Source organism: Streptomyces sp. NBC_00457 (assembly GCF_036014015.1).
GTDB lineage: Bacteria > Actinomycetota > Actinomycetes > Streptomycetales > Streptomycetaceae > Streptomyces.
The window spans coordinates 7,664,614-7,893,823 of record NZ_CP107905.1 but is presented as its reverse complement, the minus strand read 5'-3'; the positions used below and the strand labels follow the sequence as shown (position 1 = coordinate 7,893,823).

202 protein-coding genes, 8 pseudogenes and 2 riboswitches (1 of these 212 cut by a window edge) are annotated in these 229,210 nt (G+C 70.4%); of the genes and pseudogenes, 108 read left to right on the top strand and 102 right to left on the bottom strand.

Annotated elements, in window-relative coordinates:
* Both OG828_RS36040 and OG828_RS36035 read left to right on the top strand, forming a co-directional pair.
* Positions 1-1,181, top strand: partial view of a DUF58 domain-containing protein gene (locus tag OG828_RS36040; RefSeq protein WP_328366249.1) — the 3' portion only. 184 nt of this gene lie to the left of the window's left edge; only the last 1,181 of its 1,365 coding nucleotides appear in the window; its start codon lies beyond the left edge, outside the window; it ends in the stop codon at positions 1,179-1,181.
* A complete protein-coding gene (locus tag OG828_RS36035) occupies positions 1,178-3,562 on the top strand; it encodes a transglutaminase TgpA family protein (protein ID WP_328503533.1) in 2,385 nt (794 codons plus the stop codon). Before OG828_RS36040 ends, OG828_RS36035 begins: the two co-directional genes overlap by 4 nt.
* Positions 3,563-3,794: 232 nt before the next feature.
* On the opposite strand, the gene OG828_RS36030 is transcribed toward OG828_RS36035, so the two are convergent.
* The 3 genes from OG828_RS36030 to OG828_RS36020 all read right to left on the bottom strand — a co-directional run bounded on the left by OG828_RS36030 (position 3,795) and on the right by OG828_RS36020 (position 6,153).
* A complete protein-coding gene (locus tag OG828_RS36030) occupies positions 3,795-4,193 on the bottom strand; it encodes a DUF3040 domain-containing protein (protein ID WP_210576139.1) in 399 nt (132 codons plus the stop codon).
* 276 nt (positions 4,194-4,469) lie between these two features.
* Positions 4,470-5,294 (bottom strand): methyltransferase, encoded by an 825-nt coding sequence (locus OG828_RS36025; protein WP_328441115.1) that lies wholly within the window; start codon positions 5,292-5,294, stop codon positions 4,470-4,472.
* A gap of 289 nt (positions 5,295-5,583) precedes the next feature.
* Positions 5,584-6,153: an SAV_6107 family HEPN domain-containing protein gene (locus OG828_RS36020; RefSeq protein WP_328503532.1), complete on the bottom strand. Its 570-nt coding sequence runs from the start codon at positions 6,151-6,153 to the stop codon at positions 5,584-5,586.
* A gap of 167 nt (positions 6,154-6,320) precedes the next feature.
* Here OG828_RS36020 and OG828_RS36015 point away from each other — a divergent pair, with 167 nt between their 5' ends.
* From OG828_RS36015 to OG828_RS36000, 4 genes are all read left to right on the top strand, one after another.
* Positions 6,321-7,046 carry an ATP-binding cassette domain-containing protein gene (locus OG828_RS36015; protein ID WP_328503531.1) on the top strand — a complete coding sequence of 242 codons (726 nt, stop codon included), beginning with the start codon at positions 6,321-6,323 and terminating at the stop codon, positions 7,044-7,046.
* Complete coding sequence (locus OG828_RS36010) at positions 7,018-9,102, top strand: YhgE/Pip domain-containing protein (protein ID WP_328503530.1); 2,085 nt, start codon at positions 7,018-7,020, stop codon at positions 9,100-9,102. The genes OG828_RS36015 and OG828_RS36010 overlap by 29 nt, the downstream gene beginning before the upstream one ends.
* 59 nt (positions 9,103-9,161) lie before the next feature.
* Positions 9,162-9,791 (top strand): TetR/AcrR family transcriptional regulator, encoded by a 630-nt coding sequence (locus tag OG828_RS36005; RefSeq protein WP_328366232.1) that lies wholly within the window; start codon positions 9,162-9,164, stop codon positions 9,789-9,791.
* 478 nt (positions 9,792-10,269) lie between these two features.
* Entirely contained in the window at positions 10,270-11,781 is a 1,512-nt protein-coding gene (locus OG828_RS36000; RefSeq protein ID WP_328503529.1) for a phytoene desaturase family protein, read from the top strand.
* 41 nt (positions 11,782-11,822) lie between these two features.
* Here the strand turns inward: OG828_RS36000 and OG828_RS35995 are convergent, their stop codons facing one another.
* The 6 genes from OG828_RS35995 to OG828_RS35970 all read right to left on the bottom strand — a co-directional run bounded on the left by OG828_RS35995 (position 11,823) and on the right by OG828_RS35970 (position 16,819).
* A complete protein-coding gene (locus OG828_RS35995) occupies positions 11,823-12,806 on the bottom strand; it encodes an SCO2102 family sporulation regulator (protein WP_328503528.1) in 984 nt (327 codons plus the stop codon).
* Positions 12,807-12,862: 56 nt separating this feature from the next.
* Positions 12,863-13,786: a methylenetetrahydrofolate reductase [NAD(P)H] gene (metF, locus tag OG828_RS35990; RefSeq protein WP_328366223.1), complete on the bottom strand. Its 924-nt coding sequence runs from the start codon at positions 13,784-13,786 to the stop codon at positions 12,863-12,865.
* A 104-nt stretch (positions 13,787-13,890) separates the two neighbouring features.
* Complete coding sequence (thiE, locus tag OG828_RS35985) at positions 13,891-14,547, bottom strand: thiamine phosphate synthase (RefSeq protein WP_328503527.1); 657 nt, start codon at positions 14,545-14,547, stop codon at positions 13,891-13,893.
* 185 nt (positions 14,548-14,732) lie between these two features.
* Complete coding sequence (locus OG828_RS35980) at positions 14,733-15,104, bottom strand: Rv2175c family DNA-binding protein (protein WP_058925820.1); 372 nt, start codon at positions 15,102-15,104, stop codon at positions 14,733-14,735.
* A 102-nt stretch (positions 15,105-15,206) separates the two neighbouring features.
* Positions 15,207-16,436 carry an NAD(P)/FAD-dependent oxidoreductase gene (locus OG828_RS35975; RefSeq protein WP_328503526.1) on the bottom strand — a complete coding sequence of 410 codons (1,230 nt, stop codon included), beginning with the start codon at positions 16,434-16,436 and terminating at the stop codon, positions 15,207-15,209.
* A gap of 32 nt (positions 16,437-16,468) precedes the next feature.
* Entirely contained in the window at positions 16,469-16,819 is a 351-nt protein-coding gene (locus tag OG828_RS35970) for a hypothetical protein (RefSeq protein ID WP_210576149.1), read from the bottom strand.
* Between the two features lie 52 nt (positions 16,820-16,871).
* Positions 16,872-16,983, top strand: a riboswitch (TPP riboswitch).
* Between OG828_RS35970 and thiO the strand changes: the two genes are divergently transcribed.
* From thiO to OG828_RS35945, 5 genes are all read left to right on the top strand, one after another.
* Entirely contained in the window at positions 16,981-18,159 is a 1,179-nt protein-coding gene (gene thiO / locus OG828_RS35965; RefSeq protein WP_328366206.1) for a glycine oxidase ThiO, read from the top strand. (Overlaps the previous riboswitch by 3 nt.)
* Positions 18,156-18,356 carry a sulfur carrier protein ThiS gene (gene thiS / locus OG828_RS35960; protein WP_328366203.1) on the top strand — a complete coding sequence of 67 codons (201 nt, stop codon included), beginning with the start codon at positions 18,156-18,158 and terminating at the stop codon, positions 18,354-18,356. The genes thiO and thiS overlap by 4 nt, the downstream gene beginning before the upstream one ends.
* 2 nt (positions 18,357-18,358) lie before the next feature.
* Complete coding sequence (locus OG828_RS35955) at positions 18,359-19,153, top strand: thiazole synthase (RefSeq protein ID WP_328503525.1); 795 nt, start codon at positions 18,359-18,361, stop codon at positions 19,151-19,153.
* Between the two features lie 98 nt (positions 19,154-19,251).
* Entirely contained in the window at positions 19,252-21,159 is a 1,908-nt protein-coding gene (pknB, locus tag OG828_RS35950; RefSeq protein WP_328503524.1) for a Stk1 family PASTA domain-containing Ser/Thr kinase, read from the top strand.
* 17 nt (positions 21,160-21,176) lie between these two features.
* Complete coding sequence (locus OG828_RS35945; RefSeq protein ID WP_328366195.1) at positions 21,177-22,043, top strand: deoxyribonuclease IV; 867 nt, start codon at positions 21,177-21,179, stop codon at positions 22,041-22,043.
* A 9-nt stretch (positions 22,044-22,052) separates the two neighbouring features.
* On the opposite strand, the gene OG828_RS35940 is transcribed toward OG828_RS35945, so the two are convergent.
* The gene (locus OG828_RS35940) at positions 22,053-22,328 is read right to left on the bottom strand and encodes a hypothetical protein (RefSeq protein ID WP_328366192.1); all 276 of its coding nucleotides are present in this window, start codon (positions 22,326-22,328) and stop codon (positions 22,053-22,055) included.
* Between the two features lie 14 nt (positions 22,329-22,342).
* Here OG828_RS35940 and OG828_RS49670 point away from each other — a divergent pair, with 14 nt between their 5' ends.
* A complete protein-coding gene (locus tag OG828_RS49670; protein WP_443060222.1) occupies positions 22,343-22,504 on the top strand; it encodes a DUF4396 domain-containing protein in 162 nt (53 codons plus the stop codon).
* Between the two features lie 69 nt (positions 22,505-22,573).
* Here the strand turns inward: OG828_RS49670 and OG828_RS35930 are convergent, their stop codons facing one another.
* Entirely contained in the window at positions 22,574-23,206 is a 633-nt protein-coding gene (locus OG828_RS35930; RefSeq protein ID WP_328366191.1) for a sulfite oxidase-like oxidoreductase, read from the bottom strand.
* A gap of 168 nt (positions 23,207-23,374) precedes the next feature.
* On the opposite strand from OG828_RS35930, the gene bfr reads away from it, so the two are divergent.
* Positions 23,375-23,851, top strand: a complete 477-nt coding sequence (gene bfr / locus OG828_RS35925) for a bacterioferritin (protein ID WP_328503523.1) — start codon at positions 23,375-23,377, stop codon at positions 23,849-23,851.
* 46 nt (positions 23,852-23,897) lie between these two features.
* On the opposite strand, the gene OG828_RS35920 is transcribed toward bfr, so the two are convergent.
* Both OG828_RS35920 and OG828_RS35915 read right to left on the bottom strand, forming a co-directional pair.
* Positions 23,898-24,140 carry a (2Fe-2S)-binding protein gene (locus tag OG828_RS35920; protein ID WP_328366186.1) on the bottom strand — a complete coding sequence of 81 codons (243 nt, stop codon included), beginning with the start codon at positions 24,138-24,140 and terminating at the stop codon, positions 23,898-23,900.
* A gap of 151 nt (positions 24,141-24,291) precedes the next feature.
* Positions 24,292-25,644 carry a class II 3-deoxy-7-phosphoheptulonate synthase gene (locus OG828_RS35915; protein ID WP_210576159.1) on the bottom strand — a complete coding sequence of 451 codons (1,353 nt, stop codon included), beginning with the start codon at positions 25,642-25,644 and terminating at the stop codon, positions 24,292-24,294.
* Between the two features lie 96 nt (positions 25,645-25,740).
* Here OG828_RS35915 and OG828_RS49665 point away from each other — a divergent pair, with 96 nt between their 5' ends.
* Both OG828_RS49665 and OG828_RS35910 read left to right on the top strand, forming a co-directional pair.
* Positions 25,741-25,797 (top strand): trp operon leader peptide, encoded by a 57-nt coding sequence (locus OG828_RS49665; protein ID WP_073723848.1) that lies wholly within the window; start codon positions 25,741-25,743, stop codon positions 25,795-25,797.
* 98 nt (positions 25,798-25,895) lie between these two features.
* Positions 25,896-27,761, top strand: a complete 1,866-nt coding sequence (locus OG828_RS35910) for an anthranilate synthase family protein (protein ID WP_328503522.1) — start codon at positions 25,896-25,898, stop codon at positions 27,759-27,761.
* A gap of 50 nt (positions 27,762-27,811) precedes the next feature.
* Here OG828_RS35910 and OG828_RS35905 read toward each other — a convergent pair whose 3' ends face one another.
* The 4 genes from OG828_RS35905 to OG828_RS35890 form a co-directional block, all read right to left on the bottom strand.
* On the bottom strand, positions 27,812-28,840 hold the full coding sequence (locus tag OG828_RS35905) for a 6-phosphofructokinase (protein ID WP_210576162.1): 1,029 nt from the start codon (positions 28,838-28,840) through the stop codon (positions 27,812-27,814).
* A gap of 108 nt (positions 28,841-28,948) precedes the next feature.
* Positions 28,949-29,629 (bottom strand): response regulator transcription factor, encoded by a 681-nt coding sequence (locus tag OG828_RS35900; protein ID WP_328366176.1) that lies wholly within the window; start codon positions 29,627-29,629, stop codon positions 28,949-28,951.
* Positions 29,626-30,837, bottom strand: coding sequence for a MacS family sensor histidine kinase (macS, locus tag OG828_RS35895; protein ID WP_328503521.1), 1,212 nt, complete (start codon positions 30,835-30,837; stop codon positions 29,626-29,628). The genes OG828_RS35900 and macS overlap by 4 nt, the downstream gene beginning before the upstream one ends.
* A gap of 72 nt (positions 30,838-30,909) precedes the next feature.
* Entirely contained in the window at positions 30,910-31,671 is a 762-nt protein-coding gene (locus OG828_RS35890; RefSeq protein WP_328503520.1) for a lysophospholipid acyltransferase family protein, read from the bottom strand.
* Positions 31,672-31,828: 157 nt separating this feature from the next.
* On the opposite strand from OG828_RS35890, the gene OG828_RS35885 reads away from it, so the two are divergent.
* Positions 31,829-32,608 carry an alpha/beta hydrolase gene (locus tag OG828_RS35885; RefSeq protein ID WP_210576165.1) on the top strand — a complete coding sequence of 260 codons (780 nt, stop codon included), beginning with the start codon at positions 31,829-31,831 and terminating at the stop codon, positions 32,606-32,608.
* Complete coding sequence (locus OG828_RS35880) at positions 32,601-33,218, top strand: hypothetical protein (protein ID WP_328366167.1); 618 nt, start codon at positions 32,601-32,603, stop codon at positions 33,216-33,218. Before OG828_RS35885 ends, OG828_RS35880 begins: the two co-directional genes overlap by 8 nt.
* Positions 33,219-33,393: 175 nt before the next feature.
* Here the strand turns inward: OG828_RS35880 and OG828_RS35875 are convergent, their stop codons facing one another.
* From OG828_RS35875 to OG828_RS35850, 6 genes are all read right to left on the bottom strand, one after another.
* Positions 33,394-34,140, bottom strand: coding sequence for an endonuclease/exonuclease/phosphatase family protein (locus OG828_RS35875; protein ID WP_328503519.1), 747 nt, complete (start codon positions 34,138-34,140; stop codon positions 33,394-33,396).
* A 137-nt stretch (positions 34,141-34,277) separates the two neighbouring features.
* Complete coding sequence (locus OG828_RS35870) at positions 34,278-35,231, bottom strand: ROK family glucokinase (RefSeq protein ID WP_328366162.1); 954 nt, start codon at positions 35,229-35,231, stop codon at positions 34,278-34,280.
* A 55-nt stretch (positions 35,232-35,286) separates the two neighbouring features.
* A complete protein-coding gene (locus OG828_RS35865) occupies positions 35,287-35,820 on the bottom strand; it encodes a DUF5304 domain-containing protein (protein WP_328441100.1) in 534 nt (177 codons plus the stop codon).
* A gap of 59 nt (positions 35,821-35,879) precedes the next feature.
* Positions 35,880-37,058, bottom strand: a complete 1,179-nt coding sequence (locus tag OG828_RS35860; protein WP_328503518.1) for an ArsA family ATPase — start codon at positions 37,056-37,058, stop codon at positions 35,880-35,882.
* A gap of 293 nt (positions 37,059-37,351) precedes the next feature.
* On the bottom strand, positions 37,352-37,792 hold the full coding sequence (locus tag OG828_RS35855; RefSeq protein WP_328503517.1) for an SRPBCC family protein: 441 nt from the start codon (positions 37,790-37,792) through the stop codon (positions 37,352-37,354).
* 129 nt (positions 37,793-37,921) lie between these two features.
* Positions 37,922-38,719 carry a metallophosphoesterase family protein gene (locus OG828_RS35850; protein WP_328366151.1) on the bottom strand — a complete coding sequence of 266 codons (798 nt, stop codon included), beginning with the start codon at positions 38,717-38,719 and terminating at the stop codon, positions 37,922-37,924.
* 253 nt (positions 38,720-38,972) lie between these two features.
* On the opposite strand from OG828_RS35850, the gene OG828_RS35845 reads away from it, so the two are divergent.
* Complete coding sequence (locus OG828_RS35845; protein WP_328366148.1) at positions 38,973-40,769, top strand: AMP-dependent synthetase/ligase; 1,797 nt, start codon at positions 38,973-38,975, stop codon at positions 40,767-40,769.
* 16 nt (positions 40,770-40,785) lie between these two features.
* Here OG828_RS35845 and OG828_RS35840 read toward each other — a convergent pair whose 3' ends face one another.
* The gene (locus OG828_RS35840; RefSeq protein ID WP_328441097.1) at positions 40,786-42,366 is read right to left on the bottom strand and encodes a GMC oxidoreductase; all 1,581 of its coding nucleotides are present in this window, start codon (positions 42,364-42,366) and stop codon (positions 40,786-40,788) included.
* Between the two features lie 173 nt (positions 42,367-42,539).
* The gene (locus OG828_RS35835; protein WP_328503516.1) at positions 42,540-43,682 is read right to left on the bottom strand and encodes a glycosyltransferase family 4 protein; all 1,143 of its coding nucleotides are present in this window, start codon (positions 43,680-43,682) and stop codon (positions 42,540-42,542) included.
* Positions 43,683-43,792: 110 nt separating this feature from the next.
* On the opposite strand from OG828_RS35835, the gene OG828_RS35830 reads away from it, so the two are divergent.
* Positions 43,793-45,028: a glycosyltransferase 87 family protein gene (locus tag OG828_RS35830; protein ID WP_328503515.1), complete on the top strand. Its 1,236-nt coding sequence runs from the start codon at positions 43,793-43,795 to the stop codon at positions 45,026-45,028.
* A gap of 12 nt (positions 45,029-45,040) precedes the next feature.
* Here OG828_RS35830 and OG828_RS49660 read toward each other — a convergent pair.
* Positions 45,041-45,864: pseudogene (locus OG828_RS49660) on the bottom strand (sigma-70 family RNA polymerase sigma factor).
* A gap of 175 nt (positions 45,865-46,039) precedes the next feature.
* Here OG828_RS49660 and OG828_RS35820 point away from each other — a divergent pair.
* Both OG828_RS35820 and OG828_RS35815 read left to right on the top strand, forming a co-directional pair.
* Positions 46,040-46,429 carry a carboxymuconolactone decarboxylase family protein gene (locus OG828_RS35820; protein WP_328503514.1) on the top strand — a complete coding sequence of 130 codons (390 nt, stop codon included), beginning with the start codon at positions 46,040-46,042 and terminating at the stop codon, positions 46,427-46,429.
* A 43-nt stretch (positions 46,430-46,472) separates the two neighbouring features.
* Entirely contained in the window at positions 46,473-47,564 is a 1,092-nt protein-coding gene (locus OG828_RS35815) for an ABC transporter substrate-binding protein (protein ID WP_328503513.1), read from the top strand.
* A gap of 136 nt (positions 47,565-47,700) precedes the next feature.
* Here OG828_RS35815 and OG828_RS35810 read toward each other — a convergent pair whose 3' ends face one another.
* The 5 genes from OG828_RS35810 to OG828_RS35790 form a co-directional block, all read right to left on the bottom strand.
* Complete coding sequence (locus OG828_RS35810) at positions 47,701-48,906, bottom strand: hypothetical protein (RefSeq protein ID WP_328442537.1); 1,206 nt, start codon at positions 48,904-48,906, stop codon at positions 47,701-47,703.
* Between the two features lie 190 nt (positions 48,907-49,096).
* Positions 49,097-50,107 (bottom strand): C40 family peptidase, encoded by a 1,011-nt coding sequence (locus tag OG828_RS35805; protein ID WP_328366134.1) that lies wholly within the window; start codon positions 50,105-50,107, stop codon positions 49,097-49,099.
* 227 nt (positions 50,108-50,334) lie between these two features.
* Positions 50,335-51,369 (bottom strand): C40 family peptidase, encoded by a 1,035-nt coding sequence (locus OG828_RS35800; protein ID WP_328366131.1) that lies wholly within the window; start codon positions 51,367-51,369, stop codon positions 50,335-50,337.
* Between the two features lie 209 nt (positions 51,370-51,578).
* Positions 51,579-52,922, bottom strand: a complete 1,344-nt coding sequence (locus OG828_RS35795) for an NYN domain-containing protein (protein WP_328366128.1) — start codon at positions 52,920-52,922, stop codon at positions 51,579-51,581.
* A gap of 39 nt (positions 52,923-52,961) precedes the next feature.
* Positions 52,962-53,201 (bottom strand): hypothetical protein, encoded by a 240-nt coding sequence (locus OG828_RS35790; protein ID WP_037719539.1) that lies wholly within the window; start codon positions 53,199-53,201, stop codon positions 52,962-52,964.
* 167 nt (positions 53,202-53,368) lie between these two features.
* Here OG828_RS35790 and OG828_RS35785 point away from each other — a divergent pair, with 167 nt between their 5' ends.
* From OG828_RS35785 to OG828_RS35760, 6 genes and pseudogenes are all read left to right on the top strand, one after another.
* Positions 53,369-54,061, top strand: a complete 693-nt coding sequence (locus tag OG828_RS35785) for a rhomboid family intramembrane serine protease (protein WP_443062460.1) — start codon at positions 53,369-53,371, stop codon at positions 54,059-54,061.
* A 91-nt stretch (positions 54,062-54,152) separates the two neighbouring features.
* Positions 54,153-54,434: an Lrp/AsnC family transcriptional regulator gene (locus OG828_RS35780; RefSeq protein WP_210576181.1), complete on the top strand. Its 282-nt coding sequence runs from the start codon at positions 54,153-54,155 to the stop codon at positions 54,432-54,434.
* Positions 54,435-54,515: 81 nt separating this feature from the next.
* Entirely contained in the window at positions 54,516-54,791 is a 276-nt protein-coding gene (locus OG828_RS35775) for a small secreted hydrophilic protein (protein WP_328503512.1), read from the top strand.
* Between the two features lie 127 nt (positions 54,792-54,918).
* Positions 54,919-55,077 (top strand): annotated as a pseudogene (locus OG828_RS35770) (winged helix-turn-helix domain-containing protein); the annotation flags it as partial.
* Positions 55,078-55,134: 57 nt separating this feature from the next.
* Positions 55,135-56,555: pseudogene (locus tag OG828_RS35765) on the top strand (SLC13 family permease).
* A 148-nt stretch (positions 56,556-56,703) separates the two neighbouring features.
* A pseudogene (locus tag OG828_RS35760) lies at positions 56,704-57,896 on the top strand (glycerate kinase).
* On the opposite strand, the gene OG828_RS35755 reads toward OG828_RS35760, so the two are convergent.
* The 6 genes from OG828_RS35755 to ctaE all read right to left on the bottom strand — a co-directional run bounded on the left by OG828_RS35755 (position 57,851) and on the right by ctaE (position 65,035).
* Positions 57,851-59,233 carry an aminotransferase class V-fold PLP-dependent enzyme gene (locus tag OG828_RS35755; protein WP_328503511.1) on the bottom strand — a complete coding sequence of 461 codons (1,383 nt, stop codon included), beginning with the start codon at positions 59,231-59,233 and terminating at the stop codon, positions 57,851-57,853. The pseudogene OG828_RS35760 and the gene OG828_RS35755 sit on opposite strands and share 46 nt — an antisense overlap.
* 131 nt (positions 59,234-59,364) lie before the next feature.
* Positions 59,365-59,481, bottom strand: a riboswitch (SAM riboswitch).
* Positions 59,482-59,558: 77 nt separating this feature from the next.
* Positions 59,559-60,623, bottom strand: coding sequence for an anthranilate phosphoribosyltransferase (trpD, locus tag OG828_RS35750; protein ID WP_328503510.1), 1,065 nt, complete (start codon positions 60,621-60,623; stop codon positions 59,559-59,561).
* A 227-nt stretch (positions 60,624-60,850) separates the two neighbouring features.
* On the bottom strand, positions 60,851-62,488 hold the full coding sequence (gene qcrB, locus OG828_RS35745; RefSeq protein ID WP_328366111.1) for a cytochrome bc1 complex cytochrome b subunit: 1,638 nt from the start codon (positions 62,486-62,488) through the stop codon (positions 60,851-60,853).
* Entirely contained in the window at positions 62,485-63,540 is a 1,056-nt protein-coding gene (qcrA, locus tag OG828_RS35740) for a cytochrome bc1 complex Rieske iron-sulfur subunit (RefSeq protein ID WP_328503509.1), read from the bottom strand. Before qcrA ends, qcrB begins: the two co-directional genes overlap by 4 nt.
* Entirely contained in the window at positions 63,537-64,346 is an 810-nt protein-coding gene (gene qcrC, locus OG828_RS35735) for a cytochrome bc1 complex diheme cytochrome c subunit (RefSeq protein WP_328503508.1), read from the bottom strand. The genes qcrA and qcrC overlap by 4 nt, the downstream gene beginning before the upstream one ends.
* A 68-nt stretch (positions 64,347-64,414) precedes the next feature.
* Positions 64,415-65,035, bottom strand: a complete 621-nt coding sequence (gene ctaE / locus OG828_RS35730) for an aa3-type cytochrome oxidase subunit III (protein ID WP_328366104.1) — start codon at positions 65,033-65,035, stop codon at positions 64,415-64,417.
* A 145-nt stretch (positions 65,036-65,180) separates the two neighbouring features.
* On the opposite strand from ctaE, the gene OG828_RS35725 reads away from it, so the two are divergent.
* Positions 65,181-65,582 (top strand): response regulator transcription factor, encoded by a 402-nt coding sequence (locus tag OG828_RS35725; protein ID WP_210576193.1) that lies wholly within the window; start codon positions 65,181-65,183, stop codon positions 65,580-65,582.
* 9 nt (positions 65,583-65,591) lie between these two features.
* On the opposite strand, the gene OG828_RS35720 is transcribed toward OG828_RS35725, so the two are convergent.
* From OG828_RS35720 to ctaC, 4 genes are all read right to left on the bottom strand, one after another.
* Entirely contained in the window at positions 65,592-66,857 is a 1,266-nt protein-coding gene (locus OG828_RS35720) for a L,D-transpeptidase (RefSeq protein WP_328503507.1), read from the bottom strand.
* 131 nt (positions 66,858-66,988) lie between these two features.
* Complete coding sequence (locus tag OG828_RS35715; RefSeq protein WP_210576195.1) at positions 66,989-67,387, bottom strand: cytochrome c oxidase subunit 4; 399 nt, start codon at positions 67,385-67,387, stop codon at positions 66,989-66,991.
* The gene (gene ctaD, locus OG828_RS35710) at positions 67,384-69,120 is read right to left on the bottom strand and encodes an aa3-type cytochrome oxidase subunit I (protein WP_328366098.1); all 1,737 of its coding nucleotides are present in this window, start codon (positions 69,118-69,120) and stop codon (positions 67,384-67,386) included. Before ctaD ends, OG828_RS35715 begins: the two co-directional genes overlap by 4 nt.
* Positions 69,117-70,037 (bottom strand): aa3-type cytochrome oxidase subunit II, encoded by a 921-nt coding sequence (gene ctaC, locus OG828_RS35705; RefSeq protein WP_328372471.1) that lies wholly within the window; start codon positions 70,035-70,037, stop codon positions 69,117-69,119. Before ctaC ends, ctaD begins: the two co-directional genes overlap by 4 nt.
* A 354-nt stretch (positions 70,038-70,391) precedes the next feature.
* Between ctaC and OG828_RS35700 the strand changes: the two genes are divergently transcribed.
* A complete protein-coding gene (locus tag OG828_RS35700; protein ID WP_328503506.1) occupies positions 70,392-71,771 on the top strand; it encodes a cysteine desulfurase/sulfurtransferase TusA family protein in 1,380 nt (459 codons plus the stop codon).
* Positions 71,772-71,886: 115 nt separating this feature from the next.
* Here the strand turns inward: OG828_RS35700 and OG828_RS35695 are convergent, their stop codons facing one another.
* A complete protein-coding gene (locus OG828_RS35695) occupies positions 71,887-72,861 on the bottom strand; it encodes a carbohydrate kinase family protein (protein ID WP_328441084.1) in 975 nt (324 codons plus the stop codon).
* A gap of 183 nt (positions 72,862-73,044) precedes the next feature.
* Between OG828_RS35695 and OG828_RS35690 the strand changes: the two genes are divergently transcribed.
* Together OG828_RS35690 and OG828_RS35685 are read left to right on the top strand one after the other, a co-directional pair.
* Positions 73,045-73,254: a hypothetical protein gene (locus tag OG828_RS35690; RefSeq protein ID WP_210576199.1), complete on the top strand. Its 210-nt coding sequence runs from the start codon at positions 73,045-73,047 to the stop codon at positions 73,252-73,254.
* Between the two features lie 147 nt (positions 73,255-73,401).
* The gene (locus tag OG828_RS35685; RefSeq protein WP_328503505.1) at positions 73,402-75,297 is read left to right on the top strand and encodes a hypothetical protein; all 1,896 of its coding nucleotides are present in this window, start codon (positions 73,402-73,404) and stop codon (positions 75,295-75,297) included.
* A 139-nt stretch (positions 75,298-75,436) separates the two neighbouring features.
* Here OG828_RS35685 and OG828_RS35680 read toward each other — a convergent pair whose 3' ends face one another.
* Positions 75,437-75,793 (bottom strand): iron-sulfur cluster assembly accessory protein, encoded by a 357-nt coding sequence (locus tag OG828_RS35680; RefSeq protein WP_328366087.1) that lies wholly within the window; start codon positions 75,791-75,793, stop codon positions 75,437-75,439.
* Positions 75,794-76,180: 387 nt separating this feature from the next.
* Between OG828_RS35680 and nadA the strand changes: the two genes are divergently transcribed.
* A complete protein-coding gene (gene nadA, locus OG828_RS35675) occupies positions 76,181-77,365 on the top strand; it encodes a quinolinate synthase NadA (protein WP_328503504.1) in 1,185 nt (394 codons plus the stop codon).
* A 29-nt stretch (positions 77,366-77,394) separates the two neighbouring features.
* On the opposite strand, the gene OG828_RS35670 is transcribed toward nadA, so the two are convergent.
* From OG828_RS35670 to OG828_RS35645, 6 genes are all read right to left on the bottom strand, one after another.
* Positions 77,395-79,629, bottom strand: coding sequence for a protein kinase domain-containing protein (locus OG828_RS35670; RefSeq protein WP_328503503.1), 2,235 nt, complete (start codon positions 79,627-79,629; stop codon positions 77,395-77,397).
* A gap of 116 nt (positions 79,630-79,745) precedes the next feature.
* Positions 79,746-82,868: an efflux RND transporter permease subunit gene (locus tag OG828_RS35665; RefSeq protein ID WP_328503502.1), complete on the bottom strand. Its 3,123-nt coding sequence runs from the start codon at positions 82,866-82,868 to the stop codon at positions 79,746-79,748.
* Between the two features lie 155 nt (positions 82,869-83,023).
* A complete protein-coding gene (locus OG828_RS35660) occupies positions 83,024-83,707 on the bottom strand; it encodes a response regulator transcription factor (RefSeq protein WP_328441080.1) in 684 nt (227 codons plus the stop codon).
* On the bottom strand, positions 83,704-84,924 hold the full coding sequence (locus tag OG828_RS35655) for a sensor histidine kinase (protein WP_328503501.1): 1,221 nt from the start codon (positions 84,922-84,924) through the stop codon (positions 83,704-83,706). The genes OG828_RS35660 and OG828_RS35655 overlap by 4 nt, the downstream gene beginning before the upstream one ends.
* 93 nt (positions 84,925-85,017) lie before the next feature.
* Complete coding sequence (gene pspAA / locus OG828_RS35650) at positions 85,018-85,296, bottom strand: PspA-associated protein PspAA (RefSeq protein ID WP_210576206.1); 279 nt, start codon at positions 85,294-85,296, stop codon at positions 85,018-85,020.
* Positions 85,297-85,317: 21 nt separating this feature from the next.
* Positions 85,318-86,091: a PspA/IM30 family protein gene (locus tag OG828_RS35645; protein ID WP_246885656.1), complete on the bottom strand. Its 774-nt coding sequence runs from the start codon at positions 86,089-86,091 to the stop codon at positions 85,318-85,320.
* Between the two features lie 280 nt (positions 86,092-86,371).
* On the opposite strand from OG828_RS35645, the pseudogene OG828_RS35640 reads away from it, so the two are divergent.
* The 3 genes and pseudogenes from OG828_RS35640 (at position 86,372) to OG828_RS35630 (ending at position 88,963) form a co-directional block, all read left to right on the top strand.
* A pseudogene (locus OG828_RS35640) lies at positions 86,372-87,000 on the top strand (DUF3043 domain-containing protein).
* Positions 87,001-87,086: 86 nt separating this feature from the next.
* A complete protein-coding gene (locus OG828_RS35635) occupies positions 87,087-87,788 on the top strand; it encodes a methyltransferase domain-containing protein (protein WP_328366072.1) in 702 nt (233 codons plus the stop codon).
* A 125-nt stretch (positions 87,789-87,913) separates the two neighbouring features.
* Positions 87,914-88,963, top strand: a complete 1,050-nt coding sequence (locus OG828_RS35630) for a S1C family serine protease (protein WP_328441078.1) — start codon at positions 87,914-87,916, stop codon at positions 88,961-88,963.
* Positions 88,964-89,004: 41 nt separating this feature from the next.
* Here the strand turns inward: OG828_RS35630 and OG828_RS35625 are convergent, their stop codons facing one another.
* Positions 89,005-89,217: a hypothetical protein gene (locus OG828_RS35625; protein WP_210576210.1), complete on the bottom strand. Its 213-nt coding sequence runs from the start codon at positions 89,215-89,217 to the stop codon at positions 89,005-89,007.
* 177 nt (positions 89,218-89,394) lie between these two features.
* Between OG828_RS35625 and OG828_RS35620 the strand changes: the two genes are divergently transcribed.
* Positions 89,395-90,597 carry a bifunctional adenosylcobinamide kinase/adenosylcobinamide-phosphate guanylyltransferase gene (locus OG828_RS35620; protein ID WP_328503500.1) on the top strand — a complete coding sequence of 401 codons (1,203 nt, stop codon included), beginning with the start codon at positions 89,395-89,397 and terminating at the stop codon, positions 90,595-90,597.
* A gap of 11 nt (positions 90,598-90,608) precedes the next feature.
* Here OG828_RS35620 and OG828_RS35615 read toward each other — a convergent pair whose 3' ends face one another.
* Positions 90,609-91,325, bottom strand: a complete 717-nt coding sequence (locus OG828_RS35615) for a class I SAM-dependent methyltransferase (protein WP_328503499.1) — start codon at positions 91,323-91,325, stop codon at positions 90,609-90,611.
* 140 nt (positions 91,326-91,465) lie between these two features.
* On the opposite strand from OG828_RS35615, the gene cobT reads away from it, so the two are divergent.
* The 3 genes and pseudogenes from cobT to OG828_RS35600 all read left to right on the top strand — a co-directional run bounded on the left by cobT (position 91,466) and on the right by OG828_RS35600 (position 93,806).
* On the top strand, positions 91,466-92,566 hold the full coding sequence (cobT, locus tag OG828_RS35610) for a nicotinate-nucleotide--dimethylbenzimidazole phosphoribosyltransferase (protein WP_328503498.1): 1,101 nt from the start codon (positions 91,466-91,468) through the stop codon (positions 92,564-92,566).
* Positions 92,567-92,809: 243 nt separating this feature from the next.
* Positions 92,810-93,124, top strand: a pseudogene (locus tag OG828_RS35605) (phosphatidylglycerol lysyltransferase domain-containing protein); the annotation flags it as partial.
* A 424-nt stretch (positions 93,125-93,548) separates the two neighbouring features.
* Positions 93,549-93,806 carry a hypothetical protein gene (locus OG828_RS35600; RefSeq protein ID WP_328503497.1) on the top strand — a complete coding sequence of 86 codons (258 nt, stop codon included), beginning with the start codon at positions 93,549-93,551 and terminating at the stop codon, positions 93,804-93,806.
* Here OG828_RS35600 and OG828_RS35595 read toward each other — a convergent pair.
* Positions 93,743-94,510: a hypothetical protein gene (locus tag OG828_RS35595; protein ID WP_328366057.1), complete on the bottom strand. Its 768-nt coding sequence runs from the start codon at positions 94,508-94,510 to the stop codon at positions 93,743-93,745. The two genes, OG828_RS35600 and OG828_RS35595, sit on opposite strands and share 64 nt — an antisense overlap.
* 164 nt (positions 94,511-94,674) lie before the next feature.
* Here OG828_RS35595 and OG828_RS35590 point away from each other — a divergent pair, with 164 nt between their 5' ends.
* From OG828_RS35590 to OG828_RS35550, 9 genes are all read left to right on the top strand, one after another.
* Positions 94,675-95,457: an adenosylcobinamide-GDP ribazoletransferase gene (locus tag OG828_RS35590; RefSeq protein WP_328503496.1), complete on the top strand. Its 783-nt coding sequence runs from the start codon at positions 94,675-94,677 to the stop codon at positions 95,455-95,457.
* A 114-nt stretch (positions 95,458-95,571) separates the two neighbouring features.
* On the top strand, positions 95,572-96,201 hold the full coding sequence (locus OG828_RS35585; protein WP_328503495.1) for an RDD family protein: 630 nt from the start codon (positions 95,572-95,574) through the stop codon (positions 96,199-96,201).
* A 215-nt stretch (positions 96,202-96,416) separates the two neighbouring features.
* Complete coding sequence (locus OG828_RS35580) at positions 96,417-97,946, top strand: leucyl aminopeptidase (protein ID WP_328441072.1); 1,530 nt, start codon at positions 96,417-96,419, stop codon at positions 97,944-97,946.
* 286 nt (positions 97,947-98,232) lie between these two features.
* Complete coding sequence (gene lpdA / locus OG828_RS35575; RefSeq protein WP_210576219.1) at positions 98,233-99,621, top strand: dihydrolipoyl dehydrogenase; 1,389 nt, start codon at positions 98,233-98,235, stop codon at positions 99,619-99,621.
* Between the two features lie 59 nt (positions 99,622-99,680).
* Complete coding sequence (gene sucB, locus OG828_RS35570; protein WP_328503494.1) at positions 99,681-101,474, top strand: 2-oxoglutarate dehydrogenase, E2 component, dihydrolipoamide succinyltransferase; 1,794 nt, start codon at positions 99,681-99,683, stop codon at positions 101,472-101,474.
* Between the two features lie 239 nt (positions 101,475-101,713).
* Positions 101,714-102,337, top strand: coding sequence for a GntR family transcriptional regulator (locus tag OG828_RS35565; RefSeq protein WP_210576221.1), 624 nt, complete (start codon positions 101,714-101,716; stop codon positions 102,335-102,337).
* A 235-nt stretch (positions 102,338-102,572) separates the two neighbouring features.
* Complete coding sequence (gene aceE, locus OG828_RS35560) at positions 102,573-105,275, top strand: pyruvate dehydrogenase (acetyl-transferring), homodimeric type (protein WP_328503493.1); 2,703 nt, start codon at positions 102,573-102,575, stop codon at positions 105,273-105,275.
* Positions 105,276-105,432: 157 nt separating this feature from the next.
* The gene (locus tag OG828_RS35555; protein ID WP_328441068.1) at positions 105,433-106,407 is read left to right on the top strand and encodes a helix-turn-helix transcriptional regulator; all 975 of its coding nucleotides are present in this window, start codon (positions 105,433-105,435) and stop codon (positions 106,405-106,407) included.
* 91 nt (positions 106,408-106,498) lie between these two features.
* Positions 106,499-107,017 carry a DUF4240 domain-containing protein gene (locus OG828_RS35550; RefSeq protein ID WP_328372462.1) on the top strand — a complete coding sequence of 173 codons (519 nt, stop codon included), beginning with the start codon at positions 106,499-106,501 and terminating at the stop codon, positions 107,015-107,017.
* 3 nt (positions 107,018-107,020) lie between these two features.
* On the opposite strand, the gene OG828_RS35545 is transcribed toward OG828_RS35550, so the two are convergent.
* Positions 107,021-107,254, bottom strand: a complete 234-nt coding sequence (locus tag OG828_RS35545) for a hypothetical protein (RefSeq protein WP_328503492.1) — start codon at positions 107,252-107,254, stop codon at positions 107,021-107,023.
* A gap of 158 nt (positions 107,255-107,412) precedes the next feature.
* On the opposite strand from OG828_RS35545, the gene OG828_RS35540 reads away from it, so the two are divergent.
* A complete protein-coding gene (locus OG828_RS35540) occupies positions 107,413-108,540 on the top strand; it encodes a lipid II:glycine glycyltransferase FemX (RefSeq protein WP_328441066.1) in 1,128 nt (375 codons plus the stop codon).
* Positions 108,541-108,563: 23 nt separating this feature from the next.
* Here OG828_RS35540 and OG828_RS35535 read toward each other — a convergent pair whose 3' ends face one another.
* Positions 108,564-109,391: a peptidoglycan recognition protein family protein gene (locus OG828_RS35535; protein WP_328503491.1), complete on the bottom strand. Its 828-nt coding sequence runs from the start codon at positions 109,389-109,391 to the stop codon at positions 108,564-108,566.
* Positions 109,392-109,657: 266 nt separating this feature from the next.
* Between OG828_RS35535 and OG828_RS35530 the strand changes: the two genes are divergently transcribed.
* Positions 109,658-110,842, top strand: a complete 1,185-nt coding sequence (locus OG828_RS35530; RefSeq protein ID WP_328366029.1) for a MarP family serine protease — start codon at positions 109,658-109,660, stop codon at positions 110,840-110,842.
* A gap of 10 nt (positions 110,843-110,852) precedes the next feature.
* On the opposite strand, the gene OG828_RS35525 is transcribed toward OG828_RS35530, so the two are convergent.
* Positions 110,853-111,344 carry a GNAT family N-acetyltransferase gene (locus OG828_RS35525; protein WP_328441064.1) on the bottom strand — a complete coding sequence of 164 codons (492 nt, stop codon included), beginning with the start codon at positions 111,342-111,344 and terminating at the stop codon, positions 110,853-110,855.
* A gap of 88 nt (positions 111,345-111,432) precedes the next feature.
* Here OG828_RS35525 and OG828_RS35520 point away from each other — a divergent pair, with 88 nt between their 5' ends.
* Together OG828_RS35520 and OG828_RS35515 are read left to right on the top strand one after the other, a co-directional pair.
* The gene (locus tag OG828_RS35520) at positions 111,433-112,329 is read left to right on the top strand and encodes a TIGR01777 family oxidoreductase (RefSeq protein WP_328503490.1); all 897 of its coding nucleotides are present in this window, start codon (positions 111,433-111,435) and stop codon (positions 112,327-112,329) included.
* 169 nt (positions 112,330-112,498) lie between these two features.
* Positions 112,499-113,923, top strand: coding sequence for an NAD(P)/FAD-dependent oxidoreductase (locus OG828_RS35515; protein WP_328503489.1), 1,425 nt, complete (start codon positions 112,499-112,501; stop codon positions 113,921-113,923).
* 110 nt (positions 113,924-114,033) lie between these two features.
* Here OG828_RS35515 and OG828_RS35510 read toward each other — a convergent pair whose 3' ends face one another.
* Entirely contained in the window at positions 114,034-115,470 is a 1,437-nt protein-coding gene (locus OG828_RS35510; RefSeq protein ID WP_328366018.1) for a regulator, read from the bottom strand.
* 213 nt (positions 115,471-115,683) lie between these two features.
* Here OG828_RS35510 and lipB point away from each other — a divergent pair, with 213 nt between their 5' ends.
* From lipB to OG828_RS35490, 4 genes are all read left to right on the top strand, one after another.
* Positions 115,684-116,481, top strand: coding sequence for a lipoyl(octanoyl) transferase LipB (gene lipB / locus OG828_RS35505; protein ID WP_328366016.1), 798 nt, complete (start codon positions 115,684-115,686; stop codon positions 116,479-116,481).
* A 107-nt stretch (positions 116,482-116,588) separates the two neighbouring features.
* Positions 116,589-117,554, top strand: a complete 966-nt coding sequence (gene lipA, locus OG828_RS35500) for a lipoyl synthase (RefSeq protein WP_328366014.1) — start codon at positions 116,589-116,591, stop codon at positions 117,552-117,554.
* A gap of 272 nt (positions 117,555-117,826) precedes the next feature.
* Positions 117,827-118,027, top strand: coding sequence for an SCO2195 family GlnR-regulated protein (locus OG828_RS35495; protein ID WP_210576234.1), 201 nt, complete (start codon positions 117,827-117,829; stop codon positions 118,025-118,027).
* Between the two features lie 83 nt (positions 118,028-118,110).
* Positions 118,111-118,812 carry a DUF4191 domain-containing protein gene (locus tag OG828_RS35490; RefSeq protein ID WP_210576235.1) on the top strand — a complete coding sequence of 234 codons (702 nt, stop codon included), beginning with the start codon at positions 118,111-118,113 and terminating at the stop codon, positions 118,810-118,812.
* Between the two features lie 13 nt (positions 118,813-118,825).
* Here the strand turns inward: OG828_RS35490 and OG828_RS35485 are convergent, their stop codons facing one another.
* From OG828_RS35485 to OG828_RS35475, 3 genes are all read right to left on the bottom strand, one after another.
* Entirely contained in the window at positions 118,826-119,368 is a 543-nt protein-coding gene (locus OG828_RS35485; RefSeq protein WP_443060221.1) for a flavin reductase family protein, read from the bottom strand.
* Positions 119,369-119,496: 128 nt separating this feature from the next.
* The gene (locus OG828_RS35480; protein WP_328503488.1) at positions 119,497-120,657 is read right to left on the bottom strand and encodes an acyl-CoA dehydrogenase family protein; all 1,161 of its coding nucleotides are present in this window, start codon (positions 120,655-120,657) and stop codon (positions 119,497-119,499) included.
* Positions 120,658-120,782: 125 nt separating this feature from the next.
* Positions 120,783-121,250: an RDD family protein gene (locus tag OG828_RS35475; protein WP_328441059.1), complete on the bottom strand. Its 468-nt coding sequence runs from the start codon at positions 121,248-121,250 to the stop codon at positions 120,783-120,785.
* Positions 121,251-121,459: 209 nt separating this feature from the next.
* Here OG828_RS35475 and glnA (OG828_RS35470) point away from each other — a divergent pair, with 209 nt between their 5' ends.
* The 4 genes from glnA (OG828_RS35470) (at position 121,460) to pspAB (ending at position 124,878) form a co-directional block, all read left to right on the top strand.
* The gene (gene glnA, locus OG828_RS35470) at positions 121,460-122,869 is read left to right on the top strand and encodes a type I glutamate--ammonia ligase (RefSeq protein WP_210576239.1); all 1,410 of its coding nucleotides are present in this window, start codon (positions 121,460-121,462) and stop codon (positions 122,867-122,869) included.
* A gap of 99 nt (positions 122,870-122,968) precedes the next feature.
* The gene (locus OG828_RS35465; protein WP_328503487.1) at positions 122,969-123,262 is read left to right on the top strand and encodes an SCO2583/SCO2584 N-terminal domain-containing protein; all 294 of its coding nucleotides are present in this window, start codon (positions 122,969-122,971) and stop codon (positions 123,260-123,262) included.
* 111 nt (positions 123,263-123,373) lie between these two features.
* Positions 123,374-124,291: a zinc metalloprotease HtpX gene (gene htpX, locus OG828_RS35460; RefSeq protein ID WP_328365999.1), complete on the top strand. Its 918-nt coding sequence runs from the start codon at positions 123,374-123,376 to the stop codon at positions 124,289-124,291.
* Between the two features lie 2 nt (positions 124,292-124,293).
* Positions 124,294-124,878 carry a PspA-associated protein PspAB gene (gene pspAB / locus OG828_RS35455; protein WP_328365996.1) on the top strand — a complete coding sequence of 195 codons (585 nt, stop codon included), beginning with the start codon at positions 124,294-124,296 and terminating at the stop codon, positions 124,876-124,878.
* Positions 124,879-124,903: 25 nt separating this feature from the next.
* Here pspAB and OG828_RS35450 read toward each other — a convergent pair whose 3' ends face one another.
* Positions 124,904-125,185, bottom strand: a complete 282-nt coding sequence (locus tag OG828_RS35450) for a hypothetical protein (RefSeq protein WP_328365994.1) — start codon at positions 125,183-125,185, stop codon at positions 124,904-124,906.
* Positions 125,186-125,589: 404 nt separating this feature from the next.
* Between OG828_RS35450 and OG828_RS35445 the strand changes: the two genes are divergently transcribed.
* Positions 125,590-126,774 (top strand): winged helix DNA-binding domain-containing protein, encoded by a 1,185-nt coding sequence (locus OG828_RS35445; RefSeq protein ID WP_328503486.1) that lies wholly within the window; start codon positions 125,590-125,592, stop codon positions 126,772-126,774.
* A 52-nt stretch (positions 126,775-126,826) separates the two neighbouring features.
* Here the strand turns inward: OG828_RS35445 and OG828_RS35440 are convergent, their stop codons facing one another.
* The 4 genes from OG828_RS35440 to OG828_RS35425 all read right to left on the bottom strand — a co-directional run bounded on the left by OG828_RS35440 (position 126,827) and on the right by OG828_RS35425 (position 130,541).
* Positions 126,827-127,135, bottom strand: a complete 309-nt coding sequence (locus tag OG828_RS35440) for a hypothetical protein (RefSeq protein WP_328365990.1) — start codon at positions 127,133-127,135, stop codon at positions 126,827-126,829.
* 224 nt (positions 127,136-127,359) lie between these two features.
* A complete protein-coding gene (locus OG828_RS35435) occupies positions 127,360-128,631 on the bottom strand; it encodes a sugar ABC transporter permease (RefSeq protein ID WP_328503485.1) in 1,272 nt (423 codons plus the stop codon).
* A gap of 5 nt (positions 128,632-128,636) precedes the next feature.
* Positions 128,637-129,419 (bottom strand): ATP-binding cassette domain-containing protein, encoded by a 783-nt coding sequence (locus tag OG828_RS35430; protein ID WP_328365984.1) that lies wholly within the window; start codon positions 129,417-129,419, stop codon positions 128,637-128,639.
* A gap of 33 nt (positions 129,420-129,452) precedes the next feature.
* Positions 129,453-130,541, bottom strand: coding sequence for a substrate-binding domain-containing protein (locus OG828_RS35425; protein WP_328503484.1), 1,089 nt, complete (start codon positions 130,539-130,541; stop codon positions 129,453-129,455).
* 269 nt (positions 130,542-130,810) lie between these two features.
* On the opposite strand from OG828_RS35425, the gene OG828_RS35420 reads away from it, so the two are divergent.
* The 10 genes from OG828_RS35420 (at position 130,811) to OG828_RS35375 (ending at position 143,041) form a co-directional block, all read left to right on the top strand.
* The gene (locus tag OG828_RS35420; RefSeq protein ID WP_328365978.1) at positions 130,811-133,339 is read left to right on the top strand and encodes a SpoIIE family protein phosphatase; all 2,529 of its coding nucleotides are present in this window, start codon (positions 130,811-130,813) and stop codon (positions 133,337-133,339) included.
* On the top strand, positions 133,336-134,424 hold the full coding sequence (locus OG828_RS35415) for a sugar ABC transporter substrate-binding protein (RefSeq protein WP_328503483.1): 1,089 nt from the start codon (positions 133,336-133,338) through the stop codon (positions 134,422-134,424). Before OG828_RS35420 ends, OG828_RS35415 begins: the two co-directional genes overlap by 4 nt.
* A gap of 285 nt (positions 134,425-134,709) precedes the next feature.
* Positions 134,710-135,069, top strand: a complete 360-nt coding sequence (locus tag OG828_RS35410; protein WP_328503482.1) for an arsenate reductase family protein — start codon at positions 134,710-134,712, stop codon at positions 135,067-135,069.
* Positions 135,070-135,206: 137 nt separating this feature from the next.
* Positions 135,207-135,875: a hypothetical protein gene (locus tag OG828_RS35405; RefSeq protein WP_328503481.1), complete on the top strand. Its 669-nt coding sequence runs from the start codon at positions 135,207-135,209 to the stop codon at positions 135,873-135,875.
* 309 nt (positions 135,876-136,184) lie between these two features.
* The gene (glnII, locus tag OG828_RS35400; protein ID WP_328365967.1) at positions 136,185-137,213 is read left to right on the top strand and encodes a glutamine synthetase; all 1,029 of its coding nucleotides are present in this window, start codon (positions 136,185-136,187) and stop codon (positions 137,211-137,213) included.
* 296 nt (positions 137,214-137,509) lie between these two features.
* Entirely contained in the window at positions 137,510-138,049 is a 540-nt protein-coding gene (locus OG828_RS35395; RefSeq protein ID WP_328503480.1) for a winged helix-turn-helix domain-containing protein, read from the top strand.
* Positions 138,050-138,109: 60 nt separating this feature from the next.
* Complete coding sequence (locus tag OG828_RS35390) at positions 138,110-139,255, top strand: NAD-dependent epimerase/dehydratase family protein (protein ID WP_328503479.1); 1,146 nt, start codon at positions 138,110-138,112, stop codon at positions 139,253-139,255.
* 143 nt (positions 139,256-139,398) lie between these two features.
* Entirely contained in the window at positions 139,399-140,670 is a 1,272-nt protein-coding gene (locus tag OG828_RS35385; protein WP_328503478.1) for a sensor histidine kinase, read from the top strand.
* Entirely contained in the window at positions 140,655-141,308 is a 654-nt protein-coding gene (locus tag OG828_RS35380; RefSeq protein WP_328503477.1) for a response regulator transcription factor, read from the top strand. The genes OG828_RS35385 and OG828_RS35380 overlap by 16 nt, the downstream gene beginning before the upstream one ends.
* A 176-nt stretch (positions 141,309-141,484) precedes the next feature.
* The gene (locus tag OG828_RS35375; protein WP_328441048.1) at positions 141,485-143,041 is read left to right on the top strand and encodes a DUF1996 domain-containing protein; all 1,557 of its coding nucleotides are present in this window, start codon (positions 141,485-141,487) and stop codon (positions 143,039-143,041) included.
* A 76-nt stretch (positions 143,042-143,117) separates the two neighbouring features.
* On the opposite strand, the gene OG828_RS35370 is transcribed toward OG828_RS35375, so the two are convergent.
* Positions 143,118-143,540: a hypothetical protein gene (locus OG828_RS35370; RefSeq protein WP_328365950.1), complete on the bottom strand. Its 423-nt coding sequence runs from the start codon at positions 143,538-143,540 to the stop codon at positions 143,118-143,120.
* Positions 143,541-143,657: 117 nt separating this feature from the next.
* Here OG828_RS35370 and OG828_RS35365 point away from each other — a divergent pair, with 117 nt between their 5' ends.
* The 3 genes from OG828_RS35365 to OG828_RS35355 all read left to right on the top strand — a co-directional run bounded on the left by OG828_RS35365 (position 143,658) and on the right by OG828_RS35355 (position 147,207).
* Positions 143,658-144,146: a tetratricopeptide repeat protein gene (locus OG828_RS35365; RefSeq protein WP_328503476.1), complete on the top strand. Its 489-nt coding sequence runs from the start codon at positions 143,658-143,660 to the stop codon at positions 144,144-144,146.
* Between the two features lie 166 nt (positions 144,147-144,312).
* Positions 144,313-146,376 carry a hypothetical protein gene (locus tag OG828_RS35360; protein ID WP_328503475.1) on the top strand — a complete coding sequence of 688 codons (2,064 nt, stop codon included), beginning with the start codon at positions 144,313-144,315 and terminating at the stop codon, positions 146,374-146,376.
* Positions 146,377-146,517: 141 nt separating this feature from the next.
* Positions 146,518-147,207 carry a TetR/AcrR family transcriptional regulator gene (locus OG828_RS35355; RefSeq protein ID WP_328365943.1) on the top strand — a complete coding sequence of 230 codons (690 nt, stop codon included), beginning with the start codon at positions 146,518-146,520 and terminating at the stop codon, positions 147,205-147,207.
* A 91-nt stretch (positions 147,208-147,298) separates the two neighbouring features.
* Here OG828_RS35355 and OG828_RS35350 read toward each other — a convergent pair whose 3' ends face one another.
* From OG828_RS35350 to pulA, 3 genes are all read right to left on the bottom strand, one after another.
* Positions 147,299-147,655, bottom strand: a complete 357-nt coding sequence (locus tag OG828_RS35350; protein WP_328503474.1) for a 5-carboxymethyl-2-hydroxymuconate Delta-isomerase — start codon at positions 147,653-147,655, stop codon at positions 147,299-147,301.
* Between the two features lie 28 nt (positions 147,656-147,683).
* The gene (locus tag OG828_RS35345; protein WP_328503473.1) at positions 147,684-149,303 is read right to left on the bottom strand and encodes a fused response regulator/phosphatase; all 1,620 of its coding nucleotides are present in this window, start codon (positions 149,301-149,303) and stop codon (positions 147,684-147,686) included.
* A 73-nt stretch (positions 149,304-149,376) separates the two neighbouring features.
* Positions 149,377-154,773: a pullulanase-type alpha-1,6-glucosidase gene (gene pulA / locus OG828_RS35340; protein ID WP_328503472.1), complete on the bottom strand. Its 5,397-nt coding sequence runs from the start codon at positions 154,771-154,773 to the stop codon at positions 149,377-149,379.
* 405 nt (positions 154,774-155,178) lie between these two features.
* Here pulA and OG828_RS35335 point away from each other — a divergent pair, with 405 nt between their 5' ends.
* Entirely contained in the window at positions 155,179-155,466 is a 288-nt protein-coding gene (locus OG828_RS35335) for a DUF485 domain-containing protein (RefSeq protein ID WP_443060220.1), read from the top strand.
* Positions 155,467-155,546: 80 nt separating this feature from the next.
* Positions 155,547-157,082, top strand: a complete 1,536-nt coding sequence (locus tag OG828_RS35330) for a solute symporter family protein (RefSeq protein ID WP_328505001.1) — start codon at positions 155,547-155,549, stop codon at positions 157,080-157,082.
* A 49-nt stretch (positions 157,083-157,131) separates the two neighbouring features.
* Here OG828_RS35330 and OG828_RS35325 read toward each other — a convergent pair whose 3' ends face one another.
* The 3 genes from OG828_RS35325 to OG828_RS35315 all read right to left on the bottom strand — a co-directional run bounded on the left by OG828_RS35325 (position 157,132) and on the right by OG828_RS35315 (position 160,125).
* Complete coding sequence (locus tag OG828_RS35325; protein WP_328505000.1) at positions 157,132-158,454, bottom strand: alpha-amylase; 1,323 nt, start codon at positions 158,452-158,454, stop codon at positions 157,132-157,134.
* 243 nt (positions 158,455-158,697) lie between these two features.
* Positions 158,698-159,150 carry a hypothetical protein gene (locus OG828_RS35320; protein ID WP_328503471.1) on the bottom strand — a complete coding sequence of 151 codons (453 nt, stop codon included), beginning with the start codon at positions 159,148-159,150 and terminating at the stop codon, positions 158,698-158,700.
* Positions 159,151-159,225: 75 nt separating this feature from the next.
* The gene (locus OG828_RS35315; protein WP_328503470.1) at positions 159,226-160,125 is read right to left on the bottom strand and encodes a hypothetical protein; all 900 of its coding nucleotides are present in this window, start codon (positions 160,123-160,125) and stop codon (positions 159,226-159,228) included.
* Positions 160,126-160,359: 234 nt separating this feature from the next.
* Here OG828_RS35315 and OG828_RS35310 point away from each other — a divergent pair, with 234 nt between their 5' ends.
* The 3 genes from OG828_RS35310 to OG828_RS35300 are packed head-to-tail and all read left to right on the top strand — an operon-like array spanning position 160,360 to position 163,276.
* The gene (locus OG828_RS35310) at positions 160,360-161,508 is read left to right on the top strand and encodes a sensor histidine kinase (RefSeq protein WP_328365924.1); all 1,149 of its coding nucleotides are present in this window, start codon (positions 160,360-160,362) and stop codon (positions 161,506-161,508) included.
* On the top strand, positions 161,496-162,626 hold the full coding sequence (locus OG828_RS35305) for a hypothetical protein (protein WP_328503469.1): 1,131 nt from the start codon (positions 161,496-161,498) through the stop codon (positions 162,624-162,626). Before OG828_RS35310 ends, OG828_RS35305 begins: the two co-directional genes overlap by 13 nt.
* On the top strand, positions 162,602-163,276 hold the full coding sequence (locus OG828_RS35300) for a response regulator (RefSeq protein ID WP_328365919.1): 675 nt from the start codon (positions 162,602-162,604) through the stop codon (positions 163,274-163,276). The genes OG828_RS35305 and OG828_RS35300 overlap by 25 nt, the downstream gene beginning before the upstream one ends.
* 42 nt (positions 163,277-163,318) lie before the next feature.
* On the opposite strand, the gene OG828_RS35295 is transcribed toward OG828_RS35300, so the two are convergent.
* The 4 genes and pseudogenes from OG828_RS35295 to OG828_RS35280 form a co-directional block, all read right to left on the bottom strand.
* On the bottom strand, positions 163,319-164,980 hold the full coding sequence (locus OG828_RS35295) for a glycoside hydrolase family 13 protein (protein ID WP_328503468.1): 1,662 nt from the start codon (positions 164,978-164,980) through the stop codon (positions 163,319-163,321).
* Between the two features lie 172 nt (positions 164,981-165,152).
* Positions 165,153-166,061 carry a sugar ABC transporter permease gene (locus tag OG828_RS35290; protein WP_328441037.1) on the bottom strand — a complete coding sequence of 303 codons (909 nt, stop codon included), beginning with the start codon at positions 166,059-166,061 and terminating at the stop codon, positions 165,153-165,155.
* Between the two features lie 13 nt (positions 166,062-166,074).
* Positions 166,075-167,007: pseudogene (locus OG828_RS35285) on the bottom strand (carbohydrate ABC transporter permease); the annotation flags it as partial.
* Positions 167,008-167,122: 115 nt separating this feature from the next.
* Positions 167,123-168,394 (bottom strand): extracellular solute-binding protein, encoded by a 1,272-nt coding sequence (locus OG828_RS35280; RefSeq protein ID WP_328503467.1) that lies wholly within the window; start codon positions 168,392-168,394, stop codon positions 167,123-167,125.
* A 556-nt stretch (positions 168,395-168,950) separates the two neighbouring features.
* On the opposite strand from OG828_RS35280, the gene OG828_RS35275 reads away from it, so the two are divergent.
* Positions 168,951-169,997: a LacI family DNA-binding transcriptional regulator gene (locus tag OG828_RS35275; RefSeq protein ID WP_328503466.1), complete on the top strand. Its 1,047-nt coding sequence runs from the start codon at positions 168,951-168,953 to the stop codon at positions 169,995-169,997.
* Between the two features lie 141 nt (positions 169,998-170,138).
* On the top strand, positions 170,139-170,975 hold the full coding sequence (locus OG828_RS35270; RefSeq protein WP_328441035.1) for a phosphatase PAP2 family protein: 837 nt from the start codon (positions 170,139-170,141) through the stop codon (positions 170,973-170,975).
* 56 nt (positions 170,976-171,031) lie between these two features.
* Here the strand turns inward: OG828_RS35270 and OG828_RS35265 are convergent, their stop codons facing one another.
* Positions 171,032-172,600, bottom strand: a complete 1,569-nt coding sequence (locus OG828_RS35265) for an amidohydrolase (protein WP_328503465.1) — start codon at positions 172,598-172,600, stop codon at positions 171,032-171,034.
* A 54-nt stretch (positions 172,601-172,654) separates the two neighbouring features.
* On the bottom strand, positions 172,655-174,133 hold the full coding sequence (locus tag OG828_RS35260) for an APC family permease (RefSeq protein WP_328503464.1): 1,479 nt from the start codon (positions 174,131-174,133) through the stop codon (positions 172,655-172,657).
* A gap of 143 nt (positions 174,134-174,276) precedes the next feature.
* On the opposite strand from OG828_RS35260, the gene OG828_RS35255 reads away from it, so the two are divergent.
* Positions 174,277-174,894 (top strand): TetR/AcrR family transcriptional regulator, encoded by a 618-nt coding sequence (locus tag OG828_RS35255; protein ID WP_328365898.1) that lies wholly within the window; start codon positions 174,277-174,279, stop codon positions 174,892-174,894.
* A 4-nt stretch (positions 174,895-174,898) separates the two neighbouring features.
* Here OG828_RS35255 and OG828_RS35250 read toward each other — a convergent pair whose 3' ends face one another.
* On the bottom strand, positions 174,899-177,895 hold the full coding sequence (locus tag OG828_RS35250; protein ID WP_328503463.1) for a bifunctional [glutamine synthetase] adenylyltransferase/[glutamine synthetase]-adenylyl-L-tyrosine phosphorylase: 2,997 nt from the start codon (positions 177,893-177,895) through the stop codon (positions 174,899-174,901).
* Positions 177,896-178,036: 141 nt separating this feature from the next.
* On the opposite strand from OG828_RS35250, the gene OG828_RS35245 reads away from it, so the two are divergent.
* Together OG828_RS35245 and OG828_RS35240 are read left to right on the top strand one after the other, a co-directional pair.
* A complete protein-coding gene (locus OG828_RS35245; protein ID WP_328503462.1) occupies positions 178,037-178,549 on the top strand; it encodes a pyridoxamine 5'-phosphate oxidase family protein in 513 nt (170 codons plus the stop codon).
* 29 nt (positions 178,550-178,578) lie between these two features.
* On the top strand, positions 178,579-179,031 hold the full coding sequence (locus OG828_RS35240) for a VOC family protein (RefSeq protein WP_328365891.1): 453 nt from the start codon (positions 178,579-178,581) through the stop codon (positions 179,029-179,031).
* A 52-nt stretch (positions 179,032-179,083) separates the two neighbouring features.
* On the opposite strand, the gene OG828_RS35235 is transcribed toward OG828_RS35240, so the two are convergent.
* From OG828_RS35235 to OG828_RS35220, 4 genes are all read right to left on the bottom strand, one after another.
* Entirely contained in the window at positions 179,084-179,521 is a 438-nt protein-coding gene (locus OG828_RS35235; protein ID WP_328365889.1) for a type II toxin-antitoxin system VapC family toxin, read from the bottom strand.
* Complete coding sequence (locus OG828_RS35230; RefSeq protein WP_328365887.1) at positions 179,518-179,787, bottom strand: CopG family transcriptional regulator; 270 nt, start codon at positions 179,785-179,787, stop codon at positions 179,518-179,520. Before OG828_RS35230 ends, OG828_RS35235 begins: the two co-directional genes overlap by 4 nt.
* 76 nt (positions 179,788-179,863) lie before the next feature.
* On the bottom strand, positions 179,864-180,745 hold the full coding sequence (locus OG828_RS35225) for a helix-turn-helix domain-containing protein (RefSeq protein ID WP_328503461.1): 882 nt from the start codon (positions 180,743-180,745) through the stop codon (positions 179,864-179,866).
* A gap of 386 nt (positions 180,746-181,131) precedes the next feature.
* Positions 181,132-181,461: an ATP-binding protein gene (locus OG828_RS35220; RefSeq protein ID WP_328503460.1), complete on the bottom strand. Its 330-nt coding sequence runs from the start codon at positions 181,459-181,461 to the stop codon at positions 181,132-181,134.
* 38 nt (positions 181,462-181,499) lie between these two features.
* Here OG828_RS35220 and OG828_RS35215 point away from each other — a divergent pair.
* A pseudogene (locus tag OG828_RS35215) lies at positions 181,500-181,717 on the top strand (site-specific integrase); the annotation flags it as partial.
* 74 nt (positions 181,718-181,791) lie between these two features.
* On the opposite strand, the gene glnA (OG828_RS35210) reads toward OG828_RS35215, so the two are convergent.
* Together glnA (OG828_RS35210) and OG828_RS35205 are read right to left on the bottom strand one after the other, a co-directional pair.
* Positions 181,792-183,153, bottom strand: coding sequence for a type I glutamate--ammonia ligase (gene glnA / locus OG828_RS35210; RefSeq protein WP_210576288.1), 1,362 nt, complete (start codon positions 183,151-183,153; stop codon positions 181,792-181,794).
* A gap of 24 nt (positions 183,154-183,177) precedes the next feature.
* Entirely contained in the window at positions 183,178-183,327 is a 150-nt protein-coding gene (locus OG828_RS35205) for a hypothetical protein (RefSeq protein WP_210576289.1), read from the bottom strand.
* 113 nt (positions 183,328-183,440) lie between these two features.
* On the opposite strand from OG828_RS35205, the gene OG828_RS35200 reads away from it, so the two are divergent.
* The 5 genes from OG828_RS35200 to OG828_RS35180 all read left to right on the top strand — a co-directional run bounded on the left by OG828_RS35200 (position 183,441) and on the right by OG828_RS35180 (position 191,141).
* Positions 183,441-184,100 (top strand): DUF3105 domain-containing protein, encoded by a 660-nt coding sequence (locus tag OG828_RS35200; RefSeq protein WP_328503459.1) that lies wholly within the window; start codon positions 183,441-183,443, stop codon positions 184,098-184,100.
* Entirely contained in the window at positions 184,097-184,723 is a 627-nt protein-coding gene (locus OG828_RS35195) for a DUF305 domain-containing protein (protein WP_328365871.1), read from the top strand. The genes OG828_RS35200 and OG828_RS35195 overlap by 4 nt, the downstream gene beginning before the upstream one ends.
* A gap of 163 nt (positions 184,724-184,886) precedes the next feature.
* The gene (locus OG828_RS35190; protein WP_328503458.1) at positions 184,887-186,833 is read left to right on the top strand and encodes a S53 family peptidase; all 1,947 of its coding nucleotides are present in this window, start codon (positions 184,887-184,889) and stop codon (positions 186,831-186,833) included.
* 83 nt (positions 186,834-186,916) lie between these two features.
* Entirely contained in the window at positions 186,917-188,944 is a 2,028-nt protein-coding gene (locus OG828_RS35185; RefSeq protein ID WP_443062525.1) for an NAD(+) synthase, read from the top strand.
* Positions 188,945-189,542: 598 nt separating this feature from the next.
* Entirely contained in the window at positions 189,543-191,141 is a 1,599-nt protein-coding gene (locus OG828_RS35180) for a hypothetical protein (protein WP_328503456.1), read from the top strand.
* 34 nt (positions 191,142-191,175) lie between these two features.
* Here the strand turns inward: OG828_RS35180 and OG828_RS35175 are convergent, their stop codons facing one another.
* The 4 genes from OG828_RS35175 to OG828_RS35160 all read right to left on the bottom strand — a co-directional run bounded on the left by OG828_RS35175 (position 191,176) and on the right by OG828_RS35160 (position 195,997).
* Complete coding sequence (locus OG828_RS35175) at positions 191,176-192,396, bottom strand: MFS transporter (protein WP_328503455.1); 1,221 nt, start codon at positions 192,394-192,396, stop codon at positions 191,176-191,178.
* A gap of 91 nt (positions 192,397-192,487) precedes the next feature.
* Positions 192,488-193,537 carry an endonuclease/exonuclease/phosphatase family protein gene (locus OG828_RS35170; protein WP_328365860.1) on the bottom strand — a complete coding sequence of 350 codons (1,050 nt, stop codon included), beginning with the start codon at positions 193,535-193,537 and terminating at the stop codon, positions 192,488-192,490.
* A 186-nt stretch (positions 193,538-193,723) separates the two neighbouring features.
* Complete coding sequence (locus tag OG828_RS35165) at positions 193,724-194,356, bottom strand: TetR/AcrR family transcriptional regulator (RefSeq protein WP_328441013.1); 633 nt, start codon at positions 194,354-194,356, stop codon at positions 193,724-193,726.
* 51 nt (positions 194,357-194,407) lie between these two features.
* Complete coding sequence (locus OG828_RS35160) at positions 194,408-195,997, bottom strand: MFS transporter (protein ID WP_328503454.1); 1,590 nt, start codon at positions 195,995-195,997, stop codon at positions 194,408-194,410.
* A gap of 187 nt (positions 195,998-196,184) precedes the next feature.
* Between OG828_RS35160 and panB the strand changes: the two genes are divergently transcribed.
* The 3 genes from panB to OG828_RS35145 all read left to right on the top strand — a co-directional run bounded on the left by panB (position 196,185) and on the right by OG828_RS35145 (position 199,117).
* On the top strand, positions 196,185-197,063 hold the full coding sequence (gene panB / locus OG828_RS35155) for a 3-methyl-2-oxobutanoate hydroxymethyltransferase (protein ID WP_328441011.1): 879 nt from the start codon (positions 196,185-196,187) through the stop codon (positions 197,061-197,063).
* A gap of 225 nt (positions 197,064-197,288) precedes the next feature.
* Positions 197,289-198,305 carry an ATP-binding cassette domain-containing protein gene (locus tag OG828_RS35150; RefSeq protein WP_328503453.1) on the top strand — a complete coding sequence of 339 codons (1,017 nt, stop codon included), beginning with the start codon at positions 197,289-197,291 and terminating at the stop codon, positions 198,303-198,305.
* The gene (locus OG828_RS35145) at positions 198,302-199,117 is read left to right on the top strand and encodes an ABC transporter permease (protein ID WP_328441009.1); all 816 of its coding nucleotides are present in this window, start codon (positions 198,302-198,304) and stop codon (positions 199,115-199,117) included. Before OG828_RS35150 ends, OG828_RS35145 begins: the two co-directional genes overlap by 4 nt.
* A gap of 19 nt (positions 199,118-199,136) precedes the next feature.
* Here OG828_RS35145 and OG828_RS35140 read toward each other — a convergent pair whose 3' ends face one another.
* A complete protein-coding gene (locus OG828_RS35140) occupies positions 199,137-202,475 on the bottom strand; it encodes an AfsR/SARP family transcriptional regulator (RefSeq protein WP_328503452.1) in 3,339 nt (1,112 codons plus the stop codon).
* A gap of 159 nt (positions 202,476-202,634) precedes the next feature.
* On the opposite strand from OG828_RS35140, the gene OG828_RS35135 reads away from it, so the two are divergent.
* Positions 202,635-203,435 carry a site-2 protease family protein gene (locus OG828_RS35135; RefSeq protein WP_328365846.1) on the top strand — a complete coding sequence of 267 codons (801 nt, stop codon included), beginning with the start codon at positions 202,635-202,637 and terminating at the stop codon, positions 203,433-203,435.
* Between the two features lie 2 nt (positions 203,436-203,437).
* Here the strand turns inward: OG828_RS35135 and OG828_RS35130 are convergent, their stop codons facing one another.
* The 3 genes from OG828_RS35130 to OG828_RS35120 are packed head-to-tail and all read right to left on the bottom strand — an operon-like array spanning position 203,438 to position 205,492.
* Positions 203,438-203,611 carry a hypothetical protein gene (locus OG828_RS35130; RefSeq protein ID WP_210577707.1) on the bottom strand — a complete coding sequence of 58 codons (174 nt, stop codon included), beginning with the start codon at positions 203,609-203,611 and terminating at the stop codon, positions 203,438-203,440.
* Between the two features lie 59 nt (positions 203,612-203,670).
* Positions 203,671-204,387 carry an NADPH-dependent F420 reductase gene (npdG, locus tag OG828_RS35125; RefSeq protein ID WP_328503451.1) on the bottom strand — a complete coding sequence of 239 codons (717 nt, stop codon included), beginning with the start codon at positions 204,385-204,387 and terminating at the stop codon, positions 203,671-203,673.
* Between the two features lie 37 nt (positions 204,388-204,424).
* On the bottom strand, positions 204,425-205,492 hold the full coding sequence (locus tag OG828_RS35120) for a sialidase family protein (protein WP_328503450.1): 1,068 nt from the start codon (positions 205,490-205,492) through the stop codon (positions 204,425-204,427).
* A 111-nt stretch (positions 205,493-205,603) separates the two neighbouring features.
* Here OG828_RS35120 and OG828_RS35115 point away from each other — a divergent pair, with 111 nt between their 5' ends.
* Complete coding sequence (locus tag OG828_RS35115) at positions 205,604-206,209, top strand: hypothetical protein (protein WP_328503449.1); 606 nt, start codon at positions 205,604-205,606, stop codon at positions 206,207-206,209.
* A gap of 42 nt (positions 206,210-206,251) precedes the next feature.
* A complete protein-coding gene (locus OG828_RS35110) occupies positions 206,252-207,550 on the top strand; it encodes an MFS transporter (RefSeq protein WP_328503448.1) in 1,299 nt (432 codons plus the stop codon).
* Positions 207,551-207,619: 69 nt separating this feature from the next.
* Here OG828_RS35110 and OG828_RS35105 read toward each other — a convergent pair whose 3' ends face one another.
* Entirely contained in the window at positions 207,620-207,850 is a 231-nt protein-coding gene (locus OG828_RS35105; RefSeq protein ID WP_210577702.1) for a hypothetical protein, read from the bottom strand.
* A 58-nt stretch (positions 207,851-207,908) separates the two neighbouring features.
* Here OG828_RS35105 and map point away from each other — a divergent pair, with 58 nt between their 5' ends.
* On the top strand, positions 207,909-208,766 hold the full coding sequence (map, locus tag OG828_RS35100) for a type I methionyl aminopeptidase (protein ID WP_210577701.1): 858 nt from the start codon (positions 207,909-207,911) through the stop codon (positions 208,764-208,766).
* A 136-nt stretch (positions 208,767-208,902) separates the two neighbouring features.
* The gene (locus OG828_RS35095; protein WP_328503447.1) at positions 208,903-209,550 is read left to right on the top strand and encodes a biliverdin-producing heme oxygenase; all 648 of its coding nucleotides are present in this window, start codon (positions 208,903-208,905) and stop codon (positions 209,548-209,550) included.
* Positions 209,551-209,588: 38 nt separating this feature from the next.
* On the opposite strand, the gene OG828_RS35090 is transcribed toward OG828_RS35095, so the two are convergent.
* Entirely contained in the window at positions 209,589-210,233 is a 645-nt protein-coding gene (locus tag OG828_RS35090; protein ID WP_328503446.1) for a PhzF family phenazine biosynthesis protein, read from the bottom strand.
* Between the two features lie 77 nt (positions 210,234-210,310).
* On the opposite strand from OG828_RS35090, the gene OG828_RS35085 reads away from it, so the two are divergent.
* From OG828_RS35085 to OG828_RS35060, 6 genes are all read left to right on the top strand, one after another.
* Positions 210,311-211,396 (top strand): FecCD family ABC transporter permease, encoded by a 1,086-nt coding sequence (locus OG828_RS35085; protein WP_328503445.1) that lies wholly within the window; start codon positions 210,311-210,313, stop codon positions 211,394-211,396.
* Between the two features lie 98 nt (positions 211,397-211,494).
* Complete coding sequence (locus OG828_RS35080) at positions 211,495-212,316, top strand: heme ABC transporter ATP-binding protein (RefSeq protein WP_328503444.1); 822 nt, start codon at positions 211,495-211,497, stop codon at positions 212,314-212,316.
* A 189-nt stretch (positions 212,317-212,505) separates the two neighbouring features.
* Positions 212,506-213,660, top strand: coding sequence for an iron uptake system protein EfeO (gene efeO / locus OG828_RS35075; protein WP_328503443.1), 1,155 nt, complete (start codon positions 212,506-212,508; stop codon positions 213,658-213,660).
* An 11-nt stretch (positions 213,661-213,671) separates the two neighbouring features.
* Entirely contained in the window at positions 213,672-214,919 is a 1,248-nt protein-coding gene (gene efeB / locus OG828_RS35070; protein WP_328503442.1) for an iron uptake transporter deferrochelatase/peroxidase subunit, read from the top strand.
* 3 nt (positions 214,920-214,922) lie between these two features.
* A complete protein-coding gene (gene efeU, locus OG828_RS35065; protein ID WP_328365821.1) occupies positions 214,923-215,813 on the top strand; it encodes an iron uptake transporter permease EfeU in 891 nt (296 codons plus the stop codon).
* Positions 215,755-216,768, top strand: coding sequence for a hypothetical protein (locus OG828_RS35060; RefSeq protein ID WP_328365818.1), 1,014 nt, complete (start codon positions 215,755-215,757; stop codon positions 216,766-216,768). Before efeU ends, OG828_RS35060 begins: the two co-directional genes overlap by 59 nt.
* 18 nt (positions 216,769-216,786) lie before the next feature.
* On the opposite strand, the gene OG828_RS35055 is transcribed toward OG828_RS35060, so the two are convergent.
* Entirely contained in the window at positions 216,787-217,527 is a 741-nt protein-coding gene (locus OG828_RS35055; RefSeq protein ID WP_328503441.1) for a bifunctional DNA primase/polymerase, read from the bottom strand.
* 148 nt (positions 217,528-217,675) lie between these two features.
* On the bottom strand, positions 217,676-218,299 hold the full coding sequence (locus OG828_RS35050; protein ID WP_328440994.1) for a TetR/AcrR family transcriptional regulator: 624 nt from the start codon (positions 218,297-218,299) through the stop codon (positions 217,676-217,678).
* A 140-nt stretch (positions 218,300-218,439) separates the two neighbouring features.
* Between OG828_RS35050 and OG828_RS35045 the strand changes: the two genes are divergently transcribed.
* Both OG828_RS35045 and OG828_RS35040 read left to right on the top strand, forming a co-directional pair.
* Complete coding sequence (locus tag OG828_RS35045) at positions 218,440-218,634, top strand: DUF6243 family protein (protein WP_328365809.1); 195 nt, start codon at positions 218,440-218,442, stop codon at positions 218,632-218,634.
* A gap of 110 nt (positions 218,635-218,744) precedes the next feature.
* Positions 218,745-220,097 carry a S28 family serine protease gene (locus OG828_RS35040; RefSeq protein ID WP_328503440.1) on the top strand — a complete coding sequence of 451 codons (1,353 nt, stop codon included), beginning with the start codon at positions 218,745-218,747 and terminating at the stop codon, positions 220,095-220,097.
* On the opposite strand, the gene OG828_RS35035 is transcribed toward OG828_RS35040, so the two are convergent.
* From OG828_RS35035 to OG828_RS35025, 3 genes are all read right to left on the bottom strand, one after another.
* On the bottom strand, positions 220,094-221,086 hold the full coding sequence (locus tag OG828_RS35035; RefSeq protein ID WP_328503439.1) for a small ribosomal subunit Rsm22 family protein: 993 nt from the start codon (positions 221,084-221,086) through the stop codon (positions 220,094-220,096). The genes OG828_RS35040 and OG828_RS35035 overlap by 4 nt on opposite strands.
* Before the next feature lie 63 nt (positions 221,087-221,149).
* On the bottom strand, positions 221,150-222,325 hold the full coding sequence (locus OG828_RS35030) for a serine hydrolase domain-containing protein (protein ID WP_328440991.1): 1,176 nt from the start codon (positions 222,323-222,325) through the stop codon (positions 221,150-221,152).
* Positions 222,277-223,608, bottom strand: coding sequence for a multidrug effflux MFS transporter (locus OG828_RS35025; RefSeq protein ID WP_328365798.1), 1,332 nt, complete (start codon positions 223,606-223,608; stop codon positions 222,277-222,279). The genes OG828_RS35030 and OG828_RS35025 overlap by 49 nt, the downstream gene beginning before the upstream one ends.
* An 86-nt stretch (positions 223,609-223,694) precedes the next feature.
* Between OG828_RS35025 and OG828_RS35020 the strand changes: the two genes are divergently transcribed.
* Positions 223,695-224,732, top strand: coding sequence for a Gfo/Idh/MocA family protein (locus OG828_RS35020; protein ID WP_328503438.1), 1,038 nt, complete (start codon positions 223,695-223,697; stop codon positions 224,730-224,732).
* A gap of 27 nt (positions 224,733-224,759) precedes the next feature.
* Here OG828_RS35020 and OG828_RS35015 read toward each other — a convergent pair whose 3' ends face one another.
* Complete coding sequence (locus OG828_RS35015) at positions 224,760-226,382, bottom strand: alkaline phosphatase D family protein (RefSeq protein WP_328503437.1); 1,623 nt, start codon at positions 226,380-226,382, stop codon at positions 224,760-224,762.
* Positions 226,383-226,613: 231 nt separating this feature from the next.
* On the opposite strand from OG828_RS35015, the gene OG828_RS35010 reads away from it, so the two are divergent.
* Complete coding sequence (locus tag OG828_RS35010) at positions 226,614-227,396, top strand: SDR family oxidoreductase (protein ID WP_328503436.1); 783 nt, start codon at positions 226,614-226,616, stop codon at positions 227,394-227,396.
* A 294-nt stretch (positions 227,397-227,690) separates the two neighbouring features.
* Here OG828_RS35010 and OG828_RS35005 read toward each other — a convergent pair whose 3' ends face one another.
* On the bottom strand, positions 227,691-228,686 hold the full coding sequence (locus OG828_RS35005) for an aldo/keto reductase (protein ID WP_328503435.1): 996 nt from the start codon (positions 228,684-228,686) through the stop codon (positions 227,691-227,693).
* An 80-nt stretch (positions 228,687-228,766) separates the two neighbouring features.
* Complete coding sequence (locus OG828_RS35000; RefSeq protein ID WP_328365784.1) at positions 228,767-229,093, bottom strand: nuclear transport factor 2 family protein; 327 nt, start codon at positions 229,091-229,093, stop codon at positions 228,767-228,769.
* Between the last annotated feature and the right edge of the window lie 117 nt (positions 229,094-229,210).

Here is a 229,210-nt window from a genome sequence, read left to right as displayed (position 1 = left end):
CGCTGCCCCTGGTCTGCGCGACCGTGCTCTACCGCACCCGCTACCGGGTCGCCGGCAGCCGCCGGCTCTCCCCCGCGCGCGTGCCCGCCGGCAGCGAGGCCCGGGTCCATCTGCGGATGGACAACGTCTCGCGGCTGCCCACTGGCCTGCTGATGCTCCAGGACCGGGTGCCGTACGTCCTCGGCCCGCGCCCCCGGTTCGTCCTGGACCGGGTGGAGGCGGGCGGCCGGCGCGAAGTGTCCTACCGCGTCCGCTCCGACCTGCGTGGCCGCTACCCGCTCGGGCCCCTGCAACTGCGCCTGACCGACCCGTTCGGCATGTGCGAACTGACCCGGTCCTTCTCGACGTACGACACCCTGACCGTCATCCCGCGCGTGGAACCGCTGCCGCCGGTGCGGCTCACCGGTGAGGCGAAGGGGTACGGCGACGGGCGGCAGCGCTCGCTGGCGCTGGCCGGCGAGGACGACGTGATACCGCGCGGCTATCGCTACGGCGACGATCTGCGCCGGGTGCACTGGCGACTGACCGCGCGCTACGGCGAGTTGATGGTGCGCCGCGAGGAGCAGCCGCAGCGCTCCCGGTGCACGGTGCTGCTCGACACCCGGGGCCTCGCCTATCAGGGCGCGGGCCCCGACTCGGCCTTCGAGTGGGCGGTGTCCGGTGCCGCGTCCGTGCTGGTGCACATGCTCGAACGGGGCTTCTCGGCGCGGCTGTTGACGGACACCGGCACCTCGGTGCCCGGTGAGGGCGCCGAGGGGTTCGCGGGCGCGAGCCAGGAGTCGGCGGACGCGGCCGGGCTGATGATGGACACCCTCGCGGTGGTCGACCACTCCGACGGCGCGGGTCTGTCGCGCGCATACGACGTGCTGCGCGGCGGCAACGAAGGGCTGCTGGTGGCCTTCCTCGGCGATCTCGACGAGGAGCAGGCCGCGGTCGCCGCGAAGATGCGCCAGCGCAGCGGAGGCGCGGTCGCCTTCGTGCTGGACAGTGACACGTGGGTGCGGGAACCGACCGATGTCCCCGGGCCGTTGGACGGTAGCGAGGAGCGGCTGCGGATGCTGCGTGAGGCCGGCTGGACAGCGGTGAGCGTGCCGCGGGGCGCTTCGCTGAACGAGCTGTGGCGTCGGGCGGACCGCGAGCGCACCGGTCTGGCCGCCGCCGGCGGGGAGGGACGGTCATGAGCGGACGGGCACGACTGGCGCTGTGCGCCTGGGCGGCCACGCTGATGTCGGCGTGCGCCCTGCTGCCGCTGGTCGACCCGGCGACCTGGCTGCTGCAGGCGGCCTTCCTGCTGGCGATCCAGACAGGGGTGGGCGCGGCGACCCGGCGAGTGCCACTGGCCCGGCCGCTGACCGTGGCCGTGCAGGTGCTGGTCACGCTGATGCTGCTGACCCTCGCCTTCGTCCGGGAGCAGGCCCTCGTCGGCCTGATCCCCGGGCCGGACGCCTTCCAGCAGTTCGGCGTGCTGCTGCAGCAGGGCGCGGACGACATCAACCGCTACTCGATCCCGGCACCGCTGAACCCCGGCATCCGGCTGATGCTGGTCGGCGGCGTCCTGATCATCGGGCTGGCCGTGGACGTCCTCGCGGTGACGTTCCGCGCCGCGGCCCCGGCCGGACTGCCGCTGCTCGCGCTGTACTCGGTCGCCGCGGGGCTGTCCGACGGCGGCGCCGACTGGCTGTGGTTCTTGCTCGCCGCCGCGGGCTACCTGACGCTGCTCCTCGCCGAGGGACGTGACCGGCTCTCCCAGTGGGGCCGGGTCTTCGGCGGAGCCCCGCGCAGCCCTGGCATGGAGTCCGGGGGCGCGGTGGCGCCGATCCGCACCGGCAGACGTATCGGCGTGGTCGCGCTCGGCCTCGCCCTGGTGGTGCCGCTGGCCCTGCCCGCGATGAACGGCGGCCTGCTGGACGGCGCCGGGACGGGCGTGGGCTCCGGCAACGGAGGCGGTGGCACGATCTCCGCGGTCAACCCGCTGGTCTCCCTGCGCGACAGTCTGAACGTGGACGAGGACCGCCAGGTCCTGTCCCTGCGTACCGTCCCGGAGGACGCCTCGGACCTGTATCTGCGGATCGTGTCCCTGGACGACTTCGACGGCACGACGTGGAAGCCGTCCCGGCGCGATATCGGCCCCGTGCCCGACGAGTTCCCGACACCGCCGGGCCTCGATCCCGATGTCCGGCGCTCGGTGGTCCAGAGCCGCATCACGGCGGCCGACTGGTACGCCCAGGACTGGCTGCCGATGCCGTACCCGCCGAGCGGCGTCGACATCGACGGCACCTGGCGGTACGAACCCGTGGGCATGACCCTGGTCGGCGACCGCGGCCAGAGCACCCGCGGCCAGACGTACGAGGTGACGAGCCTCGACGTGCAGCCGACGGCGGAACAGCTGGCCTCGGCCCCGGAGGCCGAACCGCCTCTGAAGCGCGAGTACACCCAGCTGCCCGAGTCGCTGCCCGCGGTGGTGTCCGAGACCGCCCGCGAGGTCACCGAGGGTTCGGACAACCACTACGAGCAGGCGGTCAAGCTGCAGGAGTACTTCTCGCTGACCGGCGGCTTCCAGTACGACACCCAGGTCCAGGTCGGCAGCGGCTCCGCGGCGATCGCCCGCTTCCTCAAGGACAAGCAGGGCTTCTGCGTCCACTTCTCCTTCTCGATGGCGGCGATGGCCCGCAGCCTGGGCATACCCGCCCGGGTGGCGGTGGGCTTCGCGCCCGGTTCACAGCAGGCGGACGGTTCGGTGTCGGTGTCGCTGAGGGACGCGCACGCCTGGCCCGAGCTGTACTTCGAGGGCGTGGGCTGGACCCGCTTCGAGCCGACGCCGACGCGGGGTACGACGCCGGAGTACACGCAGCCGGACGCCCCCGGCAGCACGCTTCCGGACGTGTCACAGCCGACCCAGTCCACGAGCGCCGCGCCGTCCACGTCGACCTCGGCGAGCGAGTCCTGCACGCCGGAGCAGAAGAAGCTGCAGGCCTGCCCGAGCGAGTCCCAGGCGGCGGCACTGACCAGTGGCGACGACGGCCCGAGATGGTACGTCGTCCTGGCCTGGATCCTCGGCGGGCTCGCGGCGGTGGCGATCCCGTTGGCACCGATGCTGTGGCGGCTGCGCATCCGGTCCGTACGGCTGGGGGCGCACGGCCGCAGCGAGGCCGGCACGGCGCTGCACACCCTGTCGGTCTGGCAGGAACTGACGGACACCGCCTGGGACTTCGGCATCTCGCCGGAAGAGTCGCAGACTCCGCGCAAGGCGGCGGCCCGTATCGTCCGGCTCGGTCAGCTCGATCCCACAGCCGCGGCCTCGGTGCACCGGGTGGCGGACGCGGTGGAGCAGGTGCTCTACGCCCCGCACCCGCGCCCGACGGCGGGCCTCGCGGACGATGTCCGCCGGGTGATCGGCACCCTGCGGAGCACGGTCGGCCGCGGCACCAAGCTGCGCACGCTGTTCGTTCCGCGGTCGGCCGTACGGGTGGTGTGGGCGGCGTCGGCCTGGTGGTCCGGCCTCACGGCACGCGTGGCGGCCGCACGGCCGACCCTGCGCAAACCGTCGGGGCAGCAGAGCTGAGCGCTTGGGCCTGTCCGGCGCCGGGCTGATCCGCCGGACAGGCCCTGAGCCGCGCCCGGTCGCGGAACCTGGCTGAATCCACTCCCTCGGGCCCCGCCCTCCGAAGTCTCAGCGCCTCGGAAGGCGGGGCCCCGCCGCGTGGCGGAGCGCGGCCGGAGGGCATGCGTGAGGGGGTGACCACCCGATGGTGGTCACCCCCTCACGCCATGCTCAAAAGAGTCAGGGCGTGGAGCTAATGGCCGCCGCCCTGTTCATCCCGGCGGCGCTGCCAACGCTGTTCGATACGGTCCATCATGGAGCGCCGCTGCCGTCCCTGACGGCTCGCGGGCTGGGCACCCGCGGCGGGCTGCTCACCCGGCTTGGGAGCCTTGCGCCAGCCGGTCACGGCGAGTACCGCACAACCCAGCATGACGAGGAAGCCCACCACGCTGAGCCAGACCTGCTTGGCGACCATTCCTGCCATGAGGAGCGCGATACCTACGAGGAAGCCCGCGACCGCCTGGTAGACCCGTCGCCGGGTATACGTGCGCAGCCCGCTTCCCTCAAGCGCTGTCGCGAACTTGGGATCTTCGGCGTACAGCGCTCGCTCCATCTGCTCGAGCATTCGCTGCTCGTGCTCCGAGAGCGGCACGGAGTCCTCCTCATCGTGCAGTCGCCGGGGCGACCCGGGGGGTCCCTTCAGGATAGGCAGGGAATCGCCCCCGTGAAACCCGCCCCTCTACGCCAATTGGCAACCGGAATCCGCCATGGACGTCCCGGCCCACTGAGACTTCCATTCCCCAGGAGCCGACCCGTCATGCCGGGCGGTCTCCCTCGATCATACGGCGCAGAGCGCCCGATCGGGGGGCCTGTGGCGTACTCCATGTGCAGCCAAGTCCCTGATCAGCGCCTCACCACGGGAGATGGCTCAGGCCTCGAGCGCACCCCGGGTCTCACCGAGCACATGAAGCTGCGTGGCCACGGAGTGGAACGCCGGGAGCTCGGCGGCGGCCGCCTCCAGCCTGAGCAGCGCGTCCAGGGCACCGGGCTCGGTGTCCACGAGCGCGCCGGGGACGAGGTCGGCGAAGACGCGTACGCCGTGCACGGCGCCCACGCTCAGGCCCGCGGCCTCGACCAGATCGGTGAGCTGGTTCACAGTGAAGCGGCGCGGCATGGGGTCGCCGGCGCCCCAGCGGCCGTCGGGGTCGTCGAGGGCCTGTCGGGCTTCCTTGAAGTGCCCGGCGAGCGCCCGCGCGAGCACGGCGCCGCCGAGGCCGGCGGCGAGCAGGCTCAGGACGCCGTCGGGGCGCAGGGCGGCCACGGCGTTGCGGACGCCCTCGGCCGGGTCGTCCACGTACTCCAGGACTCCGTGGCACAGCACGACGTCGTAGCCGCCCCGCTCGACCACGTCGAAGAGGCCGTGGACGTCGCCCTGGACGCCCTGCACACGGTCGGCGACGCCGGCTTCGGCGGCGCGGCGCTCCAGGGCGAACAGCGCGTTCGGGCTGGGGTCGACGACGGTGACACGGTGGCCGAGGCGTGCCACGGGCACCGCGAAATTGCCGCTGCCGCCGCCGGTGTCGAGGACGTCCAGCACCTGACGGCCCGTGGCCTTCACCCGGCGGTCAAGGGCGTCCTGGAGGACCTCCCAGACCACCGCGGTACGGAGCGAGCCACGGGGGCGAGAGGGGTCGGAGCGCAGCGGCGTCGATTCGGGGCGGTGGGAGACGGGCGGGCGCATCGGGTCCGACACGGCAGTTGACTCCTCGGCGCGGCACCGCCTCACGCGGCGGAGCGAACGGGCTGCCTCCCCGGTCCCGGCAACGGGCGAAGGAAGGCGTCAGGCGCCCTCCACCCTATTGCCTCCGGCACCGCACCTGGTCACTTCGGTGCGCGGCATCGCGTCGCGCTGAGCGCCAGGCTCCGGGGCTCCGGGGCACGCCATGCTGTTCCCGCGCCGTGCGGTTTCCGCGCTGTGCTGTGTCCCGCCCGGGCAGAATCCCGTCTGCTCAACTCTGGCCCGCCCGGACAGGAGCCCCCTGTCAGCCCGCGTCCGGCATGTCCCGTGACTCGGCGCGCGCTTCCTCCTCCGGCTGGTCTCCGTCCTGGCGTGGCTGTGGGAGGACCGGCTGGAGGACCAGCATCCGCTCGACCAGGCGGAGGAACATCCCCACGTCGCGTATCAGGTCGTCGGCGTCGCGGCGGGTGGCCGCGCCCTGGATGCCTGCCTCGGCCCGGGCACGGCGCCGGGCTCCGGAGGCGAACAGGGCGCTCCATTCGGTGAGCTCGGGCGCGATTTCGGGGAGCACTTCCCATGCGCTCCTGATGCGGGCCCGGCGTCGCGAGGTGGGCTCCGGGCGCCCACGGGCGGCGAGCACGGCTGCGGCGGTGCGCAGCGCCGCGAGGTGGGCGGTCGCATAGCGCTCGTTCGGCGTTTCCAGAACGGCGGCCTCGTCCAGTCCGGCACGGGCCTGGGCGAGCAGGTCGAGGGCGGCGGGCGGGGCCGTGGCCCGGCGCAGTACGGGGTGCACGTCGCTCGCCGGGCCGGTCAGTGAGGGGGCAGGGCCGGAGGCGCGGCGCCGGCGGGCGGCTGCTGCGTGATAGCTGGCCATGACGAACCTCCTGTCGTCTGTGGTCGGCACGCTATGAGGTGCCGTATGTGCCCATCGTGAGGTATGGCACTGACAATCCGTTCTGACCTGGGCTTTTGCTTCGATCGACAGTTCGGGCTAACTTTTGCACTGACCAGTCAGTTCAATTACCGAAGTTGGGGGGAGCCATGGGCGGACTCGCTGTCATGGCCCGGGACTTCGGCCTCGAGGGGCCCCGCGGCTGGGCTTTCCGCGGGGTCTCCTTCGAGGCGGAGCCCGGCTCGCTCGTCGCGGTCGAGGGACCGTCCGGGTCCGGGCGCACCTGCCTGCTGCTCGCACTCACCGGACGGATGAAGGCCACGGAAGGGGTGGCCGGGGTCGGCGAGTTGGGGCTGCCGAAGCGGATGGCGGCGGTACGCCGGGTCAGCGCGCTGGCGCACGTCCCCGGTGTCACCGACCTCGACCCGGCCCTGACCGTCGGGGAGCACCTGCGCGAACGGGCGCTGCTGCAGCGCCGGTTCGGTGACTCGCTGCGTGCTCTGACCCAACCCCGGGCGGCTCGGATCGCCGAGGCCCGGCTGCGGATCGACGCCGCCCTGGCCGCCGTAGGACTGGACCGGGAGGCCCTGCCCAAGGGCGCCCGGACGGCCGTACGCGATCTGGACCGGCTGGAGGCGCTGCGGCTGTCCCTGGCCCTTGCCCTCATCGGGCGCCCGCGGCTGCTCGGCGTCGACGACGTCGATCTCAAGCTGTCGGACGCCGAGCGGGAGGAAGTCTGGGGGCTGCTGCGGTCCCTCGCCGCGTCGGGGACGACGGTGGTGGCGGTGTGCAGTCAGGCCCCGGAAGACGTGCTCATGGTGACCACACGCGAGGAGGGGGAAGCCGATGCGCTCGCCACGACTGGCCGCGCTTGAACTGCGGCGGTTCGGCAGGGGGAAGTTGCCGCGCGCGGCGCTGGTCGCGCTCCTGCTGCTGCCGCTGCTGTACGGCGCGCTGTACCTGTGGTCGTTCTGGGATCCGTACGGCCGTCTGGACCGGATCCCGGTGGCGCTCGTGAACGACGACAAGGGGGCGACGGCCGACGGCAAGAAGCTCACCGCGGGCGAGGACATCACGGAGGGGCTGCGCGACAGCAAGGTCTTCGACTGGCGCGAGGTGAGTGCCGACGAGGCCCGGGCGGGGGTCGAGGACGGCACGTACTACCTGTCGTTGACCATGCCCGCCGACTTCAGTGCCCGTATCGCCTCCAGTGCGGGCGAGTCGCCCGAGACGGGCGCGCTTCAAGTGCGCACGAACGACGCGAACAACTACATCGTCGGGCAGATCTCGCGGACGGTGTTCGGCGAGGTGCGCCAGGCCGCGTCCACGAAGGCGTCGCGGTCCTTCCTCGACAAGATCTTCATCTCGTTCTCCGACATCCACGGGCAGACAGTCAAGGCGGCGAACGGGGCCGACAAACTCAAGGGCGGCATCGGCAAGGCGGAGAAGGGCTCCAAGGACCTCGCGGCGGGTCTGAAGGACGCCAAGGACGGCAGCGGCAAGCTCTCCAAGGGCCTCACGAAACTCACCAAGGGCGCGGGCGACCTGGAGGACGGCTCGCAGCAGGTCGCGGCGGGCACGCAGACACTCGCCGACAAGGTCAACGGGGTCGACGCCAAGATCGGGCCCTTCCTGAAGGGCAACGAGAAGACCATCGGTGACACCGCCCGGCTGGTCGCCGACTCGTCCGGCGTGATCCGCAACCACCTCGGCGCCCTGGTGAAGGCCGCGCCGGTCGCCTCCAAGGGTGCCCACGCGGGCGCCGAGACGCTGGACGACATCCACAAGAGGCGCTGCGAGGACGCCGTGCTGCCCGACGCCGCCTGCGCCGACCTGAAGAAGGCCGAGCAGGCCGCGACCGACGTGGCGAAGATCGCCGACGACCTCAACACGCTGATCGCCGACCAGGACGGCGACCTGAAGAAGCTCGACAAGAACCTCGCCACGCTCCAGAAGCAGGCCCAGGCACTCGCCGACCGCGCACCGCACCTCTCCGAGGATCTCGACGACGCCGTCACCAAGATCAACGATCTCAACAAGGGCGCCGCTAAGGTCGCCGCGGGTGCCAAGAAGCTGCACTCGGGGCTCGGGACCTCCAAGACCGGCGCGACCGATCTGGACGAGGGCGTCGGGGAGCTCAGGACCGGCGCGGACGACCTCAGCGGCGGCATGTACAAGCTCGTCGACGGCTCGGGGAAGCTCGCGGGCGGGCTGCACGACGGCGCCGAGCAGATCCCCGACTACGGCACGCGGGACCGCGACCGGCGCACCCAGGTGATGGCGGACCCGGTCCGGCTCGTCTCCGAGGACCTGCACAAGGCGCCCAACTACGGCACCGGTTTCGCCCCGTACTTCATCCCGCTGTCCCTGTGGGTGGGCGCGATGGTGGCCTACATGCTGATCACGCCGATGAACCGGCGTGCGCTCGCCGCCGGTGCCTCGGACTGGCGGATCGCGCTGGCCGGCTGGCTGCCGGTGGTGGCGATCGGGGTGCTCCAGACCGTCGCCCTGGTCGCGGTGCTGCACTGGGCGGTCGGACTGGAGATGGCGCGGGCGGCCGGGACGGTGGGCTTCCTGTTCCTGGTGGCGGCCTGCTTCGCGGCGATCGTGCAGTGGCTGAACGCCCGCTTCGGAGCGGCGGGCCGGATTCTCGTCCTCGCGTTCCTGATGCTCCAGTTGACGTCCGCGGGCGGCACGTACCCCGTGCAGACCAGTCCGGGCTTCTTCAACGCGATCCACCCGTTCCTGCCGATGAGTTACGTCGTCGAGGCCCTCAGGAGGCTCATCACGGGCGGCGGACTGGAACCGGTGTGGCACGCGTGCGTGGTGCTCACCGCCTTCACCGCGGGCGCCCTCGCCCTGACCGCCCTGTCGGCCCGCCGCCGCCAGGTGTGGACGCTGGACCGGCTGCACCCGGAGCTGACCCTGTGAGCCCCGCGGTGAGGCCTCCGGTGACTCCGTCAGGGCCGGCTCCTGTGAGAATCGGGGCCATGGAACGCAGCAGCGCCACGTCGGGCGTCAGTACGCGCCGCGAGGCCACCCGGCAGAAGCTCTACGAGGCGGCCGTCACGCTCATCGCCGAGCAGGGCTTCTCCGCCACCACCGTGGACGAGATCGCCGAACGCGCCGGGGTCGCGAAGGGCACGGTCTACTACAACTTCGCCAGCAAGTCGGTCCTCTTCGAGGAGTTGCTGCGGCACGGCGTGGGACTCCTCACCGCCTCCCTTCGGGAGGCGGCCGACAGCACGGCGCGGGAGGGCGGCAGCAGGGTCGACGCCCTGGACGCGATGATCCGGGCCGGGCTCGTCTTCATCGACCGCTATCCGGCGTTCACCCAGCTGTATGTGGCCGAGCTGTGGCGCACCAACCGGTCCTGGCAGTCCACCCTGATGGTGGTACGGCAGCAGGCCGTGGCGGTCGTCGAGGACGTGCTGCGGGCGGGCATCGAGGGCGGCGAGTTCAGCGACGAGATCGACATCCCGCTGACCGCGTCCGCGCTGGTCGGCATGGTCCTGGTGGCCGCGCTGGACTGGCAGGCCTTCCAGCCGGAACGGTCACTGGACGATGTGCACGCGGCGCTCTCGCGGCTGCTCCAGGGGCGCGTGAGCGGCGGGAAATAGACCGCCGACAGAAGGCGGTAGCTGGCAGCCGGTAGGCGCAATGGAAAGCGCCGGTCCGATATGGCCGCGTCCCCCGCGGGCCACCATCGAACCGGCGCTTCCTCGTGCTCCCCCGTTGTCCCCCGTGTCCCCCGTTGGACCCCGTTTCGGTCGTTCCCCCGGGTCCCCCGTCTCGCTCCCGCCGACCGGGGCCGGCGGAAGGAGCGGATCGTGGCCCCGCTCCGTTCCGGCGCCCCGTGTCGCCGGTGCCGGAGCCGAGCCCCTTTCCGTGCCCCCACTCTCTCGTTCTCGCAGGTTGGGCCCCATCCGCGCGCGTACTCATCTCCCTCACTAGGTACGTGTACTCAGTCCTGCGCACGCGGGCCCAGGTACTCCCTCCGGCCCGGGCCGGAGGTGCCTGGGCCGAGGCGACCGACCTGGCCAGGGCGACCGACCTCCCGCGACGGCATTGTCAGTGGCGGCCGATAAAGTCCCTGGCATGGCACGAATTGCGGTGATCGGCGCCGGGATGGGCGCGCTGGCGGCTGCCGCCCGGCTGGCCGTCGCGGGCCACCGGGTGGCGGTGTACGAGCGGACGGAGACGTACGGCGGTGCGGTGCGCCGCGTCGAGCGCGACGGGTTCGCCTTCGACACCGGCCCCGGGACACTGCCGCTGCCCGCGGTCTACCGCGATCTGTTCCTCAAGACCGGCAAGGAGCCGCTGGAGGCGTGCGTCGAGCTGACCCAGGTCGACCCGACGGCACGGCATGTCTTCGCGGACGGCACCGAGGTGTCCCTGCCGAACGCCTCGCGCGCGGGCGTCGTCGCCGCGTTGGACGAGGCGCTGGGCGCCGGCGCGGGCGCCCGCTGGGGCGACTTCCTGGTCCGGGCCCGCGAGGCCTGGGACCGCACGCGCCGGCCGCTCCTGGAGGAGCCCCTGTGGCCGAACTGGTCGGTGCTGGCCGAGCGCGAACCCTACCCGGCGGTCCCGCACAAGCGCCTGCTGCGCACCCGCCGGGCCGGCACGCTCGCCGAGATCGCCGCCTGGGAGCTGCGCGACTCCCGGCTCACCGCCCTTTTGGAGAGCCACGCGCTGGCATACGGCCTGGATCCGCGCGTCGCCCCGGCCAGCGCGGCCGTGCTGCCTTACCTGGAGCATGCGTTCGGCACCTGGTATGTCCGCGGCGGTGTGCGGGAGTTGGCGCGCGCCGTGTACGAGCGGTGCCTGGCCCGCAGGGTCGAGTTCCACTTCGGTGCCGAGGTCACCGGGGTCGTGGAGAAGGACGGCCGGGCGGCGGGCGTGGAGCTCGCCGACGGGAGCGTGGCGGAGGCGGACACGGTCGTCGGAAACGGCCCCTGGCGCGTGGCCGATCTGATGCGCGGGCACGCGCTGTACCCACCGGAGGCCATCGAGCCCCACCCCGAGGGCATGGCCCCCGGCCGGATCGTGGTCTGCCTGGCACTGCGCGGAGCGCGGGAGACGGGGGCCGCGCACCGCACGGTGGTGCACACCCCGGACCGGGAGGGCGAGTTGGACCTCTTCGGGCTCGGTGAGCCGCCCGCGCGGCCGACGGTCCGGATCGACCGGCCGGACGACCCGGCGCTGCGTCCCGACGACGCCCACGAAGCGGTGGTGCTCACCACCACGGTGCCGTCGCTGACGCACCACGACTGGACCGCGCCCGGCGCCGCCGACGCCTTCGCGGACCGAATGGTCACCGAGGCCGAGCGCGCGATACCGGGCCTGCGCGAGCGGACACTGTGGCGCGAGGTCCGTACGCCGGAGCACACCCGCCAGGAGACCGGCGCCGAGGGCGGTGGCGTCCCCGCACCCGCGCTGGCCGCGGCGGAAGGCACCATGCTGCACCCGGCCAACAGCACGGCGATACCCGGGCTGTTCACGGTCGGCGGTTGGTCACACCCCGGCGGAGGTCTCCCCCACGCGGGCATGTCGGGCGCACTGGTCGCCGGACTGATCGTCGAGGGACCGGACTTCCGGGGCTCTCAGTGAGCCGGCGGTGAGCTGGAACTGCGGGACCGGCTGAGGCCGGCTCAGAACCGGTACTGCTGCTCGTCGTACCCGTTCCCCTGCTGCTGCCCGTCCCCCTGGTACGGATACGGCTGTTCCTGCGGAAGTTCGCCGCCGTAGGCCTCGTCGGTGCGCTGCTGCGGGACCCACACACCGCCGGGCGGGGTCTGTGAGCCGTACTCGCCGCCGGCGTACTGGTCCTGGCCGTAGCCCTGCTGGCCGTACTGCTGCTGGCCGCCGTAGGTGGCGTTGGCGTCGTACCCGGAGCCGTCGTAGGTCTGGGTGCCGATGTACGGGTCGGAGTAGGCGGCGTACTGCTGCTGGCCATTGGCGTCGTAGCCGTACTGCTGCTGGTCGTAACCCGAGTAGTCGTACGCGTAGGCCTGGTCGACGCCCTGGGCCGCCGCCGCGTACTGGTCCTGGGTCTGCCCGGCGGCCGCGTACGACGGGTCCGCGCCGGCCGGGTAGGAGGAGGTGTCGGTGTATATGCCGTAGGAACCAGTGTCGTCCGGCAGGGGCTGGGGCTCGTAGACCGACGTCGTCTCGGCGGCCGTGGGATCGGCGGCGCGAGCCGGGGTGAAGACGTCGTCGCGGTCGTAGTCGTCGTCCTGGCCGTAACCGGCGTTGCCCTGGCCGTACTTGAGGTTGTCGGGGCCGTAACCGCCGTCCGCGGCTTGGAGGTCGGTGACCTCCAGCGTCGGCTCCTGGCGGTCCGGTTCACCGCGGCGGCGCTTGCTCGCGCCGAACGACGGGCGGCCGGCGACCGCCCAGCCGGCCGCGAAGCCGCTGCGGAAGGACAGCGTCACGTAGGTCTGGCCGACCGCGAAGGCAGCCGCGCCCAGGCCGATGACGATCACGTTCGCCAGCAGCACGCCGAGGACGACGCCGAGGAAGCCGACGAAGGCGAGCACTCGCCAGCGCAGCCGTGCCTTGTACTGCAGCAGCACCTCGCCGAGCAGCCACAGCGCGACGATGCCGAACGCGATGTAGAGGACCGTCCAGCCCATGTACGCCCCTCTCCCAGTGGCCGCTACGCAGTGTGTCGTATACCGGTGTGGCCGGTCTAGGCCTGCGGTGGGTGGTGCAGGCCCAGGTTCTCGTAGATTTCCAGTGTCGCCGTGGAGTTGTTGAGTGTGATGAAGTGCAACCCGGGCACTCCCTCGGCCAGCAGCCGCGCACAGAACTCCGTGGCGAACTCGATCCCGATCGAGCGTACAGCGGCCGGATCGTCTTTTGCTGTGAGGATCCGCTCTTTCAGAACGGCCGGGATGGCGGCGTTGCTGAGCTGCGGCAACCGCTGCAGCATCTTGACGCTGGTGACAGGCATCACCTCGGGAATGACCGGGGTCGCGCAGCCGGCGGCCTCGACGCGGTCGCGCAGACGCAGATACGACTCCGGCTGGAAGAACATCTGCGTGATCGCGTAGTCGGCGCCGGCCCGGCACTTGTCGACGAAGTGCGCGACGTCCGTGTCCCAGTCGGCGGAGCGCGGGTGCATCTCCGGGAAGGCGGCGACGCCGACGCAGAAGTCGCCCGATTCCTTGATGAGCTGGACGAGTTCGGCGGCGTAGGTGACGCCCTTCGGGTGCGGTACCCAGTCGCCCATGGGGTCGCCGGGCGGGTCGCCGCGCAGGGCCAGCATGTTGCGGATGCCGGCGGCGGCGAACTGGCCGATGACATTGCGCAGCTCGGTGACGGAGTGGTCGACCGCGGTGAGGTGGGCGACCGGCGTGAGGGTGGTGTCGGCGACGATCTGCTCCGTCTCCTTGACCGTGCTCGCGCGCGTGGAGCCGCCGGCGCCGTAGGTCACCGACACGAAGTCGGGGGCGACCGCCTCGACCCTGCGCAGCGCGTTCCACAGGCTCCGCTCGCCCTTGGGGGTCTTCGGCGCGTAGAACTCGAACGAGTACGTCGTCTTGCCGGCTGCGAGCATGTCACGCACGGTGCGTGCGCGGTCAGTCCTGGTGGATGCGGTTCCGAGGGCCATACGGGCAGGTTAGTGGGGGCTGGTCGGTCCCCCAACCGGACCCCGGAAGTTTGCCCGATTTGTCGTCTTACTGTCCACCCATCGGACAAACATTGCGTTACGCGCTACGCCGCCCTCAGCCGCTTCGCGAACTCCGCCGCCGCGGCCCCCGGATCCGCCGCCTCCGTGATGGCCCGCACGACGACGACCCGGCGGGCGCCCGCTTCCAGCACCTCGTCGAGGTTGGCCAGGTCGATGCCGCCGATGGCGAACCAGGGGCGGTCGGTGCCGAGGGCGGCGGTGTGGCGGACCAGGTCGAGGCCGGGGGCGTGACGGCCGGGCTTGGTGGGGGTGGGCCAGCACGGGCCGGTGCAGAAGTAGTCCACGCCGTCCTGGGCCGCGGCCGCGGTCGCCTCGGACCCGGCGTGTGTCGAGCGTCCGATGAGGACGTCGTCGCCGAGGATCGCCCGGGCCGCCGGGACGGGCAGATCGCCCTGGCCGAGATGGAGTACGTCGGCGCGGGCGGCGTGGGCGACGTCCGCCCGGTCGTTGACCGCGAGGAGCTTGCCGTGCCGGGCGCAGGCGTCGGCGAAGACCTGGAGGTGCTCCAGTTCCTCCGCCGCCTCCATGCCCTTGTCCCGCAACTGCACGATGTCGACACCGCCCGCCAGGACCGCGTCGAGGAACTCGGGCAGGTCACCCTGGCTCTTGCGGGCGTCCGTGCACAGGTAGACGCGGGCGTCGGCGAGCCGGTCGCGCAGTGCGGCGGCGGTGTCGGGCATGGGTGTCCCCCTGTTTGTCGGTGTTGATGGTCGATGGCGTACGGGCCGCGGCGCGCGTGCCGTCGCGGGTGTCCGTCAGCGGCCAAGGGCCGCTCGCCGGCCGCTGTGGGCCGCACTGGACCGTGGCCGTGGCCTTCGCGGGCCGCGGCCCGTACGCCGGACGTGTTCAGGTCAGCGTGCGGTGCTCAGACGGCGAGCGCCTGGGCGCGGCGCTTCACCTCCGTGCCGCGGTTCTCACTCAGGGCCTGCGCGGGGGTGCCGGGCAGGCTCTCGTCGGGGGTGAAGAGCCACTCGAGCATCTCTTCGTCGGTGAAGCCGTCGTCCCGCAGGAGCGTCAGGGTCCCGGACAGGCCCTTGACCACCTTCTGCTCGGCCCCGTCGATGAAGGCGGCGGGGACGTGCAGCGCGCGGTTCTCCCCACGGCGTACGGCGATGAGCTGGCCGTCCTTGACCAGCTGCCGGACGCGGGTCACCTCGACATCGAGCATTTCCGCGATGTCGGGCAGGGTGAGCCAGGCGGGGACGAGAGCATCGATCTTTGCGTCAATCTCGGTCACGGGACAAGCGTGCCATCCCGGACTGACAGTCGGAAGCCAGACCCGTCCGACCTGCGCCAACGCGTTACGCCATGACGGTCGTCGCGCCCACCACGAACCCCCTTACGCCGTCGCCGTCTTCAGCGGGCGCGCCGGATCCGAGATCAGTACCGGGTTCATCTCCGCGCCCGCCTCGATCAGCCGCCGCCCCTGGGCCAGGTCCCTGGGGCGGCCCACCGCCAGCAGGGCGACCAGGCGGTTCTCGCGGAGCCAGCACACCGTCCAGGACGGGCCGGAGGGGTCGCCGCGCCACAGGGTCGTGTCGGCGGACGCGTGGTGACCGGCGTACTGGACGAAGCGGCCGAACTGCTCCGACCAGAAGTACGGGACCGGGTCGTACACCGCAGGGGCCTCGCCGATGATGTTCGCCGCGACCGTACGCGGCCCCTGGAGGGCGTTGTCCCAGTGGTGGACCAGCAGGCGCTCGCCATACCTTCCCGAAGGGAAGGAGGCGCAGTCGCCGACCGCGTAGACGTCCGGCACGGAGGTCTGCAGCCGGTCGTCGGCCACCACCTCGCCCTGCTTGCCCAGCTTGATGCCCGAACCGGCGAGCCAGGCGGTGGCGGGCCGGGCGCCGATGCCGACCACGACGGCGTCAGCGGGCAGCCGTGAGCCGTCGTCGAGGACGACCGTGCCGGGTTCGACGCGCTCCACGCGCGCGTGCGTCCGCAGCACCGCGCCGGTGTCGGCGTACCAGGCGGCCATCGGCGCGGCCACCTCGGCGGGCAGCGCTCCCGCGAGCGGCCGGTCGGCGGCCTCCACGACGGTCACCGCGCAGCCCGCCTCGCGCGCCGCCGTGGCGAACTCCGCGCCGATCCAGCCCGCGCCGACGACCACGATGTCGTGCTGCCGGGCGAGCACCGGCCGCAGCCGCTCGGCGTCGTCCAGGGTGCGCAGCAGATGGACGCCGGGGACGCCCTCGGCGCCCGGCAGCGGGATCGGTTCCGCACCGGTGGCGAGGACCAGGACGTCGTACGGGACAGGCCCGGCCTCGGTGTCCAGCTCGTGTTCGGCGGGGCGCACGCCCAGCACCTCGCGCCCCAGCTCCAGTTCGATGCCGAGTGCCTCGAAGTCCACGTCGAAGGCGGAGCCCTCGGCCTTGCCGAGCAGTACGGCCTTGGACAGCGGCGGCCGGTCGTACGGCTGGTGCGGCTCGGCGCCGATCAGCGTCACGGTGCCGGTGAAGCCCTGTTCCCGCAGGGCGACGGCCGTCTGTACCCCGGCCATGCCCGCACCTGCCACGACCACGCGCCGCGGCTGTGACGTGCCTCGTTGCTGCGTCTGCTCGCTCACCTGATCACCATAGACAACTGACGATCCGTCAGTCAGGGGGCGTGCTCCGTGACCTGCTCCACAACGCTGGTTCCACTGCCCGCCTGCGACTCCCACTCCCAGGTCTCCGCCAGGCGCACCCGCCCGTCGGGAAGCTCGGTCACCGTCGACACGCAGTGACCCGACGACGTCGTCCCGTCCCGCTTGAGCTGCACGTACCGGAAGTCCAACCGGTCACCTTCCCTGGTACCCACCAGATGCCCGCGTACGACGTCCCCGCCCGCGTACTCGGCCCAGATCTCGCCGGCCTTCTCGTGGTACGTGAACCGGGTGCGAGTACCCACCTGACCTGGGGCTTGATCGGCAACCGGGGCGAGGACGAGACCGTCGAGCGAGCGGGCCACAGGCGGAGGCTCCCTTACTGAGACATACGGCAGAGGGCTAGGGTGGCCAACGTAGAGCACTCGCGGGAGCCCGGACGCACCGGGCTGAGAGGGAGGCTGGCGGCCTCCGACCGTACGAACCTGATCCGGGTCATGCCGGCGAAGGGAGGGGCTGGACGCCCATGTCGCATACGTCCGACAACGCAACGTCCGACACCGCAGACGTCCTTGTCATCGGGGGCGGAATCATCGGACTCGTGACGGCGTGGCGGGCCGCGCAGCGCGGGTTCGTCACGGCCGTCGTGGATCCCGAGCCGGGCGGCGGAGCCGCGCAGGTGGCGGCCGGGATGCTGGCCGCCGTCACGGAACTGCACTACGGCGAGCAGACCCTGCTCGGTCTGAACCTCGCCTCGGCCCGCCGCTACCCGGACTTCGCGGCCGAACTCACCGAGCTGACCGGCCACGGCCTCGGCTACCGCCAGTGCGGCACGCTCGCCGTCGCCCTGGACGCCGACGACCGCGCCCATCTGCGCGAACTGCACGCGCTGCAACGGGCGTCGGGGCTGGACTCCGAGTGGCTGTCCGGGCGGGAGTGCCGGCGTCTGGAGCCGATGCTCGCGCCCGGTGTGCGCGGCGGGCTGCGCGTCGACGGCGACCACCAGATCGACCCGCGGCGCCTCGCCGGTGCGCTGGTCGCCGCGTGCGAGCGGGCCGGAGTGGTCTTCCACCGGACCTGGGCCGAGCGGCTGTCGGTCGTACGGGAGCGCGCGGCCGGTGTCGTCACGCGCGACGGCACGACCGTGGGCGCGGGGCAGGTCGTCCTCGCGGCGGGCAGCCTGAGCGGACAGCTCGCGGGCGTTCCGGAGGACGTACTGCCGCCTGTACGGCCCGTGAAGGGGCAGGTGGTGCGGCTGACCGTGCCGGAGCGGTTCGCGCCGTTCCTGAGCCGGACCGTGCGCGCCGTGGTCCGCGGCAGCCATGTCTACCTGGTGCCCCGCGCGAACGGCGAGCTGGTCATCGGCGCGACCAGCGAGGAGCTGGGCTGGGACACGACGGTGACTGCGGGCGGCGTCTACGAGCTGCTGCGCGACGCGCACGAGCTGGTCCCCGGCCTCACCGAGCTGCCGCTGACGGAGACCCGGGCCGGACTGCGCCCCGGCTCCCCCGACAACGCGCCGCTGCTCGGCCCGACGGACCTCCCCGGCCTCCTGCTGGCCACCGGCCACTACCGCAACGGCGTGCTGCTCACGCCGGTCACCGGCGACGCCATGGCCCACGCGCTGGCCACCGGTGAACTCCCGGACGAGGCCCGCCCCTTCACCCCGAAGCGCTTCGGCGCACTCACGGAGCTGCCCGCATGATCGTCTGGATCAACGGTGAGCGTCGGGAGGTCACCGACGGCACCGCCCTCGACACCCTTGTGAAGTCCCTCACCGCGGCGCCCTCCGGAGTGGCCGCCGCCCTGAACGAAACCGTCGTCCCGCGCGCGGAGTGGTCCGCCACATCCCTCTTCGAGGGAGACCGCGTCGAAGTCCTCACGGCCGTCCAAGGAGGCTGACCATGGCTGACGATCCCTTTGTCATCGGCGGTACGGCCTTCTCGTCCCGTCTCATCATGGGTACGGGCGGTGCGCCCAGCCTGGAGGTCCTGGAGCGGGCACTCGTCGCCTCCGGCACGGAGCTGACGACGGTCGCGATGCGGCGGGTGAACCCCGATGTGCACGGTTCCGTGCTGTCGGTGCTGGAGCGGCTCGGCATCCGGGTGCTGCCGAACACGGCGGGCTGTTTCACCGCCGGGGAAGCCGTCCTCACCGCCCGGCTGGCCCGGGCGGCGCTCGGCACCGACCTGGTGAAACTGGAGGTCATCGCCGACGAGCGCACCCTGCTGCCCGACCCGATCGAGCTGCTGGAGGCGGCCGAGACGCTGGTGGACGACGGGTTCACGGTGCTGCCGTACACGAACGACGACCCGGTGCTGGCACGGAAGCTGGAGGACGCCGGCTGTGCCGCGATCATGCCGCTCGGCTCGCCCATCGGCTCCGGACTCGGTATCCGCAACCCGCACAACTTCCAGCTGATCGTGGAGCACGCGCGCGTGCCGGTGATTCTGGACGCGGGAGCCGGTACGGCGTCGGACGCGGCGCTGGCGATGGAGCTGGGGTGCGCCGGTGTGATGCTCGCCTCGGCGGTGACGCGGGCGCAGGAGCCGGCGCTGATGGCCGCCGCCATGAGGAGCGGGGTGGAGGCGGGGCGGCTGGCTCATCGGGCCGGGCGGATTCCGCGACGCCACTTCGCTCAGGCGTCCTCTCCGGCTCAGGGCATGGCACGGCTGGACCCCGAGCGCCCCGCCTTCTGATCCCGTACGTGCGACGTGCGTCACAGCTCGGCTGCAGTAGAGCCCCTATCACGACCGAAACGGCGGTTGTGTCAGCGGTGGATCGTAGACTCACCTGCGTGGATACGACCCTTCAGGACCCGTTGGTCGGGCAGGTGCTCGACGGCCGCTATCGCGTGGACGCGCGGATCGCCGTCGGCGGGATGGCCACGGTCTACCGGGCCGTGGACACCCGGCTCGACCGTGTCCTCGCACTCAAGGTGATGCACCCCACACTCGCGGCCGACGGCTCCTTCGTGGAGCGGTTCATCCGCGAGGCGAAGTCCGTGGCGCGACTGGCTCATCCGAACGTGGTGCAGGTCTTCGACCAGGGAACCGACGGGTCGTACGTCTATCTGGCCATGGAGTACGTCGCGGGCTGCACGCTCCGTGACGTACTGCGCGAGCGCGGGGCGCTCCAGCCGCGTGCCGCGTTCGACATCCTGGAGCCGGTGCTCGCCGCGCTGGGTGCAGCGCACCGCGCCGGGTTCGTGCACCGCGACATGAAGCCGGAGAACGTGCTGATAGGAGACGACGGCCGGGTCAAGGTCGCCGACTTCGGGCTGGTGCGGGCCGTGGACACGGTCACCAACACCACCGGCGCGGTCCTCGGAACGGTTTCCTATCTCGCCCCCGAGCAGATCGAGCACGGCACCACCGACCCGCGCGTCGACGTGTACGCGTGCGGCGTGATGCTCTACGAGATGCTGACGGGCGACCGGCCGCACCAGGGCGAAAATCCCGCGATCGTGCTCTACAAGCACCTGCACGAGGACGTCCCTCCCCCGTCGGCCGCCGTCCCGGGGCTGCCGTACGAGCTGGACGCGCTGATGGCGTCGGCCACCGCCCGCAACCCCGACATCCGGCCGTACGACGCCGTGGCGCTGCTCGCCCACGCGCGCGAGACCCGCGGCGCGCTCAACGCGGAGCAGCTGGACGCGGTGCCGCCGCAGGCGATCACGTCCGGACACCTCAACGCGGACGACCGTACGAGCGTGATCCCGCGTGCGCTGACCCTCCCGGTGAACGAGGACGAGCCCGAGGTCCACCGCACGAGCCGCTTCCAGAGCCCGCCGCCCCTGCCGTCGCGCCGCTCCGCCCCGCCCAGGGGACGGCTGTTCACGATCATCGCGGCCGTCCTGCTGGTCTTCGGCGTGGGCGCCGGTATCTGGTACATCAACTCCGGCCAGTTCACCCGGGTCCCCGCGCTGGTGACGAAGACGGAGGCGCAGGCCCGGGAGCGGCTGGAGTCGGCCGGTCTCGAGGTCGGCCAGGTCAAGCACGCGTACAGCGACACCGTGAAGCGCGGTTCGGTCATCAGCACCGATCCGGAGGTGGGTGACCGGATACGGCAGAACGACTCCGTGACGCTCACGATCTCCGACGGCCCGCAGAACGTGAAGGTGCCCGATGTGGAGGGCTACCGGCTCGACCGGGCGCGGTCCGTGCTGAAGCAGGAAGGGCTGGCGCCGGGCATGGTGACCCGGGAGTTCAGCGAGGACGTCGAGGCGGGCTTCGTGATCAGCACCGACCCGGGCTCGGGCACCACGCGGCGCTCCGGCTCCGCGGTCGCGCTCACCGTCAGCAAGGGCAGCCCGGTGGAGGTCGCCGACGTCGCCGGCGCGAGCCTTCAGGACGCGAAGGCGGAGCTGGAGGAGGCCGGCCTGAAGGTGCGGGTCGCTGCCGAGCAGGTCACCTCGGAGTTCGACAAGGGCCAGGTCGCGCGCCAGTCCCCGGCCGCCGGCAGCGAGGCCGCCGAGGGCGACACGGTGACGCTGACGCTGTCCAAGGGCCCGGAGATGGTCGAGGTCCCGGACGTGGTCGGCGACAGCGTCGACGACGCCAAGGCCGCACTGGAGGCCGCCGGATTCCAGGTCGACGAGGATCGCGGTCTGCTCGGACTGTTCGGCGACACCGTCAAGAAGCAGTCCGTGAAGGGTGGCAAGACGGCCCCCAAGGGGTCGACGATCACCATCCAGATCCGCTGACGGGACCCGCGAACAGAATGACCGGCAAGCAACCGCGCAACCCCGTCGGCGGACATGTCCCCGTCGCCGGGGGCCTGAACTCCGTAGGCCTGACATACGCCCGTGACCTCAAGGCCGAGACCGTGCAGGTCTTCGTCGCCAACCCGCGCGGCTGGGCCACGCCCGTCGGAAACCCGCGGCAGGACGAAGAGTTCCGGGCGGCCTGCGCCGCCGAGTCGATCCCGGCGTACGTCCATGCCCCGTACCTGATCAACTTCGGTTCGCACACCGAGGCGACCGCGGAGAAGTCGGTGGAGTCCCTGCGGCACTCGCTGCGGCGCGGGCGGGAGATCGGGGCGCTGGGCGTGGTCGTGCACACGGGCAGCGCGACCGGCGGCCGGGACCGTGCCGTGGCGCTGAAGCAGGTACGCGAGTACCTGCTGCCGCTGCTGGACGAGCTGACCCACGACGACGACCCGTATCTGCTGCTGGAGTCGACAGCGGGCCAGGGTTCCTCGCTCTGCTCACGCACCTGGGACTTCGGACCGTACTTCGAGGCGCTGGACGCCCATCCGATGCTGGGCGTCTGCCTGGACACCTGCCACATCTTCGCCGCCGGACACGACCTCACCGGGCCGAGCGGTATGCACCAGACGCTCGATCTGCTGGTGGACACGGTCGGCGAGGGCCGGCTGAAGCTGATCCACGCCAATGACTCCAAGGACGTGGTCGGCGCCCACAAGGACCGCCACGAGAACATCGGCGCGGGTCACATCGGCGAGGACCCGTTCCGCGCACTGATGACCCACCCCGCCACCGAGGGCGTCCCGCTGATCATCGAGACGCCCGGCGGCAAGCAGGGGCACGCGGCGGACGTGGAGCGGCTGAAGAAACTCCGCGATTGAGGCGCCGGATCAGTCCTCGGTCTCGAACAGGACGTGCGACGTGTCGACGAGGTGGACCACGAGCACGATCAGGAGACCATCACTGATGACGTACTCGACTGCCATGGTGTGGGTCAGCGCGAGCGAGCGTGTGTTCTCGTCGCCGGAAATCGCCGCGGAGATCTTGATGCGGGGATCCTTGGCCAGTATGGCAAGCCCGCGCTGAAGCACCTCAAGGCGGTCGTCCGGAAGACTGTCGCGCACGCGCGCCGCGGCCTCCGAGAAGATCACGTTGAAGACGGCCACCCGGGGCTCCCTGCATGGTTGTCGTAGTAACCGGCAACGAGCTTACCGGCGCGGACGGCACCTCCGCGCCAGTCACGGTCACCGTGGACGCCGGGCTCGCCGACCCGATGTTCTGGTGGGTGCTGGCGGTCGCACTGGCCGTCGCCTTCGTCCTGACGACGCCGGTCAACAAGTGAATGATCGGCCGGGGCAAGGGACATGCGGTGGTGCACCAGTACCACCACTGACCGGTACGCCAGGAGAGCTCAGAGCTCGGGGCCGTCCCCGGGCTCCTCCTGGTAGGAGTACCGCTGTTCCTTCCAGGGATCGCCGAGGTTGTGATAGCCGCGCTCCTCCCAGAAGCCACGGCGGTCGGCGGTCATGTACTCCACCCCGCGCACCCATTTGGGACCCTTCCAGGCGTACAGATGGGGGACGACGAGGCGGAGCGGGAAGCCGTGCTCGGCGGTGAGGAGTTCGCCGTCCTTGTGGGTGGCGAAGATCGTGCGCTCGGCGGCGAAGTCCTCGAGGCGCAGGTTGGAGCTGAATCCGTACTCGGCCCACACCATCACATGGGTGACCTCGGGTGCGGGCGGGGCGATCTCGAGGATCGTACGGGCCGGAATCCCGCCCCATTCCGCGCCGAGCATGCTGAACTTCGTCACGCAGTGCAGATCGGCCACGACGGTGGTGTACGGCAGGGCCGTGAACTCCTCATGGGTCCAGGAGTCCTTCTCGCCGTCCGCGGTCGCGCCGAAGACCCTGAACTCCCAGCGCTCGGGCCGGAACTTGGGGACGGGACCGTAGTGCGTGACCGGCCAGCCGCGCTGCACTCGCTGCCCCGGCGGAAGCTCCGGCTGTGCCGTTCCTCCAGATTCGCGCTCCACCGGCTGACCCATGTCTCCATCCTGACAGACCCGAGGCAGTGCACCTGACCGCCCTGGACCGTACATATCGGACTAAGCATGCCCTTACTTACTAAGTGAAGACTTACTGGACGATCTTCGTCGCCGGTGCAAGGATGCGGCGCAACCTGCCAGTTCCCCCGCTTGGAAGGAGCCTCTGCGATGCAGGGCGACCCCGAGGTTCTCGAGTTTCTGAACGAACAGCTCACCGGTGAGCTGACGGCGATCAACCAGTACTGGCTGCACTACCGGATCCAGGACAACAACGGCTGGACGAAGCTCGCCAAGTACACGCGTGAAGAGTCCATCGACGAGATGAAGCACGCGGACAAGATCACCGAGCGCATCCTCATGCTGGACGGCCTACCCAACTACCAGCGGCTGTTCCATGTGCGGGTCGGCCAGACGGTCACCGAGATGTTCCAGGCCGACCGGCAGGTGGAGGTCGAGGCGATCGACCGCCTCAAGCGGGGTATCGAGGTGATGCGCACCAAGGGCGACGTCACGTCCGCGAACATCTTCGAGTCGATCCTCGAGGACGAGGAGCACCACATCGACTATCTGGACACGCAGCTGGCGCTCATCGACAAGCTCGGCGAGGCGCTGTACATCGCGCAGCAGATCGAGCAGCCCAGCTAGCAGCGGATATCGAGCAGCCGAGTCAAAAGCAGCCCGAGCGGCCCGGCTACGCGGCTTCTTCCAGCTCTTCCAGCTCAGCGAGGACCGGCTCGCCCCGGTCGACCAGCTCACCGCGCGGGCAGGCACCCCTGCCCAGCAGTGCCTGGATCCGGCGGACGCACGACCCGCAGTCCGTGCCTGCCTTGCAGGCCGAGGCTATCTGGCGGGGGGTGCAGGCGCCGCCCTCCGCGTGCTTCTTCACCTGCGCCTCGGTCACGCCGAAGCAGTTGCAGACGTACACGCGGTTCACCTCCCGACGGGCGTTCGTAAGGTCGTGCCATCCCGATGATCGGTGAGGCTAACCTAACCTTACCCGTCGCACAGGCAGCCCAAAAGTGCTGTAGGGCGTGGATCGTATGTGATCCACGCCCTACTTCATGCCCCTGTAACAGGCGCTACCGTCACTGGTCCCTGTACATCTCGGCGACAAGGAAGGCCAGGTCGAGAGACTGGCTGCGGTTGAGGCGGGGGTCGCAGGCCGTCTCGTAGCGCTGGTGCAGATCGTCGACGAAGATCTCGTCGCCGCCGCCCACGCACTCGGTGACGTCGTCACCGGTGAGCTCGACGTGGATGCCGCCCGGGTGGGTGCCCAGGCCCTTGTGGACCTCGAAGAAGCCCTTGACCTCGTCGAGCACGTCGTCGAAGCGGCGGGTCTTGTGGCCGGAAGCCGCCTCGAAGGTGTTGCCGTGCATCGGGTCGGTCACCCAGGCCACCGTCGCACCCGACGCCGTGACCTTCTCCACCAGCTCCGGCAGCCGGTCGCGGATCTTGTCCGCGCCCATCCGCACGATGAAGGTCAGCCGGCCCGGCTCACGGTCGGGGTCCAGACGCTCGATGTACTGCAGCGCCTCCTCGGCCGTCGTGGTCGGGCCGAGCTTGATGCCGATCGGGTTGCGGATCCTCGAGGCGAACTCGATGTGCGCGCCGTCGAGCTGCCGGGTGCGCTCACCGACCCACACCATGTGCGCGGAGACGTCGTACAGCTGCCCGGTGCGCGAGTCCACGCGGGTCAGCGCCGACTCGTAGTCGAGCAGCAGCGCCTCGTGCGAGGAGTAGAACTCGACCGTCTTGAACTCCTCCGGGTCGGCCCCGCAGGCGTGCATGAAGTTCAGCGCCTGGTCGATCTCGCGCGCGAGCTGTTCGTAGCGCTGGCCGGAGGGGGACGACTTCACGAAGTCCTGGTTCCAGGCGTGCACCTGGCGCAGATCCGCGTAGCCGCCGGTGGTGAAGGCGCGGACCAGGTTGAGCGTGGAGGCGGAGGCGTTGTACATCCGCTTCAGGCGCTCGGGGTCCGGGACGCGGGCGGCCTCGTTGAAGTCGAAGCCGTTGACCGAGTCGCCGCGGTACGTCGGCAGGGTCACACCGTCACGGGTCTCGGTGTTCTTGGAGCGCGGCTTCGAGTACTGGCCGGCGATGCGGCCGACCTTCACCACGGGCACGGACGCGGCGTACGTCAGCACGGCGCCCATCTGGAGCAGGGTCTTGAGCTTGTTGCGGATCTGGTCCGCGGACACGCCGTCGAAGGCCTCGGCGCAGTCGCCGCCCTGGAGAAGGAACGCCTCTCCCTTGGCGACGGCCGCCATCCGGGCGCGCAGCTGGTCGCACTCGCCCGCGAAGACGAGCGGCGGATACGACTCGAGGTCCGCAACGACTGCGCGCAGAGCCTCAAGGTCGGGGTACTCGGGCTGCTGCGCCGCGGGCAGGTCTCGCCAGGTGTTGCCAGCGCTGGCGCTGGTCTTAGCGTTCACGGTCACGTCCTCAACATTACGGGGTCGTGTCGAGTGATTTTCGTGCGGCCCGACAGGTGAGACACCCGCACGCCCAGGCGCACGTGGGGTATTCTGCGCCCCATGTTCGCGCATTCGACCCAGACCTGGTGGTGGACCGCTCATCCGGCGGCCCACTGACTGCGCGTACGCAAAACTTCGCGAAGGCCGCCCGAGGGGCGGCCTTCGGTGTTTTCCGGCGCTGAGGTCGTCTCTCCTTCCGAGAGGGAACACGACCGATGAACCTGCTCCACCTGCTGGACGATCCCCGTCCCTTCGCCCTGCTGCGCCGCCGCACCCCGGGCCACGACCACGACACGGTCGAGGTCCTGCTCGGCCCGGTCGGCACGCACGACCGCCTCGCCGACCTCCCCGAGCACGGCCTGGCGCTCGTCCCCTTCCGGCAGATCCGCGAGCGCGGCTTCGAGGTCCGCGACGACGGGACGCCCCTGTCGGTGCTGGTGCCGGAGGAGACGTACGAGATCCCGCTCGCCGAAGCTCTCGCCCAGCTCCCGGCGCACGAGGTTCGGGTCGAGGACGGCGGCTTCGACGTGGCCGACGAGGAGTACGCGCGGATCGTGGGGCGGGTGCTGCACGAGGAGATCGGCGCGGGCGAGGGCGCCAACTTCGTCATCCGGCGGACGTACGAGGGTGAGATCCCGGGGTTCGGACGGGCCGACGCGCTGGCGCTGTTCCGGCGGCTCCTGGAGGGCGAGCGGGGCGCGTACTGGACGTTCGTCGTCCACACCGGGGACCGCACCCTGGTCGGCGCGAGCCCCGAGGTGCACGTCCGCATGTCCGGCGGCACGGTCGTCATGAACCCGATCAGTGGGACGTACCGCTACCCGGCCGAAGGCCCCACCCCCGAGCATCTGCTGGACTTTCTCGCCGACGGCAAGGAGATCGAGGAGCTGTCGATGGTCGTCGACGAGGAGCTCAAGATGATGTGCACGGTGGGCGACATGGGCGGGGTCGTCGTGGGGCCGCGGCTGAAGGAGATGGCTCATCTCGCCCACACCGAGTACGAGTTGCGCGGCCGGTCCTCGCTGGATGTGCGGGAGGTCCTGAAGGAGACGATGTTCGCGGCGACGGTGACCGGCTCGCCGGTGCAGAACGCCTGCCGGGTCATCGAGCGGCACGAGGTGGGCGGGCGGGGCTACTACGCGGGCGCGCTGGCCCTCCTCGGCAAGGACTCCGGCGGCGCCCAGACCCTCGACTCCCCCATCCTCATCCGCACCGCCGACATCGACGCCGACGGCCGGCTGCGGGTGCCGGTCGGCGCCACGCTCGTACGCGGTTCGGACCCGGCGAGCGAGGTCGCGGAGACACATGCGAAGGCCGCGGGTGTGCTGACGGCTCTGGGCGTACGTCCGTCCCGGCCGCGTGAGCGGCACGCGCGCGTGCGTCTCGCCGACGACCCACGCGTGCGTGCCGCGCTCGACGGGCGCCGGGCCTCGCTGGCGCCGTTCTGGCTGCGGATGCAGGAGCGCTCCGACGAACTCACCGGGCACGCCCTGGTCGTCGACGGGGAGGACACCTTCACGGCGATGCTCGCGCACGTGCTGCGGTCGAGCGGCCTGGAGGTGACCGTACGGCGGTACGACGAGCCGGGACTGCGGGAGGCGGTGCTCGCGCACGAGGGACCGGTCGTGCTCGGACCCGGCCCCGGTGACCCGTCCGACCTCACCGACCCCAAGATGAGCTTCCTGCGCGGCCTCACCGCCGAGGTGCTCCGCACCACCGCGAACGGCCACGGCGTGCTCGGCGTCTGCCTCGGGCACGAGCTGATCGCGGCCGAGTCGGGGCTGGAGATCGTACGGAAGGAAGTGCCGTACCAGGGGGCGCAGACGACGATCGACCTGTTCGGGCGGCCGGAGACGGTCGGCTTCTACAACAGCTTCGTGGCGCGCTGCGACGACGAGGCGTACGCGGAGCTGAGCGAGCACGGCATCGAGGTCAGCCGGGCCGCGAACGGCGAGGTGCACGCGTTGCGCGGGCCCGGGTTCGCCTCGACCCAGTTCCATCCCGAGTCGGTGCTCACACTCGACGGCACGGGGATCGTGGCGGAACTGCTCACTTCCGTGGTCGCGCTCGATCAGGCGTGACCGGCGGCTCGGTGCCGGGGCCCGTACGCCCCGGCACCGAGCCGTCGCTGTCAGCCGAAGAAGACCCCGACCTCCTCGTACAGCTTCGGGTCGACCGTCTTCAGCTTGGCCGTGGCCTCGGCGATCGGGACGCGGACGATGTCCGTGCCACGCAGGGCGACCATCTTGCCGAAGTCGCCGTCGCGGACGGCCTCGATGGCGTGCAGTCCGAAGCGGGTGGCGAGCCAGCGGTCGAAGGCGCTGGGCGTGCCGCCGCGCTGGATGTGCCCGAGAACGGTGGTGCGGGCCTCCTTGCCGGTGCGCTTCTCGATCTCCTTGGCCAGCCACTCGCCGACGCCGGACAGCCGCACATGGCCGAAGGAGTCGAGGGACTGGTCCTTGAGCACCATGTCGCCGTCCTTGGGCATGGCGCCCTCGGCGACGACCACGATCGGGGCGTACGACGCCTTGAAGCGGGACGTCACCCAGGCGCACACCTGGTCGACGTCGAAGCGCTGCTCGGGGATGAGGATGACGTTGGCGCCGCCCGCGAGCCCGGAGTGGATGGCGATCCAGCCCGCGTGCCGGCCCATGACCTCGCAGACCAGGACGCGCATGTGGGACTCGGCGGTGGTGTGCAGGCGGTCGATGGCCTCCGTGGCGATGCTGACCGCGGTGTCGAAGCCGAAGGTGTAGTCGGTGGCGGACAGGTCGTTGTCGATGGTCTTCGGGACGCCGACGCACGGCATGCCGTACTCGTCGGACAGGCGCCCGGCGACACCGAGGGTGTCCTCGCCGCCGATCACGATGAGCGCCTCGACGTCCTGCTTGGCGAGGTTCTCCTTGACGCGGCGGATGCCGTCTTCCTGCTTGAGCGGATTGGTCCGCGAGGAGCCGAGGATGGTGCCGCCGCGGGGCAGGATGCCGCGTACGGCGGGGATGTCCAGCCGGACGGTGTCGTTCTCGAGGGGACCGCGCCAGCCGTCCCGGAAGCCGACGAAGTCGTAGTGGTACTCCTGCACGCCCTTGCGGACGATCGCCCGGATGACGGCGTTGAGCCCGGGGCAGTCGCCGCCTCCGGTCAGTACTCCGACCCGCATGGAAATGTCCCTTCGCCGCGGTTGCCTGGTGAGGCAACGCTAATAGTGATCCAGGTCACCAAGGGATGGGTCGGAAGGGCAATTCCGGTGAATCAGCGGGCGGTTGGTTTACTCGTCGTCAAGTCCGCGCTCTATGGCGTACCGCACGAGTTCCACGCGATTGTGCAGCTGGAGCTTGCCGAGGGTGTTCTGCACGTGGTTCTGCACCGTGCGGTGGGAGATCACGAGGCGTTCGGCGATCTGCTTGTAGCTCAGGCCCTTGGCGACCAGCCGCAGTACCTCGGTCTCCCGCTCGGTGAGCTGCGGGGCCTTGGGGTGCTCGGTGTCCGCCGCGGCGGGCAGGGGCTCGGAGGCCAGCCGCCGGTACTCGCCGAGGACGAGTCCGGCCAGGCCGGGCGTGAACACCGGGTCGCCGACGGCCGTACGGCGCACCGCGTCGAGCAGTTCCTCGGTCGAGGCCGACTTCAGCAGATAGCCGGTCGCGCCCGACTTCACCGCCTCCAGTACGTCGGCGTGCTCACCGCTCGCGGACAGCACCAGGACACGCAACGCCGGGTTGTGGCCGACGAGTTCCTTGCAGACCTGGACGCCCGGCTTGGCGGGGAGGTTGAGGTCGAGCACCAGGACGTCCGGCCCGGCGGCCTTGGCCCGGCGTACGGCCTGGTCGCCGTCGCCCGCGGTGGCCACCACGTCGAAGCCGGACTCGCCGAGGTCGCGGGCGACGGCGTCGCGCCACATCGGGTGGTCGTCGACCACCATCACCTTGATCGGGCCCTGCCGCTCGCTCATCGCGTCCCCCCTGGGATCTTCTTCTTCGGCATCTTCAGTTCGACCTCCGTGCCCTGCCCCGGCACCGAGATCAGCTCGGCGCTGCCGCCGAGGTCCCGCAGCCGCCCCCGGATCGACAGGGCGACCCCGAGCCGCCCCTCCCCCTCGGCCTGCGCGAGCCGCCCCTCGGGGATGCCGGGCCCGTCGTCCCGTACGGTCACGACGACCTCGTCGGGCTCGTCCTCGACCAGGATCCAGGCGCGGGCGTCCTCCCCGGCATGCTTGCGTACGTTGTCCAGGGCGGCCCCTACGGCGGCGGCCAGCTCCTTCGCGGCGGCCGGCGGCAACGGCACGGGGGCGCCGGGCTCGGCGAGGCTGACGCGGGCGCCCGCGTAGGGGGCGAGCAGTGAACGCAGGTCCACCGGCCCGTCCTCGTCCGGCTCTTCGACCGTTCGTACGACCGCCCCCGCGGCGGCGTCCTCCGACACCCGGGAGACGGGCACCATGCCGCCGGAGACCAGCGTGCGCAGCGCCACCTCCTGCTCGCCCGCCATCCGGCCCAGCTCGGCCGCCTCGCCGCCGAGCACCGAGCCGCGCCGCTGCACCATCGCCAGGACCTGGAGGACGCTGTCGTGGATGTCCCGGGCGAGCCGCTCCCGTTCGCGGGTGGCGGCCTCGATCTCCAGGGCGCGGGCGAGGGTGCGCTCGGAGGCGCGGGCGACCTCGACGACGTAGCCGATGGCGATGGACGCGACCCAGACGAGGATCACGTTGTGGACGGTGTCGCGCGCGGGGGCGCCGCGGTAGATCAGGTTGGCGACGGCGACCGGCGTGGAGGCGAAGACCGCCCAGCGCCAGCCGCCCTTGATGGCGAACGCGAGCACCGACCCGGCGGTCCATATCGACGGCAGCGTCGAGCCGCCGGCTTCGATCCGCTCGGTGCTGACGGCGAGCCCGGTGAGCAGGATGCCGGTGAGCGCGATGGTGAGGTCGACGGCGAGGAACCGCTTGGTGCAGCTCGCCGCGTTCGCCACCCGGGGCAGGGTCGCGAACGTCCAGACAGACAGCACGGCGTAGTACGCGATGGCCACCCAGGGGCGGGTGAACTCGTGGTAGGACGTGGCGAACAGCCCGATCGCGTACAACAGCGTCAGGATCCGGTAGCCGGTGAGGGCACGCCACAGCGGCTGCTCGACCGACATCCGCATGACGCGCTCGCGCTTGGTCACGTGTCCCCCCTTTTTTTAGTCGTTCGCCTCCGGGGCGCTCCAGCCGGTGTCGAGAGTCCGAGACTGCCCTGCCTAGGACCCGGACTTCTCCTTCTCGGCCCGTTCCTTCTCCGCCTGCGCGAGTGCGGCCTTGGCCGCCTTCTCCGCGTCCTCGACGGCCTTGACCGCCTCGGCGATCTGGCGCTTGGCGGCGGTCGCGTAGATGTCGACGTACTCCTGGCCGGAGAGCTTCATGATCTCGTACATGACCTCGTCGGTCACCGCGCGTAGTACGAAGCGGTCGTGCTCCATGCCGCTGTACCGGCTGAAGTCCAGCGGCTTGCCGATGCGGATGCCGGGACGCATCAGCTTCGGCATCACCTTCCCCGGCGGCTGGATCTTCTCCGTGTCGATCATGGCGACCGGGATGACCGGCGCGCCGGACGCGAGCGCCACGCGCGCGAGGCCGCCGGGCTTGCCCCGGTAGAGGCGGCCGTCGGGCGAGCGCGTGCCCTCCGGGTAGATGCCGAACAGCTCACCTCGCTCCAGCACGTCGATACCGCTCTTGATCGCGGCCTCGCCGGCGCCGCGCGCACCGGAGCGGTCCACGGGGAGCTGACCGACGCCCTTGAAGAAGGCGGCGGTCATCCGGCCCTTGAGTCCGGGGGTGGTGAAGTACTCGGCCTTCGCGATGAAGGTGACCTTGCGGTCGAGGACCGCGGGCAGGAAGAACGAGTCCGAGAACGACAGGTGGTTGCTCGCCAGGATCGCGGGGCCCTCGGCGGGGACGTTCTCCAGGCCTTCCACCCAGGGCCTGAAGGCGACCTTGAGCGGTCCCCCAACAGCGACCTTCATCGTGCCGTACAACAACCGAGTGCCTCCCGTGTCCGTCGATCAGACCTTAACCCGGCGCACTGTCAATGGACCCGACGGCCCTGGTCGGTGTCAGTGCGGTCGCGTACGGTGAAGCACACCGCCTTTCTCAGACACGCTCATCGACAGGAGACCCAAGGTGCCGCTCCTCCCTGGAGCCGAGCCGTTCCGCCACGAGGGCGGGGAGGTCGGCGTCCTCCTTTGCCACGGCTTCACCGGCTCGCCGCAGTCGCTGCGTCCCTGGGCGGGGTATCTCGCCGAGCGCGGCCTGACCGTCTCGCTGCCGCTGCTGCCCGGGCACGGCACTCGCTGGGAGGACATGCAGCTCACCGGCTGGCAGGACTGGTACGCGGAGGTGGACCGCGAGCTGCGCGCCCTGCGCGAGCGCTGCACGCAGGTGTTCGTCGCGGGCCTGTCCATGGGCGGCGCGCTGGCGCTGCGGCTGGCCGCCAAGCACGGGGACGCGATCAGCGGCGTCGTGGTCGTCAACCCGGCCAACAAGGTGCACGGCCTCACGGCGTACGCCCTTCCGGTGGCCCGCCATCTCGTCCGTACGACGAAGGGGATCGCCAGCGACATCGCCCTGCCCGGCAGCGCGGAGGTCGGGTACGACAAGGTGCCGCTGCATGCCGCGCACTCCCTGCGCCGGTTCTTCCAGCTGGTCGACGGCGAACTGCCGCAGGTCACCCAGCCGATGCTGCTCCTGCGCAGCCCTCAGGACCATGTCGTGCCGCCCGCCGACTCCGCGCGGATCCTCAGCCGGGTCTCGTCGACGGACGTCCGGGAGATCCTGCTGGAACAGAGCTACCACGTGGCGACGTTGGACCACGATGCGGACCGGATCTTCGCGGAGAGCTTCGCGTTCATCGGCCGGCTCGCACCCAGTCTCGGCAAGGAAGGGACGGCCGCAGGTGGCTGAGCACGACTCCGACCGTGAGGACCGCGAGCCGGACGAGCAGGGCGTGCCCTTCGACGAGACCGCCGCCTGGGAGGCGATCGTCGCGGGGTACGGCGAGGAGCCGAAGGACCCGCCGGGTGCCAAGCCGTTCAAGTCCGTCGAGGACCTGGCGCTGCTGGAGCCGGAGACCAACGACGAGAGCGCCGAGGAGACCAAGGAATCCACGAAGGGCGCCACGAAAGGCTCCAAGGACAAGGACGGTGAGGACGAGGCGGCGAAGCCCGCCGAGCCGCTCGGCAGCTCCGTCTCCTTCGCGCCCGGCATCGGCCCCCGGGACTACACCGCGCCCGAGCCCTCCGAGGACGACTTCGAGGAGGACGACGAGGGCCACTTCGTACCGCCCGAGCCTCCGCCGCTCCCTGCCGCCGACGCCACCGCCAAGTTCGCCTGGCTCGGCGTCATCGGCGGTCCGCTTCTGCTGCTGCTCGCGGTCCTCCTCGGCTGGGAGATGACCTGGTGGCTCACCACACTCGGCATCGGCGGCTTCGTCGGCGGCTTCGCCACGCTGGTGATGCGGATGCGGACGGACGACGAGGACGACGACGATCCGGGGCGGGGAGCGGTCGTCTGACCCGCCGGGGTTCTTTCTTCCAGCTCGCCGGGATTCTGAGGGCGGCCAGGACCGGGAGATGGTCCGTGGCCGCCCTCAGGGCAGAACCTCTTTGATGCCACCCTCGCACTGCTCGGCCCCAGGGGGCCTCCCAGGCTTCGGGCGGCTGCGCCGGACTCCGTCCGACGGATGGGGCTCAGGTTGCGGGTACGCGCAATGCCGCCAGCACAGGGAGGTGATCCGTCGCGGCCCTCAGGTCTGCGTCGGTCACTCCGGGGTGGCCCGCAGGCACGCCGCAGCCCAGCACCTCGATGCCCTTCGTGGCGAAGATGGCGTCGATACGGCGGTGGGGTGCGTCGCGGATCCAGGTGTGCTCGGCGCCCCAGGGGGCGGTGGACCGGCAGTCCTGGAGGGTGTCGGTGATGCGGGTGAAGGCACGGCCCTCTGGACGTTCGTTGAGGTCACCGCCCGCGATCGCGTGGTCCACGTCCATGCCGGCGAGGCGGTCGAGGAGCATGCCGCTCTGGTCGTACCGCTCGTCCTTCTGGAGGCTGAGGTGGCAGCTGAGGACACCGACGCGGGCGCCGCCGAAGCGGACGACGGCGGTGGCGAAGCCGCGGCGGTGCTGGCCGGGGATGAGCGGGAGGAGGACGTCCTCGGTCCGCTCGACGGTGGCACGGAGGTCGCAGAGAATCGCGGGTCCGGCGGCGGTGGCTCCGCCGGTGAGGACGACGAGGTTCGCCGCGCGGGCCAAGCGGGCGAGTTTCTTGCGCCAGCGGAAGAAGCGGGGGGCTTCTTGGATCAGGACCAGGTCGGGGGCGCAGGCGGTGATCACGCGGGCGAGGGCGTCCGTGTCGTCTCGCATCGAGCGGATGTTGTAGCTCAGGACGCGGATGAGGGCGGAACCGTCGGGCTCGGTGCGGGAGTTGGGTAGCAGCGCCATGTGGATCAATTTACGCCCAGTGGGTCGGGGCGCGAGGATTGTGCGCGACTGCCGGTTCGTGGTGGCTGGTCGCGCCCACGCGGCGGAGCCGCACATCTATACAGCCCCGCGCCCCTACGGGCGTCAACGTCACGGCGTTACATGACCGGGTCGGGCTCTCTCGCCAAGTCCGCCGCGCCCACCAGCCCCGCCTTGTTCCCCAGCTGTGCCGCGATCACGTCCGCCACCGGGCGCCAGTTGCCGCCTACCAGCCAGCGCTTGTAGGACTTGCGGATGGGGTCGAGGACGAGTTCGCCCTCGTCGGAGAGGCCGCCGCCGACGATGAAGGCGGAGGGGTCGAAGAGGGAGGCGAGGTCGGCGAGGCCGGCGCCGGCCCAGCGGGCGAGCTCGCGGTAGGAGTCGACGGCGACGGGGTCGCCCTGGCGGGCGGCCATGGAGATGTGCTTGCCCTCGATGCCGTCGGGGGTGCCGTCGCCCATGCCCAGCAGGAGCTCGGCGTTCTCGGGGGTGGCGTTGGCGCGCTGCTTGGCGTACCTCACCAGGGCGCGGCCGGAGGCGTACTGCTCCCAGCAGCCCTGTGAGCCGCAGCCGCAGAGCAGCCCGTCCGGGACCATGCGGATGTGGCCGAACTCGGCGGCGACGCCGAAGTGGCCGCGGCGCAGTTTGTTGCCGATGATGATGCCGCCGCCGAGGCCGGTGCCGAGCGTGATGCAGATGACGTTGCGGTGGCCCTTGCCCGCGCCGAACTTGTACTCGCCCCAGGCGGCCGCGTTGGCGTCGTTCTCGACGACGACCGGGAGACCCACGCGGGCCTCGACCTTCTCCTTCAGCGGCTCGTTGCGCCAGTGGATGTTGGGGGCGAAGTAGACCTCGGAGCGCTGACGGTTGACGTATCCGGCGGCACCGATGCCCACGCCGACGATGTCGTGCCCGGCGCGCGCACCCTCCACGGCAGCGGCGATGGCGTCCACGATGCCTTCGGGCGTGCCCGGGGTCGGCACCTTGTGGGTCGAGAGGATGTTGCCTTCCTCGTCGACCACACCGGCCGCGATCTTCGTGCCGCCGATATCGACGCCGATGGTGAGTCCCATGAATCCCTCAGTTTCGGTCGAGCCCCGCTACGGCCAACCGTACCCGAGGGGGGCGTCAGTCCAAGTCGATGCGTTGGCCGGGGCCGGTGCCCTCGTCGGGGTCGTCGGGGTCGTCCCGGTCGGCGGACTCGTTCAGTTCGTCCATGCGGCCGGTCCAGCGCTGCTCCTGGGCCTGGACGGCGGAGCGGTAGGCGGCGAGGAGTTCGTTGCCGGCGGCCGCGAGGTGGTCGAAGACGTCCGGGTTGCGCTCGATCACGGGCTCCACCGCGGCCTTGGCCTGCTGGACGACCTGGCGCACCACCTGCTCGGCGGCGGGTCCGGCGACCGCGCCGAGCAGCGGTGACTGCAGACCGGACAGCTTGTCCGCGACGGTGTCGACGAGCTTGCGCAGTTCCTCGGCGGCCGAACCCGGAGGCGGGCCGTAGGCGGTGCGGCGGCGGGCCTTCTCCGCCGCGAGATCCTCGGCACACGCTGTCGCCCAGGCGTCGGCGTCGGTCGCGCGGACCTCGTCGACAGCTTCCCGCTCTGCGGTCTCGTACTTCTCGAGCTTCTCCTGAGCGGGGTCGGACGCGGGGCGCTCTTCGCTCATGGCGGACTCTCCTGACTACGGTTCGTCTCTACGACGTTACCCGAACGGGCGTACCGGTTTCACCGGGTCCGGGGCCATTGATCGGGGTCCGGCACGCATCGGATGCGCAGCTCGCCGTCGCGCAGGGCGGCGCCGTCGACGGTGCAGCGGCGCAGGGCGGACGGCAGCGGGAGGATACGCCGGAACTGCCCTGCGGTGACGACGAGTTCGTCGCCGCGCCGGACGAGGTCCAGGTCGTCCCGCTGGGCGCCGGGCAGCGGGATGTGCCAGACGAGGACCCGGCTGCCGCCGTCGTCGGCGAGCTGGTCGGTGACCGGCCACTCGACGGTGGAGGGGCGTGTGTTGACACCGGGGACGGTGAGGGCGGTGAGGTCGTCGCTGCCGCGCGGATCCCGTCCCAGGTGGGCGACGTTCTGGATCTCGTACGACCCCTCCCACTCCTCCAGTGCCTTGCGCTGCTGGGCGACGGGACCGGCGAGCCAGTCGTCGGCGGCGGTGTCGGGCAGGACGCGGTTGGCGACGAGGACGTCGGGGCGCAGGCCGCGCAGGGCGAGGGCGAGGGTGGCGGTGCGTACGGCGTCGGCGCCGCTCGGACCGGGCTCGGCGACCAGTCGTACGACGGTGTTCCGGTCGGCGACGACGGCCTCGACGGCGGCCAGCTCGGTGTCCCAGCGGGCGGCGGTCTCGTACAGCCACTCCGCGGGCAGGGGGACCCCGGCGAGCCGCCCCAGCACGGGGCGCAGGGCGCGGGCCGCCTGCCGTTCGGGCGGGAGGAGGCGGCGCAGGTAGCGGCGGAGCTCCTCGGGCAGCGAGAGGAGGGCCAGGGCGTCGGGGACGGCCGGGAGGTCTACGACGAGCAGTTCGTGCGCCTCCGCGAGCGCGGCGTCCCGCAGGGCACGCAGCAGCGTGAGCTCTTCCGCGCCGGGGAGGGGGTTGACTTCCTCCGGGTCCAGCCGTGAGGCGCCGAGCAGGTCGAAGGCCGCGGTCGCGCGTTCCTGGAAGGCGGCGAGGTCGTCCCGGAACGCGCCGGCGGCGTCCGGGCGCCAGGCGGTCAGGTGCGGGGCGACGCGGTTCGGGGCCGGACCGACGCTCGTCCCCAGGGCGGCCCCGAGCGTGTCCGTCCGATCGCCGCTCAGCACCAGCGTCTCGATGCCGTCGCGGGCGGCGGCGAGTGCGGTGGCGGCGGCGACGGTCGTACGGCCGCTGCCGCCCGGGCCGGTGATCAGGATGGTGCGCATGGGTTCGAACCGTAACGGACGTGACGCCCAGCCCTCGTATCAAGGGTGCCCGGCGCTGGTGCGGACCGGGGGTGGGTCGCGCGGCCCGGCGCTGACGGGATGCCGCCTGCGCCCACCCGTGCCGCCCCAGGCGGCACGCATGCCCGCAGCTTGGGCGGGCGAATGCCCGCAGTTTAGCGGAGCCGGCCCGGCGCCTGCTGGGTGGGCGCCGCCCGCTGCAACGCCCTAGGGGCGCGGGGAACTGCGCGACCAGCCCCCACTCGGCCGCAGCCCGCGCACCGCGGATGAGCCCCCTACTGCCCCGACTCCACCCTCTTCTTCAGTCCCGCCAGCGCCCTGTCCGTGATGACCTTCTCGGCCTTGCGCTTGATCATGCCGAGCATGGGGATCTTGACGTCGACGGTCAGCTGGTAGGTGACCTCGGTCGAACCCGCGCCGGCCGGCTTGAGGATGTAGGAGCCGTCGAGGGACCGCAGCATCTGGGACTTCACCAGCGTCCACGACACCTCGTGCTCACCGGTCCAGGTGTACGCCAGCGTCTGGTCGTCCTTGATCGCCCCGGCGTCCATGACCAGGCGGACCTCCTCGGCACGCCCCTGCCCGTCCGTCCGGAGGACTTCCGCCTCCTTCACCTCGCCGGTCCAGTCCGGGTAGCGGGCGAAGTCGGCGATCACCCCCATGACGTCGGCCGGTGCCGCCTCGATCGTGATGCTCGAGCTGGTGTGTTCCGCCATCGCCGTGGCTCCTCCAGATGCGGGCCGGTAGATCGTCCAGATCTCATACGCACTGTGTGTGCAGCGTGAAGGCTACCGCGCACCCGATCTGCCGACTTCACCCCCATGGCCCGCCTTGCCGGAAACCGCTCACCACTCCAGCGCCCACGGCTTCCCCGTGCCCGCGAAGTGCCCCACGTTCACGCACTCCGTCGCCCCGAGCCGCATCCGGCGGACGAGGGGTTGGTGGACGTGGCCGAACAGGGCGTAGCGCGGCCTGGTACGGCGGATCGCCGCCAGCAGCGCCCGGCTGCCGCGCTCGAAACGTCGCGCCACGGTGTCGTAGACCAGCTCGGGGACCTCCGGAGGGATGTGCGTGCAGAGCACGTCCACCTCCCCCACCGCCTCGATCTTCGCCGCGTATTCCTCGTCGCTGATCTCGTACGGCGTGCGCATGGGCGTGCGGAGTCCGCCGCCGACGAAGCCGAAGACCCGGCCGCCGATCTCCACCCGCTCCCCGTCGAGGACGGTCGTGCCCGGCCCGGCGTACTCGGCCCACAAAGGCGGCATGTCGACATTGCCGTAGGTCGCGTACGTCGGCGTCGGGAACACCGCGAACATCTCGGCGTACTGCTTGCGCACCGCCTTCTCGATCGCGGCGGCGCGGTCCCCGCCGATGCCCGCCCACAGGCTCGCCCCGAACTCCCGTGCCTCCTCGAAGCGCCGGGCGGTGCGCAGCTCGACGATGCGGTCGGCGTTCTCCACGCCGAACAGGTCGGGGAAGATACCGCGCGAGTGGTCGGCGTAGTCGAGGAACAGCACCAGGTCGCCGAGGCAGATCAGGGCGTCCGCACCGTCACCGGCTCTGGCCAGGTCACGGACGTTGCCGTGCACGTCACTGACCACATGAATGCGTGCCCTGCGGTTACCGGGTCGTGAGGGTGCCATGGCGATCAAGGGTAGGCCTGTGCGATGTACGTGAACAGTGCAGGCTGGACCTGCGGTTACTGGCACGGCATCAGAACCGTGAACTACTGTGCAAGAAGGAACACCAATCTGTGTGACGCAGCGAACATCTCGCCGGGACCCCCTGTCGAAGAAGCCATACCGGCGGGTAACGTCCGGGCAGTCCACTAGTACTCAGGGTTTCAATCATCGAGTACAACGTCGTGGCGCCGGCGCCCTATGAGGAGCAGCAGTCTTGCGCGAGTTCAGCCTTCCGGCTCTGTACGAAGTCCCTGCGGACGGCAATCTCACCGACATCGTCCGTAGAAACGCCGCGCAGCATCCCGACGTCGCCGTGATCGCCCGCAAGGTGGGCGGTGTGTGGCAGGACGTGACGGCCACCGCCTTCCTGGCGGAGGTGCACGCGGCCGCCAAGGGCCTGATCGCGTCCGGTGTGCTGCCGGGTGACCGGGTCGGCCTGATGTCCCGTACCCGCTACGAGTGGACGCTGCTCGACTTCGCGATCTGGTGCGCGGGCGCGGTCACCGTGCCGGTGTACGAGACCAGTTCGCCGGAGCAGACGCAGTGGATCCTCGGTGACTCGGGCGCCACGGCCTGTGTCGTGGAGACGGACAGCCACGCGGCCGCCGTCGAGTCGGTGCGCGACCGGCTGCCCGCTCTGAAGCACGTCTGGCAGATCGAGGCCGGCGGGGTCGAGGAGCTGGGCCGGCTCGGGCAGGACGTGTCCGACGAGACGGTCGAGGAGCGCGGTTCGCTGGCGAAGGCCGACGACCCGGCGTCCATCGTGTACACGAGCGGCACCACCGGGCGGCCCAAGGGCTGTGTGCTCACCCACCGCAACTTCTTCGCCGAGTGCGGGAACATCGTGGAGCGGATGCGGCCTCTCTTCCGCACCGGCGAGTGCTCCGTCCTGCTCTTCCTCCCGCTGGCGCACGTCTTCGGCCGGCTCGTGCAGGTCGCGCCGATGATGGCGCCGATCAAGCTGGGCAACGTCCCCGACATCAAGAACCTCACCGACGAGCTGGCCTCGTTCCGGCCGACGCTGATCCTGGGCGTGCCGCGCGTCTTCGAGAAGGTCTACAACAGCGCACGCGCCAAGGCGCAGGCGGACGGCAAGGGCAAGATCTTCGACAAGGCCACGGACACCGCGATCGCGTACAGCAAGGCGCTGGACACCCCGTCGGGCCCGTCGCTCGGCCTGAAGATCAAGCACAAGACCTTCGACAAGCTGGTCTACAGCAAGCTGCGCGCGGTGCTCGGTGGCAAGGGTGAGTACGCCATCTCCGGCGGCGCCCCGCTGGGCGAGCGCCTGGGCCACTTCTTCCGCGGCATCGGCTTCCCGGTCGTGGAGGGCTACGGCCTGACCGAGTCCTGCGCCGCGACCACCTTCAACCCCTGGGACCGGCAGAAGATCGGCACGGTCGGCCAGCCGCTGCCGGGCTCCGTGGTGCGGATCGCGGACGACGGTGAGGTGCTGCTGCACGGCGAGCACATCTTCACGGAGTACTGGAACAACCCGGGCGCGACCGAGGAGGCGCTGGCCGACGGCTGGTTCCACACCGGGGACATCGGCACCCTCGACGAGGACGGCTACCTCCGGATCACCGGCCGCAAGAAGGAGATCATCGTCACCGCGGGCGGCAAGAACGTCGCCCCGGCCGTGATCGAGGACCGGATCCGCGCGCATGCGCTGGTCGCGGAGTGCATGGTGGTCGGTGACGCGCGGCCGTTCGTCGGCGCGCTGATCACCATCGACGAGGAGTTCCTGGGCCGCTGGGCGGCCGAGCACGGCAAGCCTGAGGGCTCCACCGCGGCGTCGCTGCGTCAGGACCCGGATCTGCTCGCGGAGATCCAGAGCGCTGTCGACGACGGCAACGCCGCGGTGTCGAAGGCGGAATCGGTGCGGAAGTTCCGCATTCTGTCCTCCCAGTTCACCGAGGATTCGGGCCACCTGACGCCGTCGCTGAAGCTCAAGCGCAATGTGGTGGCGAAGGACTACGCGGACGAGATCGAGGCCATCTACCAGAAGTAGACCGGCACTTGGGATCTCATGGCGCGGCGTCCTCGGCGAGGACCCGCGCCATCGTCCGTTCGGCGAGCGCGGTGATCGTCACGAACGGGTTCACCCCGATCGACCCGGGCACGAGCGAGCCGTCGGTGACGTACAGCTTCGAATACCCCTTCACCCGGCCGTAGTTGTCGGTCGCCTTCCCCAGCACGCAGCCGCCCAGCGGGTGGTAGGTGAAGTCGTCGGCGAAGACCTTGTTGCCGGAGCCGAAGAGGTCGTAGCGGTAGATCGTCGCGTTCGCCGCGTTGATCCGGTCGAAGAGCTTTTTGGCCATGCCGACCGAGACCGCGCTCTGTCCGGCGGTCCAGCCGAGCTTCACCGAGCCGTTCCGGTACGAGAACGACGCGCGCTCGGGGTTCTTGGTGATCGCCAGATAGAGGCTGACCCAGTGCTCAAGCCCCGTCGGCAGCGGGGCGATCTCGGCGAAGACGGGGTTGGCGGCATTGGCCCAGTCGTCGATGCCCATGACCGGCATGGTCGACTGGTTGGCGCCGACCGTGTCCCACAGGTGGTTGGCGCGGCCCAGCATCACATTGCCGTTGGTGCCCCAGCCGGTGCCTACGGTCGCGTTCAGCGCGGGCAGGGTGCCCGATTCCCGTGCGCGGACGAGGAGTTCGGTGGTGCCGAGGCTGCCGCCGCCGAGGAAGAGGTACGTGCAGCCGTACTCCTTGGTCCCGACGACCGCGCCGGTGTCGTCGATCCGGTCGGCGGTGAGCAGGTACGAGCCGTCGGTGTCCCGCCGTATCCCGGTCACCTTCTCCAGCGTGTGGATGGTGACGTTGCCGGTGCCGAGGGCCGAGGCGAGGTACGTCTTGTCGAGGCTGCGCTTGCCGTGGTTGTTGCCGTAGATGACCTCGCCCGCGAGCGCGGACCTGGTCGCCGTGCCGGCCGCCTCGCGCTGCATGTGGCCGAAGTCGTAGACGTTCGGCACGAAGGTGGTCTTCAGGCCGGTGTTCTGGGCGTGCTTGCGGGAGATCCTGGAGAACCGGTACCACTCGGTCGACTCGAACCAGGCGGGGTCGACGGTGTTGACGCCGAGCATGGAACGGGCGCGCGGGAAGTACGTGCGGTACATCTCGGCGGTGTCGACGGTCGGGAACTGCTCGGCGAAGTACGACTGGAGCGGGGTGACCGCCATACCGCCGTTGACCAGGGAGCCGCCGCCGACGCCGCGGCCGACGTACACGGACATGGCGTCGTAGCGGACGCGGTCCAGGACTCCCGGGTAGGGGTTGATGTCCTTGTTGACGACGTCCAGCCAGAGGAACGTCGACAGCGGGGCCTCGGTGCGGGTGCGGAACCACATGGAGCGCTGGTCGGGGGCGCTGGTGGAGCAGAAGACCTTGCCGTCGGCGCCGGGGGTGTTCCACAGCCTGCCCATCTCCAGGACGAGGGTGCGGATGCCGGCCTGGCCGAGGCGGAGGGCGGCTACGGCGCCGCCGTAGCCGGAGCCGATGACTATCGCCGGGGCGGAATCGACTGCGTCGGGCTCGGCGGCGTGGGAGGACTGGAGGGCGATGCGGGTGAAGCCGAGGGTGGCGGCGGTCTGCAGTGCCGCCATGCCTAGGATTTGACGTCTCGTCAGCTGACGTTGCATCAGGTTTGCTGTCATGTTTGGCAGCATGTGCGGATTTTTGGGTTCCGCCTAGTGGGGTGCGGGTTATTCGTTGTGGGCGGGTGCGGGTTCGTTGTGGCTTGTCGCGCAGTTCCCCGCGCCCCTGACGGGGCGCTGTACTACAGCAGCGTTTTGAGCTTCTCCGCCAACAGGTCCCAGCGCCATCTCTCCTCGACCCATTCCCTGCCCCGTTCGCCCATCCTTTGGCGCAGCTCGGCGTCTCCCAGGAGCGTGGTGATCCGGTCCGCGGACTCCTCGACGGAGCCGCCTCGGACTATCCAGCCCGTTTCGCCGTTCAGTACCGCGTCCGGTGCGCCGCCCGAGTCGCCGGCGACTACCGGGAGGCCGGTTGCGGAGGCTTCGAGGTAGACGATGCCGAGGCCCTCTACGTCGAGGCCGCGGCGGCGGGTTCGGCAGGGCATGGCGAAGATGTCGCCGGCGCCGTAGTGGGCGGGCAGTTCGGACCAGGGGACGGGGCCGGTGAAGCGTACGGAGGCGGTCACGCGGGTTTCGGCGGCCAGCTTGCGCAGTTCGTTCTCGTACGGGCCGCCGCCGACGATGAGGAGTACGGCTTCCGGCTCCTTGGCCAGGATTCTGGGCATGGCGAGGATCAGGGTGTCCTGGCCCTTGCGCGGGACCAGGCGGGAGACGCAGACGATCACCGGGCGGTCGGTCAGGCCGAGGCGGGCGCGGATCGCGTCGCCTCCCGACTCGGGGTGGAAGGTCTTCTCGTCGACGCCGGGCGGCAGTTGCACCATCCGGGAGGCCGCGGCCGGTGTCAGTGCGGAAGCGATCCTCGAGCGCGTGTACTCGCCGAGGTAGGTGATCGTGTCGGTGGACTCGCCGATCCGGCGAAGGAGCTGGCGCGCGGCGGGCAGCTGGGCCCACCCGGCCTCGTGGCCGTGCGTGGTCGCCACCAGCCGTTCGGCGCCGGCCGCCCGCAGCGCCGGAGCCATCAGTCCGAGCGGTGCCGCCGCCCCGAACCACACCGACGTGCACCCGTGCCCCCGCAGCAGCCCGGCCGCACGCCGGGTGACCTGCGGCGTCGGCAGCAGCATCGTCGTACGGTCGCGTACGACGGTGAAGGGCTGCTCGGCGTCGAAGGCGGCGGTGGCCTCGATGCCCTCGCGGGTGCGCTTCCAGGTGGACGCGTAGACGACGAGCCGTTCCGGGTCGAGCCGTAGCGCCATGTTGTGCAGGAACGCCTGGATACCGCCGGGCCGGGGCGGGAAGTCGTTCGTGACGATCAGGGTCTTGTCCATCGCGGCCGACCCTACCGGGCGCCTCCGAGTGGCGGTGCTTCATGGCCCGCGCACAGCCGGGTGGGGGATCATGGCCCTGCCAGGACGGACGTGGACGAACAGGGGCTCAGGTGGACAGTGCGGGCGCGAGGCGGTCGCTGATGTGGCTGCTCGGTACCTGGGGCCTGACCCGGCTGGTGCTGCTGCTGTATGTGTTCAAGGTGTTCGTCTTCCCGGGCCCGGACGTCACCAGCGATGTGTCGGTCATCTACCAGGGCTGGTTCGATGTGCTGCGCACCGGCACCTTCCCGCTCGGCGACGTCACCTGGCAGTACCCGCCCGCCGCGGCCCTCGCGATCCTCTCCCCCGCGCTGCTGTTCTTCCTGGACTACATGAGCGCCTTCTTCGTCCTCGCCTTCCTCGCCGACCTGGCCGTCCTCGGCCTGCTCCTGTACGCGGGACTGCGCCCCGGCCGCTCCCTGCGGGGCGCCTGGGTGTGGGTGGCGGGCGTCCCGCTGCTCGGACCGACCGTGTACGCGCGGTACGACGTGATGGTCACGGCCGTGGCGGTGGCCGCGCTGCTCGCCGGGGCCCGGCATCCGCGGGTGATGGGCGCGCTGGTGGGGTTCGGCGCGATGCTCAAGGTGTGGCCGGTGCTGCTGCTGGTCGGCGCGGTGAGGCGGCGGGCCTGGGCGGCGGCCGGGGTGACGGTCGTGGCGCTGGCCGCGCTCTTCGCCGCGATGATGCCCGGCGCCTTCGCCTTCCTGACCTTCCAGCGGGACCGTGGCACCGAGGTCGAGTCGCTGGGCTCCCTGGTGTTCCATGTGGCCCGGCAGTTCGGCTGGAGCGGGGAGGTACTGCTCAACTACGGCTCGGTCGAATTCCTCGGCCCGTACGTGAGCCTCGTCAGCACCGCTGCCCTGGCCCTGACCGGGCTCGCCTTCGGCTGGCTGCTGCTGTGGCGGCTGCTGGCCGGGCGGTTCGTGACGCACACGCTCGCCGACGCCGCGTTCGTGGCGGTGCTGATGTTCACGACGACGAGCCGGGTGATCAGCCCCCAGTACCTGGTGTGGCTGGTGGGCCTGGCAGCCGTCTGTCTCTGCTTCCGCGCCAGTCCGATGCGGGTGCCCGCCGGGCTGGTCCTGGCGGCGTCCTTCGTGACGGTGCTGGAGTTCCCGGTCTTCTTCGCACATGTCGTGGCGAGCGACTCCCTCGGCGTCACCCTGCTGTTCGTCCGCAACGGCCTGCTGGTGCTCGCCACCGTCATGGCGGCCCGCGAGCTGTGGCGGTCGTCCGTCTCAGGCGCCGACGCGCTGCCCCTGCCCGCTCAGGCCACCCGCAACAAGGAGACCTCGGTCCCGTCGTGACCCATGGGCAGCTCAGCGGCGCAAGGTGGTCTCCCGCTCCAGATGCGCCAGCTTCTCGGGGTTGCGCACGGCGTAGAGCCCGGTGATGAGGCCGTCGTCGGTCAGCAGGACGCGTCCGGCGCGAGGATGTCCAAGCAGGTCGGTGAAGTCGGCTGCGGTTCGGCAGCGCCCCGAAGGGGCGCGGGGCTGTATCGATATGCGGCTCCGCCGCGTGGGCGCGACCAGCCACGACGGCGCCGCAGCGGACCGACAACACCTCAGGGCCCGCAACGGAGCCGCATACGGACCAGCCAGCGGAGCAATTGGCAGGCGCTGCAGATCGCCCGTCGACCGCCCGCCGGAACGCCTCGACGGTACGGCGGGTCTCGGCGGCGGAAGCGACCCCGGGCGGTCGGCGCTCGACGACGTGGGCCCGTGCCCGGTGACACCTCGGCGATCTCGTCGTATCCGAGGTCGAACACCTCGCGCAGCACGAACACCGCCCGCTCGGTCGGCGCAAGCGTCTCCAGTACCAGCAGCATCGCCATCGAGACGCTGTCGGCCAGCTCGACGTCTTCGGCCACGTCTGGCGCGGTCAGCAGCGGCTCGGGCAGCCAGGGGCCGACGTAGGACTCCTTGCGCCGGCCGAGCGTCCGCAGATGGCTCAGCGCCTGCCGGGTGGTGATCCGGACCAGGTGCGCGCGCTGGTCCCGCACGGTGCTCTGATCGACGCCCGCCCACCGCAGCCAGGTCTCCTGGAGGACGTCCTCGGCGTCGGCGGCGGAGCCGAGCATCTCGTAGGCGACGGTGAACAGCAGGTTGCGGTGGGTGACGAATGCCTGGGTCACGCTGTCCATACGGTCGTTCATCGCCGCCTCCTGCCGTTCGCTCGCGAATGCGCCGTACACGAGACGCCGGTCCCCACCGCCCTGTGACACCGACAACCGGTGACGCACGCCACATCGCCGGGCCGTCGGCATCTTGTGTTCGTCCAGCACGGCAGCACCCGACACCACGAGTGAGGACGACGTCATGGAACCCCGTTTCAACCTGTTCGACAGCCCGACCGCCGCGAAGGTCGCCAAGCGGTTCTACAACACCTCGTTGGCCCTGGAAGGGTCGTCACTGCCGAAGGCACTGCGGGAGCTGGTGGAGCTGCGGGTCGGCCAGCTCAACGGCTGCGGCTTCTGCGTCGACATCCACACCAAGGAGGCCGCGGCCGCCGAGGAGGGCACCCGGCTCGGCGATCACGGCGTGTCCGGCGAGACCTGGGCCGAGGTGCGCAGGCACTACGACGACGACCAGGTCGGGGCGCTGGTCTGCCTGGTCTCCCTGATCAATGCGGCCACCCGGATGAACGTGGTCGTGCACAATCCGGGAGGCTCGTACAAGCCCGGCATGTTCGCCGGCACGTCGAGCTGACCGGCGGACGGCAACCGCACCAGCACAGGGGAGACGCCCAGACATGAATACGCCACGGACCGACGGGGCATCCGTCCGGATCGGCGCGCTCGTTCCGCTGACCCGGCCCGGCTGGACCGAGGCGGGCCGGCATCTGCTCGCCGGACTCGAGCTGGCCGTGTCCGAAGTCAATGAGGCCGGCGGGATCGACGGATGTCCGCTGGAGCTGGTGGTCCGGGACACCGCGGCCGATCCGCAGCGGGCCACGGCAGCCGTGGACGAGCTGGCCGGCCTGGGCGTGGCCGCGGTGGCGGGCGAGTATCACAGCGTCGTCGCCCGCGCCGCTGCCGCCCGGGCCGACGCCCTCGGTCTGCCGTTCCTCTGCTCGTCGGCGGTTCTCGACGCGCTCACCGAGCAGCCGACGCAATGGGTCGCGCGTCTCCCCCCGCCGCAGTCCCGCGGCTGGCGGCTGTACGCGGACTTCCTCCTCGGCGCGGGCCACAGCCGCATCGCCGTAGCGGCCCAGCCGAGCGTGTACTGGGCTGCCGGGACCCGCGTTCTGCGGGACCACCTCGCGTCACGCGGCGGCACTCTCGTCGAACTCGACATGAGCGCGCTCACCCCCGCCGCCGTGTGCGACGAACTCGTCGGCCACCGCGCGACCGCCCTCCTCCTGCTGGCCGGCCACCCGGAACCGTCCGTGTCGATCGTCCGGTCCGTCCGCCGCGACCAGCGCCTCGCCGAGGTCCTGATCGGTGCTCCGGCCGGGCAGCCGGAGTCCGCCGAGTGGGCGGCGCTGCTGGGCGACGACGGCGCCGCGGTCCCGTTCCTGCGCTACCTGCCCGAGCGCCTCACCCCACTCGGCACACGGGTCGAGACGGCCCTGCGCGAGCGGCTGGCCGAAGCGCCCTCGTTCGTCGCCTTCGAGGGCTACGACACCATCGCCGTCCTCGCCGATGTGCTGCGGTCGCACGGCACGGACCGGGCACGCACCGCCGCATCCTGGCCGCGCGTCGCGGTCGACGGCACCCGGGGGAGGATCCGGTTCTCCCGCGTGCCGGGCATCAGCGTCTGGCAGTGGGCTTCGGCGCCGGTCCAGGTCGTCGACCGGGATCCGGCGGAGCCCGACCGCTTCCGGGTCCTTCGCTCGGGCTGAACCCGTTGCGGGACGAGCGTGCCGACGGCGACCCGGCCGAGCCCGGCGTCAGCGGAACCCGATCGCTTCCGAATTCTTCACACCGACTGAACTCGTGCGGGACGGGCTTGCCCACGGCGACCGGTCGAGCCCGCCGTCAGCCGAACTGGGCCCGCAGATACTCCCGCCACTGCTCGGTGAAGTCCGCCGGTGTCGTCCCGAGCACCTTCTTCATCGCGTCCTCGACGGCGCCCGCCCGCTCCGGGTGGGCGCCGACGGCGCGGTAGAACTCGCCGAGCCGCACCTCGCCCCAGCGGTCCGCGATCAGCCGGCAGGCGGTCCAGCCGCTCTCGTAGGCGCGCGCGAGCCGGGACGCGTCGCCGGAGAAGCCGAAGTCCGCGTCCTCGGGCAGCGCGTCCGGCACCTCCCCCGAGGTCACCGCACGCTCCAGCTCGGGCGCGGCCTCGGCCGGTGTGCGCCCGGAGCCCCGGTAGCCGACCCAGTCGGCGAACCCCTCGGACAGCCAGAGCGGGGTCGCGGGGCTGGTGTGGGTGCGGGTGGCGACATGGGTGGTCTCGTGGGTGAGCACGACCTGCTTGCCGGTGTCGCCGAGGACGCCGTACGCGTCGGGGTTGACGATCACCCGGTCCGCGGGCGCCGTCGCCGGGGCGCCGGTCTCGCCGGTGGTGACCGCGGCGATCCCCCGGTACGAGGAGGCGGGCGAGCCCAGCAGCCGCGCCATGCCCTCCAGGGACTTCGGTACGAGCACGATGACGTGCCGGGACCAGTCCGTGCCCCACGCCTCCGACACCGCGGGCACCGCCCGGTCCGCGAGCCCGGCGAAATCGCTCAGCCGCTCCCGCGACTGCCCGACCCCCATCACCAGGCTCCGCTCCCCCTGGACGACGCTCACCGCGCCCTGGTCCCACAGCTGCTCGGCGGACTTCTGCTCCGGCCGCTCCGCGTCGACGTACCACTCCCCCTCGTCGTCCAGGCTGAGAGTGAGCGTGCGGCCGACGGTGATGGGCGCCTTGTCGTACCCCTCGACGCGGTAGCGCAGCTCGGCCTCGGCGGTCGCCGTGCCGCCCGAGTCCCGCACCTTCGTGACCCGGTACGACCAGTCGGCGAGAGGCACCTCCCGCAGATTCCCGAACCAGCCCGGCGCCCCCGTACGCAGGAAGGCCGCCTGGTCCCGGCCGAGTATCGCCGTGGCCCGTATGTCGAGAACCCGCTGCACCTCGTCCTCGGTCCTGTCGGCCGCCGGTCCGCCCCCGCACGACACCAGAGCGACGAGCAGCAGACACAGCGCAACGAGGCGCTCCGCGGGCTGTGCCGATCTGCGGCTCCGCCGCGGGGCCGCGATGGGCCGTCGATCCTCTGCGGGCACGTCGTGGCTGGTCGCGCAGTTCCCCGCGCCCCTTTGGGGCGCTGCCGAACCGCCCAGAGATCTTGACGCCCGCCCTCGACCAGCCACGACTCCGATCGTACGGGGCTGTCGAGTACGGGTCAGGACCCGGTGAACGACCCGGTGAGCGGCCCGGTGAACGGCTCCGTCAGATCCTCGTGACCGAGTTGACCGGCATCATCCCGACCGGGTCGTAGCGCACGGGTGCGCCGGGGTACGGGGCGTGGATCACCTGGCCGTTGCCCATGTACATCCCGATGTGGGAGGCGTCGTGGTAGGTGACGAGGTCTCCGGGTTGCGCCTCGGACAGCGGGACCCGGGTGCCCGATCCGGCCTGGGCCTGCGAGGTGCGTGGCAGGGCGACTCCGGCCTGCGCGTACGACCACTGCATCAGGCCCGAGCAGTCGAAACCGGTGGGGCCGTTGGCGCCCCAGACGTACGGCCTGCCCACCGCGGACATGGCGGCGGCGACGGCCGCTGCCGCGCGGCCCGAGGGCGGGACGGCGCCGCCGAGGTCGGGCAGGTCGGAGCGGCCGGAGCGGGAGGCGCGGTCGTAGGCGGCGCGCTCGGCGTCCGGCAGCGAGTTGAGCAGCTGCCGCGCCTTGGCCAGCTTGCGCTCGACGGTCTTCTTGTGCGCGGCGACGGCCTTGCGGCTCTTCTCCAGCTCGGCGAGTTTCCGGGTCGCCTCGGCGCGCTCCCGGCCGAGGACGCGCATCGCGTCCTGGAGTTCCTTCAGCTCGCCCGCCTGGTGGGCGGTGATCCGGTCGAGAACGGACGCCTTGTCGAGGTAGTCCTCCGGGTCGTCGGAGAACAGCAGGGCGAGGGAGGGATCGATGCCGCCGGAGCGGTACTGGGCGCCGGCCAGCGAACCGAGCGCCTCCCGCATGGTGTTGATGCTCTCCTGCTGCCGGGCGATCCGGTCCTGGGCGCCGGTGACCTGCCTGCGCAGCTTGTCGGCGCGCTCGTCGGCCTTGTTGTAGGCCTCGGTGGCCTTCTCGGCCTCCCCGTAGAGGCGGTCCACCTCGGCACGGGTGTCGTCGTACGGCGTGGCTTCCGCCGGAATCACGCCCAGGGCCGCGGCGGCGGCGGACAGCACACAGACCGCGGCACTGGCGCCACGGTCGAACCCGGTCGGTGCAAGGCGACGATGAGACCCCACAGGAAGCCGCATTCCTTCCGCTGGCGGACAAGGACCTTCCCCGGCAGGGGGAAGCGCGGCAGACAGTAGCCCCGTGGTGGGGTGACGGCCAAAGACCTTCGCGGACACACAAAGTGACGCCCCGCCTCAGACGCAGGTCATGGGCGGGGCGCGGGGTCAGGCGCGGTGGTGGTGATTCGCCCGAACGGGCGGCACGGTGTCCTGATCTTGTTGGGCCGGAAGAGGGCTCAGATCCGGACGCCGAACTGGAACGGCATGTTGTTGATCGACTCGTAGCGCACGACCGCGCCGGTGCGGGGCGCGTGCAGTATCTGGCCGTTGCCCGCGTAGAAGCCGACGTGGTGCAGGTCGCCGTAGAAGATGACCAGGTCGCCGACCTTGAGGTCGCTCTGCGAGTAGATGCGCGTGCCGGCGTTGGCCTGGTCCTGCGAGATGCGCGGTATGCCGACGCCGGCCTGGGCGAAGGCCCAGGAGGTCAGGCCCGAGCAGTCGAAGGAGGACGGGCCGGAGGCGCCGTAGACGTAGGGCGAGCCGATCTTGGACTGGGCGGCCTGGAAGGCGGCCATGGCCCGGCCGGAGGCGGGGGCGGCGTTGCCGAGGTCCACGCGCTCGGAGGCGGAGCGGCTGGCGCGGTCGTCCGCGGCGGCGAGGGCGGCCTTCTCGGCGGCGGTCAGGGAGTTGAGCAGCTTCTGCGCCTCGGCGAGCTTGCCCTGGACTTCCTTCTTCTTGCTGCCCAGCTCGGTGCGGGTGGAGGCGAGGTCCTTGAGCTTGTCGGACGCCTCGGCGCGGTCCTGGGCGAGTTCGCGCTGCTTGTCCTGGATCTTCTTCAGCTGCTCGACCTGCTGGGAGCTGAGCTGGTCGGCGGTGGACGCCTTGTCCAGGTAGTCGTCCGGATTCGACGACAGGAAGAGCTGGAGGGAGGAGTCGATGGAGCCGGTGCGGTACTGGGCCGCGGCCGCGAGCCCCATGGAGTCACGCAGCTCGTTGAGGTCTGCCTGACCGCGGGCCACGTTGTCCTGGATGGTGGAGATCTCCTTCTGGAGCTTCTCCTGCTTCTCCTTGGCCCCGTTGTACTTCTCGGTGGCCTGCTCGGCCTCCTCGTAGAGCTTGTCGACCTTGGCCTTGACCTCGTCCTTGCTCGGCTTGTCGCTCGGCGCGGCATTGGCGGCCTGCGAGCTGAGGGCTACGGCGGCAGCGGCCGCGGTGGTCAGCACGGTAACGCGCGTGCGACTGGGCTGCTTGAGTCGACGATGGGACGCCACGGAGGCGAACTCCTTCTTGAGAGTGATCACCCGCTCGGAGGTTCGAGCCAGACCCTAGTGACACAGCTGTGATCAGATCAAATCCCTGGGCGAAAAATCCCGGTTACGGACCGCATTCTTTACCCGCAACTCACATGCGGTGATGCACGATTGACACTACGTTGCGTGACAGATCCGCCAATTCGGGCATTGAGTCTGTACGTTGACCTTCAGGACAGTCGCTTGAGAAGCACCGCAGACGCCACGGGTCGGGCGCCCGCCTTCGCGATCCCGTCGGCCACCTCGCGGTCGGTCGAGGCGACGATGACCGGACGCCCCGGCGGCTCTGCGCGCACCAGCTGGCGGATCAATTCGTCGGCGGTGACGCCCGGTTTGGAGAACAGCACCCGCACCCCGCGCGGCGGCGCGAGCAACACCGGCGCGGCCAGCTCGGCCCCGTCGAAGACACACGTCACCTCGGCGCCGGTCTGCGCGGCGAGTTGCGAGAGCTGCCCGAGCAGCCTCAACCGCTGCTTCTCCAGGGGCATTTGGGGATAGCCGGTCTTGGTGACGTTGTAGCCGTCGACGACCAGATGCGCCTGCGGCAGCGCCAGCAGCTGGTCGAGGATCGCGGGGTCGTTTTCGGACAACGCCCGCGCCGCGATGTCTTTCGGCGTCATTCGTCCCGGTTCGACCGCATCCACGGTCTCGGCCGGACGTACCGACACCGGCGGCAACGCCAGCTCCCGCCGCAGCCCTTGGGCCGCGTCGAGCACGGTGTCCAGCAGCAGCCGTACCCGCATGTCCTCGACGCTGCGGCCCTCCCTGGCCGCCCTGCGCGTGGCCTCCAGGGTGGCCTCCGCCTCCCCGAGCCGCGCCTTGAGCCGCCGGCTCTCGCTCTCCGCGGCGGACACCTGCGCCTGTGTCTCCGCGCGTACGGCCTCCATCTCGCCGTGCACCTTGCGCAGCGCCGCCTCGCCCCGCTTGACGTCACTGAGGGCGGCGCGCAGCTTGCGGTGCAGCGAGTCGGCTTCCTTCTTCGCCGAGTCCAGCTCGGTGCGCAGCCGCTCGGTCTCGGCCCGGGTCTGCTCACGGGCCCGGTCGAGTTCGGTGCGCAGCCGCTCCAGTTCGGCGCGGTTCTCCTCGTCGGCCCGCTCGGCGTCGGCGCGCTGGGCCTCCTCGCCGGCCGCGGTCACCAGCTTCACCCAGCCGGTGGGACGCAGTACATAGGCCGCGGCCGCCACGTCGAGCGGGTCCGCGGCCGGGGGCGGCGAGCCTGAGTCGAGGGCGCCGGACAGCTCCGGCTGCGTCTCTCTGAACTTCTCGCCGATGCGCTGCCGGAACAGCGGATCGGTCTCCAGGGCGGCCGCCATCGCGTTGCCGGCGAACTTGGCCCGGCGGTTGGGGGCGAACCGGGCGTACTGTCGCAGCTGTGCGGGCAGTTCGGCGACGGTCAGCCCACCGAAGCCGTCCGAGACGATCTGCACGACCCGGCGGCGCACTCCGTCGGGCAGCGGACGGTCGAGCACCTCAGCGGCGCCGTCGCCCGGCCCCCCGCTTTCGCTCTCCACCATCCGTCACACCCCATCAGCTGTGCGGGGGCCGCTCTCCCGTCAGGAGCCGGCGCCCGGCCTGTCCACGAGTTCCACCTGGTCCACCGCGTTGCACCAGCGACAGCGCACCGATTCGATCGTCTCACTGACCACTTCGCGCTCCTCCACCTTCGGCTCCCCGGCAAGATCGAGGTGGACGTACTCGACGACCTTCGACGAGCGGGTCACATCGAAGCGCGTGAGGTTGCCGCAGAGGGTGCAGCGCCACCGCGTGGAGGCGGTCGGCAGGGGAACCGTCATCGTGACTGTTCGCTTTCCTTCTAGTGTCCGTGTCACGCCAGCTTCCCTGATGCGTGTGGCTCGTAACCCTACGGCCTGGCGCGTACTCGACGCCCGTCCGTCCACCGGCCGGTCCGGCGGCGAGGCGGTCTGTGCCGCTGAGTCCCGTTACGTCATGCTCTGGGGTCATGATCGGCAACTGGAGCGCATCGGCGGTCAAGGCCATCCGGATCCCGTCGGCCCCGATGACGTACACCCTGATCGCCGCCTGCTGTCTGCTCTTCCTGGCCGGCCCGGCGGCAGGGCTCAATCCGGCGTACGGCTCCGGCGACACGCTGCTCGCCGCCCAGCGGGACTACTTCCGTCAATGGGGGGTGGTCCCCGCAGAGCTGTTCGAGGGCTCCCCGCGGGCCGCCCTCACTCCGGCCACGGCCCTGTTCGTCCACGGCAGCTGGGTGCATCTGCTGGGCAACATGCTCTTCCTCTACGTCTTCGGAGCGATGACCGAGGAACGGATGGGCCGCATGCAGTTCACCCTCTTCTACGTCGGCTGCGGCTATCTGGCCCTACTGGCCTACGCGGCTGCCAACGCCGACTCCGAGCAGTCCCTGGTCGGTGCGTCCGGGGCTATCTCGGCGGTCCTCGGTGCGTTCCTGTACCTGTTCCCCGGAGCCCGCGTGACCAGTCTCCTTCCGTTTCTCTTCTTCCTCCCGCTGCGCTTCCCGGCCTGGGTCGTCCTGCCCTTCTGGGCGGCGCTGCAATGGCTGGCGGCGGCCCGCGCCTCCCACGGCCCGAGCGTGGCCTACCTGGCCCATCTGACCGGCTTCGGCCTGGGCCTCTGTTACGCGTGGGCCCGATTCAGGAAAATAGAAGGCGCGTAGCGCGGCCTTAGAAGGGCGGTGGTGGGCGACGGGCGGGCGACTAGAGTGAGGCGCACCGCAGCGACGCCCGCCCCGAGGGAGAGAAACAGCCGTGATCACCGCGATCGTGCTCATCAAGACCAGCGTGGACCGGATCCCCGAGATCGCGGAGTCGATCGCTGCCCTGGACTCCGTCAGCGAGGTCTTCTCCGTCACCGGCACCTACGACCTGATCGCCATGGTCCGGGTGAAGGAGCACGAGGACCTGGCCGACGTCATCCCGGGCCGCATCAGCAAGATCCCCGGCGTGGAGGGCACTGACACGCACGTGGCGTTCCGGACGTACTCCCAGCACGACCTGGAGGCGGCGTTCGCGATCGGGCTCGACAACTGAGGGTCCCGCGCCTTCCAGGATGAAGAGTTCTTCATCCTGGACTCATCCGGGCCGCCGGGAGAAACACTCAGGATCGGGCCCATGGTCTTCTCCCGCCGGTTGGCGGCCCTCGCCGCCGTTGTGGTGATCCCCCTCGGTATCGCCGCGACCAGTTTCGCTCTCGCCGACAGCCCGCAGTCCCCGAAGGTCCCCTCCAAGGTGGAGCTGGACAGTGGCTCGCCCTCGGCCCCGCCCGCCCACCCCGGGCCCACCCCGAGCGACGCGGTGGTCTCGCGGCCCGAGGTGACCGACAGCCCCTCGGGGGATGACGACGACCGAGGCCAGGACGGATCGGACGGCGGGCCCGGCGACGGCTGACGGCCCGCCCCGCCGGGTCACCGCCCGAGTCCGCATCCTGCTGTGGCTGCTGTTCGTGATGGCGGTCGCGCTCGCCTCGGTGGCCACCACGACCCTCCCCCATAGCCTTAAGGGCATGGGGGGACGCCAGGTGCTCTCCCGTGAGCAGATCCTGTCGCACGTGTGGGGCTACGACTTCGACCCGGGCTCCAACATCGTGGACGTGTATGTGCGGACGCTGCGCAGGAAGCTGGGTGCCGAGCGGCTGGAGACGGTCCGGGGCATGGGGTACCGGCTGCCCGCGTGAAGTTCCCTTCATCCACGGCTCATCGGAGACTCACGGCCCGGGTGAACTCTCGATGACGTGACCCTGAACCTCCGCCTCACCACCGCCCTGTGCGTGGCGCTGTCCCTCTGCGCGCTGCTCGCGGTCCCGGGCAACTTCCCCGGTCTCGGCGGGGAGGCACGGCTGACCCTCGTCGTGTTCGCGCTGGCGACATGCGCCTGGATCGGTACGCCGATCGACGACACGTACATCGCGCTGGGCGCCGGACTCGCCCTCACGGTCACCGGGGTGATCAGCAGCGACACCCTGTTCGGCACCCTCGGCGACTCCACGGTGTGGCTGCTGATCTGTGCCTTCGTGCTGGCGGCGGCGGTGGCCCGGACCGGGCTCGCCGGGCGGGCGGCGGCGTTCCTGGTGGGCGGGGCCCGCACGGTGAGGCAGCTGGTGCATCTGACGACGGCCGCGCTGGTGGTCACGGCGTTCGCGGTACCGGCGACCTCGGGCCGGGCGGCGCTCGCGCTCCCGGTCTTCCTCGCCCTCGCCAAGGCGCTCGCCGACCGGAAACGACTGGTCGTGATGCTGGCGCTGCTGTTCCCGACCGTGATCCTTCTGTCGGCGGTGGCGACACTGATCGGGGCCGGCGCACATCTGATCACCGTGTCGGTGCTGTGGGAGGCGGCCGGCGAGCGGATCGGGTTCACCGAGTGGCTGCTGGGGCTGCCGCTGGCCGTGGCCTCCTCCCACCTGGCCGCGGAGGCCGTCCTGCTGACGACCACCCGCCGCACGGACCGCCGGGGGCCCGTGCACATCACCGCCGAAGAGATCCAGCGGCACACCGACACCCCGGTCACCGGTCCCTGGACACAGGCCGAGACGCGGTGCGCGCTGCTGCTCGGCACGGTCGTGCTGCTGTGGTGCTGTGGTGCTGTGAGCCGCTGCACCGGGTGCCGCCCGCGGTCGTCGCGCTGATCGGCGCGATCGTGGCGGCCTCGCCCGCGCTGGGCACCGTACGCCTGAAGGACGCCCTGAAGACGGTGCCGTGGTCACTGCTGCTGTTCATGGCGGCGACCATGGCGATGGGCGTCGCGCTCACCGACTCGGGCGCGGCGAAGTGGCTGGTCTCGGGGCTGCCCGCGGGGGTCACCCCGACCGTCTTCCTGGCGGTCGTGATCGCGGTCAGCACGGCCGCGCACCTGGTCCTCCAGTCACGCTCGGCCCGTTCGTCGGTGCTGGTCCCGCTGGTCGTGGCGGCCTCCGTCGGCGCCGGGGTCAACCCGGTCGCCGCCGCGCTGGCGTCCACCGCCGCCGCGGGCTTCTGCCACACGCTCCGGGCCTCGGCCAAGCCGGTCACGCTCTTCGCGGAGATCCCCGGCACCCCCACCTACACACCCCGCGACCTGCTACGTCTGTCCGCCGTCCTGGCACCCCTGACGGCAGCGCTCGTCCTGCTCTTCGCCGTCGCGGCATGGCCACTGCTCGGCGTCCCGCTCACCCGCTAGGCGCTCCGCTGGATATGCGGTTCGTTCGCCGCGGGCCGGTGGGGGCTGGTCGCGCTCGCGCGGCGGCAGCCGCAAATCCAATACAGCCCCGCGCCCCTTGCGGGGCGCGGTTCCGCACCCGAATTCCCCAAGACGCTTAGGAGATCCCATGCTGACCCGAGTCGTCGTAGCGCCCAGCGGTTTCAAGGAGTCCCTGTCCGCTCAGGCCGCCGCCGACGCCATCGCGGACGGTGTCCAGCGGGTGCTCCCGGACGTCGGCCTCGACCTCATCCCCCTGGTGGACGGCGGCGAGGGGACCGCGGCCGCGCTGGCCGCCGCGACCGGGGGGCGGCTCGTCGCGCTGCCCGCCACGGGCCCGGTGGGCGAAACCCTCGGCACCCACTTCGCGCTGCTCGGCTCCGGGGACACGGCGGTCGTGGAAATGGCCGCGGTGGCCGGCCTCTCCCTCGTCCCCGGCGCCCTGCGCGACCCGGGCGCCACCACGACGTACGGCGTCGGCGAGCTGATCCGCGCCGCGCTCGACACCGGCGTACGGCGGATCCTGGTCGGCTGCGGCGACTCAGGTACGTCGGACGGGGGCGCGGGCGCGCTGCAGGCGCTCGGGGCCCGGCTGCTGGACGCGGACGGGCTCGAACTCCCCCACGGTGGCCGTGAGTTGAGCCGCCTGCGCCGGATCGACGGGTCCGGCCTCGACCCGCGCCTGCGACAGGTCGAGCTGCTCGTCGCCTGCAACCCGTACAACGTGCTGTGCGGAGAGCGGGGCGTGGCCCGTGTCTTCGGACCGCAGAAGGGGGCGACGCCCGCGCAGGTGGAGGAGTTGTCGGCCGGCCTGGAGAACTGGGCCGAGGTCCCCACCCGCGACCTGGCCGTCACCGGCACCGATCTGTACGGCGGTCCCGGCACCGGCGCCTCCGGTGGCCTGGGCGCCGGTCTCGCCGCCCTCGGCGCCCGTCTGCTGCCCCGCTTCGACGTCCTGCTCGACCACCTCGACCTGGACGCCCGGCTGGCCCGCGCCGACCTGGTGGTCACCGCCGAGGGCGCCCTGGACCACCAGACGCCGCGCGGGAAGGTCCCCGCCAAGGTGGCGCGGCGGGCCAAGCTGCACGGACGCCCGGTGCTCGCGCTGGCGGGCACCCTCGGGGAGGGCGCGCACGAGGTGCCGGGCGTGGACGCGTGCAGCGGGATCCTGCCGGCGCCGATGGCTCTGGCCGAGGCGCTGGTGCGGGCTTCGGAACTGCTCACCGACCCACCGAGCGCGCGCTGAGAATGATCCTGCTGGGCGCCCGGCTACCGGTTCACGCGGAGGTGTCGGGAACGCAACGCCCCTCCTCCGTACGGTAGTTCCACTGGGCACCGTCCCGCACGAGCTCCTTGACGGCCGTCAAGAAACGCTCGACATGCTCGTCCGGCGTGCCCGCGCCGAAGCTAACCCGGATGGCGTTGAGGGACTTCTCGCCGGGCGCGGCCTCGGGGGCGCCGCACTCGCCCTGGGTCTGCGGGTCGCTGCCGAGCAGGGTGCGGACCAGCGGGTGGGCGCAGAACAGGCCGTCGCGGACGCCGATGCCGTACTCGGCGGAGAGGGCGGCGGCGAAGTGCGAGCTGTTCCAGCCGTCGACGACGAAGGAGAGGACGCCGACGCGGGGGGCGTCGTCGCCGAAGAGGGAGAGGACGCGCACTTCCGGGACCTCGGCGAGGCCTTCCCTGACCTGCGCGATCAGCTGCTGTTCACGGGCCACCAGGGTGTCGAAGCCCGCCTCCGTCAGGGCCTTGCAGGCGGAGGCGATGGAGTAGGCGCCGATGACGTTCGGGGAGCCCGCCTCGTGCCGGGCGGCCGTGTCGTGCCACTCCACGTCCACTCCCCCGTCCGTGCGCCGGGTGACCTTCCGGCTGGCGCCGCCGCCCGCGAGATACGGCTCGGCCGCACGCAGCCAGTCGGCCCGGCCGGCCAGGACGCCGGAGCCGAAGGGGGCGTACAGCTTGTGCCCGGAGAACGCGACCCAGTCGACGTCGAGGTCCTGCACGGAGACCGGGTGGTGCGGGGCCAGCTGGGCGGCGTCCAGGACGATCCGCGCGCCGTGCGCGTGCGCCACGGCCGCCAGCTCTCGTACGGGCCACAGCTCGCCGGTGACGTTCGAGGCGCCGGTGACACAGACCAGGGCCGGGTCGTCGCCCCCTTGAATGGATGCAGTCCGGTCGGCGAGGGCGCGCTCCAGGGTCTCGACGGCCTGGCGCGGGGTGCGCGGCGCATTGAGGTAGCTGACGTGGGCGTTCTGCCACGGCAGCAGGGAGGCGTGGTGCTCGGTCTCGAAGACGAAGACCTGGCACTCGGCGGGGAGCGCGGCGGCGAGCAGGTTGAGCGAGTCGGTGGTGGAGCGGGTGAAGACCAGCTGGTCGTCGGCGCGGCAGTCGAGGAACTCGGCCACCGTGGCGCGGGCGTTCTCGAAGAGGTCGGTGGACAGCTGGGAGAGGTAGCCGGCGCCGCGGTGCACGCTGCCGTAGTACGGCGCGTACGCCGCCACGTCGTCCCAGACGCGCTGGAGGGCGGGGGCGCTGGCCGCGTAGTCGAGCGCGGCGTAGGTGACCTCGCCGCCGGTGACGAGCGGGACGGTGACATCCCGGCCGAGAACGGGCAGCGGAGTACAAACTGATCGGTCGAGGGCAGCGGTGGAGACAGACATGACGGAACTCCCGTGAGGGGTGGGCGAGAAGAGAAGAAGGTGTGCGGAGGCGGGGCTCTGCGGCCCTATCGCATTCGCTTGCTCACGGAAGACTCCCTCGATCGACCCAGGACCCCTGGTGTATCGCGAGGGGTCCGCGCTTGCCGTGAGCCTTGCTGCTCACGGCCTGGTCTTCACCCGGGGCACCCCGCCACGGACGGAGGGTTGCCGGACAGTCGGCCGGGGCCTCATGACTGTCACTCATGACCTGGGCAGGAAATTACGTCAAATGATCGACGTCCCGCAACCCGTGTCCGGATCGCGGGACGTCTCCTTGCGTTTCGCGCTACTTGTGGCTCGCGGCCACCCAGCGCTCCAGCGTCAGCTTCGCTGCCCCGGAGTCGATCGACTCGGCGGCCTTCGCCATACCGACCCGCAGCTGCTCGGCCAACGGCGCCTCCGTCGGCTCCAGCGCCACCAGGGCCGCCGCCGAGTTCAGCAGTACGGCGTCCCGGACGGGCCCCGTCTCACCGTTCAGCAACTGCCTGGCGACATCGGCGTTGTGGGCCGGATCCCCGCCCCGCAACGCCTCGACCGGGACCAGGTCGATGCCTACGTCCCGCGGGTCGAAGGTCTCCTCGGTGACTTTGCCGTCGCGTACGACCCACACCCGGGAGGTGGCGGTGGTCGTCAGCTCGTCGAGGCCGTCGTCACCGCGGAAGACCAGCGAGGAATTGCCGCGCTCGGCGAAGACTCCGGCGACGATCGGCGCCATGCGCGGGTCGGCGACCCCGACCGCCTGGGCCCGCACCCGGGCGGGGTTGGTCAACGGACCGAGCACGTTGAAGACCGTGCGGATGCCCAACTGGCCACGGGCGGCGCCCACATGACGCAGCGCCGGGTGAAACTTGATCGCGAAGCAGAACGTGATCCCGGCCTCCTCGGCCACCTCGGCCACCCGCTGCGGGGTCAGCTCCAGGTTGACGCCGAGCTTGCCCAGGACGTCCGAGGCACCGGACGCGGAGGACGCGGCCCGGTTGCCGTGCTTGACGACCTTCGCGCCGGTGCCGGCGATCACGATCGAGGACATCGTGGAGATGTTCACCGTCTTGGCGCCGTCGCCACCGGTGCCGACGATGTCGACGGTCGGCCCCGACACTTCGATCACGTTCGCGTGCTCGTACATCGCCCGGACCAGGCCGGTGATCTCCTCGACGGTCTCCCCCTTGGCCCGCAGCGCCACCACGAACCCGGCGATCTGGGCGTCGGTGGCCTCGCCGCGCATGATCTGGTCCAGCGCCCAGAACGTGGCGTCGGCGTCCTGGTCGCGCCCGGACAGCAGACCGTTCAGCACCTCAGGCCAGGAACGGCCCGCCGCGATGTCGCCTCCAGCGGGGGTCACAGCGCTCATAGCCGCTCCTGTGGGTCGTAGAAAAGTGTGCTCCCACCCTATCCAGCCGCGGGCACGACGAAGGGCCCCCGTCCGAAGACCGGACGGGGGCCCTTCAACCGTGGCGTGGCCAGCGGTCCTGGCGAGTCCGCGGTTCGGCCGCGCCCCTTCAGGGGCGCGGGGAACTGCGCGACCAGCCACAACGAACCCGCAGACAACAACCGACACAACCCGGCACCAGCGGAGCGTCAGTGGTGGCCGTGGCCGCTCGTGATCTCCTTGTACTCCTCGACCGACGGCTTGGGAATCTGGGCTTCCTCGCCGTAGTACGCCTTGCTCAGCTTCGCGCGCAGCTTCTGGGAGCCCTTCACCTTGCGCTCGACACCGTTCTCGTCGACCGTCGGGCCGATCTCGGCCGGCTCGTACTGCTCGTGCGCGGTGAGGGTGTACAGCGCGTCCTGGCTGAGCGGCTCGTGCACCTCGATGAACTCACCGTGCGGCAGGCGCTTGATGATGCCCGACTCGCGGCCGTGCAGCACCTTCTCCCTGTCCCGGCGCTGGAGGCCGAGGCAGATCCGCTTGGTGATCACGAACGCGAGCACCGGGGCGACGAAGAACCCGATCCGGACGAACCAGGTGATCGCGTTGATCGACAGATGGAAGTGGGTGGCCCAGAGGTCGTTTCCACCACCGATCAGCAGCACCATGTACCAGGTGATCCACGCGACGCCGAAGGCCGTACGGGTCGGCGCGTTGCGCGGGCGGTCCAGGATGTGGTGCTCGCGCTTGTCGCCGGTGACCCAGGACTCGATGAACGGGTAGACCGCGATCGCGACCAGCACCAGCGGGAAGATGATCAGCGGGATGAACACGCCCAGGACGAGCGTGTGCCCCCAGAAGTTGACCTCCCAGCCAGGCATCACCCGGATCAGACCCTCGGAGAAGCCCATGTACCAGTCGGGCTGGGCGCCGGTGGAGACCTGGTCCGGACGGTAGGGGCCCAGGGCCCAGATCGGGTTGATCGTGGCGATCGCCGAGACGACCGCGATGACACCGAAGACCAGGAAGAAGAAGCCTCCGGCCTTGGCCATGTAGACCGGCAGCAGCGGCATGCCGACGACGTTCTTGTTGGTGCGGCCGGGGCCCGCGAACTGCGTGTGCTTGTGGTAGAAGACCAGGATCAGATGGCCGACCACCAGGCCGAGCATGATGCCCGGCAGCAGCAGGATGTGGATCGAGTAGAAGCGGGCCACGAAGTCGCCGCCCGGGAACTCCCCGCCGAAGAGGAAGAACGACAGATACGTGCCGACGATCGGCACGGACAGGATCGCGCCCTCCATGAAGCGGACACCGGTGCCGGAGAGCAGGTCGTCCGGGAGCGAGTAACCGGTGAAGCCGGTGAACATGCCCAGGACGAACAGCAGGAAGCCGAACAGCCAGTTGATCTCACGCGGCTTGCGGAACGCGCCCGTGAAGAACACGCGCATCATGTGCACGAACATGCCGGCCAGGAAGATCAGCGCCGCCCAGTGGTGGATCTGCCGGATGAGCAGACCACCGCGCACATCGAAGGAGATGTGCAGGGTCGAGGCGAACGCCTCACTCATCAGCTGGCCCTGCATCGGGACGTAACTGCCGTGGTACTCCACCTCGTTCATCGACGGGTGGAAGAACAGCGTCAGATACACACCCGTGAGGATGATGATGATGAAGCTGTACAGGCAGATCTCGCCCAGCATGAACGACCAGTGGTCGGGAAAGATCTTGCGCATGTTGGTCTTGGCGAGGGAGTAGATCCCCAGCCGGCCGTCGGCCCAGTCGGCTACGCGCTCGCCGCCCGGTGCCTTCCCGCGGTCGCGGGACTCTTTGTTGGCTGCAGTACTCATCCGCGCTCCCAGAATGCCGGACCGACGGGCTCTTCGAAGTCGCCGAGCGCCTCGAGGTAGCCCTCGTCGTTCACGCCGATGCGCAGCTGCGGCAGGGCGTGACCGGCGGGACCGAAGATCACTCGGGCACCGTCGGAGAGGTCGAAGGTGGACTGGTGGCAAGGGCAGAGCACGTGGTGCGTCTGCTGCTCGTACAGGGAGATCGGGCAACCGACGTGGGTGCAGATCTTCGAGTACGCCACGATGCCCTCGTGGGACCACTCCAGCTCGCGCTTGTCCTTGATGTCGCCCGGCTGGATCCGGACGATCATCAGGGCGTCCTTGGCGATGTTGACCTGGAAGTCGTGGTCGTGCTCCTCCAGGCCCTCGGGCTTGGCGAAGGTGAGCGAGCCGACGGCGACGTCGGAGGGACGCAGCGGCTCGTTGGTGTTCATGTTGACGAGCAGCTTGCCCCGGCGCCAGCTGGTGTGGCGGAGCTTGGTCTCGGGCAGCGGGCCGAGGTCGCGCAGCAGGACGATGCCGGAGAGCGGGACCAGGGCCAGCGCGCCGAGCATCGTGTTACGGATCAGCTTGCGGCGGCCCAGCGCGGACTCCTTGGCGCCCTGCTGGAAGTCGGCCATGACCTTGGCCTTGAGCTCGGGCTCCGCCTCGATCGGGTGGCGCTCGTCGACCATCTCCTCGTCCGACATCAGCGTGCGGGCCCAGTGGACCGCGCCGGCGCCGATGGCGAACAGGGCGATGCCGAGCGTCATGCCCAGCGCGAAGTTCAGCCCGCTGATGTGGCCCAGCGGGAAGATGTAGACCGACTGGTCGACGGGGATCGCCACATACGCGGCGATGAAGCCGACGGTCGCCAGCATCGACACCGTGAACAGCATGGCCACCGTGCGCTCGGACCGCTTGGCGGCCCGCTCGTCGATGTCCTGCACCCGGTGCTCGTGGGGCGGCAGGCCGGGATCCGCGAACGGGTCCTTGTCGTCCGCGACGCCTACGGCGCCGTGCGTGTCCTGCTCAGCGGGCAGGTTCTCTTCAGGAATGTCTTGGCTACTCATGACTTCTTGGCCTTTGCGGTCCGAGCGGCGACCCAGACGGCGACCGCGATCAGTGCGCCGAGTCCGAAGACCCACGAGAACAGACCCTCGCTGACCGGACCCAGTCCGCCCAGCTCGAGGCCGCCGGGGCTCTCGGTGTCGTCGCTGTTGACCGCGTCGAGGTACGCGATGATGTCCTTCTTGTTCTGCTCCGACAGGATGGTGTCGGGGAACGAGGGCATGTTCTGCGGGCCGGTCTGCATGGCCTCGTAGATGTGCTTCGGGGAGACGCCCTCGAGGTCGGGTGCGAACTTGCCGTGCGTGAGCGCGCCGCCCTTGCCGGTGAAGTTGTGGCACTGCGCGCAGTTGGTGCGGAACAGCTCACCGCCCTTGGCGATGTCGGCGTCCTCGGGGCTGTACTGCCGCTCGGTGGGGACGGACGGGCCGGCACCCAGCGAGGAGATGTAGGCCGCGAGCTGGTCGATCTCGGCCTGCGAGTAGACGACCTTCTTCTTCGGGACCTGCGCGCCCGGCTGCTGGGCCGGCATACGGCCGGTGCCCACCTGGAAGTCGACGGCCGCGGCGCCCACGCCCACCAGGCTCGGACCGTCGGTGGTGCCCTGACCGCCGGTGCCGTGGCAGCTGGCGCAGCCGACGGCGTAGAGCTTCTTGCCCTCGTCGATGGCGAGGGACTGGGCTGTTTCATCGGCCTGCGCCTTGTCCGCTGGTGCGAACACGGCGTACAGCCCCCCGGTGCATGCCAGCGCGAGGAGTAGAACGACGACCGCCGCCAGCGGATGGCGTCGTCGTGCGGAGAGCTTTTTCACGGATTACCCCGGTGTCAGGATCTTCTGCGTCGATGCTTCTGGAAAACGGTGCGGGACCGCGGCCCCGGCTACTTGATCATGTAGATCGTGGCGAAGAGGCCGATCCAGACGACATCGACGAAGTGCCAGTAGTAGGACACGACGATGGCGGCGGTCGCCTGCTCGTGAGTGAACCGTCTGGCCGCGTAGGTGCGGCCGAGGACGAACAGGAAGGCGATGAGGCCACCCGTCACGTGCAGGCCGTGGAAGCCGGTGGTCAGGTAGAACACCGAGCCGTACGGGTCGGACGAGAGCGAGAGGCCCTCGTGCTTGACCAGCTCCGTGTACTCGAAGACCTGACCGCCGATGAAGATCGCGCCCATGACGAAGGTGACGATGAACCACATCCGGAGCTTCTTCACATCACCGCGCTCGGCGGCGAACACGCCGAGCTGACAGGTGAGGGAGGAGAGCACCAGGATCGTGGTGTTGGCCGCCGAGAACGGGAAGTTCAGGCTGGACGCCATCTCCTTCCAGTGAGTCGGCCCGGTCACCGATCGCAGGGTGAAGTACATCGCGAAGAGGGCCGCGAAGAACATCAGCTCGGAACTCAGCCAGATGATGGTTCCGACGCTGGTGAGGTTCGGTCGATTGACCGACGGGTGCGCGTGACCCTTGTCTACTGTCGTTGCTGTCGCCACGACCGACATTATGTCGGTCGCTTATCCCGCCCTCACTCCGGGGGTGCCGTTCGGAGTGTCTCTCCCGCCCGTACCGGTGTTGACGTGGTGTTGAAGGGAGTAGCATCCGGCCCAACGGGCCTGATCCTTACGACGCTGATGTCACGGAGGAACCATGCAGCCGACCGCCACGGTGCTGGTCTACAGCGACGACTCCAACACCCGCGAGCAGGTGCGGTTGGCCTCCGGCCGGCGGCCGGCTCCCGATGTTCCCCTGGTCGAGTTCCTGGAGTGCGCCACGCCTGCGGCGGTGATCGCCGAGTTGGACAAGGGGGGCATCGACGTCTGTGTGCTGGACGGTGAGGCCGTGCCGATGGGAGGCATGGGGCTGTGCCGTCAGATCAAGGACGAGGTGTTCAACTGCCCGCCCGTGCTGGTGCTGATGGGGCGTCCGCAGGATGCCTGGCTGGCTACGTGGAGCCGGGCGGAGGCAGCGGTGACGTTGCCGGTGGATCCGGTGGAGTTCGCCGCTGCGCTGGCTTCCTTGCTGCGGGACAACAAGGCGCTCAGCGCCTGACGGGGCGCCTCACACCGCCGTCGGCCTGAGCCGTGCCGCGTCTTCCGGGCCTGGGCCCTCCGGGTTGCCCTTGATGAGGGCGCTGCCCTTGCGCCAGTGCTTCCACTGGAGGTTCCAGTCGCCGAAGCCGTTGCCGAACGGTTCCATGGTGTCGCCGTAGGAGTTCACGACCTCGACGAGATCGCCCTCGCGGACGTTCTCGTAGAACCAGGCGGCGTTGCCGGTGCTCATGCCGGTGCAGCCGTGGCTGACGTTGGCGTAGCCCTGGGAGCCGACGGACCACGGGGCGGCGTGGACGTACTCGCCGCTCCAGGTGACGCGGGTGGCCCAGTAGACGGGCAGGTCGTACGACTCCGAGGAGCCCTCGGCGATACCGATGCTGGTGCCGCGCATGCGTACGAAGTACTCCTTGCCGAGTACGACCTTGACGCCGTTGCGGGTCTCGAAGCCGGGCTTGCCGGTGGTGACGGGGATCTGGTTGATCGCCTCGTCGTTCTTGTAGACCGTCATGGAGTGGGACGAGGCGTCCGTGACGGCGATGACCTTGTCGCCGGTGGTGAGTTTCAGCGGCTTCGTCGCGCCGCCCCAGAGCCGGTCGCTGACCTTTATGCCCTCCAGGGTGCTGCGGACCCGGATGGTGGCGTGGGTGGGCCAGTACTCCTTGGGGCGGTAGTGGAGCTTCTGGTCGTCCACCCAGTGCCAGGCGCCCTCCGCCGCGGGCGTGGACTCGACCTTGAGCGCCCGTTCGATGATGGCGCGCTGGGCCTTGAGCTTGATGGGCTGGTCGAGTTCGGCCGTGATGGGCTGGCCGACGCCGTACGTGCCCGCCCGCGGCCCGAACTCCACCTTCAGGCGCTTCTTGGTGAGGGGCTTGCCGGTGTCGAAGCTGAGGACCTTGCGGCCGGGCGCCCCGTCCTCGTCCTCCGTGCTCACCCGGACGGTGTAGTGGGCGTTGGCGGCCAGCGGTGAGGTGCTGTGCCAGCGGGAGCCGTCGGCGGAGAGCTCGCCGGCCACGAACCTGCCTCTGCCGTCCCGGGCCGTGACATCCGTGATGCGCCCGTCGGAGCCCTCTGCGACGACCTCCAGGGGCTTGTCCGGGTCGGCTTTCTTCCCGCCCTCGGAGGAGCCGTTGAAGGCGATCTGGTCCGCCGCGTCGTACGGTGCGGCGGACAGTGGGTTGCCGTCGCTGCCGCAGCCGGTGACGCCCGCGCCGAGGGCCATCGCCAGCAGCGTGCAGCCGACCGCGGTGCGGGTGGTGCGGGGTGAGTCGTTCATGGCTTCACGCTAGGAAGCCTCGTCAACGGTGGCGCGCTGGGTGGCCCGTACGGGGGAACGTGATTGCGGTAAACGGAGGAGCCCGGACCCTCCTTGACGGAGTGTCCGGGCCCCGGAGCGCTCGGTGTGTGTTACTGGGTGCGGTTCTCACCGCGGTAGTACTCGAAGACCCAGCCCCACAGGCCCACCAGGATCAGCGGCGCCGAGAAGTACATCAGCCACCAGCCGATCGCGATCGACAGGAAGGCGAGCGCGCCGCCGACCGCGAGGGAGAGCGGCTGCCAGCTGTGCGGGCTGAAGAACCCGACCTCGCCGGCGTCGTCCGCGACGTCCGCCTCCTTGTTGTCCTGGGCGCCCACGTCGACCCGCTTGGCGGTGAAGCCCAGGTAGAAGCCGATCATGATGCTCAGGCCGAAGGCCAGGAAGAGGGCCGTGGTACCGGCCGGCTCCTTCGACCACACGCCATAGACGATCGCCATGGCGAGCATGAAGACGCTCAGCCACATGAACATCTTGCCCTGGATCTTCACTTGCCGGCCTCCTTGCCGCCCGCGAGAGCCTTCTCACCGTGAGGCGCGTTCTCGAGCTGGTCGAGAGCGGCGATCTCGGGGTGATGCAGGTCGAAGGCCGGGGATTCGCTGCGGATCCGCGGCAGGGTGAGGAAGTTGTGCCGCGGCGGCGGGCAGGACGTCGCCCACTCCAGCGAACGGCCGTAGCCCCACGGGTCGTCGACCTCGACGGGCTTGCCGTACTTGGCGGTCTTCCACACGTTGTAGAAGAACGGCAGGATCGACAGGCCGAGCACGAACGAGCTGATCGTCGAGATCGTGTTCAGGGCCGTGAAGCCGTCGGCCGCGAGATAGTCCGCGTACCGACGCGGCATGCCCTCCGCGCCCAGCCAGTGCTGGACCAGGAAGGTGCCGTGGAAGCCGACGAACAGCGTCCAGAAGGTGATCTTGCCGAGGCGCTCGTCGAGCATCTTGCCGGTGAACTTCGGCCACCAGAAGTGGAAGCCGGCGAACATCGCGAAGACGACGGTGCCGAAGACGACGTAGTGGAAGTGCGCCACCACGAAGTACGAGTCCGAGACGTGGAAGTCCATCGGCGGCGAGGCCAGGATGACGCCGGTCAGACCGCCGAAGGTGAAGGTGATCAGGAAGCCGACCGCCCAGAGCATCGGTGTCTCGAAGGACAAGGAGCCCTTCCACATCGTTCCGATCCAGTTGAAGAACTTCACGCCTGTTGGTACGGCGATGAGGAACGTCATGAAGGAGAAGAACGGAAGCAATACACCGCCGGTGACATACATGTGGTGGGCCCACACCGTCACGGACAGACCCGCGATCGCGATGGTCGCGCCGATCAGACCCATGTAGCCGAACATCGGCTTGCGGGAGAAGACCGGGATGACTTCGGAAATGATTCCGAAGAATGGCAACGCGATGATGTACACCTCTGGATGGCCGAAGAACCAGAAGAGGTGTTGCCATAGCAAGGCCCCGCCATTGGCGGAGTCGAAGATATGCGCCCCGAATTTTCGGTCCGCCTCCAGGGCGAACAGCGCGGCCGCGAGGACCGGGAAGGCCAGCAGCACCAGGACCGCGGTGAGCAGCACGTTCCACGTGAAGATCGGCATGCGGAACATGGTCATGCCCGGGGCGCGCATGCAGATGATGGTGGTGATGAAGTTGACCGCGCCGAGGATCGTGCCGAAGCCGGAGAAGGCCAGGCCCATGATCCACAGGTCGGCGCCGATGCCTGGCGAGCGGACCGCGTCCGACAGCGGGGAGTAGGCGAACCAGCCGAAGTCGGCCGCGCCCTGGGGGGTGAGGAAACCGCCCACCGCGATCAGCGAGCCGAACAGGTACAGCCAGTAGGCGAACATGTTCAGCCGCGGGAACGCCACGTCGGGCGCGCCGATCTGCAGCGGCATGATCCAGTTCGTGAAACCGGCGAACAGCGGCGTCGCGAACATCAGCAGCATGATCGTGCCGTGCATCGTGAACGCCTGGTTGAACTGCTCGTTCGACATGATCTGCAGGCCCGGACGGGCCAGTTCGGCGCGCATGAAGAGCGCCATCACGCCACCGATGCAGAAGAACGCGAACGACGTGACGAGGTAGAGCGTTCCGATCGTCTTGTGGTCAGTGGTGGTGAGCCACTTGATCACGACGTTGCCGGGCTGCTTGCGCCTGACCGGCAGCTCGTCCGTGTAGTGGGACTCCGCTGCGGCGGCACCCTGGGGTTCGTTGAGGATGCTCACAGGTTGTTCGTCTCCCGGTTCTTCTCGTGGCTCGTCTGCGCGATGCCGGCGGGAACGTAACCGGTCTGCCCCTTCTTCGCGAGGTCCTTGAGGTGCTGCTCGTAGCGCTCCGGGGAGACGACCTTCACGTTGAACAGCATCCGGGAGTGGTCGACGCCGCACAGCTCGGCGCACTTGCCCAGGAAGGTGCCCTCCTTGTTGGGGGTCACCTGGAAGGAGTTGGTGTGGCCCGGGATGACGTCCTGCTTCATCAGGAACGGCACCACCCAGAAGGAGTGGATGACGTCACGCGAGGTGAGGACGAAGCGGACCGTCTTGCCCTTGGGCAGCCACAGGGTGGGGCCCGGGTTGCCGGTCTGCGGGTTCCGCGTGCCGGGCGTGCCGACGTCGTAGACACCGCCGGCGTTCGCCGGGAAGTCCTCCTTGAACCGGTCCGGGATCGCGGCCAGGTTCTTGTCGGTCTTCGCGTCACCGGTGGAACCGTCGACGTTCTCGACGTAGTTGAAGCCCCAGCTCCACTGGAAGCCGACGACGTTGACGGTGACGTCCGGCTTCTTCTTGAGGCTGAGGAGCTCGGACTCGTCGCGGGCCGTGAAGTAGAAGAGGACCGAGACGATGATGAGCGGGACCACCGTGTACAGCGCCTCGATCGGCATGTTGTACCGAGTCTGCGGAGGAACCTCGACCTTGGTGCGGCTGCGCCGGTGGAAGATGGTGCTCCACAGGATCAGGCCCCAGACCAGCACGCCGGTGGCGAGCGCGGCGGCCCACGATCCCTGCCACAGGGAGAGGATCCGCGGAGCCTCTTCGGTGGTGGGGGTGGGCATACCAAGGCGGGGGAAGTCCTCGTATGTGCAACCGGTTGCAGTCGCCAGGACCAAGCCCGCGGTCAGTGCCTGCAGCAGCTTCCGCCGCATCGGGCGCCGCGGCGTGGGGGTACCGCCCGCGCCCCCCAGGGCGTGGGGGAGGTCGGAGCCGTAGGGACTCACGTAGCGCCTTCCCGAGAGTCTCGCCCGCGCGTATTGGCTGCGGCCTTCTCGCTGGTCGGTCGCCGCCCTGCGTCGGGCAGGGGTTTGGATGTTTATGCGGACCAAACCCTAGCCGACTGTCTCCGACGGTTCGCGGGGAGGGGGGCCTAGTGGAGTGGGCGGTTCGCTGGACTGGCGGGTGCGGGTTGTTTGTGGCTGGTCGCGCCCCGCGGCGGAGCCGCTAGTGTCACCGCCCCGCGCCCCTTTGGGGCGTTGTGGTGACTGGGCGTTTAGCGTTGCTGTGTGTCCTACTTTGATGCCGCTTCGGCCGCTCCTCTTCATCCTGTTGCTCGGCAGGCCTTGCAGGCCTCTCTTGATGAGGGGTGGGCCGATCCGTCCCGGCTCTACCGGGAGGGGCGGCGGGCTCGGTTGTTGTTGGATGCTGCTCGGGAGGCTGCTGCTGAGGTTGTGGGGTGTCGGGCCGATGAGCTGGTGTTCACGTCGTCCGGTACTCGGGCTGTGCACTCGGGAATCTCGGGGGCGTTGGCGGGGCGGCGGCGGGTCGGGCGTCACCTGATCGTGTCAGCGGTCGAACATTCCTCGGTGCTCCATTCGGCCGATGCGCATGAGGCGGACGGCGGGACGGTGACGAAGGTTGCCGTGGATCGGACGGGGGCGGTGGCGCCTCAGGCGTACGGCGCCGCTCTTCGGCCCGATACCGCGCTCGCGTGTCTGCAGTCGGCCAACCATGAGGTGGGGACGGAGCAGCCGGTTGCCGCGGTGGCGGAGTTGTGCCGGGAGGCCGGGGTGCCGTTGCTGGTGGATGCGGCGCAGTCGCTGGGGTGGGGGCCCGTCGAGGGTGAGTGGTCGTTGTTGGCAGCCAGTGCGCACAAGTGGGGTGGGCCTTCGGGGGTCGGGCTGCTCGTGGTGCGCAAGGGGGTGCGGTTCGCCGTTCAAGGGCCCGTGGACGAGCGGGAGTCGGGGCGGGCGGCCGGGTTCGAGAATCTGCCGGCGATCGTGGCGGCGGCGGCCTCGTTGCGGGCGGTGCGGGCGGAGGCGGCGCAGGAGGCGGTACGGCTGCGGGAGTTGACGGAGCGGATCCGGGCTCGGGTGGCGGAGTCGGTGCCCGATGTGGAGGTGGTGGGCGATCCGATGCGGCGGCTGCCCGGGATCGTCACCTTCTCCTGTCTTTATGTCGACGGGGAGACATTGCTGCACGAGCTGGATCGTGCCGGTTTCTCCGTGTCGTCCGGGTCGTCCTGCACGAGCAGCACGCTGACGCCCAGCCATGTGCTGCGAGCGATGGGAGTGCTGAGTGAGGGAAACGTGCGGGTTTCGCTGCCGTCCGGGACTCCGGCGGAGGACGTCGACCGGTTCCTGGAGGTGCTGCCGGGGGCCGTGGCGGGGGTGCGGGAGAAGTTGGGCGCACCGGCACCCACGACGACGACCGTGCGGGAGAACGTCCTGATCGTGGACGCACTCGGCAAGCGGTGCCCGATCCCCGTGATCGAACTGGCGAAGGTCATCGGCGACGTACCCATCGGCGGCACGGTCCGCGTACTGTCCGACGACGAGGCGGCACGGCTGGACATTCCGGCGTGGTGCGAGATGCGGGAGCAGGAGTACGTAGGAGAAGAACCGGCGGAGAAGGGAACGGCGTACTTGGTACGCCGGGTGAGCTGAACGCCCTCAGGGGCGCGGGGCTGTATCAATTTGCGGCTCCGCCGCGTGGGCGCGACCAGCCCCGACGGACCCGCAGTCGACAACGGACCCGCCGAGGCAAACGCGTAGTCGAACGTCAGCCCAGGTGAGCCGTTACCTCTTCGGCCGCGTCATGCCCGTACGCCTTCGTGAACCGATCCATGAAGTGCGCCCGGCGCAACTGGTACTCCTGCGTACCCACCGTCTCGATGACCAGCGTGGCAAGCATGCATCCGACCTGCGCGGCGCGCTCCGGCGAGACACCCCAGGCAAGACCGGAGAGGAACCCGGCACGGAACGCGTCGCCGACGCCCGTGGGGTCGGCTTTGCGCTCCTCCTCCGGGCAGCCGACCTCGATCGGGTCCTCGCCGACGCGCTCGATGCGGACGCCGCGCGAGCCGAGCGTGGTGACGCGGGTGCCGACCTTGGCGAGGATCTCGGCGTCGGTCCAGCCGGTCTTGGACTCGATGAGGCCCTTCTCGTACTCGTTCGAGAAGAGGTACGTCGCCCCGTCCAGCAGGATCCGGATCTCGTCACCGCTCATGCGGGCGATCTGCTGGGAGAAGTCGGCGGCGAACGGGATGGACCGGGAGCGGCACTCCTCGGTGTGGCGGAGCATCGCCTCCGGGTCGTCGGCGCCGATCAGGACCAGGTCGAGGCCGCCGACGCGGTCCGCGACGGTCTTGAGCTCGATGAGGCGGGCCTCGCTCATCGCGCCGGTGTAGAAGGAGCCGATCTGGTTGTGGTCGGCGTCCGTGGTGCACACGAAGCGGGCGGTGTGCAGCGTCTCGGAGATACGGACCGAGTCGGTGTCGACGCCGTGCCGGCCGAGCCAGGCGCGGTAGTCGTCGAAGTCGAAGCCGGCGGCCCCGACCAGGATCGGCTTGGTGCCGAGCTGGCCCATGCCGAAGGCGATGTTCGCGCCGACCCCGCCCCGGCGTACGTCGAGGTTGTCGACCAGGAAGGAGAGCGAGACCGTGTGCAGTTGGTCCGCGACGAGCTGGTCGGCGAAGCGGCCGGGGAAGGTCATGAGGTGGTCGGTGGCGATGGAGCCGGTGACTGCGATGCGCACGGCTAGGTATCTCCAACGGAAATTAGAAGGGGCGCGCGAAGCGCTCTTTGGAAGGGTGGTGGTGGGAGACGGGCGGGCGGATTGACAGTTAACGCTACCGGGTCGGCGCGGTGACGTTGAAGCGACCAAAACTACCCGATAGTAGATCTTTCTTGCCGACTCGGACGTGCATACGGTGCCGTTATGACGAAACTCGACGTCCATGCTCCGGTCCCGGTCGATCTCGAAGGCGATCTGGCGTCGCTGCGGGGCGACTGTGCCCGGATGGCCCCCCACTGGACGGTTCCGGACCGGAGCGCCGCCCTTCCCGTCTCCCCCTCGCTCATTCACGGGGTGAGCGTGCCGAAGAAGTCCGCGCGGCTGCTGGACGCCATGTCGGACTACGGAGACTGATTCAGCGCCGTCAGGGGAACCGCGCGCTCCCCCGCTGCGTCCCATCGCTGTCCCCCGTAGAGGGGATGCGGAATACGACCTCTCGCCCGCGCCGAATTGGCAGGGCCGGGTCAACAGGGACAGCTGTGCAGGCGAAGGAGCGATGCGGTGAACACCGAGCGACCCGACAACGACGATGCGGGCGCCTCCGGCAAGGACGCCGAGGAGGCACGGACGGAGAAGGGCGCCGTCGGTGCCACCGAAGACGCCGGGCCGACTCGGGACGCCACTGACACCGCCGGGAAGGATGCCTCGGAGGAGCAGAGCGCCCGGGAGGCGGGCGACACCTCCGAGGAGCCGAGTGCCCAGGAGGCAAGCGGCACCACCGAGGAGCCGGGCGCCCCGGCGGGCGAAGGCACTTCGGCGGAGAGCGACGGCTCCGTGGGCGAGGCACCTGACGCGGTAGCGCCCGACGCCACAGCCGAGGACGAGGACGAGGAAGCACCCGACCCCGCCCCCCTCGACACTGACGCACCCGCCCCCACGCCTCCCAGCGCCGAAACGCCCGACACCTCCGACCTCCACGTGGTCGCCCCTGAAGACGGCTCTGCGCCACGGCCCCCTCGGCGGCGTTCTCCCGTCGCCATTGCCTCCGTCGCCGCGGCCGTGCTGCTCGTCGGTGGTGGTGGGGCGTACTTCGCCGCGACCGCGTCCGGTGGTTCGGAAGGGCGTACGTCGTCCGGGGCGCCCGGCGGCGACGGCACTCCCCCGCCGCTCGCGCTCGACGGGTACTCGGAGGGCAGCGCGGGTATCGCGCCGGGCGAGCCCGACCCGAACGGGGTGACGTACAAGGCCGAGGGCGAGATGCCGGACGGGCCCGAGTCCGCACCGGTGTACCGGGTGAGCGGTGAGGTCACCGAGGGCCAGGTGGCCGAGCTGGCTGCCGCACTGGGCGTGGACGGGACGCCGGTCGCCCAGGGGCAGGCCTGGACGGTGGGCGCGAAGGACGCGGCGGGGCCGAGTCTGCAGGTGAACAAGGCGGCGCCGGGTACGTGGACGTTCCACCGGTACGCGCCGAGGACGGACGCCTGCGAGAGCACCACCGTCTGTTCCAAGGGCCCGGCCAATCCGGCGGACGATCCGGTGAGCCCCGAGGCCGCCGAGCAGGCGGCCGCGCCGATCCTCAAGGCCGTCGGACAGGACGACGCCAAGATCGACACCAGCCAGGTCATCGGCGCCCAGCGCGTGGTGAACGCGAATCCGATGGTCGGCGGAATGCCGACGTACGGCTGGACGACCGGACTGACGATCGGCACCGAGGGCGAAGTCGTGGGCGGCAGCGGTCAGTTGAAGGCGCCGGCGAAGGGGGACACGTATCCCGTGCTGAGCGCCGAGAAGACGCTGGGTCTGATGAACAAGGCGCCGGCGGCCGACCACCGGATGGGCATCGGCGGCTGCGCCAGTCCCGTACCGCTGAAGGACCGGATGGAGGCGCCGTGCGGTTCGGAGAGCGGCGCTCCGCAGCAGACGATCACCGTCGAGAAGGCGGTGTTCGGGCTGGCCTCGCACACCGTGGGCGGGCAGCCGGCGCTGGTGCCGTCCTGGCTGTACGAGGTGCGGGCCCCGGGCGCCGAGGACGCCTTCACGGTGACGCACCCGGCGGTCGACCCGAAGTACCTGGCCTCGCCGGCGACCTCCGCGCCGAGCGGGCAACCCAGCACGCTGCCGACCTCGCCCGGCGACGAGCCGACCGCCGCGCCGGCCCCTCGCAAGGTGACGGTGCAGGGCTACACGGCCGAGGGCAGCGAGCTGACCGTGGCCTTCACCGGTGGGGTCTGCGCCGACTACGAGGCGGCGGCGACCGAGGACGGCGACAAGGTGACGGTCACGGTGACCGAGAAGCCCTGGGCGGGCAAGGTCTGCATCATGATCGCGAAGGAGTACCACCAGACCGTCCAGCTGGACGAGCCGCTGGGCGACCGGAAGGTCGTCGGGGCAAACGGCAAGGCGGTCCCGCTGGAGAAGGCGGGTGCGCGGCTGCCGGAGACGTCCGGGGCCCGCTGATCTGCCGCACACAAGCGTGAAGTCTGCCGCATACAAGCGTGACGCCTGCCGCACACAAGCGTGAAGGCGGCGGCCCCCTCGGAGGGGGCCGCCGCCTTCACATCACGCTTGAGGCCTGGGCCCCACTGAAGCTCGAGGCTTAGTTGAAGGAGTCACCGCAGGCGCAGGAGCCCGTCGCGTTCGGGTTGTCGATCGTGAAGCCCTGCTTCTCGATGGTGTCCACGAAGTCGATGGAGGCACCGCCCAGGTACGGCGCGCTCATGCGGTCGGTGACGACCTTGACGCCGCCGAAGTCCTTGACCACGTCACCGTCGAGGGAACGCTCGTCGAAGAAGAGCTGGTAGCGCAGGCCGGAGCAGCCGCCGGGCTGAACGGCGACGCGCAGGGCCAGATCGTCACGGCCTTCCTGGTCGAGCAGGGCCTTGACCTTCGCCGCGGCGGCGTCGGACAGGATGATGCCGTCGGTGACGGTGCTGGTCTCGTCCGATACGGACATCTACATCTCTCCCGGGTAGTACGGAGACTGCTTGCCGACGGTTGCAACCGGCGCGGCCGCGGATTCATTCCGGGCCCGCCCGAGACTTTCCCTTGGCTTGTCTCTTCATGCTCGCACATGCGCCCGGAAGCGCACAGCGGCCTGTGGACAAGCGCACAGCGGCCCGTGGACAGCGGCACGGACAACGCGACAACGCCATGCGACGACAAGGTGTCGGGATTCACGTCACATCGACGCGATGGCCATCGTCAAACTGACGTGAAGCAGTTATGATAGATAGCGTCAAATCGACGAGAAGTCGCTTCTTCTCGCCGGTGAACGGTGTCCCGCATGTCCCGCCGACCCGCCCCCGGGCCGGCGAGCCGCAGAACAGAAAGGGTGCGTGTCGTGACCACCGCCCAGACCCAGGAGCTCGACGTACAGCCGACGCCCCTCGCCCTGCTGCTCCTCGGCCGTGAGGCCGACCCGAGGAGCGAACGCGGCGTCGAGTGTCCCGGTGACCTGCCCTCGCCGTCCGACCCGGACCTGGTCGAGCGTGCCCGCACGGCCAAGGCCAAGCTCGGCAGCAAGGTCTTCGTGCTCGGCCACCACTACCAGCGCGACGAGGTCATCCAGTTCGCGGATGTGACCGGTGACTCGTTCAAGCTGGCCCGGGACGCCGCCGCGCGCCCCGAGGCCGAGTACATCGTGTTCTGCGGTGTGCACTTCATGGCCGAGTCGGCGGACATCCTGACCTCCGACGACCAGAAGGTCGTCCTGCCGGACCTCGCCGCCGGCTGCTCCATGGCCGACATGGCGACGGCCGAGCAGGTCGCCGAGTGCTGGGACGTGCTGACCGAGGCCGGCATCGCCGAGCAGGTCGTTCCCGTCTCGTACATGAACTCGTCCGCGGACATCAAGGCGTTCACGGGCAAGCACGGCGGCACGATCTGCACGTCCTCCAATGCCCAGCGGGCCCTGGAGTGGGCCTTCGAGCAGGGCGAGAAGGTGCTCTTCCTGCCGGACCAGCACCTCGGCCGCAACACCGCCGTCCGCGACATGGGCATGTCCCTCGAGGACTGCGTGCTCTACAACCCGCACAAGCCGAACGGCGGGCTGACGGCGGAGCAGCTGCGCGACGCCAAGATGATCCTCTGGCGGGGTCACTGCTCGGTGCACGGCCGTTTCAGCCTGGACTCGGTGAACGACGTCCGTGAGCGCATCCCCGGCGTGAACGTCCTCGTCCACCCCGAGTGCAAGAACGAGGTCGTCTCCGCGGCGGACTACGTCGGCTCGACCGAGTACATCATCAAGGCGCTGGAGGCGGCGCCGGCCGGCTCCAAGTGGGCCATCGGGACCGAGCTGAATCTCGTGCGCCGGCTGGCGAACCGTTTCGCGCCCGAGGGCAAGGAGATCGTCTTCCTCGACAAGACCGTCTGCTTCTGCTCGACCATGAACCGCATCGACCTGCCCCACCTGGTCTGGGCCCTGGAGTCGCTGGCCGAGGGCAACCTGGTCAACCGGATCGAGGTCGACAAGGAGACAGAGGCGTTCGCGAAGCTGGCGCTGGAGCGGATGCTGGCGCTGCCGTAGGACCGTGGCGAAGAGCGCTCACCCCGCGCTCACCCCGAGTTCCGCTCGGGGTGAGCCGGGTCGAGCGTGAAGACGGTGCCGTCCGGGGTGTTCACGATCAGCGCGCCGCCGTACGACCGCACCTCGGACTTGGTCGTTTCGCCGCTCGCGAGCTGCTCGGCACGCGCGCCCGTCTCCCACAGCAGCGTGCCCCTGCGTCCGTCGAGGGCCGCGACCCGGCCGCTGAGGCTGGCCACATACAGGGTGCGGGTGCGGGCGTCGTACGTGGGTCTGCCCGAGCCCTCGGCGTCGGTCCGGTTCTGCCACAGCTGCTTGCCGGTCAGCGGCGACACGGCGGTCACCTGGCCGTTGGCCGCGGTGATCCACAGGGTGTCGGCGGCCAGGGTCACCGCGCCCTCGTAGGTCTTCGGCAGTTTCGTGGTGGTGAGGGCGCCGGTGTCCGGGTCGATCAGCAGGACCGTGCTGAACGTCAGCTCCTCGGGGCGCGTCGGTCCTGTGGGGCCTACCGCGAAGGCCAGCCTGCCGTCGACCGTGCCGAGCAGGCCGGTCGTGTACGGGATCTTGAGGCGCCGGACCACCGACCCGTCGGCCGGCTTCAGCTCCAGGAACTCGGCGGCCTGGGTCTCGTCGTCCGGGAAGCAGTGCCTGTACAAGCCGGAACCGACGGTCAGGAACTGGCAGTAGTTGTCGGCGGGCACCTGTGTGGTCCAGCGGTCGGTGCCGGTGCGCGGTGAGCGGGCGGTCACCAGCCTGCCGCTGCTGTCGACGGTCAGGACGAGGTCGCCGGAGAGCATCTGGTCGATGCCCGCGTCGTTCACGTCGCGGGACCACAGCTGCTTGCCGCTCTCCGTGTCGAGGGCGACGACGCTGGTCCTGTCCACGGAGGCGCCCTCGTAGACGGCCTGCCGCAGGAGCACCGCGCCGTCCCGCACGCCGAGGAGCGTGAAGTTGTGCACCGCCGTGTCGCCGGAGTCGGCGGACGCGAGGGAGGAGCGCCAGACGGTGGTGCCGGTACGGCCGTCCAGACGTACCGGAAGGATGTTGTTGCCCGCGCAGTAAACCGCGTCCTCGTACCTCCGGCAGGTGACGTCGGTCGGGGAGCCGCTCTCCTTCGCCAGCGCCTTGGCCTCGCCCCGCTGTGCCGTCTCGTACGCCGTTGTCTGCCACGGCTGCCAGCCGGTGGGCGGCGCCGCCCACCGGGAGGCCGCGATCGGTGCGCTCGCCGCCTCCTCAGGCTCCGCGAATCCCGGCCCGTAGGTTGCGTAGCCGAGCAGCCCCAGGGCCAGCACACCCACCGTGCCGGCCGCCGCCAGCAGCGGGCGGGCCCGGCGGCCCCGGCGGAGGACCCGCGGGAGCTTCGTCTCCGCCGCCGGGTCCGCCCCGGAGGAGGTCTCCTCGCTGGTCCCCAGCGCATCCCGGCGGAGTGTCACGGTGGCCGGGTCGGCGGGGTTCGCTTCGGGCAGGGCGTCCGCGAACTCCTGGGCCAGTTCGTCCAGTTCGGGACGGTCCGCGGCCTCTTTCGCCAGGCAGCGCTCCAGGACCGCGCGCAGCGGCTGTGCGACGCCGTCCAGCCTGGGCGCCTCGTGGACGACCCGGAAGGCGGTCAGATAGGGGCTGTCGGCGTCGAAGGGCCCCCGCCCGGTGACCGAGAACACCAGCAGCGCCCCGAGCGAGAAGACGTCCGAGGCGGGGCCGACCGTGCGGGCGTCGGTGAATTGTTCCGGGGACATGAAGGGCGGGGTGCCGATCATCTGGCCGGTCTCGGTCAGGGTGTTGTGGTTCTCGGCCGCGCGGGATATCCCGAAGTCGATGACGCGCGGGCCGTCGTCGGCGATCAGGACGTTGGCCGGCTTGAGGTCGCGGTGCACGACCCCCGCCCGGTGGATGTCCCGCAGCGCCTCCACCAGCCCGAGGGCGAGCCGCCGCAGTTCGGTGCCGCGGAGCCCCCCTTGGTCACGGATCCGCTGGGCGAGCGAACTGCCGGGCACGTACTGGGTCGCCATCCAGGGCCGTACGGCCTCCGGGTCGGCGTCCACGACCGGTGCGGTGAAGGCTCCGCTCACTTTGCGGACGGCCTCGATCTCCTGCCGGAACCGGGCGCGGAAGACGGTGTCCTCGGCGTACTGGGCGTGCACCACCTTCACCGCGACGTCACGGCCCGAGCGCGACCTGCCCCAGTAGACGATGCCCATGCCGCCGGTCCCGAGCCGGTCCACGAGCTTGTAGCCGCCGACCGATTTCGGGTCGTCCTTGTGCAGTGGCACGCCCGGATCCCCTTCGCCGCAAAGCAGTTCGGGCACAGGATACGTAACGGCGAAACGGCGGCGGCCGGGGACCGATCCGTGGGTGGATCGGTCCCCGGCCGCCGGTGATCAGGCCGTCACACGCCCGCGGGCTCCGGCTCCTCGGAAGCCGGCGTCGGCTGTGAGGGCAGCTTCGCCTGCCGCTTCGCCTCGCGCTTCTTCGCCCGGCGCTCCTTGCGCAGTTCGAGCATCGCGTAGAGCGTCGGGACCAGGAGCAGGGTCAGCAGGGTCGACGTGATCAGACCGCCGATCACGACCACCGCGAGCGGCTGGGCTATGAAGCCGCCCTCGCCGGTGACGCCCAGGGCCATCGGGAGCAGGGCGAAGATGGTCGCCAGGGCCGTCATGAGGATGGGGCGCAGTCGGTGGCGGCCACCCTCGACGACCGCCTCGACGACGCCGTAACCCTGTCTGCGGTACTGGTTGATGAGGTCGATCAGCACGATCGCGTTCGTCACCACGATGCCGATCAGCATCAGCATGCCGATCATCGCGGGGACGCCCATCGGGGTGCCCGTCGCGACCAGGAGGCCGATGGCGCCCGTGGCCGCGAAGGGGATGGAGACCAGCAGGATCAGCGGCTGGACCAGCGAGCGGAACGTCGCGACCAGCAGCATGAAGACGATCGCGATGGCCGCCAGCATCGCCAGGCCCAGGTTGGCGAACGCCTCGTCCTGGTCCTCGGAGACACCGCCGATCGCGGCCGTGGCGCCCTCCGGGAGGTCCAGCGAGTTGATCTTCGACTGGAGGTCCGTGCTCACCGCGCCGGTGTTGTCGCCGGTCGGCCGGGCCGTGATGGTGGCCGCGCGCTGACCGTCGATGCGGGTCATCGACACAGGCCCGTCGACCATCTGGACGGTGGCGATGTCGGACAGCTTCACCGGGCCGAGGCGCAGCGCCTTCAGTTCGGCCAGTGTCTCGGCCGGCTTCGCCGACCTGATGACGACGTCGCGCTCGGTGTCGTCCAGGGTCGCCTTGGCGGCGGTGGTGCCCTTGACCGCCTGGGCGACGGCCGCGCCGAGCGCGGTGTCGTCGAAGCCGGCCGCGGCGGCCTTGTCGTTGGCCCTGACCGAGATCCGCGGCACGCTCTGCGCCAGGTCGCTGCTGACGTCGGTGACGTCGTCGAGACCGGCGACCGTCTTGCGGACCTCCTCGGCGGCCTCGCGCAGCACGCCCGCGTCGGCGGCCTTCACGACCACGCTGAGGTCCTGGCTGCCGAAGCCGTCACCGGCCGCGATCGTCGTCGTACCGATGCCGGACAGCTTCTTCAGGCCGTCCTCGATACGGGTCTGCACGTCGTCGTACGACGCCGAGTCCTCCAGCATCACCTGGTACGACGCCTGGTTGGTGTCCGTGCCGCCGCCGAAGGCCGCCATGAAGCCGGACGAGCCGACGGTGACCTGGTAGTCCTTCACGCCGTCGACGGAGCCGAGCAGCTTCTCGACCTTCTTCGCCTGCTCGTCGGTCGCCGCGAGGCTGGTGCCGGGCTTCAACTCCTGCTTGACGGTGAGGACTTCCTGCTCACCCTGGTCGAAGAAGTTGGTCTTCAGCAGCGGCGCCATGCCGAACGTGCCGACGAGGACCACGATCGCGAGCGCCACGCTGGTGAGACGGCGGCGGGTCGCGAAGCGCAGGACGGGGACGTAGAGGCGCTGGAGGCGGCTCTTGGCCTCCTTCTCCTCGGCCAGGCGGCGGGCCTCTTCGGCGTCCTCCGGGGTGCCCTTGGGGGCGCGCAGGAACCAGTACGACAGGACGGGTACGACCGTCAGCGAGACCAGCAGCGACGCGAGCAGCGCGGCCGTCACGGTCAGGCTGAACGAGCCGAACAGCTCGCCCACCATGCCGCCGGTCAGGCCGATCGGGAGGAAGACGGCGACGGTGGTGAGGGTCGAGGAGGTGACCGCGCCCGCGACCTCGCGGACCGCCTTGAGGATGGCCTCCTGGCGTTCCTCGCCGTAGCCGAGGTGCCGCTTGATGTTCTCCAGGACCACGATCGAGTCGTCGACGACCCGGCCGATGGCGATGGTGAGCGCGCCGAGCGTCAGCATGTTGAGCGAGAGGTCCCTGGTCCACAGGACGATCAGGGCCAGCACCACCGACAGCGGGATGGAGACCGCGGTCACCAGCGTCGAGCGGATCGACGCCAGGAACACCAGGATGACGAGGACCGCGAAGAGCAGACCGAGCCCGCCCTCGGTGGTCAGACCCGAGATGGACTTGGAGACCGCCGGGCCCTGGTCGCTGACGACCGTGATGGTGGCGCCGGCGCCCAAGTCCTTGCGCATGTCGGCGAGTTGGTCCTCGACCGCGTTGGAGATCGCGACCGCGCTGCCGTCCTGGTCCATGGTGACGCTGACGGCGAGGCTGGGCTTGCCGTCGGTGCGGGTGAGGGAGTCGGCGGTGGCCTGCTCCTGCTCGACACTCGCCACGTCGGCGAGGCGCACCGGGTCGCCGCCGGTCTCGCCGGTGACCATCAGGTCCTGGATCTGCTTCAGGGAGGTGAAGCCGCCGCCGACCTGGACGGTGCGGTTGTTGCCGGCCTCGTCGAAGGAGCCGGCCGGGACGGTCGCGCCGCCCGCCTGGAGCGCCTGGGACAGGGCCTGCGAACTCAGGCCCGCCTTGGCGAGCTTCGCCTCGTCGGGGGTGACGGTGACCTGGAGGTCGCGTACGCCGTCGACGGTGACCTGTCCGACGCCGTCGATGTCCTTCAGGTCCGGTACGACGGTCCGGTCGAGCCGGTCGGCGAGGGCCTGCTGGTCCTGGTCGGAGGTGACGGCGAGGACGACGGTCGGGATGTCGTCCGTGGAACCGGCGACGACCTGCGGGTCCACGTCGTCCGGGAGCTGGACGCGGGCACGGTTGACGGCCTGCTGGACGTCGGCGACGAGCTGCTTGGTGTCGTTGCCGTAGTCGAAGGAGGCCATGATCAGGGCGTTGCCCTCGCTGGCCGTGGAGGTGACACCGGTGATGGCGTCGACGCCTTCGAGGGCGTCCTCGATGGGTTCGACGACCTGCTTCTCGACCACGTCCGGGGACGCGCCCTGGTACGGGGCGAGCACGGACACCATGGGAAGTTCGATGGAGGGCAGCAACTGCTGCTTGAGCTGCGGGATCGCGATCGCTCCGAAAGCGAGCGCGACGATCGACATCAGCCCTATGAGGGCCCGTTGCGCGAGGCTGAATCTTGACAGCCAGGACATGGGTCAGCGTCTCTCTTCTGTGGCCTGAGCGGAGGAAGGGGCACAAGTGAGCGCCCGCCCCTACACCCTGAGCCATCACCGGACGGTGATCCGTAGCCCCTGGGTCCCGTTCCTTATCTCCCGCCTACTCCGGCCGCAGTACGACCGGGCGGCACTCACTCCACCCTTGGACGTACCAGCCCCGACTCGTACGCGATCACCACGAGCTGCGCCCGGTCCCGGGCGCCGAGCTTGGCCATGGCCCGGTTGACGTGCGTCTTCACGGTCAGCGGGCTGACTTCGAGGCGTTCGGCGATCTCGTCGTTGGAGTGGCCGCCGGCGACCTGGACCAGCACCTCGCGCTCCCGCCCGGTGAGCGCCGCGAGGCGTTCGGCACGGGCGGGGTCGCGCTCGTCGTCCGCCGCGTCGCCCTGGGCGAGGAAGCGGGCGATCAGGCCCTTGGTGGCGGCCGGGGACAGCAGCGCCTCCCCGCCGGCCGCGACCCGGATCGCGTTGAGGAGTTCTTCGGGTTCGGAGCCCTTGCCGAGGAAGCCGGAGGCGCCCGCGCGCAGCGACTGCACCACGTAGTCGTCGACCTCGAACGTCGTCAGGATCACCACCCGGACCTGCGCGAGGCTCGGGTCGGCGCCGATCATGCGGGTGGCCGCGAGTCCGTCCGTACCGGGCATGCGGATGTCCATCAGGACGACGTCGGCGCGCTGCTCCTTGGCCAGGCGGACCGCCTCCGCACCGTCGGACGCCTCGCCCACCACCTCCATGTCGGGCTCGGAGTCGACGAGCACCCGAAAGGCGCTGCGCAGCAGCGCCTGGTCGTCGGCGAGCAGGACACGGATGGTCATACGGAGTCCTTCGCTGGGCTGGTGCGGGTCTTGACCGGCAGGATCGCATGCACACGGAAACCGCCGCCGTACCGGGGACCGGTGGTGAGGGTGCCGCTCAGGGCGCTGACCCGCTCCCGCATCCCGATCAGCCCGTGCCCGCCGCCGGCCTCGGGGGCGTCGTCCTCCCCGGCACCGTTGTCGAGCACCGTGATCTCGATGTTCTCTCCCACGCGTACGACGCTGACCTCGGCCTTTGCCTCGGTGCCGGCGTGCTTCTGCACATTGGTGAGGGCTTCCTGGATGACGCGGTAGGCGGCCAGGTCGACGGCGGCGGGCAGCACGGTGCCGTGGTCGGCGCGGGCGACCTCGACATGCAGTCCGGCGCTGCGGAAGGTGCCGACGAGTTCGTCCAGGCGGACCAGGCCGGGCGCGGGCTCGGTGGGCGCCTCGGGGTCGTCGGACTGCCGCAACAGGCCGACGGTGGCGCGGAGTTCGTTGAGTGCGGAGCGGCTGGCCTCCCGTACGTGGGCCAGGGCCTCCTTGGCCTGGTCGGGCCGCCTGTCCATGACATGGGCGGCGACTCCGGCCTGCACATTGACGAGCGCGATGTGGTGCGCGACCACGTCGTGCAGGTCCCGGGCGATCCGCAGCCGCTCCTCGGCGACCCGGCGGCGAGCCTCCTCCTCACGGGTGCGCTCGGCCCGCTCGGCGCGCTCCCGTATGGCGTGCACGACCGCGCGCCGGCTGCGGACCGCGTCGCCGGCGGTGGCGCCGATGCCGGTCCAGGCGAGGACGCCGAGGTTTTCCTGGGCGTACCAGGGAAGCGGGCCGGCGAGCATCGCGGAGCCCGTCAGCACGGTCATGGTGAGCAGGCCGACGCGCCAGGTGGTGTGCCGGTCGGTGCTGGCGGCGACGGTGTAGAGCGCGATGACCGCGGACATGGCGACGGGGGCGCGCGGGTCGCCGGTGACGGACTCGATGAGCGCGAAGGTGCCGGTGACGGCGAGGACCGTCTTGGGGGCGCGGCGACGGAAGACCAGGGCGGCGGCGCCGAGCGTGATGAGGACCAGGCTGAGGGCGTCGGGGGTGCGCAGGCTCCAGGTGACGCTGTCCTTGCCACGCGGGTCCACGAAGGAGCCGGCCACCATGCAGGCGAGTACGGCTGCCGCGAGCGCCGCGTCGAGCGCCAGCGGGTGCGTGGTCAGCCACTGCCGGGCGCGGTCGATGCTGCTCACGGTCGCAACAGTACGTCCTGGGGGCTGCCGCCCCCAGACCCCCGGGCCTTTGCCCACCCACCACCCGACTCGGTCGGTCAAGAGGTGAGCATCTCAGCCCGGGATCAAACCGTCGTCGCTCAGCATCTCCCGGACCTCCTCCAGTGTCGCGTCCGGGGACGGGAGGATCAGTTCCGAGGGTTCCAGGGAGTCGTCCGGCAGGGGTTCGCCAAGTTCGCGGACCTTCTGGAGGAGGGCGTGGAGAGTGGCGCGGAAGCCCGGTCCGTCGCCGCTCTCCATCTCCCGAAGGAGTTCGTCGTCCAGCTTGTTCAGCTCGGTGAAGTGGCTGTCGGCCAGCCTCACCTGCCCCTCCCCCATGATCCGTACGATCATGTCGCCCTCCGTATGTGGCGATTACTGCTTGTCGAAGCGCGGGGTGTCCTGCGGCTGCTGCTGGGACTGCGACTGCTCCTTGCCGCCCTCGATGGCCTGCTGCGACGAGGGACCGCCGGCCAGCTCGGCCTTCATGCGCTGCAGTTCCAGCTCTACATCCGTACCACCGGAGAGGCGGTCCAGCTCGGCCTGGATGTCGTCCTTGTGCATACCGGACTGGTCGTCGAGGGCACCGGAGGCCAGAAGTTCGTCGATCGCGCCGGCGCGGGCCTGGAGCTGCGCGGTCTTGTCCTCGGCACGCTGGATGGCCATGCCGACGTCGCCCATCTCCTCGGAGATGCCGGAGAAGGCCTCGCCGATCCGGGTCTGGGCCTGGGCCGCGGTGTAGGTGGCCTTGATGGTCTCCTTCTTCGTACGGAAGGCGTCGACCTTGGCCTGGAGGCGCTGGGCTGCCAGGGTGAGCTTCTCCTCCTCGCCCTGGAGCGTCGCGTGCTGCGTTTCGAGGTCCGTCACCTGCTGCTGGAGGGCGGCACGGCGGGACAGCGCCTCACGCGCCAGGTCCTCGCGGCCGAGGGCGAGCGCCTTGCGGCCCTGGTCCTCCAGCTTGCTCGACTGCGACTGGAGCTGGTTGAGCTGTAGCTCCAGGCGCTTGCGCGAGGTCGCCACGTCGGCGACGCCACGGCGGACCTTCTGGAGCAGCTCCAGCTGCTTCTGGTACGAGTAATCGAGGGTTTCGCGCGGGTCCTCGGCCCGGTCAAGGGCCTTGTTCGCCTTCGCGCGGAAGATCATCCCCATACGCTTCATGACACCGCTCATGGGCTTCGCGCGCCCCCTTCTGACGGACTACATCCAGCTCCTGCGACAGAACCCACAGTACGGGCCCTGCATCCATTACCGCACTGTTCGGGGACGGATGCGCTCATCCCCAAGGACGACTGCGTCCGGCCCTGCTCCGGCGTAGGGAGTAGGTGACCCCTGAGAGTCACCCCTGAGATCGAACCCCGGGAGCAGCGCCCCTTCTGTGCCCACTAATACGACTGGTGTTGCCGGATCGTTCCCCGTGGGGCTGGGGTCCATGCCCGGGACCCCGTACCCTTGGGTTTTGTGTTCCGTAGCCGTGCCAAGGATGAGAAGGCCGCGAACGCCGACAAGGCGTCGCTGACCGACTCCACTCAGACCCGTGACCCGCAGGCCCCGAAGGGCAGGCCCACTCCCAAGCGGAGTGAGGCCCAGTCCCAGCGCCGCAGCGTCGCCAATACGTCGATGACCCGCAAGGACGCCGCCAAGCGTCAGCGCGAGGAGCGCCGTGCCGCCCTGGACAAGCAGCGCCAGGCGCTGGCCGGCGGCGACGAGCGCTACCTGCCCGCGCGTGACAAGGGGCCGGTGCGCAGGTTCGCCCGGGACTTCATCGACTCGCGGTTCAACGTCGCGGAGTTCTTCCTGCCGATGGCCGTGGTCATCCTCGTGCTGAGCATGGTGCGGGTGGCCTCGCTGCAGAACATCGCGCTGCTGCTGTGGCTGGTCGTGATCGTGCTGATCGTGCTCGACTCGATCGCCACCGGTTACCGCCTGAAGAAGGGTCTCGCCGAGCGCTTCCCGGACGAGAACAAGCGCGGCGCCGTCGCCTACGCGCTGATGCGCTCTCTCCAGATGCGTCGGCTCCGGCTGCCGAAGCCGCAGGTCAAGCGCGGGGAGCGGCCCTGACCGGCACGGCTTCGTTCTCGGGGGGCGCGGCGGATGCCTGGCTGAGCAAGCTGGGCGGGCTCCGTGACGTCGTACGCCAGGAGCTGGTGGCCCGCCAGCTCGACGAGCAGATAGCCGGCCGGTTCCCGGTCGGGCGGCGACTCCGGGTACTCGATGTGGGGATGGGCCAGGGCACGCAGGCGCTGCGGCTGGCCCGGGCCGGACATCAGGTGACCGGGGTCGAGCAGGATCCGAAGATGATCTCCGTGGCGCGGGAGGCCCTGTCCGCCGAGCCCGAGGGGATCCGGGAGCGGATGCGGATCGTCGAGGGCGACGGCCGTGACACCGGCGTGCACTTCCTGCCGGGCAGTTTCGACGTGGTGTTGTGTCATGGCGTTCTCATGTACGTCGACGATCCTGACCCGCTGCTGGCGGGGCTGGCCCGGATGCTCGCCCAGGGCGGTCTGCTGTCGCTGCTGGTCCGCAACGCGGACGCGCTGGCGATGCGGCCGGGCCTGTCCGGCGACTGGGCGGGCGCACTGGCCGCCTTCGACACGGTCTCCTACCGGAACCGGCTCGGGCTCGACGTCCGTGCGGACCGGCTGGACGCGCTGACCGGGACGCTGGCCGGGATCGGGGCACCGCTGCACGCCTGGTACGGCGTGCGGGTCTTCACGGACACGGCTGCCGACGGGGCGGAGGCCTCCGGCGACATCGACGCGCTGTTGGCCGCGGAGGAGCGGGCTGGGCGGACGGATCCGTATCGGCGTGTGGCGGCGTTGCTGCATCTGTGTGGGGTGCGGGGGTAGCGCCCTCGTCTGTCGTCTGCGGGTCCGTTGTGGCTGGTCGCGCAGTTCCCCGCGCCCCTTTGGGGCGCTGCCCGTTCGGGTCAATAGCAGGGGACTGGCTTTCACCCCGACGTGAGACTCGGAGCATGGACGCTTTCCGTATTCGTGCCTTGGTGCTCGTGTGCTCCCTGGTCATCGTCTCCGGCTGTTCCGGATCCTCTGAGTCCTCGCAGTCGGAGAAGACCACCAAGCAGGCCGCCGTGCCGGCCGTGGACAGTGAGTTGCAGGACGCCTACACGAAGGTGATCAAGGACGTTCTGCCGTCGGTCGTGCAGATCCAGGCCCGGAACGATCTGGGCTCCGGGGTGGTGTACGACGACAAGGGCCACATCGTCACCAACGCGCATGTCGTCGGGAACGAGAAGACGTTCCAGGTGACGACCGCCAACAGCGAGGACGTGCTGACCGCCAGGCTCGTCTACGCGTACCCGGAGCAGGATCTCGCCGTCATCAAGCTGAACGCCGTACCGGACGGGCTCAAGGCCGCGAAGTTCGGGGACTCAGCGAAGGTCGAGGTCGGGCAGATCGTCCTCGCGATGGGCTCGCCGCTCGGGCTGTCGTCGAGCGTGACGCAGGGGATCGTGTCGGCGACCGGACGGACCGTCAGCGAGGGGCGGACCGGCGGCGGTACGGGCGCGACCATCGCCAACATGGTGCAGACGTCGGCCGCCATCAACCCCGGCAACAGCGGCGGCGCCCTGGTGAACCTCGACGGCGAGGTCATCGGCATCCCGACGCTCGCCGCCATCGACCCCAACGTCGGGGACGCCGCGGCGCCCGGCATCGGGTTCGCGATCCCCGCGTCGATGGTGAAGACGGTCGCCGACCAGATCATCAAGGACGGCAAGGTGACGGACTCCGGCCGGGCCGCGCTCGGCATCACCGGCCGTACGGTCGTCGACGACGACTACCAGGCCGCCGGGGTCGCGGTCGTCGCGGTGACGAACGGCGGGGCGGCCGACCGGGCGGGCCTGGCGGCCGGGGACATCATCACCAAGCTCGGTGACACCGACATCACGACCATCACCTCGCTGACGGAGGCGCTGGCCGCGCAGAAGCCGGGTGACAGGACGACGGTGACGTTCACGCGCGACGGCGCCGAGAAGACGGTGGATGTGACGCTGGGTGAGCAGTGAGGAGGGGCGGCCGGTTCACGGTCGCCCCTCCCCCGTCCGTCTTACGCGTCCGTGGCGTGCAGGCTCATCGGGCCGTAGATCTCCGTGGCGTCCTCGAACAGGCGTACCTGGTCCGCACCGCCGGCGAGCAGATCTTTCCAGTACTCGCCGAGCCAGGACTCGGCGTCGCCCTGTGTGGTGAACTCCTCGGGCTGCACTGCGGGCTGGACCTCCGCGCCGTCGGACTTCTCGAATCGCCACGTCCATAGGGCCATGTGCGCCTCCCGTGTTTGAGCGGTTACCGAGCAGAAGCGTATGCGGTTGTTCGTTGGCTGCGGGTGTGTGGGGGCTGGTCGCGCCCACGCGGCGGAGCCGCATATCGATACAGCCCCGCGCCCCTTAACGGCGTCTCCGTCACGCAAGATCAGCAGAGACCGGCGAAAATCAACTTCGTGGACGTGACTCTGCTCGGTACCGGTGCTCCCGCGGGGCTGCCCCGCCCCGAATGTCCCTGTGCGGTGTGTGCTGCCGCGCTCGGGCACGATGCGCGGGCGGCTACCGCGTTGCTCGTGGACGGGGTGCTGTTGATGGATCTGACGCCCGGTGCAGCCTTTGCCGCTGCTCGGGCCGGGCGGTCGCTCGGGGGGGTGCGGCAGGTGTTGTTGTCGCATCCGCATGACGGGCCGGCCGTGGAGGTGCCGGCGGGGGTGCCGGGGCCGGGGCGGGTGCCGGACGGGCGGGAGTTGGCGTTGTTGACGGGGCATCGGGTGCGGGCCGTGGCGATGGATGCGGGCGGTACGGGATATGCGGTGACCGGGCCTGATGGGCACCGGCTGCTGTATGTGCCGCCGGGCAGTGCGCCGGCCGGGCTGGAGGAGGGAAACGGCGAGGCGTACGACATGGTCGTGGCCGATGTCGTGGGGCGGCCGGACGCGTTGGCACGGCTGCGGGCGGTGGGGGCGGTCGGGCCGACGACGGATGTGATCGCCGTACATCTGGATCATGCCGTACCGCCGGGGAGAGAGCTGCGGCGGCGGCTCGCGGCGGCCGGGGCGCGGGCCGTGCCGGACGGGACGACGCTGGTCGTGGGGGTGTACGAGGACGTACCGGATGTACCGCGGCGGACGCTGGTGCTGGGCGGGGCGCGGTCGGGGAAGTCCGTGGAGGCCGAGCGGCGGCTGGAGGCGTTTCCCGATGTGCTGTATGTCGCCACCGGCGGCACGCGGGACGAGGACAGCGAGTGGGCCGCGCGGGTGGCCGCGCATCGGGAGCGGCGGCCGGGGTCCTGGCGTACGGCGGAGACGTGTGACCTGGTGCCGTTGCTTCAGGCCGATGGGGCGCCGTTGCTGATCGACTGCCTGTCGCTGTGGCTGACGGATGCGATGGACTCCGTCGGGGCGTGGGACGACGCGGTGTGGGCCGACGGGGGTGAGCGGGCCTTGCGGGAGCGGGTGCGGGAGTTGACCGGGGCGGTGCGGGCATCGCGGCGGACCGTTGTCGCCGTGTCGAACGAGGTGGGGTCGGGGATCGTGCCGGCCACCGCCTCCGGGCGGCGGTACCGGGACGAGTTGGGGCGTTTGAACGCGGCGTTCGCGGGTGAGTGCGAGCAGGTGCTGCTGGTGGTGGCGGGGCAGGCGGTGGTGTTGCGGGGGTGAGCCGGGGCGGCTCAGGACTTGCGGGCGATGAGTCTGTAGGTGGTGGAGAAGCGGGTGCGGCTCAGGGGTGGGGAGAGGGTGCAGCCGCGGGATTCCAGTTCCGTGCGGAGGTTGTCCAGGGGGATCAGATGGGTGTGGCCCGGGTGGGTCTGGGGGCGCCACCGCCTGCCCAGGAGGGTGGCGAGCGCGGACCGCGGGTCGGGGGTCTCGATCACCAGGTGGCCCCCTTTGCGGAGAAGCGTGAGCGCGGCCTGGAGTTCCGCTCGGGGGTCGGACGTGTGGTGGAGATGGTTGAGGAGGCTGACCACGTCGTAGCGTCCGCGGAGGATGGTCGTGATGTGCGGGTCCGGCAGGTTGCCCACGTAGGCCTCTTCGATGCGGTCCGCCGTGCGTGCCCGCACCACCAGCGGGGTGGGGTCCAGGCCATCGAAGGACGTGTACGGGAAGAGTTCCCGCGCCGTTTCCGGGAAGCCGGCGTCGCGCGTGCCCACGTCCAGCCAGCTCTCCGGCTCGGGCCTCAGGCGCAGCATCGCGCGGGCGGTGAGGAGGTGTTGGCGGCGGGTCGCGGAACAGGGCTTGACGTGTTCCTCCAACAACCTCTCCTCGACCGGGCGTTGGGGGTTCTGGAACACGTGCGCGCAGTCCTGGCACTCGTCCACGGTTCTCGTACGGGCGCGGAGCAGTTTCGAACCGCACCATGGGCAGTCGTCGCGGCGTGCGGGTGGCATGGGCGGCTCCCCTGAGGACGTACGACATTCCACTGCAAAACGGAACGTATGGGATCGCGATCTTGGGCGCAATGACGTCGTGTGCGCGTGGTGGCGATGTGGCGCCGGTCCGTTCGATCGGGGCCGGTACTGTTCGGCGAATGAGCTCGCTTAATCTCGACGACTTCACCGATCTGATCGAGCGCCCCGACGGCGGGGTGCGCCGCGATGCGGAGGCGCGCAGGGAGCGTCAGATCGTGCCGCCCGGAGCGCTGGGGCGCCTCGACGACCTGGGTGAGTGGCTGGCGGCGGCGCAGAGCGCCGTGCCGGTGCGGCCGATCGAACAACCGCGGGTGATGCTGTTCGCCGGCGACCACGGCGTCGCCGGACTGGGTGTCTCCGCGCGGCCCGCGGGCAGCGCCGGAGCACTGGTGCGTGAGGTCCTGGAGGGCGGCCGGCCCGTCTCCGTCCTCGCCCGGCGGCTGGGCGTGCCCGTGCGGGTCGTGGACATGGCGCTGGACTGCGACCCGGAGACGCTGCCCGACGAGGTCGTACGGCATCGGGTACGGCGGGGCAGCGGACGGATCGACGTCGAGGACGCGCTGACGGCGGAGGAGGCCGAGGCCGCGTTCCTGGCGGGGGTCGCGGTGGCCGACGAAGAGGCCGACTCCGGTACTGATCTGGTGGTGCTCGGCGATGTGAGCGTGGGCGGGACCACGGTGGCGGGTGTGCTGGTCGCCGCGCTGTGCGGGACCGATGCGTCGGTCGTGACCGGGCGCGGGGGGCTCGCCATCGACGACCTCGCGTGGATGCGGAAGTGCGCGGCGATTCGTGATGCGCTGCGGCGGGCCCGGCCCGTGCTCGGCGATCAGCTGCAACTGCTGGCGACGGTGGGCGGTGCCGACCTGGCCGCCATGACCGGGTTTCTGCTGCAGAGCGCGGTGCGGAAGACGCCGGTGATCCTGGACGGGGTCGTGGCGGCCGCCTGTGCGCTGGTGGGGCAGCGGATCGCGTTCCGGGCACCGGACTGGTGGCTGGCCGCGCACAGCAGCGGGGAGCCGGGCCAGGCGAAGGCCCTCGACCGCATGGCCCTCGAGCCGCTCCTTGACCAGGGCGTGACGGTGGGGGAAGGGGCCGGGGCACTGCTGGCACTGCCGCTGGTGCAGGCCGCGGCGGCGTTGGCGGCGGAACTGCCGGAGAAGGCGGAGGAGGCCGAGGAGCCCGAAGAGGCCCAGGAAGCTGAGAAGGCGGCGGACGAGTAGGGAAAGACGGGGGCAAGCGCCTCGCGGCGGGCCGCTGCCTTTGCCGTCTGGTATTTGCGGGTCGTCGCGTTCGTCAACTTCCTCAGCGCGGTGTCGGTGTCCCTGGGGCAGGACCTGCGGCGGCACAACCAGGAGAACTACTTCACGCCATATCTGCTGACCGCCGGTTTCGCGTCCGGTGTGTTCACGGTGTTCCTGGCGATCACGATGCGGCGCCGCAAGCGGGCGGCGTGGATTCTGAACCTCGAGTTGCTGAATCGTGCCCGGGAGATCCAGGTCATGCAGGTTTCGCTCAACTTCGCCGTATTCCGTTCGGTCTTCGAACGTGGTGGACGCATCGGCGCCGGACCGGTGCTGAGGCTGTGGCGGTCGCTGCTCAGCTTCTTCTCGCGCTGGTGGCAGATCGAGTCGTTGTACCGCGCCAACGCCAAGTACCGGCCGATCTGGGAACCGAGGTTCCTGCTCTTCGAGAAGAGCGCGGGCCTGCCCCGCATCGGCATCGCCGCGGCCCGTGCGGAGGGGTTTCTCCGCGCCCCCCTCGCCGGTAGGGCCGCTTAACTCGATCAGGTGATCATCGGACTTCGGAGTTGCATCGACCGGCGCCGACGGGGCTACCGTAGCGATGCGATCTGGGACGCCGACGCGGCGCCAGCGAGCGGGGCCCCTGCTCCACCGGAGCGATGGTTCAGGGCCTCCCCGCCGCCCTTGGCCGAGTACCCGCCGGATCGCACAGGGACTCCGCCCGCCCGGCTCGGACCGCGGACACGATCCGTATCGCCGCCCGGGATGCGAAAGCAGACGACCAGTGCGCCCAAGACCGTTCGGGGCGTGCCGGTGTGCGGTCTCGCCGCTCACTGCTCAGGAACGGTTTCTGGAGGCGCCGGACCGGGCCACATCGGGATCGGGCGGGTCTGCCACGCGCGCGTGAGCGTCACGCTCGGTTCGGGCCGCCTCCCGAACGCCCTGCTCGGACGCGTCTGTCGTGGACACGGGACCGTCGGCGGCCGTGGTGGGGCTCGCCGTGTTCCTCGGCTGGCGCTACCGGGCGTACGTCACCGCGGGGGCGGTGATCGTGGCGATGGTGGTCGAGGTGCTGGTGAAGGAGAACCTGGCCGGCAAGGAGCATCTGGCGGCGATCGCCGGGGTGCTGGTGCTGTGTGCCGTGCGGGCGGCGCGTCAGCGGCGGTCGGCGGAGCGGGCCGGTTCCACCGGATCGGGTTTGCCGCCGATCAAGTCCTGAAGCCGACGGCTGGGACCCGCCCAGCGGCGGTCGTGGCGGTAGGCGCGGCGGAGGGACTTGGCACGGGCGCGGGGGCGGCGGCGGTAGAAGCGCTTGGCCCAGGGGGAACCGGGGCGGGCCAGGCGGATCGTGCCGACCACGGCGATGACCGGGACGATGGCACCGAAGATCGCGGTGCGGACCTTGCCCTTGCTCAGGGCGAGCAGCGAGAAGGCGAAGTTCGTGAGGACGGTGCCGATGACGGTGGAGCGGTTCTGCAGTTCGTCGTCGTCGAGGTCGTTGACGCCGAAGGGGGTGTAGCCGACGAGGACCAGGCCGACGAGGGCGGCGGTCAGCACCACGACCTCCACGCTCTTGCGGCCCGCTTCCGTCCAGTAGACGTCGTCGAGGTGGAGGATCAGCGCGAACTCGTCGAGGAGGAGGCCCGCGCCCATGCCGAAGACCACGGCGGCGAGGGCCGAGCCGAAGCCGCGGGTGCCGCCGGCTACCGCGCCGAAGCCGCCGATGACGGTGAGGACGACTCCGGGGACGACGTGATGGATGTGCACGCCGCCGGCCTCGACGTTGCCGAAGGGGCCCTTGCCTGCGCGGATGAGGCGGGTGACGAGGCGGGTGACGAGGAAGGTGACGACGAAGGCGGTCAGGGCGAGGAGCAGGGGGAGTTTGCCCGGTTCGATGATGTTGTGCTCCAGCCATTGCCCCATGTGTGACAGTTTGCCCGGTGTGGGGGTGGGTGTCGTGTGGGTGCGGCGTTCTGGGTGGCTGGGGTGGGTCGCGCAGCCCGGCGCTTGCGGGGTGCCGCCTGCGCCCACCCGTGCCGCCCTAGGCGGCACGAATGCCCGCAGCTTGACCGCTGTAGCCTGCCCGGATGCCCAGGACCCTGCCCCTTCATGGCCTTCGTTTTGCCTTCGGGACGCTCACCGTGCTGCCTGTGAAGGTGGTGCGGTGGGACCGGGAGGCTGCGCGGGGTGGGATGGTGTGTGCTCCGTTGGCCGGGGTCGTCGTGGGGGGTGCTGCGGCCGGGGTCGGGTTGCTGTTGGTGGTTCTTGGTGCCGCGCCCCTGCTCGCCGCCGTCGCCACCGTCGCCGTGCCCGCCGTGCTCACCCGGGGGCTGCATCTCGACGGGCTGGCCGACACCGCGGACGGGCTCGGTAGCGGGAAGCCCGCGGAGGACGCGCTGCGGATCATGAAGCAGTCGGACATCGGGCCGTTCGGTGTGATCACGCTCGTGTTCGTGCTCCTGGCCCAGGTGGCCGCCCTGACGGAGGCTTACGACGGCTCCTGGGCCCGCGGTGCCTTCGCCGCCGTCGTCTCCGCGACCGTCGGCCGGCTGGCGCTCACGACCGCCGCGCGGGCCGGGGTGCCCGCCGCGCGGCCGGAGGGGCTGGGGGCCGCGGTCGCCGGCGTCGTGCCGGTGCGCGGGGCGGTGCTGGTCGCCCTCGCGGTCACCGGGGTGGTGGCCGGCGCGGGCGCGGCTTTCGGGGCGTACGGCCTCGTCCAGGCGGGTGCCGCCGTCGCCCTCGCCCTCTGCGCCGCCGAGCTTCTGCTCCGGCACTGCGTCCGCCGCTTCGGCGGGGTCACCGGTGATGTCTTCGGCGGGCTCGAGGAGACGGCGGCGACGGCGGCGCTCGTCGTTCTGTCACTGGGGTGACTCGATTTCTGTCACGGGATGATTCGAAATCCCGCTCAGCCCTTCGGTCGCGCCCGCCCCGCCACTAATCTCATCCGCCGAAACCGACAAGTGACCGTCTTCGGGGGGACGTCCATGCCGAAACTTCGCCGTACCGCGGCCTGGCTCATCGACTTCGCTCTGGTGGTCGCACTGGCCACCGGGCTCGCCGTGCTCACCTTCCACCGCATATCCGCGCTCGTCACCGATGTACCGGAACTCGCCGCGCACAGCGGCTTCGACCTGCTGACCTCACGCGGCGACGTCATCGACGCCTCGGAGAACCTGGGGCTCTCCGTCTGGAACAAGTCGGTGCTCTACGTCGAGCAGGCCTTCGGGCTGCTGATCGTGGTCACCTTCCTGTACCAGTGGGCCTCGTTGACCTTCCTCGGCCGCACCCTCGGCAAGGCCCTGACGGGGCTGAAGGTCACCCCGCGCGCGGGACGCCGGGCCGCACTGCGGGCCGCGGTCACCACCACGGCGGACGTCGTCGTCTACGCGCTCGCCTGCGTCCTGCTGATCGAGGGCCAGTTCATGCTCTCCATGCTGGTGTGGGCCCTCGCCGTCGCCGTCTTCTTCTGCAACGCCCTGCCGGTCCTCGGCACCAACTGCCGCTCCCTCGCCGACCGGCTGGCCGGCACGGAGGTCACGGGCCTCGGGCTCGGCACGTCAGGGACGCCTCAGCCGGCCGTCGGCACGTACAGCAACGCGCCCCACGGGTGGTGAGCATCCGGAAGTTGCCATGACGCCACCACCGGGTGAACGCCCGCGGCAGAGCGAACGCTCATACGCGCGTAGGCTCGGTCCCGGGTGTTCGCCGACAGGGGGAAGGCCCCGGACGAGTCCAACCCTCAGGCCAGGTCTAGGGTCGGCCGACGGGCCCGGTCGACCCACTCCCATCGGCCACAGCAACTTCACATCGGAAGCGAGATATCACCACCGTGACTGCTCTCACTCTCAGCACCGCCGCGGCGCCCGGCCTGCGGGCCGACGCGATCGTGATCGGTGTCGCCAAGGGCGCCAAGGGACCCGTCGTCGCACCGGGCGCCGAGGCCGTGGACAAGGCTTACGACGGCAGGCTCGCCGGCGTCCTGGAGACCCTCGGTGCCTCCGGTGCCGAGGGCGAGGTGACGAAGCTCCCCGCGCCGTCGGGCTTCAAGGCACCGCTCGTGGTGGCGGTCGGCCTGGGCGCCGAGCCGGAGAAGGACGCCCAGTTCGACGGCGAGACGCTGCGCAAGGCCGCCGGTACGGCCGCCCGCGCCCTGGCCGGCTCCAAGAAGGCCGCCTTCGCCCTGCCGCTCACGGACGCCGCCGACGCCGGTGCCGTCGCGGAGGGCGCGCTCCTTGGCGCGTACTCCTTCGACACGTACAAGGAGAACGGCAAGAGCGGCAAGGATGCGAAGAACGGCAAGGCGCCGCTCGCCGAGGTCGCCCTGCTCGGCGGCAAGCCCCGCGACAAGGCGTACAAGGCGGCCGTCGAGCGCGCCACCGCCGTCTCCGAGGAGCTGAACCGCGCCCGCGACCTGATCAACACCCCGCCGAACGACCTCAACCCGGAGTCCTTCGCCGCCGTCGCCCAGACCGCGGCCAAGGAGCACGGCATCAAGGCGCAGGTGCTCGACGTGAAGGCCCTGGAGAAGGGTGGCTACGGCGGCATCCTGGGCGTCGGCGTGGGGTCGGCCGCCGGTCCCCGGCTGGTCAAGCTGTCGTACACGCACGCCAAGGCGAAGAAGCACCTCGCGTTCGTCGGCAAGGGCATCACGTACGACTCGGGCGGCATCTCGCTGAAGCCCGCCGGGCACAACGAGACGATGAAGTGCGACATGAGCGGTGCGGCGGCCGTCTTCGGCGCCGTCGTCGCCGCCGCGCGCCTCGGGCTCGAGGTCAATGTCACCGGCTGGCTGGCGCTGGCGGAGAACATGCCGTCGGGCACGGCGACGCGGCCGGGTGATGTGCTGCGGATGTACAGCGGCAAGACCGTGGAGGTGCTCAACACCGACGCGGAGGGGCGGTTGGTGCTCGCGGACGCGCTGTGGGCCGCGTCCGAGGAGAAGCCGGACGCGCTTGTCGACGTGGCGACGCTGACCGGGGCGATGGTGCTGGCGCTGGGGAACCGGACGTTCGGGGTCATGGCCAATGACGAGGCGTTTCGTACGGCGGTCGTCGAGGCCGCGGAGGAGGTCGGGGAGGCGTCCTGGCCGATGCCGTTGCCGGATCACCTGCGTAAGGGGATGGACTCTCCTACCGCTGACATCGCGAACATGGGTGAGCGGATGGGGGGTGGGCTCGTCGCCGGGCTCTTCCTGCGGGAGTTCGTGGGTGAGGGGATCACCTGGGCGCACATCGACATCGCGGGGCCGGCCTTCAATGAGCAAGGGCCCTTCGGGTACACGCCGAAGGGTGGTACGGGGTCGGCTGTGCGGACGTTGGTGCGGCTGGCGGAGCTGACGGCTGCGGGGGATCTCGGGTGACGGTCGCCTGAGAGCTCGGTTCGCTTTGTCGTGTGGCGGCTGCGGGCGTGTGGGGGCTGATCGCGCAGTTCCCCGCGCCCCTACCGTCCGCTGCCCTTCAGGACGTCATCAGTCAGCGTGGGACGTCTCACACACCGGCCCGGCGTCTCTTCTTGCACGGACAAGTGCGAAGATGGGGCACGGCAGGACAGGGCCCCACCGAAGGGCCGAAGAGTAGCGGCCGGACACCAGCCGCCTGCCGGTCACCGCAGACCGGCGTACGGCGCACATGCATGGAGGACGTGACGTGGCGAACGACGCCAGCACCGTTTTCGACCTAGTGATCCTCGGCGGTGGTAGCGGTGGTTACGCCGCGGCGCTGCGCGGGGCGCAGCTGGGCCTGGACGTCGCCCTGATCGAGAAGGACAAGGTCGGCGGTACCTGCCTGCACCGGGGTTGCATTCCCACCAAGGCCCTGCTGCACGCGGGCGAGATCGCCGACCAGGCCCGCGAGAGCGAGCAGTTCGGTGTGAAGGCCACGTTCGAGGGCATCGACATCGCCGGAGTCCACAAGTACAAGGACGGCGTGATCGCCGGTCTGTACAAGGGGCTCCAGGGGCTCGTCGCCTCGCGGAAGGTCACCTACATCGAGGGTGAGGGGCGGCTCTCCTCCCCCACCTCCGTCGACGTCAACGGCCGCCGCGTCCAGGGCCGCCACGTGCTCCTCGCGACCGGCTCCGTGCCGAAGTCGCTGCCGGGCCTGGAGATCGACGGCAACCGCATCATCTCCTCCGACCACGCCCTCGTCCTGGACCGCGTGCCGCAGTCCGCGATCATCCTGGGCGGCGGTGTCATCGGCGTCGAGTTCGCCTCCGCCTGGAAGTCCTTCGGCTCCGACGTCACCGTCATCGAGGGCCTCAAGCACCTCGTCCCGGTCGAGGACGAGAACTCCTCCAAGCTTCTTGAGCGCGCGTTCCGCAAGCGCGGCATCAAGTTCAACCTGGGCACCTTCTTCTCGAAGGCCGAGTACACCGCGAACGGTGTCAAGGTCACCCTCGCCGACGGCAAGGAGTTCGAGGCCGAGGTCCTGCTCGTCGCCGTCGGCCGCGGCCCGGTCTCCGCCGGTCTCGGCTACGAGGAGCAGGGCGTCGCCATGGACCGCGGCTACGTCCTCGTCGACGAGTACATGCGCACCAACGTCCCGACCATCTCCGCCGTCGGCGACCTGGTTCCGACGCTCCAGCTCGCGCACGTCGGCTTCGCCGAGGGCATCCTGGTGGCGGAGCGTCTGGCCGGTCTGAAGACCGTTCCGATCGACTACGACGGTGTCCCGCGGGTGACGTACTGCCACCCGGAGGTCGCCTCCGTCGGCATCACCGAGGCCAAGGCCAAGGAGATCTACGGCGCGGACAAGGTCGTCGCTCTGAAGTACAACCTCGCGGGCAACGGCAAGAGCAAGATCCTGAACACCGCGGGCGAGATCAAGCTCGTCCAGGTCAAGGACGGTGCGGTGGTCGGCGTCCACATGGTCGGCGACCGTATGGGCGAGCAGGTCGGCGAAGCCCAGCTGATCTACAACTGGGAGGCGCTGCCTGCCGAGGTCGCCCAGCTCATCCACGCCCACCCGACGCAGAACGAGGCGCTCGGCGAGGCCCACCTGGCCCTGGCCGGCAAGCCGCTCCACTCGCACGACTGACCCTCGGTCGACGAAGCGACGACTCAGACTTCCGCAATTCGTAAGGAGCAACCGAAACCATGGCGGTTTCCGTAACCCTTCCGGCGCTCGGCGAGAGCGTCACCGAGGGCACTGTCACTCGCTGGCTGAAGGCCGAGGGTGAGCGCGTCGAGGCCGACGAGCCGCTGCTCGAGGTCTCCACCGACAAGGTCGACACCGAGATCCCCTCCCCCGCCGCCGGCGTCCTGGCCTCCATCAAGGTCGCCGAGGACGAGACGGTCGAGGTCGGCGCCGAGCTGGCTGTCATCGACGACGGCACGGGCGCTCCCGCTGCCGCCCCTGCCCCGGCCGCCGAGCCCGAGCCCGAGCCCGCCGCGGCTCCCGAGCCCGCCCCGGCCGCCGCTGCCCCGTCCACCGAGCAGGCCGCTCCGGCCCCCGCTCCCACCGCCGAGGCCGCCGCCGGCGGCGGCTCCGCCGAGGGCACGGACGTCGTCCTGCCCGCGCTCGGCGAGTCCGTCACCGAGGGCACGGTCACCCGCTGGCTGAAGTCGGTCGGTGACAGCGTCGAGGCCGACGAGCCGCTGCTCGAGGTGTCGACGGACAAGGTCGACACCGAGATCCCGGCGCCCACCTCCGGCACGCTGCTGGAGATCGTGGTCGGCGAGGACGAGACGGCCGAGGTCGGCGCCAAGCTGGCCGTCATCGGCGTCGCGGGTGCCGCTCCGGCGGCAGCCCCGGCCCCGGCGGCTCCGGCTCCCGCCGCCGCTGCCCCGGCTCCGGCCGCGCCCGCGGCTCCGGCTGCCCCCGCAGCTCCGGCCGCGCCCGCCGCTGCCGCCCCGGCTCCGGTCGCCCCCGCCGCTCCGGCTCCCACGCCGACGCCCACCCCCGCCCCGGTCACCCCGGCCCCGGCCGCTCCGGCTCCCGCCGCGCAGGCCACCGACGAGGGCGCCTACGTCACCCCGCTGGTGCGCAAGCTCGCCGCCGAGAACGGCGTCGACCTGGCCACCGTCAAGGGCACCGGCGTCGGCGGCCGTATCCGCAAGCAGGACGTCGTCGCCGCCGCCGAGGCCGCGAAGGCCGCCGCCGCTGCCCCGGCCCCCGCCGCGGCTGCTCCGGCCGCCGCGAAGAAGGCCCCGGCGCTGGAGGTCTCCCCCCTGCGTGGCCAGACCGTCAAGATGCCGCGCATCCGCAAGGTCATCGGCGACAACATGGTCAAGGCGCTGCACGAGCAGGCGCAGCTGTCCTCGGTCGTCGAGGTCGACGTCACGCGGCTGATGAAGCTGCGCGGCCGGGCCAAGGACGCGTTCGCGGCGCGCGAGGGCGTCAAGCTCTCCCCGATGCCGTTCTTCGTCAAGGCCGCGGCCCAGGCGCTGAAGGCGCACGCGCCCGTCAACGCCCGGATCAACGTCGAAGAGGGCACGATCACCTACTTCGACACCGAGAACATCGGTATCGCGGTGGACTCCGAGAAGGGCCTGATGACCCCGGTCATCAAGAATGCCGGTGACCTCAACCTCGCCGGTATCGCCAAGGCCACGGCCGATCTGGCGGGCAAGGTCCGGGCCAGCAAGATCACGCCGGACGAGCTGTCGGGCGCGACCTTCACCATCTCCAACACCGGTTCGCGCGGGGCGCTCTTCGACACGATCATCGTGCCGCCGGGCCAGGTCGCGATCCTCGGCATCGGCGCCACGGTCAAGCGCCCGGCCGTCCTCGAGACGGAGGAGGGCACGGTCATCGCCGTCCGCGACATGACCTACCTGACCCTCTCCTACGACCACCGCCTGGTCGACGGCGCCGACGCGGCCCGTTACCTGACGGCGGTCAAGGCGATCCTGGAGGCAGGCGAGTTCGAGGTCGAGCTCGGCCTGTAAACGCCGCCCATCAGTACACATCGATGCCCTCGCCCGGAATCTCCGGGCGAGGGCATCGCCCTTAGGGGCGCGGGGAACTGCGCGAGCAACCACAGACAACCCGCAGCCGCCCGACGACAGAACCCCCGAGCTACTAGGCGTGTAACTCTCCTCTCACCTGCATGGAAGCGCCCCCGTGCGCCCTTCCCGAACCGGCTGGTGGCCTTATTGTCTAAACGTCAAAGCCCTAAGGAGCCCTCATGACAGCCCCCGTCATCCACTCGCTGCGCGAACAGATCCGCGAGCACATCGTGGAGGGGATCGTCAGCGGACGCTGGAAGCCGGGCGAGCGGATCGTGGAGCGACGGATCGCGACCGAGCTGGAGGTCAGCCAGACCCCCGTACGGGAGGCGCTGCGCGAGCTGGAGTCGCTGCGGCTGATCGAGTCGGCGCCCAACAAGGGCGTACGGGTGCGGAATCTGACCGCCGCCGACCTGGAGGAGAGCTACCCGGTCCGGGCCGGCCTGGAGGCGATCGCGGCCGAGCTGGCGGCGGAGCGGCTGGCGCGGGACTGCTCGGCCCTGGAGCCGCACGTCGCCGCCCTGTACGACGCCGACGCCGCGTCGGACGGCACGGCGCAGGTACGGCACACGGTCGGCTTCCATCGCGAGCTGGTGCGGGCGGCCGGCAACTCGGTGCTGCTGCACACCTGGGAAGGGCTCGGCATCGAGGTCTTCACGGCGCTGTCGATCCGGTGGCTGGGGACGGTGCAGCAGTCGTACGCGGAGGAGCACGAGGAACTGGTGCAGGCGTTCCGGCGCCGGGACCCGCGGATCGCCGAGATCGTGAAGGCGCATGTGCTGGGATGCGCGCCGCGAGCCTGAGTCCACCGGCGCTCAAGTGCGGCCCGACCTGCGAAAACTCTACTAGACCTCGGCACTCCGTGCCTTCGCCGAAGACACCCCGTGCCGACTTTCTCGTGATCAAGATGTTTTGCCTCTCAACCCTTTGATCGATCATCGATCAGGGAGTTAGAGTCACGACGGGCTTCTACAGAGGCCCCACGCCCTGTCCTGCCAAAGACAAGGGCACCCCCCTTCGACTGAGGAAGGCGGCGACATGACCGACCCCAACGCCATCCAGCCGAGCGAGCTCGACCAGCTCCCCGACCGCGACCCGGAGGAGACCGCCGAATGGCGGGCCTCCCTGGACGCCGTCACCAAGGCTGCCGGGCCGCACCGTGCCGCGTATCTGATGCGCCGCACCCTGGAGCGGGCGGAGGGCAACGGCATCGCGCTGCCGAAGCTCCTCGAGACCGACTACGTCAACACCATCCCCACCGCCGCCGAGCCCGCCGTACCGGGTGACGAGGCGATGGAGACCCGGATCACCGCCTGGAACCGCTGGAACGCGGCCGCGATGGTGACCCGGGGCAGCAAATACGGCGTAGGCGGCCACATCGCCACCTTCGCCTCCGCGGCCTGGCTCTACGAGACCGGCTTCAACCACTTCTTCAAGGGCAAGGAGGCCGACGGCTCCGGCGACCAGCTCTACATCCAGGGCCACGCCTCCCCCGGCATCTACGCCCGCGCCTTCCTCGACGGCCGGCTGACCGAGCACCATCTCGACAACTTCCGCCGCGAGTCGGGCGGCAGCGGCCTCCCGTCGTACCCGCACCCGCGCCGGCTGCCCTGGCTGTGGGAGTTCCCGACGGTGTCGATGGGCCTTGGCCCGCTCTCCGCCATCTACCAGGCGCGCTTCAACCGCTACCTCACCAACCGCTCCATCAAGGACGTCTCGGCGTCCCACGTCTGGGCGTTCCTCGGTGACGGCGAGATGGACGAGCCCGAGTCGACGGCGGCCCTCGCGCTCGCCGCGCGTGAGGAGCTGGACAACCTCACCTTCGTCATCAACTGCAACCTGCAGCGCCTCGACGGCCCGGTGCGCGCCAACTTCAAGATCGTGCAGGAGCTGGAGGCCCAGTTCCGCGGCGCCGGCTGGAACGTCGTCAAGACGCTGTGGGGTACGGCCTGGGACGAGCTGTTCCAGCTCGACACCACCGGCGCGCTGGTACGACGGCTGCGCGAGGTACCGGACGCGCAGGTGCAGACGTACCAGACCCGTGACGCCGCCTATATCCGCCAGGACTTCTTCGGCGCCGACCCGGCGCTCGCCGAGCTGGCGAAGCTGCTGAGCGACGACAAGATCCTGGAGCTCTTCCACCTCTCCCGCGGTGGTCACGAGGCGCGCAAGGTGTACGCCGCGTACAAGGCCGCCGTCGAGCACAAGGGCGCGCCGACGGTGATCCTGGCGCAGACGGTCAAGGGCCACACCCTCGGTGCGGGCTTCGCGTCGAAGAACGCCAACCACCAGATGAAGAAGCTGACGGTGGACGAGTTCAAGCAGATGCGTGACCTGCTCGAACTCCCCATCAAGGACAGCGACTTCGTCGACGGTGTGGTGCCTTACGGCCACCCGGGCACCGACTCCCCCGAGGTCCGCTACCTCCAGGAGCGCCGCGCCGCCCTCGGCGGTCCGGCCCCGGCCCGCCGTACGCACGCCGTCGCCCCGCTGCCCGCGCCCGCCGAGAAGGCCTTCACCTCCTTCGACAAGGGCTCCGGCTCGCAGAACGTGGCCACCACCATGGCCTTCGTCCGGCTCGTCAAGGACCTGGTCCGCGACAAGGAGACTGGCAAGCGCTGGGTGCCGATCGTCCCGGACGAGGCGCGCACCTTCGGCATGGAGTCGCTGTTCCCGTCGCTCGGGATCTACTCCCCCAAGGGCCAGACGTACGAGCCGGTCGACCGTGACCAGCTGATGTACTACAAGGAGGCCAAGAACGGCCAGATCCTCAACGAGGGGATCACCGAGGCCGGTTCGATGGCCGACTTCATCGCCGCGTCGACGTCGTACTCCACGCACGGCGAGACGATGATCCCGTTCTACATCTTCTACTCGATGTTCGGCTGGCAGCGCACGGCCGACCAGATGTGGCAGCTCGGCGACCAGCTGGGCCGCGGCTTCCTGATCGGCGCGACGGCCGGTCGTACGACGCTGACGGGCGAGGGTCTGCAGCACGCGGACGGTCACTCGCCGGTGATCGCGGCGACCAACCCGGCGGCGCTGACGTACGACCCGGCGTTCGCGTACGAGGTCGCGGCGATCGTCAAGGACGGTCTGCGCCGGATGTACGGCGAGGCGGCGCCGGGCGAGGACCCGAATGTCTTCTACTACCTCACCGTCTACAACGAGCCGCTGCCGCAGCCCGCGAAGCCGTCCGGGCTCGGGATCGACGAGGGCATCGTCAAGGGCCTGTACCGCTTCAACACGGCGGAGTCGGCGGGTCTGTCGCCGGTCGCCAACGCCCCGCGGATCCAGCTGCTGGGTTCCGGTACGGCGATCCACTGGGCGCTGAAGGCGCAGAAGCTGCTCGCCGAGGAGTGGGGTGTCGCCGCGGACGTGTGGTCGGCGACGTCGTGGGGCGAGCTGCGGCGGGACGCGCTGGAGGCCGACGAGGCGCTGCTGCGGGGCGAGGAGCGGGTGCCGTACGTCCGTCAGGCGCTGCACGGCGCCGACGGGCCGGTGCTGGCGGTCTCCGACTACATGCGCCAGGTGCCGGACCAGATCGCGCAGTGGGTCGAGCAGGACTACTCCTCGCTGGGTGCCGACGGCTTCGGCCTCTCCGACACCCGCGACGCCGCCCGCCGCCACTTCGGCGTCGACGCCGAGTCCATCGTCGTCGCCGCGCTGGCCCAGCTGGCACGCCGCGGCGAGGTCAAGGCGACGGCGGTGAAGGAAGCGCGGGAGCGGTACGGGTTGTAATTCGGCTGCGGGTGAGTGGGGGCTGGTCGCGCAGTTCCCCGCGCCCCTTAAAGACAAAAGCCAGGGGCGCAGCCCCTGCTTTAAGGGGCGCGGGGAACTGCGCGACCAGCCACATCCGGACCGCACCCGCCCGCAAAGCCCCCGGCATCATGGACCCATGCGCGCTGCCCGTCTCATCAAAATGGTGCTGCTCCTCCAGTCCCGGCCCTCCATGACCGCCGCCGAGCTGGCAACGGAGTTGGAAGTGTCCGAGCGGACCGTCACGCGGGACGCGCAGGCGCTGTCCGAGGCGGGAGTACCGGTGTACGCGGACCGGGGGCGCGCCGGCGGGTACCGGCTGATCGGCGGGTACCGGACGCGGCTGACGGGGCTGCACCGCGGTGAGGCGGAGGCGCTGTTCCTGTCCGGCGTGCCGGGTGCGCTCAGGGAGATGGGGCTGGAGGACGCGGCATCGGCGGCCCGGCTGAAGGTGTCCGCGGCGTTGCTGCCCTCCCTGCGCGACGCCTCCCGCACGGCGGCGCAGCGGTTCCATCTGGACGCGCCGAACTGGTTCAAGGAGCCCGAGACACCCGAACTGCTGCCGGTCGTCGCGGACGCGGTGTGGGACGACCGGCGGATCACCGCCCGCTACCGCAGGGACGCGGTCGTGGTCGAGCGGGAGCTGGAGCCGTACGGGCTCGTACTGAAGGCCGGCGTCTGGTACCTGTGCGCACGAGCCGCCCCGCACGGCTCTCCCCGGGTCTACCGGATCGACCGGTTCCAGGCCGTCGCGGCGGGTGCCGAACGCTTCGTACGCGACGAGGACTTCGATCTGCCCCGCTTCTGGGAGGAGCGTGCCGAGCAGTTCGCGCGGTCCATCCTGCGCGCCGAGGTCGTCGTACGGCTCTCCGCGGACGGCGTGCGCCGGCTGCCGCACGCCGTCGATCCGCTCGCCGCGCGGGAGGCGCTGGAGAAGGCCGACGCACCGGACTCCGGCGGACGGGTGACGGTGACACTCCCCGTGGAGTCCGAGGACGTCGCCCACACCCAGCTGACGGCGCTCGGTCCGGAGGCCGAGGTGCTGGCTCCCGAGAGCCTGCGCGCACGGTTCGCGGCGGACGCGGCGCGGCTTGCGGCGCTGTACGGCCGATGACGCCGTACCACTCCTCACTCACTCCCGCCCCATAACAATCCGCCTCACTCCACGTGCGCCCCACCCCTCCAGGCACGATGCTGGACCCGTGATGGACGAGACGGAGTTCTGGGAGCTGGTCGACGCCAGCCGTGAGGCGGCCGAGGGCGACCCCGAGGAGCAGGCCGACGTGCTTGTGGAGCGGCTCCTCCAGCTCGACCCGGAGTCGGTCGTGGACTTCGCCCGTCACTTCGAGGCGCGCTACAACCGGGCGTACACCTGGGACCTGTGGGGCGCCGCCTGGGTGCTGCTCGACGGGGCGAGCGACGACGCGTTCGACTTCTTCCGGTGCTGGCTGATCGGCCAGGGCCGGGAGCTGTACGAGGGTGCCGTGCACGATCCCGACTCGCTCGCCGATCTGCTGGACGACTTCGACGAGGAGCTCGACGGCGACGGCGAGGAGCTGGGCTACGCGGCGGACGAGGCCTACGAGCAGCTCACCGGGACCGTCGCCCCGGACCTCGGCATCCCGCCCGCGCCCTCGGAGCCCGAGGGCAGGCCGATCGACTTCGAGAACGAGCGGGCGCTGGCCGAGCGGTACCCCAAGCTGTGGGACCGGTTCAGGGGCTGACGCTCACCCGGCGGTGCGCCGGCGTCCCGCGTCGGACGGGATGTACGCCTGCGCCTGCTGGTCCACCCTCACCGCGTGGTGCATCGGGGCGGCGTTGGCCTGGTCGAGCGCCGACGCGGTGACCGCGGCCGGTCCCAGGACGACGGCCACGACCGCGCAGAGCACGGCCCAGGGTCCACGGGCGGTCCTGGACCGGCCGCCGGTGTTCTTCCCGGCTTCGGTGTGACTGCTGTTCATTTCTTCCCCACCTCCAGTCAGTGCGTGTGCATGACGATAGGAAGGCCGCCTCGGGAAGACCCGTGAGGCGGCTACGAGAAGCCTGTGAGAGTCAGGCCTTGACCCGGCCCGTGATCGCCTGCCTAGGGTGGCCCGTCCCGAAGAGGAGCACCCTGCCCATGACCAGCCCCTATGTGCGCGAGATCACGCGCGAGGACCATCTCGCCCACCTTCGGCTGCACCCCGACGCGAGCCATCTCCAGATCCCCGAGTGGGCCGATGTGAAGCCCGGCTGGCTCGGGCAGAGCGTCGGCTGGTTCGAGGGCGAGTCGCTGGTCGCCACGGCGCTCGTGCTGTACCGCCCGCTGCCCGGCACCCGGCGCTTTCTCGCCTACCTCCCCGACGGCCCCGGCATCGACTGGCGCACCCCGCGTCTTGAGCTCTGGCTGGACCCGCTCGTCGCGCATCTGGAGCGGGAGGGCGCGTTCGCGGTCCGGATCGGGCCGCCCGTCGTCGTACGGTGCTGGGATCCCTCCGTCGTCGCGGCGGGCGTCGCCGATCCCGCCGTACGGCATCTGCGGGAACTGCCCGCGGCCGACATAGACGGGTTCGCGCTGGACGCCGGGGAACGGCTGCGGCAGCTCGGGTGGCGGCGCTGCGAGGAGGACGAGGGCAGTGGTTTCGGCCTGGGGCAGCCGCGGTTCGGCTGTCTGATCCCGCTGCAGGAGCGCTCGGTGGACGATCTGCGCGCCGCCCTCGCCCCGCACTGGGAGCAGGCTCTGAGCACCGCCGAGTCGGCGGGCGTCCGGGTCGTCACGGGCACCGGCGGCGATCTGCCCGAGTTCCACCGCCTGTACACCGCGACCGCCGCCCACGACGGCTTCAAGGCCCGCCCGCTGGACTACTTCCAGCGCATGTGGAAGGCCCTGAACGCGGAGGACGGCGACCGGGTGCGCCTCTATCTCGCCGAGTACGACGGGGAGGTCCTCTCCGCCGCGTTCATGATCAATGTCGGCTCCCGGTCCTGGCACTCGTACGCCGCCTCCGGCCGCCGGGGCCGTCAACTGCGGCCCAGCAGCGCGTTGTTGTGGCGGATGCTGTACGACGCGTGGGCGGCCAACGCCGAGACGTACGACCTGCGCGCGATCACCCCCACCCTCACCGAGAGCCGGCTGCTCGGCCGGCTGCTGTTCAAGACGGGGGCGGGCGGCATGGCCGTGGAGTACCTCGGGGAGTGGGAGAAGCCGGTGGGCACCCAGGGCAAGGTGCTGCAGCGGGCGGTGAAGGCCTACCTGGGACGCAGGTGAATCAAGCCATTCATCTGCCCTGCTCATCTGCCTTGCAAGGAGGCCGCCGTCTGCCTGATCTGCGGGAGCAGCGCGCTGAGGGCGGCGCCCGGGCAGTTCGTCATGAAGCCGTCCTTGTGGCCCGCGAGGGCGGGGAGCCGGGCGGTCGTTCCGGCCGCGTACCGGCTGAGGCCGTTGCTCGAGACCAGCGGCACGTCCGCGCGCGGGTCGATTCCGGACAGGCCCAGTTTCCAGGCGGCGAGGCGGGCGATCGCGTCGGTCATGGCCTGCGGCACGGGCACGCCCGCCGTGAAGGTGCCGAGGGCGGCGATGCCGGTGGTGCCGTGGTTGAAGCCCTGGGTGTGGGCGCCGGTGACCGGGCGGTCGACGCCGCCCGCGCGGCCCTCGTAGATCGTGCCGCAGCGGTCGACGAGGAAGTTGTAGCCGATGTCGTCCCATTGCCGGGAGCCGGTCTGGCCCGCGTACAGGTGGCGGATTATGCGGGGCGCGTCGGCGCAGGCGTAGCCGTTGGGCGAGTCGGTGTGGTGGACGAAGACGGCGACGACCTTGGGGTCGTAGCGCGGCGGCGGCTGGGTACGCCGCGCGCTGCCGTCCAGCCAGGCCGCCCTCAGCACGATGTGCGGCTTCGCCGCGGAGTACGGCGTGGTGGCGGACCGGGCCGCGACCGGCCGTGCGGACGCGCCGCCGGTCCGCTCCACACCGCTCGCGCACAGCGCCAGCGCGGCGACCGCGGCCAGCCCGGGCAGAGCGCCGAGCAGCACCCGGACGGCATCCGGTATGGGGACGGCGATGTGCGGTGTGCGTACGGCACGGCGTCTTCGCGACCCTCGTGCCCTTCGGAAGACACGCATGACCTCACTGTCGGCCGGATCCCTTCCGCCCGCGATGTGTGCTGTGCCACCTGGTGGAACCAACGTCCGGGTCCGGGACGTTTTTGCGGGTACACGCACGCATGGCTAGGGACTAGGGGGCCCCGAAGGGGCGCGGGGAACTGCGCGACAAGCCACAACGAACCCGCAGACGACCGACGGCCAAACGCGGCCCAACCCGCGGAGCGCATGGCTGATCACTGGGCCCCTTCCTCGCGTATTAAGGGGTCCGAGAGAAAGGCGGCCTGGTGGACCTGCTCGACATCCTGCTGTTGCTGCTGATCCTGGCCTACGCGGCGTCCGGCTACCGGCGCGGACTGGTGGCCGGCTGTGTCTCACTGGCCGGCTTCGTCGGCGGTGCGGTGATCGGCGTGTGGATCCTGCCGTGGATGGTGGACCTGGCGGAGCCGGGTACGACGACGGCGACGGTGACCGCCGTGCTCACGGTGCTGGTCCCCGCGGTGGTCGGCCATGAACTGGCGGGCCGCCTCGCCCTGCGGCTGCGGCGGGAGCTGGACCAGGGGCCGCTGCGGGTGGCCGACGGAGTGGGCGGCGCCGTGGCGAACTCGGTGGCCGTGCTGATCGTGGCGTGGGTGGCCGCGAGCGTCCTGGGCGCGTCCTCGTCCCCGCTGGTCACCACCGCGATCCGGGACTCCCGGCTGCTCGGGGCGGTGCAGGACACCATGCCCGAGGCGACGCCCGCCTGGTTCTCCCGGGCCACGTCCGCGCTGACCGAGGCGGGCTTCCCGCAGGTCTTCAACCCGTTCGAGAGCGAGTCGACGGCCCAGGTCGCCGAGCCGTCCGGCGACAGCGTCACCGCCAGCGCCACCAACGCCGCCAAGCTCAGCACGGTGAAGGTCGAGGGCGTCGCCGGCACCCAGGGCCGCGAGGGCAGCGGCTTCGTCTACGCCGACGAGCATGTGATGACCAACGCCCACGTGGTGGCCGGCATCGACGACCCGAGCGTCCGGGTCGGCGGGGTCGGGCGGTCGTACGAGTCGCGCGTCGTGCTCTTCGATCCGGAGAAGGACGTGGCCGTGCTGTACGTGCCCGATCTGCGCGCCCCCGTCCTGCGGTTCGACGACGAGGCCGCGCGCGGTGACGCGGCGGTGGTCGCGGGCTACCCGGAGGGCGGCGACCTCAACCTCCAGGCGGCGACCGTCGCCAACCGGGTGCGGGCGACCGGCCAGAACATCTACAACAACGACACGGTGACCCGTGAGATCTACTCGGTCCGCTCGACGGTCCGCCCCGGCAACTCCGGCGGCCCGCTGCTGACCACCGACGGCCGGGTGTACGGCGTCGTCTTCGCCCGCTCCACCTCGGACGCGCAGACGGGCTACGTCCTCACCGCCGACGAGGTCGCGGAGGACGCCCGCCGCGCGGCGGACGCGACGGCAGCGGTGGACACGGGCGAGCTGGTCACGACGTAGTCAGGCGGAGCTACCTCAGACTGCGCCCCATGCACACATCGTCCACGTACTCGCCGGCCAGGAAGAACTCCTCCGGCAGTACGCCCTCCACCGCGAAGCCCTCCGACTCGTAGAGCTTGCGGGCCGCGGTGTTGTGGCCAAGGACGCGGAGGGTGATGCGGCGGGCCCCCTGCCGCCGTGCCTCGTCCTGTGCGGCCCGCAGCAGCGCCCGCGCGACTCCGGCGCCGCGCGCCTCCTCGGCGACCACGAGACCCTGGATCTGGCGGACGTGGGAGTTGCACACGAGCGGCGTCGGGAACCCCAGCCGGATGTAGCCGACGACAGCCCCGTCGAACTCGGCGACGAGATGGTCGCGCGGCCCGAACCGGTCGTTGTAGAAGGGCTCGTACGGCGGCTGGGGGCGCGGCTGGACGGAGTGCAGCGTCGACCAGGTGACCCGGTCGAGGCGGCCGAGCGTCTCTTCGTCGTCGAGGGTCGCGTGGCGTATGTACGGGACTGGCATGGCGGCCACCCTATGACGGCACCCCGAGCCGGCTCCGCCCATGCCCCCGTCCGCGCTTTGCCGCATCCCTGCGGTCATGCTGGTCCCCATGGAGCGTTCGCGAATCGCGGTGGCCGGTGCGTCCGGCCTGATCGGCAGTGCCCTGGTGCGGTCCCTGACCGCGGACGGACACGAGGTGGTACGCCTGGTGCGCCGCGCGCCCCGGGCGCGGGACGAGGTCCACTGGGACCCCGAGGCACGGCGGGTGGACACAGCCGGCCTCACCGGCTGCGACGCCGTGGTCAACCTCGCGGGCGCCGGAGTCGGCAGCCGGCGCTGGACGGACGCGTACAAGACGAGGATCCGCCGCAGCCGGGCCCTGGGCACCTCGGCGCTGGCGGAGGCCATCGCCTCCTTGGACACCCCGCCGCGGGTCTTCGTCAACGGCAGCGCGATCGGCTTCTACGGCGAGACGGGCGACCGCCCGGTCGACGAGAGCGCCCCGCACGGGGAGGGTTTCCTGCCCGAGCTGTGCGTGGAGTGGGAGGGCGCGGCGGCCCCCGCGCAGCAGGCGGGCGTACGAACGGTGTTCCCTCGCACGGGACTTGTGGTGGCCCGCGAGGGCGGTGCCTGGGCCAAGCTGTTCCCGCTGTTCAAGGCCGGGCTCGGCGGGCGGATGGGCGACGGACGGCAGTACTGGTCGTTCGTCTCGCTGCACGACGAGGTGGCCGCGATCCGCCATCTCATCGACACCGACGGACTGTCCGGGCCGTTCAACGTGACCGCCCCGGAGCCGCTGACGAACGGCGAGATCACCGCGGCGATGGGACGCGTGCTGCACCGGCCGACCCTCTTCACGGCGCCCGCGCCCGTGCTGCGCACCGTGCTCGGCGAGATGGCCGGGGATGTGCTGGGCAGCGCCCGGGTGCGGCCGACCCGGCTGCTGGAATCGGGCTTCACGTTCGCGTTCCCGGACATCGAGGGAGCGATCCGGGCCGCACTGTGAGGCTTACGGCCCCTCGCTGCTCGCATGCGACCGTCGTGCGACCGTGCCCGGTCGATGCGCGACTTCATTTGGCCGATCAGCGCCCTAACCTCGAGCCGAACTCGGGTATCCCCGGAGTCTGTTGGGGGCATGACGTCTCCACCGGCCGCGCAACCTCGAGGAGGGGCACGTGCTTGAGCCCGCGTACCAGGCGGACGTCGTCATCGTGGGAGCCGGGGTCGCCGGCCTCTCGGCGGCTCATCGGCTGACCAGCGCAGGAGTAACGACCGCGGTCCTGGAGGCCGCCCCTTACGTGGGCGGCCGGATGTCGACCGAGAAGGTCGACGGCTTCCGGCTCGACCGCATAGGACAGTTGCTGTCCACGTCGTATCCCGAACTCGACCTCACCCCAGGGCTCGACGCACTGGTCCTGCGCTCGTTCGCGCCGGGTGTCCTGGTGCACAGCGGCGGAGTGCGCCACCGCGCGGGCGCCCCGGCGAACGGAGGGGGCGCAAGGGGCGCACTCCACGCCGTGCGCGCCCTGGCGAGCGCCCCCCTGCCGAACTCCATGCGCGCCTTGCCGACATCCGCGCCCCTGGGCCGCGGCACACCGCCGGGCACCCCCCGGAACCGTACGACCGCCCCGCGCCCCCGGACCGGCGCCCCCCTCGGCACCGCCGTCGACCAGGCCCGTCTCGCCGCCTCGCTCGCCCGGCTCGCGGGCACGCCCGTCGAACGGCTGCTGTCCCGCCCCGAGTTGCCGGCCGGCGAGGCCCTCGCCGCCCGAGGCCTCCCCGCGCGCACGATCGACGGCTTCCTGCGTCCGCTGCTCGCCGCCCTGCTGTGCGACCCGGAGCTGACCACGTCCAGCCGCTGCGCTGACCTCGCCCTGCGGGCCTTCGCCGGCGGGCGGCTGTGCGTACCGGAGGGCGGCGCCGAGATGCTGCCGGAGCTGCTGGCCCGGACGCTGCCGCCGGGCACCGTGCACACCGGCGTACGCGTCACGTCGGTCGCCACGACCTCGGTGACCACCGCCGAGCACGGCGAGTTCCCCTGCCGGGCCGTCCTGGTGGCCACCGACGCCCGCACCGCCGCCGACCTCCTGCCCGGCCTGCGCGTCCCCGGCTTCCACCCGGTCACGGTGATCCACCACACCACGGACGAGCCGCCGGAGACCGGCCCCTCCCTCCTCCTCGACGCCGACCGCGGCGGCCCGGTGGCCCACACGGCGGTGGTCAGCGAGATCGACCCCACCCGGGCCCCCGCAGACCGCGCCCTGATCTCCTCGACGCTCCTCGGCACACCCCCACCGGACACCGACACGGCCGTACGCACGCACCTCTCCCGCCTCTACGGCACCCCCACCACCCGCTGGGAAACCCTCGCCGTCCACCACACAGCCGAGGCCGTCCCCACCATGAGCCCCCCACACGACCTACGCCGCCCCGTACGCCTCCTGGCAGGCCTCTACGTCTGCGGCGACCACCGAGACACCAGCACGGTCCAGGGCGCCCTCCACTCAGCCCACAGGGCCTCAAAGGCAATCTTGACGGACTTGGGAGCAACAGGGTCGATGCACAGGGCGGACCCGCACCCCACAACACAGGCCGCTTAAAACGCCGTCAGGGGCGCGGGGCTGTATCGATTTGCGGCTCCGCCGCGTGGGCGCGATCAACCACAACGAACCCGCACCAGGAACTCAACGACCGGAGTTACGGCGAGTGGCTACCCCAACGCCGCCACCTTGTCCCGATAACCCCGCACTGGCGCCGCATCCTTATACGGCTCCAACCGCCGCTCAAAGTCCCGCACATACTCCACCGCCCGCACCGACCGCATCTCCGCCGCCGCCCCCGCCGCCTCCGCCCCCAACGCGCACGCCTGATCAAGCTCCCCCAGCCCGAGCCGCGCAGACGCAAGCACCACCCGGCAGAACAACCGACTGCGCGCATACGCCGGCGCACGCAACTGCAACGACCGCTCCGCATGCTGAGCCGCCGCACGGAACTGCTGCAGATCCCGATGACAGTGCCCGAACTCATCCGCGAGCTGCGCCTCGTCGAAGAACCGCGCCCAGTGCGGCACTTCATCGCCGGGCCGAGCCGCCTCCAGCGCCCGCTCGGCCCGCACCAGCGAGGCCGTGCACGCCCGCACCTCCCCGAGCACCCCATGCCCTCGCGCCTCGACCGCGTGCAGCAGCGCCTGCACGACGGGCGGCGCGGTCGTCCCGACCCCCTGCTGCGCCACCCGCGCCAGCTGTACGGCCTCCCGCCCGTGCCCGAGATACACGGCCTGCCGGCTCATGGTGATCAGCACGAACGAGCCGTACGCCCGGTCCGCCGCCGCCTGCGCAAGTCGCAGCGCCTGCACGAAGTACCGCTGGGCGAGCCCGTGCGCGGCGATGTCGTACGACGTCCAGCCCGCGAGCCGGGTCAGATCGGCGGCGGCCGCGAACAGGCGGCGGCCGGTCTGCTCGCCGTACGTGCCGCGCAGCATCGGCTCGCACTCGTGCTCCAGATAGCGCACGAGGGCCTGCCGGGCGTGGCCGCCGCCGTACATGTCGTCCAGGGTGCGGAACAGCTCGCCGACCGAGCGGAGGGCGGCGATGTCACCGCCGGTGACCCGCTGGCCGGGGCCGCGATCGGCCTGGCCGCGTTGGCGGGGCAGTACCGGGCGGCCCTGCGCGGGGACGCGGGCGGGCTGCTCGCCGCGGGCCACCCTGTCGTCGGCGCGGCCGATCAGCCAGTCCCGGCTGGGCACGACGAGCCCGGCCGCGGTGAACGCGATCTTGCGCAGCTCGGCGTGGCTGCCGGAGTCCTTGCGCCACAGCCCGCTGACGATGTCGACGGCCTCCTCGGGAGTGCCGGCGAACTCCAGCCCGGCGTACACCGGCGCACAGGCGTCGAGGCCGAGATCCTGGGCGGTGAGCCGCCGCCCGAGCCGCCGGGTGAACACCTCGGCGATGAGTGCGGGCGTCGTCCCCCGGGGCTGCTGGCCGCGCAGCCATCGGGTCACGGATGTCTTGTCGTATCTGAGGTCCAGTCCGTGTTCGAGTCCGAGCTGGTCCACTCGACGGGCGAGACCCGCGTTGGAGAACCCCGCTTCTGCGATGAGCGCGGCGAGCTGTCGGTTGGGAGTGCGCTGCGCGGGTCGTTCCGTCATCTGCGGTACGGTCTCCTGCCTTTCGGGCCTCGCGTTTTGGCCTCGGTGAACGGCGCGAATGTAGCGGAGAGTAAGCAAGCCATCACACTCTTCGCCGTCTATTCATCCGATCGTGTGAGGATTGCCCTCAGGACTGACGGGCATCGGCCGGACGTACAGTGGCGTGGGCGCGTTACGTGCCTGACACAGCCGTCTTTGAGGGAGGCGCTTGCCGTGAGTGGATTGCGGTTCGTCCGGATGGGATTCGGAGCGGAAGCCGTCGAGTACCAGGAGGCGTGGGACGAGCAGCGCCGGGTGCACGCCGCGCGCTTCGCGGACGAGATCCCCGACACGGTGCTGCTCCTGGAGCACCCGGCGGTGTATACGGCGGGCCGCCGCACCGCCGACGACGAGCGCCCCCTCGACGGCACCCCCGTCATCGACGTGGACCGCGGCGGCAAGATCACCTGGCACGGACCGGGCCAGCTGGTGGGCTACCCCATCCAGAAGCTCCCGCGTCCGGTGGACGTCGTGGCGCATGTACGACGCCTGGAAGAGGCCCTGATCCGCACCTGCACGGAGTTCGGCCTGGAGACCAGCCGGGTCGAGGGCCGCAGCGGAGTGTGGGTCCTCGGCGACCCGGTCGAGCAGCGCCCCGCCCTCGGCGGACTGTCCCTGGACTTCGACCCCCGGCTGCACGACGAGGAGTTCGACCCCCGCCTCAACGGCCCCGAGTACGCCCCCTCCAACGCCGGCCAGCGCCGCGAGGACCGCAAGATCGCCGCGATCGGCATCCGTGTCGCCAAGGGCGTGACGATGCATGGCTTCGCCCTCAACGTGAACCCGGACAACAAGTGGTTCGACCGCATCATCCCGTGCGGCATCCGCGACGCGGGCGTGGCCTCGCTGGCGAGCGAACTCGGCCGGGACGTGACGATCGACGAGGTGCTGCCAGTTGTGGAACGGCACCTGAAGGACGTACTCGAGAACGCGGAGCTGAAGCCGCGGGAGATCGAGAAGGCGACCGCCTGAGGCCGGGAATCAGCCCTATGAGGATGAGGTTGGCCTCAGAGCAGGGCTGAGTATGTACGGGCGTACGCTGGTGTACGCCGAAGAATCGAAGCTACAGGGAGCCAGTCGTGTCCGCAGTCGCACCCGACGGACGCAAGATGCTGCGCCTGGAGGTCCGGAACGCCCAGACCCCCATCGAGCGCAAGCCCGAGTGGATCAAGACCCGGGCGAAAATGGGTCCCGAGTACACGAAGATGCAGAGCCTCGTGAAGAGCGAGGGCCTGCACACGGTCTGCCAGGAAGCCGGCTGCCCCAACATCTACGAGTGCTGGGAGGACCGCGAGGCCACCTTCCTCATCGGCGGCGACCAGTGCACCCGACGCTGCGACTTCTGCCAGATCGACACCGGCAAGCCCGAGGCCCTCGACCGTGACGAGCCCCGCCGGGTCGGCGAGTCCGTGGTCACCATGGACCTGAACTACGCCACCATCACCGGCGTCGCCCGCGACGACCTGGAGGACGGCGGCGCCTGGCTGTACGCCGAGACGGTCCGCCAGATCCACGAGCAGACCGCCTCCCGCGAGGCCGGCCGCACCAAGGTCGAACTGCTCGCCCCGGACTTCAACGCCGTACCGGAGCTGCTGGAGCAGGTCTTCGCCTCCCGCCCGGAGGTCTTCGCGCACAACGTCGAGACGGTCCCCCGGATCTTCAAGCGCATCCGCCCCGGCTTCCGCTACGAGCGCTCACTCGCGGTCATCACCGCCGCCCGCGACTACGGCCTGGTCACCAAGTCGAACCTGATCCTCGGCATGGGCGAGACCCGCGAGGAGGTCAGCGAGGCGCTGCGGCAACTGCACGACGCCGGCTGCGAGCTGGTCACCATCACGCAGTACCTGCGGCCGAGCGTCCGGCACCACCCGGTGGAGCGCTGGGTCAAGCCGATGGAGTTCGTGGAGCTGAAGGACGAGGCCGAGCAGATCGGCTTCTCGGGCGTCATGTCCGGCCCGCTGGTCCGCTCCTCGTACCGCGCCGGGCGGCTGTATCAGATGGCCGTGGAGAAGCGTGGCGCGTACGTCGCGTCGCAGGCTGTCTGACATATCGTCACCCGCCTTGCCCCGCACGGCGTGCGCAAGCGTGTGAATTCGCGCACAAGAAACTACCCGCCGGTAATGGCGGAATCGACGCGGCTCTGAACGTCCTCGCAGATGGAGGCGTACCTCAGGGCCGCGTCAGGGTTTTCGGCCCTCGCATCAAGGTTTCATTGGCGTTTGACCGGTCGGTCACGCCCTGGTAACACCATTCAGTGACGCTCGACTCACGCCACGTACACCCGCATCCGCTGCCATTCCGAGGGGGGACCTCCAAGATGCAGGCCGCGCCCGTTCGCGCCACCGCCATCCCGTCCGTCACCGACGCACTCCGCGCCGTCGAGTCACTGCTGATGAGCAGCGGCCAGCGCACCGCCCGTCGTAACGCCTGGACCTCCGTCCTGGAGGACCGCCGCCGCGCCAAGGACCGGGTCGAGGCACAGCGCGTCCTGGAGCAGGCCCTCGCCGGACGCTCCTGACCCGGCACCCCTGAAGCTCCTCCTCCCCTTCGTTCCGGGCACTGCCGTCGTCCGCGCTCCCGGGGCCACGTAGACTTCGTGCCATGGCGAGGAAGGACACGGCAGCGGATGCTGCGAACCCCGGGCGACTGAAGCAGATCGCTCTGACCTACAAGATGACCCGCAGGGCCGACAAGAAGATCGGTCTTGTACTCGCGGCAGTCGGAATCGTCACCCTCGGTGTCTTCCTCGCGATCGGTTTCTTGATCGGTCACCCCATTTACCTCGGCATCCTGGGCTTCCTGCTCGCCTTCCTCGCGATGGCGATCGTGTTCGGGCGCCGGGCCGAGCGGGCCGCCTTCGGGCAGATGGAGGGACAGCCGGGCGCTGCCGCGGCGGTGCTGGACAACGTCGGCCGGGGGTGGACGACGACCCCCGCGGTGGCGATGAACCGCAGCCAGGACGTGGTGCACCGGGCCGTCGGCAAGGCCGGCATCGTGCTGGTCGCCGAGGGCAACCCGAACCGGGTGAAGAGCCTGCTGGCCGCCGAGAAGAAGAAGATGAACCGCATCGTCGCGGACGTGCCGGTGCACGACATCATCGTCGGCACGGGCGAGGGCCAGGTCGAGCTGAAGAAGGTGCGGACCACCATGCTGAAGCTGCCGCGCGTGCTGACCGGCCCCCAGGTGACGGCCACCAACGACCGGCTGCGCGCCATGGGCGACCTGATGAGCAACATGCCGATGCCGAAGGGCCCGATGCCGAAGGGCATGAAGCTGCCGAAGGGCGGCCCGAAGGCCCGCTGACACCAGAGGGAGCTCAGGCCAGCGTCCTGAAGTCCCGGTCGTAGTAGACCATCGGGGATCCCTCACCCAGCCGTACACCCGTCACCCGGCCGATCAGGACCGTATGGTCCCCGGCCGGGTGACGTGCGTATGCCTCGCAGTCCAGCTCGGACAGGGCCCGCTCGACCGTCGGCAGTCCGCCGGGGCCGAGCCGCATCCCGCCGGCCGCGAACTTGTCGCTGCCCTTGGTGGCGAAACGCAGGGCGAGCGGCTGATGGACCGGGGTGAGCACGCTCACCGCGAAACGGTCGCAGCGCGCGAACGACCACGCCGAGTCGGCCGAGTTCGCCAGGCACACCAGGACCATCGGCGGCTCCAGCGACACCGAGCAGAAGGAACTGGCGGTGAATCCGCGCGGGGTGCCGTCCTGGCACCGGGTGGTCACCACCACGACGCCAGAGGGAAAGCGGGCCATCGCGGCCCGGAACTCCTCGGGCGCCACCAGCGCCTCCGGCAGGGCGACGTCATCCGGTACGGCTATGTCATCCGGTATGTCTGTGTCCTGCTGCTCCGTCATGCGGCCGCACCACCTGTTGGCCTCGGCGACGACTCTCACTGACCGTGCTCGCGTGGGTAGGTGATCGTCACCCGCGTTCAAGGTCGACTATGACGCCGCCACCCCTGCCCAGCAACCGGACGACGGCGTCAGACGGGCCCGGTCCGACCGTCGCCGGACAGCGCCCAGGCGCCGTATGCCGCACCGGTGGACTCGAAGGAGAGCGCCACGTGGGAGGCGGCGCTGTTCACGTCCCGCCAGAAGCGCTGCACCGGGTCGGTGGCGGACTGTCCGGACGTCCCGCTGGTGCGGAAGACCCGGCCGACCGCCGAGACGAGCAGCTCCACAGCCAGCGCGAGATCCCGGGCCCCGCGGACCGCCGCCTCGCCCTCCGGCGGCGTCTCCCTGCCGTCGGCGACCGCCGCTGTACGCCGGACGAGGAGTTCCGCGGCGTCCACCTCGGCGGCCGAGCGGGCCAGGGAGACCTGCGTCGAGGGCATCTCGCGGACGGCCCGGCCCCGCCGGTCGACACGGGAGGCGGTCCGCTCGACCCAGGCACGCATCGCGCCCCGCACGGCGCCGACCAGCGGCGCGGCGAACGGCAGTGAGTTCACGGCGTACATCGGCACGATGTGGCAGCGCGCGTCCGACGCGGGGGCCCGCCCGGCGTGGACGGCGGAGCGGGCCAGGGTGCGGTGCTCGGGCACGTGGACGTCGGTCAGGACCAGGGTGTCGCTGCCGGTCCCGCGCATGCCCACGGAGAACCAGCTCTCGGTGATGGTGAAGTCGGCCTTCGGTACGGCGAAGTACCGCACTTCGGGCCGTCCGTCGGCGGGCTGCTCATCCGGTACGGCCGCGCAGGCGAGCGCCCAGTCCGCGAAGTGCACCCCGCTGATGTACTTCCACTCGCCGCTCAGCCGCCAGCCGCCGGCCACCCGCTCCGCCGTGCCGGACGGCATGAGCGCGGCGGCCACCAGGGCGTCCGGGCCGTCCGCCCAGATCTCCGCCTGGCCCTCGGCGGGCAGGAACGCCGCGTACCGTCCCGCGTAGGCGGCCAGCGACGCCGCCCAGGCCGCCGATGTACAGCCCTGTCCGACCACGAAGACCGCCGAGGTCAGCTCGGTGAAACCGCCCGCCGTGCCGCCATGGGCCACCGGTACGAAGTGCCGCGCGAAACCGGCGTCCCGCACCGCGTGGACCACCTGCGGCGAGAGGCGCCGGGCGGCCTCCGCCTCCTCCGTGTGCCGGGCCGCGATGTCGGCGACCTGCGACGCCCGGGCCACGATCGTCGACATGTTGTCGTACGACATATTGTCCAACCACCTCCGCCGATATGGCGGCAGTGTTCCGAACGCGGTTCGACGGGGACGGGACCCCGGGCCGTGGCCGGTCCGGCCGTCACCCGACCGGCGTCATATGTGAAGACTGTCGCAGCTCAGATCCGCACCTCGACCGTGCGCGCCAGCCGGTCGTGCAGCCCCCGGCCGTCGCGGTCCCAGATCAGGGCGGGAATCGCGACGCACAGCAGGGCCGAGCGCAGCAGGACGCGCACCGGGTTGACCGTGCCGGTGTCCAGGTGGACGACGCGCAGGCCGAAGAGGCGCTTGCCGGGGGTGAAGCCGATCGTGCCGACGGTCAGGACGCTCATGACGAAGAAGACGAGCAGGGCCCAGTTCCCGGTCGCCTGCCCGTAGCCGTCCGTGATGAGACCGTATGCGATCAAGACGCACAGCGCCCAGTCCACGGCGAGGGCGCCGAGGCGGCGGCCGGGGCGGGCGATCGAGCCGGGCCCCTCCTCCGGGAGACCGAGCTGCTCCCCCCGGTATCCGAAGTCGGCACCGGCGTCCTCCATGGCCGCGCGGGGGCCGGACAGCCACGATCCGATTGCTTGCCTCTTGTCCACGCGTACACGGTACTGCGGCCATGCCCGGTCAGGGCACGGCGGGGTGTTTCCGGGCTACGGTGGAACCCGGGCTGGTTAACTTGTGCGAAACAAATGGGTCACGCCCGAGAAATCACGCGTCCCTAGGGTCGAGGTCAGCGTGTGCCACCGCACTGGCCGCACGAACGAACTACCACCCCGGCGGGACGGTCGGGAGTAGGAGGAGCTGGATGTTCCAGAACGCCGACGAGGCCAAGAAGTTCATCGCGGACGAGGACGTCAAGTTCATCGACGTCCGCTTCTGCGACCTCCCGGGCGTCATGCAGCACTTCACGGTGCCTGTCGATGCGTTCGACCCGGATGACGAGCTGGCGTTCGACGGCTCCTCGATCCGTGGCTTCCAGGCCATCCACGAGTCCGACATGGCGCTGCGCGCGGACCTGTCGACCGCCCGGGTCGACGCCTTCCGCCGTGACAAGACGCTGAACATCAACTTCTTCATCCATGACCCGATCACCGGCGAGCAGTACAGCCGTGACCCGCGCAACGTGGCGAAGAAGGCCGAGGCGTACCTCGCGTCCACGGGGATCGCCGACACCGCGTACTTCGGTCCCGAGGCCGAGTTCTACGTCTTCGACAGCGTGCGCTTCGCGACCCGCGAGAACGAGTCCTTCTACCACATCGACTCCGAGGCCGGCGCCTGGAACACCGGTGCCCTCGAGGACAACCGCGGCTACAAGGTCCGCTACAAGGGCGGCTACTTCCCGGTCCCGCCGGTCGACCACTTCGCCGACCTGCGTGCCGAGATCTCCCTGGAGCTGGGCAAGGCCGGCCTGCAGGTCGAGCGCCAGCACCACGAGGTGGGCACCGCCGGCCAGGCCGAGATCAACTACAAGTTCAACACGCTGCTCGCCGCGGCCGACGACCTCCAGCTCTTCAAGTACATCGTGAAGAACGTCGCCTGGCGCAACGGCAAGACCGCGACCTTCATGCCGAAGCCGATCTTCGGTGACAACGGCTCGGGCATGCACATCCACTCGTCGCTGTGGACGGGCGGCTCGCCGCTCTTCTACGACGAGTCCGGCTACGCGGGCCTGTCGGACACCGCCCGCTACTACATCGGCGGCATCCTCAAGCACGCCCCGTCGCTGCTGGCCTTCACCAACCCGACGGTGAACTCGTACCACCGCCTGGTCCCGGGCTTCGAGGCGCCGGTCAACCTGGTGTACTCGCAGCGCAACCGCTCCGCCGCGATGCGTATCCCGATCACGGGCTCCAACCCGAAGGCCAAGCGCGTCGAGTTCCGCGCGCCCGACTCCTCCGGCAACCCGTACCTCGCCTTCTCGGCCCTGCTCCTCGCGGGCCTCGACGGCATCAAGAACAAGATCGAGCCGGCCGAGCCGATCGACAAGGACCTGTACGAGCTGGCTCCCGAGGAGCACGCGGGCGTCCCGCAGGTCCCGACCTCCCTCCCGGCCGTCCTCGACTCCCTCGAGCGCGACCACGAGTTCCTCCTCCAGGGCGACGTGTTCACCGCCGACCTGATCGAGACGTGGATCGACTTCAAGCGCACGAACGAGATCGCGCCGCTGCAGCTGCGTCCGCACCCGCACGAGTTCGAGCTGTACTTCGACGTGTGATCGACGCCTGTGCCTTTGGCGGCGCCCCCGTTCCTGGTTCCCCAGGGCGGGGGCGCCGTCGTATGTTGGGGGCACGACTGTTCGAGGAAGGTAACGGGGATGTCCGAACGGCACGACGGGGAGCGGGAGTTCGACCTGAGATGGGCGGACTCGGCCGAGCACAAGGAGCCCTCGGCGCGCGCCCGGATGCTGGCCGCGCGGTGGAAGGAGAATCCTCCGGGACCGGTGCCGTTCCGGGCGGACCCGGGTCCGGTGCGCCGCCGTCGCCGCTCGTCCCGGATGCGGAGCAGGGGCACTCGCCGCTCGCCCTGGATATCGACGGCGATCGTGCTCGGCTCCGTGGCCGCGATCATCGTGCTCCTCGGGTACCTGAACTTCCAGCCGGGCTACTGAGGGCGCTCACAGCTTCCCTTTGCAGGTCCTAGAACTGATCACAACCGTGTCATGGTGTGGCCGGGTGCACACTGGCAGTGGGGCGAGTGCCTGACTGCCGAGGTGATGCAGATGCAGAGCCGATTCCGGAACGACCGGGGCCTGACCGCGCGGATGACGGTCACGCTTTTTCTGCTCGGATTGCTGTACGTGGCCTTTGTCGCGGCGCTGATCGTGCTGCTGAGGTCCTGGGTGCTGGTCGTGGTGGTCGCGGCGGGGTTCCTCGGGGCGCAGTACTGGTTCTCCGACCGGATCGCGCTCTTCGCGATGCGCGGGCGGGTCGTGGAACGCGAGGAGTATCCGGAGCTGCACGCGGTGATCGACCGGCTGTGCACGCTGGCGGATCTGCCCAAGCCGACGGTCGCCGTCTCCGATATGGACATGCCGAACGCGTTCGCCACCGGGCGCAACGCGGACAAGTCGGTGATCTGCGTGACCACCGGTCTGCTACGGCGTCTGGAGCCGGCCGAGCTGGAGGGAGTGCTCGCGCACGAGCTGTCACATGTGGCGCACAAGGACGTCGCCGTGATCACGATCGCGTCGTTCCTCGGCGTGATCGCCGGACTGATCGTGCGGTTCGCCTTCTACTCGCAGCTCTTCGGCGGCGGACGCCGGGACCAGAACACCGCGGTCGTCTTCATGGCGGTGATGGGTGTCTCCGCGGCCGTCTACGCGCTCAGCTTCCTGCTGATCCGGGCCCTGTCCCGGTACCGGGAGCTGGCGGCGGACCGGGCGGCGGCGTTGCTGACCGGCCGTCCCTCGACCCTGGCGTCCGCGCTGACCAAGGTGTCGGGCGACATCGCCCGGATCCCCACCAAGGATCTGCGCACGGCCCAGGCCTTCAACGCCTTCTACTTCACCCCGGCCCTGGGCAAGGAGCCCGGCATCGCCCGGTACTTCTCCACCCACCCCAGCCTGGAGCAGCGGCTCGACCAACTGGCGCGGATCTCCGCCGAGTTGGGTGAGGCCGCGGCTCCCGGAAAGGCGTGAGCATGGGATTGCTGGACATCCTGCTCGGTCGTACGAAGCCGGTCGCGCCCGACCTCGACCAGCTCTTCGCCCTGCCGTCGGCGGCGGTGACGCTCCAGGCGGCGGCCTCCTTCACACCGACCGGGCGGGGGGCGGTGTGCTTCGCCACGGTCGAGGGCGCGGCCTTCGAGCAGACACACCGCGAGGTCCAGGCGCTGCTGGACGCGGACGCCGATCGCGACGGCCCGCCGGTGGAGTTGCGGCGCGACAAGTACGGCTACTCCTGGCTGGTCTCGCATCGCGCACCCGACGAACTGCACCTCCTCGTCAACGACCTGCACGCGGTGAACAGCTCGATGGAGGTCAACGGCTTCGGCCCCCAACTGCTGTGCTCACTCGCCGGCTTCCAGGACGAACAGGACCGGCGGCTGGCGCTGGTCTACCTCTACAAGCGGGGCACCTACTACCCGTTCGCGCCGCTGCCCGGCGACGGGCAGCGGCGCGACAACGCGCTGGAACTGCGGGTGAAGGCGGCCCTCGGCGAGGACCTGCGGATCGAGCAGGATCTCAGCCGCTGGTTCCCGGTGTGGGGCGCCCCCGGTCTGTGACCGGCGGCGCTCACCACGGCGGGTCTCACTTGCTCTTCTGGGCCTTCTCGCGCTCCTGCCGGCGCGACTCGAAGGGGCGCTCGCGACGGTAGCGGCGCTCCCACTTGGCCTGCTTGTCCCGGCGGTCACGGTACGCGCGGTAGTCGGACGGCACCGGGCCGGACCCGCCCGAGGGGGAGGTCGGCGAGGAGCCGCGCCCGTACTGCATGTACAGGAAGAGCACCGCGACGGCGGCGAGCCAGTAGAGGTGGTTTCCGAACCCCAGAACGACCAGGACCGCGGTCCCGGAAAAGATGATGGTGCCCATGACGGGCCTCCGTGGGCGTGGGTGATCAGTAAGCGGTGACGAGATGTTCCGACGCGGCGCTGGGGGTGGGCGACCGGCCGTCGGTGCGTAGAGAGTAGCCCCGGGTCCGCAAGGTGATGCCTGTTCTGCGGCAAGCGATGGGGAGCAGCTCCGCTATGCGTGTCCAGGGTAGGGAAGCGGTCACGCGGTGTGCATCTGCTTTTCCGTGCGGGCTCGTTGGGGCGTGTGGTGATGGGGCTTCGGTCGTCGGTCGGCTGCGGGTTCGTTGTGGCTGGTCGCGCCCACGCGGCGGAGCCGCATATTGATACAGCCCCGCGCCCCTTTGGGGCGCCGCCAGACCTCGGCCTGTCAGTGGCGTCCGCGAAGATGCAGGCACGGTTGTGAGGTGACGGGTGGAGGCCGGTATGGGTGACGGGCGGCGGTACGTCGACGTGGTGGAGCGGCGGGTGCGGGTCGGGTTGCGGCATCGGCTGGCGGGTACGGCGCGGGCGGCGACGCCGGAGGAGGTCGCCCGGTCGCTGGTCGCGCTGCACGGCACCGATCCGGCGACGGTGTATCTGGCGGTGGGTGCGCGGCTCGGGGATGCGGGGCGGACGGTGGTCGAGACCGGGCGGGCGTTGTACGAGGACGGCAGCCTGGTCCGGATGCACGGCATGCGCAACACCGTGTTCGTGTTCCCGACGGATCTGACGGCGGTCGTGCACGCCTCCACGGGCATCGCCGTCGCCGCCCGTGAACGCGCCAACCTGCTCAAGCAGATGGCGGCGGGCGGGGCGCCGGACGCGGCCTGGCTCAAGGAGGTCGAGGAGGCCACGCTGGCCGTGCTGGAGCGGCGGGGGCAGGCGACGGCGGCCGAACTGGCCCAGGACGAGCCGCGGTTGAGAGAGCAGTTCCTGTATGGAGCCGGGAAGAGTTACGAGGGGCTGCACACCGTCTCGACACGGCTGCTGCGGCTGCTGGGCCAGGAGGGCAAGGTCGTACGCGGTCGGCCGCTCGGCTCCTGGACGTCGTCCCAGTTCCGCTGGGCCCCGGCGCCCCCGCATCCCGAACTGGACATCGCCGGCGCCCAGGCCGCCCTCCTCGACCGATGGCTGGCGGCCTGCGGCCCGGCCACCGAGGCCGACCTCAAGTGGTGGACCGGCTGGAGGGTGACCGAGGTGCGCCGGGCTCTCGAGGCGATCGGCGCCGAAGAGGTGCGGCTCGACGAGGGCACCGGCTATGTCACCGCCGGTGACATCGCCCCCGTGACCGGGTCCGCCGAACCCTGGGCCGCGCTGCTGCCCGCCCTCGACCCGACGGCGATGGGATGGCAGCACCGTGACTGGTACCTCTCCCCCGATCTGCGCCCCGCCCTCTTCGACCGCAGCGGCAACGTGGGGCCGACGGTGTGGTGGAACGGCCGGGTGATCGGGGGGTGGGCCCAGCGGGCCGACGGCGAGATCGTGTGGCGGGTGCTGGACGGGGAGGGTGTCGGCAGGGAGGCGGAGGCCGCGATCGTGGCCGAGGCGGAGCGGTTGCGAGGGTGGGTGGGGTCGACGCGGATCACGCCGCGGTTCCGGACGCCGCTGGAGCGGGAGTTGACGGGGTAGGGAGGGCTGTCGGCGCCGGGCACCGCACCATGCGCGGCACCCGGCCCCGGCCTCACCGGTTGTAACGCATGAACGCACGGACCATATGGCACGTCGTGTCCGACGGCGGGTGGACGCCGATGAGTTCCGCGGTGCTCCGTATCGTCTCGTTGCGGGCCTGGTTCGGCATATACACGCCCGAGTCGAGCAGGGCGATGGCCAGGCGCATGGCCTTGAGGCGGCGGTTGTGGGTGACGTACCACTCGCGGGGACGGCCCGGCGGCAACGGGCGCTTCTCCACGGGTTCGTACGGCAGGTCGAGCAGGACGGGGCGCTTCGCAGTGGACTGCGTCGGCCTTGGCTTCAGTGCGGCAGCGGGCACAGGCATCCTCCTGTCGCGGTCAGGGTCTCGTCCGGGGACTTCGGCGGCCCCGGCGCCACCCTCGAACACTGCTTCTAGTTTACTGCCCGGCACTGACATCCAGGGAGTCCGCAGAGTCCATCAAATGCCCAGGTGAGCCAGGGAATTGCCGCCGTGTCACGCCAGGTCCGTGAGATGCGCATGGGGCGGCGGAAATTCGAACAGAACGCCCGGTGCGCGATCCGTCATGCCCGCCCATGCGCCTCCTGCGAGCGTCGGGCCAGTGCGTCGATGACCACGGCGGTGAAGAGCACCCCGCCCGTGATCATGATTTGGACCGCGGTGGGGGTGTCCGTGATCACCATGCCCGAGGCGATCGACTGGATGACCAGCATGCCGAGTACCGCGGACCAGGTCGTACCGCGTCCTCCGAACAGGCTGGTACCACCGATGACGGCCGCCGCGATGGCATTGAGCAGCAGGAGGCCCGAGCCCGCGCCCTGACTCACGGACGTGATGCGCGAGGCCAGGAACAGGCCGCCGATCGCGGCCATGGTGCCGGAGACGGCGAGCACCGCGGTCTGCACCCTCGTCACACTGAGGCTGGCGCGACGGGCCGCCTCGATGCTGCCGCCGAGTGCGTAGACCTGCCGCCCGTAGTGCGTGCGGCGCAGAACGATGTCGAGGCCGGCCACCACCACGAGGAAGATCAGCAGGGCGAGCGGCAGACCCTGGAACCGGTTGAGCAGGTATGCGGCGGTGAACGCGATCGCCGAGAGGACTCCTGTGCGCACGATGATTCCCCGGAGCGAGCGGTACGGCATGCCCATGGTCCTGCGGCGCTGCCTGTCCTGGTAGGACACGAAGAAGACCAGGCCCGTGCCGACTGCCGCCAGGCCGTATGCAGCGGCGTCGTTGGTGAAGTAATGGCTCGTCAGCTTGGCGACGAGGCCGTTCTCGTCGAGATTGACGGTGCCACTGGTCCCGAGGATGTAGAGCATGAGGCCGTTCCAGGTCAGGAGCCCCGCGAGGGTGATGACGAAAGCCGGCACGCGGGTCTTGGCGACGGAGAAGCCCTGGACGGTTCCTGCCGCGGTGCCCGCGAGCACCGCGATGATGAGGGCCAGCCATTCCGGTACGCCGTTGTTCACGTTCAGGACGGCGAAGACCGCGGCCGCGAGGCCGCTGATCGAGCCGACCGACAGGTCCAGCTCACCGAGCAGCAGCACGAAGACGATGCCGACCGCGATCAGGCCCGTACCCACGATGTCCACGCTGAGATTGGACAGGTTCCGGGATGACAGGAAGCTGTCGTTGAGGGACTGGAAGGTGATCCAGACCGCGGCGAGGACCAGGACGACCGGGAGCGAGCCCAGCTCGCCGTCGCTCAGCTTGCGCCGCAGGACGGCGCCCCACCTGTCCACGACCTGGGTGACGGCCCGTCCGCCGGGCGGCCGACGGGCCTCGGCGGTGGGCGCCGACGCTGCGGCCCGCGTGCTGCCCGCCCTGATGCGCATGGCTTTCACCACCCTGCCTCTCGGTGAGCCATCCGGCGGGGCACGTTCTCCGCGGCGCCGGTGATGGAGGCGATGATCTGTTCCTGAGACGTGGTGGTCACGTCGAAGAAGCCGTTGTTGCGCCCGAGCCGCAGCACGGCGGCCCGGTCCGCCAGAGCCTTGACATCGCCCATGTTGTGGCTGATGAGCAGCACCCCGAGGCCCCGGTCACGCAGACGGTCCACGAGGTCCAGGACCTCGCCGGTCTGCTCGATTCCCAGAGCCGCGGTCGGTTCGTCCAGGAGGAGGACCCGCGGGTCGCCGAGGAGTGAGCGGGCGATGGCGACCGTCTGCCGCTGGCCGCTGGACAGTGAGACGACGGGAGCGCGCAGATCGGGGATAGCCCTGGTCAGACGGTCCAACAGGTGCCTGGTGCGATGCTCCATCTCGACCTCGTCGAGGAACCCGAACCTGCGGATCTCCCGGCCGAGGAAGAGATTGCCCACGACGTCGAGGTTCCCGCACAGCGCGAGGTCCTGGTAGACGGTGGCGATGCCGAGGTCCCGGGCATCGTGGGGGCGCCTGATGTGGACTGTCCGGCCCTCCCACTCGATGACGCCCTTGTCCGCCGGGGCAACTCCGGAGATCACCTTGACCAGGGTGGATTTGCCGGCCCCGTTGTCTCCCAGCAACGCGACGACCTGGCCCGCGCGAATCTCCAGCTCGACGTCATTGAGGACCTCGACGACACCGAAGCGCTTGGACACGCCGCGCAGCGTCAGCAAGGGGGGACTCGACACGAAGACCATCTCCTTCCCAAGACCGGCTCCAGAACCGATCTGTCAGGTGAGTCCGGCCTTGGTGCAGGCGGCGGCGAGTTGCGGGGTGCAGATCTGCTGGATCGTGTAGACGCCGTCCTTCACCACGGTGTCCTCGATGGTGTCGATGGTCACGGACACAGGGGTGAGCAGGACGGCCGGAACCGTGCTCCCACTGCTGGTCGTCACCTTTTCCGTGGCGATCCGGTCGAGGCTTTCACCACGGGCCGCGGCCACGGCCAGTGCGGCGCCGGCGGAAGCCTCGGGCGCGAAGGGCTTGTAAACGGTCATGTACTGCTCGTCGGCGACAATGCGCCGCACGGCTCCGAGCTCGGCGTCCTGCCCGGTGACGGGGGGCAGCGGGTCGACCTTGTTGGCTTTCAGAGCGGCGATGCTGCCGGCGGCGAGGCCGTCGTTGGCGGCGTAGACCCCGTCGATGTTGTCGGCGCCGAGGGCGGAGATGGCGCCGGACATGTTCATGTGAGCGACCTCCGTTCTCCACTGGGGGGTGTCGTACGCTTTGGCGATCTCGACCCTCCCCTTGAGCACGGACAGCGCGCCCGCCTTGAACGACACCGCGTTGGGGTCGCTGGGATCGCCGTTCATCATGACGATCTGGTCGCCGGTCTCCCTGTCGCCCATGGCCTTCAGCAACGCCGTGCCCTGGAGCCTGCCGACCTCCTCGCCGTCGAAGGAGGCGTAACCCGAAATCGGTCCCTCGGCGAGACGGTCGTAGGCGATGACGGGGATACCTGCCTCGTCCGCCTTCGCGACCGTTGGGCCCAGCGATCTGGCGTCCACGGCCGCGAGCAGGATGGCATCGACCCCCTCGGCGAGCATCGAGTCCATCTGCGCCTGCTGGATGGCCACATCGCCCTTGGCGTTGGCGTGCTCGACCGTGCACTCGTCGCACAGTTCCTTGATCCGTCGGTCGAGCAGCGGCCTGTCGTTCGTCTCCCAACGAGCCGTGGTGGAGTCCGGCAGCAGCACACCGATCTTCGTCTGGTTCCCCCCGCCGGAGTCGTTCCCGGCGCCCTCCCCGCAGGCCGCGAGAGCAGCGGCTGTGGCGGCCGCGGCCACAGCGACCGCTGCCCCCCGTACGCAGGCCTTCATGTGAGAGACCTCCCTGCACCGGTCCCTGCTGTCATGCTCGGCGCCGGCCCGGCTCAGGCGGCTCCCTCATGCGGGGCCGAGCATCCGCCTGGAGCGTACTGTGCGAAAAAGGGGCAAGCCGACTATTTCGTAAGTCTGGCACCGGCCGCGGTGAACTGCGAACGCGACGGCGATCTGTCGGCTTCGCCCGCATATGAGACGCTGGTAGCCGAGCGCCCCGATCTCAGCCTGTCGGCAGCTGTGGCCTGGGGCGGGAAGAAGATGCGGACATGCCTCATGACGGCCGTGCTTGGGCCGGCGTCTCGCAGCTGCGGACTTCGGAGGCGGGGGCTGCGGACACCGGTTCACCGCCTCCGGGGCGAGAGGCCGACCCCGGGGAGCGGGCCCTGACATTCGCCGGAGCGGCGCTGGCAGCTGTCTATGTGCCCGGCGCCGGGGAGGGGGAGCTCCGGTTGGTGGAGACGGCCGGACGCGCCGTTTCCCAGTACGGCCTGCCGGAGCATCTGCCCCTGTCCGGCGGCTCACCCGCCGCGGAGGCCTTCCGCACCGACCGGCCGCTGTGGCTGGACCATGCGGCCCTCGCCTCCTACGAGGGCGGGCCGACACCGCCACGAGCGCAGACGTCACTCGGTGCGGTGTCCCTCGGAGCGGAGGGCAGGCGGCTGGGGTGTCTCGTCGTCGTGGGGGACTCCGCAGAGGGATTCGAGGCCGGGCAGCGGCGCTTCCTGGAGCAGTACGCCGAGGCGGTCTCCGACCTGCTGCAGGCCGGGACCGACCGACCCGCATCGCCGTCGCTGCTGATCCGCGCCCTGCGCGAGCTGCGCGTCGGCTCGTTCGTCCTGGTGCCGGACGCCGGCGTCATCGACGCGGACGAGATGCTCCTCGAACTGCTCGGCATCACGCCCGACGACTTCGACGGCAAGGCGGACACGCTCCTCGCGAACGCGGTTCCAGAGGACATGCACGCGCTGATGTCGGTCCTGGAACCGTCCACCCCGGCGTTCGCCCGGCGGGAGCTGGAGTTCCGTGTCCGCCACCCCACGGGTGAAATGCGCTGGCTGAGCCTGAGGTGCCGGGTGCCGACGAGCCCCGACGACCGGCCACAGCAGTTGCTCGGGGTGGTGACGGCGACCTCGGTCCAGCGTCGCGGCGCCGACGACGTCTCCCGGATCCAGTGGCTGACCGCCGCACTTGACGACGCCGCAACGGTCCAGGACGTCGGCCGCGTGGTCGTCACCGCGCTGCGTGAGCCGCTGGCCGCAGACCGGGTGGCGCTCGCCGAGCTGCGGGAGGACCGGCTGATCGTCATCGTGCTCGACCCGCCGCAGCCCGCCGCCTGGCCGGAGACTTGGCGTTCCGAGTGGCGTTCGGAGTGGCCGGACGCTCCGGTGAGGTCCCTGCCCACCCTTCAACTGGCGCTACGGGACGGGCGTATGGATCTGTGGCCCGCCGGCACAACCCTAGAACCGGGGCTCGCAGGCATCGGTGCCGGAGGCCTGGCCGTCATGCCACTGCCCGCCAGGGGTGGGGTCGTCGGCGTGTGCCTGGTCGGCTGGAATCAATCGCACGAGTTCGTCACCGAGGAGCGGTCCGTGCTGACCGCAACCGCAGTGCTGGTCGGGCAGGCCCTCGAACGCGCGCACGCGTACGACGCCGAGCAGGAGCTCGCGACGATGCTTCAGCGCAGCCTGCTGCCGCGGCGCCTGCCCGAACTGCCCGGGGGCACGGCCGTCGCCCGCTATCTGCCCGCCAGGCGTGGGCTCCAGGTGGGCGGCGACTGGTACGACGTCATCGTCATCTCCGAGGATCGGGTGGCGCTGGTCATCGGTGACGTGCAGGGGCACAGCGCCGGAGCCGCGACGATCATGGGCCAGATGCGGACCGCGGTCAGGGCATACGCGGTGGAGGGACACCCGCCGGACGTGGTCGTCTCCCACGCCAATCGGCTGCTCGTCGGCATGGAAACCGATCTGTTCGCCACCTGTTGCTATGTCGAACTGGACATGGAGGAGGGCAACGCACTGTTCGTCCGGGCCGGGCACCTCTCCCCACTGGTACGCCATCCCGACGGCACCACCGAGGAGGTAGAGGTCGAAGGAGGGCTCCCGCTGGGCATACTCGCCGAGGCGGAGTTCCCCATGACCGCGTTGGCGCTGGCCCCCGGCACGGTGCTCGCTCTGGTCACCGACGGCCTGGTGGAGGCCGCCGACCTGCCCCTGGACGAGGGGATGGACCGCACACGCACCGCGCTCGCCGCGGCCGACTCGGCAGACCCCGGGCGGATGGCCGACGAACTGCTGGGCGACGTCGGCCGCCGCGAGGACGACGTGGCGCTGTTGCTGTTGCGCTACGACGGCATGAAGGCCCGGCCGATCCGGGCCGGCTGGGTGGTGTGGCGCCTGCCCGACGCCGTGATGCACGCCCGCCGTTTCACCGCGCGCACGCTGCGCCGGTGGAAGATCGAGGAAGCCGACGGGGTGCTGCTGGTCGTGTCCGAACTGGTCACCAACGCCTTGATACACACTCAGGGGCCGGTCCGCCTCGATCTGATACTCCGCGCGGATCGGGTGCGCGTATCCGTGAGCGACGCCTCGCCGCGAGCGCCCGCCAAGCCGGTGATCGTCGACTGGGAGTCGACCGGCGGCCGAGGCCTGCTGCTGGTCGAGGCGATGTCGGAGTCCTTCGGCTCCGTGCCGGTGGCCGGCGGCAAGCAGGTGTGGAGCGAGATCCTCGTGCCACGCTGCGAGCCGGCTCCCGCGGACTCGGCGCCCCGAACGGAACGAAGGAGTCTGCCATGAGGCCCCGGACCGTGGCGTGGCAGGTCATCGCGGCACTCGTCGCAGGGCTCATGACGATCTCCCTGACGGCCTGTTCGGACGACGACGGGGCCGGCGCGGACGGCTTCGCCGTCGGCCTGCTGCTCCCGAGCCGAGCGGTGCCCCGCTGGGAGCACTCCGACAAGCCGCTGATCGAGAAGCGGCTGAGGCAGCTGTGTCCCGGCTGCACCATGGAGTACGCCAACGCCGAGAACGATGTGTCGAGGCAGCGGGAACAGATGACGTCCATGATCACCCAGGGTGTCAGGGTCCTGATCCTCGACGCAGTGGACAACAAGGCGCTGCGCTCCTCGGTCCAGGAGGCGCGCAGGGCGGGTGTCCCCGTCGTCGCCTATGACCGGCTCGCCCAGGGCCCGATCTCGGGCTACGTGAGTTTCGACGGTGCGCAGGTCGGCAGGCTCCAGGGCGAGGCGCTCCTGAAGGTCATGGGCGAGAAGGCGACGGGGAAGACCGTCGTCATGGTGAATGGGGACCCGTCCAGTCCCAACGCGGCGTGGTACCGCAGGGGTGCGCTGTCCGTCATCGAAGGCAAGGTGAAGATCGGCAGGTCGTACGACACCCGCGGCTGGAGCACCGACAACGCCCACGCCAACATGTCCGCTGCCATCGCCGCCCTGGGCCCGGACCGCATCGGCGGCGTCCTGGCGGCCAACGACGCCATAGCCGCGGGCGTCATCTCGGCTCTCAAGAACGCCGGTGTCAGGAAGCTTCCGCCCATCACCGGCCAGGACGCCGACCTCGAGGCAGTGCGGCGCATCATCGAGGGCGAGCAATACATGACGGTGTACAAGCCGTTCAGGACGCAGGCCGCGGCAGCTGCCGCCATGGCCGTCGCGCTGGGTCGCGGCGAAGACGTCCGCGAAGTCGCCACGACGACGATCGACAGCCCCACCACCCAGGACATCCCGTCCGTTCTGCTCGCTCCGAGCACGGTGACGGTCGGCAACATCAAGCAGACACTTGTCAAGGACGGCGTGTACACCATCAAGCAGATCTGCTCCCAGAAGCTCCGGCCCGCCTGCTCCCAGGCCGGACTCTCCCCGTGAGGGACCCACGAGCCACACAGAGGTCGGGGCGACGGCTCTGCCGGCCCGGCCCCGCGCGGCCGAAGCGGCCTGCCCGGCAGTGCGGTGATGCGGGAGGTGCAGCACCGCTTCGTGGGCGCTGAAGTCGCTCGCGGCCCGTGACCGGCGTGCTGGGCCCAGCAGAAGCTCGGCTCGGCGTCCTCCTTGACGGTGGAGGCGGCGTGGGCGTCCAGTGCCTGCCCGGGTACGTCCACCCGGACGCCGAGGACCTCCGTGACAAAAGCCTCTGGAGCTACCGTGGGCCGTATGGAGATCTGGATCAACCCGGCCTGCTCGAAGTGCCGCAGCGCTGTGAAGCTGCTCGACGCCGAGGGCGCGGAGTACACCGTCCGCCGCTACCTGGAGGACGTACCGAGCGAGGACGAGATCAGGGCCGTACTCACCCGTCTCGGCCTGGAACCCTGGGACATCACCCGCACCCAGGAGGCCGCAGCCAAGGAGCTGGGCGTCAAGGAGTGGGCGCGGGACGAGACTTCACGGGACCGCTGGATCACGGCACTGGCCGAGCATCCCAAGCTGATCCAGCGGCCGATCATCACCGCGGACGACGGCACGGCGGTCGTGGCCCGTACGGACGAGGCGGTACGGGACGCCCTGTCGCGCTAGGCCCGACTTCGCCGTCGGATCGCCCCAACTCCGGTGTGACGCAGGTTACTTCAGCTGACTCCTGTAACCACTGAGTAACAACGTTCGGTATCTCGTACATAGCGACGTCCGCTCCCCCACCCCTTCAGGAGGCGCGCATGTCGCGTAGGAGAACTCTCAGCACCCAGAAGAAGCTCGCCCTGCTGGTGAGCGCCGCGGCCGTGGCGGGAGGCGGGGCGTTCGTCATGGCGAGCACCTCGAACGCCGCGCAGACCGCGGCCGAGTCGAGTGTCTGCCAGGGTCTCGCCACCGCCCTCGGCAACAACGAGCGGTTCATCGCGGGGCAGCAGGCCAGCCCGGACGCGCAGTCCGAGGCCCGGATCGCCAACCGCGAAGCGGTGATCGCGCAGATCAAGGTGCAGCAGGAGGCGTCCGGTTGCGTCGTTGGGGAGTCGGCTCAGGGCTCCCAGGCGACACAGCCGGCGCAGAACAATCAGCAGAACAACCAGCAGAACGCGCAGCCCTCGCAGACCGCGACCGCCCCCGCGGGCAACGCCGGTGGCGGCGCCGCCGCAGCCGGCGAGCAGGTGTGCAACGGCTCCACCGTCACCCTGTCCGGCGAGAACGGCGCCCCGGCCGCGTCCAGCAACCAGTTCCCGGCGGGCACGAAGCTGAAGGTCACCAACCTGGACAACAACAAGTCCACGACGGTGGAGGTCACTTCGGTCTCCGGCAGCTGTGCGCTGCTGAACAACGCGGCGTTCGAGCAGGTCCGCGAGCCCGGCAAGTTCCTCATCCGCCGGGCCGTGATCGAGAAAGTGGGGTGATGCCCAGCCGCATACGCAACCAGTGAGGCGGCGGTCCCACCCCGCCACCTCGTACGTGTCGCAGGCCCTGTCGCTCCCGGCCAGGAGCGGCAGGGCCGACACGGGTCCGGGCCGCGCGTTTCCCCGGCCCATCGCCCTCACACCGTGAGTCGTACCACAGCATGACCAGGTAACACGGGGTTCACATTCGAGCAATGATCGGGAAATCGCCTGTTGACAGGCTCGCGGGCAACAGGAGCGGCGCCCCAGTGCCGCAGCGCCGCAGCACCCGCAAGTGCGCCTAGAGACCCACCCCGAAGGATGTGGCCCGTGAGCTTCAAGGCTGAGTACATCTGGATCGACGGCACCGAGCCGACGGCCAAGCTGCGTTCGAAGACCAAGATCATGGCCGACGACGCCAAGGGTGCCGAGCTGCCGATCTGGGGCTTCGACGGGTCCTCCACGAACCAGGCCGAGGGCCACGCCTCGGACTGTGTGCTCAAGCCGGTCTTCTCCTGCCCGGACCCGATCCGCGGCGGCGACGACATCCTGGTGATGTGCGAGGTCCTGAACATCGACTTCACCCCGCACGCCACGAACACCCGCGCCGCGCTGGTCGAGGTCGCCGAGAAGTTCGCCGCCCAGGAGCCGATCTTCGGCATCGAGCAGGAGTACACCTTCTTCAAGGACGGCTACCCGCTCGGCTTCCCGAAGGGCGGCTTCCCGGCCCCGCAGGGCGGCTACTACTGCGGTGTCGGCGCCGACGAGATCTTCGGCCGTGACGTCGTCGAGGCCCACCTCGACAACTGCCTCAAGGCGGGTCTCGCGATCTCCGGCATCAACGCCGAGGTCATGCCCGGCCAGTGGGAGTTCCAGGTCGGCCCGGTCTCCCCGCTCGAGGTCTCCGACCACCTGTGGGTGGCCCGCTGGCTGCTCTACCGCACCGCCGAGGACTTCGGCGTCGCCGCCACCCTCGACCCGAAGCCGGTCAAGGGCGACTGGAACGGCGCCGGCGCGCACACCAACTTCTCCACCAAGGCGATGCGCGAGACCTACGAGGCGATCATCACCGCCGCCGAGTCGCTCGGCGAGGGCTCCAAGCCGCTCGACCACGTCAAGAACTACGGCGCCGGCATCGACGACCGCCTCACCGGCCTGCACGAGACCGCCCCGTGGGACGAGTACTCCTACGGCGTCTCCAACCGCGGTGCCTCGGTGCGTATCCCGTGGCAGGTCGAGAAGGACGGCAAGGGCTACATCGAGGACCGCCGCCCGAACGCCAACGTCGACCCGTACGTCGTGACCCGCCTGATCGTCGACACTTGCTGCTCCGCGCTGGAGAAGGCCGGCCAGATCTGATCCACCCGCCATAGAGCTCCAGGAAGGGGCGCCCGCCGTCGCGGTGGGCGCCCCTTCGCGTCGTACACCCGTCTCTGCTTCAATGAGTCCATGGTCGGCTTCCAGGAGCACATCGCGACGGGTCGCCATGACCTCGAGCCCTTCTGGCCTTCCCGTCAGCACCACGACTTCGACCGGGTGTGTTGTCGCGCGATGAACGCGCCGGCCCTCTAAAGCCGCACCACTCGTCCGGCCTTCGGCCCGCGCGCATGACGTACGTCCTCCGACGACCTCTCGCGCGAAAGAGCTGACCTCTCATGGCGAACACCCGTTCTCTGTCCTCCGCCGCCACGCCCGACTCCCCCACCGGTTCCCGGCATCATCTGCGTGCCGTGGACCGGGACGAGGTGATCGACGTCGCGGACCTCTTGCCACCGGGCGCCACCTGGCTGCCCGCTCCCCAGCACTCCCTGCCCACCCTGCCGGGACAGCCGCCCATGATCGGCTACCTGGTGCTCGTCCCGGCCGACCGGCAGCCGCCGCTGCCGCAGGAGCCCGGCGGCGATCCGCTCGTCCGGGTCGACACCGACCAGCGCACGGCCCAGGTGGACGGACGCGAACTCGACCTCACGTACCTGGAGTTCGAGCTGCTCGCCCACCTCGTCGCCCGCCCGAACCGGGTGCACACCCGTGACCAGCTGGTCACCACGGTCTGGGGGTACGGACACGTCGGCGACGGCCGCACGGTCGACGTCCATATCGCCCGGCTGCGCCGCAAGCTGGGCGCCGAGCACCGCGGGGCGATCCGGACGGTACGGCGGGTCGGGTACAAGTACGTGCCGCCGACCGGGCGTTGATCCTCTGCTGACGGCAGATTGCCGTTCCGTCCCGCGGACCGGCCCGGCAGAGTCGGGGTCATGAGACTTCTGGTGCTGGGCGGTACGGAGTTCGCGGGGCGGGCCGTCGTGGAGGCGGCGCTCGGTCGGGGCTGGGAGGTCACGGTCTTCCACCGGGGCCGGCACGCACCGCCTCCCGGTGTGCGGTCGCTGCACGGCGACCGCACCGCGTCCGACGGGCTCGCCGCCCTGAGCGGGCCCGGCGAAGTCGGCTGCGGTTCGGCAGCGCCCCGAAGGGGCGCGGGGCTGTGTCTATCAGCGGCTCCGCCGCGGGGCGCGACCAGCCACGACGGTGCCGCGGGCGACCGACTGCATGGCGCGGCAGCTCCAGCGGCGCGCTTCGCGGAGGGCGAGTGGGACGCCGTCGTCGACACCTGGTCGTCGGCGCCACGTGCCGTACGGGACTCGGCGCGGCTGCTGCGGGGCCGCGCCGGGCGGTATGTGTACGTGTCGAGCTGCTCGGTGTACGCCTGGCCGCCCACCGCCGGGTACACCGAGGACGCGCCCCTGGTCGAGGGCGCCTCGGCCGACGCGGAGGCCACCGAGTACGCCCGCGACAAGCGGGGCGGCGAGCTGGCGGCCGTGGCGGCGTTCGGGGCGGACCGCTCGCTGCTCGTGCGGTCCGGGCTGATCCTCGGGCCGTACGAGAACATCGGGCGGCTGCCGTGGTGGCTGACCCGGATCGCGCGGGGCGGCCCCGTCCTGGCGCCCGGTCCGGAGGATCTGCCGCTGCAGTTCATCGACGTCCGCGATCTCGCCGAGTGGATCCTCGGCGCGGTGGAGCGGGAGCTGAGCGGGCCGTACAACCTGATCGGCCCGCCGGGTCACACGACGACTGCAGGGCTGCTCGAGGCGTGCGTGAGAGCGACCGGAGCGGCGGTCGAGCTGCGCTGGACCGACCCGGACGTCGTTCTGGGCGCGGGCGTCGAGCCGTGGACCCAACTACCGGTGTGGGTGCCGCCGGACAGCGACCTGCACGCCGCCCTGCACGGCGCCGACGTGTCCCGTGCGCTCGCGACGGGCCTGGTCTGCCGCCCCGTCGCCGAGACGGTCACCGACACCTGGACCTGGCTGACCAGCGTCGGCGGGACAGCCCCTCAACGCCCGGACCGGCCTGCGGTCGGCCTCGATCCGGAGGTGGAGGCGAAGATCCTCGGCGGCCCGTAGCCACGTAGGTGTGCCTTCGCGACCCGTAACCCCGCAGGTGCACCTGCGCGACCTGTAGCCCCCGCAGGTGTACCTGGCACCACCCCCCGGTCCGGGCCCTTACCCCAGTGACCGGCCCTGTCCGCTCGGCCAGACTGACGGGCATGGACATCGACACGAGCACGACGAATGGTGCCGTGCGCTCTGGGGCGCGGGGCATGGGGCTGGCAGCGGTGCGGGGGTTCGGGCTCTCGCTGGTGGTGTTGCCGGGGGCGATCCTCTGCTACGTGCTGACCGTGGTGTCCATCGCGCTCATCCCGGTCGGGGTCGGCCTCGTCACCACGCCCTGGGTGCTCACCGGAGTGCGGGCCTTCGCGGACTGGCGGCGGGTTCTGGCGGCGGAGTGGTGCGGGGTGCGGATCCCGTCGGCATACCGGCCGCTCCCGAAGGACGCCAATCCGTGGACCCGTACCTTCACGATGCTCCGGGACCCGGCGACCTGGCGGGACCTGCTGTGGCTGAATGTCGACATGTCGGCGGGGTACGTCACCGCGCTGCTGCCGGCGGCGCTGCTCCTCTACCCCCTGGAAGGGTTCGCGATCGCGGCGGGGCTGTGGCGGGTGCTCCCCGACGGCTACTGGTACGGCTTCGTGCAGGTCACCGGGCAGGCCTCCGCACTCGGCGCGGCCGCACTGGGCCTCGTCCTCCTCTTCTTCGCCCACTTCTTCAACACGCGTCTGCTGACGGCCCACTTCCAGCTCACCCGCGCCGTCCTCGCCCCCAAGCAGGGCGAACTCGCCGAGCGGGTCCGGGTTCTCACCGAGACCCGCCGGGACGCCGTCGACACCTCCGCCGCCGAACTGCGCCGTATCGAGCGCGATCTGCACGACGGGGCACAGGCCCGGCTGGTCGCCATGGGCATGGACCTGGGGACGATCGAGATGCTGCTCGACAAGGACCCGGAGCAGGCCAGGCAACTCCTCGCGCGGGCCCGCCAGTCCTCCGTCGAGGCCCTCACCGAACTGCGCGACCTGGTCCGCGGCATCCATCCGCCGGTGCTGGCCGAGCGCGGCCTGGGCGACGCCGTAAGGGCGCTGGCGCTGCGGCTGCCGGTGCCCACCGAGGTGACGGTGGAGCTGCCCGGGCGGGCGGACGAACCCGTCGAGTCGGCGGCCTACTTCGCGGTCAGCGAGGTGCTGACCAACGCGGTCAAGCACGCCGACGCCGACCGGATCTATGTCGACCTCCACCACACCGACGGCATGCTGCGGATCTCGGTCACCGACGACGGCAGGGGCGGCGCGGTCATCGGCGCCGGTTCGGGTCTGGCCGGAGTGGAGCGCCGACTGGGTACATTCGACGGCGTCCTGGCCGTCAGCAGCCCCGCGGGCGGTCCCACCATGGTCACCATGGAGATCCCTTGCGCGTTGTCCTAGCCGAAGACCTGTTCCTGCTGCGCGACGGACTCGTCCGGCTGTTGCAGGCCTACGACTTCGAGATCGCCGCCGCCGTCGAGACGGGCCCCGAGCTGACCCGCGCGCTGGCCGAACTGGAGCCGGACGTCGCCGTCGTCGACGTACGCCTGCCGCCGACCCACACCGACGAGGGCCTGCAGTGCGCGCTCCAGGCCCGCCGGGACAGACCCGGGCTGCCGGTGCTGGTGCTCTCCCAGCACGTGGAGCAGCTGTACGCGCGTGAGCTGCTCGCCGACGGCAGCGGCGCGGTCGGGTATCTGCTGAAGGACCGGGTGTTCGACGCGGAGCAGTTCGTGGACGCCGTACGTCGGGTCGCGGCGGGCGGTACGGCGATGGACCCGCAGGTGATCCAGCAGCTGCTGTCGCGGCGGGAGGCCGACGGCCGGCCGCTGGGGCGGCTGACCGCCCGGGAGCGGGAGGTGCTGGAGCTGATGGCGCAGGGCCGCTCGAACGCGGCGATCGCGGCGCAGCTCGTGGTGACCGAGCGGGCGATCGCCAAACACACCTCAAATATCTTCGCGAAGCTGGGGCTCGAGGTTTCGGACGACGACAACCGCCGTGTCCTGGCGGTTCTCGCCTATCTGGACCACGGACACTGATCCTGGGCGATCACAACTCTCGTGCTGTGTGGGGGAGTTGAGGGCGAATTGTCTGCTTCAGTCTCTCACCAATTTCTGAGACGGCTGAACACTCCTGGGACCTCCTGCGTATGGATGGGAGCCGCTTCACTCCTGTCGGGCGTCTCGCTGCCCCGCAAGGAAGTCAGAGGAGTTCCATGGGACGCAACACACGAAAACGCCGTACGCCGCTGGCCACCAAGGCCATAGCCGCATCGGCGGCCCTAGCGCTCGGTGGGGGCGGGCTGATCTGGGCCAACTTCTATGCCTCGGCGCATGAGGAGAATTCATACGGAAACCAGACCAGGTCGGCCGGCGCCCAAGTCGCGACGATCAACTGCCCTGACGTCGGTCAGCAGCTGAACGACGTGCCCGAAGGTGCACGCCCCGGCGTCGCCAAGGAGCTGGCGCTGCTGGACAGGCAGGTCACAGATGCCTACACGCGTCTTGCGGAGACGCGCCAGGCCCAGGCGGGGGACGCGAGCTACGTCAACAACGCGATCCTCGGCCCGCTGAAGTCCAAGCGGGCGGCCACCATCGACCGGATGAACATCAACATCCGGAACGCGGGCGGTCAGCCTCCGCAGGGGGCCGACCAGCTGGCCGAGTGCCAGGGTGTGCCGGCCGACCAGATCAACAACGGTGGAGACCAGGGCCAGGACCAGGGCGATGGCCAGGACCAGGGCCAGGACCAGGGTGACGGTCAGGATCAGGGCCAGGACCAGGGCGATGGCCAGGACCAGGGCCAGGACCAGGGTGACGGTCAGGACCAGGGCCAGCAGGGCGGCCCGGTGGCGGACGACTTCGTGGACATCACCACCGTCCAGCCGACCGGCGGCGCGCAGGGTGTCAATGGAAACGGGCTCCCCGCCAACGGGGATTCCGGTTCGACCGGCACCTTCACCACGAGCTGTGGCACCAACGGGAACGACAACCACAACTCGGACAACGTGATCGTCGCTCCGGGTGTCGACAACGGTGCGCAGCACACGCACGACTACGTCGGCAACCAGGACAACAACGCCTTCACCAGCGACGAGCAGTTCCTCCAGGCCGACACCAGCTGCGAGAACCAGGGCGACAAGTCGTCGTACTACTGGCCGGTGCTGCGCCTGCAGAACGGTGAGGACGAGTTCGACGCGAACGACCTGGGTGGCGGCGCGGAAGGCAACATCGGCCCGATCCAGGAAGCGGTCCAGGCTGAGCTGAAGTTCGTCGGCAACAAGACGAGCGATGTCGTCGCGATGCCGCAGGCCCTGCGCATCATCACCGGTGACGCCAAGGCGTTCTCCAACGGCCTCGCCAACGCCAACACGAACTGGAGCTGCACCGGCTTCGAGGACCGGCAGTTGACGGACAAGTACCCGATCTGCCCCGAGGGCAGCTCCGTGGTGCGGACGTCCAACTTCCAGAGCTGCTGGGACGGCCAGAACATCGACAGCGCCAACCACCGTGACCACGTGGACTTCGTCCAGGAGGACGGCAGCTGCGCCAACGGCTTCCAGGCCATCCCCCAGCTGCAGGCCCGTCTGGTCTACGACGTTCCGGCGCCGCAGATCGAGAACGGACAGGTCGTGAACCCGTTCGCGGTGGACGGCTTCCCGACCGAGCTGCACAAGCCGATCACCGACCACAACGACTTCATCAACTTCTTCGACGAGGAGACGATGAACCAGATGGTCGAGTGCATCAACAGTGGCCAGGATTGCCAATAGCAACCCGGTAGCACACTAGAAAGCCGGCGGTGGGATTTCCCACCGCCGGCTTTCGCTTGCCCCGAAACCCGTGCGGTCAGTGACTGCCGCTGTTGTGACTGCCACCGGGGTTCATGTGCTCGGAGCCCTCCTCCATGGTCCCGCCGAGCTTGCTCTGCAGCGTCGTGACCGTCTTCTCCTGGCCCACGGCGACCCACTTGCGGCCGACGAGGTAGTAGCCGCCGTAGTCCTTCGCCCCGTTCAGCCACTCACGCTGGCCGCGGTCGGTGGCGAAGGTGGCGAGGACGTACTTCTCCTTGCCGGTCTTGCAGATGGCCTGGCGGAGCTCATCGGCGTCGGTCTGCAGGTCCGGCTTGCACTTCGCCTCGGCGGCCAGTTGCTCCAGGCTCCCGGTCGCCGTCTCCGGTACGGCCGCCTGGTCGTCGCCGGAGCCGCAGCCCGTCAGCGCCAGTGCCGCCGCCGCGCCGACGAGCGCGAGCATCGGTCGGGTCAACCTCATCTGTTCCTCCGGTACGGGCATAGGTAGGGCACATGCCGAAGTCGGATACGGCTCCCGCGTGCGAAGCACTCAAAATTGCCGGTGTCACACCGGACACACCTGTGCGAAGGTATGCCGATGACCGAGGACTGGGAAGAGCGTGTGGCCGCGGCGTGGGCCACTTTCGACGACTACCCCGAGGACCGGGCCGCGGATTTCCGGTCCGTGATCGACACGCTCGTCGCCGAGCTTCCCTCCGGCAGCCCGCTGGGCCCCTTCGAGCGGGCCTGCGCCTTCGACTCCACCGGCCACTCGGACAAGGCGGTGCCGCTGTACCGGGAGGCGCTGGCCCTCGGGCTCACCGGCTACAACGCCCGTCGCGCGAAGATCCAGCTCTCCAGCTCCCTGCGGAACATCGGCCAGGCGGAGGAGGGCGTCAAGCTGCTGACACCGGAACTGGACGCCCCGTCCGACGAACTGGACGACGCCGTACGAGCGACTCTCGCCCTGTGCCTGTCCAGCCTCGGGCGGGATCGAGAGGGCCTGTCCCTGGTGCTCGGTGCGCTGGCGGCGCATCTGCCGCGGTACCAGCGATCGATGGCGAACTATGCGGCGGCGCTCCGCTAGGGGGCGGTGATTCGTCTGCGGGCCGGTGGGGGTTGGTCGCGCAGTTCCCCGCGCCCCTGAGGGGCGCGGGGAACTGCGCGACCAGCCACGACGGCCCGCAGACGAATCGCACCCCCAGCGGAGGCCCGGCGTGTAACCAGGTGTCGATTCGCTCGTTTTGCTGAACGTGCAGTCACAGGATGTCGCCACGCGCCCCACCCCCGTCGTCGATGTCGAGCAGGCCGAGGCCGCGCTCGTCGAGCACTATCCGCGGCTGGTCCGCCTCGCTTACCTCGTGCTGCCGCCGAGCCTCGGCCGCAACCGGCGCGTCCTGACCGCCCACGCCCTGACCCAGCGCGCCCTGCCCCGTCGCCGCGCCTCGGCGTCCGTGATCCCGGCCCAGTCGACGGGACGGGACGGCGACCCGGGCTACTCCTTCGTCCGCCTCCAGGTGCTGCGCACGGCGCTGGAGGCGGGCCTGCCGCTCACCTTCAGGGCGTGGCCCAAGCGCTCCCAGCTGCCCCCGCTGCTCCCCCAGGTATGGGGCCTGCGCCTGTTCCCCCGCTCGGGCGGCGCCGACGAACTCGCCCTGGACCAGCGGCTGTCCGCCCTGTCCGCCCCGGCCCGCGCCGCGTACGTACTGCGCGGCCTGGAGCGGCTCGCGGACGGCGACGTACACAAGGTGCTGACCGCGGCCGGCGTCACCGACCCGGACGCGGCGCTGGCCGAAGCGGACCGCTGCGCGGAGCCGGAGGGGCGCGACGATGCCGAGGTGGATGGGGGTACCTCCCGCGCGAGCGTATTCGAGCGTGGGGGAGCGCGGAGGCCCGAAGGGTCGAGCACGGTCACCACCTCGGCATCGGCTGCGGCGCCCCGGAGGCGGAGCGCCAATGAACGGGTACCGGCGCAGAACGCGCTGCTCGACTCCCCCGAGTTCGACCCCTGCTCGCTCCAGGCGCGGCCCACCGATCTGATGCGGCGCAGGCAGCACGGCAAGGCCGCGCTCGTCGCCGCCGCGGCGCTCGCCGTGTGCGGGGCGCTGCTCGGGCTGCCCAATGACGGCTGGGGCCCCGACGGCGCCGCCGCACCCGCGTACGCGCGGAACCCGTCCGCGCAGGCCGCACTCGACCCGGCCAAGCTGACGAAGGTCGCCCCGGCGGCCTGGCAGTCCTCGGCGCGTACCGACTTCTCCGTCTGGCCCGCGCGCGGCGACCGTACCGACGACCGCGCGCTCCTGCGCCGCGCCCTCGCCGTCTGGGCCCGCCCCGGCGAGTCCGTCCGCGTCTCGGCCACCCCCGCCACCCCGACAGGCGGCCCCGCCGGACCACCCCAGCTCCTCTACGCCGGAACCGTCGACACCGCGCACGTGGTGCTCCTCTACGACGGTCTGCGCGTCGTCCGCTACGCCGAACCCAAGGACGGCACGAGCGGCGCCGCCCTCGACTTCGGGCGGGCCGACGGCGCGACCCGCGCGGAGGCAGGCGCGGTGGTGCTCGCACGGACCGACGGCAACGTCCGTTATCTGACGGCTCCTTGGGTGACCGAGGCGGCCGAGCGGGACCTGATGCAGCCGCGCTCGGGCGCGATGAACCTCGCCCTGACCGACGGTATGACCGCCCCGCTGGCGAGCCCGGGTGGCCAGAACGGCGCGTGCACGTCCTGGAACGTGCTGCAGGTGACGGACGGTTCGGGCACCCGGCTGATGACCGACCTCGGCGAACTGGTCCCGGCCCATTTGACCACCGGCAAGCCCGGGTACACGAAGGAGGCGTCCGGCGCGCAGGCGCTGCGCACCTGGGCGCCGATGGCGTGCTCACTGCAGGCGGTGCGGTCGCAGGGGGTGCGGTCGGTGAACGCCTGGGAGTACGCACGGCAGTCGCTGCCGGAAGCGAACGGCTCGGCCGCGTGGGTGTGTACGCGGGCCGAGACGTGGCGGGGCGGCGGGGCCCGGGTGCTGGCGCAGTTCCACACCCCGGGCGGAAGGTACGGGGCGGTGGCGACGAAGGCCGAGAACTCTCCGGCGTGCGGTCCCCGCGGCCCCCACGTGCTGGCCGGGGTGCTGTGGCGGTCGAAGGCGGGGGCCTGGTATCTGCTGGCCGCGGGCAGCAGGGACACCGCTTCCATCACTGTGTCCGGCGGGGTGAGCGGTTCCACGAAGGGCTATCTGCTGGCGGCGGAGGCGAAGCAGGGGGCTCAGGCCACGCTGAAGGGAACACTGCGCGACGGACGGACGATCGACGGCCTGCACTGAGTACGCGATCTAACTCCATTGCTGCGAACGGCACTTGACCATCAGAAGTGATCGGCTGGTGCTGGAGATGTGACGGGTTCATGTGAACACGGCGTTCGGTCCGGTCCGTTCGGGGCCGGATCCGATCGGTAAGGTGTTCGCATGAGTACCGGGGTACGTCGCAGAATGGGCGTCGAGGAGCGGCGGCAGCAGCTGATCGGGGTCGCTCTCGAACTCTTCAGCAGCCGCTCGCCCGACGAGGTGTCCATCGACGAGATCGCGTCGGCCGCGGGCATCTCACGGCCGCTGGTCTACCACTACTTCCCCGGCAAACTCAGCCTGTACGAGGCCGCGTTGAGGCGGGCGTCGGACGAACTGGCGGGCCGGTTCGTGGAACCGCGGGAGGGTCCGCTGGGGGACCGGCTGCTGCGGGTGATGCGCCGGTTCTTCGACTTCGTGGAGGACCACGGGCCCGGTTTCTCGGCGTTGATGCGCGGCGGCCCGGCGGTCGGCTCATCGACGACGAACGCGCTCATCGACTCCGTACGGCAGGCCGCGTATGTCCAAATCCTTTCGCATCTACGCGTAGAGGATCCGCCCGCGCGACTGGAACTGGTCATCCGGTCCTGGATCTCGCTCGCCGAGGCGACGGCCTTGATCTGGCTGGACGGCCGCCGCATCCCGCGGGCCGAGCTGGAAGCCCAACTCGTCCACGACTTCGCCGCCCTGGCCGCCGTGAGCGCCGCCTACGACGACGAGATGAGCATGCTCCTGCGCCACATGCTCAAGGACGAACCACCGGAAGGCCCTTTCAACGACCTGATCGCCCGCCTGATCGAACTGGCGTCCTGATAAGCGCCCCTTTAGGGGCGCGGGGAACTGCGCGACCAGCCACGACGGCGCCGCAGTCAGCAGACGACCCATCGCGGCACCCCCAGAGCGCCTAACTCTCGAACTTCCGGTACGACGGGTCGAGGTCACGCACCTCCGCGGAGGCATGCAGCACCAAACCCTCCGCAGGCTTCACATACCGCTTCACCAACTCCAGTACCGCTTCGGTGAGTTGAGCCTTCGTCTCATCCGTGCGCCCGGCGAGCAGACCGAGGGCGACATGGACGACCGCGTGCCCCTCGGCGTCCGCACCGACCGTCGTGTCCTCCGTACGACGGAACCGCGTCTTGCACGCCGCAGGCTTGGCCTCCGCGATCTCGACCACGGCCGTATGCAGCGCCTGAGCGAAACCGGGGCGGTCGAAGTCGTCCGCGAGCTGCTCCGAGTAGTCGACGGTGATCTGCGGCATGGGCACTCCTGTTCTGGGTCGGCAGGGCTCACCCTAGCCGCAGCGCCAGCATGGCGATGTCGTCCTCGTGGTCGTGACCGAAGCAGGCCAGGAGGGTGTCGCACAGGGCGTCCAGGCCGGGCGGGGCACCCGCGGCGGCCGCGCGGAGCTGTTCCATCGAGGTCTCCAGGTCGATCCCCCGGGTCTCGATCAGGCCGTCGGTGACCATGAGGAGCCGGTCCTCGGGGTCGAGGATCAGCTCGGTCGGGGGCTGGTGGTGCAGCCCCACGCCGAGCAGCGGGCCGGACGCCTTGGCGTAGTCGGCGCTGTCGTTGTCCCGGATGATCAGCGGCGGGATGTGGCCCGCGTTGGCGATCCGGGTGCGCCCGGTGCCCGGGTCGATCAGGACCAGGCAGACCGTGGCCGTGACCTCGGGGTGGTAGTGCTGGAGCATCCGGTCGAGGCGCTCGGCGAGCACGGCCGGGTCGCTCTCCTCGACGCAGTAGGCGCGCAGCGCGTGCCGGATCTCGACCATGACCGTGGCCGCGTCCAGCGAGTGCCCGACGACATCGCCGACGGCGGCCAGCATGCCGTCCGCGGTGCTCAGTGCGGCGTAGAAGTCGCCGCCGATCTCGGTCTGCCGGGACGCGGGCACATAGCGGACCTCGACGTCGATGCCCGGCAGCTTGGGCAGCCGGTGCGGCTGGGGCAGGAAGCTGTGCTGGAGGGTGAGGGCGACATGCCGCTCGACCTGGTACATCAGCAGCGGCTCGGCGGCGAGCGCGGTGGCCTGGGCGAGCCGGGCCACCAGGGTCTCGTCGGCCGGGTTCACCCTGTTCATCCCGCGGGTGGGCATGGCCAGGCAGACCGCGGCCTTGCCGTCCTGGGTGCGGTTCAGCGCCAGCCGGGCGTCGTGCTGCACGCCGGGCCGGAAGAACCCGGCGGGCCACAGCGGCGCGGGGACGGTGGTGATCCGTACGCCGTCCTGTCCCCGGGTGAGCCGCCGCAGCAGTGCGGCCACGGTCCGGTGGGCGCCCTCGTCCGGCAGTGCGAGGGAGGTGCGGTCCCGGGAGGTGGCGCGGTACAGCTCGTCGTCCGGGCCGAGGACGAAGACGGCGGCGGGCGAGCCGGTGAACCGTGCGGTGCCGTCGGCGGCGGCGTCGGCGAGTTCCTGAAGGGAGCGGGCCGCCTGGATGGTGACGATCGTCTCCGACAGCATCATCAGCCGCCTGGCCTGCGCCTGGTCGCCGGCCCGCAGCCGCGCCGCGCGCACCGCGGCCCGGATCACCGCGTCGATCTCCTCGGGCTCGGCGGGCACCGTCACATACGCTTCCCCGCCCACCTCGAGGCTCCGGCAGCGGTCCTCCATGGAGCCGGCGGTGGCCGAGAAGTGCACCACGGGCAGGCCGGCCATGTGCGGCCTGTCCTTGATCCGGCGGCACAGTTCGAAGCCGCTCATGTCCGGCAGGTCCACGTCGATCAGGGCGACATCGGGCAGTATCCCCTTGCGCCGCCGTACGTCCAGTTCGACGAGCGCCGCGTGGCCGGTGGCGACCGAGACGACCTGGTGACCGGCGCGGCGCAGCATGGCGCCCATGGCGTACCGGCTGGCCGCCACGTCGTCGACGACCAGCACGGTGGTGTCGGTTCGCTTGCCGTTGACGTCCATGTGTCAGCCCTTGGGACAGCACCGGTGGGGCAGACCAGGATGCACGGTCTGCCCCACCAAGGTAATGCCCTTATCAGGAAGTCCGGGTAAATACGGCTACGGTCCGCTCCGGAACGGCGAAGGTGCCCGATACCTGCTCGAAGGAGGCCGACTTGGCGATAGGGTCTCCCCCCGTCGCCTGCACCGGATGCAGCCGGTAGCCGGTCCCGGCCGCCGCCTCGATCCGCTGCTCCTGCTCCTCGGGCGTCGCGTTGAACACGACGACCAGATCACCGAGCACCATGGTGATCACGCCGGGCGTCTCGTCCTTCCCCGACAGCGGGAAGGAGAGCGCCGACTGCACCTGGCCGGCGGTGTCGAGGGAGAAGGCCTTCTCGGTCGTACGGATCTTCAGCAGATCGCGGTACGCCGTCGACGCCCCCTCGATCTGCTCGCAGCCGACCTCCACCGTGCCCAACAGGGGTTTGGCGTACGGCCACTTGGACTCGTTGTCGGCCGCCATCGGCAGCCCGCGCCCGAAGCCGTTGCCGTCCGCGCAGTTCCAGTGGACGGCGTTGAACCAGTCGCCGCTGTCGTACGAGTTGCGGTCCAGGGACTTGGAGCGCAGCAGGTCGGTGCCCGCCTGGGAGAGCGCCGGGCCCTGCGAGAGGGTGGCCGTGGCCATGGCGAGGACCTGCATCCGGGCCCGGTCGGCCGCACTGGTCGTGGCGGGCAGCTTGAAGGCCAGCGCGTCGAACAGGGACTCGTTGTCGTGCGCGTCCGCGTAGGCGAGGGCGTCACCGGGCGCGTCCGCGTAGCCGGCGGGCGAGCCGTTGTAGTCGACGTCGGCGCCGGTGACCTCCGTGCCGCTGGTGTCGGTGAAGGTGTACCGGGCGAGGTTTCCGCTGAGCCCCACCTTGATCAGGTCCTGGTAGTGCAGCAGACGGGCCTTCTGCTCCTGCGTACTCCCGTTGCTCTGGGAGGTGTTGGGGTCGGTGTACAGCCCGGACGCGAAGCCCTGGACGCCGGGGTCCTCGTCGAAGGGCCCGCCGCCGCGTACGGCGTCCCGCGCCCGGTCGGAGAAGGTCGCGATGCCGGTCCCCGCCATGTTCTGCTGCGTGGCCTGCGTGAAGCGCGCGTCGTCGGCGACCTCGCCGAAGTTCCAGCCCTCGCCGTACAGGATGATCTTCTTGCCGTCGACGCCGTCCTTGGCGAGGGTCAGCGCGTCGAGAGCCTTGCGGACCGCCAGGATGTTGGCCTTCGGGTGGTGGCCCATCAGGTCGAAGCGGAAGCCGTCGACCTTGTACTCCTTGGCCCAGGTGACGATCGAGTCGACGACGAGCTTGCCCATCATCGCGTTCTCGGTGGCCGTGTTGGCGCAGCAGGTGCTGTTGGCGACCGAGCCGTCCGCGAGGAGCCGCTGGTAGTAGCCGGGCACGATCCGGTCGAGGACGCTCGTCCCCGCCTGGCCGCTCGCCGCCGTGTGGTTGTAGACGACGTCCATGACGACCCGCAGGCCGTCCTCGTTCAGCGCCTTGACCATCTTGCGGAACTCGACCGTACGGCCGGTGCCGTCCGGGTCGGTGGCGTACGAGCCCTCGGGGACCGTGTAGTGGAAGGGGTCGTAGCCCCAGTTGTAGGCGTCCTTCGCGGCGATCTTCCCGACGCACTCCTGCTGTTCGTCGGAGTCGGCCGGGTAGGAGGCGAGGTCGCAGTCGGTTCTCGCCTGGTCGGATCGCTTCTCCGGGATGGTGGCGATGTCGAAGGCGGGCAACAGATGGACGTACGACGTCCCGGACCCGGCCAGCCGCTTGAGGTGCCGGGAGCCGTCGCTCGCCTTGTCGGTGAAGGCGAGGTACGTGCCGGGATGCCCGGCCGTCCTGTCCTCCACCGAGAAGTCGCGGATGTGCAACTCCTGGATCTGGGCGTCCTTGAGCGGCACGGCCTTCGGCTTCTTCAGTGACGTCCAGCCGCCGGGGGCGAGGGACTTGTCGGCGAGGTCGACGACGAGGCTGCGCTCGGAGTCGGCGGTGAGGGCGAGTGAGTAGGGGTCGGTGACCTTGTTGGTGACGACCTTCCGGACGCTGGGCGCCCAGACCTTCACGACGTACCGATAGGGCTTGTTGTGCCAGGACTTGGGGCCGGTGACGGACCACACGCCGGTCGTGTCGTCGCGGTGCATCCGGTGGAGCGAGCCGTCCAGTTCGAGGGCGACCGACTGCGCGGTCGGCGCCCAGACGGCCAGCGTGGGACGGCCCTTGTCGAAGGTCGGGCCGAGGTCGGCCGTCGTGGCGCCGGAGTAGAGATCGTCGAGGACGCCGGCGATCTGGACGCCGGTCGCCGCCAGGACAGCCCCGTTCGCGGCCCGCTGGGAGGCGACGAGCTGGCCGCGCAGGGCCTCGCGCACCCGGTCGCGGTCGCGGGGGTCGACGGACCAGGCGGTGTAGTCCTTGAGGTGCCGGAACTTGGCCTTCTGGGCGTCGGTGAGGGTGGACTTGGCCAGTCGGAGCCAGCGCTGGTCGTCGCCGGTCAGGGCGCCGTCCTCGACGGTGATCGCGCCGGTGCGGGAGTACAGCAGCTGGGTGGAGGCAGCAGCCTCGGAGCCGTTCCAGGCGACCGTGTTCCGGTCGATCCAGACCGCCTTGGAGGTGGTCAGGTCGAGCGCGGCGGCGGAGCCGGCCGGCTGCGGGAGCAGGTACTTCTCCTGGCCGTTCAACAGCCACACCTCATGGCCGTTCGCCCTGAGGTCCAGCGACTGGTCGGCGGCGAGGTCCTTCTCGTCGCCCTTGTGGATGATGTAGCTGAGACTGGTGGCACCCTCGGTGAGCGGCACCTCGAAGACCGCGCCATAGGAATCAGTCTTCACCGGCTTCAGGGGGTTCGACCAGTCGGTGGGGTTCGCGGCACCCGTCCAGGTGTGCAGGCCCCAGCCGTCGTAGTTCCCGTCGGCGCGGTGGTAGTGCAGGACGGCCTTGGTCTTGTCCTGCGCCGGGTACTCGGGCCGCTCGGTCTGTACGGCCTCCTTGCCCTGCTCGATCCAGATCTCGCCGGTCTTGGTGACGTCGATGGTCCGGTCGGCGGAGACGTCCTTGTTGCCGTCCTTGTCGATCACCAGGAAGCCGACACCGGAGGCGCCCGGCTTCAGCTTGACGTAGGCGAAGGCGCCGTACGCGTCCCGGCCGATGAAGGGATGGCTGTCCGGCCAGGTCGTCGACTCACCGTCGGCGAGGTCGCCCCAGGCGTACAGGCCCCAGTTCGCGTAGTCGCCGTCGGTGCGCTTGTAGTGGACGATCGCGTAGTCGCGGGAGGAGGCGGTGGGGGTCTCGGGAGCGGGCGGGGTGCCGGTGGTGGAGGCCGCTGTGGCGCTCGCGGTGCGGCCCGCCGAGTCGATCACAACCGCCTTGTAGCGCAAGGCGGTTCCGGCCGGTACGTCCTTGCCGATGGTCTGGGTGACCTTGTACGGGGCGTGGTCGGCGGAGCCGAGCGTCTGCCACTTGCCGTTGCCGACCTGGGCGGCGAAGACGACACGGTTGAGCTGTCCGCCGTCGACGCCGGCGCCGATCTCGACCGTGCCGGTCGCGCCGGTGGCCGGGGCGTCCAGGGTGATGACCGGCTTCGAGGCGGGCTTGGCCAGGGGGCCGGCCGCCTTGAGGACGACGGCGGAACCGGCGGGGACGGTGACGGTGAGCTTCTTGTCGGCGTCGCTGGTCAGGGAGGAGTCGCTGCCGTGGATCCCCTTGTACGTCATCCCGGCCGAACCGGTCGCGAAGGTCGCCGTCTTCGCCGCGTCGGCGTTGTTGAAGGCGACGACGTACTCGGTGCCGGTCTTGGTGTCCGTACGGGAAATGGCGTAGATCCCGGCGCCGTCGGCCGCGTACCGCTCGGTCTGGACGCCGTCCGTGAGGGCCGGGTTGGCCTTGCGGAGCTTGGCGAGAGCGCTGATCTGCCGGTAGAGCGGTGCTCTCGGGTCGTAGGCGTCGCTCCCGTGCGTGCGGTCGGTGCCGAGCTGGTCGTCGTCGAGGTAGTCGGCGGTGGTGGACGCGAACATCGACTGGCGGGCGTCCTTGTCGCCGCCGGAGCCGGTGAAGCCCTGTTCGTCGCCGTAGTAGACGACCGGGTTGCCGCGGCTGAGGAACATCAGCTCGTTGGCGAGCCTGTCCTTGGCGAGCAGTTCGGCGTCGGTGGCCTTCGGGTTGTCCTGGTTCAGGAAGTACCCGATGCGGCCCATGTCGTGGTTGCCGAGGAAGGTGACCTGCTCGTACGCATTGGCCTTGTCGGTCGTGTACTTGTAGTCGTCGCCGAAGACGGAAGCCAGCTGCTGCGCGCTGCCGCCCTGGGAGGCGTACTGGCGGGCCGCTTCCTGGAAGGGGAAGTCGAGCGTGGAGTCGAGGCGGCCCTGGGTGACGTACGGCGACGTGATGTCGGTGTCGGCCGAGTAGACCTCGCCGAACATGAAGAAGTCGTCGCGGCCCTGCTTCTTCGCGTACGCGTCGAGAGCCGTGGCCCACTGGGTCCAGAACTCCGTGTTGACGTGCTTCACGGTGTCGATGCGGAAGCCGTCGATGTCGAAGTCCCTGACCCAGCGCTGGTAGATCTTCTCCATGCCGCTGACGACCTCCGGACGCTCGGTCCACAGGTCGTCGAGGCCGGAGAAGTCACCGTGGGTCGAACTCTCGCCGGCGAAGGTGGAGTCACCGCGGTTGTGGTACATCGTCGGGTCGTTGAGCCACGAAGGGACCTTGGTGTTCTTCGTGGCCTGGGGGGTGCGGGGGAAGGAGTCCTCGTCGACGGCCGGGAAGCCCTTCGTGCCGTCCGCGTAGTCCGCGTCGTCGAAGGGTTCGCCGTTCTTCGTCAGGTACGGGAAGGCGCCCTTGGAGAGGTAGTCGTAGGACTTCTCCTCGTAGTCGACGACGTCCGCGGTGTGGTTGGTGATGACGTCGAAGAAGACCTTCATGCCCTTGGCGTGGGCCTTGGAGATGAGGGTCTCCAGGTCCTTGTTGGTGCCGAAGTGCGGGTCGACCTGGGTGAAGTCCGTGATCCAGTAACCGTGGTAGCCGGCCGAGGCGTTGGTGCCGGTGCCCTGGACGGGCCGGTTCTTGAAGATCGGGGCCATCCAGAGGGAGGTGGTGCCCAGGCCCTTGATGTAGTCGAGCTTCTTCGTCAGGCCCTTGAGGTCGCCGCCCTGGTAGAAGCCCTTGTCGGTGGGGTCGTAGCCGGTGGAGAGCCGCGAACCGGTCAGCCCGCCCTTGTCGTTGCCGGTGTCGCCGTTGGCGAAGCGGTCCGGCAGGACGAAGTAGAACTGCTCGCGGGTGAGGTCGTGGCGGGCCGCGGATTTCGCCAGCGCCGCGTCCGACGGCGGCTCAGGCGGGGTGTCAGCACGGGCGGCGAGGGGCTGGACGAGCGCTGCGGCCAGCGCGGCAACGGTGACCGCGGCGACCCTTCGAGTGTGCGCGGTGCGGCGCGTCCGGGGCGCCGGCCATCTCGGTATCACAGGCGTGAACTCCTTGCGCGTGCGGCTCATTCGGGTCCGACCCCGGCGCGACCGTATCGCCGACGCAAGGTTTACAGCAAGAGTCGTGAAACAGGCGGCAAGAACTTTCACCGGGCGTCCGGAGCCGGTGATTTCTATTTGGCCGACCCTGTTGATGGCTCAAGGAGCACGCTGCAATACTCCAGTCTCCCCACTCTCACAGTCCGTGATCAACACATCCCCCCACAGTGACCCCCACGCTATGTTTCCGCAGCTCAGGACAGTCGCGCGCCCGGCATAAAGCAGCAAAGAAGGTGCATTATGTCCCTACACTCACCGCCAAATGACAGTTTTTACCCACCTCCCCCACCAGGCGTTGAGCCGACAAACCCGCAGTCGATACACAACTCTCCTGAATTCCATTCCATGCGCAGCGCATACCGCTCCTTCGGCATAGCGGCGACGCTTGTCTCGGTGGGCGGATTCCTCACATATGTCCTGATGTCGAGTTTCGCCGCCGGCCTGATGAACCAGTCGCTGATCGGGCATCTGACGATCGGGCTGACGCTGGGCCTCGGCCAGTTCGTCCTCATGGGCGTGACGATCTGGCTCTACGTCCGGCACATGCAACGGCGGATCGACCCCGTCACCCATCGCCTGCGGGCCCAGGCGCGGCACATCGCCTCCTCGGGAAGGCGGTCCCGCACGTGGTGACGCAGGCGGCCGGTCAACTGGTGCAGCACGCGGCGGGTGTCACCGACGAGACCACTCAGAAGCTGACGCTCGTCCTGTTCATGTCCGTCGCCGTGGTCACCCTGTTCACGGTGCTGCTGACGGCCCCGCAGCGGGACGAGATCAGCGAGTTCTACCTCGGCAACCGGGACATGTCGCCGTTGCGCAACGGGCTCGCCATGTGCGGTGACTACCTGTCGGCCGCGACGCTGCTGGGCAGTACCGGCATCGTCGCGCTGACCGGCTACGACGGTCTGCTCTATCTGGGCGGCACGGTGGTCGCCTGGATGATGGCGCTGTTCATGATCGCGGAACCGCTGCGCAACTCCGGCAAGTTCACGCTGGGCGACAACCTGGCGCTGCGGCTGTCGCAGGGACAGCGATCGGTCCGGCTGGCGCTCGTCCTGTGCACCCTGGTCGTCTGCCTGCTGTACCTGGTCGCCCAACTGGTGGGCAGCATCGCCCTGTTGGCGCAGTTCATCGGCACCCCGAGCGGGACGGTCCGCACCATGTGCGTGGTGGTCATCGGCTCCATGGTCGTCGTGTACGCGGCGATCGGCGGTATGCCGGGCGCCACGGTCATCCAGGTGGTCAAGGCCGTGATGCTGGTCGTCGGCGTGGGCGTCACCGCCATCCTGGTGCTCCACCACTTCAGCTGGAACATCGACAAGCTGCTGTCGACCGCCGCCGGCAACAGCGACCTGGGCGACCGCTTCCTCGGCCCCGGACTGCGATACGGCGGGACCACCACCAACAAGCTGGACTTCTTCAGCCTGCAACTGGCCATCGTGCTCGGTCTTGCCGCACTGCCGCACATCATGATGCGGCTGCTCGCCCCGCGCACCACGCGGGTGCTGCGCGGCTCGGTCGTATGGGCCGTGGGCCTGATCGGCTTCGTGTGTCTGATGGCGGGCGTGCTGGGCCTGGGCGCCACGGCGATCGTGGGCCGGGGGGAGATCGCGGGCGTCGACCCCAAGGGCGACGCCGCGGTGCTTCTGCTCGGGTACGAGCTCGGCGGCCCCATCCTCACCGCGCTCCTGTCCAGCCTGGCCTTCGTCACGCTGCTCGGAGTGGCCGGCGGACTCACCCTCGCCGGGGCCTCCTCGATCGCCCACGACCTCTACGGCGAGGTGATCCGCAAGGGGAAGGCGACGCAGGCGGAAGAGGTGATCGTCGCCCGGCTCGCCGCCGCCGCCATCGGTGTCATGGGCATGATGCTGGCGCTGCTGTCCTGGGGCACCAGCACCGCGACGCTGGCGTTCCTGGCCTTCGCGATCGCGGCGTCCGCCATTCTGCCGACGATCGTCTACAGCCTGTTCTGGCGGCGCTTCACCGCACGCGGCGCGCTGCTGAGCCTGTACGGCGGTCTGGCCTGCTCGGTGCTCCTGGTGGTGTTCTCCCCGATCGTCTCCTCCAGCCCCAACTCGATCTACCCCGATACCGACTTCGCCTGGTTCCCGCTGCAGAACCCCGGCATCGTGTCGATCCCGGCGGGCTTCCTGCTGGGCTGGCTCGGCTCCGTGCTGAGCAAGCCCCAGGAACCGCAGGTGTTCGAGGAGTTCGAGGTGCGCGCGCTGGTCGGCGCCGACGAGCGGTGAGCTGTCCGGAGGCCCCTGGCGGCCTCCGGACCGCACCGGCCCGCGGCGTTCAGCAGCTCGACTTGCCGGCGTAGATCGCGAGGGCCGTGTTGGCGCCGAGCGTGGCGGTGAACTGCCCACCGGAGTTCACCGTCACGGTCGTCCTGCTCTGCACATCGCAGTACGTCCCCGCCGGCAGCGACGTCTGATACGTCCGGCTCAGGCTGCCCGACTCGTGGTTGATGGCGACGTAGCCCTTGCTCCCCCGCCCGAAGGCGATCGCGTCGGCGCCGTTGTCCCACCAGTTGGTGACGGATTCACCGCGGGTGGCGTTGCGGAAGGCCACCATCGACTTGATCTCGGGCCAGTTGTGCTGACACTTCCAGCCGTCCTGCCAACAGGCGCCCACCGCACCGCCGTTCGGCGGACCCGCGTCCGTGTCGGTGAACTCGTAGCCGGAGTTGATGTCGGGGGCGCCGTAGGGCCAGGCCAGCATGAAGACGTTGGCCAGCGTGTAGTTGGCGCCGTCCTTGTAGTTCAGCGTGCTGCCGTTGCGCTCGGTGTCGTGGTTGTCGACGAAGACACCGGAGACACCGCTGCTCATATAGCCCCAGCCCTCGCCGTAGTTCTTCAGATAGGCGAGGTTCTCGTTGTTGAACACGCGCTTGAGGTCGTAGGCGTAGCGGAACTCCTGGACGTCCCCGTTTCCGGTGTACTCCGTCGGCTGCACGGCTTCTCCGCTGCCGTGGATGACCTCCTGCTTCCAGTACACCGACGGGTTGCTCAGCCGGGACTTGATATTGGCGAGGTCGGCGGCCGGCATGTGCTTGGCCGCGTCGATGCGGAAGCCGTCGACGCCGAGCGACAGCAGGTCGTTCATGTAGCCGGCGATCGCGCCGCGGACGTAGGACTCCCCGGTGTCCAGGTCGGCGAGGCCCACCAGTTCGCAGTGCTGGACGTTCCAGCGGTCCTGGTAGTTGGTGATCTGCCCGGTGCAGTCGTCGAAGTCGGGGGACGAGTACAGGCCGGGGTAGGTGTACTTCGTGTACGACGAGCCACCGGTGCCGGTGCCGCTGCCCGCCGACATGTGGTTGATGACCGTGTCGACGACGACCTTCACCCCGGCCGCGTGGCAGGCGCCGACCATGTTCTGGAAGGCAGCGCGGTCACCGAGCCGACCGGCGATCTTGTAGCTGACAGGCTGGTACGACGTCCACCACTGCGCCCCCTGTATGTGCTCGGCGGGCGGGGAGACCTGGACGTAGCCGTAGCCGGCGGGGCCGAGGGTGCTGGCGCACTCCCTGGCGACCGAGGCGAAGTTCCACTCGAACATCACCGCGGTGACATCCTTGGTGCCGGGCGGGGAGGCCTGCGCGGGGGTCACGGGGGCCATGACGGCCGCCGATGTGGCCGCGAGCACGGTCGCGGTGACGGACCATCTCGATATCACAGGCGTCAACTCCTTGCGATGACCGCCAGGCGTCGTTGCCGGGCGCGGGCGTGACGGTACCGCCGCGCAAGTTCTTCAGCAAGAGAGTTGAAACCCTTAGTAAGTTCTTTCATCCGCCACCACGAACGCCTTGCGGGGATGCCAGGAGAGAGGCATCCCCGCAAGGGACGGGCTGCTACGTGGGGGTCAGGTCGCCCACCTGTCGCAGAAGCTGGCGCTCACCCAGCGGTGCGAGCTGATGGAGTTGTTGGCCGAGGCGCCGCTGGTGAAGGTGTTGTCTCTGAGGTCTGAGGCGAAGTGCTCGCTGCGCCCCAGGCACGTGTAGCCGCCGGTCCAGCCCGTGCCGGTTCCGTTGTAGAACTTGACCTCGTAGTTGACGCCCTTGTTGAGGATGGACGACGCCTTGTTGGTGTCGCCGCCCTGGAAGCTCTGCGAGCTGTCGCCCCAGTTGGCGTCGTCGCCCTCGGCCTTGCCAAGGAACCCGACGCAGTCGAGACCGTCGTAGGCGTACATGTAGCCGGCCTCCGCGTCTCTGTAGCTCTGCTGGCAGATCGGGCCGGCGTGCGCGGCGGAGGCGGGGACGACGGCTCCTAGAGCAGCCATGGCCAGTACGGTCAGGGCGGCGGGTACTTTCCTCACTGATGTAACTCCTCGATCATCTGTTGGATGGGACTCCCCGCGGCCGTGACGCCACGGAAATCTTTGATGCGACACCTACCGGCTTTCGAGGTTCCCGGCCCGGGAAAGGGCGGACATCCTCATCTGCCGATAGGTCGCGAATTCTTCGGGGTACTCACGCAGCGTCTTATCTCTGTATTCGTCTTCGAGAGAACGTGCGGTCTTTCCCAGGGATGTTCTGCGAGCGCACTCGGCCTCGGCCACAGCCAATTTCACTTCGGCGCTCTGGGCCTGGGACGCATTCATCCCCTCGACCAGGGAGTCCCGTTTCTGGCGTATCTCGTCCGGGCTCTTGAAGGAGTGCCCCGACTCGTTCATGCATCGGGACCACGCCTTGACCGCGGTGACCAGGCGCTCGTCGCGGAGGATCCGCGGGACATACAGCGGGGTCAGCCCGGTCACGGTCTTCTTGACGCGGATCCAGGTCGGATAGTCGCCGTAGAGCCGCTCCCGCGCTTCGACGTAGCAGCCTCCGCGTGGCGTCCGGACGGTGCCACCGGCCGGCAGATCGACGGATATGGCGTCGCCGAAGTCGCCGTCCAGCGCCCGGGAGTAGCGGATGCGCTCCTGCTCAGGAAGCGAGTTGGGGTAGGTGACACTGGGATGGCTGCGGCGTACTTCCTCGGCCGCGATGTCGAAGGACCGTCCGTAGCCGTACTCGCGAGCCCAGTCGACGTCGTCCACCACGTACGCCCCGGCCTTGCGTTCCGCGATGCCCGCCACCGGCACCGGCCAATAGCGGTGACCCTGGCGCTCCATGCACTGCTCGACGAGCTTTTCCTCCGCGCGGTCGACCTCGACCTCTTCCGCGACGGTCAGGTCTCTGACCTGTTTTCCCGCCACGTCATCTTTGGAGTTTCCGCTCTCGGCCATGCAGCCGACCAGCAGGCAGGCGATAAAAGCAGCGGAAACCAGAACGGCGGATTTTTCCCTCACTCGACACGCCCCCCTCGGTGTCTTCCTTTCCGGTACGGAAGATTACGTGGCGGACCGCGGAAGGACATGTCACGTGAACGCGTGACAACGCTTCGGACACGCCCTCTGTCGGCCGCGCTCGCGTTCACGTAAGTTGGGAGCGGTCTCATCGGCGTACGGGGGAAACACTGTGAGGAATGCGGTCGAATCCGCTCCTGTCTTGGCGGAGGCGGAAATTCCTCTAATGGAGGCGGCGTGCTGACGCAGGGGCCCGCCCAACTTCAGCTGCGGCGCAAGTCCGCACGCCTGTCGGCTGTCCTGAGGGCAGCAAGTGCTGTCGGAGCGGCCGTGGTCGCCGTGGTCGGCTTCGCACCGCCCGCGCGCTCCGTCTGGGTGGCCGTCGCGGTCGTCGGACTCCTTCTGTGGAGCGGCCTGTTCATCGTGCTGATGTTCAGGCCGGAACCTCGTTCCTGGCTCTGTGCCGGTGACACCGCTGTCGTCGTGGTGCTCTGCCTGGCGCACGGCAACCTCGTCCCGGCCGAGGTCCTGGGAGCGAGCGCGGGCAGCGGATGGATCGACATGGTCGCCGGCAGCGGCATCTTCATCGCCCAGTTCGGTCTACGGCAGCCCCTGGCGATGGCGGCGGCGATCGCCATCGCGGCGGCTTACGCGGTGGGCGCCCCCGGCATCCGGGACGCCCCCCTGATCATGGTGCTCCAGGGACTGCTCGGCGCCACTGTCGTGTTCCTGCTGCGTCATGGAGCGCGCAGGGCGGACCTCGCGCTGTCCGAGGAGGCGGCGGCGCGCGCGGCAGCGCGGGCCCGGTCCGCCGCCCGCACCGACGAACTGGACCAGCAGCGACTGCTGCACGACACCGTGCTCGCCACGCTCACCATCGTGGGCACCGGCAGCATCACCCGTGACTCGGCCGCGCTGACGGACCGGGCCGCGGCCGACCTGGCCGTCATCGAAGACCTGCGGGCACACCCCGGCGTGGCACGCGACGTGGCGCACGAGCCGGCACCGCTGGATGTCGCGCTGCGCACCGTCGTACTGACGCACCGCGTCGGCCTCCCGTCCCTGGACATCGAGTTCGACGTGCCGCCGCTGGACCTTCCCCACGAGGTCGTGGAAGCCCTCTCGCAAGCGATCGCCGAGGCCCTGACCAACGTGGCCCAGCACGCGGACACCCGCGCTGCCCGGGTCACGGCCCGACGGACCGGGGAGGGCGTCACCGTCGAAGTCTGCGACAGCGGAGGCGGGTTCGACCCCGCGGCTGTTCCCTCCCACCGGCGCGGTCTGCGGGAGTCGGTCTACGGCCGGATGCGTGCCGTGGGCGGCAGCGCCCGGGCGGTCTCGTCCCCCGGCGCAGGCACCCGGGTCGTGCTGAGGTGGGAACCCTGACCGCCGGCGTCGCCAAGGGAATGGTCGCCACCCGTTTCGCCATGGCCGTCAATATCGGGCTGGTGGCGATCGTCGGCGTCTGGCACCTGGGTCTGGACACCCTGCTGGTACTCAGGGGCTGGCCGGTGTACGAGCCGCAGGCCGCCGCCGCGGGCTCCTGGCTGGCCCTCACGGTCATCCAGACGGTCGGGTCGGTCCTGCTGCTGCGTTCCGCGCTCAGCGGGCACACCGCGCGGTGGCTCGCGGGGGCGGCGCTGGTCTCCGGCGTCGTCGCCACCGCCACGTACCCGACGGGCGGGATGATCGGCGACGTGAGCTGGGCGTGGAACACCGTGGGCTGGTTCGGCGTGCTGCTTCTGACGCAGCGTCCGCTGTGGGAGCTGGTCGCCCTGCTCGGCGCCAACACGGCTGTCACGGTGGCCTTCCTGGCCGCCCACGACGCGCTCGACCATGTCATGGTCGCCCGTCTGCTGGCCGTGACATACACCACCGCCGGTGTCCAGTTGACCCTCGCGTATCTGGCACGGCAGCTCAACGACGGCGCGAGGGAGGCCACCGAGATCGCCGCCGGCCAGGCCGAACGTCTCGCCCGTGCGACCGCCGATGAGACCGTGCACGCCGAGCGCCAGCGCCGTTACGAGTCCCTGCGCAGCACAGTGGAACCGCTGCTGCGTGGTCTGGCGGAACATCGACTGGACCCGGGGGACACCGTCGTACGCCGACGTGCCGCCGTGGAGGCGGCACGCCTGCGGAGGCTGTTCGTGGAGACGGACGACACCCCGCACCCGCTCCTGCACGAACTGCGGGCCTGCGCCGACATCGCCGAGCGGCGTGGCGTACGTGTGACCCTGCTGAGCTACGGCGACCTGCCCGACCTGCCGACATCCGCCCGCCGAGAACTGGCGGAAGGGACCCTGCTGGTCCTGGCCACCGCCGCCACCCGGGCCCGGGTGACCGTGGTGACGACGCCCGAGGACGTCGTGGTGAGCGTGGTGGCCGATGCCCCGCCGCAGACGCTCGTCGAATCGCCGGGCCCGCTCACCGTGTCCGCCCAGTACGACCAGGAGGAGGATCAGCTGTGGTGGGAGACCCGATGGCCGCTACGACCGGCTCCCTGACCGTCGCCATCGTCGACGATCACCCTGTCGTCATCGAAGGCATCCAGACCTGGCTGTCCGAGGAGCCGCGTATCTCGGTGGGGCACACCGGCGAAACCACGGATGTGGCGCCCGGCGTCGCGGATGTCCTCATTCTCGATCTGAATCTGCACGGCAGACTCGTCATCGGCGACATCGCCACGCTGGCCGCCGCGGGCCAACGGGTCATCGCCTTCTCGCAGTTCACCGAGCAGCGGGTGGTCCTCGAATCGCTGGAGGCCGGAGCATGCGAGTTCGTCGCGAAGAACGAAGGACGGGCCCACCTGGTGAACGCGGTGCTGGCCGCGGCGGGCGACAGACCCTACGTCACGCCGACAGCCGCCGGGGTCCTGGTCGGTGACCGCGGCGCGAGCAGACCCAAGCTGTCCTCGCAGGAACGCACCGCGCTGCTGTGGTGGTTCCAGTCCATGTCGAAGGCTTCGGTCGCCCGGCGCATGGGCGTCTCGGTGCACACGGTGGACGTGTACATCCGTCGGGCACGAGTCAAGTACGCGCAGGTCGGCAGGACCGCACCGACCAAGGCGGACATGCTGGCCCGGGCGATCGAGGACGGCCTGGTGACGCCCGACGACATCACGGGCTACGAGTCGGCGGCGGTCAGCGGGAGTTGATGCCGCGACGTGTACGGTCGCGGCATCGAACGGCGATTCCCCTCAGGCCGTGGTCCACCACACCGTCGTGTCGGCCGGCACCTTCGCCTCGCCGTCCGCCTCCGTCACCTCACCGCTGGCGAGCAGCACGCGACCGTGCGCGGGCACCGTCACCGACTCAGCGCCGGTGTTGGCCACGCACACGAACTCCCCGCGCCGGAAGGCCAGGACGCCCTCGGGGGCGCGCAGCCACTCCACCGAGTCGCCCGCGCCCAGATCGGGCTGCTCGCGGCGGACGGCGAGCGCGGTGCGGTACAGCTCCAGCGTCGAGTCGGCGTCACCCGTCTGGGCCTCGATGCTCAACTCGCCCCATCCATCGGGCTGGGGCAGCCAGCTGTCGCCCGCGCCGAAGCCGTACGACGGCCCCGTACGCGTCCACGGGATCGGCACCCGGCACCCGTCGCGGAAGCCGTCCTGTCCGGCGCCCCGGAAGTACGCCGGGTCCTGGCGCACGTCGTCCGACAGGTCGACGACGTCCGGAAGGCCCAGCTCCTCGCCCTGGTAGACATACGCCGAACCGGGCAGCGCCAGCATCAGCAGCGTGGCGGCGCGAGCGCGGCGGAGGCCCAGTTCGCGGTCGCCCGCCGAGCGGATCTGCGTGCCGAGACCCGGGGGGTTGGCGAAGCGGGTCGCGTGGCGGGTCACGTCGTGGTTGGACAGCACCCACGTGGCGGGGGCGCCGACCGGGCGCATGGCCTCCAGCGTGCGGTCGATGACCGTACGCAGCTCCTCCGCGTCCCAACTCGTGCTCAGGTACTGGAAGTTGAAGGCCTGGTGCAGCTCGTCCGGCCGGACGTAGTTGGCGGTGCGCTCGACGGTCGGCGTCCAGGCTTCGGCGACGAAGATCCTCTCCCCCGCGTACTCGTCCAGGATCGTCCGCCACTGGCGGTAGATGTCATGCACCCCGTCCTGGTCGAAGAACGGCATGACATCGTTGCCCAGCAGCTTCAGTTGTTCGTGCGATCCCAGGTCAGGGAGGCCCTCCGCCTTCACCAGGCCGTGCGCCACGTCGATACGGAAGCCGTCGACGCCCATGTCCAGCCAGAACCGCAGGATCGAGCGGAACTCGTCCCCGACGGCCGGGTGCTCCCAGTTGAAGTCGGGCTGCTCCGGCGCGAAGAGATGCAGATACCACTCACCGTCGGGCACCCTCGTCCACGCGGGCCCACCGAAGATCGACTCCCAGTCATTGGGCGGGAGTTCGCCGTTCTCCCCCTTGCCCGGCCGGAAGTGGTACCGGTCCCGGAGCGGCGAACCCGCCCCCTCCGCGACCGCCCGCTTGAACCACTCGTGCTGGTCGGAGGAGTGATTGGGCACCAGGTCGACGATGATCCTGAGACCCAGCTCATGCGCGTCGCGGATCAGCGCGTCCGCATCGAGCAGATTGCCGAACATCGGGTCCACGGCCCGGTAATCGGCGACGTCGTAACCGGCGTCGGCCTGCGGCGAGGCATAAAAGGGGCTCAACCACACGGCATCGACCCCGAGGTCCCGCAGATACGGCAGCCGGGTTCGTACGCCTTCCAGATCCCCCATACCGTCGCCATTACTGTCGGCGAAACTGCGCGGATAGACCTGGTAGATCACCGCATCCCGCCACCAGTCGCTGCGCTTGGCTTTGGCGGAGTTGGGTGCCGGGGCGATGGCGGAGTGCTGCTGGGTCATGGCGTCCTTGGTATGTAACGGGGTTCTGGTCATGGGGAGTTGGTGACGAGGCGGCCGTGGTGTCAGCGGGGTCGGATAGACACCACGGCCGCCTCGGGTTTGGGTGCGGCACCGTTGGGGCTGGTCGCGCAGTTCCCCGCGCCCCTTTGGGGCGCGCTCGTGAACCGGCGTTCTAGCCCTTGGTTCCACCTGCCGTTAGACCGGTCACCAGGTTCTTCTGCACGAGGTAGAAGAACCCGGCGGCCGGTATCGCGATCAGCACAGCCGTCGCAGCCATCAGGTTCCGCTGCGCGTCATGCTCACTCACAAAGCTCTGCAACCCGACCGCCAGCGTGTACTTCGTGTCGGACAGCATGAACGTGGAGGCGAACGCGACCTCACCGAAAGCCGTGATGAAGCTGTAGAACGCGGCCACGGCCAGACCGGGCCTCGCGAGCGGCAGGATCAGCCGCGCGAACGTGCCGAAGGGGGTCAGCCCGTCGACGCGCCCGGCCTCGTCGATCTCGAACGGGATGGTGTCGAAGTAGCCCTTGAGCAGCCAAGCGCAGTACGGCACGGCCGTCGTCAAGTAGACGAGGATGAGGCCACCGTAGCTGTCGATGAGCTTCAGTTCCGCGAGGATCTGGTACATCGGCACCATGAGTACGGCTACCGGGAACATCTGGGTGACCAGTAGCACCCACATGAACTTCTTGTAGCCCGGGAAGCGCATCCGGGAGACCGCGTATCCGGTGGTGGCGGCGACGAACACACCGATCACGGTGGCACCCAGCGAGACGATCAGCGAACTCTTCAGCCAGTCGAAGAAGTTCGTGTCCGACAGGACGAACGAGTAGTTGTCGAACGTCATCTTCCCCCAGATCCCTCCGGGGTGCAGATAGTCGTCCTTGTCCGGGCCGAGGGAGAGGAAGACCAGCCAGGCGATCGGGAAGAGCGCGATCAGGCTCGCGGCGATCAGGATGCCGTGGGACGCGAGGGACGCGCCGGGCCCGCGCTCGCCGCGCCGGCGCACCTTGCGGGGCGCGCCGGACGCGGGCGGCTGATCGGCGGGAGCGGACGTCTTGACGGTCGTAGTGCTCATGGGGGCTCCTGCCTCAGATCGCGAGCTGCTGGTCATTGCGGTTCAGCCAGCGGCGGTAGAAGGAGGTGAAGACGATCAGGATGGCCAGCAGCAGCATGCCGTACGCCGCCGACTGCGCGAAGTCGCGCGGCTGCTGTCCGAAGCCGAGGTAGTAGGCCCAGGTGACGAGGATCTGGGCGTCCGGGGCCGTGTCGCCGAACAACAGGAAGATGATGGCGAACTGGTTGAAGGTCCAGATGATGCCGAGCAGTACGACGGTGGAGCTGACGGCCCTCAGGCCGGGCAGCGTGACGTACCGGAACCGCTGCCAGGGGGTGGCGCCGTCCATCTCCGCGGCCTCGTACAGCGTCGAGTCGATCGACTGCAGACCGCCCAGCAGCGAGACCATCATGAACGGCACCCCGCACCAGGTGTTGACCATGATCGCGGCGAACCGCTGCCAGAAGGTGTCCTCCAGCCACAGCGGCGTCGGCAGATGGAGCGTCTCCAGCGCGGAGTTGATGATGCCGCCGTCCGCGAGCATGAAGCGCCACCCGAAGACGGTGACGAAGGTCGGCACGGCCCAGGGCAGGACCAGGATCAGCCGGTAGAAGGTGCGGCCGCGCAGCTTCTGGTTGAGCAGCAGCGCCAGGCCCAGGCCGATGCAGTAGTGCAGGGCGACACAGGCCGCCGTCCAGAACACCGTCCAGATGAAGTGCGACCAGAAGCGGTCGTAGGCGGTCTCGCCCCACAGGATGTCGGCGTAGTTGTCGAAGCCGATGAACTTGTAGGTGGCCTCGATCTCGTTGACGCCGATCGTGCGACCGGTGTTGAGGCTGTTGGCGTCCGTGAGCGTCAGGTAGAACCCGTACGCGAGCGGATACAGCACGAGGACGCCGAGCACGATGATCACGGGGGCGATCATGGCGTAGGCGTACCAGTACTTCTGGTAGCTGTGCTTCAGGCGCTGGACGGCGACTGTCATGTTCGGCACTTTCTGGAGGCTCGAGGGTTACGACGCGCAGGCCGATGGCCGCCGGATCCCTCCCCCCATTTCAGGGGGATCCGACGGCCACTCGGGGTCACTTGCTGAAGTCCGGCACCAGCTTGGCGATCGCGGTCTCGGCGTTGCTCAGACCCTTGTCCAGGGACTCCTTGCCACCGGCGATCTTGGGCAGCTCGGTGTCCAGCGGGCCCCAGAGGGAGCTGTACTCGGGCAGCGCCGGGCGCGGCTGGGCGGCGGAGAGGACGCCCTGGTAGCCGGCGATGCCCGGGTCGGCCTTGACCTCGGCGGTGTAGGCGTCGTCGCGGGTCGGCAGCGTGGAGTTCTTCAGGGCCACGGCCTCCTGGGACTTCGCCGAGGTCATGAACTTCAGGAACTTCAGCGCGGCCTGCTGCTTCGCCTCGTCGGAGCCGGCGTACACGGAGAGGTTGTGCCCGCCGGTCGGGGCGCCCGCCTTGCCGCTGGAGCCGGCCGGGACGGTGGCGATGCCGAGGTTCTGCTTGTCCTTGAACGCGGAGCCCTTGTAGAAGTTGGTGATCTCCCACGGGCCCTGGACGATCGCGGCGACCTTGCCGTTGACGAACGCGTCCTGGATGTGGGCGTAGGCGTCGGCGGTGGTGTCGGCCTTGTGCAGGCCCTTGCCGTCGAAGAGGTCCAGCCAGGTGCCGTACGCCTTCTTGGCCTCGGCCGAGTTGACGGTGATCTTCTTGCCGTCGGCGTCGACGGTGTCGGTGCCCTCGCCGTAGAGGAAGGACTGGGCGTAGTAGGCCTGGGTGGAGCCCCAGTAGCCGTCGACGCCGGTCTTGTCCTTGATCGTGGCGGCGGCCTTCTTCAGGTCGTCCCAGGTCTTCGGGGCCTCGACGCCGGCCTTCTCGAAGAGTTCCTTGTTGTAGACCAGCGCGAGGGTGTCGGTGACGATCGGCACGCCGTACGTCTTGCCCTCGTACTTGGCCTGCTCGATCAGGCTGGGCTGGAACTTGCTCTCGTCGGCGAGGGCCTCGGTGCCGTCCAGCGGAAGGAAGTAGCCCTTCTTGGCGAAGGCGGGCGTCCAGCCGACCTCGGAGCGCAGCACGTCCGGGGCGCCGCTGGCACCGGCGGCGGTGTCGAACTTGTTCTGCGCCTGGTCGAAGGGGACGTTGACGTACTTGACCTTGACGTCCTTGTTGGCGGCCTCGAACTCCTTGACCAAGGCCTGGTACGTCGGCGCCTCATTCGTGGCGTTGGAGGTGTCCCACCAGGTGATGGTGACCGGACCGTCGGCCTTGTCTCCGCTGTCGCCATCTCCGCCGCAGGCCGTCGCCGCGAGGGCGAGGGACGCCACCAGCGCGGTGGCCGCTATGCCACGCCGCATGAGTTCTCCTTGAGGGTTAAAGCCCGTGTGGGTGGGCCCTGTCGCCACATTCCCGTCGTCCGCCGGAAGGGCGGGCCTCGCGGCGTCTGGTGCGTGCGATCGCAAGGCGCCGGAGCGCCCTCGTGGCGGAGCCACGTGGGCGGTTCGGCAACGCGGCGAGCGTGCGTGCCAGGCGTCGCGAGGCAGACGGGAATGTGGCGACAGGGCCCGCAGGAGGCGGTCCCGTCGTCCGTCCCTGCGACTTGCCGACTGCGCCGTTGCGGCGGCCGGGCGTCGAGAACGTAACAGCGATGTAAGCGGCGCGAAAGTCCTTGCAGCAAAAAAGTGCAAGACGTCTCTGAAGTTATCCGTACGTGACCCATCGTCGACCACTGTGAGACCGTTGTTCTGCGAGGTTGAGCGGGCACGGACGGTGCTGTGCAAGACTCTGCAAGCTCTTGCCGATCGTTTCCGAGGGGACGCCATGCCGCAGCAACCCGCACAGCGCCGGTCCACCGCCCGCGCCCGGCGTCCGATCGGTGTGCAAGGCGAGGGACGGCCGGTACAGTCCACTCCCGTGACCACACGGCTTGCCGACATCGCTGCTCAGGCGGGGGTGAGCGAAGCGACCGTCAGCCGCGTCCTCAACGGGAAGCCGGGCGTCGCCGCCACCACCCGCCAGTCCGTGCTGGCCGCACTGGACGTCCTCGGCTACGAACGTCCCGTGCGCCTGCGGCAGCGCAGCGAGGGCCTGGTGGGCCTGATCACCCCGGAGCTGGAGAACCCCATATTCCCGGCCCTGGCCCAGGTGATCGGCCAGGCGCTGACGCGGCAGGGCTACACACCGGTCCTGGCCACCCAGACCCCGGGCGGTTCGACGGAGGACGAGCTGACCGAGATGCTCGTCGACCGGGGCGTCGCCGGGATCATCTACGTCTCCGGACTGCACGCCGACACCACCGCCGACATGCAGCGCTACGAGCAGTTGCGCGCGCAGGGCGTGCCGTTCGTGCTCGTCGACGGCTTCTCCCCCAAGGTGCAGGCGCCGTTCATCTCGCCGGACGACCGGGCCGCGATGAACCTGGCGGTCACACATCTGGTGTCGCTCGGCCACACCCGGATCGGCCTCGCGCTCGGCCCGAAGCGGTTCGTGCCGGTCCAGCGGAAGATCGAGGGCTTCGTCCGCTCCGTACAGGACCAGCTCGGACTGGCCACGGACACGATCGAGACCGAGCTGGTCCAGCACTCCCTCTACACGCTGGAGGGCGGCCAGGCGGCGGCCACCGCGCTCATCGGCCGAAGCTGTACGGCGGTGGTGTGCGCCAGCGACATGATGGCGCTGGGCGCGATACGGGCGGCCCGGCAGCACAGTCTGGAAGTCCCCCGGGACATCTCGGTGGTGGGCTTCGACGACTCCCCGCTGATCGCCTTCACCGACCCGCCCCTGACGACGGTCCGCAAGCCGGTTCCGGCGATGGGGCAGGCGGCGGTGCGGACGTTGCTGGAGGAGATCGGGGGGACGCCCGCGCCGCACAGTGAGTTCGTGTTCATGCCGGAGCTGGTGGTGCGCGGTTCGACGGCTTCGGCGCCTGGTGAGCGGACCGGGGACCGGAGTCGTTCCTGAGTCGTCCCTGAGGCGGAGAACTTCCCTCTGCGCCAGTGCGCAGGGAGGAGGACGCGGCCTACCGTCGTCGTAGGACGTGCGGCCCGAACCCGACCAAGGGATGATCGGAGGGCGAGGGCTTTTCTGGCAGACTCTGTGCCCATGGGTGAGACGACCGTGACAACCGCCGAGGAAGGCCGCGAAGCGGCCGTTCCGCACCCTGTCACGGTCGAAACCAGGCCCGGTCCGCTGAGCAGGCTGCGCACCCCTCGGCGGCCCCGGCTGTGGTTCGAGATCCTTCTGATCGCGGTGAGTTACTGGACGTACTCACTGATCCGCAACGCCGTCCCGGAGCAAAAAGGACAGGCTCTGAGCAACGCCGACTGGCTCTGGCGGCTCGAGCAGGATCTCGGCCTCGCCGTCGAGGAATCCGTCAACCACGCGGTGAACTCGGTGACTTGGCTCATCGTCGGCATGAACTACTACTACGCGACACTGCACTTCGTGGTCACTCTGGGTGTCCTTGTGTGGCTGTTCCGCAGTCATCCCGGCCGCTATGCGGCGACCCGGATGGTGCTCTTCGCGACGACAGGTGTGGCCCTCGTCGGTTACTACCTGTATCCACTCGCCCCGCCGCGGCTCATGAACGGCCAGAGCTTCATCGACACGGTGATGGTCCACGACACCTGGGGTTCGATGGCCTCCGGCGACCTGAAGAACATGTCCAACCAGTACGCCGCGATGCCGTCGATGCACATCGGCTGGTCGGTCTGGTCCGGCCTGACGATCTTCGCGCTGGCCTCGGTCCCGTGGGTCCGTGTCCTGGGCCTGCTCTACCCGGTGGCCACGCTCATCGTGATCGTCGCCACCGCCAACCACTTCTGGCTGGACGCCGTCGGCGGCCTGATGTGCCTCGCCTTCGGCTACGCGGTGGCGCGGGTCTGGTACGGGACGTTGCCTTACTCGTTGCCGCGCGCTCTGCGGGAAGTGCGGCGATAGGCCGTCGATTGTCTGCGGGTCCGTTGTGGCTGGTCGCGCAGTTCCCCGCGCCGGCGTCAAGTCCGGTGCACCACGTGACCGCCGGTCACCGTCAGTCGTACCGGAGCCTGAGCCACCTCGTCCGCGGGAGCCGTCACCGGGTCCACGGACAAGGCCGTGAGGTCCGCCCGGAACCCCGGAGCAATGCGGCCCGCCGCGCCTGACTCCCCCGCCGCGAGCGCCGCATGCGTCGTGCAGCCCTCCAGCGCCTCGAGTCCCGTCAGGCCCGCCCGTGCCGAAGCGGCGCCCTTGGGGCTGCGTGCCGTCGCCAGGACTGTCCGTACGTCGTAGTGGGCGATCGGCCAGTCCGAGCCCAGGGCGACCGTCGCGCCCGCGTCGCGCAGATCGTGCAGGCGCCAGGCGTGAGCGGCACGGCCGGCGCCCAGGCGGCGGGACCACTCGTCGGTGCCGTCGGCACGGGTGTACGCGGTGTGCGGCGGCTGCATGGAGGCGGCCACCCCCAACCGCGCGAACCGTGGCAGCAGGTCGTCCGGGGCGGTCTCGATGTGCTCGACGCGGTGCCTGCCGTGCGCCTTGGGCCCCAGCGACGCGACCACGTCCAGCACGTGCCGCACGGCCGCGTCCCCGATGGCGTGCGTGGCGGTGCGCACGCCGGCCGTGTGCAGCTGCCGTACGGCGGCGGCGTACGCGTCCGGATCGGGCCAGAACGCGTCCGTCCCCTGCCCGTGGCAGTCCGCGTGCTCCAGCCACGCCGTGCCGCCCTCGACGGTCCCGTCCATGAAGAACTTGACCCCGTCGACCCGCCAGTGCCGCCCGCCCCGGCCCTGCGCGGCGACCAGCCCGGCCAGGTCGTCGGCGTCCGCCCCCGGCATGCACCAGGGCGCGAACCGCAGCCGCACCGGCAGCACGGTCTCCCCGGCCACCGCCCCGACCAGCTCGGGGTCCCCGGCGTCCATGACGTGCGCGCCGGTGAGCCCGGTCGCCGCCATCGCGGACAGCAGCTCCACGAGCCGCGCCCGCCGGACGTCGTACGACGCCCGGGGCATGACCTCGGCCACCAGATCCATCGCCGCATGCTCGACGAGGTGCCCGGTGGGCCGCCCGGCAAAGTCGCAGACCACCTCCGAGCGCTGCGTGAACGCGCGCGGTCCGGCCACCCCCGCGGCGGCCAGCGCCGCGCCGCTCACCAGGGCCGAGTGTCCGTCGTACAGCCGGAGGAAGGCGGGCGCGCCGCCGAGCACGTCCTCGACGAGGGACCGGTCGATGGACCGCCCCTCGAAGGCGTTGTGGTCGAGGCCGTAGCCGACGACCCAGCCGTCGATCCGCTCGGCGGACCCGAGCGCGGCCCGGAGGCCCGCCAGGTCGGCGACCCCGGAGAGGTCCACCCCCGTCGCCATGTCCAGCCCCCACACCGGGTGACTGTGCGCGTCCACCAGGCCGGGCACGAGGTGCGCGCCCTCCAGCCGTACGACCTCTGTTCCCGGCCCGCGCCAGTCCCGTACGTCGCTCTCGTCGCCCACCGCCGCGATCAGCCCGTCGCGTACGGCGACGGCGGTGGCGTAGGGACGGCCGGGGTCGAGAGTACGGATCTTGGCGCCGGCGAGGATGAGGTCGGCGGTGGGCATGGAGTGAACTCCCTTGTGGTTATGGGTCATGCAGAGGACGTCATGCAGAGGACGTCATGCAGAAGACTCGGACGGCTCGGCGGCGAAGTCGGCGTACACCTGCGGTCGTTGGCGGCGCAGCCACCATGCCAGTCCGAGGCCGATGACGAAGACCGTGGGCGAGAGGGCGATGAGGACAGTGTTCACCGTCGGGGAAGCGCCGGTGAACGCGTCGATGTGCGAGACGACGAGCCCTATGGCCGTCGCGAGCAGGAGAGCCGCGGTGACGGGGGCCACGACGGTCCGCAGGACGCCCTCCTGGTGGCTGATCCGGCGGAAGTAGCAGGGCACGGCGATCGCGGCGAGCAGCTGGAGGACGAACAGGCCGATCATTCCCGGGGTGTTCACCCACAGCAGCAGCTGCTGGTACGGGTCGGCGCCGGCGGCCCAGAAGCCGAGGACGACTACGGCGCCGAGGACGGTCTGCGCGGTTCCGGCGATGTACGGGGAGCGGTGGCGCGAGTGGACGCGGCCCAACTTGCTTGGCAGTACGCCCTCTTCGGAGAGAGCCAGCACGTAGCGGTTGATGGCGTTGTGGAAGGCGAGGAGGGAGGCGAGGACGCTGGTGACGATGAAGATGTGCATCAGGTCGGCCGCCCAGGCGCCGACGTAGGTGGTGATGGCGGAGAAGAAGAGTCCGCCGGGGTCCTTGGCAGCGGCTCCGATCACCTCCGCGTCGCCGAAGGCCTGGATGACGGTCCAGACGATGAACGCGTAGAAGAGGCCGAGGAATCCGACGGCGACGTAGGTCGCGCGCGGCACCGTGCGCTCCGGGTTCCGCGCCTCACGCCGGTAGATCACGGTCGACTCGAAGCCGGTGAACGCGGCGAACGCGAAGGCCAGGACGACGGCCGTACCGCCGACGAAGACGTTGCCGGGCGTGAAGGAGGCGCCGGACAGCCCGTGCGCACCGCCCTTGACCAGCACACCGCCCGCGAGCAGCACCAGGATGCCCGTCTCGGCGACGAGCAGGATGCCGAGCAGCTTGGCGCCGAAGTCGACGGAGCGGTAGCCGCCGTAGCCGACGAGGAGGAGACCGGCCAGGGCGATGGGCAGCCAGTGGACGTCGATGCCGAAGAGGGCCTGCGCGGTGTCCCGGCCGGCGGTGCCGAGGAGGCCGAAGACGCCGATCTCCATGCCGTTGTAGCCGATGAGGGCGAGCAGGGCGGCGCCGATGCCGGCGGGGCGGCCGAGACCGCGGGTGATGTACGCGTAGAAGGCGCCGCCGCTTTTGACGTGCCGGCTCATGGTGGTGAAGCCGACGGCGAAGACGGTGAGGGTGATGCCGGCGACGAGGTAGCCGACCGGGGCGCCGATGCCGCCGAGCAGGATCGCGAGCGGGGCGACGCCGGCCATGACGGTGAGCGGGGCGGCGGCGGAGACGACGAAGAAGGCGATGTCGGCGGTGCCGAGGGAACCGGAGCGGAGGCCGGCCGCGGCGGGCGGCGTCTTCGGCGTCTTCTCCGCGGGGGTGTCGGAGGCGGTCACGGACATGGGGAAGCCCTTCGAGCGGCGGACAGAGCGATACTCGGAGCGGACGGAGCACCGTTAACCTAAAGGCTTTCGGTTTTGGGAATGTAACCTCTCGTTTGCCGTCCGGGAAGACCTGGATCCCCATCGCAAGGAGACCGCCGACCATGGCACGCCCCCGCACACCGCTCCTCGACCGCGAGCGCATCACCACGACGGCGCTTCAACTGGTCGACGAGCAGGGCGATTTCAGCGTGCCGCAGATCGCCAGGCGGCTCGGCGTGCAGACCGGCTCGGTGTATCACCATGTGGACGGCCGGGACGGCATCGTGGAACTGCTGCGCGAGCGGGTCGCGTCCGTGATCGACCCCGGGACGCTGTCCCGGACGCCCTGGGACACGGCGCTGGAGGCCTGGGCGCGCTCCTACCGCGCCGCGTTCGCCGCGCACCCGAAGGCGATCCCGCTGCTGATGACGTCACCGGTGCGGGCGCCGCGCGTGCTGGAGCAGTACGAGCGGGCGGTGACGCTGCTTCTGGACGCCGGGTTCGCCCCCGCCGACGTCATGCCGCTCCTCGTCGCCCTGGAGAACCTGGTCCTGGGCTCGGCACTCGACCTCGCGGCCCCGGAGACCATGTGGGAACTGACGCCGGACGCGCCGACGCCCCGGCTGGCTCAGGCGCTGGCGGCGGCGGGAGAAGGGCGGACGGACCGGGCGTTCGAGCTGGGGCTGGAGGGGTTGATGACTCACGCGCGTGCGCTGAGGGTGCACGCGAAGCAGAGCTGAGGCTCTACGCCCCGTAGAACAGCTCCTCCACCACACCCCGCGCCCGTCGCGCCGTACGCCGGTACGCGTCGAGCATGTCGCCGACGTGTCCCGGCCCGTACCCCAAGTACCGCCCCACGGCGGCCAGTTCACGCCCGTGCGACGGGAACGTATCTCCCGCTCGCCCGCGCACCAGCATCACCGCGTTCCGCACCCGCGTCGCCAGCACCCACGCCTCGTCCAGGGTGGCCGCGTCCTCGCCGGAGATGAGTCCGGCGGCGCAGGCGGCGGCGAGGGCTTCGCGGGTGCGCGTGGTGCGCAGGCCCGGCTCGGCCCAGCCGTGGTGCAACTGGAAGAGCTGGACGGTCCATTCGACGTCGGAGAGCCCGCCCGGCCCGAGCTTGGTGTGCAGCTTCGGGTCGGCGCCGCGCGGCATCCGCTCGGACTCCATACGGGCCTTCAGGCGCCGGATCTCCCGGACGGCATCGTCGCCGAGTCCCTCCGCCGGATACCGCAGCGGGTCGATCAGCTCGATGAAGCGCCGCCCCAAGTCCTCGTCACCGGCCACGACTTCGGCCCGCAGCAGTGCCTGTGACTCCCAGACCAGGGACCAGCGGCGGTAGTAGGCCTCGTACGACTTCAACGACCGTACGAGCGGCCCGGACTTGCCCTCCGGACGCAGGTCCGCGTCGATCAGCAGCGGCGGGTCGGCGCTCGGGATCTGCAGCAGTCGCCGCATCTCGGAGACGACCTTGCTCGCGGCGTCCGCGGCCACCCGCTCCTCGACGCCTTCCCGCGGCTCATGCACGAACAGGACGTCCGCGTCGGAGCCGTAGCCGAGTTCGTGCCCGCCGAAGCGGCCCATGCCGATGATCGCGAACCGGGTGGGCAGTTCCTCGCCCCAGCCCTCGCGGACGACGGCGCGCAGGGTGCCGGCGAGGGTGGCGGCCGTGAGGTCGGAGATCGCGCCGCCGACCCGGTCCACCAGGGCGCCCTGGTCGGCCTCGGCGGGCTGGGTCTCGGTGCCGTACGAACCGACGATGTCGGCGGCGGCCGTACGGAACAGCTCGCGGCGACGGACGCCGCGGGCCGCCGTGACCGCCTGGACGGCGCCGCCGGCACGGCCGACCGCGGCGAGGATCTCCTGCTCCAGATGGGCGTGGGAGCGGGGGACGAGGCCGCCGCCGTCACCGTCGCCGAGCAGCGCCACCGCTTCCGGCGCGCGCATCAGCAGGTCGGGTGCAAGACGGCCGGCGGACAGCACACGGGCGAGATTCTCGGCCGCGGCGCCCTCGTCCCGCAGCAGCCGCAGATACCAGGGCGTCTTGCCCAACGCGTCCGACACCTTGCGGAAGTTGAGCAGTCCCGCGTCCGGGTCGGCGGAGTCGGCGAACCAGCCGAGCAGCACGGGCAGCAGCGTGCGCTGGATCGCGGCCTTCCGGCTGACGCCCGAGGCCAGCGCCTCCAGGTGGCGCAGGGCGGAGGCCGGGTCGGCGTAGCCGAGGGCGACCATGCGTTCGCGGGCCGCTTCTGGGCTCAACCGGGCTTCGCCGGGGGCGAGTTGGGCGACGGCGTCGAGCAGGGGCCGGTAGAAGAGCTTCTCGTGCAGCCGTCGTACGACACTGCTGTGCCGCTTCCACTCGCGGTTCAGCTCCGCGACCGGATCGGTGCGCAGGCCCAGCGAGCGGCCGATGCGGCGCTGGTCGGCCTCGTCATGGGGGACGAGGTGGGTGCGGCGCAGCCGGTAGAGCTGGATGCGGTGCTCCATGGTGCGCAGGAAGCGGTACGCACTGTCGAGCTGGACGGCGTCGGCGCGACCGACGTACCCGCCGGCGGCGAGCGCCTGGAGGGCGTCCAGGGTCGTACCACTGCGAAGAGAGGCGTCGGCACGCCCGTGCACCAACTGCAGCAGCTGTACGGCGAATTCGACGTCCCGCAGCCCGCCCGGACCGAGCTTCAGCTCCCGGTCGACCTCGGCGACCGGGATGTTCTCGACGACCCGGCGGCGCATCTTCTGCACGTCGGGGACGAAGTTCTCGCGCTCGGCGGCCTTCCAGACGAGGGGTTCGAGCGCGGTGACGTACTCGTCGCCGAGCTCGATGTCGCCGGCCACCGGGCGGGCCTTGAGCAGCGCCTGGAACTCCCAGGTCTTGGCCCAGCGCTGGTAGTAGGCGAGGTGGCTGCTCAGCGTGCGCACCAGCGGACCGTTTCTGCCCTCGGGCCGCAGATTGGCGTCCACCGGCCAGATCGAGCCCTCGACGGTGGTCTCGGAGCAGATCCGCATCATGTGCGAGGCGAGCTTGGTGGCGGAGCGCAGCGCCTTGCCCTCGTCGGCCCCCTCGGCCGCCTCCCCCACGAAGATCACATCGACGTCGGACACGTAGTTCAGCTCATGTCCGCCGCACTTGCCCATCGCGATCACCGCGAGCCGGCACGAAGCGGCGTCGTCGGGCGCGGCGGCGCGGGCGATGGCGAGGGCGGCGCGCAGGGTCGCGGTGGCCAGGTCGGCGAGCTCGGCGGCGGTCTCGGCGACATCGGTGGTGCCGCACACGTCACGGGCGGCGATGGACAGCAGACAGCGCCGGTAGGCGACGCGCAGGGCGACCGGGTCGCCGGCCTCGGCGAGACCGCGCTCGAACTCCGCCACCCCGGGGTGCAGGTCGCGCGGCTCGTACGTGACCAGCGCCTGCCAGTCCTTGGGGTGCCGGGCGAGGTGGTCGGCGAGCGCGGCGGAGGCCCCGAGGACACCGAGCAGCCGGTCCCGCAGCGGCTTGGCCGCTATCACCGTGTCGAGCAGCTCGCGCTGCGCCAGGGGGCCGGGCTGCACCTCCAGCAGCCGCACCAGACCGTGCAGCGCGAGATCCGGGTCGGCGGTCGCGCCCAGCGCCTCAAGGAGCACCGGATCGTTCCGCATCGGCGCCAGCTCCACGCTGTCCAGGAGCCGCTCGGCGGCCGAGGGATCGGTGAAACCGTGCCGCAGCAGCCGAGTGAAGGTACTGCTCCTGCGCCCCGGCGCCGTCATGCCCCGCCTCCTGTCGGATCAAGGTCGTACGCGCTTGAGCCTAACCGCAGAGCCTGGGAGAAGCGCCGATGAGTTCTGCCGCCGGGCACGGTCTGCCCTGTGGAGAGACATACGAGGCCGTACGGCGGCTGGAGGCAGCTCATGACCGACACCACCCCGCAGACCCGACTGGACACCCGCTACAGCGAGGAAACGGCGACCGCGACCCCATGGCCGGAGGCGGAGAAGCAGCTCACCGAGGCCGAGCTGTTCTGGATCTCGACCGTACGACCGGACGGGCGCCCGCACGTCACGCCGCTGCCCGCGGTCTGGGCGCACGGCGCGCTGCACTTCTGCACCGGCCCCGAGGAGCGCAAGGCCCGCAACCTGGCCGAGAACCCGCACGTCGTCCTCACCACGGGCACGAACACCTGGAACAAGGGGTACGACCTCGTGGTCGAGGGCGAGGCGCGGCGGGTCACGGACGACGCGGCGCTGCGCGAACTCGCGGCCCTCTGGGAGACGAAATACGGCCCCTTCTGGCACTTCGAGGTACGGAACGGCAGCTTCCACCACGGAGCGGGACACGCTTACGTCTTTTCGGTGGCGCCGGTCACCGTTTTCGGCTTCGGTAAGGGGGAGCCGTTCAGCCAGACCCGCTGGCGGTTCGTCTGACGTGTCAACGGCGACCTGGAGGACCAGCGATGCAGTACACGCTCGAAGTGATCCCGCTGCCCGTGAGCGACATCGACCGAGCCCGCGACTTCTACCGCGACAAGGTCGGCTTCCACGTCGACATCGACCAGGAGGTCATGCCGGGCATGCGCATCGTCCAGCTGACCCCGCCGGGCTCGGGCTGTTCTGTGGCCCTCGGCGACAGCATCTGGGACATGACCAAGGGCGAGACCAAGCCCGAACCCGGCTCCTACCAGGGCCTCCAACTGTGCGTCGCCGACATCAAGGCCGCCCACGCCGAGCTCCTCGAACGCGGCCTCGACGTCACCGAGCCGACCCAGTACTCCCCCGACGACGGCGCGACGTTCATGTACTTCACGGACCCGGACGGGAATGGGTGGTCGATCCAGGAGTACCGGGTGAGGGCGACGGAGCCGCTGCACCAGGTGCTGACGGAACAGGCGAAGAAGGGCCAGCAGTAACGCGCCCCTTCAGGGGCGCGGGGCTCTGACATGTGCGGCTCCGCCGCGTGGGTCAGAGATCGTCCGGGAGGATCCGGAAGTGGGTGTGCCTGCCGCCCATCGGTCGTACGGCCCGGAAGTCGCGGAGATCCCGCGTGAGGATCACGTCCGTGCCGTACTCGGCGGCGAGCGCCACGTTCACCGCGTCCACCAGGTCGAGGTCGAGCGCCGCGTAGCGCGCCCGGACGGACAGGGCGGCGTCGAGGATCTCCGGGGTGGCCGGCGCCAGGACCAGCCGCATCTGCCGCACGCGTGCGGTGAGCGATCGGAGGATGCCATCAGCCGCGGCTCGCCCGGCGCGGCTGGTGGCGACCTGGTGCACCTCGGTCAGGGCCAGCGGGGTGGCGACGAGGAAGCCGCACTGGTCCGCCGCTTTCCTGGCCGCCTCGTGGTCCGGGTCGGAACGGTTGAAGAGCGTGAGGATTCCGGAGGTGTCGGCGACGGCGATCAAGCCGCGTGCCCCCCGTTCCGGCGTTCCCGAGCCTCGTAGCCCTCGGTCACCGCCGCTCGGATGTCGTCACCGGTGACCGGCCCACCCAGGTCGAAGGTCTCCTCATCAGAGACGAACGGCTCATCCCAGACGCGGTGCGCCAAGGCGATGCGGTGGATGCCCTCGCGAATTATCTCGGCCTCGGAGACGCCCAAGCGGGCGGCGGCGTCCTTGATGAGGGCGAGGTCGCTGTCGTCGGCGTAGACGTTGGTTCGCTTCAGGGCCATATCTCCAAAGTACAGGATGTGTACCACCCGGGCGCGGGGCTGGTGCGGCGTGGTGGGGCGTGGGTGTCGTACGGCGCTACGCGGCGGCAATGGCAAGCGGGGCGCAGTCTCGGCAGAGGCCCGGCTCCGTGGCGCGGAAGGCGCGTTCGCAGCCGTCGCAGGTTTGGAACGGTGCCGGGCGCGGGGTCGGGTTCGGCGCGGCGAGTGCGGCGGGAAGTGGCGACGGGAGCAGTTCGGTGAGGCGGTGGGCCAGGATTCCGGCGGGGCTCGTCAGGTCCCCGGGCAGGCGTGCGGTCAGGGCGCGCTGTACGGCGACGGGGTCGATGCCGCGTTCCAGCCAGGCGCAGACGGCCGGCGTGAGGCGGTGGATGTCGCGTGCCGAGAGGAGGAGGCGGGGGTCGTCGGAGCGGAGAGCTGCCAGCAGGGTGGTGGCTGTGTGCTCGTACGGCGAGGCGTGGGCGGGGATTCGCGGTGTCGGAAGCGGAGCGCGGTGGGGTTCCGGGACAGTCGCGGTGCGCGGAGGTCCCTCTACGGCCTCGGCGGCGTGGGGCTTCGGCTTGGCCGCGGCCGTTGTCTCGGCTACGGAACCGGCTGGTTCGGGCTCCTCGAGCTCGGGCGCCGCTTCGGGGCGCAGGGGTGCCGGGGTGGGGGTCGTGCCCCTGAAGGCGGGATTCAGGTGGGGCTGGTTGTAGGAGATCGTGCGGGTCACGATCCGGCCGGTGGAGGTGCGTTCCTTGATACGGGCCAGGTAGCCGTGCGCCTCCAGCTCGCGCAAGGCTGCGGCAATCTTGGTCTCTCCTTCGGGGAACTTCGCCGCGAGTGCCTTGATGCCGACCGGCGTGCCTTCGGGCAGCGACTGGATGTGGGTCGCGAGACCGATGGCGGTCAGGGACATTTCGGGGTGCTGGGCGAGATGGTTTCCGACCACGGTGAACTGTTCGGGGTGGCGCTCGGCCACGTGACCAACTCCGTTCCGGGAGCGGTGGAGGGGACGGTGAAAGCGGTGAGAACGGGCGGACTTCGCGCGTCGGGGCGCGCTAAAGTGCTGCTCAGCCATCGGGAAGCTCCTACTTCCTCGGTGGTCAGGCCCTCGCACTGGGATTGCCGTCCCGGCGGGGGCCGTCGCATGTATCGGTGTTGTGCCGCAGTGGTGACGTGCTGCGTCTCGGCCGACCCTGCCTCACCAAATTCCTTGATCGCCAGCCGAGTTGGCGCTGATCACTCGCACGGGTGAACGGGCGGGGGTTGGGGGCGGGTTTGGTCGGTTCTTTCCCCTGGTTCTTTCTTCTTTTGGCGGCGAGGACTGCCGGGCCGCCGCCCGTCACGACCCGGTGAGGCGCGGCCTCAGGAGGAGCGTTCCAGGTCGAGTTCGGCCCAGATCGTCTTGCAGGGGGTCGGGCCGTAGTCGGTACCCCAGCGGTCGGAGTACGCCTCCATGAGGAGGAGTCCGCGGCCCGACTCGGCGTCCAAGGCGTCACGCTGGGTCGCGTACGCGAGGCGGTCGCCCCGGATGTCGGTTACGGCGATCCGGAGGGTGCCCGTGACGGAGAGTGTGAGCGTCAGGCGGAAGTCCCGGCCGGAGACACGGTCGTGGAGGACGGCGTTCGCGGCGAGCTCGGCGACGATCTGCGCGGCGGCGTCGGACGGCCTTTCCCAGTCGGCAAGTTGCTGCACGGTGAGCAGCCGGGCGAGTCGGGCGCCTCTGCGCGTGGCACGCTCTCAGGCACTTCTACGCCTCGGTCCTGCTGGACGCCGGAGAGACCATCAAGGCACTGAGTCACTACCTCGGACACTACGATCCAAGGTTCACGCTCCGGGTCTATACGCACCTCATGCCGAGTAGCGACGCACGGGCCCGGAAGGCCGTGGACGGCCTGTACGAGGGCACCGATCTGAGGCGGACGGCCCAGAAACGGCCCAGGGCCATTAAGGCGCCATAGGGCCGACGGTCAGCGACCGTCGGCCCTATGAGCTGAATCAGCGAGAAACCCGCTTTGACCTGCGCTACAGAACCGGCAGGCTCTTCCGCAGCTCGAACGCCGTCACCTCGGAGCGGTACTCCTCCCACTCCTGGCGCTTGTTGCGCAGGAAGAAGTCGAAGACGTGCTCGCCCAGGGTCTCGGCGACCAGGTCGCTCCGCTCCATCAGGGAGAGCGACTCGCCGAGGTTCTGCGGCAGGGGCTCGATGCCCATCGCGCGGCGCTCGGCGTCGGAGAGGGCCCAGACGTCGTCCTCGGCGCCCGGCGGGAGCTCGTAGCCCTCCTCGATGCCCTTGAGGCCGGCGGCGAGGAGGACGGCGTAGGCGAGGTAGGGGTTCGCGCCGGAGTCCAGGGAGCGGACCTCGACGCGCGCGGAGCCGGTCTTGCCGGGCTTGTACATCGGGACGCGGACGAGGGCCGAGCGGTTGTTGTGGCCCCAGCAGATGTACGAGGGGGCCTCGCCGCCCGCGCCGGCCGTGCGCTCGGAGCCGCCCCAGATGCGCTTGTAGGAGTTGACCCACTGGTTGGTGACCGCGGAGATCTCCGCGGCGTGCCGCAGCAGACCCGCGATGAAGGAGCGGCCGACCTTGGAGAGCTGGTACTCGGAGCCCGACTCGTAGAACGCGTTGCGGTCGCCCTCGAAGAGGGACAGGTGCGTGTGCATACCGCTGCCGGGGTGCTCGGAGAACGGCTTCGGCATGAAGCTCGCGTGGACCCCCTGCTCCAGCGCCACCTGCTTCATGACCAGGCGGAACGTCATGATGTTGTCCGCCGTGGAGAGGGCATCGGCGTAGCGGAGGTCGATCTCCTGCTGGCCCGGCGCGCCCTCGTGGTGGGAGAACTCGACCGAGATGCCCATCGACTCCAGCATCGTGATCGCCTGGCGGCGGAAGTCCTGGCCGACGTGGGTGGGGGTGTGGTCGAAGTAGCCCGAGTTGTCGGCGGGCGTGGGGCGGGAGCCGTCCAGCGGGCGGTCCTTGAGCAGGAAGAACTCGATCTCCGGGTGGGTGTAGAAGGTGAAGCCCAGGTCGGAGGTCTTGGACAGCGCGCGCTTGAGGACATAGCGCGGGTCGGCGAAGGACGGGGAGCCGTCCGGCATGAGGATGTCGCAGAACATGCGGGCGGTGCCGGGGGCCTCGGCACGCCACGGCAGGACCTGGAAGGTCGACGGGTCCGGCTTGGCGATCATGTCGGACTCGTACACCCGGGCGAAGCCCTCGATCGCGGAGCCGTCGAAACCGATGCCCTCGTCGAACGCCTGCTCGAGCTCGGCCGGGGCGACGGCCACGGACTTGAGGAAGCCGAGCACGTCGGTGAACCACAAGCGTACGAACCGGATGTCGCGCTCCTCCAACGTCCGGAGCACGAACTCCTGCTGCTTGTCCATCTTCCGCTTCCCCATCCTTGCTGGTCAGGCCGCCTGCCCCAGGAACTGTGCGAGGCGGTCGGGCACCTGAGCATCACACCACAACACCATTTCGTGCGCGTTGCGGACCCTGATCGCCCGGCCGACCTCGGCGTGAACGCCTCCGATACGGCAGGTGTACTGCTCAGTGCCCATAGTGCCCCCTGCCGCCGACATCCGTAATTCCTGTGACCTCTCTTCGAGAGGTCACCCCTTCCCCATTACGATCAGCTGACCCGACCGTTCCCTTGCCTAGAAGGACACACTCCATGGGCTCCGCCAAGAAGAGCAGCTCCGCAGAGCGCAAGGCGCGAATAGAGGAGATGCGGCGCGCCGAGCGTGCCCGCGAGCGCCGCAACCGCATCCTCACGATCACGGCCAGCGTGGTGGTCGTCGCCGCTCTCGCGGTCGGCGGTGTCGTGCTCGTGCAGTCGCAGTCCGACGACGATTCCGCGGCGAGCGACTCCAGCACCGGGAAGTTCGTCGCGGGCAAGGACGGCGTGAACACCTGGGACGGGAAGCTGAGCCGGACCCACGTCACCAAGGACGTGAAGTACCCGATGGAGCCCCCGGTCGGCGGCGACCACCACCAGGCGTGGATGAACTGCAACGGGGACGTCTACACCGAGGAACTCAACAACGTGAACGCCGTGCACTCCCTGGAGCACGGCGCGGTCTGGGTGACGTACACCAGCAAGGCGGCCAAGAAGGACGTGGACGCGCTGGCGGCGGAGGTGAAGCAGACGCCGTACACGCTGATGAGCCCGGACGAGAAGCAGAAGGACCCGATCATGCTCTCGGCATGGGGTGCCCAGCGCACGGTGACGAGCGCGGACGACCCCAATGTCGCCAAGTTCTTCGAGAAGTACGTCCAGGGCGACCAGACGCCCGAGCCGGGCGCCGCCTGCACGGGTGGGCTGTCGAAGTGAAACGGGCGCAGGCCGGCTGGATCGCGGGGGCCGCGGCGGCCGCGCTCGTCGCGGCCGGCGCGATCACCTACTCGGTCGCCGGGGACGGCAACTCCGGGGTCGAGCCGCCCGCCGCCGACTCCGCGGACGCCGGTTTCGCGCGCGACATGGCCGTACATCATCAGCAGGCCGTGGAGATGTCGTACATCGTGCGCGACCGCACCGACGACACGGAGGTGCGGCGGCTGGCGTACGACATAGCGCAGACGCAGGCCAACCAGCGCGGCATGCTGCTGGGCTGGCTGACCCTGTGGGGGCTGCCGAAGGTGTCGTCGGACGGGCCGATGACCTGGATGGACATGGGCGGCATGGCCTCCGGCAAGGACGGCGCGCTGATGCCCGGCATGGCGACCAACACCGAGATGGAGAAGCTGGGGAAGCTCGACGGCAAGCAGGCCGAGATCTTCTTTCTGCAGCTGATGACGGACCATCACAAGGGCGGTGTCCACATGGCCGAGGGGTGTGTGCAGCGCTGCTCGGTCGGCGTGGAGAAGGACCTCGCGCAGGGCATGGTCGAGGCGCAGGAGTCGGAGATCCAGCTCATGGCGGATCTGCTCAAGAAGCGGGGTGCGCGGGCGCGTTGAGCTCCGCCGAGGGGGACGTATGCCTCAAATCCCTTGTGCATACGGTTCCTTGGGTGCTTCTTGGCTGAGCCATTCCCCCCTGATTCCCCTGGCGTGAACGGTTCGTCGCGAGAGTTGCCACCGTCGAGTGATCACTCGCGACGAACCGCATCCAGGGGGCTCCATGAGATCCAACCGCGCCAGGGCACGTGCCGTGGCGGGCATCGCGGCGACGCTGCCGATGCTCGCCGGGGCGCTGGCCTTCGGCATACCCGCCGCGCACGCCGCGGACAACCCGGGCCGGGACCTGCTCGCGGGCACCAAGCCCGCGTGGGCCACGACCAAGGCCGACAAGGGGGCCGCGCCGGACAGCTCCGCGGTCACCGCCCGGGTCTACCTCGCCGGCCGGGACGCCACCGGTCTCGCCGCGTACGCCAAGGCCGTGTCCGACCCGCATTCGGCCTCGTACGGCAAGTATCTGAGCGCCGACCAGGCGCAGAGCCGCTTCGGTGCGACGCCGGCCCAGATCGCCGCCGTGAAGGCGTGGCTGACGTCCGCGGGTCTGAAGGTCACCGGTGTCGCGCAGCACTACGTCTCCGTGACCGGTGACGTGGCCGCCGCCGAGAAGGCGTTCGGCACCCAGCTGCGCACCTACGCCAAGGGCACGAAGACCTACCGCGCGCCCGCCAGGACCGCGTCCGCGCCCGACAGCCTGAACGGCGCCGTCCTGACCGTCACCGGCCTGGACAACGCCCCGCACCGGGCGAGCCACGACGACCAACTGCCCGGTCCTTCCACGGTGTTCAAGAACGCCGGGCCGTTCTCCTCGTACTACGGCTCGAACGTCGCGAGCACGCTGCCGGACGCGTACGGCACCAAGATCCCGTACGCCGTCCAGGGCTACACCGGCAAGCAGTTGCGGGCCGCGTACGGTGCGGGCGCGCACACCGGCAAGGGGGTGCGGGTCGCCATCACCGACGCGTTCGCCTCGCCGACCATCGCCTACGACGCGGCGAGCTACGCGAAGAAGCACGGCGACGCCGCCTGGAAGACCGGCCAGCTGCGCCAGGTGCTGCCCAAGAAGTACACGCACACCGGCGCCGACGAGTGCGACGCCGCCGGCTGGTACGGCGAGGAGACCCTCGACGTCGAGGCCGTGCACGCGGTCGCGCCATCGGCGAACGTCACGTACGTGGGCGGCGCGTCCTGCATGGACGACGATCTGCTCGACGCGCTCAGCAAGATCGTCGACAACCACCTCGCCGACATCGTCTCCAACTCCTGGGGCGACATCGAGGCCCACCAGACGCCGGACCTCGCGGCCGCCTACGACCAGGTCTTCCAGTTCGGCGCGGCCGAGGGCATCGGCTTCTACTTCTCCTCCGGCGACAACGGCGACGAGGTCGCCCACACCGGCACGAAGCAGGTCGACACCCCGGCCAACTCGGCCTGGGTGACGGCGGTCGGCGGTACGTCGCTGGCGGTCGGCAAGGGCGACTCGTATCTGTGGGAGACCGGCTGGGGCACCCAGAAGGCGCTGCTGTCCGACGACGGCAAGAGCTGGGTGGACTTCCCGGGCGCGTACACCTCGGGTGCGGGCGGCGGCACCAGCAAGACGGTCGCCGAGCCCTCCTACCAGAAGGGCGTCGTGCCGACCTCGCTGGCGCAGGCCAACAGCGCCTCCGGCAACCGCGTCGTCCCGGACATCGCGGCCGTCGCCGACCCGAACACCGGGTTCCTCGTCGGCCAGACGCAGACCTTCCCGGACGGCTCGCAGCAGTACAGCGAGTACCGGATCGGCGGCACCTCGCTCGCCGCGCCGGTCATCGCGGCGGTGCAGGCGCTGGCGCAGGAGGCACGCGGCGGGAAGGCGATCGGCTTCGCCAACCCGGCGCTCTACGCCAAGTACGGCTCGACGGCGTACCACGACGTCACGGACGCCCCCACCGGCTCCGGACTCGCCGTGGCCCGCGTCGACTTCGTCAACGGCTACGACGCGAGCGGCGGCCTTGCCACCTCCGTCCGCACCCTGGGCACCGACAGCTCGCTGAAGGCGGTCAAGGGGTACGACGACGTGACGGGCGTGGGGACACCCGCGCGGGGCTACGTGGAGTCGTACCGCCGACGGTGACCGCGAACGGGGTGGCGTGGGGTGCCCACACCCCACGCCACCCATCGCGTCGCTCTGACGATTACACTGAGCCCGTGCCTGACTTGAACTTCTGGTCGATCTATCAGCACGGCTTCGCACGCGTCGCCGCATGTACGGGCCACACCGTCATCGCGGACCCGCACGCCAACGCCGAAGCGGTCCTGCGCCACGCCCGCCGGTGCGCCGAGGAGGGTGTCGCCGTCGCCGTCTTCCCGGAGATGGTGCTGTGCGGCTACTCCATCGAGGACCTGCTGCTGCAGGACGCACTGCTCGACCAGGTCGAGGAGGCGCTGCGGGAGGTGGTGGCCGGGTCGGCCCGGCTGCTGCCGGTCCTGGTCGTCGGCGCCCCGCTGCGCCGTCGCAACCGGGTCTACAACTGCGCGGTGATCGTGCACCGCGGCCGCGTCCTCGGGGTCGTACCCAAGTCGTACCCGCCGAACTACCGGGAGTTCTACGAGCGCCGGCAGATCGCCGACGGCGCCGACGAGCGCGGCGGGTCGATCCGCGTCGGCGGCGAGAGCGTGCCGTTCGGCGTGGATCTGCTGTTCGCGGCGGACGACGTCCCGGGTCTCGTGCTGCACGCGGAGATCTGCGAGGACATGTGGGTGCCGGTGCCGCCCAGCGCCGAGGCGGCCCTCGCCGGCGCGACCCTCCTCGTCAACCTGTCCGGCAGCCCGATCACGGTCGGGCGGGCCGAGGACCGCAAACTGCTGTGCCGCTCGGCGTCCGCCCGCTGCCTCGCCTCGTACGTCTACGCGGCGGCCGGCCTCGGCGAGTCGACCACCGACCTGTCCTGGGACGGCCAGGCCATGGTCTACGAGAACGGCGTGCTGCTGGCCGAGACCGAGCGGTTCCCGCTCGGCGACGAGTACGCGATCGCCGACGTGGACCTCGACCTGCTGCGGCAGGAGCGGCAGCGGATGGGCACGTTCGACGACAACCGCCGGACGCACCGCGCGCGGACCGCCGACTTCCGGACGGTCGAGTTCACGCTCGATCCGCCGCTCACCGACCTGGGGCTGCGCCGTCGCTTGGAGCGCTTCCCGTTCGTGCCGGCGGACGCCGACCGCCTCGCCCTGGACTGCTACGAGGCGTACAACATTCAGGTCGAGGGCCTCCAGCAGCGGCTGGCGGCGATCGGCGGGCCGAAGGTGGTCATCGGGGTGTCCGGCGGGCTCGACTCCACGCACGCGCTGATCGTCGCCGCCCGTGCGATGGACCGGGCGGGCCGCCCACGCAGCGACATCCTGGCCTGGACGCTGCCCGGCTTCGCCACCAGCGACCACACCAAGGACAACGCCCACGCGCTGATGCGTGCCATCGGTGTCACCGCGGCCGAGCTGGACATCACGCCGACCGCGCGGCTGATGCTGGCGGAGATGGGCCACCCGTTCGCGTCCGGCGAGCCGGTGTACGACGTCACCTTCGAGAACGTGCAGGCCGGACTGCGCACCGACTACCTGTTCCGGCTCGCCAACCAGCGCGGCGGCATCGTGCTCGGCACCGGTGACCTGTCGGAGCTGGCGCTCGGCTGGTCGACGTACGGCGTGGGCGACCAGATGAGCCACTACAACGTCAACTCCGGCGTTCCGAAGACGCTGATCCAGCACCTCGTCCGGTGGGTCATCAGCAGCGGGCAGTTCGACGCGGAGACGGGCAAGATCCTCGCGGCGATCCTCGACACCGAGATCAGCCCGGAGCTGGTGCCGGGCGAGGAGATGCAGTCCACGGAGTCCAAGATCGGCCCGTACGCGCTGCACGACTTCACGCTCTTCCATGTGCTGCGGTACGGCTTCCGGCCGTCGAAGATCGCCTTCCTGGCCTGGCACGCCTGGCACGACCCGGAGGCCGGCGCCTGGCCGCCGGGCTTCCCCGAGGCCAAGCGGGTGGCGTACGACCTCCCGGAGATCCGGCGCTGGCTGGAGGTGTTCTGCCGCCGCTTCTTCGCGTTCGCCCAGTTCAAGCGCTCGGCCATGCCGAACGGGCCGAAGGTCTCGGCGGGCGGTTCGCTCTCCCCGCGCGGCGACTGGCGTGCGCCGTCCGACAGCTCGGCGGGGGTGTGGCTGCGGGATCTTGCGCGCTTCGACTAAGTCCGGTGCGGCAGGGCGGGGCGCGTCGTCGTGTTACGGCCGGTGGGGGCTGGTCGCGCCCACGCGGCGGAGCCGCAAATCGATACAGCCCCGCGCCCCTGAGGGCTCTGCTGCTGGGTCCGTTTTGCCTGTTCTGTCAGTACCTGGTGCAGCGGCTCCGTAGCCCACGCCGGGTCAGCGACGCCATCCACTGATCGTGGGCTTCGGCCGGGACCGGTCCCGGCCTCCGCCCGGAGAATGGTCGTGCTCGGACAGTAGGCGGCCGGAGAAGAGCAGTTCTCCGAACGGAGATCAGGTGGTTGGGGTATCGCTCAGTGGCTAACCGACGTCGTCCGTCTCGTCTTCTTCCATACGTTTTCCGTACGTTCGGGACCCGTCCCCACCAATCTGCCGCAGTATGGAGACATGTGAAGGCACAAGGTGCCCTGTCCGTACGGCAGTTGGGGGAGTGGTCGGTATGGGTGGATCCGAAGAGCCGACGGGCGGAAGCGAGTTCACGCCGCCCGAGTCCCTGTCGTCGTCTCCGCCTCCGCCCCCGTCGTCGCCCCCTCCCCCGCCCTTCCCCCCGATGCCTGAGGGTCCGCCGGACTCCTCGTGGTTGACCTACACACTGCCGGAAGAGCCCGAGGACCCTGTGCCCGCGGACCCGTGGCGGGTCACGGCCGCCGGGTTGTTCAACCTCAGCGGGCTCGGGCTCGGGTATGTGCTGCTGCGGCGCTGGCCGCAGGCCGCCCTGTGCTGGATCGCGACCGGCATCCTGCTGGTGGCCGCGCTGCCCGCGGACCCCGACGGGCTGCCGGGCGGGGTGGTGTGGGCGTACGGGCTTGTGCTGGTGCTCGCCGCGGCGCACGGGGCGTGGCTGGCGCGCGGTGCGCGGCTGACGTTGCCGTGGCGGTCGACGGTCGCCGCCGGGCTCGGGCTTGTGCTGCTCGTCGTACCGGTTGGTGGGGCGGTGGGGTACGAGGCGGCGCGGGAAGAGGCGTACCAGCAGATGCTGCTCGACCGGCTCGCCGAGACGGACCGGCTGGTCACCACCGCCTCGAAGCAGGCCGGCTTCGCCGAGGGCAAGGACGAGTACCAGCGGGCGCTCAAGGCCTACCGTGCGCTCGGCGACGACCACCCCGGCAGCCGGGCGGCGCAGCGCGTTCCCGACCGTCTGAACCGGTTCTACGACACCGTCGCCGCGCCGTACCGCGAGAAGGAGTACTGCGAGGCCCTGGAGCCGCTGCGGTATCTGTGGAAGCTGCCCGACACGATGGGCAGCAAGCGGCTCGGCTCCCTCGCCGACTGGCCGGAGAAGCCCCTGGCCACCTCGCTCTACGAGTGCGGCATCACGAACCTCGGCTCCGACGCCGTGACCAAAGCCGATGCGAGCGGCGGCGCACTGGCCGACCTCCTGCGTACGTTCCCCGACTCGGCGCAGGCCGCCGAGGTCGAACCGGCCGTGAGCGCGGAGATCTCGCAACGGTCCAAGGCCCTGAGGGGCGACGACCCCTGCCCGGTCGGCGGGCAGTTGCAGGCCATCAGCCGGACCATGGTCGACCTGCCCGCCGGCAGCCCCGGTGACGGGCTGCGCAGGAAAGCCGCGGGCGCGGTGGAGTCCGCCGCCTACGCCTGCGGGGTGGACGAGTTCGAGGACGACAAGTTCGGTGCGGCGGCCGTGACGCTGGGCGACTTCGCCGACAAGTACAAGGACAACAAGAACGCCAAGCGTGCCCGGCAGATCGCCATCGCCGCGGAGATCGCCGAGGAACGGCCCCAGGCGGGCCGGACGCTGCCGCCGTCCCGCAGCCCGGGCGGCTCCCGGATGCCCATGGAGATCAGCAACGACGCCCCGACCGCGGTCGAGTTCCTCTACACCGGCCCCGTCACCGGCAGCGTCTACCTCCCGGCGTGCGCCGGCTGCACCAAGTACTCCAGCGAGTCGACCGCCGAGACCGTGGCCTGCAAGAACAGCGGCATCGACTACCCGTCCAGCTGGCTCAACCTGCCCGCCGGCAACTACCACACCCTGGTCAAGTACGCCGACGCGGACGCGGGGGACGTGACGAACCAGGCCGACGGCATGCGCATCGATCCCGGATACACGTACACCAACTGCACCTACGTCGTGACCGAGAGCAGCTACCCCGGGTATCCCGACATTCCCCTGCCGGAGCTCCCGGAGCTCGAGCCCATCGAGCCCGCCGGCAACTGAAAGCGAAGCCCGCCCACCGCCAAGCCCGCCCCCGTCAGGACCGCACCGTCTCCGACTGCCGCGGCACGTTCCCCGCGACCAGCCGTTCCCGCCCGGCTGGTTGCGGCACGCGCCGCCGGTCCACGCCGTACGCCACACCGGCGACTCCCAGCCCCAGTACGGCAAGCAGCGCGCCCGCGAGCGCCGGAGACGTCACGCCGAAGCCCGCGGCGAGGGCCAGGCCGCCGATCCACGCTCCCCCGGCGTTGGCGAGGTTGAACGCCGCCTGGTTGGCGGAGGACGCCAGCGACGGGGCCGAGGACGCCTTCTCCATGACCATCAGCAGGAGCGGGGAGCTGGTGACGAAGGCGGCCGTGCCGAGCAGGACCACGGCGACAGGTGCGCTCCATGCCGTGCGCATGAGGACCGGGAACAGCGCCAGGACCGCCGCCAGCGAGATCAGGCCGCCGAAGAGCGTGGCCCGCATCGAGCGGTCCGCCAGGCGTCCGCCGAGCAGGTTGCCGGCCGTCGCGCCGACGCCGAACAGGGCGAGCAGCAGGGTCACGCTGGAGTCGGCGTACCCGGCGGAGTCGGTGAGCATCGGTGTGATGTAGCTGTACGCGGCGAACAGCGCGCCGAAGCCCGCGACGGTCGTGCCGAGGGCGAGCCACACGGGCAGCGACTTCAGCGCCGCGAGTTCGCCGCGCAGGCCGGCGCTGGGTGCGTGCGTGCCGTCGCGGGGGACGAGGAGTGCCAGGGCGACGACGGCCAGGACGCCGATGACGCTGACGCCGAGGAAGGTCGAACGCCAGCCCAGGGACTGGCCCATGAGCGTGGCCACGGGCACGCCGGCGATGTTGGCGACGGTCAGCCCGAGGAACATCAGCGACACCGCGCGTGCCTTGCGCTCGGGAGAGGCCATGTTCGTCGCCACGACCGCGCCGACGCCGAAGAAGGCGCCGTGCGGCAGCCCGCTGAGGAAGCGGGCGGCGAGCAGCCAGTCGTAGTCGGGGGCGAAGGCGGAGAGCGTGTTGCCAGCGACGAACAGTGCCATCAGCCCGATCAGCACCCTGCGCCGGGGCATGCGCGCGGTGACCGCGGCGAGCAGCGGGGCGCCGATGACGACGCCGAGGGCGTAGGCGGAGACCAGGTGTCCGGCGTCGGGGAGGGAGATGTGCAGGTCGTCCGCGACGTCGGGCAGCAGGCCCATCATCACGAACTCGGTGGTGCCGATGCCGAAGGCGCCCACGGCGAGGGCGAGCAGGGCCAGGGGCATGAGGGTGCCTGTGCCTTTCAAGAGCGGGGTTCTGCAGTGAGTCTATGTTCAGCTGCGGAACAAACTCTCTCAGGCCCGGTATTCCTCACGGTTAAGAGGACGTGTCGACCTTCACACGCGCGGCCACCGGCAAGTGGTCGCTCCCGGTCTCCGGCAGCGTCCACGACGTCACGGGCTCGACGCCCTTCACCATGATCTGGTCGATCCGCGCCATCGGGAACGACGCCGGCCAGCTGAACCCGAACCCGCTGCCCGCCGCGCCCTGCGTGGAGCGCATCTGGGCGGTGACGGCGTTCAGCGCGCGGTCGTTCATCGTGCCGTTGAGGTCCCCGAGCAGCACGACCCTGGGCAGCTTCTCGTCGGCGATCGCCTCGCCGAGGGCGTTGGCACTCTTGTCGCGCTGCCGGGCGGTGAACCCGGCCTCCAGCTTCACCCGCACCGACGGGAGGTGGGCGACGTACACCGCGACCTGCCCGGCGGGCGTGGTCACCGTGGCGCGCATGGCGCGCGTCCAGCCCAGCTTGATGTCGACGGGCCGGACACCGGAGAGCGGGTACTTGCTCCACACTCCGACGGTGCCTTCGACGGAGTGGTACTTGTACGTCGACGCCAGCGCGTCCTCGTACGTCGGCACCACCGCCCCCTTCAGCTCCTCCAGGGCGACCACGTCGGCACCGGAGGCGGCCACGTCACGGGCGGTGCCGGACGGGTCGGCGTTGTCGGCGTTGACGTTGTGCGTGGCCACCGTGAGGTCGCCGCCGCCGCCTGCCTTGTCGGTGACCAGGCCGCCGAACATGTTCAGCCATACGATCGCCGGGACCAGCACCGCGATCAGCGCGGTCGCCGACTTCCGGACCAGCGCCAGCACGAGCAGCACCGGGATGGACAGCCCCAGCCAGGGCAGGAAGGTCTCGATGAGGCTGCCGAGGTTGCCGACCGCGTTCGGGATGCGCGAGTGCAGCACCATCACCAGGGCGAGCAGCAGGGCCAGCACGGCGACGACGAGGCCGCGGCGCCAGATCCGGGGGTCGCCGCGCCAGCCGGTGGTCACTCTGCCGAGCAGGCGCCGGAACCGGGAGCTTTGCGACTCGGGCTCCGAGCCGTCGTTGTCCGTCTCCGTCACGTATGCCTGCTGCGCCATACCGTCGCCTCACTACCTGCCGTGCACACCGTCCGTCCCCCTGTGTTCTACGACCCTAGGGGATGATCGGCTCCTTTCCCGCCGTCTTCCGACGGGCGTACGGGCACGAGGACGTACAAGTCGGCACAGGCAGTTCCGGTGCCGGGCGTGGAAAGCGCGCTCTGTGACATACCCCGCACATGCGGGTTACGCGGGTGGCGAACTGACGGGGCGTAGTCCGTCGAGGACCGCGTCGACGAGCTGCTCCGACATGCCCTCCGGGAGGTCGGCGTCCCGGCGCATCAGGGTGCGGACGAGTAGGGGCGCGACGAACATGTCGTTCATCAGCTCGACGTCGATGTCCGTGCGGAGCTCGCCGTTGGCCTGTCCCCGGCGCAGGATCTCGATCTGGCGCCGGCGCCGCGGCTCGACGACGGCCGCGTGGTACGCGGACCAGATCTTCGGGCTGCTCTTCATCTGGGCGTAGACGTTGTGCAGCAGCGCGGAGGAACGGGTCATCTGCCCACGCTTGCGCAGCTGTTCGAGGCTGGCCACGAGGTCGTCGCGCATCGAGGTGCCGGGGAGTTCGGGCTCCGGCGGCTCGGCCGTGCGGACGACGTCGACGAAGAGCTCCTCCTTGCCGCTCCAGCGGCGGTAGATGGTGGCCTTGCCGACGCCCACGGTGCGGGCGATGCGCTCGATGGACAGTTCCGCGAGCGGCACGCCCTCCTCCAGGAGCTTCACCACACCGTCCACGATCGCGCGCTCCACCGCTTCGCTGCGGGGGCGGCCCCGGGCGGGGCCCTCCTGCTTGGGTTCGCTGCCGGCGAGGCTGCTCACGTCGGTCCGTCCCTTCTGTGGCCTGAGGTGATTCTCCCCCGGGTCCGGCCCCTACTCGGCCGGCACCAACTCCTGCTCCTCCTCGCTCTCCTGGCGTGCCGCCGGCTTCCCCGGCAGGAACAGGCCCACCACCACGGCGCCGATCACCGCGACCCCCGCCCCGCACAGCGCGGTGAGGTGCATGGCGTGCAGGAAGGCGTCGTGGGCCGGGGCGATGAGGGACTGCCCCTGGGGGCCGAGCTTCGTGGCGACGCCGAGCGTGGCCTCGATGGACTCGCCCGCGGTGTGGCGTACGTCGGCGGGAAGCACGCCCAGCTTGTCCTCGACGCCGGTGCGGTAGGCCGCCGACAGGACCGAGCCGAGGACCGCGATGCCCAGGGCGCCGCCGACCTGGCGGAAGGTGTTGCTGAGGGCGGAGGCGGAGCCGGCCTTCTCGCGGGGCAGGGCCTGCATGATGACGACGCTGGTCGGGGTCATGATGTGCGCCATACCGGTGCCCATCAGGAAGAAGATCACCTCGAGGATCCAGATCGGCGTGTCCGCCTCCAGCGTGGCGAACGCGGCCAGCATCGCCGCGATGATCAGCATCCCCGCCGTGGTCGTCGCCCGGTTCCCGAACCGGTCGACCATCAGCCGGGCCCGCGGCGCGAAGATCAGCTGGGCGGCGGCCAGCGGCAGCATCAGCAGGCCGGTCTGCAGCGGCGAGTAGCCGCGCACGCTCTGGGTGTAGAAGACGGAGAAGAAGGTCACGCCCATCAGCGCGAAGAAGACCAGCGCGATGGCGGCGATCGCGGCCGAGAAGACCTTGTTCTTGAAGTACCTGACGTCGATGGACGGATGGTCGCTGCGCGCCTCGAAGACGACGAATCCGACGAGTACGGCCACTCCCGTGCCGATCGTCGCCAGCACCTGCGGGTCGGTGAAGTCGGCGAGCTGGCCGCCCTTGATGATGCCGTAGACGAGCAGGACCAGGCCGACGACCGACAGGACCACGCCGACCGGGTCGATCCGGCCGGGCTTCGGGTCGCGGGAGTCGGGCACCAGCCACACCATCAGCGCGAGGGCGAGGATCACGATCGGCACGTTGATGAGGAAGACCGAGCCCCACCAGAAGTGATCGAGCAGCACACCGCCGGTGATCGGGCCGATGGCGATGGCGAGACCGACGCCGCCCGCCCAGATGCCGATGGCCTTCGGCTGCTCCTCGCGCTCGAAGACGTTCATGAGGACGGCGAGGGTGGCCGGCATGACGAACGCCGCGCCGAAGCCCATCACCGCACGGAACGTGATCAGCTCGGTGGGCGAACCGGACCAGGCGGCGAGGGCCGAGCCGATGCCGAACAGGACGAGCCCGCCGAGCAGAACCTTCTTGCGGCCCAGCCGGTCGCCGAGGAGACCGGCCGTGAACAGCAGGCCGGCGAAGACCAGGGTGTAGGAGTTGATCGCCCACTCCAGCTCGCTCTGGGTGGCGCCCAGACCGGTCGGCGCGGGGGTCGAGATCGTCTTGATGGCGACGTTCAGGATGGAGTTGTCGAGCACCACGATCAGCAGGCTCAGCATCAGGACGCCGAGGATCGCCCAGCGGCGCCGGTGCACGGCTTCCGGTATCCGGGGGCTGTCGGGGACGGCAGGGGTAGTCATGCCGCCGAGCATAGACGCTTTACGATACGAGACCGTCTCGTATCGTAAACCTTTTACCCACCTCTTACGTGAGGCGCCGCTCCTACGTGACGAGGGTCCTCTAGCCGTCCTATGGCACGAGGTGCCACCATGGAGGGGATCCGGGGACGCCGTCAGGGTGCCTCGAGATGACGTAAGGAGCCGTGCCATGACGCAGCTTCCGGCTGCCCAGTCCGCGCAGCAGCAGAAACCTTCCGACGGCAGCAAGGCGCTGTACGGGGGCAAGAGCACGCGACGCATCACCGTTCGCGACATCGCCATCGCCAAGGAACGCGGCGAGAAGTGGCCCATGCTCACCGCCTACGACGCGATGACCGCGTCCGTCTTCGACGAGGCCGGGATCCCGGTCATGCTCGTCGGCGACTCGGCGGGCAACTGCCACCTCGGGTACGACACGACCGTGCCCGTCACACTCGACGAGATGACCATGCTGTCCGCCGCCGTCGTACGGGGCACCTCCCGCGCCCTCATCGTCGGCGACCTGCCCTTCGGGTCCTACCAGGAGGGTCCGGTGCAGGCGCTGCGCTCGGCGACCCGGTTGGTGAAGGAGGCCGGGGTCGGGGCGGTCAAGCTGGAGGGCGGCGAGCGGTCGCACCGGCAGATCGAGCTGCTGGTCGAGTCCGGGATTCCGGTGATGGCGCACATCGGGCTGACGCCGCAGTCCGTGAACGCGATGGGCTACCGCGTGCAGGGCCGTGGCGAGGAGGCGGCGCAGCAACTGCTGCGGGACGCCAAGTCCGTCCAGGACGCCGGGGCGTTCGCGGTGGTGCTGGAGCTGGTGCCGGCGGAGCTGGCGGCCGAGGTGACGCGCACGCTGCACATCCCGACCGTGGGGATCGGGGCCGGGCCGGAGACGGACGCGCAGGTGCTCGTCTGGACCGACATGCTGGGGCTGACCGGCGGCCGGGTGCCGAAGTTCGTGAAGCAGTACGCCAACCTGCGTGAGGTCATGGGCAACGCGGCGAAGGCGTTCGCCGAGGATGTCGTCGGCGGAACGTTCCCGTTGGAGGAGCACGCCGTCCACTGAGCCAACATCGCACCACGGGCAGCCCGCCGATCTTCCCCCGTCGGCGGGCTGCCCCCTGTCGTGGCTGAGGCGGGGTGGGTCGCGCGGCCCGGCGCTGACGGGGTGCCGCCTGCGCCCACCCGTGCCGCCCCAGGCGGCACGACTGCCCGCAGCTTGGCGGAGCCATCGGCGGCTTGTCGGCGGCCTGTCGGTGGTTTGTCGGTAAGGGCTGGCACTGTCACTGGCATGACGCGAATCGACAAGAACGCCACAGTCGCAGTGAGCGTGCGGGGGCTGGTCAAGCACTACGGGGAGACCAAGGCGCTGGACGGCGTCGACCTGGATGTGCGGGAGGGCACCGTGATGGGTGTGCTCGGGCCGAACGGGGCCGGGAAGACCACCCTCGTACGGATTCTGTCCACGCTCATCACCCCGGACTCCGGACAGGCCACCGTCGCCGGATACGACGTCGTCCGGCAGCCCCGGATGCTGCGCCGGGTGATCGGGCTCACGGGGCAGTACGCCTCCGTGGACGAGAAGCTCCCCGGCTGGGAGAACCTGTACATGATCGGGCGGCTGCTCGACCTGCCGCGCAAAGAGGCGCGGGCCCGCGCCGACGCGCTCCTGGAGCGCTTCTCGCTGACGGACGCCGCCAAGCGCCCGGCGAACACCTACTCCGGCGGTATGCGGCGCCGGCTCGACCTCGCCGCCTCGATGATCGGCCGCCCGCAGGTGCTGTTCCTCGACGAGCCCACCACCGGCCTCGACCCGCGCACCCGCAACGAGGTGTGGGACGAGGTCAAGGCGATGGTCGGGGACGGCGTGACCGTCCTGCTGACCACCCAGTACATGGAGGAGGCCGAGCAACTGGCCTCCGAGCTGACCGTCGTGGACCGCGGCAAGGTCATCGCGAACGGCGAGATCGAGGAGCTGAAGGCGAAGGTCGGCGGCCGCACCCTGCGGATCAAGCCGGCCGACCCGCTCCAGCTGCGCCCGCTCGCCCGCGACCTCGACGAGCTGGGCATCACCGGCCTCGCCACCACCACCGTCGACACCGAGGGCGGCACCGTCCTGGTGCCGATCCTCAGCGACGAGCAGCTCACCGCCGTGACCGGCGCGGTCGTCGCCCGGGGCATCACGATCAGCTCCATCACCACCGAACTGCCCAGCCTGGACGAGGTGTTCCTGTCCCTGACCGGCCACCGCGCGAGCGCCCCGCAGGACGCCGTACCCGCCGATGACCGCGAGGAGGTCGCCGTATGAGCGCCGTAACCATCAATCCCGTCAAGGACGACGCCCATATCCCGCTGCGTGGCCATCTGCGCCACACCGGCGCCCTGGTCCGCCGCAACCTGCTGTGGATCCGGCAGGACCCCGAGTCGATGTTCGACGCCCTGCTGATGCCGGTCGTCTTCACCCTGCTGTTCGTGTACGTCTTCGGCGGCTCCATCGGGCAGGCGCTGGGCGGCGGTCAGGACGCGTACGTGCAGTACGTGATTCCCGGCATGCTGGCGATGATGGCCATGACGATGTCCCAGGGCGTCGGCACCGGCTTCAGCCAGGACTTCAACTCCGGTGTCATGGACCGCTTCCGGTCCCTGCCGATCGGGCGCGGCTCGGTGCTGTTCGCGAAGATCTCGGTCGAGCTGCTGCGGATGCTGTTCGCGACGACCGTGCTGATGATCGTCGCCGTGCTGGTCGGTTTCGACATCACCAACTGGCCCGGTCTGTTCGCGGCCGTCGGCCTGTCCGCGTTGTTCGCCTCGTCGATCATGTGGGTGTTCCTCACCCTGGGCGTGATGCTGAAGAACGCGCAGTCCGTGCAGGCGATGGGCTTCCTGGTGCTGTTCCCGCTGCAGTTCGGCTCGTCGATCTTCGCGCCGACGAGCTCGATGCCGGGCTGGCTGCAGGCCTTCACCGACTGGAACCCGCTCTCCACGCTCGCGGACGCGTCGCGCGGACTGATGGTGGGCGGCCCGGTCGCACACGACCTGTGGGTGACCCTCGGCTGGTCGGTGGCGATCACCGCGGTGGCGGCGCCCTACGCGATCCACAAGTTCCGCACCAAGAACTGACGTTCACCATAGGTGCGGCTCACACCAGGGCGGCGGCCTCCTCCGGGGAGAGGCCGCCGCCCTCCGCGTACGCCGTCTCGTACTCCTCGTCGCCGAGCAGCTGTCGCAGCGGCTGCTCGGCCCGTTCGCGGCAGGTGCGCTCCAGAGTCGACAGGACATGGCGGGGCGGCAGCAGGGCGTCGGCGGCGCCGAGGCAGCGGGCGGCGTCGCGGGCCCGGCGGCCGCCGTCGAGGCCGGCGAGAGCGAGGGCGGCGGTGGTCAGATACGTCGAGCGCATCTGCGGTGTGAAGGCCTCGGACAGCGGGTCCCTGGCATGGACCAGCGCCCGCCGGAGCTTCTCGAGAGCCTCCTCGTGGCAGCCGTCGACCGCGTCCAGCCAGGCGGCCAGCCCCAGGATGAAGGCGTCGAAGACGATGAAGTGAGCGATGGCGAACTCCTCGCGCAGCAGCCGGAGCTGCTCGCGGCCCTCCGGGACGCGATCGGTCATGCCGAGCCAGCCGGCGAGGAAGAGCCGGGCCGCGGGCATGGCCTCGTTGTGGGAGCCGTCGCGCTCGGCGATGACGTCGCGCAGGAGGCGTTCGCCGCGCTCGGCCTCGCCCATCTCCAGCAGCGCGCTGCCGAGCCGGGCCTGGAGCACGGACGTATGGGCGCGGGCGCCGAGCCGTTCGGCGTGCTCGACGGCCGCCTCGTAGTCGGCGACGGCGAGGCGGTGGTCGCCGGCGCGCTCGCGGCTCTCGGCACGGGCCGAGAGCGCCTCCGCGATGCCCCAGGTGTCGCCGAGGCGCCGGTAGATCTCCAGCGCCTCGTCGGCGTCGCGGGTGGCGTCGCCGACCCAGTCGCCGCGGTTGGCGAGGAAGTTGGCGCGCATCTGAAGGCCGGCGGCGAGCTCCCACTCGTAGCCGGGGGTGTCCCGGCAGGTGGCGACGGAGGCGTCGATGATCGTGCGCAACCGGCCCATGTCGCCGGTCAGCATCACGGCGAAGAACCAGAACATCCCGGGGGCCCGGCAGGTCTGCGGCAGACCGGGCTCGTAGCTCGCGGCGATGACCCGCAGCCTCTCCTGCGCCTCGTCGGTCTGCCAGGCATCCAACTCGGTGTCCATACAGGCGAGATGGGCCAGATGGACGCCGCGCCGCGCCTCGTCGAGGACCAGGCCCGTCCAGGGCGGCGGCACGTCCGTGCAGCGCTCCCACAGCGGATCGGCCACTCGGGCCGGCGCCGTGAAGGGGTCGGGGCCCAGCTCCTTGACCTCGCGGCACCAGTTGCGGGCCTCGATGCGCAGGTCGCGCATCTGCCAGTACCAGGACAGCGACAGCACCAGGCACATTGCTTCCTGCTCGTCGCGGAGGGCGACGGCGCGGCGCAGGGCGGTGCGCAGGTTCTCGTACTCGCGCTCCAGCCGTTCGATGGCGGCACGCTGCTGCGGGCCGCGCAGCAACGGGTCGGTGGTGCGGGCGAGTTCGCGGTAGTACGTCAGATGCGCGCGCTCGGCGGTGGGGCGCCCGCCGGACTCGTCGAGCCGTTCGCCCGCGTACTCGGCGACGGTCTCCAGGAGCCGGTAGCGCATCTCGCCGCCCTCTCCCGAAGGGGCCGCCACGACAAGGGACTTGTCGACGAGGGAGCCGAGCGCGTCGAGGGCGGCCGGTCCGCAGACGGCCTCGGCGGCGGCGAGTTCGCAGCCGCCCGCGAACACCGAAAGACGGCGCAGGACGTCGCGTTCATCCGCGTCGAGCAGGTCCCAGGACCAGTCGACGACGGCCCGCAGGGTCTGCTGGCGGGGCAGCACGGTACGGCTGCCGGAGGTGAGCAGCCGGAAGCGGTCGTCGAGCCGGTCCACGATCTGACGCGGCGTCAACATCCGTAGCCGGGCCGCCGCGAGCTCGATGGCGAGCGGCAGCCCGTCGAGCCGCCGGCAGATCTCGGCGGCGGCCTCGGGGTCGTCCTCGACGCGGAAGCCGGGCCGGGCGGCGGCGCCCCGGTCTGCGAGCAGCCGCAGCGCGACCGGCTCCGGCAGCGGCTCCACCGGCCGCACCAACTCCCCCGGCACACCGAGGGGTTCACGGCTGGTGGCCAGGACGGTGAGTCCCGGGCAGCGCTCCAGCAACTGCTCGACCAGCCGGGCGGCGGCCTCGACGACATGCTCGCAGTTGTCGAGCACGATCAGCATCCGCCGCCGGCCGCAGTGCTCGACGAGCCGTACGAGAGGGTCGTCATGCCGCTCGAACCCGGCCCGTATCTCCTCCGCCCCGGCCCCGAACAGCACGGTCTCGCGCGCACCCAGGGCCGTGAGCACGGCCTCCGCTACGGCGGCCGGATCGTCGACCGGCGCCAGCTCGGCCAGCCACACCCCGTCCCGGGCCACGTCCCGCACGGCCTCGGCGGCCTCCTGCGACAGCCGCGTCTTCCCGGCGCCACCGGGGCCGAGCAGGGTGACGAGCCGGGCGGCGGCGAGGTCGCCGCGGATGGCATCGATGTCGGCTTCGCGGCCGACGAAGGAGGTGAGGCGGGCGCGGAGGTTGCCCGCACGGCCCCCACCCCCGACCTGTCCGGCACCCTTCGACCCCCAACCTCCGCCGGACGCACTCGTACCCGCGCCCGCGGACGCACGCGCACCGGATCCGTCCCTGTGCGCGCCCTCCTCCGGCCGGAGCAGTTCCCCGTGCAGCGCCCGCAGTTCCGGCCCCGGGTCCGAGCCGAGCCGGTCCGCCAGGAGCCGGCGTAGGTCGTCGTAGGCGGCCAGCGCCTCCGCCGCGCGGCCCGCGTCGCGCAGGGCGCGCAGACGCAGGGCCTGGAGGGGCTCGTCCAGGGGGTGGGTGTCGCACAGGGCGGTCAGCTCGGGCAGGGACTGCTCGGCCTGGCCGAGGGCGAGGGCGGCGGTGTGCCGGGCGCGCAGCGCGTCAAGGCGCCGGGTCTCGCAGCGTGCCGCCTCCGCGGTGCGGTCGGGCAGGTCGGCGAGGGCGGGGCCGTGCCAGAGCGCGAGGGCGTCGTCGAGGAGCACGGCCGCCTTGGCGGGGTCGCCGTCGGTGAGGGCGCGCAGCCCGTCACCGACCAGCCGCTCGAAACGATGCAGGTCGATGTCGTCACCCGAGGCGGCGAGCCGGTACCCGCCCTCCACGGACTCCACGGCATCCGCCCCCAGCGCCCTGCGCAGCCGCCCCACCAGCGCCTGCACCGCCCCCGTCGCGTCGGCCGGCGCCTCGCCGTCCCACACCTCGTCCACCAGCACACTCACCGGCACGGTCCGTCCCGGCCGCAGGGCCAGCACCGTCAGCAGCGCACGCAACCGCGCCCCGCCGACGGGAACGGTGGTGCCGTCGGTGCGGATTGCCTGAGTCGTGCCGAGGATGCGGTAGCGCACGGGCCCATTGTCCCTGCTGCCGCCCCCGCGCTGCCTCCGGGTTTACCCGCGCATGAACCGTACGGAACCGGAACCCACAGCTGACCGCGAGACGTTTTCCTCCTGGGCCCGGTACCGTCGGGCACTCGCAGCGCAGTGCAGATGAGCCAGGGGAGCCCGATGACCACCGCCACCACCCGCCACAGTGACCGGCGGATCAGTCCCGTCTTCGTCGGGATCATGGCCGTCACCGCGGTCACCGGATGGGCCACCTGGACCGGGTTCGCGGAGCAGCCCGGTGTGGCCGTGTTCCTGTTCGTGACGGCGGCGTGGATCGTCTCGCTGTGTCTGCACGAGTACGCGCACGCGCGCACCGCGCTGCACAGCGGCGACATCACTGTCGGGGCAAAGGGCTACCTGAGCCTGAACCCTCTCGCCTACACCCACGCCCTGCTCAGCATCGTCCTGCCCGTGCTCTTCGTGATCATGGGCGGGATCGGCCTGCCCGGCGGTGCCGTCTTCATCGAGCGCGGGCGCATCCAGGGGCGTTGGCGGCACAGCCTGATCTCCGCGGCGGGTCCGCTGACGAACGTGCTCTTCGCCGCCGTGTGCACCGCGCCGTTCTGGCTGGACGCGCTCGACGGAGTGCCGCGCGACTTCCAGTACGCGCTCGCGTTCCTGGCGCTGCTCCAGGTCACGGCCGCGATCCTGAACTTCCTGCCGGTGCCGGGCCTGGACGGCTACGGGGTCATCGAGCCGTGGCTGTCGCACAACGTCAAGCGGCAGGTGGAGCCGTTCGCGCCGTTCGGCCTGCTGTTCGTGTTCGCGCTGCTGTGGGTGCCGTCGATCAATGGCGTGTTCTTCGACGCCGTGGACTCGATCCTGTCCGCGATGGGGATCACCGACCTGGAGACCTACTGCGGTCAGGACCTGTACCGCTTCTGGCAGGACACGAGTGAGTACTGCCAGATCGGCCAGTGACGTCAGGCCTCTCGGCCGGCCTTGCCCCGCTTGACGTAGTACCAGGCCATGTTCGACGACAGCCCCGCCAGCAGCACCCACACGACGCCCAGCCAGCTGCCCTGCACGAAGGAGACGACGGCCGCGGCGACGGTGAGGGCGCAGACGGCGAGGGCGTAGAGGGCGAGGCGGGGCATGGGGTCGGCTCCTGTCGGGGGGACACTGCGGATCGCTGCCTCCAGTGTCCCCCATCCCCTCATACGTCCGTGATGCGGAGCCCCGCGTGTGCCTTGTAGCGGCGGTTCACGGAGATCAGGTTCGCCACCAGCGACTCGACCTGGTGGGCGTTGCGCAGCCGCCCCGAGAAGATCCCGCGCATGCCGGGGATGCGCCCGGCGAGGGCCTGCACGATCTCGACATCGGCGCGCTCCTCCCCCAGCACCATCACATCGGTGTCGATCTCCTCGACCTCCGGGTCCTCAAGGAGCACCGCCGACAGATGGTGGAAGGCGGCGGTCACCCGGGAGTCCGGCAGCAGCGCGGCGGCCTGCTCGGCGGCGCTGCCCTCCTGCGGCTTCAGGGCGTACGCGCCCTTCTTGTCGAAGCCGAGCGGGTTGACGCAGTCGACGACGAGCTTGCCGGACAGCTCGGCACGCAGGGATTCGAGCGTCTTGCCGTGCCCCTCCCAGGGGACGGCGACGATCACGATGTCGCTGCGGCGCGCGCACTCGGCGTTGTCGGCGCCCTCGACGCCGTACCCCAGCTCCCCGGCGGCGGACTGCGCGCGCTCGGCGGCCCGCGAGCCGATGATCACCTTCTGGCCGGCCCGGGCGAGCCGGTAGGCGAGGCCCTTGCCCTGCGGCCCGGTCCCGCCGAGCACGCCGACGACGAGACCGGAGACGTCGGGCAGGTCCCAGGGGTCCTTGGCGGGGGCCTTCGCGGGCTTCTGTGCAGCACTGTCGGTAGAGGTCATGGGCCGACTTTACGTCCGCCTCCGCGGCCCCACCGGGTCAGGTGAGCTCCGTCACGGGGACGCGCCGGAAGCTGATCGTCTCGTAGGGGTTGAAGTCGCCGGTCTCGTAGAGGAGTCCGACGGTGGACGCGTCGACGCGGACCAGGTCGGAGTACCCGGCCGGCAGGCCATCGACGGTGAACGCCGGCCGCCAGGTGGTGCCGCCGTCGGTGGAGGCGCGCAGGGTCATCAGGGCGCGGCCGTGTGCGGGGCCTGAGTACAGGAGCAGGTCGGGGTCGCGGAGCTGGAGGAGGCTCGCCTGGCAGACGGGGGCGGTCAGTCCGGCCTGGGGGCGGAACGGCTTCACCAGGGTCCGGCCGCCGTCCTCGGAGTGGGCGTCGGCGCGGTTGCCGGGCGAGCGGGAGTCGGTGCGGGTGTTGAAGTAGACGCGGCCGTCGGCCAGTTCGGCGGCGGTGCTCTCGTTGGCGTTGAGGTAGTCGGTCGGGCTGTCGTCGACGTAGCCGAGGTACCAGGTCTCGCCGCGGTCGTCGCTGAGCAGGCAGTGGCCGCCGTTGTACCGGGGCTCGTTGCCGACGTCGGAGCCGGTGGGCGGCACGGTGTGGTTGGCGGGGACGACGACCCGGCCGGTGCTCAGCTGGAGGGCGTGGCCGGGCCCGGTGGCGTACCAGCGCCAGCCGGGCTCCTTGACTTGATGCGTGATCTCCCGGGGCTCCGACCACGTCACCCCTTCATCATCGCTGTGCTGCACCCACACCCGCCGCCCGTCCTCGTCCTTGACCTCGCCGCGCAGGATCGCGCTCTCGGCCGCGTCGGCGGCGGAACGGCACTGGACGAGCAGCACGCGGCCGGTGTCGAGGACGACGGGGGCGGGGTTGCCCGCGAGGTCGCCGCCGTTGCGGGCGGCGACCTGCAACGCCCCCCAGGTGCGGCCGCCGTCCGTCGACCGCTTCAGCACGATGTCGATGTGCCCGTAGTCGCTCGCGGAGTCGACACGGCCCTCGCAGAAGGCGAGCAGCGTTCCGGAGGCGGTGGCGACGACCGCCGGGATCCGGTAGCTGGCGTAGCCGTCGTCGCCCGCACGGAACGGGACGCTGGTCTCTGACATGCGCGTACTCCTCGTGACGTGTTCGGCGGCGATCCGGCCGTCTGCCCATCATGGGCGAATTCGTGGTGAACTCCACATCACAAGTCGCGGGTTGCGGCAGGATGCCGTCGCATGGACGCCGTACGGGTCGCGCTGCTGCGCGAAGTGCTCGCCGGGACCGAGTGGTTGGGCGCCACGCGACGCTTCGCGGGGGTGCTGCGCGGTTCGGTCGTGTCGCACGGCGGCGGCCTGCTGCTGGTCGGCACCCCGGAGTACGAGCCCTGGCATCTCGCCGCCCATCTCGTCGACGAGGCCGCGTGGTCGGGCACGCCGGAGCTGTCGCCGACTCTCGTACGCCATGACGCGCGCCCCTCGGATCCGGCGCACCTGGCCGTGGGTCTGGGCCGGCTCGCGGCGGCCCGGCGCGGAGAGACGCTGCTGGTGGTCTCACCGGCGGGCTCCTGCACGCCCGCCACCCTCGAGCGGGTGCACGACGCACGGCGGGCCGGGGCGACGGTACTGGCGCTCGGCGCGGACGAGGGCGAGTTGGCGGCGATGGCGCACGAGAGGCTGGCCGTGCCCAAGTCGGCGGAGCTGGACCTGGACACCGTGCAGCACCTGGTCAGCGCGGCGGCCGGGGAGAGTTCGCTGCCGGTCTCCCGAGGACGGCGGAGGCTTCGGGACCGGCTGTCGCGGCTGGCGGACGAGCTGACCGCACCGCCCCCCACCCCCTGGTAATTCGGTTGCCCCACCTCCGGGCGTCCCCAACCATGAGCCACCGTGACCGACGACGCCCCCGACGCCCCTTCCGGCCTCAGCGCCCTGTTACCCGACCTCGCACCCTGGCGGGCCTCCCGTGACTTCCGGCGGCTGTGGTTCTCGGGGCTGATCTCGAACTTCGGCAGCTTCCTCACCTTCGTCGCGCTGCCGGTGCAGCTGAAGGAGCTGACCGGATCGGCCGCGGCGGTGGGCGCAATCGGTGCCGTGGAGCTCGTACCGCTGCTGGTCTTCGGGCTGTACGGCGGGGCGCTCGCGGACGCCTTGGACAAACGCAAGCTGATCATCTGGACCGAGGCCGGCCAGGGCCTGCTCAGCGCGGCCCTGCTGGTCAACGTGCTCCTCCCGCACCCTGCCGTCTGGCCGCTGTACGTCGTCGCAGCCCTGTCCTCCGCCCTGTTCTCCGTGCAGCGGCCCGCGCTCGACTCCCTCTGGCCCCGGATCGTGGCCCACGAGCACCTGCCGGCGGCGGCCTCCCTGAACGCCTTCCGCTGGACGCTCGGCGGGGTCGCGGGCCCGGCCCTGGCGGGCGTGGTCGTCGCGTACGCGGGCCTGGGCTGGGCGTACGGCGCCGACCTCGCGACCTTCGTCGTCTCCGTCGTACTGATCCTCCGTATCGCCTCCTCCCCCGCGTCCCACGAGGCGGCGAAGCCGTCGCTGAAGGCCATCGCGGAGGGCGCCCGGTACGCGTGGAGCCGCAAGGAGCTGCTGGGCACCTACGCCGTCGATCTCGCCGCGATGTTCCTGGCGATGCCGCTGGCCGTACTGCCGTTCCTCGCGGACGAGTTGGACGCCGAGTGGGCGCTGGGCCTGATGTACGCGTCGGTCCCGCTCGGCGCGATGCTGGTGAGCCTGACGAGCGGCTGGACCTCACGGGTCCACCGCCACGGCCGGATGGTGGTGGTGTCGGCGGCGCTCTGGGGTCTGGCGATCGCGGCCGCCGGTGTCGTCGGCGACGTATGGCTGGTGCTGCTGTTCCTGACCGTGGCGGGCGGCTGCGACATGGTCAGCGGGATCTTCCGCGCGGCCATGTGGAACCAGACGATCCCGGACGAGCTGCGGGGTCGGCTCGCCGGGATCGAGTTGCTGTCGTACTCGGTCGGCCCGACCGTCGGGCAGGTCCGCGCGGGGGGCTTCGCCGCGCTGTGGGGGGTACGGGCGTCGGTGTGGTCGGGAGGGCTGCTGTGCGCGGGTGCGGTGGGGTTGCTGGCGCTGTGTCTGCCGAAGCTGATGACGTACGACCAGCGCACCAATGAGCATGCGGTGCGGCAGCGTGGGTTGGCTGCGTCGGCTAAAGGGTGATGTCCGTCGTTCGGGTGCGGCGCCGTTGTGGCTGGTCGCGCAGTTCCCCGCGCCCCTTTGGGGCGCGCTTCAGTCGTCGTCGGTCTTGGTTGCTGGGGTGTCGTGCCACCTGGGGTCGTTCTCCCATTCCAGGTTGCGCTCGCGGGCCGTCGCCATCGCTTGGTCGGCCTCCGCGCGGGTGGCATAGGGGCCGAAGCGGTCCTTGGCGGGGCACTCGGGCCCCTCTTCCACCTTCTTGTGCTCCAGGCAGTAGTACCACTCGCCCGGCTTTCCGACGGTCCGCTTCTTGAACAGGGCCATGACCGGCTCCTTTCACCACAGACATGTTCCCCCATGCCCGCCGTCTAGACTCGCTGGCATGTCTGGCCAGTCGCTGCTCGTACCAGGGGAGCTGTCCCCCACCCGTCCCGTGCCCGGAAACATCCGTCGCCCCGAGTATGTCGGCAAGCCCGCGCCGACGCCGTACACCGGCCCGGAGGTGCAGACGCCCGAGACGATCGAGGCGATGCGCGTCGCCGGGCGGATCGCCGCGCGGGCGATGGCGGAGGCGGCCAAGCTGATCGCCCCCGGGGTGACCACGGACGAGCTGGACAAGGCGGCGCACGACTACATGTGCGACCACGGCGCCTACCCGTCGACGCTCGGCTACCGAGGCTTCCCCAAGTCCCTGTGCACGTCCCTCAACGAGGTCATCTGCCACGGCATCCCCGACTCCACCGTCCTGCGCGACGGCGACATCATCAACCTCGATGTGACGGCGTACATCGGCGGGGTGCACGGCGACAACAACGCGACGTACCTGGTCGGCGAGGTCGACGAGGAGAGCCGCCTGCTGGTGGAGCGCACGCGTGAGTCCCTGAACCGCGCGATCAAGGCGGTCAAGCCGGGCCGCCAGATCAACGTCATCGGCCGCGTGATCGAGTCGTACGCGAAACGCTTCGGCTACGGAGTCGTCCGGGACTTCACGGGCCACGGCATCAACTCGTCCTTCCACTCGGGCCTGATCATCCCGCACTACGACAGCCCGCACGCCACCACGATCATGCAGCCCGGCATGACCTTCACGATCGAGCCGATGCTGACACTCGGCACGCACGAGTACGACATGTGGGACGACGGCTGGACGGTCGTCACGAAGGACCGCAGGCGGACGGCCCAGTTCGAGCACACGCTGGTGGTGACGGAGACGGGGGCGGAGATCCTGACGCTGCCGTAGCAAGCGTGCGACCCGTCCCCTGCTGGGGGCGGGTCTTTTCTTGTACTCTTTTACCGACAGGACGTCGGCAAGTTTCCCGACAAGAGGTCGGGAAGTGGTTGACTTAGGTAAGCCTAACCATAGAAAATCAGGGCTCATGGACTCCTTCTCGACCCTCATCCGCACCGCGTCCCACGAGCAACACGTGGAGGCGGAGACCTCGACGTTCATGAGCGACCTGCTCGGCGGCAGGCTCGGCGTCGACGCGTACGCGCGCTACACCGAGCAACTGTGGTTCGTGTACGAGGCACTGGAGACCGGTACCGAGCGGCTGGCGTCGGACCCGGTGGCCGGCCCCTTCATCCAGCCCGGACTCTTCCGGCTCCCCGCGCTGGAGCGGGACCTGGAGCACCTGCGCGGCGCCGACTGGCGCCCGACCCTCACCGCGCTCCCGGCCACACAGGCCTACGCGACCCGCATCGCCGAATGCGCCGACACCTGGCCGGCGGGCTACATCGCCCACCACTACACCCGCTACCTCGGCGACCTCTCCGGCGGCCAGATCATCCGCGACAAGGCGGAACGGACCTGGGGCTTCACGAAGAAGGGCGACGGCGTCCGCTTCTACGTGTTCGAGGAGATCGCCAACCCGGCGGCGTTCAAGCGGGGTTACCGGGAGCTGCTGGACGAGGTCCACGCGGACGACCTGGAGAAGCAGCGCATCATCGCGGAGTGCAAGAAGGCGTTCGCGCTCAACACGGCGGTGTTCCGGGCGCTGGGCGAGGAGTTTCCGCTGAGCGCATAGGGCTCAGTGCGTTCACTGCTCATCAGTGCGTTCACTGCTCAGCGGTCCAGAAACACGCGGCCTCCGACCTCCACCCAGCCGCCCGGCTGTGGAGCGGTGAGGATCTGAGACCCCGACCCCTGCGTGATGTTGAGGGCTCTGCCCAACTGGTCCGTGAGCAGCATGGCCGCCGCCCCGGTCGCCTCGTCCTCCTCGACACCGTCACCGCGACCGGGAAAGCCACGGGCCCGGATCCGCCCCGCGGCCTCGTCCTCCCAGGCCCAGGCGTACACCCACTCGCCGGGCGGCGGCACCGGCAGGGCGTCGACCTCGGCGGCCGTGGCGTACCGGCGCAGGGTGCGCGGCGGAACCCACTCCGCCCGCGCCTCGATCCAGCTGAACTCCCCGTCCAGGCGGGCGCCCACCACACCGGCGGGCGTGACGAGTTCGGGGACATCGAGGAGCCAGGCCGTGCCGACGCAGGGATATCCGGCGAAGGGCAGCCGTGTGCTGGGCGTGTAGATGTCGATGATCCCCCGCTCGGGGTCATCCACGAACACGGTCTCACTGAACCCGAGCTTCGCCGCGAACGCCTGCCGCTCCTCCCGCTCCGGCATCAGCGAGCCGTCGCGCACGACGCCGAGTTCGTTGCCGCATCCGCCCGCGGCGCCGCAGAAGACACGGAGCACGTCGTAATCAGTCACAGAGGCATTGAAGCAGCACACCGGTGACGAGCGAGGTAAGGCTAACCTAAGCTTCGATCACTGAAGAGGAGAGCCGGATGACCGTACTGGAGAAGGCGGAGCGGGAGGTGGCGGCCGACGTGCCGCCCCGCAGACGGCGCACCACCGGCTGGCTGCTGATGGTCGGCATGGTCGCCGGCCTCCTCGTCCTCGTCCCGGTCGCCGCGGGGATCGGCGCGTACCCGATCCCGGTGGGGGACGTCCTCGCCTCCGTGCAGCACAAAGTCGGGCTCGGCGGCGGGGAGTTGGACCGGGTCGCGGAGTCGGTGCTGTGGAACGTCCGCTTTCCTCGGATCGTGCTCGCACTGCTCGTCGGCGCTTCGCTGGGCTGTGCGGGCGCGCTGATGCAGGGCGTGTTCGGCAACCCGCTGGCCGAACCGGCCACGATCGGCGTCTCCTTGGGCGCGGCGGTCGGCGCGGTGGCCTCGATCTCGCTCGGCCTGTCCTTCTTCGGCAACTGGACGCTCCCCGCCATGGCCTTCGTCGCCGGGCTCGGCACCGTGCTGCTGGTGTACGGGATGTCGCGCTCGGGCGGCCGTACGGAGGTCGTGACGCTGATCCTCACGGGGATCGCGGTGAACGCGTTCTGCGGGGCGCTCGTCGGGCTGTTCATCTTTCTCGCCGATACCGCGGCGGTGAACCAGATCACCTTCTGGCAGCTGGGTTCCCTCTCCCAGGCGACCTGGTCGAAGGTGCTGGCGGTACTGCCGTGTGCGGCGATCGGGCTGCTGGTGGCGCCGGTGTATTCGCGCCGGCTCGATCTGCTCGCGCTCGGCGACCGGCCCGCGCGGCATCTGGGGGTCGAGGTGGAGCGGCTGCGGATCGTACTGATCCTTGTCGTCGCGTTGCTGACGGCGGCTGCGGTGAGCGTGTCCGGTGTCATCGTCTTCGTCGGTCTTGTCGTGCCGCATCTGTTGAGGATGGCGGCTGGGCCCGGGCATCACTTCCTGGTGCCGGGCAGTGCGGTGGGGGGTGCGGTGGTTCTTTTGGGGGCGGATCTGGCTGCACGGACTATGGCGGCGCCGGCGGAGCTTCCGCTGGGGGTGCTGACGGCGCTGATCGGTAGTCCGTTCTTTTTCTGGCTGTTGCGGAGGACTCGGCGGCGGCAGGGGGGTTGGGCCTAGGGGTTGTGTGTCGTCTGCGGGTGTGTGGGGGCTGGTCGCGCAGTTCCCCGCGCCCCTTCAGGTTCTCCAGTCCCCTTCCTCTATAAGGACCCCTGCCTATGCGACTCCTCCGGCCCCGGCCCGCCCCTCCCGCCCCCGCCCAGCCCGGCGACGTTCTCGCCGAAGCGCAGGGCCTCCACGTCCGGCTCGGGTCCCGCGCCGTTCTCCACGGCGTGTCCGTTGCCGCCCGTGCCGGTGAGGTCCTCGCCCTCGTCGGGCCCAACGGGGCCGGTAAGTCCACCCTGTTGGGGGCGCTCGCTGCCGATCTTCCGGTCGCGGAGGGGGTCGTACGGATTTTGGGGCGTCCGGCGTCGGAGTGGTCCGCGCCTGAACTGGCCCTGCGGAGGGCCGTGTTGCCGCAGTCGGCGGCGTTGTCGTTCCCGTTCACGGTGGAGGAGGTGGTCCGGATGGGGCGTGCGCCGTGGGCCGCGACCACGGTCGAGGACGATGACGCCGCCGTGGCCGAGGCGATGGACCGGGCCGAGGTGGCCGCATTCGCCACGCGCCCGTTCTCCGCGCTCAGTGGTGGTGAGCGAGCCCGTGTCGCACTCGCTCGGGTGCTTGCTCAGCGGGCGCCGCTGCTGCTGCTCGACGAGCCGACGGCGGCGTTGGATCTCAGGCATCAGGAGCTGGTGCTGCGGCTGTGCCGGGAGCGGGCGCGGGCCGGGGACGCGGTGGTGGTCGTGCTGCACGATCTGGGGCTTGCGGCGGCCTATGCGCACCGGGTGGCGGTTCTGCGTGCCGGGGAGGTGGTGGCGGACGGGCCGCCCGGGGAGGTGTTCTCGGACCGGCTGCTCTCGGAGGTCTATGACCAGGAGGTCGAGGTGCTGCCGCATCCCCGGACGGGCGCGGTCCTGGTGACCCCGAGGCGCGACCTTTGACGCTTCCTTGACCCTTCCGTGGGGTCCGATTTGAGCCACCGTGATCGGCTCGTGCTCATACACCGTCCATGAGAGCTGAATCACGGAACGGACGGGTATCACGCAGGTAAGGCTCGGTTAAGTTAGGCGAGCCTTGCCGAAGCTATGTATCCCCTGTCAGCGATTTCTCGCCACACCCATGGAGCCTGTATGCGCCCCGCCAGACTCTCCGTCATCACCGCCGCCACCACCGTGGCGGCGCTGACCGCTCTCACCGGCTGCACCGAGAAGGGCGGTTCCGGCAGCGGCGACAACGTGATCAACGTGACCGCGACGGACGACAAGTGCGAGGTGTCGAAGAACGAGGTCCCGGCCGGGCACGTCGAGCTCGCCATCGAGAACAAGGGCTCCAAGGTCAACGAGGTCTACATCCTCTTCCCGGACGACCGGGTGGTGACCGAGCGCGAGAACATCGGCCCCGGCACCAAGCAGCGCGTCACCGCCGAAGTGAAGGCGGGCGACTACCAGATCGCCTGCAAGCCCGGCATGAAGGGCGACGGCATCCGCCAGGACATCAAGGTCACCGGCGGGACGGCTGCCAAGCGCGACCCGCGTCTCGACAAGGCCGTCGCCGCCTACCGCGAGTACTCCCAGACGCAGGCCGACGAGACGGTGCCGCTCGCCGAGGTGTTCGCCAAGGCGGTCAAGGACGGCGACATGGAGGCCGCGAAGAAGGCGTACGCGCCCTCCCGTATCGGCTGGGAGCGCACCGAGCCGGTCGCCGAGTCCTTCGGTGACATCGACCCCAAGGTCGACCTGCGCGAGGACGGTCTGGAGGAGGGCCAGGACCTGGAGAAGGACTGGACCGGCTGGCACCGCATCGAGCGCTCGCTGTGGAAGGACAAGAAGCTCACCGCCCGCGACTCCGAACTCGCCGACCAGCTCATCACCGACCTGAAGGACTGGCAGAAGCGGGTCGGCAAGGCCGAGATCACCCCGACCTCCATGGCCAACGGCGCCAAGGAACTCCTCGACGAGGTCGCCACCGGCAAGGTCACCGGCGAGGAGGAGCGCTACTCCCACACCGACCTGGTCGACTTCAAGGCCAATGTCGAGGGCGCGGAGAAGTCGTACGAGCTGCTGAAGTCCGTCGCCCAGGAGAACGATCCGGCGCTGGTCACGGAGCTGGACAAGCAGTTCGGCGCGCTCAACGGGCTGCTGGACAAGTATCGCGCGGACAAGACGTCGTACGACTTCACCTCGTACGACAAGGTCGGCGAGGCCGACCGCAAGGAGCTGTCGGACGCGGTGAACGCGCTCGCCGAGCCCCTCTCCAAGCTGGCCGCCGCAGTCGTCGTGAAGTAGGGGGCACCCTCATGACCGAGGAGACCTCGGGATCTCCGTCCCGGCGTGCGCTGATCGGCTGGGGCGGTGCCGGGCTCGCGCTCGGTGCCGCCGCGGCCGGCAGTGCGGTGGCGATGGCCCGCACCGGCGATGATGTCGACCCGGCCGGCGCCGCGTCGGGCGCGGCGGTCGCCTTTCACGGCGCGCACCAGGCGGGCATCGCCACGCCGGTGCAGGACCGGCTGCACTTCGCCGCGTTCGACGTGAAGACCGACGACCGCGCGCAGTTCATCCAGATGCTGAAGGACTGGACGGTCGCCGCGCGCCGGATGGCGGCCGGGCAGACGGTCGGTGAGGGCGCGTACGGCGGTCTGGCCGAGGCGCCGCCGGACGACACCGGCGAGGCGCTGGGCCTCAAGCCGTCGCGGCTGACGCTGACGATCGGCTTCGGGCCTTCCCTGTTCGAGAAGTTCGGGCTGGCGGACGCCCGTCCCGAGGCGCTCGTCGACCTGCCGAAGTTCTCCGGCGACAACCTCGACAAGAACCGCAGCGGCGGCGATCTGTGCATCCAGGCCTGCGCGGACGATCCGCAGGTCGCCGTGCACGCCATCCGCAACCTGGCCCGTATCGGCTTCGGCAAGGTCGTCATCAAGTGGTCCCAGCTCGGCTTCGGGAAGACGTCGTCGACGACGCCCGAGGAGCAGACCCCGCGCAACCTCATGGGCTTCAAGGACGGCACCCGCAACATCGCGGGCACGGAGACGGACCGGCTGAAGAAGTTCGTGTGGGTCTCCGGCACGGACGGTCCCGCGTGGATGGTCGGCGGGTCCTATCTCGTCGCCCGGCGTATCCGTATGCACATCGAGACCTGGGACCGGACCTCGCTGCAGGAGCAGGAGGACATCATCGGCCGTGACAAGGGCGAGGGCGCCCCGGTCGGCAAGGCGAAGGAGCGTGACGAGCCGTTCCTGAAGGCGATGCTGCCCAACGCGCACGTCCGGCTCGCGCACCCCGACACCAACGACGGGGCGACGATCCTGCGCCGCGGCTACTCCTTCACCGACGGCACGGACGGGCTGGGCCGCCTGGACGCGGGCCTGTTCTTCCTCGCCTACCAGCGGGACGTCCGCAAGGGCTTCATCCCCATCCAGCGCAGCCTGGCGCCGGACACCCTCAACGAGTACATCCAGCATGTGGGTTCGGCGCTCTTCGCGGTCCCGCCCGGCGTCCGCGACAAGGACGACTGGTGGGGCCGGGCGCTGTTTTCCGAGGAGGCGTAGCCCGTGTTCTCCAACTACCTGATCGGACTGCGCGAGGGCCTGGAGGCCAGCCTCGTCGTCTGCATCCTCATCGCCTACCTGGTGAAGACCGACCGCAGGGACGCGCTGAAGCCGATCTGGATCGGCATCGCGGTCGCGGCGGCGCTCGCGCTGGGCTTCGGCTGCGCGCTCGAATTCGGCTCCCAGGAGCTGACGTTCGAGGCGCAGGAGGCGCTCGGCGGCTCGTTGTCGATCCTCGCGGTGTGCCTGGTGACGTGGATGGTGTTCTGGATGCGGCGCACCGCCCGGCATCTGAAGGCGGACCTGCACGGCAAGCTCGACGCGGCCCTGCAGATGGGCACGGGCGCGCTGGTGGCGACGGCCTTCCTGGCGGTGGGCCGTGAGGGCCTGGAGACGGCCCTGTTCGTGTGGGCGTCGGTGCGCGCGGCCGGCGACGGCACACCGCGCCCGCTGGTCGGCGTGGCCCTGGGCATCGCCACCGCGGTCGTGCTCGGCTGGCTGTTCTACCGGGGCGCGGTGCGGATCAACCTCGCCAAGTTCTTCACCTGGACCGGCGCCATGCTGGTCGTCGTGGCGGCGGGCGTCCTGGCGTACGGCTTCCACGACCTCCAGGAGGCCGACTGGCTGCCCGGCCTGAACAACAAGGCCTTCGACATCAGCGGCACGATCCCGCCGGACAGCTGGTACGGCACTCTCCTGAAGGGCGTCTTCAACTTCCAGCCGGATCCGACCGTCCTCCAGGTCACGGTGTGGCTGCTGTACTTGATCCCGACGCTCGCGTTGTTCTTCGCCCCGGTAGGGTTCGCCTCCGGGAAGGGGAAGGTGAAGGTAGCCGATGAGCAGGGATCGCGGCCTTCGAAGGCAGCTCAGCCTTCGCAGTCTTCGCAGGATTGACCGGAGCGCACTGCTGGCAGCCTCCGTGACCGCTTTGTCGCTGACCGCGAGCGGGTGCGTGGTGGTGCACGGGGAGCGCGAGGTGCTCCCCGCCGCCACCGGGGCCGAAGCCGCCAAGGCGCTCCAGCAGTTCACGAGCGCGTACAACGCGGCCGACAAGGCGTACGACAGCTCCCTGGACGCCGACCATGTGGCCGGCGCCCTCGGTGACATCGACGCGGCACGGCTGAAGGCCGGGAAGGCGCGCAGCCCCGAGGGCAATCCGAACCACGCGCCGCTGAAGCTGTCGGACGTGAAGTACACGATCGTCAAGAAGGCGGGCTGGCCGCGCTGGTTCATCGCCGACGCCGCGGGCAACAAGGGCGGCAGCGCGCGCTGGCTGTTCGTGTTCACCCGGGGCGGGCTTCAGGAGCCGTGGGAGGTGGCCTATCTGACGCTGGTCGCGCCCGACGACGTACCGGAGCTCAAGAAGGACAAGGACGGTCTCGCCGAGGCCGTGCCCATGAACTCCGCCGAACTGGCCGCCGCGCCCAGCCAGTTGGGCGAGGAGTACACCGACTACCTCAAGAACGGCGGGGAGTCGGCCTTCGCTTCGGGCCCGCACACCAGCGGGTGGCGTACGGAGCGGCAGCAGGAGGCCAAGAAGCCGGGTCTGGTCACCCAGTACCTCGACGAGCCGCTGACGGACGGCGACTACGCGCCGCTGGCGGTGCGCACGAAGGACGGCGGGGCGCTGGTGTTCTTCACCACCCGCCACTACGAGAAGGAGACGGCGGCGGCTGGTACGTCGGTGCCGACGCCGAACGACGACGTGCTGGCGCTGACGACCGGTGAGATCAAGCAGTCGCTGACGATGGAGTTCGTCTCCAACGAGGTGGCGCTGGACCCGAAGGGGCCCGGCAAGGTGACGATCCTCGGCCGGATCCAGGGTCTTACGGCGGCGAAGGGCGAGTAGCCCCTCCGGCCCCCGCGGTCAGTGACGCAGGGGCCAGGCGGCGCCGGTCACATGGCCGGAGTCCTCACCGACGTAGCGGGCGCAGGCGTCGGTGAGGACTTCCAGCAGGCTCAGCGGGTCGGGGAGCGGATGCTCCGGGCCGCGCAGCCAGTGCACGGTGTGGCCGCCGTCGCCGGGGAGCCGGGCGGGCGGCACCAGGACGTACGAACCGCGGCAGTGCCAGCGCAGGCCGGGGTGCTCGTCCATCGTCTCGGGGTGGCAGTCCAGCTCGCAGGGCCACCACTCGTCCTCGTCCTCGGGGGTGCCGCGGGTGAGGGTGAAGAACAGCAGGCGGCCGTCGTCGCTCTCGGCGACCGGGCCGACCTCGATGCCGGAGGCCAGCAGCCGCTCCATGGCCTCCTGGCCGGCCTCACGGGGGACGTCGAGGACGTCGTGGACCATGCCGGTCGCGGTGATGAAGTTGGCCTGCGGCTGGTGCCGGGCCCAGCGCTCGATCTGCGCGCGGTCGGTGGTGGACTGCGTCTGCCAGGCGAAGGAGACCGGATGCCGGGCCGGGGTGGGACAGCCGACGCGGTCGCAGGAACAGCCGTAGCCGGCGGCCGGATACGCGGCGGGCGCGAGCGGCAGGCCCGCCCCGGCGGCGGCGAGCAGCAGGGCCTCACGGCCGTCGTCGCCGACGGCCCCCTTCGGGCGGCGTCCCCGCAGCCACTGGGAGATTTTGCCCTGCCGGCCGGAACGACCGCCGAACTCCGCGCTCATCTATCCCCTCGCCTCGCTGTGGTAGCGGACAGCATGCCCTATGGTCCCACCATCCTGCGCTCCGGGGGGCCGGAGCTGACATCCGGGGTAGGTGGGGCGACGCGGGTGCGGCTCCCGAATCGGGGGGCATCGGCTGCTTTGGGGGGATTTACCGGGGCGCGATGCCGTGCAGGGCGTAGTCGACGAGGGTGTCCGTGTACTCGTACGAGATCGGGCCCGTGTACTGCAGCCAGCGCTGGGCGAGGGGGGAGACCCAGAGTTCGAGGGCGATGCGCGGGTCGACGTCCTGGCGCACCTGCCCGGCGTCCTGTGCGGCCCGCACGCGGTCGACGTACAGCTGGAGCGACGGTTCGAGGAGCTTGGTCATGAAGATCCGGCCCAGTTTCTCGTCGACCACGCCTTCGGCGGCCAGAGCGCGGGACGGGGCCTCGAAGCGGGGGTCCTTGAGCTGGTCGACGGTGAGCCGCAGCACGGCCTTGAGGTCGGCGGCGAGGTCGCCGGTGTCCGGAATGACGTACGGCTCCTCCGCGCCCGCCTCCCGCGACGCCTGCTCGCTCAGATCGAGGAACGCCTCCAGCAGGACGTCCGCCTTCGACGACCACCACCGGTAGATCGTCTGCTTGCCGACACCGGCGCGGGCGGCGATGCCCTCGATGGTGGTCTTGGGGTAGCCGACCTCCGCGACCAGTTCGAGTGCGGCGTCATAGATGGCGCGACGGGACTTCTCGCTGCGGCGGGTGGAGTCGGGGGCGGAGGCGGGGTTCTTGGCCATGGGCCGAATTTATCAGGTTGACAAGACGATGCGTCTCGCCGGACAGTGGGGAGCGTCAGAGACGAGACGATACGTCTCGTGCAATACGTTGCAGTACGTCCGTCAAGAGTTGCAGTACGTCCGTCAGAAAGGAGCCCGCCATGACGCGAGGCGGAGCCGGAAACATGCTCGGAGTCGGCGGCACCCGCAGGAAGCTCGGCCGGGACGCGCTGCGCGGCAGCGCACGAGGCAGCCGGGTCGGAGGGTCCGTCGACCCCCAGGCTCAGAAGCGGGAGCTGCTGCGCAAGCTCCAGGAGAAACGCGAGGAGGAACGCACCGCAGACGAGTCATCGTGAACGGACCTCCCCCGCCCGGGGGAGATCGTCCCCCCTGCACGCGGGATCCTCCCCCGGTGTCGGGTCGCTGTACTGAAGCGGTCAGCGACCGACACCGGGGAGGAATCACGATGCGCATGTGGACGAGACGACGTCTGCTCACCTCGACGGCCTCGGCAGCTTCGGCAGCGGGTCTGGCCGTCGCGACCACTGTTCCCTCGCGGGCGGCAACGGGCGGCTCCCGCGCCGGAAACGACGACGTACTGGACGCCTTACGGGCCCTGCCCGGACTGCGGGTGATCGAGGAACGGCCGGGCGCCGAGCCCGGGTACCGCTTCTTCGTCCTCGGCCTGCGCCAGCCCGTCGACCACACGGACCCCACGGCCGGCACCTTCGAGCAGCGCCTCACCCTGCTGCACACCTCGACAGACCGGCCGACGGTCCTGTTCACGACGGGCTACGAGGCGACCCTCACCCCATACCGGTCGGAGCCGGCCGTCCTGCTCGACGCCAACCAACTCCAGGTCGAGCACCGCTACTTCGGTACGTCCCGCCCACCGGCCCCCGACTACACCCACCTGACGATCCGGCAGGCCGCCGACGACCACCACCGCGTCGTCCGCCTCTTCCGTCGCCTGTACGGCGGCGCGTGGATCTCGACCGGCGGCAGCAAGGGCGGTATGGCGAGCGTCTACCACCGCCGCTTCCATCCGTACGACGTGGACGGCACCGTCGCCTACTCCGCGCCGAACAACGTCGACGACCGGGACGACTCCGCCTATCTCCGCTTCCTGCAGACCATCGGCACCGCCGGGACGCGCGACGCGCTGAAGGCGGCCCAGCGGGAGATCCTGCTGCGCCGTTCCGACGTGGTCGCCCGTTACGAGGCATGGGCGGCGTCCACCGGCACCGGCTTCCGCATCGTCGGCAGCGCGGACAAGGCGCTCGAGATCGCCGTCCTGCGCGTGCTGTTCATGTTCTGGCAGAACGGCACGGGGGACGGCAGCACCATCCCCGGCCCGGCCGCCACGACCGACGAGCTGTACGCATGGCTGGAGCGCACCGCCGCGCTGTCTGTCTATGCCGACGAGGTGGCGACGCACTACATCCCCTACTGGTACCAACTAGGCACCCAGCTGGGGTACTTGAGCGTCCCCACCGCCCACCTGACCGGATTGCTGCGCCATCCGCGGGCCATCGAACCCCGCAGTTTCGTGCCGCGTGACATCCCCCTGCGCTTCGACTCCGCCGCCATGCCGGACATCGACCGCTGGGTCCGCCGGCGCGGCAGCCGGCTGCTGTTCGTCAACGGCGCGATGGACCCGGCGGTCGCCGAGCCCTTCCGTCCCGGCGCACACGACTCACGCGTCCTGTGGGCGCCCGACACGAACCACCACGTCAGGCTGGAGGACCTGTCCCCCGCCGACCACGCGGCGGCCGTCGCCACCGTGCGCCGCTGGGCAGGCGTGGCAGACGTGTCCTAGTCCCGGGTGTCCGGGGGCCACGGGTCGCCCCAGTCGGCGTCGCGGGCGGCCTTGTACATGTCCCCGTGGCGTTTGGTGATGGTGACCCGGCGCAGGGAGGGGTCGGTCTCGCAGAGGTCGAGGAGGACCTGGCCCTTGCGGATCTGTGGTTTGCGTACGACGCGGGAGGGGGCCGGGCTGACCGGGAGGCGGGTGGCGGCGACGTAGGCGAACTTCTCGTCCTCGTAGGCGAGGGAGCCGCCCTTGACCTGGCGGTGGAGTGAGGAACGGCTGACCCGGGCCGAGAAGTGGCACCAGTCTGTTCCCGGGACGATGGGACAGGCCGCGCTGTGCGGGCAGGGGGCGGCGATGTGGAAGCCGGCGGTGATGAGGCGGTCGCGGGCCTCGATGATCCGGGTGTAGCCGGCGGGAGTGCCGGGTTCGACGATCACCACGGCCTGGGCGGCGGTGGCGGCGGCGTCGATGAGGGCGGCTCGGTCGGGGGCGGTGAGTTCGTTGAGGACGTAGGAGACGGTGACGAGATCAGTGCTCTCTATGGTGAGCGCCGATCCGATACGAGAGCGCTGCCAGCGTACGGCCCGCAGCGCCGGGTTGGCGGCGGCGATCTCCCTGCCGAGCGCGAGCGCGGGCTCGGCCCAGTCCAGCACCGTGACGCTGCGCTCGCCGGGCCAGGTCGCGGTGACGGCCCAGGTCGCGGCGCCGGTCCCGCCGCCGACGTCGATATGACTGCCGGGCGCCCACTCCGGCACGGCCTGCGCGAACGCCTCCAACGCGGAGTGGGTCGCCTCGAAGGTCGCGGGCATGCGGTACGCCGCGTAGGCCGCCACATCGGCTCGGTCGCGGAGGATCGGGGTGTCGGTCGGGGTCGCGCCGCGATAGTTGGCGATCAGCCGGTCGACGGCCTGCGCGGCCTGGCGTGACGGAAGGCCATCGAGGAGGGCGGCGAGGGCGTCACGCAGAGTCTCGGCCGGGCGCACGGGGACATTCACCCACCGATTCTACGAGCGCCGGACGCGACGGCGGCCCTCGCCTTTCCTCGCCCCGCCGCATCCCTACAGCCCCCGCACCGCCCGTGCCACCCGCGTCCCCGCCCGCGCCCTCGGCCTGCTGTCCGCGGCGCGCCTGCGCGGATGCACCGCGTTCGCCAGCAGCACCAGAAACGTGTCCGTCGCCGGATCCAGCACCAGCGACGTCCCCGTGAACCCCGTATGCCCGGCCGCCCCCTCCCCCGCCAGCTCCCCCATGAACCACGGCTGATCCACCGCGAAGCCCAGCCCGGGCGGCGTCAGCAGCAGCTCCACGAAGTCGGGACCGAGGATGCGCGCGGGACCGTAGGAACCGCCCGCAAGCAGCGCCCGGCAGAACACGGCCAGATCCCGCCCCGTCGAGAACAGACCCGCATGACCGGCCACCCCGCCCAGCGCCCAGGCGTTCTCGTCGTGGACGACCCCCCGCAGCATCCCCCGGTCCACCTTTGCCCACGGCCGACGCTGATCCTCCGTGGCCGCCGCATCGGGGCGGGGGCCATAGCCCGTCGCCGTCATCCCCAGCGGACGCGTGATGCCGTCGCGGATCAGGACATCGAGCGCACGGCCCGTGATGCGTTCCAGCACCTGCTGGAGCAGCAAGGGATTCAGATCGGAGTAGCAGTACGTGCCGGGCACTCCGACCGGCGCCTCCGCCCGCAGCAGCGCCAGCCGTTCGGGCGCGTCGGCGCAGTCGTACAGCGGGAGTTCGGGCCGCAGCCCGGAGGTGTGGGTGAGCAGCTGCCGCACGGTGATGCCGTGCGCGGCGGCGGCCGTGAAGTCGGGCAGATACGCACCCACGCGCGCGTCGATGCCGAGCGTCCCCCGCTCGATCTGCTGCACGGCGGCGACGGCCGTGAACAGCTTGGTCAGGGAGGCGAGGTCGAAGGGGGTGCCGGTCGTCATGGGGACCCGTTCGGACGACGGCAGCTCCACGCCCGCGTCGGCCTCGGCGTCGTAGCCCTCGTACCGTACGGCCCACCCCACCGCCTCCTCGACGGCGATGACCGGCCCGCGCCCGGCGACCACGACGGCGCCCGCCGCCCAGGGGCGTTCACCGGTGGTGAGGCCGCTCACCTCACGGACGAGGCGGCTCAGTTCCCCGGGGTCGAGTCCGGCCCGTTCCGCTGTGCCGTTGCGCAGTCTCGGCGCGCTCAGCTCCCTGCTCCCTCCGAATCCGTACGCGTGTTCCAAGGACGGCACATTCCCACGAAGCAGGCCAGTGCCACCAGTGCGGCCGCCAGTTGGACGACGGCCATCGGGACGGCGGTGTCCTCCCCGGCGACACCGACCAGCGGGGAGGCGATCGCGCCGACGAGGAAGGAGGTCGTGCCGAGCAGCGCGGAGGCGGAGCCTGCGGCGTGCCGGGTCCGCATGAGGGCGAGGGCCTGGGTGTTCGGCAGGGTGATGCCCATCGCGGACATCAGCACGAACAGCGCGGCGGCCACCGGCACCAGCCCCACCTCGCCGAACACGTCGAGCGACATCACCAGCAGCGCGGTCGCGGCGGCGATGACGATCACCAGCCCGACGGCCAGCACCTTGTCGAGGTCGACCCGCCCGACCAGCACCTTCCCGTTGAGCTGGCCGACGGCGATCAGCCCGACCGAGTTGATCCCGAACAGCACGCTGAACGTCTGCGGCGAGGCCCCGTAGATCTCCTGGATCACGAACGGCGAGGCGGCTATGTAGGCGAAGAGGGAGGCGAAGGCGAAGCCGCCCGCGATCATGTAGCCGGAGAAGGCGCGGTCGGCGAGCAGCCGCCGCATCGAGCGCAGGGCCTCGCCCACCCCGCCGTCGTGCCGTTCGCCGGGCGGCAGCGTCTCCGGCAGCTTCGCCCAGACGACGGCGGCCAGCGCCACGCCCACGACCGTGAGCACGACGAACACGCCCCGCCAGTCGGTCACTTGCAGGATCTGCCCGCCGATCAGCGGCGCCACGATCGGCGCGACCCCGGAGATCAGCATGAGGGTGGAGAGGAAGCGGGCCATGTCCATGCCGTCGTACAGATCCCGTACGACCGCCCGCGCGATCACGATCCCGGCCGCGCCCGCGAGCCCCTGCACCAGCCGGAAGGCGACCAGCGTCTCGACGGTGGGGGCGAACGCGCACAGTGCGGTGGCGACGACGTAGACCGCGAGACCGATGAGCAGCGGGCGCCGCCGCCCCCATTTGTCGCTCATCGGTCCGACGACCAGCTGCCCGAGCGCCATGCCGGCCAGACAGCCGGTGAGCGTGAGCTGGACGGTCGCGGCGGACGCGTGCAGGGACTCGGTGACCTGCGGCAGCGCCGGGAGGTACATGTCCATGGTCAGCGGCGGCACGGCGGTCATTCCGCCGAGGATGAGGGTGACGAGCATGCCGGTGCGGCGCACAGCACGGACGGCCGGTTCCGGCTTCGGTGCCGGTACGGCCGCCTGCGTCTCGTTCTGCGTCTCGTTCGATGTTTTCGATGTGGCTGCCCTGGATGCCCCACGTTCGGGCATGCGCCCCTCCCTCTCCTTGCGATACGGCCCCTATGCTCTCAGTTCGAACACAGTGGCTGGGGTCACACGAACGAGGGCGGGACGGGATGACGGCGGAGAACGTGCGGTGGGGGATCCTCGCGACGGGCGGGATCGCGGCCGCGTTCACGGCGGATCTGGTGGATCTGCCGGACGCGGACGTGGTGGCGGTGGCCTCGCGCTCCGCGGACTCGGCGAAGGCGTTCGCGGAACGGTTCGGGATCCCCCGGGCGTACGGCGACTGGGCCTCCCTCGCGGCCGACGAGGACATCGATGTCGTGTACGTCGCCACCCCGCACGCGGCACACCGGGCCGCCGCCGGTCTCTGTCTGGAGGCCGGGCGGAACGTGCTGTGCGAGAAGGCGTTCACGCTGAACGTGCGCGAGGCCGAGGAGCTGGTCGCGCTGGCGCGGGCGCGCGGGAGCTTCCTGATGGAGGCCATGTGGATGTACTGCAATCCCGTGATCCGGCGGCTGAAGGCCCTCGTCGACGACGGCGGGATCGGCGAAGTACGCACCGTGCAGGCCGACTTCGGCCTTGCGGGCCCCTTCCCGCCCTCGCACCGCCTCCGCGACCCCGCACAGGGCGGCGGCGCGCTGCTCGACCTCGGGGTGTACCCGGTGTCATTCGCGCAGCTGCTGCTCGGGGAGCCGTCGGACATCGCGGCGCGAGCAGTGCTCTCGGACGAGGGCGTCGATCTCCAGACGGGTGCGCTGCTCTCGTGGGAGAGCGGCGCTCTTGCTTCGGTGCACTGCTCCGTCGTCGGCGGTACGTCCGTCTCCGCGTCGGTCACCGGCTCGCAGGGCCGCATCGACATCCCGTACGGCTTCTTCCACGCCGACCGCTTCGTCCTGCACCGCGACGGCCGTGAACCGGAGGTGTTCGCCCACGACACGGCCGCCGACCCGCACAACAGCCTCAAGTACGAGGCCCGTGAGGTGATGCGGGCCCTGCGGGCCGGCGAGACCGAGTCCTCGCTCGTTCCGCTCGACGGCACCCTCGCCGTGATGCGGACGCTCGACGCGATACGGGACCGCATCGGCGTCCGCTACCCCGGTGAGGGCGAGGCCGACCGGGAAGCCGCACCGGCCGTCACACCGGCGTGAGCCCCGGCGAGGGCAACGCCCCGGCGCCTACACCGGCTTGAGCCCCGGCGCCCTCGCCTCCGTCACGAAGGACGCGGCGGTCGTCACCGGTGCGCCCGGCGTCGTCGCGTAAGCCAGCGTCTTGAAGTCGGCCCGCGCCGACTCCCGGCCCAGCGCGACCGTCGCATAGCCGCGCAGCCCGTTGTAGAACTTCATGTGCGGGTTGGCGGCCAGGTAAGTGGCCCAGTTGGCGGGCTTCTCGGAGCCGTTGCCGCCGCTGGCGATCGAGGTGGCGACGATCTCCGTGCCCACGGTCGGTGAGTCGGGGTCGGCGAAGTCCCGCTTGATGTCGAAGCCGTAGCCCACGTGGACGTCGCCGGTGAGGACCATGAGGTTCTCGATCCCGGCCGCCTCCGCGCCCGCGAGAACGCGCTCGCGGGAGGCCGGGTAACCGTCCCAGGAGTCCATCGAGACCGGGGAGGGCGGCATCGTGGTGTTGTGCCGGCGGGAGAAGGTGACCTGCTGCGGGACCACGTTCCACAGCGCGCGCGAGCGGTGCCAGCCGTCGATCAGCCACTGCTCCTGCGCGTCACCGGTCAGCGTGCGCGCCGGGTCCTCGGACTCGGGCCCGGGCAGCTGCCAGCCGTCGCCGTACGCCTGGTTGGAGCGGTACTGCCGGGTGTCCAGCACATCGAACTGGGCGAGCCGGCCCCAGTGCAGCCGCCGGTAGAGCTGGAGGTCGGGGCCGTCGGGCAGCTGGGGGCGGCGCAGCGGCATGTTCTCCCAGTAGGCGCGGTAGGCGGCGGCCCGGCGGATCAGGAACTCCTCCGGCGGGACGCTGTTCTCCGGGATGTCGTCGGCGTAGTTGTTCTCGGTCTCGTGGTCGTCCCAGGTGACGATGAACGGGTGCGCCGCGTGCGCGGCGGCGAGGTCGGCGTCCGACTTGTACAGCGCGTACCGCAGCCGGTAGTCCTCCAGCGTCACCGTCTCGCGGTTGAGCAGGTCGGGCAAGGTGCCCGCCGGGTAGGCGCGGGCGCCGCCGACGGAGCTGACCGGGTACTCGTAGAGGTAGTCGCCGAGGTGGAAGACGAGGTCCACGTCGTCCTCGGCGAGATGCCGGTAGGCGGTGAAGTAGGCCTGGTCGTAGCGCTGGCAGGAGACCACGCCGAAGGTCAGCGCGGAGACCTTGCTGCCGAGGCCGGGAGCGGTCCGGGTGCGGCCGACCGGACTGACCCAACGGCCCACCCGGAAGCGGTAGTAGTACACACGGCCCTCGTCCAGGCCGTCGACCGCGACATGCACGGTGTGGTGGAACTCGGGGTGCGCGATCGCCGCACCACGTCTGGCGATCCGACGGAACTTCTCATCACGCGCCACCTCCCACTGGACGGTGACACGCGCGGCGGGCAGACCGCTGTCCGGCTGAAACGGTGCGGGCGCCAGCCGCGTCCACAGAAGTACGGACCCGGGCTGCGGGTCGCCGGAAGCGACGCCGAGCGTGAACGGGTCCTCGACGATCTGCGCCGCGTCGAGCTCAGCGGCACTGGCGGTGCCTCCGGCAGGCAGATTCACCGCGAACGCGAGCGCGGCAGCCGCGCCGGTGACGGTCAGAAAACGACGACGGCCCAAGTGGCGGGCGACGGCACGGAGTTCGGGGGTGTGCTGGGACATCCTGGTCCTCCCCTGGCAATGGGATGCAGGACGATTGGAGTGACCCAGAACGACCCCCGCTTGGCACGTACACAACACCCAGATGACGACCCAATGAGACTCCGGTTCGACAGCGCCCCGTCAGGGGCGCGGGGCTGTATCGATATGCGGCTCCGCCGCGTGGGCGCGACCAGCCACAACGAACCCGCAGACGACCAACGACCAACAGCGGCACTACTACGCTCCGGCCCCATGAACGCCACGCAAACGACCACGCAACCCGGCAACGGAACCCGCATCGCCGTAGTCACCGGCGCCGGCTCCGGCATCGGCCGAGCAGTAGCCGTAGAACTACTGCGCACCGGCTGGTCCGTGGCCCTGGCCGGAAGACACCCCGAGACCCTGACGGAAACGGCCGCACTCGCACCCGAGGCCGCCGCCCTCACCGTACGGACGGACGTGTCACAACCGGAGGACGTCACCGCCCTGTTCACCGCGGCCAAGGACCGGTTCGGACGGGTGGACCTGCTGTTCAACAACGCGGGAACGTTCGGCCCCGGCGGCGTACCGGTGGAAGACCTGCCGTACGACGCCTGGCGCCACGTCGTGGACACCAACCTCAACGGAGCGTTCCTGTGCGCGCAGGCGGCGTACCGCGAGATGAAGACCCAGGACCCACAGGGCGGCCGAATCATCAACAACGGGTCGATTTCCGCCCATACACCCCGCCCGCACTCCGTCGCCTACACGGCGACCAAGCACGCGCTGACCGGCCTGACGAAGTCACTGTCGCTGGACGGGCGGCCGTACAACATCGCGGTCGGGCAGATCGACATCGGCAACGCGGCGACGGACATGACGGCCCGGATGCGGACGGGGGCGCTGCAGGCGAACGGCGAGGTCGCACCGGAACCCGTGATGGACGTGGCCGATGTGGCGCGCACGGTGCGGCACATGGCGGAGCTGCCGCTGGAGGCGAACGTGCAGTTCGCGACGGTGCTGGCGACGGCGATGCCGTACGTCGGACGCGGCTGAGCACACCACCCGAGGGCACTCCTGGCGCATTCCTGGCGCACCCCCAGCCCACAGGCTTCACAACGTGCACAACCGGAATGTGACAGTCCGCTGCATTGCGGCCGGTGGGAGGCTTATGCTCAACTCCTCTCCACAAGAGCTTCACAGTCGGAGCGTTCAGCTCCCGTCAGCCACTGTGAGGGGGGACAGGGGGGACATGGCAGCTGTTCCACGGCACCGGGCTGGGGGGCGGCCTCGCGCGGGACCGCGAGGTGCTCACCGAACCGTGGAACGGCTGCCATAAGGCCGGTTCGCTCACCGCCCCAGAATGCCGTCGATCTCGGCCAACTGGGCGGCGGTCAGCGGCCCTTGGGCGAGCGCGCCGGCGTTCTGCTCGGCCTGGGCGACCGTACGGAACCCCGGGATCGGCACGGTGCGCGGACTGCGCGCCCAGACCCAGGCGAGGGCGCCCTGGGCGAGCGTACGGCCGCCACTGGTGAGGATGTCCTTGAGCGCGTCGACCCGCTGGACCCACTCCGGGTCCGCGCCCGCACCCTGCGAGAAGCCCGGCAGCCAGGCGGGCGGGGCGCTGCGGATGTCCCCGGCCTCAAGCGCCTGCCCGGCGGCCCGCTTCCCGGTCAGCAACCCCATCGCCAGCGGACTCCGGTTGATGCTGGCAAGCCCCAACTCCTCGCACAGAGCGAGCATTTCGGGCGCGTCCTGAAGGATGTTGAGCCGATGCTGTACGGCGGCACAGTGCGCGCCCTCCGCGAAGACGGCGGCGCGGGCGGGATCGTCGGTGCTCCAGGCGTACGACCGTATGAGCCCCTCACTCACGAACTCCTCGCACGCCTCCCGGAGTTCGGCGGCCTTCTCGGGGTCGGCGTCGGAGAGGTGCAGCTGGTAGAGGTCGACGTAGTCGGTGTCGAGGCGGCGCAGTGAGGCGGTCAGGGCGCGGCGGGCGTACGCCGGGGAGTCGTCACTGCCGGTGAGGGTGCGGGTCTCCTCGTCGAAGATGTTGCCCCACTTGGTGGCGAGGACCACGTCGGCGCGGCGCTTGCCGAGCGCGCGGCCGAGGACGCGCTCACTGTGCCCCGCGCCATAGGTGTCGGCGGTGTCGAAGAAGGTGACGCCGAGGTCGAGTGCGCGCCGGACGGCCCGCACGGACTCCTCGTCGTCGACCGCGCCCCAGCCGAGCGGCTGCCCGTCCGGGTCCTGCCACTCACCGCCGATGGCCCAGCAGCCGAAGCCGAGAGCGCTGACTTCGATGCCGGTGCGGCCGAGGGTCCTGGTGTGCGAGATCGTCTCCATGACCCGGGACGCTATGGGTTGGAGCGCACTCTAGGGCAAGGGCTTTCTGAGCGGAACTTCGTTGCAGTATCAGGGTCCGTTCACGCCTGGCCGGTCTCGAAGCGCCGGATCTTGCCGCTGTCGTCGACGTCGAACCGCCACCGGGTGCGCATCTCGCCCCAGGTGTCGTTGCTGTAGCGGGCGACGAGAGCACGGCCGCCGTCGGACTCGCGGTCGACCTCCATGTGGCCGTGGGAGTCGAAGATCTCCCGGTTGATCCAGTCATCGAGGTCACGGTCGGAGCCGTCGTCCGCCATCGTCGCGTCCGGGGTGAGGAGCGCGAGGAACGCGTCGCGGTCGTGCGCGTTGACGGCGCTGACGAAGTCCCGGACGGCCGGGTCGCTGAGGTTCTTGGGCTGAATCGTCATGACTGCCAGACAAACACCGCGACCCGGACCGCGCCACCCGTACGGCGGTCCGGGGAGGCCGGGTGGGTGTCATCGGTGGGACGGTGGAAACCCGTGGGACTGTCCTTGATGCCTGCT

Coding starts and splice junctions, on each gene's coding strand:
- OG828_RS35130 (WP_210577707.1), bottom strand. CDS start 203,611: ATGCCCCGCCTCGCCCTCTACGCCCTCGCCGTCTGCGCCCTCACCGTC.
- OG828_RS35040 (WP_328503440.1), top strand. CDS start 218,745: ATGCGCATGTGGACGAGACGACGTCTGCTCACCTCGACGGCCTCGGCA.
- thiO (WP_328366206.1), top strand. CDS start 16,981: ATGTCGCATACGTCCGACAACGCAACGTCCGACACCGCAGACGTCCTT.
- OG828_RS35245 (WP_328503462.1), top strand. CDS start 178,037: ATGACCGACACCACCCCGCAGACCCGACTGGACACCCGCTACAGCGAG.
- OG828_RS35525 (WP_328441064.1), bottom strand. CDS start 111,344: ATGCCAGTCCCGTACATACGCCACGCGACCCTCGACGACGAAGAGACG.
- OG828_RS35865 (WP_328441100.1), bottom strand. CDS start 35,820: ATGAGCGAAGAGCGCCCCGCGTCCGACCCCGCTCAGGAGAAGCTCGAG.
- OG828_RS35510 (WP_328366018.1), bottom strand. CDS start 115,470: ATGACGGAACGACCCGCGCAGCGCACTCCCAACCGACAGCTCGCCGCG.
- OG828_RS35370 (WP_328365950.1), bottom strand. CDS start 143,540: ATGAGGTTGACCCGACCGATGCTCGCGCTCGTCGGCGCGGCGGCGGCA.
- OG828_RS35250 (WP_328503463.1), bottom strand. CDS start 177,895: ATGACGGCGCCGGGGCGCAGGAGCAGTACCTTCACTCGGCTGCTGCGG.
- OG828_RS35485 (WP_443060221.1), bottom strand. CDS start 119,368: ATGACGGAGCAGCAGGACACAGACATACCGGATGACATAGCCGTACCG.
- OG828_RS35270 (WP_328441035.1), top strand. CDS start 170,139: ATGGGTGAGACGACCGTGACAACCGCCGAGGAAGGCCGCGAAGCGGCC.
- OG828_RS35645 (WP_246885656.1), bottom strand. CDS start 86,091: ATGGGGATGATCTTCCGCGCGAAGGCGAACAAGGCCCTTGACCGGGCC.
- OG828_RS35480 (WP_328503488.1), bottom strand. CDS start 120,657: ATGTCGTACGACAACATGTCGACGATCGTGGCCCGGGCGTCGCAGGTC.
- OG828_RS35415 (WP_328503483.1), top strand. CDS start 133,336: ATGAGGCCCCGGACCGTGGCGTGGCAGGTCATCGCGGCACTCGTCGCA.
- OG828_RS35815 (WP_328503513.1), top strand. CDS start 46,473: ATGAATACGCCACGGACCGACGGGGCATCCGTCCGGATCGGCGCGCTC.
- OG828_RS35260 (WP_328503464.1), bottom strand. CDS start 174,133: ATGTCCGTGACCGCCTCCGACACCCCCGCGGAGAAGACGCCGAAGACG.
- OG828_RS35835 (WP_328503516.1), bottom strand. CDS start 43,682: ATGGACAAGACCCTGATCGTCACGAACGACTTCCCGCCCCGGCCCGGC.
- OG828_RS35175 (WP_328503455.1), bottom strand. CDS start 192,396: ATGCCCCTGGCCCTGCTCGCCCTCGCCGTGGGCGCCTTCGGCATCGGC.
- OG828_RS35385 (WP_328503478.1), top strand. CDS start 139,399: ATGGACATCGACACGAGCACGACGAATGGTGCCGTGCGCTCTGGGGCG.
- npdG (WP_328503451.1), bottom strand. CDS start 204,387: ATGACCTCTACCGACAGTGCTGCACAGAAGCCCGCGAAGGCCCCCGCC.
- OG828_RS35390 (WP_328503479.1), top strand. CDS start 138,110: ATGAGACTTCTGGTGCTGGGCGGTACGGAGTTCGCGGGGCGGGCCGTC.
- OG828_RS35855 (WP_328503517.1), bottom strand. CDS start 37,792: ATGGCGGAACACACCAGCTCGAGCATCACGATCGAGGCGGCACCGGCC.
- OG828_RS35565 (WP_210576221.1), top strand. CDS start 101,714: ATGACAGCCCCCGTCATCCACTCGCTGCGCGAACAGATCCGCGAGCAC.
- OG828_RS35535 (WP_328503491.1), bottom strand. CDS start 109,391: ATGCGTGTCTTCCGAAGGGCACGAGGGTCGCGAAGACGCCGTGCCGTA.
- OG828_RS35080 (WP_328503444.1), top strand. CDS start 211,495: ATGCGACTCCTCCGGCCCCGGCCCGCCCCTCCCGCCCCCGCCCAGCCC.
- OG828_RS49670 (WP_443060222.1), top strand. CDS start 22,343: ATGGTTGTCGTAGTAACCGGCAACGAGCTTACCGGCGCGGACGGCACC.
- OG828_RS35050 (WP_328440994.1), bottom strand. CDS start 218,299: ATGGCCAAGAACCCCGCCTCCGCCCCCGACTCCACCCGCCGCAGCGAG.
- pspAA (WP_210576206.1), bottom strand. CDS start 85,296: ATGATCGTACGGATCATGGGGGAGGGGCAGGTGAGGCTGGCCGACAGC.
- OG828_RS35850 (WP_328366151.1), bottom strand. CDS start 38,719: ATGGCACCCTCACGACCCGGTAACCGCAGGGCACGCATTCATGTGGTC.
- OG828_RS35660 (WP_328441080.1), bottom strand. CDS start 83,707: ATGACCATCCGTGTCCTGCTCGCCGACGACCAGGCGCTGCTGCGCAGC.
- glnA (WP_210576288.1), bottom strand. CDS start 183,153: ATGGACAAGCAGCAGGAGTTCGTGCTCCGGACGTTGGAGGAGCGCGAC.
- map (WP_210577701.1), top strand. CDS start 207,909: ATGTCTGGCCAGTCGCTGCTCGTACCAGGGGAGCTGTCCCCCACCCGT.
- trpD (WP_328503510.1), bottom strand. CDS start 60,623: ATGAGCGCTGTGACCCCCGCTGGAGGCGACATCGCGGCGGGCCGTTCC.
- pspAB (WP_328365996.1), top strand. CDS start 124,294: ATGGGATTGCTGGACATCCTGCTCGGTCGTACGAAGCCGGTCGCGCCC.
- OG828_RS35045 (WP_328365809.1), top strand. CDS start 218,440: ATGACGCGAGGCGGAGCCGGAAACATGCTCGGAGTCGGCGGCACCCGC.
- OG828_RS35200 (WP_328503459.1), top strand. CDS start 183,441: ATGGGCTCCGCCAAGAAGAGCAGCTCCGCAGAGCGCAAGGCGCGAATA.
- OG828_RS35585 (WP_328503495.1), top strand. CDS start 95,572: ATGCCGAAACTTCGCCGTACCGCGGCCTGGCTCATCGACTTCGCTCTG.
- OG828_RS36005 (WP_328366232.1), top strand. CDS start 9,162: ATGGAACGCAGCAGCGCCACGTCGGGCGTCAGTACGCGCCGCGAGGCC.
- glnA (WP_210576239.1), top strand. CDS start 121,460: ATGTTCCAGAACGCCGACGAGGCCAAGAAGTTCATCGCGGACGAGGAC.
- OG828_RS35160 (WP_328503454.1), bottom strand. CDS start 195,997: ATGACTACCCCTGCCGTCCCCGACAGCCCCCGGATACCGGAAGCCGTG.
- efeB (WP_328503442.1), top strand. CDS start 213,672: ATGACCGAGGAGACCTCGGGATCTCCGTCCCGGCGTGCGCTGATCGGC.
- bfr (WP_328503523.1), top strand. CDS start 23,375: ATGCAGGGCGACCCCGAGGTTCTCGAGTTTCTGAACGAACAGCTCACC.
- OG828_RS35085 (WP_328503445.1), top strand. CDS start 210,311: ATGACCGTACTGGAGAAGGCGGAGCGGGAGGTGGCGGCCGACGTGCCG.
- OG828_RS35150 (WP_328503453.1), top strand. CDS start 197,289: ATGACGCGAATCGACAAGAACGCCACAGTCGCAGTGAGCGTGCGGGGG.
- OG828_RS35625 (WP_210576210.1), bottom strand. CDS start 89,217: ATGGCCCTATGGACGTGGCGATTCGAGAAGTCCGACGGCGCGGAGGTC.
- OG828_RS35425 (WP_328503484.1), bottom strand. CDS start 130,541: ATGAAGGCCTGCGTACGGGGGGCAGCGGTCGCTGTGGCCGCGGCCGCC.
- OG828_RS35405 (WP_328503481.1), top strand. CDS start 135,207: ATGTCGCGTAGGAGAACTCTCAGCACCCAGAAGAAGCTCGCCCTGCTG.
- thiS (WP_328366203.1), top strand. CDS start 18,156: ATGATCGTCTGGATCAACGGTGAGCGTCGGGAGGTCACCGACGGCACC.
- qcrA (WP_328503509.1), bottom strand. CDS start 63,540: ATGAGTAGCCAAGACATTCCTGAAGAGAACCTGCCCGCTGAGCAGGAC.
- OG828_RS35785 (WP_443062460.1), top strand. CDS start 53,369: ATGATCGGCAACTGGAGCGCATCGGCGGTCAAGGCCATCCGGATCCCG.
- OG828_RS35410 (WP_328503482.1), top strand. CDS start 134,710: ATGGAGATCTGGATCAACCCGGCCTGCTCGAAGTGCCGCAGCGCTGTG.
- thiE (WP_328503527.1), bottom strand. CDS start 14,547: ATGCCCGACACCGCCGCCGCACTGCGCGACCGGCTCGCCGACGCCCGC.
- sucB (WP_328503494.1), top strand. CDS start 99,681: ATGGCGGTTTCCGTAACCCTTCCGGCGCTCGGCGAGAGCGTCACCGAG.
- OG828_RS35010 (WP_328503436.1), top strand. CDS start 226,614: ATGAACGCCACGCAAACGACCACGCAACCCGGCAACGGAACCCGCATC.
- OG828_RS35905 (WP_210576162.1), bottom strand. CDS start 28,840: ATGCGGGTCGGAGTACTGACCGGAGGCGGCGACTGCCCCGGGCTCAAC.
- OG828_RS35790 (WP_037719539.1), bottom strand. CDS start 53,201: ATGACGGTTCCCCTGCCGACCGCCTCCACGCGGTGGCGCTGCACCCTC.
- OG828_RS35450 (WP_328365994.1), bottom strand. CDS start 125,185: ATGGGCACCATCATCTTTTCCGGGACCGCGGTCCTGGTCGTTCTGGGG.
- OG828_RS35680 (WP_328366087.1), bottom strand. CDS start 75,793: ATGTCCGTATCGGACGAGACCAGCACCGTCACCGACGGCATCATCCTG.
- ctaE (WP_328366104.1), bottom strand. CDS start 65,035: ATGTCGGTCGTGGCGACAGCAACGACAGTAGACAAGGGTCACGCGCAC.
- OG828_RS35395 (WP_328503480.1), top strand. CDS start 137,510: ATGGCGAACACCCGTTCTCTGTCCTCCGCCGCCACGCCCGACTCCCCC.
- OG828_RS35590 (WP_328503496.1), top strand. CDS start 94,675: ATGCCCAGGACCCTGCCCCTTCATGGCCTTCGTTTTGCCTTCGGGACG.
- OG828_RS35060 (WP_328365818.1), top strand. CDS start 215,755: ATGAGCAGGGATCGCGGCCTTCGAAGGCAGCTCAGCCTTCGCAGTCTT.
- OG828_RS35870 (WP_328366162.1), bottom strand. CDS start 35,231: ATGGGACTCACCATCGGCGTCGATATCGGCGGCACGAAGATCGCGGCC.
- OG828_RS35280 (WP_328503467.1), bottom strand. CDS start 168,394: ATGCGGCGTGGCATAGCGGCCACCGCGCTGGTGGCGTCCCTCGCCCTC.
- OG828_RS35555 (WP_328441068.1), top strand. CDS start 105,433: ATGCGCGCTGCCCGTCTCATCAAAATGGTGCTGCTCCTCCAGTCCCGG.
- metF (WP_328366223.1), bottom strand. CDS start 13,786: ATGGCCCTCGGAACCGCATCCACCAGGACTGACCGCGCACGCACCGTG.
- OG828_RS35135 (WP_328365846.1), top strand. CDS start 202,635: ATGACCACCGCCACCACCCGCCACAGTGACCGGCGGATCAGTCCCGTC.
- OG828_RS35490 (WP_210576235.1), top strand. CDS start 118,111: ATGGCGAGGAAGGACACGGCAGCGGATGCTGCGAACCCCGGGCGACTG.
- qcrB (WP_328366111.1), bottom strand. CDS start 62,488: ATGAGTACTGCAGCCAACAAAGAGTCCCGCGACCGCGGGAAGGCACCG.
- OG828_RS35190 (WP_328503458.1), top strand. CDS start 184,887: ATGAGATCCAACCGCGCCAGGGCACGTGCCGTGGCGGGCATCGCGGCG.
- OG828_RS36035 (WP_328503533.1), top strand. CDS start 1,178: ATGAGCGGACGGGCACGACTGGCGCTGTGCGCCTGGGCGGCCACGCTG.
- OG828_RS35375 (WP_328441048.1), top strand. CDS start 141,485: ATGGGACGCAACACACGAAAACGCCGTACGCCGCTGGCCACCAAGGCC.
- OG828_RS35015 (WP_328503437.1), bottom strand. CDS start 226,382: ATGTCCCAGCACACCCCCGAACTCCGTGCCGTCGCCCGCCACTTGGGC.
- OG828_RS35690 (WP_210576199.1), top strand. CDS start 73,045: ATGACGAAACTCGACGTCCATGCTCCGGTCCCGGTCGATCTCGAAGGC.
- OG828_RS35240 (WP_328365891.1), top strand. CDS start 178,579: ATGCAGTACACGCTCGAAGTGATCCCGCTGCCCGTGAGCGACATCGAC.
- OG828_RS35540 (WP_328441066.1), top strand. CDS start 107,413: ATGACCAGCCCCTATGTGCGCGAGATCACGCGCGAGGACCATCTCGCC.
- OG828_RS35105 (WP_210577702.1), bottom strand. CDS start 207,850: ATGGCCCTGTTCAAGAAGCGGACCGTCGGAAAGCCGGGCGAGTGGTAC.
- OG828_RS35755 (WP_328503511.1), bottom strand. CDS start 59,233: ATGTCTGTCTCCACCGCTGCCCTCGACCGATCAGTTTGTACTCCGCTG.
- OG828_RS35330 (WP_328505001.1), top strand. CDS start 155,547: ATGTCCGTCGCCGTGGTCACCCTGTTCACGGTGCTGCTGACGGCCCCG.
- OG828_RS35720 (WP_328503507.1), bottom strand. CDS start 66,857: ATGAACGACTCACCCCGCACCACCCGCACCGCGGTCGGCTGCACGCTG.
- OG828_RS35595 (WP_328366057.1), bottom strand. CDS start 94,510: ATGGGGCAATGGCTGGAGCACAACATCATCGAACCGGGCAAACTCCCC.
- OG828_RS35520 (WP_328503490.1), top strand. CDS start 111,433: ATGGAGCGTTCGCGAATCGCGGTGGCCGGTGCGTCCGGCCTGATCGGC.
- OG828_RS35020 (WP_328503438.1), top strand. CDS start 223,695: ATGACGGCGGAGAACGTGCGGTGGGGGATCCTCGCGACGGGCGGGATC.
- OG828_RS35355 (WP_328365943.1), top strand. CDS start 146,518: ATGAGTACCGGGGTACGTCGCAGAATGGGCGTCGAGGAGCGGCGGCAG.
- OG828_RS35795 (WP_328366128.1), bottom strand. CDS start 52,922: ATGGTGGAGAGCGAAAGCGGGGGGCCGGGCGACGGCGCCGCTGAGGTG.
- OG828_RS35995 (WP_328503528.1), bottom strand. CDS start 12,806: ATGGGCTGGACGGTCCTCTACATCGCGTTCGGCATCGTCGCGCTGTGG.
- OG828_RS36015 (WP_328503531.1), top strand. CDS start 6,321: ATGGGCGGACTCGCTGTCATGGCCCGGGACTTCGGCCTCGAGGGGCCC.
- OG828_RS35115 (WP_328503449.1), top strand. CDS start 205,604: ATGGACGCCGTACGGGTCGCGCTGCTGCGCGAAGTGCTCGCCGGGACC.
- OG828_RS35435 (WP_328503485.1), bottom strand. CDS start 128,631: ATGCGCATCAGGGCGGGCAGCACGCGGGCCGCAGCGTCGGCGCCCACC.
- OG828_RS35120 (WP_328503450.1), bottom strand. CDS start 205,492: ATGTCAGAGACCAGCGTCCCGTTCCGTGCGGGCGACGACGGCTACGCC.
- OG828_RS35325 (WP_328505000.1), bottom strand. CDS start 158,454: ATGGCCCCCGTGACCCCCGCGCAGGCCTCCCCGCCCGGCACCAAGGAT.
- OG828_RS35775 (WP_328503512.1), top strand. CDS start 54,516: ATGGTCTTCTCCCGCCGGTTGGCGGCCCTCGCCGCCGTTGTGGTGATC.
- OG828_RS35230 (WP_328365887.1), bottom strand. CDS start 179,787: ATGGCCCTGAAGCGAACCAACGTCTACGCCGACGACAGCGACCTCGCC.
- OG828_RS36010 (WP_328503530.1), top strand. CDS start 7,018: ATGCGCTCGCCACGACTGGCCGCGCTTGAACTGCGGCGGTTCGGCAGG.
- OG828_RS35945 (WP_328366195.1), top strand. CDS start 21,177: ATGACCGGCAAGCAACCGCGCAACCCCGTCGGCGGACATGTCCCCGTC.
- OG828_RS36000 (WP_328503529.1), top strand. CDS start 10,270: ATGGCACGAATTGCGGTGATCGGCGCCGGGATGGGCGCGCTGGCGGCT.
- OG828_RS35170 (WP_328365860.1), bottom strand. CDS start 193,537: ATGGCGCAGCAGGCATACGTGACGGAGACGGACAACGACGGCTCGGAG.
- OG828_RS35350 (WP_328503474.1), bottom strand. CDS start 147,655: ATGCCGCAGATCACCGTCGACTACTCGGAGCAGCTCGCGGACGACTTC.
- OG828_RS35255 (WP_328365898.1), top strand. CDS start 174,277: ATGGCACGCCCCCGCACACCGCTCCTCGACCGCGAGCGCATCACCACG.
- OG828_RS35430 (WP_328365984.1), bottom strand. CDS start 129,419: ATGGTCTTCGTGTCGAGTCCCCCCTTGCTGACGCTGCGCGGCGTGTCC.
- OG828_RS35545 (WP_328503492.1), bottom strand. CDS start 107,254: ATGAACAGCAGTCACACCGAAGCCGGGAAGAACACCGGCGGCCGGTCC.
- OG828_RS35290 (WP_328441037.1), bottom strand. CDS start 166,061: ATGAGCACTACGACCGTCAAGACGTCCGCTCCCGCCGATCAGCCGCCC.
- OG828_RS35725 (WP_210576193.1), top strand. CDS start 65,181: ATGCAGCCGACCGCCACGGTGCTGGTCTACAGCGACGACTCCAACACC.
- OG828_RS35000 (WP_328365784.1), bottom strand. CDS start 229,093: ATGACGATTCAGCCCAAGAACCTCAGCGACCCGGCCGTCCGGGACTTC.
- OG828_RS35205 (WP_210576289.1), bottom strand. CDS start 183,327: ATGGGCACTGAGCAGTACACCTGCCGTATCGGAGGCGTTCACGCCGAG.
- OG828_RS35145 (WP_328441009.1), top strand. CDS start 198,302: ATGAGCGCCGTAACCATCAATCCCGTCAAGGACGACGCCCATATCCCG.
- htpX (WP_328365999.1), top strand. CDS start 123,374: ATGCAGAGCCGATTCCGGAACGACCGGGGCCTGACCGCGCGGATGACG.
- OG828_RS35295 (WP_328503468.1), bottom strand. CDS start 164,980: ATGACCCAGCAGCACTCCGCCATCGCCCCGGCACCCAACTCCGCCAAA.
- OG828_RS35900 (WP_328366176.1), bottom strand. CDS start 29,629: ATGAGCGAGCGGCAGGGCCCGATCAAGGTGATGGTGGTCGACGACCAC.
- OG828_RS35840 (WP_328441097.1), bottom strand. CDS start 42,366: ATGGCGGCACTGCAGACCGCCGCCACCCTCGGCTTCACCCGCATCGCC.
- OG828_RS35860 (WP_328503518.1), bottom strand. CDS start 37,058: ATGCGCACCATCCTGATCACCGGCCCGGGCGGCAGCGGCCGTACGACC.
- cobT (WP_328503498.1), top strand. CDS start 91,466: ATGAGCTCGCTTAATCTCGACGACTTCACCGATCTGATCGAGCGCCCC.
- ctaC (WP_328372471.1), bottom strand. CDS start 70,037: ATGCGGCGGAAGCTGCTGCAGGCACTGACCGCGGGCTTGGTCCTGGCG.
- OG828_RS35025 (WP_328365798.1), bottom strand. CDS start 223,608: ATGCCCGAACGTGGGGCATCCAGGGCAGCCACATCGAAAACATCGAAC.
- aceE (WP_328503493.1), top strand. CDS start 102,573: ATGACCGACCCCAACGCCATCCAGCCGAGCGAGCTCGACCAGCTCCCC.
- OG828_RS35345 (WP_328503473.1), bottom strand. CDS start 149,303: ATGGACGTCAACGGCAAGCGAACCGACACCACCGTGCTGGTCGTCGAC.
- OG828_RS35615 (WP_328503499.1), bottom strand. CDS start 91,325: ATGCCACCCGCACGCCGCGACGACTGCCCATGGTGCGGTTCGAAACTG.
- OG828_RS35665 (WP_328503502.1), bottom strand. CDS start 82,868: ATGTCCTGGCTGTCAAGATTCAGCCTCGCGCAACGGGCCCTCATAGGG.
- OG828_RS35930 (WP_328366191.1), bottom strand. CDS start 23,206: ATGGGTCAGCCGGTGGAGCGCGAATCTGGAGGAACGGCACAGCCGGAG.
- OG828_RS35550 (WP_328372462.1), top strand. CDS start 106,499: ATGGACGAGACGGAGTTCTGGGAGCTGGTCGACGCCAGCCGTGAGGCG.
- OG828_RS35265 (WP_328503465.1), bottom strand. CDS start 172,600: ATGCCCACCGCCGACCTCATCCTCGCCGGCGCCAAGATCCGTACTCTC.
- panB (WP_328441011.1), top strand. CDS start 196,185: ATGACGCAGCTTCCGGCTGCCCAGTCCGCGCAGCAGCAGAAACCTTCC.
- OG828_RS35365 (WP_328503476.1), top strand. CDS start 143,658: ATGACCGAGGACTGGGAAGAGCGTGTGGCCGCGGCGTGGGCCACTTTC.
- OG828_RS35300 (WP_328365919.1), top strand. CDS start 162,602: ATGGCCGCTACGACCGGCTCCCTGACCGTCGCCATCGTCGACGATCAC.
- OG828_RS35910 (WP_328503522.1), top strand. CDS start 25,896: ATGAACCTGCTCCACCTGCTGGACGATCCCCGTCCCTTCGCCCTGCTG.
- OG828_RS35335 (WP_443060220.1), top strand. CDS start 155,179: ATGCGCAGCGCATACCGCTCCTTCGGCATAGCGGCGACGCTTGTCTCG.
- efeO (WP_328503443.1), top strand. CDS start 212,506: ATGCGCCCCGCCAGACTCTCCGTCATCACCGCCGCCACCACCGTGGCG.
- OG828_RS35465 (WP_328503487.1), top strand. CDS start 122,969: ATGTCCGAACGGCACGACGGGGAGCGGGAGTTCGACCTGAGATGGGCG.
- OG828_RS35445 (WP_328503486.1), top strand. CDS start 125,590: ATGGGTGACGGGCGGCGGTACGTCGACGTGGTGGAGCGGCGGGTGCGG.
- OG828_RS35005 (WP_328503435.1), bottom strand. CDS start 228,686: ATGGAGACGATCTCGCACACCAGGACCCTCGGCCGCACCGGCATCGAA.
- OG828_RS36020 (WP_328503532.1), bottom strand. CDS start 6,153: ATGGCCAGCTATCACGCAGCAGCCGCCCGCCGGCGCCGCGCCTCCGGC.
- OG828_RS35955 (WP_328503525.1), top strand. CDS start 18,359: ATGGCTGACGATCCCTTTGTCATCGGCGGTACGGCCTTCTCGTCCCGT.
- OG828_RS35095 (WP_328503447.1), top strand. CDS start 208,903: ATGGACTCCTTCTCGACCCTCATCCGCACCGCGTCCCACGAGCAACAC.
- OG828_RS35820 (WP_328503514.1), top strand. CDS start 46,040: ATGGAACCCCGTTTCAACCTGTTCGACAGCCCGACCGCCGCGAAGGTC.
- OG828_RS35495 (WP_210576234.1), top strand. CDS start 117,827: ATGCAGGCCGCGCCCGTTCGCGCCACCGCCATCCCGTCCGTCACCGAC.
- OG828_RS35420 (WP_328365978.1), top strand. CDS start 130,811: ATGCCTCATGACGGCCGTGCTTGGGCCGGCGTCTCGCAGCTGCGGACT.
- OG828_RS35055 (WP_328503441.1), bottom strand. CDS start 217,527: ATGAGCGCGGAGTTCGGCGGTCGTTCCGGCCGGCAGGGCAAAATCTCC.
- OG828_RS35890 (WP_328503520.1), bottom strand. CDS start 31,671: ATGAAGGTCGCTGTTGGGGGACCGCTCAAGGTCGCCTTCAGGCCCTGG.
- OG828_RS35630 (WP_328441078.1), top strand. CDS start 87,914: ATGGACGCTTTCCGTATTCGTGCCTTGGTGCTCGTGTGCTCCCTGGTC.
- OG828_RS35875 (WP_328503519.1), bottom strand. CDS start 34,140: ATGGCGCTGCTACCCAACTCCCGCACCGAGCCCGACGGTTCCGCCCTC.